The 224,509-nt window shown below is 71.3% G+C and carries 225 protein-coding genes, 1 tRNA gene, 1 pseudogene and 1 riboswitch (1 of these 228 cut by a window edge); of the genes and pseudogenes, 135 read left to right on the top strand and 92 right to left on the bottom strand.

What is annotated here, in order from left to right; genetic code table 11:
• The 6 genes from AB0M83_RS01640 to AB0M83_RS01665 all read right to left on the bottom strand — a co-directional run.
• The coding region (locus AB0M83_RS01640; RefSeq protein ID WP_364510847.1) for a type I polyketide synthase at positions 1–8,585 on the bottom strand (8,585 nt) is incomplete at its 3' end.
• A 120-nt stretch (positions 8,586–8,705) separates the two neighbouring features.
• Complete coding sequence (locus AB0M83_RS01645) at positions 8,706–9,905, bottom strand: cytochrome P450 (protein WP_364510849.1); 1,200 nt, start codon at positions 9,903–9,905, stop codon at positions 8,706–8,708.
• Positions 9,902–11,122, bottom strand: a complete 1,221-nt coding sequence (locus AB0M83_RS01650; RefSeq protein ID WP_364510852.1) for a macrolide family glycosyltransferase — start codon at positions 11,120–11,122, stop codon at positions 9,902–9,904. Before AB0M83_RS01650 ends, AB0M83_RS01645 begins: the two co-directional genes overlap by 4 nt.
• Before the next feature lie 9 nt (positions 11,123–11,131).
• Positions 11,132–12,556 carry a cation:proton antiporter gene (locus AB0M83_RS01655; protein ID WP_364510855.1) on the bottom strand — a complete coding sequence of 475 codons (1,425 nt, stop codon included), beginning with the start codon at positions 12,554–12,556 and terminating at the stop codon, positions 11,132–11,134.
• A 122-nt stretch (positions 12,557–12,678) separates the two neighbouring features.
• The gene (locus AB0M83_RS01660) at positions 12,679–13,113 is read right to left on the bottom strand and encodes an OsmC family peroxiredoxin (protein ID WP_364510858.1); all 435 of its coding nucleotides are present in this window, start codon (positions 13,111–13,113) and stop codon (positions 12,679–12,681) included.
• A complete protein-coding gene (locus tag AB0M83_RS01665; protein ID WP_364510861.1) occupies positions 13,100–13,558 on the bottom strand; it encodes a MarR family transcriptional regulator in 459 nt (152 codons plus the stop codon). Before AB0M83_RS01665 ends, AB0M83_RS01660 begins: the two co-directional genes overlap by 14 nt.
• 73 nt (positions 13,559–13,631) lie before the next feature.
• Here AB0M83_RS01665 and AB0M83_RS01670 point away from each other — a divergent pair, with 73 nt between their 5' ends.
• The gene (locus AB0M83_RS01670; protein WP_364510864.1) at positions 13,632–14,138 is read left to right on the top strand and encodes a DinB family protein; all 507 of its coding nucleotides are present in this window, start codon (positions 13,632–13,634) and stop codon (positions 14,136–14,138) included.
• Here the strand turns inward: AB0M83_RS01670 and AB0M83_RS01675 are convergent.
• On the bottom strand, positions 14,125–14,895 hold the full coding sequence (locus tag AB0M83_RS01675) for a DUF1295 domain-containing protein (protein WP_364510866.1): 771 nt from the start codon (positions 14,893–14,895) through the stop codon (positions 14,125–14,127). The two genes, AB0M83_RS01670 and AB0M83_RS01675, sit on opposite strands and share 14 nt — an antisense overlap.
• Positions 14,892–16,166: a cyclopropane-fatty-acyl-phospholipid synthase family protein gene (locus AB0M83_RS01680; RefSeq protein WP_364510869.1), complete on the bottom strand. Its 1,275-nt coding sequence runs from the start codon at positions 16,164–16,166 to the stop codon at positions 14,892–14,894. Before AB0M83_RS01680 ends, AB0M83_RS01675 begins: the two co-directional genes overlap by 4 nt.
• An 82-nt stretch (positions 16,167–16,248) precedes the next feature.
• Between AB0M83_RS01680 and AB0M83_RS01685 the strand changes: the two genes are divergently transcribed.
• The 11 genes from AB0M83_RS01685 to AB0M83_RS01735 all read left to right on the top strand — a co-directional run bounded on the left by AB0M83_RS01685 (position 16,249) and on the right by AB0M83_RS01735 (position 25,429).
• The gene (locus AB0M83_RS01685; RefSeq protein ID WP_364510872.1) at positions 16,249–17,526 is read left to right on the top strand and encodes an FAD-dependent oxidoreductase; all 1,278 of its coding nucleotides are present in this window, start codon (positions 16,249–16,251) and stop codon (positions 17,524–17,526) included.
• Positions 17,520–18,254 (top strand): DUF1365 domain-containing protein, encoded by a 735-nt coding sequence (locus AB0M83_RS01690; protein WP_364510875.1) that lies wholly within the window; start codon positions 17,520–17,522, stop codon positions 18,252–18,254. The genes AB0M83_RS01685 and AB0M83_RS01690 overlap by 7 nt, the downstream gene beginning before the upstream one ends.
• Positions 18,247–18,852 carry an ECF RNA polymerase sigma factor SigK gene (sigK, locus tag AB0M83_RS01695; RefSeq protein WP_364510877.1) on the top strand — a complete coding sequence of 202 codons (606 nt, stop codon included), beginning with the start codon at positions 18,247–18,249 and terminating at the stop codon, positions 18,850–18,852. Before AB0M83_RS01690 ends, sigK begins: the two co-directional genes overlap by 8 nt.
• Positions 18,853–18,863: 11 nt before the next feature.
• Complete coding sequence (locus AB0M83_RS01700) at positions 18,864–19,616, top strand: anti-sigma factor (RefSeq protein ID WP_364511689.1); 753 nt, start codon at positions 18,864–18,866, stop codon at positions 19,614–19,616.
• 242 nt (positions 19,617–19,858) lie between these two features.
• Positions 19,859–21,163 carry a cell division protein FtsZ gene (ftsZ, locus tag AB0M83_RS01705; protein ID WP_364510880.1) on the top strand — a complete coding sequence of 435 codons (1,305 nt, stop codon included), beginning with the start codon at positions 19,859–19,861 and terminating at the stop codon, positions 21,161–21,163.
• Between the two features lie 97 nt (positions 21,164–21,260).
• On the top strand, positions 21,261–21,965 hold the full coding sequence (gene pgeF, locus AB0M83_RS01710) for a peptidoglycan editing factor PgeF (RefSeq protein ID WP_364510883.1): 705 nt from the start codon (positions 21,261–21,263) through the stop codon (positions 21,963–21,965).
• Positions 21,962–22,690 (top strand): YggS family pyridoxal phosphate-dependent enzyme, encoded by a 729-nt coding sequence (locus AB0M83_RS01715; protein WP_364510886.1) that lies wholly within the window; start codon positions 21,962–21,964, stop codon positions 22,688–22,690. The genes pgeF and AB0M83_RS01715 overlap by 4 nt, the downstream gene beginning before the upstream one ends.
• A gap of 97 nt (positions 22,691–22,787) precedes the next feature.
• Complete coding sequence (sepF, locus tag AB0M83_RS01720) at positions 22,788–23,387, top strand: cell division protein SepF (RefSeq protein WP_364510889.1); 600 nt, start codon at positions 22,788–22,790, stop codon at positions 23,385–23,387.
• Positions 23,388–23,502: 115 nt separating this feature from the next.
• A complete protein-coding gene (locus AB0M83_RS01725) occupies positions 23,503–23,778 on the top strand; it encodes a YggT family protein (RefSeq protein ID WP_072477845.1) in 276 nt (91 codons plus the stop codon).
• Between the two features lie 54 nt (positions 23,779–23,832).
• Complete coding sequence (locus tag AB0M83_RS01730; protein WP_364510892.1) at positions 23,833–24,681, top strand: DivIVA domain-containing protein; 849 nt, start codon at positions 23,833–23,835, stop codon at positions 24,679–24,681.
• Between the two features lie 124 nt (positions 24,682–24,805).
• Complete coding sequence (locus tag AB0M83_RS01735) at positions 24,806–25,429, top strand: hypothetical protein (RefSeq protein ID WP_364510895.1); 624 nt, start codon at positions 24,806–24,808, stop codon at positions 25,427–25,429.
• A 35-nt stretch (positions 25,430–25,464) separates the two neighbouring features.
• Here the strand turns inward: AB0M83_RS01735 and AB0M83_RS01740 are convergent, their stop codons facing one another.
• Positions 25,465–26,211, bottom strand: coding sequence for a metalloregulator ArsR/SmtB family transcription factor (locus AB0M83_RS01740; protein ID WP_364510898.1), 747 nt, complete (start codon positions 26,209–26,211; stop codon positions 25,465–25,467).
• 65 nt (positions 26,212–26,276) lie between these two features.
• Here AB0M83_RS01740 and AB0M83_RS01745 point away from each other — a divergent pair, with 65 nt between their 5' ends.
• The 11 genes from AB0M83_RS01745 (at position 26,277) to AB0M83_RS01795 (ending at position 40,060) form a co-directional block, all read left to right on the top strand.
• Positions 26,277–27,608, top strand: coding sequence for an MFS transporter (locus AB0M83_RS01745; RefSeq protein ID WP_364510901.1), 1,332 nt, complete (start codon positions 26,277–26,279; stop codon positions 27,606–27,608).
• A gap of 239 nt (positions 27,609–27,847) precedes the next feature.
• Complete coding sequence (gene ileS / locus AB0M83_RS01750; protein WP_364510904.1) at positions 27,848–31,015, top strand: isoleucine--tRNA ligase; 3,168 nt, start codon at positions 27,848–27,850, stop codon at positions 31,013–31,015.
• Positions 31,016–31,091: 76 nt separating this feature from the next.
• Positions 31,092–32,714 carry a penicillin-binding transpeptidase domain-containing protein gene (locus tag AB0M83_RS01755; protein WP_364510907.1) on the top strand — a complete coding sequence of 541 codons (1,623 nt, stop codon included), beginning with the start codon at positions 31,092–31,094 and terminating at the stop codon, positions 32,712–32,714.
• Between the two features lie 166 nt (positions 32,715–32,880).
• Positions 32,881–33,564: a metalloregulator ArsR/SmtB family transcription factor gene (locus tag AB0M83_RS01760; protein WP_364510910.1), complete on the top strand. Its 684-nt coding sequence runs from the start codon at positions 32,881–32,883 to the stop codon at positions 33,562–33,564.
• A gap of 95 nt (positions 33,565–33,659) precedes the next feature.
• Positions 33,660–35,138, top strand: coding sequence for a potassium/proton antiporter (locus AB0M83_RS01765; protein WP_364510913.1), 1,479 nt, complete (start codon positions 33,660–33,662; stop codon positions 35,136–35,138).
• Between the two features lie 99 nt (positions 35,139–35,237).
• A complete protein-coding gene (locus tag AB0M83_RS01770; protein WP_364510916.1) occupies positions 35,238–35,654 on the top strand; it encodes a M23 family metallopeptidase in 417 nt (138 codons plus the stop codon).
• A gap of 46 nt (positions 35,655–35,700) precedes the next feature.
• Positions 35,701–35,815: riboswitch (SAM riboswitch) on the top strand.
• Between the two features lie 37 nt (positions 35,816–35,852).
• A complete protein-coding gene (locus AB0M83_RS01775) occupies positions 35,853–37,220 on the top strand; it encodes an aminotransferase class V-fold PLP-dependent enzyme (protein WP_364510919.1) in 1,368 nt (455 codons plus the stop codon).
• A 16-nt stretch (positions 37,221–37,236) separates the two neighbouring features.
• Entirely contained in the window at positions 37,237–37,833 is a 597-nt protein-coding gene (locus tag AB0M83_RS01780) for a hypothetical protein (RefSeq protein ID WP_364510922.1), read from the top strand.
• A complete protein-coding gene (locus tag AB0M83_RS01785; protein ID WP_364510924.1) occupies positions 37,833–38,474 on the top strand; it encodes a hypothetical protein in 642 nt (213 codons plus the stop codon). The genes AB0M83_RS01780 and AB0M83_RS01785 overlap by 1 nt, the downstream gene beginning before the upstream one ends.
• Positions 38,475–38,546: 72 nt before the next feature.
• Positions 38,547–39,134 carry a signal peptidase II gene (gene lspA / locus AB0M83_RS01790; RefSeq protein ID WP_364511692.1) on the top strand — a complete coding sequence of 196 codons (588 nt, stop codon included), beginning with the start codon at positions 38,547–38,549 and terminating at the stop codon, positions 39,132–39,134.
• A complete protein-coding gene (locus AB0M83_RS01795; protein ID WP_364510927.1) occupies positions 39,131–40,060 on the top strand; it encodes an RluA family pseudouridine synthase in 930 nt (309 codons plus the stop codon). Before lspA ends, AB0M83_RS01795 begins: the two co-directional genes overlap by 4 nt.
• A gap of 198 nt (positions 40,061–40,258) precedes the next feature.
• Here the strand turns inward: AB0M83_RS01795 and AB0M83_RS01800 are convergent, their stop codons facing one another.
• Positions 40,259–41,284 carry an AsnC family protein gene (locus AB0M83_RS01800; RefSeq protein WP_364510930.1) on the bottom strand — a complete coding sequence of 342 codons (1,026 nt, stop codon included), beginning with the start codon at positions 41,282–41,284 and terminating at the stop codon, positions 40,259–40,261.
• 132 nt (positions 41,285–41,416) lie between these two features.
• On the opposite strand from AB0M83_RS01800, the gene AB0M83_RS01805 reads away from it, so the two are divergent.
• The 3 genes from AB0M83_RS01805 (at position 41,417) to AB0M83_RS01815 (ending at position 49,062) form a co-directional block, all read left to right on the top strand.
• Entirely contained in the window at positions 41,417–46,390 is a 4,974-nt protein-coding gene (locus AB0M83_RS01805; protein WP_364510933.1) for a DUF885 domain-containing protein, read from the top strand.
• Positions 46,391–46,490: 100 nt separating this feature from the next.
• Positions 46,491–47,696, top strand: coding sequence for a fumarylacetoacetase (fahA, locus tag AB0M83_RS01810; protein ID WP_364510936.1), 1,206 nt, complete (start codon positions 46,491–46,493; stop codon positions 47,694–47,696).
• Between the two features lie 325 nt (positions 47,697–48,021).
• The gene (locus AB0M83_RS01815; RefSeq protein WP_364510939.1) at positions 48,022–49,062 is read left to right on the top strand and encodes an LLM class F420-dependent oxidoreductase; all 1,041 of its coding nucleotides are present in this window, start codon (positions 48,022–48,024) and stop codon (positions 49,060–49,062) included.
• Positions 49,063–49,073: 11 nt separating this feature from the next.
• Here the strand turns inward: AB0M83_RS01815 and AB0M83_RS01820 are convergent, their stop codons facing one another.
• Positions 49,074–49,661 carry a class F sortase gene (locus AB0M83_RS01820; RefSeq protein ID WP_364510942.1) on the bottom strand — a complete coding sequence of 196 codons (588 nt, stop codon included), beginning with the start codon at positions 49,659–49,661 and terminating at the stop codon, positions 49,074–49,076.
• Between the two features lie 240 nt (positions 49,662–49,901).
• Here AB0M83_RS01820 and AB0M83_RS01825 point away from each other — a divergent pair, with 240 nt between their 5' ends.
• Together AB0M83_RS01825 and AB0M83_RS01830 are read left to right on the top strand one after the other, a co-directional pair.
• On the top strand, positions 49,902–50,849 hold the full coding sequence (locus AB0M83_RS01825) for an exopolyphosphatase (protein ID WP_364510945.1): 948 nt from the start codon (positions 49,902–49,904) through the stop codon (positions 50,847–50,849).
• 40 nt (positions 50,850–50,889) lie between these two features.
• Positions 50,890–51,072 carry a hypothetical protein gene (locus tag AB0M83_RS01830; RefSeq protein ID WP_364510947.1) on the top strand — a complete coding sequence of 61 codons (183 nt, stop codon included), beginning with the start codon at positions 50,890–50,892 and terminating at the stop codon, positions 51,070–51,072.
• Here AB0M83_RS01830 and AB0M83_RS01835 read toward each other — a convergent pair.
• The 3 genes from AB0M83_RS01835 to AB0M83_RS01845 are packed head-to-tail and all read right to left on the bottom strand — an operon-like array spanning position 51,053 to position 54,564.
• Positions 51,053–53,458, bottom strand: coding sequence for a glycosyl hydrolase family 65 protein (locus AB0M83_RS01835; RefSeq protein WP_364510950.1), 2,406 nt, complete (start codon positions 53,456–53,458; stop codon positions 51,053–51,055). The two genes, AB0M83_RS01830 and AB0M83_RS01835, sit on opposite strands and share 20 nt — an antisense overlap.
• 2 nt (positions 53,459–53,460) lie before the next feature.
• Complete coding sequence (locus AB0M83_RS01840) at positions 53,461–54,189, bottom strand: beta-phosphoglucomutase family hydrolase (protein ID WP_364510953.1); 729 nt, start codon at positions 54,187–54,189, stop codon at positions 53,461–53,463.
• Between the two features lie 9 nt (positions 54,190–54,198).
• Positions 54,199–54,564 (bottom strand): metalloregulator ArsR/SmtB family transcription factor, encoded by a 366-nt coding sequence (locus AB0M83_RS01845; protein ID WP_364511695.1) that lies wholly within the window; start codon positions 54,562–54,564, stop codon positions 54,199–54,201.
• 129 nt (positions 54,565–54,693) lie between these two features.
• On the opposite strand from AB0M83_RS01845, the gene AB0M83_RS01850 reads away from it, so the two are divergent.
• Positions 54,694–55,206 (top strand): PaaI family thioesterase, encoded by a 513-nt coding sequence (locus AB0M83_RS01850; RefSeq protein ID WP_364510956.1) that lies wholly within the window; start codon positions 54,694–54,696, stop codon positions 55,204–55,206.
• Here the strand turns inward: AB0M83_RS01850 and AB0M83_RS01855 are convergent.
• Complete coding sequence (locus AB0M83_RS01855) at positions 55,190–55,507, bottom strand: nuclear transport factor 2 family protein (protein WP_364510957.1); 318 nt, start codon at positions 55,505–55,507, stop codon at positions 55,190–55,192. The two genes, AB0M83_RS01850 and AB0M83_RS01855, sit on opposite strands and share 17 nt — an antisense overlap.
• Positions 55,508–55,557: 50 nt before the next feature.
• Complete coding sequence (locus AB0M83_RS01860; protein ID WP_364510959.1) at positions 55,558–56,040, bottom strand: MarR family transcriptional regulator; 483 nt, start codon at positions 56,038–56,040, stop codon at positions 55,558–55,560.
• Between AB0M83_RS01860 and AB0M83_RS01865 the strand changes: the two genes are divergently transcribed.
• Positions 56,039–56,500 (top strand): pyridoxamine 5'-phosphate oxidase family protein, encoded by a 462-nt coding sequence (locus tag AB0M83_RS01865; protein ID WP_364510962.1) that lies wholly within the window; start codon positions 56,039–56,041, stop codon positions 56,498–56,500. The genes AB0M83_RS01860 and AB0M83_RS01865 overlap by 2 nt on opposite strands.
• Before the next feature lie 87 nt (positions 56,501–56,587).
• Here the strand turns inward: AB0M83_RS01865 and AB0M83_RS01870 are convergent, their stop codons facing one another.
• Complete coding sequence (locus AB0M83_RS01870) at positions 56,588–57,787, bottom strand: ROK family protein (RefSeq protein ID WP_364510965.1); 1,200 nt, start codon at positions 57,785–57,787, stop codon at positions 56,588–56,590.
• 100 nt (positions 57,788–57,887) lie between these two features.
• On the opposite strand from AB0M83_RS01870, the gene AB0M83_RS01875 reads away from it, so the two are divergent.
• Positions 57,888–58,628 (top strand): DUF427 domain-containing protein, encoded by a 741-nt coding sequence (locus AB0M83_RS01875; RefSeq protein ID WP_364510968.1) that lies wholly within the window; start codon positions 57,888–57,890, stop codon positions 58,626–58,628.
• A 3-nt stretch (positions 58,629–58,631) separates the two neighbouring features.
• Here AB0M83_RS01875 and AB0M83_RS01880 read toward each other — a convergent pair whose 3' ends face one another.
• Positions 58,632–59,195, bottom strand: a complete 564-nt coding sequence (locus AB0M83_RS01880) for a hypothetical protein (RefSeq protein ID WP_364510971.1) — start codon at positions 59,193–59,195, stop codon at positions 58,632–58,634.
• A 90-nt stretch (positions 59,196–59,285) separates the two neighbouring features.
• Here AB0M83_RS01880 and AB0M83_RS01885 point away from each other — a divergent pair, with 90 nt between their 5' ends.
• The gene (locus AB0M83_RS01885; RefSeq protein WP_364510974.1) at positions 59,286–59,798 is read left to right on the top strand and encodes a PadR family transcriptional regulator; all 513 of its coding nucleotides are present in this window, start codon (positions 59,286–59,288) and stop codon (positions 59,796–59,798) included.
• 108 nt (positions 59,799–59,906) lie between these two features.
• Here AB0M83_RS01885 and mgrA read toward each other — a convergent pair whose 3' ends face one another.
• Positions 59,907–60,935: an L-glyceraldehyde 3-phosphate reductase gene (gene mgrA / locus AB0M83_RS01890; protein ID WP_364510977.1), complete on the bottom strand. Its 1,029-nt coding sequence runs from the start codon at positions 60,933–60,935 to the stop codon at positions 59,907–59,909.
• 63 nt (positions 60,936–60,998) lie between these two features.
• Between mgrA and AB0M83_RS01895 the strand changes: the two genes are divergently transcribed.
• Complete coding sequence (locus AB0M83_RS01895) at positions 60,999–61,880, top strand: MoxR family ATPase (protein WP_364510980.1); 882 nt, start codon at positions 60,999–61,001, stop codon at positions 61,878–61,880.
• Positions 61,877–63,244, top strand: a complete 1,368-nt coding sequence (locus AB0M83_RS01900) for a VWA domain-containing protein (RefSeq protein WP_364510983.1) — start codon at positions 61,877–61,879, stop codon at positions 63,242–63,244. Before AB0M83_RS01895 ends, AB0M83_RS01900 begins: the two co-directional genes overlap by 4 nt.
• On the opposite strand, the gene add is transcribed toward AB0M83_RS01900, so the two are convergent.
• Positions 63,222–64,199 (bottom strand): adenosine deaminase, encoded by a 978-nt coding sequence (gene add, locus AB0M83_RS01905; protein WP_364510986.1) that lies wholly within the window; start codon positions 64,197–64,199, stop codon positions 63,222–63,224. The two genes, AB0M83_RS01900 and add, sit on opposite strands and share 23 nt — an antisense overlap.
• Before the next feature lie 164 nt (positions 64,200–64,363).
• Between add and AB0M83_RS01910 the strand changes: the two genes are divergently transcribed.
• Positions 64,364–64,591, top strand: a complete 228-nt coding sequence (locus AB0M83_RS01910) for an antitoxin (protein WP_285998111.1) — start codon at positions 64,364–64,366, stop codon at positions 64,589–64,591.
• 1 nt (position 64,592) lies between these two features.
• Here the strand turns inward: AB0M83_RS01910 and recQ are convergent, their stop codons facing one another.
• Positions 64,593–66,428 (bottom strand): DNA helicase RecQ, encoded by a 1,836-nt coding sequence (gene recQ, locus AB0M83_RS01915; RefSeq protein ID WP_364510989.1) that lies wholly within the window; start codon positions 66,426–66,428, stop codon positions 64,593–64,595.
• Between the two features lie 87 nt (positions 66,429–66,515).
• Between recQ and AB0M83_RS01920 the strand changes: the two genes are divergently transcribed.
• Positions 66,516–66,956 carry a DUF6314 family protein gene (locus AB0M83_RS01920; protein WP_364510992.1) on the top strand — a complete coding sequence of 147 codons (441 nt, stop codon included), beginning with the start codon at positions 66,516–66,518 and terminating at the stop codon, positions 66,954–66,956.
• On the opposite strand, the gene AB0M83_RS01925 is transcribed toward AB0M83_RS01920, so the two are convergent.
• Entirely contained in the window at positions 66,937–67,824 is an 888-nt protein-coding gene (locus tag AB0M83_RS01925; protein ID WP_364510995.1) for an SDR family oxidoreductase, read from the bottom strand. The genes AB0M83_RS01920 and AB0M83_RS01925 overlap by 20 nt on opposite strands.
• A gap of 29 nt (positions 67,825–67,853) precedes the next feature.
• Positions 67,854–68,594, bottom strand: a complete 741-nt coding sequence (locus AB0M83_RS01930; RefSeq protein ID WP_364510998.1) for an SDR family oxidoreductase — start codon at positions 68,592–68,594, stop codon at positions 67,854–67,856.
• A 248-nt stretch (positions 68,595–68,842) separates the two neighbouring features.
• On the opposite strand from AB0M83_RS01930, the gene AB0M83_RS01935 reads away from it, so the two are divergent.
• The 3 genes from AB0M83_RS01935 to AB0M83_RS01945 all read left to right on the top strand — a co-directional run bounded on the left by AB0M83_RS01935 (position 68,843) and on the right by AB0M83_RS01945 (position 70,721).
• Positions 68,843–69,556 carry a hypothetical protein gene (locus tag AB0M83_RS01935; protein ID WP_364511000.1) on the top strand — a complete coding sequence of 238 codons (714 nt, stop codon included), beginning with the start codon at positions 68,843–68,845 and terminating at the stop codon, positions 69,554–69,556.
• Between the two features lie 2 nt (positions 69,557–69,558).
• Complete coding sequence (locus tag AB0M83_RS01940) at positions 69,559–70,140, top strand: hypothetical protein (RefSeq protein WP_364511003.1); 582 nt, start codon at positions 69,559–69,561, stop codon at positions 70,138–70,140.
• Positions 70,141–70,211: 71 nt separating this feature from the next.
• A complete protein-coding gene (locus tag AB0M83_RS01945; RefSeq protein ID WP_364511006.1) occupies positions 70,212–70,721 on the top strand; it encodes a DUF664 domain-containing protein in 510 nt (169 codons plus the stop codon).
• Here the strand turns inward: AB0M83_RS01945 and soxR are convergent.
• Complete coding sequence (gene soxR, locus AB0M83_RS01950; protein ID WP_364511009.1) at positions 70,718–71,197, bottom strand: redox-sensitive transcriptional activator SoxR; 480 nt, start codon at positions 71,195–71,197, stop codon at positions 70,718–70,720. The genes AB0M83_RS01945 and soxR overlap by 4 nt on opposite strands.
• 98 nt (positions 71,198–71,295) lie before the next feature.
• Between soxR and AB0M83_RS01955 the strand changes: the two genes are divergently transcribed.
• On the top strand, positions 71,296–71,889 hold the full coding sequence (locus AB0M83_RS01955; protein ID WP_364511012.1) for an NAD(P)H-dependent oxidoreductase: 594 nt from the start codon (positions 71,296–71,298) through the stop codon (positions 71,887–71,889).
• A gap of 70 nt (positions 71,890–71,959) precedes the next feature.
• On the opposite strand, the gene AB0M83_RS01960 is transcribed toward AB0M83_RS01955, so the two are convergent.
• Genes AB0M83_RS01960 through AB0M83_RS01970 form a run of 3 tightly spaced genes read right to left on the bottom strand, consistent with a single transcriptional unit; the run spans position 71,960 to position 74,558 of the window.
• Positions 71,960–72,445 carry a hypothetical protein gene (locus tag AB0M83_RS01960; protein ID WP_364511014.1) on the bottom strand — a complete coding sequence of 162 codons (486 nt, stop codon included), beginning with the start codon at positions 72,443–72,445 and terminating at the stop codon, positions 71,960–71,962.
• On the bottom strand, positions 72,442–73,872 hold the full coding sequence (locus AB0M83_RS01965; protein WP_364511017.1) for a HAMP domain-containing sensor histidine kinase: 1,431 nt from the start codon (positions 73,870–73,872) through the stop codon (positions 72,442–72,444). The genes AB0M83_RS01960 and AB0M83_RS01965 overlap by 4 nt, the downstream gene beginning before the upstream one ends.
• Positions 73,869–74,558, bottom strand: coding sequence for a response regulator transcription factor (locus tag AB0M83_RS01970; protein ID WP_364511019.1), 690 nt, complete (start codon positions 74,556–74,558; stop codon positions 73,869–73,871). Before AB0M83_RS01970 ends, AB0M83_RS01965 begins: the two co-directional genes overlap by 4 nt.
• Positions 74,559–74,674: 116 nt before the next feature.
• Between AB0M83_RS01970 and AB0M83_RS01975 the strand changes: the two genes are divergently transcribed.
• Positions 74,675–75,574, top strand: coding sequence for a phosphatase PAP2 family protein (locus AB0M83_RS01975; protein ID WP_364511698.1), 900 nt, complete (start codon positions 74,675–74,677; stop codon positions 75,572–75,574).
• 686 nt (positions 75,575–76,260) lie between these two features.
• The gene (locus AB0M83_RS01980; RefSeq protein ID WP_364511705.1) at positions 76,261–77,370 is read left to right on the top strand and encodes a pyridoxal-dependent decarboxylase; all 1,110 of its coding nucleotides are present in this window, start codon (positions 76,261–76,263) and stop codon (positions 77,368–77,370) included.
• Here AB0M83_RS01980 and AB0M83_RS01985 read toward each other — a convergent pair.
• A complete protein-coding gene (locus tag AB0M83_RS01985) occupies positions 77,367–79,037 on the bottom strand; it encodes a thiamine pyrophosphate-dependent enzyme (protein WP_364511022.1) in 1,671 nt (556 codons plus the stop codon). The genes AB0M83_RS01980 and AB0M83_RS01985 overlap by 4 nt on opposite strands.
• 2 nt (positions 79,038–79,039) lie before the next feature.
• Between AB0M83_RS01985 and AB0M83_RS01990 the strand changes: the two genes are divergently transcribed.
• Positions 79,040–79,714, top strand: coding sequence for a GntR family transcriptional regulator (locus AB0M83_RS01990; protein ID WP_364511024.1), 675 nt, complete (start codon positions 79,040–79,042; stop codon positions 79,712–79,714).
• Positions 79,715–80,008: 294 nt separating this feature from the next.
• Complete coding sequence (locus AB0M83_RS01995; protein WP_364511027.1) at positions 80,009–80,851, top strand: alpha/beta hydrolase; 843 nt, start codon at positions 80,009–80,011, stop codon at positions 80,849–80,851.
• On the opposite strand, the gene AB0M83_RS02000 is transcribed toward AB0M83_RS01995, so the two are convergent.
• From AB0M83_RS02000 to AB0M83_RS02010, 3 genes are all read right to left on the bottom strand, one after another.
• Complete coding sequence (locus AB0M83_RS02000) at positions 80,825–81,829, bottom strand: pirin family protein (protein ID WP_364511029.1); 1,005 nt, start codon at positions 81,827–81,829, stop codon at positions 80,825–80,827. The genes AB0M83_RS01995 and AB0M83_RS02000 overlap by 27 nt on opposite strands.
• A gap of 142 nt (positions 81,830–81,971) precedes the next feature.
• Positions 81,972–82,265 (bottom strand): hypothetical protein, encoded by a 294-nt coding sequence (locus AB0M83_RS02005; protein WP_364511032.1) that lies wholly within the window; start codon positions 82,263–82,265, stop codon positions 81,972–81,974.
• 184 nt (positions 82,266–82,449) lie between these two features.
• Positions 82,450–82,884 carry a single-stranded DNA-binding protein gene (locus AB0M83_RS02010; protein ID WP_364511035.1) on the bottom strand — a complete coding sequence of 145 codons (435 nt, stop codon included), beginning with the start codon at positions 82,882–82,884 and terminating at the stop codon, positions 82,450–82,452.
• A gap of 126 nt (positions 82,885–83,010) precedes the next feature.
• On the opposite strand from AB0M83_RS02010, the gene AB0M83_RS02015 reads away from it, so the two are divergent.
• The gene (locus tag AB0M83_RS02015; RefSeq protein ID WP_364511038.1) at positions 83,011–83,460 is read left to right on the top strand and encodes a phosphate uptake regulator PhoU; all 450 of its coding nucleotides are present in this window, start codon (positions 83,011–83,013) and stop codon (positions 83,458–83,460) included.
• A 110-nt stretch (positions 83,461–83,570) separates the two neighbouring features.
• Here AB0M83_RS02015 and AB0M83_RS02020 read toward each other — a convergent pair whose 3' ends face one another.
• Positions 83,571–83,993 (bottom strand): zinc-ribbon domain-containing protein, encoded by a 423-nt coding sequence (locus AB0M83_RS02020; RefSeq protein WP_364511041.1) that lies wholly within the window; start codon positions 83,991–83,993, stop codon positions 83,571–83,573.
• Positions 83,994–84,103: 110 nt separating this feature from the next.
• On the opposite strand from AB0M83_RS02020, the gene AB0M83_RS02025 reads away from it, so the two are divergent.
• On the top strand, positions 84,104–84,529 hold the full coding sequence (locus AB0M83_RS02025) for a nitroreductase/quinone reductase family protein (protein ID WP_364511044.1): 426 nt from the start codon (positions 84,104–84,106) through the stop codon (positions 84,527–84,529).
• Here the strand turns inward: AB0M83_RS02025 and AB0M83_RS02030 are convergent, their stop codons facing one another.
• From AB0M83_RS02030 to AB0M83_RS02050, 5 genes are all read right to left on the bottom strand, one after another.
• Entirely contained in the window at positions 84,530–86,572 is a 2,043-nt protein-coding gene (locus AB0M83_RS02030) for a transglycosylase domain-containing protein (RefSeq protein ID WP_364511047.1), read from the bottom strand.
• Positions 86,573–86,686: 114 nt separating this feature from the next.
• The gene (locus AB0M83_RS02035; protein ID WP_364511049.1) at positions 86,687–87,508 is read right to left on the bottom strand and encodes an ABC transporter permease; all 822 of its coding nucleotides are present in this window, start codon (positions 87,506–87,508) and stop codon (positions 86,687–86,689) included.
• Positions 87,468–88,271 carry an ATP-binding cassette domain-containing protein gene (locus AB0M83_RS02040; RefSeq protein WP_364511052.1) on the bottom strand — a complete coding sequence of 268 codons (804 nt, stop codon included), beginning with the start codon at positions 88,269–88,271 and terminating at the stop codon, positions 87,468–87,470. Before AB0M83_RS02040 ends, AB0M83_RS02035 begins: the two co-directional genes overlap by 41 nt.
• Positions 88,268–88,708, bottom strand: coding sequence for a MarR family transcriptional regulator (locus AB0M83_RS02045; protein WP_364511055.1), 441 nt, complete (start codon positions 88,706–88,708; stop codon positions 88,268–88,270). The genes AB0M83_RS02040 and AB0M83_RS02045 overlap by 4 nt, the downstream gene beginning before the upstream one ends.
• A 71-nt stretch (positions 88,709–88,779) precedes the next feature.
• Positions 88,780–89,109, bottom strand: coding sequence for a helix-turn-helix domain-containing protein (locus AB0M83_RS02050; RefSeq protein WP_285480296.1), 330 nt, complete (start codon positions 89,107–89,109; stop codon positions 88,780–88,782).
• An 83-nt stretch (positions 89,110–89,192) separates the two neighbouring features.
• Between AB0M83_RS02050 and AB0M83_RS02055 the strand changes: the two genes are divergently transcribed.
• The 6 genes from AB0M83_RS02055 (at position 89,193) to AB0M83_RS02080 (ending at position 93,371) form a co-directional block, all read left to right on the top strand.
• Positions 89,193–90,179, top strand: coding sequence for an NAD(P)-dependent alcohol dehydrogenase (locus AB0M83_RS02055; protein WP_364511059.1), 987 nt, complete (start codon positions 89,193–89,195; stop codon positions 90,177–90,179).
• A 223-nt stretch (positions 90,180–90,402) separates the two neighbouring features.
• Positions 90,403–90,960 carry a hypothetical protein gene (locus tag AB0M83_RS02060; RefSeq protein WP_364511062.1) on the top strand — a complete coding sequence of 186 codons (558 nt, stop codon included), beginning with the start codon at positions 90,403–90,405 and terminating at the stop codon, positions 90,958–90,960.
• A gap of 71 nt (positions 90,961–91,031) precedes the next feature.
• A complete protein-coding gene (locus AB0M83_RS02065; protein WP_364511065.1) occupies positions 91,032–91,442 on the top strand; it encodes a VOC family protein in 411 nt (136 codons plus the stop codon).
• A 77-nt stretch (positions 91,443–91,519) separates the two neighbouring features.
• Positions 91,520–92,152, top strand: coding sequence for a hypothetical protein (locus AB0M83_RS02070; RefSeq protein ID WP_364511068.1), 633 nt, complete (start codon positions 91,520–91,522; stop codon positions 92,150–92,152).
• Between the two features lie 61 nt (positions 92,153–92,213).
• Positions 92,214–92,891 (top strand): GNAT family N-acetyltransferase, encoded by a 678-nt coding sequence (locus AB0M83_RS02075; RefSeq protein WP_364511071.1) that lies wholly within the window; start codon positions 92,214–92,216, stop codon positions 92,889–92,891.
• A 117-nt stretch (positions 92,892–93,008) separates the two neighbouring features.
• Positions 93,009–93,371: a hypothetical protein gene (locus tag AB0M83_RS02080; RefSeq protein WP_364511073.1), complete on the top strand. Its 363-nt coding sequence runs from the start codon at positions 93,009–93,011 to the stop codon at positions 93,369–93,371.
• A 208-nt stretch (positions 93,372–93,579) separates the two neighbouring features.
• Here the strand turns inward: AB0M83_RS02080 and AB0M83_RS02085 are convergent, their stop codons facing one another.
• The 5 genes from AB0M83_RS02085 to AB0M83_RS02105 all read right to left on the bottom strand — a co-directional run bounded on the left by AB0M83_RS02085 (position 93,580) and on the right by AB0M83_RS02105 (position 100,126).
• Positions 93,580–94,857 carry an ATP-binding protein gene (locus AB0M83_RS02085; protein WP_364511075.1) on the bottom strand — a complete coding sequence of 426 codons (1,278 nt, stop codon included), beginning with the start codon at positions 94,855–94,857 and terminating at the stop codon, positions 93,580–93,582.
• Between the two features lie 87 nt (positions 94,858–94,944).
• On the bottom strand, positions 94,945–96,375 hold the full coding sequence (locus AB0M83_RS02090; protein ID WP_364511077.1) for a carboxylesterase family protein: 1,431 nt from the start codon (positions 96,373–96,375) through the stop codon (positions 94,945–94,947).
• 178 nt (positions 96,376–96,553) lie between these two features.
• Complete coding sequence (locus AB0M83_RS02095) at positions 96,554–98,728, bottom strand: xanthine dehydrogenase family protein molybdopterin-binding subunit (protein WP_364511080.1); 2,175 nt, start codon at positions 98,726–98,728, stop codon at positions 96,554–96,556.
• Positions 98,725–99,687, bottom strand: coding sequence for a xanthine dehydrogenase family protein subunit M (locus tag AB0M83_RS02100; protein WP_364511083.1), 963 nt, complete (start codon positions 99,685–99,687; stop codon positions 98,725–98,727). The genes AB0M83_RS02095 and AB0M83_RS02100 overlap by 4 nt, the downstream gene beginning before the upstream one ends.
• Entirely contained in the window at positions 99,674–100,126 is a 453-nt protein-coding gene (locus tag AB0M83_RS02105) for a (2Fe-2S)-binding protein (RefSeq protein WP_364511086.1), read from the bottom strand. Before AB0M83_RS02105 ends, AB0M83_RS02100 begins: the two co-directional genes overlap by 14 nt.
• A gap of 193 nt (positions 100,127–100,319) precedes the next feature.
• Between AB0M83_RS02105 and AB0M83_RS02110 the strand changes: the two genes are divergently transcribed.
• A complete protein-coding gene (locus AB0M83_RS02110; protein WP_364511089.1) occupies positions 100,320–100,886 on the top strand; it encodes a TetR/AcrR family transcriptional regulator in 567 nt (188 codons plus the stop codon).
• Here AB0M83_RS02110 and AB0M83_RS02115 read toward each other — a convergent pair.
• From AB0M83_RS02115 to AB0M83_RS02125, 3 genes are all read right to left on the bottom strand, one after another.
• Positions 100,883–101,254: a hypothetical protein gene (locus AB0M83_RS02115; protein ID WP_364511092.1), complete on the bottom strand. Its 372-nt coding sequence runs from the start codon at positions 101,252–101,254 to the stop codon at positions 100,883–100,885. The two genes, AB0M83_RS02110 and AB0M83_RS02115, sit on opposite strands and share 4 nt — an antisense overlap.
• Positions 101,255–101,333: 79 nt before the next feature.
• Positions 101,334–102,818 (bottom strand): CoA-acylating methylmalonate-semialdehyde dehydrogenase, encoded by a 1,485-nt coding sequence (locus AB0M83_RS02120; RefSeq protein WP_364511708.1) that lies wholly within the window; start codon positions 102,816–102,818, stop codon positions 101,334–101,336.
• Positions 102,819–102,853: 35 nt separating this feature from the next.
• On the bottom strand, positions 102,854–103,723 hold the full coding sequence (locus AB0M83_RS02125) for an aldolase (protein ID WP_364511095.1): 870 nt from the start codon (positions 103,721–103,723) through the stop codon (positions 102,854–102,856).
• 86 nt (positions 103,724–103,809) lie between these two features.
• Here AB0M83_RS02125 and AB0M83_RS02130 point away from each other — a divergent pair, with 86 nt between their 5' ends.
• Genes AB0M83_RS02130 through AB0M83_RS02155 form a run of 6 tightly spaced genes read left to right on the top strand, consistent with a single transcriptional unit; the run spans position 103,810 to position 111,350 of the window.
• Positions 103,810–104,604: a GntR family transcriptional regulator gene (locus AB0M83_RS02130; RefSeq protein ID WP_364511097.1), complete on the top strand. Its 795-nt coding sequence runs from the start codon at positions 103,810–103,812 to the stop codon at positions 104,602–104,604.
• 43 nt (positions 104,605–104,647) lie between these two features.
• Positions 104,648–105,958: a hypothetical protein gene (locus tag AB0M83_RS02135; protein WP_364511100.1), complete on the top strand. Its 1,311-nt coding sequence runs from the start codon at positions 104,648–104,650 to the stop codon at positions 105,956–105,958.
• Entirely contained in the window at positions 105,955–106,965 is a 1,011-nt protein-coding gene (locus AB0M83_RS02140; protein ID WP_364511103.1) for a hypothetical protein, read from the top strand. Before AB0M83_RS02135 ends, AB0M83_RS02140 begins: the two co-directional genes overlap by 4 nt.
• A 1-nt stretch (position 106,966) precedes the next feature.
• On the top strand, positions 106,967–109,951 hold the full coding sequence (locus AB0M83_RS02145; RefSeq protein WP_364511106.1) for a hypothetical protein: 2,985 nt from the start codon (positions 106,967–106,969) through the stop codon (positions 109,949–109,951).
• A gap of 52 nt (positions 109,952–110,003) precedes the next feature.
• Positions 110,004–110,531: a hypothetical protein gene (locus AB0M83_RS02150; RefSeq protein WP_364511109.1), complete on the top strand. Its 528-nt coding sequence runs from the start codon at positions 110,004–110,006 to the stop codon at positions 110,529–110,531.
• A 9-nt stretch (positions 110,532–110,540) separates the two neighbouring features.
• Positions 110,541–111,350 carry a DUF3592 domain-containing protein gene (locus AB0M83_RS02155; RefSeq protein ID WP_364511111.1) on the top strand — a complete coding sequence of 270 codons (810 nt, stop codon included), beginning with the start codon at positions 110,541–110,543 and terminating at the stop codon, positions 111,348–111,350.
• A 32-nt stretch (positions 111,351–111,382) separates the two neighbouring features.
• On the opposite strand, the gene AB0M83_RS02160 is transcribed toward AB0M83_RS02155, so the two are convergent.
• Positions 111,383–111,688 (bottom strand): hypothetical protein, encoded by a 306-nt coding sequence (locus AB0M83_RS02160; RefSeq protein ID WP_364511114.1) that lies wholly within the window; start codon positions 111,686–111,688, stop codon positions 111,383–111,385.
• 268 nt (positions 111,689–111,956) lie between these two features.
• Between AB0M83_RS02160 and AB0M83_RS02165 the strand changes: the two genes are divergently transcribed.
• Positions 111,957–114,329 (top strand): penicillin acylase family protein, encoded by a 2,373-nt coding sequence (locus AB0M83_RS02165; RefSeq protein WP_364511116.1) that lies wholly within the window; start codon positions 111,957–111,959, stop codon positions 114,327–114,329.
• Between the two features lie 75 nt (positions 114,330–114,404).
• Here AB0M83_RS02165 and AB0M83_RS02170 read toward each other — a convergent pair whose 3' ends face one another.
• Positions 114,405–114,938, bottom strand: a complete 534-nt coding sequence (locus AB0M83_RS02170) for an ATP-binding protein (RefSeq protein ID WP_364511118.1) — start codon at positions 114,936–114,938, stop codon at positions 114,405–114,407.
• Between the two features lie 95 nt (positions 114,939–115,033).
• On the bottom strand, positions 115,034–115,402 hold the full coding sequence (locus tag AB0M83_RS02175) for an STAS domain-containing protein (protein ID WP_364511120.1): 369 nt from the start codon (positions 115,400–115,402) through the stop codon (positions 115,034–115,036).
• 460 nt (positions 115,403–115,862) lie between these two features.
• Between AB0M83_RS02175 and AB0M83_RS02180 the strand changes: the two genes are divergently transcribed.
• Complete coding sequence (locus AB0M83_RS02180; protein ID WP_364511123.1) at positions 115,863–116,684, top strand: GAF and ANTAR domain-containing protein; 822 nt, start codon at positions 115,863–115,865, stop codon at positions 116,682–116,684.
• A 49-nt stretch (positions 116,685–116,733) separates the two neighbouring features.
• Here AB0M83_RS02180 and AB0M83_RS02185 read toward each other — a convergent pair whose 3' ends face one another.
• Complete coding sequence (locus AB0M83_RS02185) at positions 116,734–117,177, bottom strand: MarR family transcriptional regulator (protein WP_364511126.1); 444 nt, start codon at positions 117,175–117,177, stop codon at positions 116,734–116,736.
• A gap of 56 nt (positions 117,178–117,233) precedes the next feature.
• On the opposite strand from AB0M83_RS02185, the gene AB0M83_RS02190 reads away from it, so the two are divergent.
• The 3 genes from AB0M83_RS02190 to AB0M83_RS02200 all read left to right on the top strand — a co-directional run bounded on the left by AB0M83_RS02190 (position 117,234) and on the right by AB0M83_RS02200 (position 119,679).
• On the top strand, positions 117,234–118,256 hold the full coding sequence (locus tag AB0M83_RS02190) for an NAD-dependent epimerase/dehydratase family protein (RefSeq protein WP_364511129.1): 1,023 nt from the start codon (positions 117,234–117,236) through the stop codon (positions 118,254–118,256).
• A 27-nt stretch (positions 118,257–118,283) separates the two neighbouring features.
• Positions 118,284–118,658 (top strand): MerR family transcriptional regulator, encoded by a 375-nt coding sequence (locus tag AB0M83_RS02195; protein WP_364511132.1) that lies wholly within the window; start codon positions 118,284–118,286, stop codon positions 118,656–118,658.
• 97 nt (positions 118,659–118,755) lie between these two features.
• Positions 118,756–119,679: an NADP-dependent oxidoreductase gene (locus AB0M83_RS02200; protein ID WP_364511135.1), complete on the top strand. Its 924-nt coding sequence runs from the start codon at positions 118,756–118,758 to the stop codon at positions 119,677–119,679.
• A 38-nt stretch (positions 119,680–119,717) separates the two neighbouring features.
• On the opposite strand, the gene AB0M83_RS02205 is transcribed toward AB0M83_RS02200, so the two are convergent.
• Complete coding sequence (locus AB0M83_RS02205; protein WP_364511138.1) at positions 119,718–120,272, bottom strand: TetR/AcrR family transcriptional regulator C-terminal domain-containing protein; 555 nt, start codon at positions 120,270–120,272, stop codon at positions 119,718–119,720.
• Positions 120,273–120,354: 82 nt separating this feature from the next.
• On the opposite strand from AB0M83_RS02205, the gene bioB reads away from it, so the two are divergent.
• Entirely contained in the window at positions 120,355–121,386 is a 1,032-nt protein-coding gene (gene bioB / locus AB0M83_RS02210; protein WP_364511711.1) for a biotin synthase BioB, read from the top strand.
• Positions 121,387–121,404: 18 nt separating this feature from the next.
• On the opposite strand, the gene AB0M83_RS02215 is transcribed toward bioB, so the two are convergent.
• Positions 121,405–121,842, bottom strand: a complete 438-nt coding sequence (locus AB0M83_RS02215; RefSeq protein ID WP_364511141.1) for a hypothetical protein — start codon at positions 121,840–121,842, stop codon at positions 121,405–121,407.
• A 149-nt stretch (positions 121,843–121,991) separates the two neighbouring features.
• Between AB0M83_RS02215 and AB0M83_RS02220 the strand changes: the two genes are divergently transcribed.
• From AB0M83_RS02220 to AB0M83_RS02230, 3 genes are all read left to right on the top strand, one after another.
• Positions 121,992–124,790, top strand: coding sequence for a BTAD domain-containing putative transcriptional regulator (locus AB0M83_RS02220; RefSeq protein ID WP_364511144.1), 2,799 nt, complete (start codon positions 121,992–121,994; stop codon positions 124,788–124,790).
• Between the two features lie 300 nt (positions 124,791–125,090).
• The gene (locus tag AB0M83_RS02225) at positions 125,091–125,972 is read left to right on the top strand and encodes a hypothetical protein (protein WP_364511147.1); all 882 of its coding nucleotides are present in this window, start codon (positions 125,091–125,093) and stop codon (positions 125,970–125,972) included.
• Position 125,973: 1 nt separating this feature from the next.
• Positions 125,974–126,345: a hypothetical protein gene (locus tag AB0M83_RS02230; protein ID WP_364511150.1), complete on the top strand. Its 372-nt coding sequence runs from the start codon at positions 125,974–125,976 to the stop codon at positions 126,343–126,345.
• 21 nt (positions 126,346–126,366) lie between these two features.
• Here the strand turns inward: AB0M83_RS02230 and AB0M83_RS02235 are convergent, their stop codons facing one another.
• The 3 genes from AB0M83_RS02235 to AB0M83_RS02245 are packed head-to-tail and all read right to left on the bottom strand — an operon-like array spanning position 126,367 to position 128,776.
• Positions 126,367–127,260 carry an alpha/beta hydrolase gene (locus AB0M83_RS02235; protein WP_364511153.1) on the bottom strand — a complete coding sequence of 298 codons (894 nt, stop codon included), beginning with the start codon at positions 127,258–127,260 and terminating at the stop codon, positions 126,367–126,369.
• A 38-nt stretch (positions 127,261–127,298) separates the two neighbouring features.
• Positions 127,299–128,546 (bottom strand): beta-ketoacyl-[acyl-carrier-protein] synthase family protein, encoded by a 1,248-nt coding sequence (locus tag AB0M83_RS02240; protein ID WP_364511156.1) that lies wholly within the window; start codon positions 128,544–128,546, stop codon positions 127,299–127,301.
• Entirely contained in the window at positions 128,543–128,776 is a 234-nt protein-coding gene (locus AB0M83_RS02245; protein ID WP_364511159.1) for a phosphopantetheine-binding protein, read from the bottom strand. The genes AB0M83_RS02240 and AB0M83_RS02245 overlap by 4 nt, the downstream gene beginning before the upstream one ends.
• Positions 128,777–129,295: 519 nt before the next feature.
• On the opposite strand from AB0M83_RS02245, the gene AB0M83_RS02250 reads away from it, so the two are divergent.
• Entirely contained in the window at positions 129,296–129,646 is a 351-nt protein-coding gene (locus AB0M83_RS02250; RefSeq protein WP_364511162.1) for a hypothetical protein, read from the top strand.
• Positions 129,647–129,706: 60 nt separating this feature from the next.
• Here the strand turns inward: AB0M83_RS02250 and AB0M83_RS02255 are convergent, their stop codons facing one another.
• Positions 129,707–130,477: a lysyl oxidase family protein gene (locus AB0M83_RS02255; protein ID WP_364511165.1), complete on the bottom strand. Its 771-nt coding sequence runs from the start codon at positions 130,475–130,477 to the stop codon at positions 129,707–129,709.
• A gap of 430 nt (positions 130,478–130,907) precedes the next feature.
• Between AB0M83_RS02255 and wecB the strand changes: the two genes are divergently transcribed.
• Positions 130,908–131,981, top strand: a complete 1,074-nt coding sequence (gene wecB, locus AB0M83_RS02260; RefSeq protein ID WP_364511168.1) for a UDP-N-acetylglucosamine 2-epimerase (non-hydrolyzing) — start codon at positions 130,908–130,910, stop codon at positions 131,979–131,981.
• 10 nt (positions 131,982–131,991) lie between these two features.
• On the opposite strand, the gene AB0M83_RS02265 is transcribed toward wecB, so the two are convergent.
• Positions 131,992–133,320: an NAD(P)/FAD-dependent oxidoreductase gene (locus tag AB0M83_RS02265; protein WP_364511171.1), complete on the bottom strand. Its 1,329-nt coding sequence runs from the start codon at positions 133,318–133,320 to the stop codon at positions 131,992–131,994.
• 7 nt (positions 133,321–133,327) lie between these two features.
• A complete protein-coding gene (locus AB0M83_RS02270) occupies positions 133,328–134,143 on the bottom strand; it encodes a glycosyltransferase (protein ID WP_364511173.1) in 816 nt (271 codons plus the stop codon).
• A 322-nt stretch (positions 134,144–134,465) separates the two neighbouring features.
• On the opposite strand from AB0M83_RS02270, the gene AB0M83_RS02275 reads away from it, so the two are divergent.
• Positions 134,466–135,893, top strand: coding sequence for an exopolysaccharide biosynthesis polyprenyl glycosylphosphotransferase (locus tag AB0M83_RS02275; protein ID WP_364511176.1), 1,428 nt, complete (start codon positions 134,466–134,468; stop codon positions 135,891–135,893).
• Positions 135,875–137,176 carry a putative glycoside hydrolase family 15 protein gene (locus AB0M83_RS02280; RefSeq protein WP_364511179.1) on the top strand — a complete coding sequence of 434 codons (1,302 nt, stop codon included), beginning with the start codon at positions 135,875–135,877 and terminating at the stop codon, positions 137,174–137,176. The genes AB0M83_RS02275 and AB0M83_RS02280 overlap by 19 nt, the downstream gene beginning before the upstream one ends.
• On the opposite strand, the gene AB0M83_RS02285 is transcribed toward AB0M83_RS02280, so the two are convergent.
• From AB0M83_RS02285 to AB0M83_RS02325, 9 genes are read right to left on the bottom strand one after another with little or no spacing between them, the layout of a single operon-like run.
• The gene (locus AB0M83_RS02285) at positions 137,163–138,284 is read right to left on the bottom strand and encodes a glycosyltransferase family 4 protein (RefSeq protein WP_364511181.1); all 1,122 of its coding nucleotides are present in this window, start codon (positions 138,282–138,284) and stop codon (positions 137,163–137,165) included. The two genes, AB0M83_RS02280 and AB0M83_RS02285, sit on opposite strands and share 14 nt — an antisense overlap.
• Positions 138,281–139,390: a glycosyltransferase gene (locus tag AB0M83_RS02290; protein ID WP_364511184.1), complete on the bottom strand. Its 1,110-nt coding sequence runs from the start codon at positions 139,388–139,390 to the stop codon at positions 138,281–138,283. Before AB0M83_RS02290 ends, AB0M83_RS02285 begins: the two co-directional genes overlap by 4 nt.
• Positions 139,387–140,823 carry an oligosaccharide flippase family protein gene (locus AB0M83_RS02295; protein WP_364511187.1) on the bottom strand — a complete coding sequence of 479 codons (1,437 nt, stop codon included), beginning with the start codon at positions 140,821–140,823 and terminating at the stop codon, positions 139,387–139,389. Before AB0M83_RS02295 ends, AB0M83_RS02290 begins: the two co-directional genes overlap by 4 nt.
• A complete protein-coding gene (locus AB0M83_RS02300) occupies positions 140,820–142,112 on the bottom strand; it encodes a glycosyltransferase 87 family protein (protein WP_364511190.1) in 1,293 nt (430 codons plus the stop codon). The genes AB0M83_RS02295 and AB0M83_RS02300 overlap by 4 nt, the downstream gene beginning before the upstream one ends.
• A complete protein-coding gene (locus AB0M83_RS02305) occupies positions 142,109–142,996 on the bottom strand; it encodes a hypothetical protein (RefSeq protein ID WP_364511193.1) in 888 nt (295 codons plus the stop codon). The genes AB0M83_RS02300 and AB0M83_RS02305 overlap by 4 nt, the downstream gene beginning before the upstream one ends.
• The gene (locus tag AB0M83_RS02310; RefSeq protein ID WP_364511714.1) at positions 142,993–144,063 is read right to left on the bottom strand and encodes a glycosyltransferase; all 1,071 of its coding nucleotides are present in this window, start codon (positions 144,061–144,063) and stop codon (positions 142,993–142,995) included. The genes AB0M83_RS02305 and AB0M83_RS02310 overlap by 4 nt, the downstream gene beginning before the upstream one ends.
• Entirely contained in the window at positions 144,038–145,270 is a 1,233-nt protein-coding gene (locus AB0M83_RS02315; RefSeq protein WP_364511195.1) for an O-antigen ligase family protein, read from the bottom strand. The genes AB0M83_RS02310 and AB0M83_RS02315 overlap by 26 nt, the downstream gene beginning before the upstream one ends.
• Positions 145,267–146,238, bottom strand: a complete 972-nt coding sequence (locus AB0M83_RS02320; protein WP_364511198.1) for a polysaccharide deacetylase family protein — start codon at positions 146,236–146,238, stop codon at positions 145,267–145,269. The genes AB0M83_RS02315 and AB0M83_RS02320 overlap by 4 nt, the downstream gene beginning before the upstream one ends.
• Entirely contained in the window at positions 146,235–147,065 is an 831-nt protein-coding gene (locus tag AB0M83_RS02325) for a hypothetical protein (RefSeq protein WP_364511201.1), read from the bottom strand. The genes AB0M83_RS02320 and AB0M83_RS02325 overlap by 4 nt, the downstream gene beginning before the upstream one ends.
• A gap of 429 nt (positions 147,066–147,494) precedes the next feature.
• On the opposite strand from AB0M83_RS02325, the gene AB0M83_RS02330 reads away from it, so the two are divergent.
• The gene (locus AB0M83_RS02330; protein WP_364511204.1) at positions 147,495–147,863 is read left to right on the top strand and encodes a hypothetical protein; all 369 of its coding nucleotides are present in this window, start codon (positions 147,495–147,497) and stop codon (positions 147,861–147,863) included.
• 695 nt (positions 147,864–148,558) lie between these two features.
• Here AB0M83_RS02330 and AB0M83_RS02335 read toward each other — a convergent pair.
• On the bottom strand, positions 148,559–149,734 hold the full coding sequence (locus AB0M83_RS02335; RefSeq protein WP_364511207.1) for an ROK family protein: 1,176 nt from the start codon (positions 149,732–149,734) through the stop codon (positions 148,559–148,561).
• Positions 149,735–149,899: 165 nt separating this feature from the next.
• Between AB0M83_RS02335 and AB0M83_RS02340 the strand changes: the two genes are divergently transcribed.
• The 21 genes and pseudogenes from AB0M83_RS02340 (at position 149,900) to AB0M83_RS02440 (ending at position 168,328) form a co-directional block, all read left to right on the top strand.
• The gene (locus tag AB0M83_RS02340) at positions 149,900–151,210 is read left to right on the top strand and encodes a sugar ABC transporter substrate-binding protein (RefSeq protein ID WP_364511210.1); all 1,311 of its coding nucleotides are present in this window, start codon (positions 149,900–149,902) and stop codon (positions 151,208–151,210) included.
• 115 nt (positions 151,211–151,325) lie between these two features.
• Positions 151,326–152,177: a sugar ABC transporter permease gene (locus AB0M83_RS02345; protein ID WP_364511213.1), complete on the top strand. Its 852-nt coding sequence runs from the start codon at positions 151,326–151,328 to the stop codon at positions 152,175–152,177.
• Positions 152,170–153,009: a carbohydrate ABC transporter permease gene (locus AB0M83_RS02350; protein WP_364511216.1), complete on the top strand. Its 840-nt coding sequence runs from the start codon at positions 152,170–152,172 to the stop codon at positions 153,007–153,009. The genes AB0M83_RS02345 and AB0M83_RS02350 overlap by 8 nt, the downstream gene beginning before the upstream one ends.
• 38 nt (positions 153,010–153,047) lie before the next feature.
• Positions 153,048–154,388 carry a GH1 family beta-glucosidase gene (locus AB0M83_RS02355; protein WP_364511219.1) on the top strand — a complete coding sequence of 447 codons (1,341 nt, stop codon included), beginning with the start codon at positions 153,048–153,050 and terminating at the stop codon, positions 154,386–154,388.
• Between the two features lie 152 nt (positions 154,389–154,540).
• Positions 154,541–154,987 (top strand): annotated as a pseudogene (locus tag AB0M83_RS02360) (DJ-1/PfpI family protein); the annotation flags it as partial.
• Between the two features lie 257 nt (positions 154,988–155,244).
• Positions 155,245–155,487, top strand: coding sequence for a helix-turn-helix domain-containing protein (locus AB0M83_RS02365; RefSeq protein WP_364511716.1), 243 nt, complete (start codon positions 155,245–155,247; stop codon positions 155,485–155,487).
• A 107-nt stretch (positions 155,488–155,594) separates the two neighbouring features.
• Positions 155,595–156,290 carry an alpha/beta hydrolase gene (locus AB0M83_RS02370; RefSeq protein ID WP_364511222.1) on the top strand — a complete coding sequence of 232 codons (696 nt, stop codon included), beginning with the start codon at positions 155,595–155,597 and terminating at the stop codon, positions 156,288–156,290.
• A gap of 407 nt (positions 156,291–156,697) precedes the next feature.
• Complete coding sequence (locus AB0M83_RS02375) at positions 156,698–157,165, top strand: Asp23/Gls24 family envelope stress response protein (RefSeq protein WP_364511225.1); 468 nt, start codon at positions 156,698–156,700, stop codon at positions 157,163–157,165.
• Positions 157,162–157,470, top strand: a complete 309-nt coding sequence (locus AB0M83_RS02380) for a hypothetical protein (protein ID WP_364511228.1) — start codon at positions 157,162–157,164, stop codon at positions 157,468–157,470. The genes AB0M83_RS02375 and AB0M83_RS02380 overlap by 4 nt, the downstream gene beginning before the upstream one ends.
• Complete coding sequence (locus AB0M83_RS02385; RefSeq protein ID WP_364511231.1) at positions 157,467–157,643, top strand: hypothetical protein; 177 nt, start codon at positions 157,467–157,469, stop codon at positions 157,641–157,643. Before AB0M83_RS02380 ends, AB0M83_RS02385 begins: the two co-directional genes overlap by 4 nt.
• Entirely contained in the window at positions 157,640–158,014 is a 375-nt protein-coding gene (locus AB0M83_RS02390; protein ID WP_364511719.1) for an Asp23/Gls24 family envelope stress response protein, read from the top strand. The genes AB0M83_RS02385 and AB0M83_RS02390 overlap by 4 nt, the downstream gene beginning before the upstream one ends.
• Positions 158,011–158,538 (top strand): DUF6286 domain-containing protein, encoded by a 528-nt coding sequence (locus tag AB0M83_RS02395; protein WP_364511234.1) that lies wholly within the window; start codon positions 158,011–158,013, stop codon positions 158,536–158,538. Before AB0M83_RS02390 ends, AB0M83_RS02395 begins: the two co-directional genes overlap by 4 nt.
• Positions 158,535–159,107 (top strand): alkaline shock response membrane anchor protein AmaP, encoded by a 573-nt coding sequence (gene amaP, locus AB0M83_RS02400; RefSeq protein ID WP_364511237.1) that lies wholly within the window; start codon positions 158,535–158,537, stop codon positions 159,105–159,107. The genes AB0M83_RS02395 and amaP overlap by 4 nt, the downstream gene beginning before the upstream one ends.
• 1,050 nt (positions 159,108–160,157) lie before the next feature.
• Positions 160,158–160,412, top strand: a complete 255-nt coding sequence (locus AB0M83_RS02405) for a helix-turn-helix domain-containing protein (RefSeq protein WP_364511240.1) — start codon at positions 160,158–160,160, stop codon at positions 160,410–160,412.
• A 31-nt stretch (positions 160,413–160,443) separates the two neighbouring features.
• Positions 160,444–161,535 carry a hypothetical protein gene (locus AB0M83_RS02410; RefSeq protein WP_364511242.1) on the top strand — a complete coding sequence of 364 codons (1,092 nt, stop codon included), beginning with the start codon at positions 160,444–160,446 and terminating at the stop codon, positions 161,533–161,535.
• 561 nt (positions 161,536–162,096) lie between these two features.
• Positions 162,097–162,312 (top strand): hypothetical protein, encoded by a 216-nt coding sequence (locus AB0M83_RS02415; protein WP_364511245.1) that lies wholly within the window; start codon positions 162,097–162,099, stop codon positions 162,310–162,312.
• The gene (locus AB0M83_RS02420) at positions 162,309–164,405 is read left to right on the top strand and encodes a bifunctional DNA primase/polymerase (protein ID WP_364511247.1); all 2,097 of its coding nucleotides are present in this window, start codon (positions 162,309–162,311) and stop codon (positions 164,403–164,405) included. Before AB0M83_RS02415 ends, AB0M83_RS02420 begins: the two co-directional genes overlap by 4 nt.
• 165 nt (positions 164,406–164,570) lie before the next feature.
• Positions 164,571–165,278: an HGGxSTG domain-containing protein gene (locus AB0M83_RS02425; protein ID WP_364511250.1), complete on the top strand. Its 708-nt coding sequence runs from the start codon at positions 164,571–164,573 to the stop codon at positions 165,276–165,278.
• Between the two features lie 181 nt (positions 165,279–165,459).
• A complete protein-coding gene (locus AB0M83_RS02430) occupies positions 165,460–166,164 on the top strand; it encodes a recombinase family protein (RefSeq protein WP_364511253.1) in 705 nt (234 codons plus the stop codon).
• 5 nt (positions 166,165–166,169) lie between these two features.
• A complete protein-coding gene (locus tag AB0M83_RS02435; protein ID WP_364511256.1) occupies positions 166,170–167,576 on the top strand; it encodes a site-specific integrase in 1,407 nt (468 codons plus the stop codon).
• Positions 167,577–167,677: 101 nt separating this feature from the next.
• On the top strand, positions 167,678–168,328 hold the full coding sequence (locus AB0M83_RS02440) for a hypothetical protein (protein WP_364511259.1): 651 nt from the start codon (positions 167,678–167,680) through the stop codon (positions 168,326–168,328).
• A gap of 89 nt (positions 168,329–168,417) precedes the next feature.
• Here AB0M83_RS02440 and AB0M83_RS02445 read toward each other — a convergent pair whose 3' ends face one another.
• The 4 genes from AB0M83_RS02445 to AB0M83_RS02460 form a co-directional block, all read right to left on the bottom strand.
• A complete protein-coding gene (locus AB0M83_RS02445) occupies positions 168,418–168,807 on the bottom strand; it encodes a hypothetical protein (protein WP_364511262.1) in 390 nt (129 codons plus the stop codon).
• Positions 168,808–168,893: 86 nt separating this feature from the next.
• Complete coding sequence (locus AB0M83_RS02450) at positions 168,894–170,138, bottom strand: helix-turn-helix transcriptional regulator (RefSeq protein WP_364511265.1); 1,245 nt, start codon at positions 170,136–170,138, stop codon at positions 168,894–168,896.
• 436 nt (positions 170,139–170,574) lie between these two features.
• Complete coding sequence (locus tag AB0M83_RS02455) at positions 170,575–171,480, bottom strand: hypothetical protein (protein ID WP_364511267.1); 906 nt, start codon at positions 171,478–171,480, stop codon at positions 170,575–170,577.
• Positions 171,481–171,545: 65 nt separating this feature from the next.
• Positions 171,546–172,472 carry a hypothetical protein gene (locus AB0M83_RS02460; protein WP_364511270.1) on the bottom strand — a complete coding sequence of 309 codons (927 nt, stop codon included), beginning with the start codon at positions 172,470–172,472 and terminating at the stop codon, positions 171,546–171,548.
• Between the two features lie 50 nt (positions 172,473–172,522).
• Here AB0M83_RS02460 and AB0M83_RS02465 point away from each other — a divergent pair, with 50 nt between their 5' ends.
• Together AB0M83_RS02465 and AB0M83_RS02470 are read left to right on the top strand one after the other, a co-directional pair.
• Positions 172,523–173,155, top strand: a complete 633-nt coding sequence (locus tag AB0M83_RS02465; RefSeq protein ID WP_364511272.1) for a GNAT family N-acetyltransferase — start codon at positions 172,523–172,525, stop codon at positions 173,153–173,155.
• Positions 173,156–173,245: 90 nt separating this feature from the next.
• On the top strand, positions 173,246–174,136 hold the full coding sequence (locus AB0M83_RS02470; RefSeq protein ID WP_364511275.1) for an aminoglycoside phosphotransferase family protein: 891 nt from the start codon (positions 173,246–173,248) through the stop codon (positions 174,134–174,136).
• On the opposite strand, the gene AB0M83_RS02475 is transcribed toward AB0M83_RS02470, so the two are convergent.
• Positions 174,096–175,511 carry an XRE family transcriptional regulator gene (locus AB0M83_RS02475; protein ID WP_364511278.1) on the bottom strand — a complete coding sequence of 472 codons (1,416 nt, stop codon included), beginning with the start codon at positions 175,509–175,511 and terminating at the stop codon, positions 174,096–174,098. The genes AB0M83_RS02470 and AB0M83_RS02475 overlap by 41 nt on opposite strands.
• A gap of 137 nt (positions 175,512–175,648) precedes the next feature.
• On the opposite strand from AB0M83_RS02475, the gene AB0M83_RS02480 reads away from it, so the two are divergent.
• Positions 175,649–175,849, top strand: a complete 201-nt coding sequence (locus AB0M83_RS02480) for a hypothetical protein (RefSeq protein ID WP_364511281.1) — start codon at positions 175,649–175,651, stop codon at positions 175,847–175,849.
• On the opposite strand, the gene AB0M83_RS02485 is transcribed toward AB0M83_RS02480, so the two are convergent.
• Entirely contained in the window at positions 175,846–176,193 is a 348-nt protein-coding gene (locus tag AB0M83_RS02485) for a winged helix-turn-helix domain-containing protein (RefSeq protein WP_364511284.1), read from the bottom strand. The two genes, AB0M83_RS02480 and AB0M83_RS02485, sit on opposite strands and share 4 nt — an antisense overlap.
• A 116-nt stretch (positions 176,194–176,309) precedes the next feature.
• Here AB0M83_RS02485 and AB0M83_RS02490 point away from each other — a divergent pair, with 116 nt between their 5' ends.
• The 25 genes from AB0M83_RS02490 (at position 176,310) to AB0M83_RS02610 (ending at position 192,119) form a co-directional block, all read left to right on the top strand.
• On the top strand, positions 176,310–176,564 hold the full coding sequence (locus AB0M83_RS02490) for a hypothetical protein (protein WP_364511286.1): 255 nt from the start codon (positions 176,310–176,312) through the stop codon (positions 176,562–176,564).
• Between the two features lies 1 nt (position 176,565).
• Positions 176,566–176,802 carry a hypothetical protein gene (locus AB0M83_RS02495; protein WP_364511288.1) on the top strand — a complete coding sequence of 79 codons (237 nt, stop codon included), beginning with the start codon at positions 176,566–176,568 and terminating at the stop codon, positions 176,800–176,802.
• A 107-nt stretch (positions 176,803–176,909) separates the two neighbouring features.
• A complete protein-coding gene (locus tag AB0M83_RS02500) occupies positions 176,910–177,608 on the top strand; it encodes a hypothetical protein (protein WP_364511291.1) in 699 nt (232 codons plus the stop codon).
• A 206-nt stretch (positions 177,609–177,814) separates the two neighbouring features.
• Positions 177,815–178,351: an NUDIX hydrolase gene (locus AB0M83_RS02505; protein ID WP_364511293.1), complete on the top strand. Its 537-nt coding sequence runs from the start codon at positions 177,815–177,817 to the stop codon at positions 178,349–178,351.
• Complete coding sequence (locus AB0M83_RS02510) at positions 178,348–178,743, top strand: SsgA family sporulation/cell division regulator (protein WP_364511296.1); 396 nt, start codon at positions 178,348–178,350, stop codon at positions 178,741–178,743. Before AB0M83_RS02505 ends, AB0M83_RS02510 begins: the two co-directional genes overlap by 4 nt.
• Before the next feature lie 58 nt (positions 178,744–178,801).
• Entirely contained in the window at positions 178,802–179,419 is a 618-nt protein-coding gene (locus tag AB0M83_RS02515; RefSeq protein WP_364511299.1) for a hypothetical protein, read from the top strand.
• 4 nt (positions 179,420–179,423) lie between these two features.
• Positions 179,424–180,386 (top strand): hypothetical protein, encoded by a 963-nt coding sequence (locus AB0M83_RS02520; protein WP_364511302.1) that lies wholly within the window; start codon positions 179,424–179,426, stop codon positions 180,384–180,386.
• Positions 180,383–180,616: a hypothetical protein gene (locus tag AB0M83_RS02525; protein WP_364511304.1), complete on the top strand. Its 234-nt coding sequence runs from the start codon at positions 180,383–180,385 to the stop codon at positions 180,614–180,616. The genes AB0M83_RS02520 and AB0M83_RS02525 overlap by 4 nt, the downstream gene beginning before the upstream one ends.
• Positions 180,617–180,618: 2 nt before the next feature.
• Entirely contained in the window at positions 180,619–180,903 is a 285-nt protein-coding gene (locus tag AB0M83_RS02530) for a hypothetical protein (RefSeq protein WP_364511307.1), read from the top strand.
• A complete protein-coding gene (locus AB0M83_RS02535) occupies positions 180,900–181,253 on the top strand; it encodes a hypothetical protein (protein ID WP_364511310.1) in 354 nt (117 codons plus the stop codon). Before AB0M83_RS02530 ends, AB0M83_RS02535 begins: the two co-directional genes overlap by 4 nt.
• Entirely contained in the window at positions 181,246–181,605 is a 360-nt protein-coding gene (locus AB0M83_RS02540) for a hypothetical protein (RefSeq protein WP_364511313.1), read from the top strand. The genes AB0M83_RS02535 and AB0M83_RS02540 overlap by 8 nt, the downstream gene beginning before the upstream one ends.
• 2 nt (positions 181,606–181,607) lie before the next feature.
• Entirely contained in the window at positions 181,608–181,934 is a 327-nt protein-coding gene (locus AB0M83_RS02545; RefSeq protein ID WP_364511316.1) for a conjugal transfer protein TraH, read from the top strand.
• The gene (locus AB0M83_RS02550; protein WP_364511318.1) at positions 181,931–183,106 is read left to right on the top strand and encodes a conjugal transfer protein TraI; all 1,176 of its coding nucleotides are present in this window, start codon (positions 181,931–181,933) and stop codon (positions 183,104–183,106) included. Before AB0M83_RS02545 ends, AB0M83_RS02550 begins: the two co-directional genes overlap by 4 nt.
• Before the next feature lie 107 nt (positions 183,107–183,213).
• On the top strand, positions 183,214–185,529 hold the full coding sequence (locus AB0M83_RS02555; RefSeq protein WP_364511321.1) for an FtsK/SpoIIIE domain-containing protein: 2,316 nt from the start codon (positions 183,214–183,216) through the stop codon (positions 185,527–185,529).
• A 258-nt stretch (positions 185,530–185,787) separates the two neighbouring features.
• On the top strand, positions 185,788–186,279 hold the full coding sequence (locus AB0M83_RS02560; RefSeq protein ID WP_364511324.1) for a hypothetical protein: 492 nt from the start codon (positions 185,788–185,790) through the stop codon (positions 186,277–186,279).
• Positions 186,280–186,381: 102 nt separating this feature from the next.
• Positions 186,382–186,735: a hypothetical protein gene (locus AB0M83_RS02565; protein ID WP_364511327.1), complete on the top strand. Its 354-nt coding sequence runs from the start codon at positions 186,382–186,384 to the stop codon at positions 186,733–186,735.
• Positions 186,732–187,388: an HNH endonuclease family protein gene (locus AB0M83_RS02570; RefSeq protein ID WP_364511330.1), complete on the top strand. Its 657-nt coding sequence runs from the start codon at positions 186,732–186,734 to the stop codon at positions 187,386–187,388. Before AB0M83_RS02565 ends, AB0M83_RS02570 begins: the two co-directional genes overlap by 4 nt.
• Before the next feature lie 29 nt (positions 187,389–187,417).
• Positions 187,418–187,819, top strand: coding sequence for a hypothetical protein (locus tag AB0M83_RS02575; RefSeq protein ID WP_364511333.1), 402 nt, complete (start codon positions 187,418–187,420; stop codon positions 187,817–187,819).
• Between the two features lie 17 nt (positions 187,820–187,836).
• Positions 187,837–188,136 carry a hypothetical protein gene (locus AB0M83_RS02580; protein WP_364511336.1) on the top strand — a complete coding sequence of 100 codons (300 nt, stop codon included), beginning with the start codon at positions 187,837–187,839 and terminating at the stop codon, positions 188,134–188,136.
• The gene (locus AB0M83_RS02585) at positions 188,133–189,068 is read left to right on the top strand and encodes a bifunctional DNA primase/polymerase (RefSeq protein ID WP_364511338.1); all 936 of its coding nucleotides are present in this window, start codon (positions 188,133–188,135) and stop codon (positions 189,066–189,068) included. Before AB0M83_RS02580 ends, AB0M83_RS02585 begins: the two co-directional genes overlap by 4 nt.
• Before the next feature lie 25 nt (positions 189,069–189,093).
• Positions 189,094–189,855, top strand: coding sequence for a hypothetical protein (locus AB0M83_RS02590; protein ID WP_364511341.1), 762 nt, complete (start codon positions 189,094–189,096; stop codon positions 189,853–189,855).
• A gap of 122 nt (positions 189,856–189,977) precedes the next feature.
• Entirely contained in the window at positions 189,978–190,271 is a 294-nt protein-coding gene (locus AB0M83_RS02595; RefSeq protein ID WP_364511344.1) for a hypothetical protein, read from the top strand.
• Between the two features lie 87 nt (positions 190,272–190,358).
• Complete coding sequence (locus tag AB0M83_RS02600; RefSeq protein ID WP_364511347.1) at positions 190,359–190,640, top strand: hypothetical protein; 282 nt, start codon at positions 190,359–190,361, stop codon at positions 190,638–190,640.
• Positions 190,641–190,873: 233 nt separating this feature from the next.
• On the top strand, positions 190,874–191,242 hold the full coding sequence (locus tag AB0M83_RS02605) for a hypothetical protein (protein ID WP_364511350.1): 369 nt from the start codon (positions 190,874–190,876) through the stop codon (positions 191,240–191,242).
• Between the two features lie 4 nt (positions 191,243–191,246).
• On the top strand, positions 191,247–192,119 hold the full coding sequence (locus AB0M83_RS02610; RefSeq protein WP_364511353.1) for a hypothetical protein: 873 nt from the start codon (positions 191,247–191,249) through the stop codon (positions 192,117–192,119).
• 37 nt (positions 192,120–192,156) lie between these two features.
• On the opposite strand, the gene AB0M83_RS02615 is transcribed toward AB0M83_RS02610, so the two are convergent.
• Entirely contained in the window at positions 192,157–193,131 is a 975-nt protein-coding gene (locus AB0M83_RS02615; protein ID WP_364511355.1) for a hypothetical protein, read from the bottom strand.
• A gap of 117 nt (positions 193,132–193,248) precedes the next feature.
• Between AB0M83_RS02615 and AB0M83_RS02620 the strand changes: the two genes are divergently transcribed.
• From AB0M83_RS02620 to AB0M83_RS02630, 3 genes are all read left to right on the top strand, one after another.
• Positions 193,249–194,838: a hypothetical protein gene (locus tag AB0M83_RS02620; RefSeq protein ID WP_364511358.1), complete on the top strand. Its 1,590-nt coding sequence runs from the start codon at positions 193,249–193,251 to the stop codon at positions 194,836–194,838.
• Between the two features lie 393 nt (positions 194,839–195,231).
• Positions 195,232–195,417 (top strand): helix-turn-helix domain-containing protein, encoded by a 186-nt coding sequence (locus AB0M83_RS02625; RefSeq protein ID WP_364511361.1) that lies wholly within the window; start codon positions 195,232–195,234, stop codon positions 195,415–195,417.
• Positions 195,414–196,814, top strand: coding sequence for an integrase (locus AB0M83_RS02630; RefSeq protein ID WP_364511364.1), 1,401 nt, complete (start codon positions 195,414–195,416; stop codon positions 196,812–196,814). The genes AB0M83_RS02625 and AB0M83_RS02630 overlap by 4 nt, the downstream gene beginning before the upstream one ends.
• Before the next feature lie 63 nt (positions 196,815–196,877).
• On the opposite strand, the gene AB0M83_RS02635 is transcribed toward AB0M83_RS02630, so the two are convergent.
• Together AB0M83_RS02635 and AB0M83_RS02640 are read right to left on the bottom strand one after the other, a co-directional pair.
• The gene (locus AB0M83_RS02635; RefSeq protein ID WP_364511367.1) at positions 196,878–197,945 is read right to left on the bottom strand and encodes a hypothetical protein; all 1,068 of its coding nucleotides are present in this window, start codon (positions 197,943–197,945) and stop codon (positions 196,878–196,880) included.
• A gap of 281 nt (positions 197,946–198,226) precedes the next feature.
• Positions 198,227–198,303: transfer RNA gene (locus AB0M83_RS02640), tRNA-Leu, on the bottom strand.
• A 174-nt stretch (positions 198,304–198,477) separates the two neighbouring features.
• Between AB0M83_RS02640 and AB0M83_RS02645 the strand changes: the two genes are divergently transcribed.
• Together AB0M83_RS02645 and AB0M83_RS02650 are read left to right on the top strand one after the other, a co-directional pair.
• The gene (locus tag AB0M83_RS02645) at positions 198,478–199,092 is read left to right on the top strand and encodes a response regulator (RefSeq protein WP_155546120.1); all 615 of its coding nucleotides are present in this window, start codon (positions 198,478–198,480) and stop codon (positions 199,090–199,092) included.
• A gap of 33 nt (positions 199,093–199,125) precedes the next feature.
• Positions 199,126–199,647, top strand: a complete 522-nt coding sequence (locus AB0M83_RS02650; protein WP_364511369.1) for a DUF4352 domain-containing protein — start codon at positions 199,126–199,128, stop codon at positions 199,645–199,647.
• A 44-nt stretch (positions 199,648–199,691) separates the two neighbouring features.
• Here AB0M83_RS02650 and AB0M83_RS02655 read toward each other — a convergent pair whose 3' ends face one another.
• From AB0M83_RS02655 to AB0M83_RS02675, 5 genes are all read right to left on the bottom strand, one after another.
• Positions 199,692–200,405, bottom strand: a complete 714-nt coding sequence (locus AB0M83_RS02655; protein ID WP_364511372.1) for an ABC transporter ATP-binding protein — start codon at positions 200,403–200,405, stop codon at positions 199,692–199,694.
• Complete coding sequence (locus tag AB0M83_RS02660) at positions 200,395–201,168, bottom strand: ABC transporter ATP-binding protein (protein WP_364511375.1); 774 nt, start codon at positions 201,166–201,168, stop codon at positions 200,395–200,397. Before AB0M83_RS02660 ends, AB0M83_RS02655 begins: the two co-directional genes overlap by 11 nt.
• Positions 201,165–202,292, bottom strand: a complete 1,128-nt coding sequence (locus AB0M83_RS02665) for a branched-chain amino acid ABC transporter permease (protein WP_364511378.1) — start codon at positions 202,290–202,292, stop codon at positions 201,165–201,167. The genes AB0M83_RS02660 and AB0M83_RS02665 overlap by 4 nt, the downstream gene beginning before the upstream one ends.
• Positions 202,289–203,260, bottom strand: a complete 972-nt coding sequence (locus AB0M83_RS02670) for a branched-chain amino acid ABC transporter permease (RefSeq protein WP_364511380.1) — start codon at positions 203,258–203,260, stop codon at positions 202,289–202,291. Before AB0M83_RS02670 ends, AB0M83_RS02665 begins: the two co-directional genes overlap by 4 nt.
• Before the next feature lie 110 nt (positions 203,261–203,370).
• Complete coding sequence (locus AB0M83_RS02675; protein ID WP_364511383.1) at positions 203,371–204,525, bottom strand: branched-chain amino acid ABC transporter substrate-binding protein; 1,155 nt, start codon at positions 204,523–204,525, stop codon at positions 203,371–203,373.
• Positions 204,526–205,085: 560 nt separating this feature from the next.
• On the opposite strand from AB0M83_RS02675, the gene AB0M83_RS02680 reads away from it, so the two are divergent.
• Entirely contained in the window at positions 205,086–205,856 is a 771-nt protein-coding gene (locus tag AB0M83_RS02680; protein ID WP_364511386.1) for a prolyl oligopeptidase family serine peptidase, read from the top strand.
• Here AB0M83_RS02680 and AB0M83_RS02685 read toward each other — a convergent pair.
• On the bottom strand, positions 205,822–206,793 hold the full coding sequence (locus AB0M83_RS02685) for a LysR family transcriptional regulator (protein WP_364511389.1): 972 nt from the start codon (positions 206,791–206,793) through the stop codon (positions 205,822–205,824). The genes AB0M83_RS02680 and AB0M83_RS02685 overlap by 35 nt on opposite strands.
• A 3-nt stretch (positions 206,794–206,796) precedes the next feature.
• Entirely contained in the window at positions 206,797–207,237 is a 441-nt protein-coding gene (locus AB0M83_RS02690) for a hotdog fold thioesterase (protein WP_364511392.1), read from the bottom strand.
• 62 nt (positions 207,238–207,299) lie between these two features.
• Here AB0M83_RS02690 and polA point away from each other — a divergent pair, with 62 nt between their 5' ends.
• The 3 genes from polA (at position 207,300) to AB0M83_RS02705 (ending at position 212,582) form a co-directional block, all read left to right on the top strand.
• The gene (gene polA, locus AB0M83_RS02695; protein ID WP_364511394.1) at positions 207,300–210,041 is read left to right on the top strand and encodes a DNA polymerase I; all 2,742 of its coding nucleotides are present in this window, start codon (positions 207,300–207,302) and stop codon (positions 210,039–210,041) included.
• A 181-nt stretch (positions 210,042–210,222) separates the two neighbouring features.
• A complete protein-coding gene (locus AB0M83_RS02700; protein ID WP_364511397.1) occupies positions 210,223–210,756 on the top strand; it encodes an EF-hand domain-containing protein in 534 nt (177 codons plus the stop codon).
• A 215-nt stretch (positions 210,757–210,971) separates the two neighbouring features.
• A complete protein-coding gene (locus AB0M83_RS02705; protein WP_364511400.1) occupies positions 210,972–212,582 on the top strand; it encodes a trypsin-like peptidase domain-containing protein in 1,611 nt (536 codons plus the stop codon).
• Positions 212,583–212,995: 413 nt separating this feature from the next.
• Here AB0M83_RS02705 and AB0M83_RS02710 read toward each other — a convergent pair whose 3' ends face one another.
• The 6 genes from AB0M83_RS02710 to AB0M83_RS02735 form a co-directional block, all read right to left on the bottom strand.
• On the bottom strand, positions 212,996–213,568 hold the full coding sequence (locus tag AB0M83_RS02710) for a TetR/AcrR family transcriptional regulator (RefSeq protein ID WP_364511403.1): 573 nt from the start codon (positions 213,566–213,568) through the stop codon (positions 212,996–212,998).
• Positions 213,565–215,460, bottom strand: coding sequence for a YhgE/Pip domain-containing protein (locus AB0M83_RS02715; protein ID WP_364511405.1), 1,896 nt, complete (start codon positions 215,458–215,460; stop codon positions 213,565–213,567). The genes AB0M83_RS02710 and AB0M83_RS02715 overlap by 4 nt, the downstream gene beginning before the upstream one ends.
• Positions 215,457–216,146, bottom strand: coding sequence for an ABC transporter ATP-binding protein (locus tag AB0M83_RS02720; protein ID WP_364511408.1), 690 nt, complete (start codon positions 216,144–216,146; stop codon positions 215,457–215,459). Before AB0M83_RS02720 ends, AB0M83_RS02715 begins: the two co-directional genes overlap by 4 nt.
• A 198-nt stretch (positions 216,147–216,344) precedes the next feature.
• A complete protein-coding gene (locus tag AB0M83_RS02725) occupies positions 216,345–217,265 on the bottom strand; it encodes a GNAT family N-acetyltransferase (protein WP_364511411.1) in 921 nt (306 codons plus the stop codon).
• 23 nt (positions 217,266–217,288) lie between these two features.
• On the bottom strand, positions 217,289–218,200 hold the full coding sequence (locus AB0M83_RS02730; protein WP_364511414.1) for a GNAT family N-acetyltransferase: 912 nt from the start codon (positions 218,198–218,200) through the stop codon (positions 217,289–217,291).
• Positions 218,197–219,048: a class I SAM-dependent methyltransferase gene (locus tag AB0M83_RS02735; RefSeq protein ID WP_364511417.1), complete on the bottom strand. Its 852-nt coding sequence runs from the start codon at positions 219,046–219,048 to the stop codon at positions 218,197–218,199. Before AB0M83_RS02735 ends, AB0M83_RS02730 begins: the two co-directional genes overlap by 4 nt.
• Positions 219,049–219,348: 300 nt before the next feature.
• Here AB0M83_RS02735 and rpsA point away from each other — a divergent pair, with 300 nt between their 5' ends.
• Entirely contained in the window at positions 219,349–220,848 is a 1,500-nt protein-coding gene (rpsA, locus tag AB0M83_RS02740; protein ID WP_364511420.1) for a 30S ribosomal protein S1, read from the top strand.
• A gap of 246 nt (positions 220,849–221,094) precedes the next feature.
• Here the strand turns inward: rpsA and AB0M83_RS02745 are convergent, their stop codons facing one another.
• Positions 221,095–221,709 (bottom strand): TetR/AcrR family transcriptional regulator, encoded by a 615-nt coding sequence (locus AB0M83_RS02745; protein WP_364511721.1) that lies wholly within the window; start codon positions 221,707–221,709, stop codon positions 221,095–221,097.
• Positions 221,710–221,884: 175 nt separating this feature from the next.
• On the opposite strand from AB0M83_RS02745, the gene AB0M83_RS02750 reads away from it, so the two are divergent.
• Both AB0M83_RS02750 and AB0M83_RS02755 read left to right on the top strand, forming a co-directional pair.
• Positions 221,885–222,505, top strand: coding sequence for an HD domain-containing protein (locus AB0M83_RS02750; protein WP_364511423.1), 621 nt, complete (start codon positions 221,885–221,887; stop codon positions 222,503–222,505).
• Positions 222,506–222,510: 5 nt separating this feature from the next.
• Positions 222,511–222,957 (top strand): OsmC family protein, encoded by a 447-nt coding sequence (locus AB0M83_RS02755; RefSeq protein WP_364511426.1) that lies wholly within the window; start codon positions 222,511–222,513, stop codon positions 222,955–222,957.
• Positions 222,958–222,980: 23 nt separating this feature from the next.
• Here the strand turns inward: AB0M83_RS02755 and AB0M83_RS02760 are convergent, their stop codons facing one another.
• Both AB0M83_RS02760 and AB0M83_RS02765 read right to left on the bottom strand, forming a co-directional pair.
• Positions 222,981–223,235 carry a hypothetical protein gene (locus AB0M83_RS02760; protein WP_364511429.1) on the bottom strand — a complete coding sequence of 85 codons (255 nt, stop codon included), beginning with the start codon at positions 223,233–223,235 and terminating at the stop codon, positions 222,981–222,983.
• 149 nt (positions 223,236–223,384) lie between these two features.
• Positions 223,385–223,615: a hypothetical protein gene (locus AB0M83_RS02765; protein WP_364511433.1), complete on the bottom strand. Its 231-nt coding sequence runs from the start codon at positions 223,613–223,615 to the stop codon at positions 223,385–223,387.
• A 143-nt stretch (positions 223,616–223,758) separates the two neighbouring features.
• Here AB0M83_RS02765 and coaE point away from each other — a divergent pair, with 143 nt between their 5' ends.
• Positions 223,759–224,509, top strand: the 5' portion of a protein-coding gene (coaE, locus tag AB0M83_RS02770; RefSeq protein WP_364511436.1) for a dephospho-CoA kinase. It continues 434 nt past the right edge of the window; only the first 751 of its 1,185 coding nucleotides appear in the window; the start codon lies at positions 223,759–223,761; its stop codon lies beyond the right edge, outside the window.

Raw genomic sequence — 224,509 nt, forward strand, 5'->3', positions numbered from 1 at the left:
GCCCCGGACGACCAGTCGACCTCCGCGGTCGGCTCGTCGAGGTGCAGGGTCTTGGGCAGCTGCCCGTGCCGCATCGCCTCGACCATCTTGATCACGCCGGCGACGCCGGACGCGGTCTGCGTGTGCCCGAGGTTCGACTTCAGCGAACCGACCAGCAGCGGCCGTTCGCGCTCCGGCCCGTACGCGGCGATCAGCGCCTGCGCTTCGATCGGGTCGCCCAGCGGGGTCCCGGTCCCGTGCGCCTCGACGACGTCCACTTCGGACGGACGCAGGCCCGCACCCGCCAGCGCGGCGCGGATGACCCGCTGCTGCGAACCGCCGTTCGGGGCGGTCAGGCCGTTGGACGCGCCGTCGGAGTTGATCGCCGACCCGCGCAGCACCGCGAGCACCGGGTGCCCGAGGCGGCGCGCGTCGGACAGCCGCTCGACCAGCAGGACGCCGACGCCCTCGGCGAGGGCGAACCCGTCGGCACCGGCCGCGAACGGCTTGCAGCGGCCGTCGGGCGCGAGCCCGCGCTGGCGGCTGAAGCCGAGGAACTGGCTCGGCGTCGACATGACCATCGACGCGCCGGCGAGCGCCATCGAGCACTCGCCCGAGCGCAGCGACTGCGCCGCGAGGTGCAGCGCCACCAGCGACGACGAGCACGCCGTGTCGACCGTGACGGCCGGGCCCTCCAAGCCGAGGACGTAGGCGATCCGGCCGGAGGCGACGCTGGAGACCGCGCCGGTGACCAGGTAGTCCTCGCCCTCGGAACCGCCGCCCGAGCCGTAGGCCTGGTCGGTCATGCCGACGAACACGCCGGCCGGCGTGCCGTGCAGCGCGGCGGGGTCGATCCCGGCGCGCTCGAACACCTCCCAGCAGACCTCCAGGAGCAGCCGCTGCTGCGGGTCCATCGCGACGGCTTCGCGCGGGGAGATCCCGAAGAACGCCGCGTCGAACCGGGTGGCGTCGGCGAGGAACCCGCCGTGGCGGGCGTAGGTGGTGCCGGGCCGGCTCGCGTCGGCGTCGTAAAGCGAGCCGAGGTCCCAGCCGCGGTCGGCGGGCAGGCCGGAGATCGCGTCGACGCCGTCGGTCAGCAGCGTCCAGAGCTGTTCGGGCGTCGTGACGCCGCCGGGGAAGCGGCAGCCCATCGCGACGATGGCGATCGGGTCGTCGTCGGCCGCCGCGACCGGGGCCGTGGGTACGTCCATTGTGGACTCCGGCGCCACCTCGGCCAGCAGGTGCTCGGTCAGCAGCGCGGCCGTCGGGTGGTCGAACACGAGTGTGCTGGGCAGCTTCAGCCCGGTCGCCGTGCTCAGCCGGTTGCGCAGCTCGACGGCGGTGAGCGAGTCGAAGCCGAGGTCCTTGAACGCGCGCCGGACGTCGACGGTGTCCGGGCTCGCGTGCCCGAGCGCCGCGGCGACCTGCTGCCGGACCAAAGCGGACACCCGCTTTTCGCGCTCGGGTCCGGCGAGGGCGGCGAGCTCCTCGGCCCAGCCGGACGCGTCCGGGGTCTCTTCCCGGAGCTGCTTCACCTCGGGCCGCTCGGCGAGCAGCGGGCTCGGCCGGACGGCGGAGAAGACGTCGGCGAACACCGGCCAGTCGATCTCGGCCAGCGCGACGAACGTCTCGTCGTGGTCCAGTGCCTGTCCCAGGCCGGCCAGGGCGGCTTCCGGCTCGATGACCGGGACGCCGCGGCGGGCGAGGACGTCGTGCAGGGTCTCGGCGATCATGCCGCCGCCGGCCCAGGGGCCCCAGGCCACCGACAGCGCGGTCCGGCCGAGCGCCCGGCGGCGCAGCGCGAGGGCGTCGAGGTAGGCGTTCGACGCGGCGTAGGCGGCGTGGTCGGCGACACCCCACACGCCGGAGATCGAGGAGAAGAGCACGAAGGCGTCCAGCTCACGGTCGCCGAGCAGGTCGTCGAGGTGCCGTGCGCCGAGCACCTTGCCGCGCAGGACCTCGGCCATCGCCTCGGGGCCGGTGTCGTCGAGCGCGGCGAGCGTGCCGACGCCCGCCGCGTGGACGACGGTCCGGAGGTCGTCGATGCCCTCGATGACGCCGCGGAGGGCGTCGGCGTCGGTGACGTCGCAGATCACGGCGCTCACCCGGGGGCCCAGCTCGACCACGTCGGCGTCGCGGCGGCCGGTCAGGACGACGTGCTCGGCCCCGCGCGCGATGAGCCACCGGGCGAGGTGCCTGCCCAGCGCACCCGTGCCGCCGGTGACCAGGGCCGTGCCACCGGTCTCCCAGGTGCGGACCGGTGCCTTTCCGCGCAGGGACGCGGGGACCAGCCGACGGGCGAAGACTCCGGACGGCCGGATGGCCACTTGGTCTTCGTCACCGGACAGCACCGCGGCGAGCTTCGCGGCGACGCTTGCGTCCCAGGTCTCGGGCAGGTCGATCAATCCGCCCCAACGGCCGGGGTGTTCCAGCGCGGCGACGCGGCCGAGGCCCCAGACCGCGGCCTGCTCGGGCTTCGGCGCCGGGTCGGTGTCGAGCGGCGCGACCGCGCCGCGGGTCAGGTACCGCAGCGGTGCGTCGATTCCGGCGTCACCGAGAGCTTGGACGAGCACGGCCGCGCTGGTGACCGCGCGGATCGGGTCGTCGGAGGTCGTCAGCGCGAGGACGCCGTCCGGCGTCAGCCCGGCCAGCCGCTCGGCAAGGGAGGCGCGGTCGTCGTCGGCAGTGACGAGCACCTCGACGACGCCGAGCCCGCTGAGCGCGCCCGCGGTGGGCGTGAGCACGAGCCAGGTGCCGGTGAGCGGTGTGGCGGGCGGCTCGGGCAGCGGGCGCCAGGCGATGCGGTGGCGCCAGCTGTCCAGGTCCGCCTGGCGTCGCCAGCGGGCCAGCGCGAGCCGCGCGTCGCGCCACGGCAGGTCGTCGGCGAGGCCGAGCGTGTCGTCGTCGAGCGCGGTCCAGAACCCGCTGTCGTCGGCGGGCTTGGCCGCCGGTTCGATCCAGAAACGCTGCCGCTGGAACGGATAGGTCGGCAGGCTGACCGTGCGCGGGTTCGGGTACCGGGCCGACCAGTCGACGTCGTGGCCGTGCGCCCAGAGCTGGGCCGCGGACAGCAGGAACCGGCGGAGGCCGCCTTCACCGCGGCGCAGCGTTCCCACCACGGCCGCGTCTTCGAGGGTCTCTTGCAACCCGCCGCCGAGCACGGGGTGCGGGCTGACCTCGACGAAGAACCGGTGCCCGCGGTCGGCGAGGACGTCGGCGGTGTCGCGGAACCGCACCGCCTGCCGCAGGTTGCGGTACCAGTAGCCGGCGTCGAGGGTCGCGGTGTCGATCGGTTCGGCGGTCACGGTCGAGTAGAAGGGGAGGTCGCCGGTGCGCGGCCGGATCGGGGCCAGGACCTCGCGCAGCTCGGCTTCGATCGCCTCGACGTGCGCCGAGTGCGACGCGTAGTCCACCGGGATCACCCGGGCCCGGACGCCGTCGCGTTCGCAGCGCGCGACCAGTTCCCGCAAGGCCGCGGGGTCACCGGCCACGACGGTCGACGACGGGCTGTTGTACGCCGCGATCGAGATCCGGTCGTCGAGCAGGGCTGCCACTCGCCCGGCGTCCAGCGCGACCGACGCCATCCCGCCCTGGCCGGCGAGTCCCGCGGCGATGGCCTTGCTGCGCAACGCGACCACGCGAGCGCCGTCCTCAAGGGACAGTGCACCCGCGACGACGGCCGCGGCGATCTCGCCCTGGGAGTGTCCCACCACGGCGTCCGGCGTGACCCCGTACGACTGCCACAGTGCCGCCAGCGACACCATGACCGCCCACGACAGGGGCTGCACCACGTCGACCCGGTCCAGCTCGCCGTCGCGGAGGACGGCGGAAGGCGACCAGTCGACAAAGGACTCGAGAGCCGCCGAGCATTCGGCGAATCGCTCGGCGAAAACCGGTGACTCGTCGAGCAACCCGGCCGCCATGCCCATCCACTGCGCACCCTGGCCGGGGAACACGAACACCGTGCGCCCCACCGGCCCGGTGACGCCGGTGACCACGGACGCGCCCGGGGTCCGCGTGGCGATCTCCGCCAGGCCGGCCAGGAGTTCGGCGCGTTCGCCGACCACGGCGGCCCGGTGCTCGAAAGCGGTGCGCGTCGCCGCCAGGGACCAGCCGACTTCGGCGACGCCGTGCGGCGTGTCCGCCAGCGCCGTCGCGCGGTCGGCCACCGCGTCTTCGGTGCGGCCGGACAGCACCCACACGCCCAAACTGTCCTCTTCGGACACCACGGGAGCCGGCTCCGGGGCCTGCTCGACGATGACGTGCGCGTTGGTCCCGCTGATGCCGAACGAGGACACGCCGGCCCGGCGGGGTGCGCCGGTCTCCGGCCACGGCTGCTCAGCCGAAGCGAGGGTGACCGCGCCGGCGGACCAGTCGACCCGCGGGCTGGGTTCGCCGGCGTGCAAGGTCCGCGGTACGACGCCGTGGCGCAGGGCCTGGACCATCTTGATCACGCCGCCGATGCCCGCCGCGGCCTGGGTGTGCCCGAGGTTCGACTTCAGCGAGCCGAGCAGCAGCGGCCGTTCGCGGTCCTGGCCGTAGGTGGCGATGAGCGCCTGGGCCTCGATCGGATCTCCGAGCGGGGTCCCCGTGCCGTGCGCCTCGACGACGTCCACTTCGGACGGTGCGAGCCCGGCGTCGGCCAGCGCGGAGCGGATCACGCGTTGCTGCGATGGGCCGTTGGGCGCGGTCAGGCCGTTGGACGCGCCGTCGGAGTTGACCGCCGTGCCGCGTACGACGGCGAGCACGGGGTGGCCCAGCCGCTGAGCGTCGGACAGGCGCTCGACCAGCACGACGCCGGCGCCCTCGGCCCAGCCTGTGCCGTCGGCGTCCGCCGAGAAGGCCCGGCAGCGGCCGTCGCGGGAGAGGCCGCGTTGCCGGCTGAACTCGACGAGCATGCCGGGGCTCGCCAGGACAGCCGCGCCGCCGGCCACCGCGAGGGTGCACTCGCCCGCGAGCAGCGCGCGCACGGCGAGGTGCAGCGCGACCAGCGAGGACGAGCACGCGGTGTCGACCGTCAGGGCCGGCCCCTCCAGGCCGAGCACGTAGGCCAGCCGGCCCGACGCGACGCTGCCGGTGGTGCCGGTGAGCAGGTGCCCGTCGAAGCCTTCGCCGCCTTCGTACAGGCGCGGGCCGTACTCGGACGAGGTGGCCCCGATGTAGACGCCGGTGCGGCTGCCCGTCAGCGACGCCGGGTCGATGCCGGCGTTTTCGAAGGCCTCCCACGTGGTCTCCAGCAGCAGCCGCTGCTGCGGGTCCATCGCCAGTGCTTCGCGCGGTGAGATGCCGAAGAAGTCCGCGTCGAACTCGGCGACGTCGGTGAGGAAGCCGCCGTGGCGCGCGTAGGACTTCCCGGCCTGGCCCGGGTTGGCGTCGTACAGGTCGTCGAGGTCCCAGCCGCGGTCGGTGGGCAGGCCGCCGATGACGTCGCGGCCGTCGGCGACGAGCTGCCACAGCTCGTCCGCCGAGCGCACGCCGCCGGGGTACCGGCAGCTCATCGCGACGATCGCGATGGGCTCGTCGGCGCGGGTCGCGACGGCCGGAGAGGTCTTGGCCGGCTCGTCACGCAGCATCGCGGCGAGGCGGGCCGGGGTCGGGTGGTCGAAGACCGAGGTCGCGGGCACCTTCCGGCCGGTCGCGGCGGACAGCCGCTCGCACAGCTCGACGCCGATGATCGAGTCGAAGCCGAGGTCCTTGAACGAGGCCGCAGGGTCAATGGCGTCCGGGCCGGGGTGGCCGAGCACCAGCGCGGTGTGCGCGCGGACGGTTTCGAGGAGGTCGTGGGCCGGTTGCGGGCGCGCCTCCGGCCCCCGGTTTCCAGCGTATCGGTGCCCACCGACAGTTTCAGCGCCCGTCCAGGCCTCGGCGGTGTTCCCGTCGAGCCAGAAGTGCTCGCGCTGGAACGCGTACGTCGGCAGGTCGACCGGGCGCGCGCCGGGGAACGCGGCCGTCCAGTCGACGCGACCGCCGCGGGTCCACAGCTCGGCCACCGAGGTGGCGAAGCGGGTGGGGCCGCCGTCGCCTCGGCGGAGGGTGCCGACCGCGGCCGCCGGCCGGTCGGCGTCGGCCGCGGTCTCCAGCAGGCCACCGACGAGCACCGGGTGCGGGCTGACCTCGACGAACACGCCGATGCCCGCGTCGAGCGCGGCCCGGATGGCGGGGTCGAACAGCACCGGCTGCCGCAGGTTGGCGAACCAGTGGTCCGCGTCGAGCCGCTCGGTGTCGAGCAGGCCGCCCGCGGTCGAGGAGTAGAACGGGACTTCCGACGGCCGAGGCCGGATCCCGGCGATCTGCCGCAGCAGCTCGTCCTTGAGGGGCTCGGCCTGTGCGGAGTGCGACGCGTACGCGATGGCGATCCGGCGTGCGCGCACCTCGCGCGCGGTCAGCTCGGCCTGCAGCTCGTCGAGGGCGTCGAGGTCACCGGAGACCGCGGTGGTCGCCGGGCCGTTGACCGCGCCGACCGACAGGCGGCCGGGGTAGGCGTCCAGGAGCTCCGTCACGGCCGCGACGGGCAGGTCGACCGAGAGCATGCCGCCGTGGCCCGCCATCCGATCGGCCAGGAGCTGGGCCCGGAGTGCGACGATCCGCGCCGCGTCCTCCAGCGACAGCGCGCCCGCGACGACGGCGGCCGCGAGTTCGCCCTGGCTGTGCCCGAGCACGGCGGCGGGTTCGACCCCGCGCGCCTGCCACTCGGCGGCCAGCGAGACCGCGACGGACCAGAACACGGGCTGCAGCACGTCGGTGCGGTCGAGCGAGGGCGCGCCGGGGGTCTCCCGCAGGACGTCGACGACGTCCCAGTCGAGGTGCGGCGCGAGCGCGGCGGCGCATTCGGCCAGCCGCGCGGCGAACACCGGCGAAGCGTTCAGGAGCTCGGCGGCCATGCCGGCCCATTGGCCGCCCTGGCCGGGGAAGACGAAGACGACGCGGTCGTCGTTCGTGGCGGTGACGCCCTGGGTGCGGCCCATGCCGTCCGCGACCGCGCGCAGTGCGTCCCGGCTGTCGGCGACCGCGCGGTGCGCGAACGCGGTCCGGCGGGTCGCCAGCGACCACCCGATGTCCACAGCGGACAGGTCGGAGTGTTCGTCCACATGCGACAGCAGCCGGGCCGCTTGTGCCCGCAGCGCCTCGGCGGTGCGGGCCGAGAGCAGCCAGGGCACGGCCGCGCCGGTGGCCTCGCGAGGGGCGACGGGCTCGGCCGGCACCGGCCCGTTCACCGCATTCGACCCGCCCGGCACGACTTCCGGCCGCACCGATGCAGTGAATGACCCCTTCGCTGCATCCGACGCCAGGAATGACTCATTCCTGTCATCACGACCCACCGCCCGGAACCCGGGTGCGGCGGGCTCGGCCGCTTCGAGCACGACGTGGGCGTTGGTCCCGCCCATGCCGAACGAGCTGACCCCGGCGATCCGGCGTCCGGCGTTCCAACCGGCGTTCTCCGCGACCACGCGGAGCTTCAGCTCGGCCAAGGGGATCGCCGGGTTCGGCGTCGTGAAGTTGAGGCTCGCGGGCAGCGTGGCGTGACGCACGGACAGGACGGCCTTGAGCAGCCCGGCGATGCCCGCGGCGCCTTCCAGGTGCCCAATGTTGGTCTTGACCGAACCGACCGGCAGCGGCTCCTCGCGCCCGGCGGCGAAGACCTCGCCCAGCGCGGCCGCCTCGATCGGGTCGCCGACCTTGGTCCCGGTCCCGTGCAGCTCGACGTAACCCACGGCGGACGGCTCGATCCCGGCGTCGGCGTGGGCGCCCCGCACCACCGCGGCCTGGGCCCGGGCGTCCGGGACGGTCAGGCCGTCGCCGGCGCCGTCGTTGGTGACCGCGGTGCCGCGGATTACGCAGAGGATCTCGTCGCCGTCGGCCCGGGCTCGCGAGAGCGTCTTGAGGACGACGAGCCCGCCGCCCTCGCCGCGCACGAAACCGTTGGCACGGGCGTCGAAGGTGAAGCACTGCCCGTCCGGGGACAGCCCGCCGAACTTCGCCGTGGTGACGGCGTTGCCCGGCGAGAAGATCAGGTTGACCCCGCCCGCCAGCGCGACCGGGCACTCGCCGCGGCGCAGGCTCTGCACCGCCAGGTGCACGGCGACGAGCGAGGACGACTGGCCGGAGTCGACGGTGAAGCTCGGGCCGTGCGCGCCGAGCAGGTGAGAGACGCGGTTGCCCAGCAGGCTGCGGTGGACGCCGGTGATGGTGTGGTGGGTGATCGCTTCGGGGTCGCTCGCGTGCACGAGCGCGGCGTAGTCGTCCCACATGGCACCGACGAACACGCCCGCGGCGCTCCCGCCGAGGCTCGCGGGCACGATCCCGGCGTGCTCCAAGGCTTCCCATGCGAGTTCGAGCACCAGCCGCTGCTGCGGGTCCATCGCGGTGGCCTCGCGCGGCGAGATGCCGAAGAACGCGGCGTCGAAGCGGTCGACGTCGTCGAGGAACCCGCCTCGGCGGACGCCGGTGGCCGCGGGGTCCCACCGCCCGGCGGGGACGTCGGTGATCGCGCTGCGGCCCTCGGTCAGCAGCCGCCAGAAGGCGGCGGGCCCGTCCGCGCCCGGGAGGCGGCAGGAAAGCCCGACCACGGCGACCGGTTCGCCCGGAGTACTCGCAAAACCCGTCATCTCACGCTCCATCGGCGGGCGGATTCCTTCCTGTGGCGACTGCTCGACTTTCACGGCAACACAGGCGCGGCGAGGCTGTCCACGGCGGACAGGTCAGGTCTAGTGCGGTGCCTAGAGGACTCAGGAGGTCCAGGTGACAGGCAGCGCGTGGACCCCGTAGTGCAACATGTCGTCGCGCAACGGGACCTGCTCCTGCGGGACCGCGAGCCGAAGCGCCGGGAAGCGCGTGAAGAGCGCCTCGAACCCCACCTGCATCGTGAAGCGGGCCAGGTGCTGGCCGATGCACTGGTGCACGCCGTGGCCGAATGCGACGTGGCCCTGGGTCACCCGGCCGATGTCGAGCCGGTCGGGGTCCGGGAAGCGCCCGGGGTCGCGGTTCGCCGCCGGCAGCGCGACGACCACCGTCTCGCCCGCGCGGATCACCTGCTCCCCCAGCTCGACGTCTTCCAGCGCCGCCCGGCTCGCCCCGAGGTGCGAGACCGTCAGGTACCGCAGCAGCTCTTCCACGGCGTTGGGCCACAACGCCGGGCCGGCTTGCAGCCGCTCGAGCTGGTCACGGTGTTCGAGCAGCGCGAAAGTGCCCAGCGCCAGCATGTTCGTCGTCGTGTCGAACCCGCCGCCGACGAGGGCCCAGGCCAGGTTCACCAGCTCCGGCCGGTCCAGTTCGCCGGTGCGGGCCAGCTCGCCGAGCATGTCGTCACCGGGGTCGTCGAACGCCGCGTCGACGAGCCGTTCGAGCGTGCCGCCGACGACGGTGATCGCGGCGATCAGCTCCTCCAGGGAGTACCGCATCCGGGCCACGACGTTCAGGTGGTGCAGCAGTTCTTCGCGGTCGGCCTCGGGCACGCCGACCAGTTCGCACATCAGCCGGGTGGCCAGCGGCTCGGCGTACGCGGTGACCAGCTCGGCTTCCGTACCGCGAGCGGCCATCGCGTCCAGCAGCTCGCCGGCGATCCGCTCCGCGGCGGGGACGAGCTCCCGGGTGCGCCGCACGGTGAAGTACTTCGCGATCAGCTTCCGGTACCGCGCGTGGTCCGCGCCGTCCATCTTCGGGAACGCGCCGGGCGCGGCCGGTTCGGGCGCGTAGGTGTCCATCGGGAACGGCGGCGGCACGGCGAGCGCGACGAGGTCGTTGCGGTGGCTGAAGCGGGCGTCGGCCAGCACCGCGCGGACGTCGGACAGCTTGGTCACCAGCCAGCCGGTGGCCGGGCCGGGGCTGACGTCGAACGCGAGCGGGCTGATCCCCCGCCGGGCCCGGTACTCGTCGGGCGGGTCGAACGGGCAGCTCCGCTTGACGGGCAACGGCGACGGCTCGGTCACTTCCGGCTCCCTCCGGCCGGGTGCACGGCGGCGACCCTGGCCTCGATCTCGTCGGCGGCGCGGGCCGCCCCGCCGGCGGCGTGCACCTCGCGCCGCATGAGCTGGACGCGCCGGCGCACGGCGTCGTCCCGGTCGACGGCGAGCACGGCGTCGCGGATCCGCTCGGCCGTCACGGTCTCCTTGTCCAGCGAGGCACCCAGGCCGAGGCGCCGGATCTGGCGGGCGTTGATGTGCTGTTCCGGGTGGTGCGGCACGGCGATCACCGGGACGCCGAAGGACAGCGCTTCCATCAGGCTGCCCATCCCGCCCTGGCACAGGAACACCGAGCAGTGCGGCAGGACGTCGCCGTGCGCGACCCAGCGGTGGGCCTCCACATGGGACGGTAGCGGCCCGAGCGTCGCCGGGTCGCCGCGCTTGCCGAGGGTGAGCACCACCTGCCACGGCACGTCCGCGAACGCTTCGGCGCAGGTGCGGAAGAACTCCGGCCGGTCGTTGACCGTCGTGCCCAGGGTGATCAGCACGACCGGGCGCCCGTCGGAGGGCGGCTGCCACGACGACGCGGCCGGGCCGGCCGACGGGCCCACGAAGGCGAACCGGTCGTCGAAGGTCTCCCCGGCCGGCTGGAACGCCCGCGGCAGGAACACCAGCGTGAACTCGTCGCCGCCGGTGAAGAACTCCTCCAGCGTCAACGCGCCGAGGCCGTGCGCGGCCAGGTGCTCGCCCAGCCGCGTGACGAACCGGGCGATCGCCGGGTGCGCCGGGTCGACCGCCTCGCCGAAGGCCTGGTTCTCCTGGGTGAGCGAGAAGTGCTCGTTGGACGCCACCGTGGCCGAGAGCTGCACCGCCGGCAGCCCGTGCTTGCGAGCCAGCAGCCGCCCCGGCGCCCACAGCGTCGTGTCGTAGACGAGGAGGTCCGGCGAGCACCGGTCGAAGACGCGTTCCACGGCGGGCAGCACGGCCATGCTCTGCTCGAGCAGGTGCAGTGGTGCTTTGGCGGCCTCGTCGGCGTCGGTGATGTCGGGCTGCGCGGTGGACAGGTCGCAGGCGTAGGCCGCGGCCCGGGCACCGAGCGCGACGACCCGGTCCGCGAACTCGTCGGAGGTGAAGCAGGTGACCCGGTGGCCGCGGCGGACGAGCTCGGCGACCACCGGCAGCGCCGGGGTCATGTGCCCGTAGGCCGGGTACGGCAGGAAAGCGATGTCCCGTGCTTCGGTCATGACCGGCTCCTACGCGACGGGAAGGGGTTCCGCGCCCCGGCGCTTGTAGCGCTCGATCAGCGAGAGCGCGGGCGAGGTGGCGACGGTGGTCACCAGCGTCATGACGACCAGCATCGCGAACAGAGTCGGGCTGATGACCTTGAGGTCGAGGCCGATGTTCAGCACGGCCAGCTCGGTGAGCCCCCGGCAGTTCATCAACGCGCCCAGCGACCACGAGTCGCGCCGGCCGATCCCGGACAACCGCGCGGCGACCAGGCTCCCGCCCCACTTGCCGAGCATCGCGACGACGACGATCAACGCCGTCCAGAGCCACAGCGACGAGTCGGAGCCGATCAGGTCGAACTTCGTGCGGAGTCCGGTGTAGACGAAGAACAGCGGCAGCAGCAGCGTGACCGTCAGCGCGTGCATCTGTTCGGTGGCCTGGCGGATCGGCAGCGAACCGCGCGGCGTCACGGCGCCGAAGAGGAAGGCGCCGAAGATCGGGTGGATGCCGATGGCGTTGGTGGCCAGCGCGGACAGCAGCAGCCCGGCCAGCAGCACGGACACCACCGCCGTGGTCGGCAGCGCCTTCTGCCCCTGCTCCGTCGGCGCGAACAGCCGGCGCAGCAGCGGACGCACCACGAACAGCATGAACGCGAAGAACGCGATCGTGAGCCCCACCGTCACCAGCGTGGTGGCCATGGAGGTCGCGCTCGCGATGGCGACCACGAGCGCCAGCAGGCACCACGCCGTGATGTCGTCGACGGCGGCGCAGCTGAGTGCGAGCGCGGCGATCGGCAGTTTCGTCATCTTGCGGTCGGTGATGATTCTCGCCAGCACAGGGAAGGCGGTGATGCTCATCGAAATCGCGAGGAACAACGCGAACGGCAGCCGGGCGACCCCATCGCCGAGCGTCGGGTGCAGCACGAACGCCAGCAGCACGCCGGAGAGGAACGGGATCGCGACGCTGACGTGGCTCACCAGCACCGCGGCCTTGCTGCGGCGGCGGACCAGCTCGACGTCGAGCTCGTAGCCCACCAGGAACATGAAGATCACGAGCCCGATCTGGGCGAGCGTGTTGATCGTCGAGGCCAGGAAGTCGGGGAAGATCCAGTGGTAGGCCGCCGGCCACACCCAGCCGAGGAACGACGGCCCGAGCAGGATGCCGGCGAAGATCTCCCCGATCACCGCGGGCTGCGCCAGCCGCCGCGCGCCCGCCGAAAGCAGCCGGCAGGCCAGGAAGATCACCGGCAGGGCGAACAGCAGCTTGGCCACCGGGTCGGCCGCGCCGCCGGTGTGGCCGGCCGGCGCGTGGCCGTCCCCGCCGCCGGTGCGCAGCAGGAAGAAGGCGGCCACGACCGGGAGGACCACCATGGCGAGGTAGGAGATCCACGCGCGGCCTCGCCGCGTGGCGGGCGCCGCGGACTCGGTGGTGCGCTCGTCGAGCGATGACATGACTGGTCTCTCCGATCAACCGGGCCGGGAGCGCCCCAATGTGGCGTTCGGTGCGTCTGACGCACCCAATGTGGCGTTCGGTGCGTCAGACGCACCGAACGCCACATTGGGGCGCTGGGGACTCAGGCGAGCGCCGCGTCCATCGTGATCGTCGTGCCGGCCAAAGCCTTCGACACCGGGCACGTCTTCTCGGCCGTCTCCGCGTACTCCGCGAACTGCTCCGCCGTGACGCCCTCGATCGACGCGCGCAGCGTGATCGCGATGCCGCTGATCTCGAAGCCGCCGCCCGCGGCCGGGCCGAGGGTGACCTCCGCGCTCACGTCGATCGAGTCCGCCGTCAGCTTCTGGGCCTCCAGCACGCCCGACAGGTTCATCGCCAGGCACGACGAGTGGGCCGCCGCGATGAGCTCCTCCGGGCTCGTCTGGCCGTCCGGGTTGCCCGCCCGGGTCGGGAACGAGACGGAGAACGTGCCGGCGTTGGACGAGTCCAGGCTGACCTCGCCCTTCCCGTTCTGCAGTCCGCCGACCCAGTGGGTGGTCGCGTCACGGCTGGGCATCAGGGCCTCCAAGTGAGTACGCGGTGGCCGACGCTGTCAGCCGCCGCAGGGTTGTGATGAGCTCCCGCCGCGAAGCGTCGTCGAGGCCCAGTGCGCAGCCGATGGCCGACGGGACGCCCGCCGCGCGGGTGCGCAGGAAACGTCCTTCCTCGGTCAGGCTGATCACCACGGTGCGTTCGTCCTCGGGCAGGCGCGCCCGCGTGAGGAGCCCGTTGGCTTCGAGTCGTTTGAGCAGCGGGGAAAGCGTGCCGTAGTCCAGGTGCAGCGCCTCGCCGATCTCCTTGACCGGCCGGGCGTCGGACTCCCACAGCACCAGCAGCACGAGGTACTGCGGGTAGGTGAGCCCCAGTTCGCCGAGCAGGGGACGGTACGCGTCCGTCACCGCGCGCGACGCCGCGTAGAGCGCGAAGCAGGCTTGCTCGTCCAACTGGAACTCATCAGGCACGTCCGTAAACCTAGCCCACGATTACATCGTGTGCAAGGTATTTCTGTCGGACCCCTCTGGCACAGTGCCGGTCATGACCGAACGACCGCGGCGCCCGAAGGTCCCGCTCACCGGCGGCGAGCGTGAGATCTTGACGAACCTCCTCGACTACCACCGCGCCACCGTCGCCTGGAAGAGCGGAGGGCTCACCGAAGCGCAAGCCCGCCAGGTCCACCTGCCCAGCGAGCTGACCACCGTCGCCGGCCTGCTCGCCCACCTCACGCTGAACGAGTGGTTCTGGTTCGCCGTGGTCGTCGACGGCGAGGAGGACACCTGGGAGCAGAAGCTCGAACAGGACCCGGACGCGGAGTTCCGGATCCCGCCCGAGACGACACTGGCGCAGCTGCTCGCCGACTACGAGAAACAATCCGCCCGCAGCCGCGAAATCACTGCCGCTCACGGCCTGGACGACGAGGTGACGCACAAGGACGAGACCTTCAACGTCCGCTGGGTCCTCACGCACATGATCGAGGAGACCGCCCGGCACGTCGGCCACCTCGACGTCCTGCGCGAGCTGACCGACGGGCTCACCGGGGAATGACCTTCTTGGGCGGCCACGGGAAGAAGCCGCTGGTCCGCTCGACGTAGCGCGCGTACGCCGGGCGGGTCTTCGCCATTCCCTTCTCCAGCATGGGTTTCCCCGTGCCGCGGGCCAGGGTGAACGTCATCGCGACGGGGGAGAGGATCGTCAGCGCGCCCGGCCACGTCGAGCAGGCCAGCAGGTAGAGGCCCCACCACACGCACGCGTCGCCGAAGTAGTTCGGGTGCCGTGTGTAGCGCCACAACCCCGTGTCGAGCACCTTCCCCTTCGAAGCCGGATCCGCCTTGAAGCGGCGCAGCTGCTCGTCGCCGATCGTCTCGAACCCGAACCCGATCAGCCACACCGCGACCCCGAGCCAGCCGAGCACCCCGAACCCGGTGCCGTACATCGCGAACTGCACCGGCAGCGAGACGAAGTACAGCACCACGCCCTGGAACAGGTACACGCGCACGAACATGCGCAACGGCCCCGCGGCCATCCGCGCGTATCGCGGGTCCTCCGGCAGCTTGTGGTTGCGCAGGTGCAGGTGCAGCGAAAGGCGCCCGCCCCAGACGACCGTCAGGACCAGGACCACCAGCCGCAGCGGCAGGGGACCGTCGCCGAAGGGGAACGCGGCGGCCGCGACGACCGCGAAACCGAGCCCCCAGAACGTGTCGACCGTGTCGTACCGCTTGCGCGCCCGCGCGATCCCGAAGGTCGCCACCACCGCCACGAGCGTGACGCCGGCGGTGACCAGCAGCGTGCTCCCGAGCGTCATCGGAGCCACTCCCGCGTCGCCGGCATGCCGCTGTCGCCGTGCTCGTCCGGCCGCACGCTCAGGATCTGGTCCACGCCCATCCGGTTCTCCTCGAACGCCAGCGCCCCACCCACGAGGTAGAGCCGCCAGACCCGCGCGCCGGTCTCGCCGATCAGCGCGACGACGTCGGCCCAGTTCTCCTCCAGGGTGTCGGCCCAGGCGCGGACCGTCCAGACGTAGTGCTCGCGCATCGCGTGGACGTCCCGGACCTCGAGGCCGGCGTTTTCGAGGTGCTCGACGGTCCGGCCCACCGGGCGCATCGTCATGTCGGGGGCGATGTAGCGCTCGATGAACGCGCCGCCGCCGGGGGCGACGTTCCCGCGTGACATCTGCTGGATCAGCACGCGCCCGCCGGGCCTGACCATCCTGTGCAGCGTCGCGGCGTACGCCGGGTAGTTCACCTCCCCGACGTGCTCGCCCATCTCGATCGACGCCACCGCGTCGAACGGCGCGTCCGGCAGCTCGCGGTAGTCCTGCCGGCGCACCTCGACGCGGTCTTCGAGGTCGTGCTGGGCGAGCCGGCCGCGGATGTGCTGCAGCTGCTCGGCCGAGAGCGTGATGCCGACGGCGTGCACGCCGTGGTGCTTGGCCGCGTGGACCAGCAGCGAGCCCCAGCCGCAGCCGATGTCGAGCAGCCGCATGCCCGGCCGCAGCCCGAGCTTCCGGCAGATCATCTCCAGCTTGTCGGATTGCGCCTCCGCCAGGCCGTACCCCGGTTCGTCGGAGGTGAAGTACGCGCTGGAGTAGGCCATCGACTCGTCCAGCAGCAGCTGGTAGAAGGCGTTGCCGAGGTCGTAGTGGTGGGCGATGGCGGACTTGTCGCGCAGCAGGCTGTGCAGCTTGCCCGTGAGCCGAGCCTCTTCGGCGGGCGGCTTCGGCGGCGGCCCGGCGACGCCGAGACGAGCGGCGAGCTTGGCGGCTTCGGCCCAGTCGCGCGGCCCGAGCTTCACTCGGTTGAGCTCACCCGAGCGGGTGAGGGCCCAGATCCGGCGGAAGCCGTCCGCCAGATCTCCTTCGACGTCGAGGTCACCGGTGACGTAGGCGCGGGCGAGCCCCAGCTCACCCGGCGAGTAGAGCAGACGGCGGAGGGCACGGCGGTTGCGGAGCACGACGGTGGGCGCGTCCACTGGGCCGGCGCGGGTTCCGTCCCAGGTCCGCAAGCCGACGGGGAGCTGCCCGCCGAGGAGGTTTTCGGCGAACGAGGCGAGGCGGTGCGCGGTGCTGTTCGGCATGTCCGGGATTCGCTCTCCCCGGCGCGGTGGATTGGTGCCGCGTCCCGCCAATCCACGCCCGGCGCGGCGGCGAAGTACCGGTGTGGAGATCACGGGAGAACGCATCGCCGTCATCGGCAGCGGGGTGGCCGGGCTGACGGCGGCATACCTGCTGCGACGCAAGCACGAGGTCCTGCTCTTCGAATCCGACGACCGGCTCGGCGGGCACGCGCACACCCACGACGTGCCCAGCGCCCACGGCGGCACGATCGGCGTGGACTCGGGCTTCATCGTCCACAACGAGCGCACCTACCCGACGCTGCTGAAGCTGTTCGGGGAGCTCGGCGTGCGCACCCGGGACACCGAGATGTCGATGAGCATCCGCTGCGACGGCTGCGGCCTGCAGTACGCCGGCGCCAAGGGGCTGCCGGGGCTGTTCGCCCAGCGCGGCAACCTCGCGCGGCCCCGCTACCTGCGGATGCTCGGCGAGGTGAAGCGGTTCCACCGGCACGCGAAGCGGCTGCTGGACACGGGTGACGCTGATGCCGCGGGTGAAGTCACGCTCGGCGCGTTCCTCGCCATCGGCGGCTACACCCGCTACTTCGTCGACCACTTCATGCTGCCGCTGGTGTCGACGGTCTGGTCCGCCGACCGCAGCGACACCCTGCGCTACCCGGCCCGCTACCTGTTCGAGTTCCTCCGCAACCACGGGATGCTGAGTGTCAAGGACTCGCCGTCCTGGCGGACCGTCGTCGGCGGGTCCCGTGAATACGTCGAACGCGCGGCCAAGCAGCTCACCGCGGTCCACCTGTCCACGCCGGTGCGGTCGGTGCTGCGGACCGCCCGCGGCGTGGAGGTCCGGGACGACGCCGACACCCGGCACCGCGTCGACCGGGTCGTCATCGCCACCCACGCCGACCAGGCGCTGTCCCTGCTGGCCAACCCGACCGGCGCCGAGCGGGAGGTGCTCGGGGCCTTCCGCTACTCGGCCAACGAAGCCTGGCTGCACACCGACACGAGCGTGCTGCCGTCGCTGCCCGACGCCCGCGCCGGCTGGAACTTCCGGGCCCCCGTGTGCGGCGCCCCGACCGGCGCGGTCCAGGTCAGCTACGACATGAACCGCCTGATGCGGCTGGACGAGCCGACCGGGTACGTCGTCACGCTCAACCCCGGGGACGGCCCCGGCAAGCAGGCCCTGGTCGCGAAGATGCGCTACGAGCACCCGGTCTACACCCCGGAAGCCGTTGCGGCGCAACGACGGTTGCCCGAGCTCAACGACGGCGTCCTCGCCTACGCCGGCGCCTACCACGGCTGGGGTTTCCACGAGGACGGCTGTTCTTCGGGCGCCCGCGCCGCCGAGAGCCTCGGAGTCGATTGGTGACGAACGCGCTCTACGACGCCACGGTCGCGCACGTGCGGCGGATCGATCCGCCGCACTCCTTCGCGCACCGCGTGTACCTGTGGCTGGTCGACCTCGACGCGCCGCCGGTGCTGCCGTGGTGGCTGCGGCCGTTCGCCCGGTTCGACCGCCGCGACCACTTCGTCGCCGGCGACCCGCGCGGGATCCGGGAGAAGCTCGACTCGTGGCTCGCCGACCGCGACGTCGACCTGCGCGGCGGCCAGGTCGTCATGCTGGCCGCCGCGCGCGTGCTCGGGTACGCGTTCAACCCGATCAGCGTCTACTGGTGCCACGACCCGGACGGGCGGCTCGAGTGCGTCGTCGCCGAGGTGCACAACACCTACGGCGGCCGCCACGCCTACCTGCTGCGCCCCGACGAGGCCGGCCTCGCCCGGGCGGCCAAGGAGTTCTACGTCTCGCCGTTCCAGGAGATGGACGGCGAATACCGGATGCGCCTGCCGCACCCGGAAGCGCTGCTCGACCTCACGGTCGCGTTGCGCCGCGGGAGTTCCACGCCGCTGGTCGCTACGCTGCGGGGAGTTCGCCGCCCGGTGAACCCGCGGTGGCTGGCCCGGCTCGTGCTGGCCCGGCCGCTGCTCCCGCAGCGGGTGTCCGCGCTGATCCGCCGCCACGGCGTCGCGTTGTGGCTGCGGAAGGCCGCGGTCGTGCCGCGCACGCCGCAGAACGCCGGAGGACAGCTGCATGGATGAGTCGGCCCGCCGGCGCCCGGTGGCACCGGTACCTTCGGACGCCCCGCCCGCGCCCACCGCCGAAGAGCTCATGGTGCGCGTCGCGAAGGGCGACGAGCGGGCGTTCGAGCTGCTCTACGACCAGTTCGCCGGGCCGATCTTCGGGCTGGTGCGGCGGATCGTGCGCGACTCGGCCCAGTCCGAAGAGGTCGCCCAGGAGGTGCTCGTCGAGCTCTGGCGCACCGCGACGCGGTACGTGCCGGACAAGGGCTCGGCGCTCAACTGGGCGATGACCCTGGCGCACCGCCGCGCGGTCGACCGCGTCCGTTCGGCGCGGGCCAGCACCGAACGGGAGCAGAAGGCGACCTTCGAAGCCGCCCGCGGCCGGCCGTTCGACGAGGTCGCCGAGTCCGTCACCGCGCGGCTCGAACGCTCCCAGGTGCGCAAGTGCCTGTCCTTCCTGACCGATCTGCAGCGCGAGTCCGTGCTGCTCGCCTACTACCAGGGCTATACGTATCGCGAGGTGGCCGAAGTGCTGTCGACGCCGCAAGGAACCATCAAGACGCGGCTGCGGGACGGCTTGATCCGCCTGCGGGACTGCCTGGGGGTGACCGCGTGAGCACTCCCGAGATGCACACCCTGGCGGGCGCGTACGCGCTCGACGCGGTGTCCGACCTCGAGCGGGCGGAGTTCAGCCGTCACCTCGAGCAGTGCGACTCCTGCGCGCAGGAGGTCGCCGAGCTGCGCGCGACCGCGGCCCAGCTCGGCGTGGCGATGGCCGAGGACCCGCCGCCGGAGTTCAAGGAGCGCGTCCTGGCCGCCATGCACGCCACCCGCCAGCTGCCGCCGCGCACCAAGCCCGTCGCCGAACGGCACCGGCGCTCGGTGCGGGCCCCGCGCTGGGCGGTCGTCGTGGCGGCCGCGGCCGCCGTCATCGGGCTCGCCGCGGGCGGCGTCTTCGGCGGCATCGCCCTGACCCAGCAGCAGGAGCTGCAGTCCGCGCAGACCCGGCTCGACCAGGCGCGGCAGCGCTACGAGCCGGTGGCGGCGCTGCTGTCTGCCCCCGACGCGAAGACCGTGCACGGCGAGGCGCCCATCGGCGGCGGCGTCACGGTCATCGTCTCGAAGTCGCTGAACCGCGTCATGGTGATGGACACCGGGCTGCCGTCCCAGCCGGGCGGCAAGGTCTACGAGGCCTGGCTGATCACGGGCGGGAACGCGCCGCGCTCGGCCGGGGTGATCGCCGCGTCCGACGACGGCGGCCTGGTCGTGGCCGACGGCGTCGGGCCGGTGGACCAGCTCGCGGTGAGCCTCGAGCAGGCGGGCGGTTCGCCCACCGGCGCACCCACGGACGTGCTGATGAGCATGCCCGCGCCCGCCTGATCCCGCGCCATAGCAGACCGGGCCGGAGCGGTGTTCGCGGCTCCCAGCTCTTGCGCGCTCGAACGTGTTGTGGCAAAACACCTTTGCGACACACGGCGTGCCTACTGGATTAGAGCCTGCCTGGTGCCTACCGTCCTGCCTAACGCCGGTAGTTGACATAACTCTCAATCTGCGGTTGAGGTTGAGAGCTGATCACCCGCCGGCGGGCTGTACGGGCACAACGATCAGGAAGGCGGACTTCGATGACGCCCCCGCACAACTACCTTGCGGTGATCAAGGTGGTCGGCATCGGCGGTGGCGGCGTGAACGCCGTGAACCGCATGATCGAGGTCGGCCTCAAGGGTGTCGAGTTCATCGCGGTGAACACCGACGCCCAAGCACTGCTCATGTCCGACGCCGACGTCAAGCTGGACATCGGCCGCGAGCTGACCCGTGGCCTCGGCGCGGGCGCCGCCCCCGAGGTCGGCCAGCGGGCCGCCGAAGACCACCGCGAAGAGATCGAAGAGGTCATCAAGGGCGCCGACATGGTGTTCGTGACGGCCGGTGAAGGCGGCGGCACGGGTACCGGCGGCGCGCCGGTCGTGGCGCAGATCGCCCGCAAGCTGGGCGCGCTGACCATCGGCGTCGTGACCCGCCCGTTCACCTTCGAGGGCAAGCGCCGCGGCAAGCAGGCCGAGGACGGCATCCAGTCGCTGCGCAACGAGTGCGACACGCTCATCGTCATCCCGAACGACCGGCTGCTGCAGCTCGGCGACATCGGCGTGTCCCTGATGGACGCGTTCCGCTCCGCGGACGAGGTGCTGCTGTCCGGTGTCCAGGGCATCACCGACCTGATCACCACGCCGGGTCTGATCAACCTGGACTTCGCCGACGTCAAGAGCGTCATGTCCGGCGCGGGCTCCGCCCTGATGGGTATAGGGAGCGCACGCGGTGAAGGCAGAGCCATCCAGGCCGCCGAGAAGGCGATCAACTCGCCGCTTCTCGAAGCCTCCATGGATGGTGCGCACGGCGCGCTGCTTTCGATCGCGGGTGGTTCGGATCTGGGCCTGTTCGAAATCAACGAAGCCGCGTCGCTGGTGCAGGAGTCCGCGCACCCGGACGCCAACATCATCTTCGGCACGATCATCGACGACTCGCTCGGCGACGAGGTCCGCGTCACGGTGATCGCGGCCGGGTTCGACGCCGGCGCGCCGACGCACAAGAAGCTCGACCCGTCGACGTTCGGCTCCGGCTCGCGCTCGGGCACCACGGCCTCGGCCTCGGCCGGGCAGGTCTCGAACCCGCCGACGCCGCCGTCGGGCGCGACCCCGGTGCCGTCGGCCGGCAGCTCCGGCTACCCGGTCGCGCCGCCGCGGTCGCACTCGCCGTTGCCTTCGGCGACGGGCAACCAGTCGTCGGGCGGCCTCCCGCAGCCGGGCGGCGGCTCGCGCGGCTACTCGCCGATCGGCTCCAACGCGACCCAGGGCAGCCTGCCCGGCCGCGCGATGCCGGTGCACGACGACCCGTCGGACGACGAGGTCGACGTCCCGCCGTTCATGCGGCGCTGAAGACGCGGCGGTAAAGACACAGCAGGTCCGTGAAGGCCTCCTTACCGGTTCTCAAGGCCGGTAAGGAGGCCTTCACGGCTTTTGGGAGGATGGCAGCATGCGGGTTCGGCGAGTGGTCACGACCAGGGCGGGCGGCGCGTCACGGCCGCCGTACGACACGTTCAACCTGGGTGACCACGTCGGAGACGACGAGGGGAACGTCTACGCGAACCGCAAGCGCCTCGCCGCCGAACTGGGCCTGGCCGAGGACAAACTGGCCTGGATGGAGCAGGTCCACGGCCGCACCGCGACCATTGTGGACGGCTCCGAAACCCGGGCCGCCGAGGCGACCGACGCCCTGGTGACCGCCACCCCGGGCGTCGCGCTGGTGGTGCTGGTCGCCGACTGCGTCCCCGTCCTGCTGGCCGACGCCGAGGCCGGCGTGGTCTCGGCGGTGCACGCCGGGCGCGTCGGGACGCGGGTCGGCGTCGTCCCGGCGGCGGTCGAGGCCATGCGGGAAGCCGGTGCCGAGGTGGGCCGCATCGAGGCGCTGCTCGGCCCCGCCATCTGCGGCGACTGCTACGAGGTCCCGGCCGCGATGGCCGCCGACGTCGAGAAACACGTTCCGGGCAGCGCGTGCAAGACCCGGCAGGGCACGCCCGGCCTCGACCTGCGCGCCGGGCTCTGGCGGCAGCTCGCCGACCTCGGCGTCGGCAAGATCGGCGTCGACCCGCGGTGCACGAACGAGGACAAGACACTCTTCAGCTACCGCCGCGACGGCACCACCGGGCGGATCGCCGGCATCACCTGGGTCGAGGCATGACCGATCGCCGGGCCGAGCTGGCCGAGAACCTGGCCGAGGTCGAGGCGCGGATCGCCGCCGCGTGCCGCGCCGCCGGGCGGGCGCGCGACGAGGTCAAGCTGATCGCGATCACCAAGACGTTCCCGGCCGCGGACGCCGCGCTGCTGGCCGACCTCGGGGTGACCGACGTCGGCGAGAACCGCGACCAGGAGGCCGGGCCGAAGGCCGCCGAGGTGGCCGGGCTCCGGCCGGACGCGGCGCTGCGCTGGCACATGGTCGGCCGGCTGCAGCGGAACAAGGCACGGTCCGTGGTCGAGTGGGCACACGAGGTGCAGTCCGTGGACTCGGCCCGGCTCGCCGACGCGCTCGCGAAGGCCGTGCACACTGCGCGTGACGGCGGTAAACGTGAGGAACCCCTCGACGTGCTGATCCAGGCGAGCCTCGACGACGACCCGGAGCGCGGCGGCTGCCCGCTCGACGAGCTCGGCGCGCTCGCCGAGCGCGTCACTCACACGGGTGAACTGCGGCTTCGCGGCCTGATGGCTGTCGCGCCGCTCGGCGCCGACCCCGCGGCCGCCTTCGAACGCCTCGCCCGGGCGGGTGAACGGCTCCGTGAAGATCACCCGAATGCCGCAGAAGTCTCCGCCGGGATGAGCCATGATCTCGAGCAGGCGATCACGCACGGCTCGACGTGTGTGCGTGTCGGAACCGCGCTGCTCGGCGGACGCGGTTTAGCCTCGCCCTAGGGAGCTCGTCCGGTCGTCACGTTTAGTGGTCGCCCGGACGGGGCACTGACGGCGTGGAGCAACGTTGGTGCGGGAGCGGCTAGGGCTAGGGAGAGGCATGAGCGCGCTGCAGAAGCTGAAGGCCTACTTCGGGATGGTGCCCGCTGACGACGACGGTTACGAAGTCGAAGACGAATACAGGCGTGGCTATGACGACGACTACGACTCCTACGAGGAGCCGGCACCGCGGTCGTCTCGCTCACGGTACCGCGACGTCGACGACACTTACGACGAGCCCGTCAGCCGCAGCCGGTCACGCTCCGTCGCAGGCTCGGAGCCTGCCGTCCACGGCGCGCTCGCGATGGACCGCCAGCCGGAGCCCGTGGCGCGCCTGCGACCGGTCACCGAGCCGGTCGTGCGCCAGCCGGTGCGTGATCCGTTGAGCCGGATCACCACGCTGCACCCGACCAGTTACGCGGAGGCGCGCGCCATCGGCGAGCACTACCGCGAGGGCATCCCGGTGATCATGAACCTCACCGAGATGGAGAACGCGGACGCCAAGCGGCTGGTCGACTTCGCCGCCGGGCTCGCGTTCGCGCTGCGCGGGTCGATGGACAAGGTCACCAACAAGGTGTTCCTTCTCTCACCGCCCGATGTGGACGTCACCGCGGAAGACCGCCGGCGGATTGCCGAAGGCGGATTATTCTTGCGGGGCTGAAGTCGCGCGGACCGCTGAGCGCAAGCAGACGTGATTTTGTCGACCCGATGCCGCGTCGACCCCCTTAACTGCGTCTTCTCCGAGGACGCCCGGTTAGAGTAGGTACGTGGAAGCTGTGTGGCTGGTCGTCTGGTACGTGCTGTTCGCCTTCTGGCTGCTGCTGACGGCACGGATCGTGATCGAACTCGTCCGGACGTTCGCCCGTGAGTGGCATCCGGCCGGGGGGGTTGCGGTGACGCTCGAGACCATCTACACAGTGACGGACCCGCCGGTTCGTCTGTTCAGACGAATCATTCCGATGGTTCGAATCGGCGGCGTCGGACTGGACTTGTCGATTATGGTGCTGCTGCTGGTTGTGTTCTTCGCGATGCAACTGGCGACTCCAAGTTGATCGGGGAAGAACTTGGATGGACCCTGCAGGCCATGGAGTGCGTGAGGTGATCTGATGTCGTTGACCCCCGCTGACGTGCATAACGTTGCGTTCAGCAAGCCGCCCATCGGCAAGAGGGGCTACAACGAGGACGAGGTGGACGCGTTCCTCGACCTGGTGGAGACCGAGCTGGCCCGCTTGATCGAAGACAACAACGAGCTGCGCCAGCAGATGGAGCAGCTCGACGCCGAGCTCGAGTCGACTCGCAGCGAGCTCGACAGTGCCAAATCTGCGCAGCCCCCGATGCGGGAAGAGCCGTCTCGGCGCCTCGCGCCGGTGCCGCCGCCGCAGTCCGCCATGGAGCAGACCCAGGCGCACTCGATGGTCGGCGACAGCGCCGAGCCGAACGTGCAGGCCGCCAAGGTCCTGGGCCTGGCCCAGGAGATGGCCGACCGGCTGACCGCCGAGGCGAAGACCGAGTCCGACGGGATGCTGGCCGAGGCCCGCACCAAGTCCGAGCAGCTGCTCTCGGACGCCCGGGCGAAGTCCGACTCGATGGTCAACGAGGCGCGTACCCGCGTCGACACGATGCTGAACGACGCGCGGACCCGGGCCGAGACGCTGGAGCGCCAGGCGCGCGACAAGGCGACGACGCTGGAGCGCGAGTCGCAGCGCAAGTACACCGAGACGATGAACAGCCTCAACGCCGAGAAGGGCGGGCTGGGCAAGAAGATCGAAGAGCTGCGCACGATCGAGCGGGAGTACCGCACGCGGTTGCGCGGGTTCCTCGAGTCCCAGCTGCGTGAGCTCGACGACCGCGGCTCCGCGGCCCCGGCGTCGGCCTCGTCGAACTCCGGGCAGTCGTCCGGTTCGTCGAGCGGCGGCCAGGGCTACTCGTTCGGCCCGCGCGCCGAAGCGGGCTGAGTCTTCTCCGGAGCTCACCCCGCCGGCAGTGAGCCGGTGGGGTGGGCCACGGTTCGGAGTCGATCCGGTACCGCACGTGGGCGGGTCATCGGACGATCTTGCCTGGTTCGTGCTGTAATTCAGCGTGCTTTACATCGTGCTGGTCCTGGTACTGGCGGCTCTGGGGTTGCTCGTCTCCGCGCTCATCACCGCTTCTTCACTGTGGGCGTGGGTGTCCATCGGCCTTTCGGTACTGGCCGGGCTGATCCTGGTCGCCGACTGGCTGCGCCGCCGGCGTCGCGCCTCGGCACCTGCTGAGCCCGAGAAGCCGGCCTCCGAGAAACCTGCCTCCGAAGAGCCGGTTCCGTCGGCGGAGGTGCCTCCCGCGGAGGAAAAGCCGGCCGAGGAGGAGCAGACCGTCCTCATCCCGGCCGCCGGTGACCTGGGGGACCCGGCCGACACGCCGGAACCCGAACCGGAACCCGAACCTGAGAAGACCGTGGTGGCGGAAGCTCCGGCCGAAACCGCGAACGACACCGAGTCCGATCCGGGTGAGGAAGAGACGTCGGACGCCGACATCGCCGTCCTGGCCGACCTCGAGGACGAGGTCGTGGTCGTCGACGAGCACCCGCGCTACCACCTGACGACCTGCGTCTGGCTCGGCACCCGCGACACGATCCCCATCGGCGTCGGCGAGGCCCGTCAACTCGGCTTCACCCCCTGTGACCGCTGCCGCCCCGACGCGAACCTGGTCGCCGTCCACCGCTGATCGACGACACGCGAGCGCGGCGCGACGACACGCCGTCAGGCGGCGAGGTCCGCGAGGCCCAGATGGGTGCCGAGCGCCCGCGCGCCCTCCGGCGTCAGCTTCACCGCGCGGTGCGCCCGCCCGCGCCGCCGCACCCAGCCCGCCTCGATGAACCGCGTCGCCACGGCCGCGCCCAGCGCGCCCGCCAGGTGGTGGCGCTGCTCGCTCCAGTCCAGGCAGAACTTCAGCAGGGGACGGCGGCCGGCCGCGGCCGCGTCGAGGTCCACGCCCAGCGAGCCGAACACGGCGGTCGCGTGCGGACCCAGCGTGTACGGGTGTTCGCGCACCGGAGCCGAAATCCGGTCACCCGGCCGCCGTCGCGTGTCGGAGGCTCCGGACAGCGCACCCCGTTCGAGCAACGCCGACGTGACCGCCACCCCGAGCCGGCCGGCCAGGTGGTCGTAACACGTCCGCGCTGTGCGCAGCGCCTCCGCGCGCGTCCCCTCGCGCAGCGACGTCACCGGTTGTGCCGGCGAGAACCGCGCCAGGGTCTCCATCAGTTCGGCCGGGTCCGGGCCGGCCAGCCGGTAGAACCGGTGCCGCCCCGACTTCTCGGCGACCACCACCCCGGCGTCCCGCAGCCTCGCCAGGTGCGCGCTGACCCCCTGCGCGGACAGCCGGGCTTCGGCCGCCAGCACGGACGCCGCCAGCGCCCGGCCGTCGGCGAGCGCGAGCAGCACCCGGACCCGCGCCGGGTCCGCGAACAGCGCCGCGGTGCGGGCGATGTCGGCGTCGCCTTCCATGCCTCCAGGATGCCCCCGGCACACTTCCACCGCGACGGAAGCGTCCCCGCGGTCCACTGGGGACCATGCGTTCCGCCCTCCTCGTCACCATGTGCGCCGGCATGTTCCTCGTGCAGCTGGACGTCACGGTCGTCAACGTCGCCCTGCCCGCCCTCGGCGCGGACCTGGGCGGCGGCCTTGCGGCACAGCAGTGGGTGGTGGACGGCTACGCGGTCGTCCTGGCCGCGGCGCTGCTCACCGGCGGCGCGCTCGGCGACGTCTTCGGCCACCGCCGGGTCGTCCTCGCGGGCTTCGCGATCTTCGGCGCGGCGTCGGCGGCGTGCGGGTTCGCCGGGTCGGCGCCGTGGCTCGTCGCCGCGCGCGCCGGGCAGGGTCTCGGTGCGGCACTGCTGCTGCCCGGCACGCTCGCCGTGATCACGAACGCCTACCCGGGCCACGCCGAGCGCGCGCGAGCCCTCGGCGTCTGGGCCGGGGTGTCGGCGCTGGCGCTCGCGGCGGGCCCGGTGCTCGGCGGGGCGGTCGTCTCCGCGGCGGGCTGGCGGCCGGTGTTCTGGCTCAACGTCCCGATCGTGCTCGCGGCCGCGCTCGCGACCCGGCGGCTCGTGCCCCGCGGCGACCGCGCGCCTGGCCGGCGGGTCGACGTCGCCGGTGTCGCCACCGCCGCGCCCGCCCTCGGCGCCGGCGTCTACGCGGTCATCGGCGGCAGCGTGCCCGCCGCGGTGGTGGCGCTCGTCGCGCTGACCGCGTTCGTGGCCGTGGAGCGGCGTTGCCCGGACCCGATGCTGCCTCTCGACATCGCACGGCGGACGGCGGGCGCGAACTTCGTCGCGGCGGCGATGAACTTCGTCGGCATCGGCGCGATCCTCGTGCTGACGCTGTACCTGCAGGGGGTGCGCCACGCCTCGCCGTTGACCGCGGGGCTCGAGGTGCTGCCGCTGTTCGGGCCGCTTTCGGTGCTGGCGCCGGTGGCGGGCCGGCTGACCGGCCGCTTCGGGCCACGCCCGCTGATGGTCACCGGACTCGCCCTGGGCGCCCTCGGCATGCTGAACCTGGTGCTGCTCAACGGGAACAGCGGCTACGCGGCCCTCCTGCCGACGCTGCTCGGGCTCGGCGCCGGGATGGGCCTGCTGACGACGGCGGTGGTGACGGCCGCGGTCGGCGGCATCCCGCCGGAACGCGCGGGCGTCGCGAGCGGCATCAACAACACGGCCCGCCAGGCCGGGGGTGCGCTCGGTGTGGCGGTGCTCGGCGCGGTCGCCGGCGAGCCGGGCAGCCGGTTCCTCGACGGGCTGCACCGGGCCGGCCTGATCGCGGGGGCGTTGTGGCTGCTGGCGATCGGCGTGACCCTCGCCGGCGTACGTGCCCCTCGTGACAACCGGGTTGCGCGGGCCGGTTAACCTGGTAACCAGCAAGGCGTCGATCCGGCCATCACCGGGGAGCCTCCGGAAGAACCGAGCTTCACGGCTCTCAGTAGAACCGGACGGGTGCGGCCCGTGACAGCCGCCGAACGAGCGGCCCGGGAGCACGTGCCGGGCAAGCGGGGTGGTACCGCGGTGCGCCGCCAGGCGTTTCGTCCCCGTGTGGACGACCGGGAGCCGGTCGTCCGTACGAGAGCGACGAACCGAGGAGCACCGGGATGTACCCCCAGGCCCAACTCGACGACGGCGCGGGAGTTCCGTCGCAGCCGTCCTTCCCCGAGCTGGAGAAGCAGGTCCTCGCCTACTGGGAGACGGACCGGACGTTCCAGGCGACCATCGACGCGCGCCCGGCCGGCGAGCACGGCGACAACGAGTACGTCTTCTACGACGGTCCGCCGTTCGCCAACGGCCTCCCGCACTACGGCCACCTCCTCACCGGGTACGTCAAGGACCTGGTGCCGCGCTACCAGACGATGAAGGGCCGCAAGGTCGAGCGCCGCTTCGGCTGGGACACCCACGGCCTGCCGGCCGAGCTCGAGGCGATGCGCCAGCTCGGGATCACCGAGACGTCCGAGATCGAAGAGATGGGCATCGCGAAGTTCAACGAGGCTTCGCGCGAGTCCGTCCTGCGCTACACCGACGAGTGGCGCGACTACGTCACCCGCCAGGCCCGCTGGGTCGACTTCGACAACGACTACAAGACGCTCGACGTCACCTACATGGAGTCGGTGCTCTGGGCGTTCAAGCGGTTGTGGGACAAGGGACTCGTCTACGAGGGCTACCGCGTCCTGCCCTACTGCTGGCGCGACGCGACGCCGCTGTCCAACCACGAGCTGGGCATGGACGCCGACGTCTACCGCAACCGGCAGGACCCGGCCGTCACGGTCGGCTTCCGGTTGCAGGGCAACGGGAACGAGCTCGACGGCACCTACCTGCTGATCTGGACGACGACGCCGTGGACGCTGCCGTCGAACCTCGCCACCGCCGTGCACCCCGACGTGCGGTACGTCGTCGTGGAGAGCGAGAACCTGCCCGGCAAGCGGTTCCTGCTCGCCGAAGCGCGCGTCGCCGCGTACGCGCGTGAGCTCGGCGAGGAGCCGACGGTCGTCGCGCACTACACGGGTGCGCAGCTGCTCGGAACCCGTTACGCACCCCCGTTCCCGTACTTCACCGGCACCGAGAACGCGCACCGCGTGCTCTCGGCCGACTACGTCACCACCGACGACGGCACCGGCGTCGTGCACATCGCGCCCGCCTACGGTGAAGAGGACAAGGCCGTCACCGACGCCGCCGGCATCCCGCCGGTCACGCCGGTCGACGCGCACGGCAAGTTCGACGCGACCGTGCCGGACTACGAGGGCCAGCAGGTCTTCGACGCCAACCCGAACATCGTCCGCGACCTCAAGAACGGCACGGGTTCGGCCGGGCAGCAGGGTGCCGTGCTGCTGCGGCACGAAACCTACGACCACTCCTACCCGCACTGCTGGCGCTGCCGGAACCCGCTGATCTACCGCGCGGTGTCGTCGTGGTTCGTCGCGGTGACGCAGTTCAAGGACCGGATGGTCGAGCTGAACCAGCAGATCACCTGGTACCCGGAGAACGTCAAGGACGGCCAGTTCGGCAAGTGGCTGGAGAACGCGCGCGACTGGTCGGTCTCGCGCAACCGCTACTGGGGCACGCCGATCCCGGTGTGGCAGTCCGACGACCCGGCGTACCCGCGCACCGACGTCTACGGCTCGCTCGACGAGCTGGAGGCCGACTTCGGCGTCCGGCTGGACAACCTGCACCGGCCCTACATCGACGAGCTGACCCGGCCGAACCCGGACGACCCGACCGGGAACTCGACCATGCGCCGCGTCCCGGACGTCCTCGACGTCTGGTTCGACTCGGGCTCGATGCCGTATGCCCAGGTGCACTACCCGTTCGAGAACGCCGACTGGTTCGAGCACCACTACCCGAGCGACTTCATCGTCGAGTACATCGGGCAGACCCGCGGCTGGTTCTACCTGCTGCACGTGCTCGCGACGGCGCTGTTCGACCGGCCGGCGTTCCGCACCTGCGTCTCGCACGGCATCGTGCTGGGCTCCGACGGCGCGAAGATGTCGAAGTCGCTGCGCAACTACCCGGACGTCAACGAGGTCTTCGAGCGCGACGGCTCCGACGCCATGCGCTGGTACCTGATGGCGAGCCCGATCCTGCGCGGCGGCAACCTCGTCGTCACCGACAAGGGCATCCGAGACGCCGTCCGCCAGGCCGTGCTGCCGCTGTGGAACTCGTACTACTTCCTCGCGCTCTACGCGAACGCGGAAGGTGTGGAAGGCAAGTGGCGCACGGATTCGGCGAACGTGCTCGACCGGTACGTCCTGGCGAAGACGCACGAGCTCGTCACCGACGTCGAGTCCGCGATGGACCACTACGACGTCGCGGGCGCGTGCCAGACCGTGCGGGACTTCCTCGAGGTCCTCACGAACTGGTACGTGCGGCGCTCCCGGGATCGCTTCTGGGCCGGCGACCAGGACGCGATCGACACGCTGCACACCGTCCTGGAGGTGACTTCGCGGGTCGCGGCGCCGCTGCTGCCGCTGACCACCGAGGTCGTCTGGCGCGGCCTCACCGGCGGCCGCTCGGTGCACCTGACCGACTGGCCGAACGCGCTCGACCTGCCCGCGGACGCGGCGCTGGTCACCGCGATGGACCGGGTGCGGCAGGTCGCGTCGTCGGCGCTGTCGCTGCGCAAGAGCAACAAGCTGCGCGTGCGGCTGCCGCTGTCGTCGCTGGTCGTGGCGGCCGGCGACGCCGAGTCGATGGCGCCGTTCGCCGACATCCTGCGCGACGAGGTGAACGTCAAGGCGGTCGAGCTGACCACCGACGTCGCCGCGCACGGCGGGTTCGAGGTCGCGGTCAACGCGCGGGCGGCCGGCCCGCGCCTGGGCAAGGACGTCCAGACCGTGATCAAGGCCGTCAAGGCGGGCGACTGGTCGCTGCAGGGTGACACGGTCGTCGCGGCCGGGATCGCCCTGCAGGAGGGCGAGTTCGAGCGGCGGCTGGTCGCCAAGGGCGGCGGCGCGGCGGCGGAGCTGCCCGGTGGGTCCGGGCTGGTCCTGATCGACACCGAGGTGACGCCGGAGCTGGCGGCCGAGGGCCTGGTCCGCGACCTGGTCCGGGTCGTGCAGCAGGCGCGCCGCGACGCCGGGCTGGACGTCGCCGACCGGATCGCGCTGACCGCCGACGCCCCGTCCGAGGTCGTCGAGGCGGCCCGGACGCACGAGGAGTTCCTGGCCTCGGAGACGCTGGCGACGTCGGTGACCCACGGTCCGGTGGCCGAGGGCTTCGCCGGCACGGTCGGCGACGGCACCAAGGTGACCGTTTCGGTAGCAAAAGCCTGACCGGCTGTCGTAGGTGGCCGGTAAGATCGGCCGGCCACCTACGGCGGTGGCGTTCCTTGGGGGAGGGGTACGCGAAATGAGTCCGGCCAAGAGACGGGGCATCCTGATCGGCGGCGCGCTGCTGGTCGTCGTGGTCGTGGTGGCGGCGTTCTTCGTGCTGAGCGGCGGGGATGCGGCACCGACGGCGGAAGCCGGGGCCACGAGCGTCGAGAAGCCGGGTGCCATCGACCCGCACACGGCGATCACCGAGTACCTGCAGGACCTGGCCGAGAACAACACCGACGCGGCGAGCCGGCTGACCGACGCCGCCCCGGCGGCCGCGGTGGCCCTGCGCGACGCCCGCAACACGCTGAACCCGTCGTCGCTGGCGGCCAAGCTGACCGTCCTGCAGCCGACCCCGGCCGGGGGGACGCAGACCGGCGGCACGTTCAGCCTCGCGTGGACGCTGAAGCCGGGCCAGGTCTGGACCTACGACGTCCCGTTCCAGCTGGCCCAGGCCGGCGGGAAGTGGCTCGTGCACTGGGCGCCGTCGCTGCTGCACCCGAAGCTGGAGGCGGGCCAGCGGCTGGTGGTCAGCACGGCCGTGCAGGACACGACGGCCGTCGCCGACCGCGACGGCAAGCCGCTGCTGATCAGCGGGGCCGGCGGCCTGCGCGCGGTCGAAGGCGACCCGGCGCCGCTGCTGCGCTCGGCGCTCGGCGGGCAGGTCACGGCGGCGGCCGGGGGCGGCTTCGCCGTCGAGCGGGTCGACACCGGCGGCAAGAACGTGGAGACGCTGTTCGGGAAGGCGGACGGCGAGGCGAAGACGCTGACGTCGAGCCTGAGCCTGACCGCGCAGAAGTCCGCGCAGGCCGCGGTGGACGGCTTCAAGGGCTCGGCCATGATGGTCGCGCTCGACACCGGTTCGGGCGACATCCTGGCCGTCGCGCAGAACGCGGCCGCCGGGAACGCACCGAAGGCGCTCCACGGCCTGTACGAGCCGGGCTCGTCGTTCAAGATCGCGACGTCGGTCGCGGCGATCCAGCAGAGCGGCTTGAACGCGGGGTCGCCGGTCGACTGCCCCGGCGTCGCGACCGTCGGGACGCGGACGGTCAAGAACGAGGGCTTCGAACTGGGCGCGACGAACCTGCAGACGGCGTTCGCGCGCTCCTGCAACACGACGTTCGGGCAGCTGGCGCTGGACCTGCCGGCCGACGGGCTGAAGAAGGCGGCCGACGAGCTGGGCCTCAACGCCGACTACGAGATCCCCGGGATCGACACCGAGCTGGGCAAGGTCGAGCCCGCGGCGAGCAAGGACGAGCAGGTCGAGGACGGGTTCGGCCAGGGCCGGATCCAGGCCAGCTGCCTCGGCGGCGCGCTGATGGCCGCCACGGTCGCGTCCGGCAAGGCGATCACGCCGCGGCTGTGGCACGACCTCGAGACCACGGTCGTCAAGGGCTACTCGCCGCCGCCGGCGTCGGCGCTCGGCCAGGTGCGCAAGATGATGCGCGCCGTGGTCACCAGCGGCACGGGCCGCGGTGCGGCGGGCGCGGGCGAGGTGTTCGGCAAGACGGGCACGGCCCAGTTCGGCGACGGCTCGGACGCCACCGGCTGGTTCGTCGGGTACCGCGGGAACGTGGCGTTCGCGGTGCTCCTGGAGGACTCGAACGACTCGGGCCCGGCGGTCGCCGTGGCCGCGAAGTTCCTCAAAGCCCTCTGACCCGGAGGGTCGGCTCGCGTACCCAGGGAGTCGGTTCGCGTACCCAGAGGGTCGGCTCGTTGGCCGACTGTCCAGGTACGCGAGCCGACTGTCCAGGTACGTGAGCCGACCCTCCGGGTACGTCGCTTCGGCCGCGGGCGAAGGGTGGCCGCCGTACCGTGGTCGCATGGAGACGATCGCTCTCGCCGAGGTCGCCGCGGTGCTCGCCGATCCGAGCCGCGCCACCATGTGCCTCGTCCTGCTGGACGGGCGGGCGTGGACCGTCGGCGAGCTGGCCAAGGCGGCCGGGATCGCGCTCTCCACGGCCAGCGAGCACGTCACCCGGCTGGTCGACGCCGGGTTCGTCGCCCGGGTCAAGCAGGGCCGGGCCAGCTACGTCCGGATCGCCGACCCGCGCGTCGCCGAACTGATCGAGCACCTCGCCCAGCACGCCGAGCACCGGCTGGTGACCGGGCTGAAGTCGTCGCTCCGGGTGAAGCGGCTCGGGTTCGCCCGGACCTGCTACGACCACCTCGCCGGCGTGCTCGGCGTCGCCCTCCGCGACGGCATGCTCGCCACCGGCCTGATCGACGCCGACGGCGGGCTGGCGCTGACCGGCCGCGGCCGCGAGGTGCTGGCCGGGCTCGGCGTGCCGATCGGGACCGGGCGGCGGTCGCCGCTGCGCGACTGTCTGGATTGGACGGAGCGGCGCGACCACCTCGCGGGATCCGTGCCCGCGGCGCTGCTCGAACGAGCGGTGAGCGCCGGCTGGGTCGGCCGTGACGGGCATCGCGCGGTGAAGGTGTTTCCGGCGGCGGAGAAGCCGTTCGCCGCGCTCGGTGTCGACCTCGCCGCGCTCGGTGGGCCTTAACACACCACGCCTTCGCCGCGCGGCGGCGGTACACGAACGAGTTAACCCGGTCGCTTCACTATTCTGAGGGCCCACGGCACTCGGAGGGAGGCGGCATGGACCAGCTTCCCGTGCTGCTCGGCGTCGGCGGTGCCGTGCTGCTCGCCTCCGTGCTCGCCGTGCGCGTGTCGATCCGGCTGGGCCTGCCTTCGCTGCTGCTCTACCTGGCGATCGGCGTGCTGCTGGGCGAAGCCGGCTTCGGCATCCGGTTCGACAACCCCGAGCTGACCCAGTCACTCGGCCTCGCCGCGCTCGTCATGATCCTCGCCGAAGGCGGCCTGACGACCCGCTGGTCGGCCGTGAAACCCGCGCTGGGCATCGGAATCGCACTGTCCACTGTGTCCGTCGTGGTGAGCGTCGCGGTGACCGGCGCCGCCCTGCACTGGCTGCTGGGCCTCGACTGGCGGTTCGCGCTGCTGTGGGGCGCGGTGCTCGCGTCGACTGACGCGGCCGCGGTGTTCTCGGTGCTGCGCTCGGCCGGGATCGGCAAACGGCTCACCGGAGCGCTGGAGCTCGAGTCGGGCATCAACGACGCGCCGGCGTACATCGCCGTCGTCGTGCTGGCCGAAGGCGCCACTGTGGACTGGACGCTGCCGCTGCTGGTCGTCTACGAACTCGGGGCGGGCCTGGCGATCGGGCTCGGGTTCGGCTGGCTCGGCGGGATCGCGCTGCGCCGGGCCGCGCTGCCGGCGACCGGGCTCTATCCGCTCGCCACGGTCGCGGTGTGCGTCGTGGCGTACTCGTCCGGGCAGCTGCTGCACGCGTCCGGGCTGCTCGCCACCTACGTCGCCGCGCTGGTGCTCGGCAATTCGCGGCTGCCGCACCGCTCGGACACGCTGTCGTTCGCCGAAGGGCTCGGCTGGCTGGCGCAGATCGGGCTGTTCGTGCTGCTCGGCCTGTTCGCCTCGCCGAGCCGGGTGCTCGAGGCGGTGGTGCCGGGCCTGGTGGCGGGGGGTGTCGTGCTGCTGCTGGCCCGGCCGATCTCGGTCGTGCTGGCGATGCTGCCGTTCCGGCTGCCGTGGCGGGAACAGGCGTTCCTGTCGTGGGCGGGGCTGCGCGGCGCGGTGCCGATCGTGCTCGCGATGATCCCGCTGTCCCAGGGGCTGCCGGGCGCGCAACGGCTGGTCGACGCGGTGTTCGTGCTGGTCATCGTGCTGACGCTGCTCCAGGGCGCGACGCTGGGGCCGCTCGGGCGGTGGCTGGGGCTCGCGAAGAAGTCCGAGGCGCACGAGATCGATGTCGACTCCGCGCCGCTGGACGAGCTGGGCGCCGAACTGCTGCAGGTCCGCATCCAGCCCGGGTCGAAGCTGCACGGCGTGTACCTGTCCGAGCTGCGGTTGCCGGTCGGCGCGACGGTCAGCCTGGTCGTGCGCGAAGGCGCCGGCTTCACACCGCAGAAGACCAGTCGGCTCCAGGAGCACGACCAGCTGCTGGTGGTCACGACGAGCGGGGTCCGCGACACCGTCGAGCGCCGGCTCCGCGCGGTGGACCGGGCCGGCCGCCTGGCCCGCTGGAAGGGCGAGTCGGGCCGTTAGCGAGTGCCGTTGTCCGGTACTTGTCCGCAAGAATCTCACACGATCTTCCCTTTGTTCCCTCTTTTGGCTTACTGTCCGCACTGCGCGGGCGGGGACTGGGTGACCATCGACCACGACGGTGGCCGGCGCACCGGGTACTACCACATGGAGGCCATCAAGGTCACCGACGGTGAGCACGTCGACGCCGGGGCCGAACTCGGCTCGACCGGCAACGCGCTGCCGTGCGGCGGCAGCAGCACCGGCGCCCACGTGCACTTCACCCTCTGGACCCTGCCGGACGCCCCGGCGGCGAACTGGGACGGCAAGTCGTTCGCCGAAGTCTCGACGACGGTCGCGGCGGCCAGCGGCGAGCCGGTCGACGGGAAGACCATCGGCGGCTGGCGCTTCACCGCCGGAGCCGAGCAGTACACCGGCACGGCGACCCACGTGGCCGACCACGCCGTGACGCGGCTGCCGGGCCGCTTCCGCGCGAAGCTCCAGTCCCTCACGGTGTGTGAGCGGCGTCTCAGAATGTGAGGCGGGGGTTGGCCGCCGGCGCCGTTCTCGGTTACCTTCGAGCTCAGGTCATGAGTGCCAGCGCGAAGCCCCGGCTTGCTGGCCGGCAACCCTCCTACCGCGGTGGGGTGCCCCGGGTGAAGACCGGGCCGGTCGCGCCGTGCGACGGGCAAGCGCGGGCCCCTCGCCGGGGTCCCCCGGACCGCCGAGGAGGCACCGATGACTCTCGCCATCGACCGCACCAGCACGACCACCACCCCGGTCGACTTCGCCGCCACTCTCGAAACCCTTGCCCCGCAGAGCATTCCGACGGTCGCCGGTGCCGCACTGCGGGTCCCGCTCGTGACCGGCGAAACCATCGGGTACGCCAACCTCGACCACGCCGCGAGCGCCCCTTGTCTCGACGCCGTCCGCACGAAGGTCGACGAGTTCCTGCCTTGGTACGCCAGCGTCCACCGCGGCGCGGGCTTCGCGTCGCAGGTCTCGACCCGCCTTTACGAGCGCACTCGCGACGTCCTGCGCCGCTTCGTCGGCGCCCGCCGCACCGACACCGTCGTCTTCACCCGCAACACCACCGACTCCTTCACCCTGCTCGCCCGCAGCTTGCCCCGGCACACGACGGTGGTCGTCTTCGACACCGAGCACCACGCCGCGCTGCTGCCGTGGCAGGGCCCGAACGTCCGGCGGATCCCGACCCCGCGCACCCGCCTCGCGGCAGTGTCCGCTGTGGACGAAGCACTCGCGGATTCCCCGCAGGGGCCGCGTCTGGTGGTCGTCACCGGAGCGTCCAATGTGACCGGTGAGCTCCTGCCGGTGGCGGAGATCGCCGCTGTGGCGCGCAAACACGGCGCCCGCATCGCGCTCGACGCCGCCCAGCTCGCCCCGCACCGCCGGATCTCGATCAAGGAGCTGGACGTCGACTACGTCGCGTTGTCCGGCCACAAGCTGTACGCGCCCTTCGGCGCGGGTGCGCTGATCGGCCGCGCCGACTGGCTGCGCGCCGCCAAGCCGTACCTCGCCGGTGGTGGCGCGACCAAGCTCGTCACCGAGGACGCGGTCGTCTGGAACACGGGCCCCGAGCGCCACGAAGCCGGCTCGCCCAACACCGTCGGCGTGTACGCGCTCGGCGTCGCGTGCGAGACGCTCAGCGAGAACTGGGACGCCGTCGTGGCGCACGAGCAGGCCCTGCTCACCCGGCTGCGCAAGGGACTCGAGGGCATCCCGGGCTGCGCCGAGCTGCGGCTGTTCGACGCACCGGTCGACCGCGTCGGCACGCTCAGCTTCATCCTCGACGGCTTCGACCCGGGCTGGGTGGCGGCGGTGCTGTCGGCCGAGTACGGCATCGGCGTCCGCGACGGCGCGTTCTGCGCGCACATCGCGGCCAAGCGCCTGATCGGCATCGCCGGCGGCGACGGACAGCAGGCGATCCGCGTCAGCCTCGGCCTGGGCAGCACCGAAGAGCACGTCGACCGCGTCGTACTGGCATTGCGCCAGATCGTCGCGCGCGGAGCCCGCTGGGGGTACACGAAGGTGGACGGCCGCTGGGCCCCGGTCGGCGACCCGCGGGAGCTGCCGCCGTTCTGCTGAGCGCTAGCCTGGGCCGATGGGGAGAGGGTCACGTTCCTGGTTTCCGTTGGCGCTGCTGGGGTCCGCGCAGATCGGCATGGTCGCGGTGCAGCTGGTTTCGCGCCGGAGCCCCGCCGAAGACGAGTCCGCGAACCTGCTCCTCGGGCCGGCGCCCTCGGCCGGCGCGGAGTACGGCCGCACGCAGTGGCTGACCCAGGACGCGTTCTTTTCGCTCGGGCGGGGCCTGCCCACCGGGCCGGTCTGGCTGGTCGCGCTCGGCGTGGTGCTGGCCGGCACGGCGGTCTGGTACGCGGCCGCCATGCGGCCCGTCCGCACCGGGTGGTTCGTCCTCGGGACGGTGGGCGCGCTGCTCGCCCTCCCGCTGCTCGACCTGGTCGGGTCGTGGCAGTTCCGCCTCGGCGACGGGCTGCGGGGTCCGCTGCTGGCCACGCTCGGTCTGCTGGTGCTCGCCGCGTACGAGCGCAGCAGGCTCGTGCTGCTCACCGCGCTCGTCTTCGCGGTGATCGCGGTGGTGCTCTCGGCGGACATCGTGGGGGTGCTGCTGTCGGCGATCGTCCTGCTCGCCGCGGCGTTCGCGGTACTGCTGCGCTGGGCACCCGATACCCTGCGGTGATGGGGAGTTCGCGGCGGTACTGGTTCCCGTTGGCGGCGCTGGGGTTCGCGCAGCTGATCATGGTGCTCGCCGAGCTGCTTCCGGGGGAGAGCCTCCCGGCCGGGTATTTCACGGACCTGCGCGCGCTGCCGATGAGCCGGGAGAACGAGCTCGCCACCAGCACTTTCGGCGGTACGGGTCTCCCGTCCGGCTACCGGGACCTCGCCGTCGCCGTCTCGGTCGACCGCGGGTCGTCGGCGACGCTCGGCTGGCTCGTCGCGCTCGCCTGCGTCGTGGCCGCCGTCGCCGGCTGGTACTGGCTGGACCTGCGCCGCGCGGGGACGCCGCCGCGCACCGGCCGGTTCGTCCTCGGAACCCTCGGTGCCCTGCTCGCCATCCCGGTGCTCGACCTGGTCGGGGCGCTGCAGTTCCGGCTGGGCGCGGACGTGCGCGGCGCGCTGGTGGCGACGCTCGGGCTGCTGCTGCTCGCGGGATACGAGCGCAGCCGGTTCGTCGTCGCCGTCGCGGGGGTGTTCGCGCTGGTCACCGTGGTCTTCCTGCCGCCGGTGGCCGGGGCGCTCGTGGCGGCGGGCGTCCTGTTCGGGGCCGCGTTCGCGGTCCTCCTGCGGGGCCCCGCCGACACTGCCGCCGACACCCCCTGACCAGCCGTGGACAATGGAGCCGTGAGCACCGAGCCCAGCCACTCCGAACCCGACACCGACGCTGCCGCCGAGGTGGCGCCCGAGACCGTGCAGGAGACGCCGGAAGAGCCCGCGAAGCCGCTGCTCCCGAAGCGCCGCGTGGGCTGGGTGTTCGCCGTCGCGGTCGTGTTCTGGGCGATCGACCTGGTGACGAAGAACCTGGTCGCCGCCAACCTCGAGGGCAAGGAGCCGCTCCGGATCCTCGGCGGGCTGATCTACCTGCAGGTGATCCGCAACCCGGGTGCCGCGTTCTCGATGGCCACCGGCATGACGTGGGTGCTCGCGCTGGTCGCGCTCGCCGTCGTCATCGCGATCATCTGGCTGTCCCGGCGGCTGCGCTCGATCGGCTGGGCCATCGGGCTCGGCCTCGTGCTCGCCGGCGCCACCGGCAACCTGACCGACCGCATCTTCCGCGCGCCCGGCGGGCTGCAGGGTCACGTCGTCGACTTCATCTCGGCGTTCGCCCCGAACGGCAAGGGCTTCGCGATCTTCAACATCGCCGACTCGGCGATCTGCGTCGGCGGCGCGCTGATCGTGCTGCTTTCGCTGCTGGGCAAGGACTACGACGGCACGTCGACCAAGGACAAGAAGAAGGCCGAAGTGCCGGAGGAGAAGGCGTGAGCGCGCGGATGCTCCCGGTGCCCGACGGGCTCGACGGCATGCGGGTCGACGCCGGCCTCGCCAAGCTGCTCGGGCTCTCCCGCACGGTCGTCGCGGAACTGGCCGAATCCGGTGACGTGCTGCTCGACGGCCGGCCCGCCGGCAAGTCCGACCGGCTGTCCGGGGGCGGTCTCCTGGAGATCACGCTCCCGGAGCCGGCGAACCCCGTCGAGGTCGTCGCCGAACCGGTGGACGGCATGAAGATCCTCCACGACGACGACGACATCGTCGTGATCTCGAAGCCGGTCGGCGTCGCGGTGCACCCGAGCCCGGGCTGGACCGGCCCGACGGTGGTCGGCGGCCTCGCCGCGGCCGGCCTGCGGATCGCGACGTCGGGCGCGGCCGAGCGCCAGGGCGTCGTGCACCGGCTCGACGCGGGCACGACCGGCGTGATGGTGGTGGCCAAGAGCGAGCACGCGTACACGGTGCTCAAGCGGGCGTTCAAGGAACGCACGGTCGACAAGGGCTACCACGCGATCGTCCAGGGCCACCCCGACCCGATGCGCGGCACGATCGACGCCCCGATCGACCGCCACCCCCGCCACGACTACAAGTTCGCGGTCGTCCAGGGCGGCCGCCCGAGCGTGACGCACTACGAGGTCGTCGAGGCGTTCCGGGCGGCGTCGCTGGCGCACATCAAGCTGGAAACCGGGCGGACGCACCAGATCCGCGTCCACTTCTCGGCGCTGCGGCACCCGTGCGTCGGCGACCTGACGTACGGCGCGGACCCGGTCCTGGCCCGCCACCTCGGCCTGAACCGCCAGTGGCTGCACGCGAAGACCCTGGCGTTCGCGCACCCGGCCGACGGCCGCTGGGTCGAGTTCGAGTCGGAGTACCCGGGCGACCTCGCGAACGCGCTGAAGATCCTGCAGGACGAGAGCTACTAGCGGCGCACTTCGACGTTGGAAGCGGCTCGCACCGGCCCGTTCACCGAAGCCAACCCCGCCCGGCAGGAATTTCGGCCGCGCCGATGCAGTGAATGACCCATTCACCTCGTCCGACGCAGTGAATGACTCATTCATGGCGTCGGGACCCGCCCGCCCAGACCCGCAACCGTCGACGAACCCAGGACGAGAGCTACTGACTCAGTCCTCGATCGACCACGTCAGCGTGCGCTCGTCCGGTTCCGGCCGCGGGCTCCAGCGGACCGACACCACCCGCGTCGTGTCCGGGAGGACGTACACCGTGTGCCCGCCCAGGGTTTCGCCGGGCGGGACGCCGATCTTGTGCGGGGGCCGCGACGTCAGCGACACCGGGGCCTTGCCGATCGCGGTGCCGTCGGCGGCGAGCAGCTCCAGGTAGTTGTCCGGCAGCGACGCGAACGGGATGGCCCCGCGGTTGGTGATCTCGGTGTGCACGACCACCGCGCGTTCGCCCTCTTCGAGGCGGTAGCCGGCCGCGCTGAACAGGTAGTCGGCCGGGTCCTGGACTTCCAGCAGCTGCACCGAGAGCTGCTCGCCCTCCAGGCCCTGCGTCTCCATGACCTCGCGGATCCGGCCCTGCTTGCCCCCGGCCGGTGCCGCGGGGCGGGCGGGCTCGTCGCCGCGGGCCCACGACGCCGTCTGCGGCAGGCCCCACGTGCTCACCACCGGGTCCAGCGGCACCGGCGGCGGGGCGAACTGCTGGGGCGGCCGCTGCTGAGGCGGCCGGGGCGGCGGGCCCGGGTACGGCCCGGACGGCGTCCCCTGGACGTGGTACGGCCCGGACGGCGCCCCTTGCACGTTGTACGGCCCCGAAGGCGCGCCCTGTACGTTGTACGGCCCCGACGGCGCGCCCTGCACGTTGTACGGACCGGAAGGCACCCCGTGCGGGCCCTGCGGCGGCATCGGCGCGGGCTGCTGCGGTACCGGCTGCGACGGCGGGGGCGGGAACTGCTGCGGCGGCCGGTTCGCCCACGACGGCGGCGAGCCCGCGATCGCCGCCCGGAGGCCCTGCGGGTCGCTCTCGACGCCGACGAGCAGCGGCAGCCCGCTGCCGGACAGCGCCACCAGCCGGTAGGCGACCTCGCGCGGATCCATGCCGACCTTCGCCGCCAGCTCGTGCACCGCGGCCTTGCCGAGGTCGGCGAGCGCGGCGAGCAGGCGGGTATCCACGGGATCGGTCACGGCCACCCGCTGAACGCTACCGCCTCGCCGGAGCGGCCGCGCCGAGGTGGTCCGCCCCCGGCGAACGGCTCACCGTTCTTGTCGGTGCTCTCCGTTAGGGTCGGCTTGGAGCACATCACCGAAGCTGGGGGTCCTGCCATGACCGCGGTCACCGAACTCGCCGACGAGTTCGTCGAAGCGCTGTTCGCCGCCGATCCGCTGACGCCCGCGCTGCTGGGCGTCCGCCCGGCCGAGCCCGGCCTGCCGGACCTGTCCGCCGAAGCGGAGCAGGCGCACCGCGCCCGGCTCGCGGAGTTCGCCGAGCGGGCCCGCGCGCTGCCCGTCGAAGGGCTCTCCGCCGAGGACCGGGTCACCCGCGAGGTCCTGATCGCCACGGCCGAAGACCGCGTCGCGTCGATCGACAGCCGGATGGCCGAGTTCACTGTCACCGACATCATGGTCGCGCCCGCGGCCTCGCTGCTCATGGTGCTGCCGATGACGACCGTGACGGCGGGCGAGACCGCGGAAGCCCAGCTCGGGCGCCTGGCCGCGATCCCGGAGTACCTGCGCCAGGCCGCGCGGCGGCACGCCGCGGGCATCGCCGACGGCCTGGTCCCGGTGGCGCACCTGGTCGAGGCCGCGATCGCGCACCTCGACCGCTACCTCGCCGACCCGGACGCCGACCCGCTGCGCCGCCAGCCGGCGCCGGACGAGGAGTTCGGCCGCCGGCGTGACGAGCTGCTGGCCGACGTCGTCCGCCCGGCTTTCGCCGAGTACCGCGAGTTCCTCGTCACCGAGGTCAAGCCGCACGGCCGGTCCGCCGAGCAGCCCGGCCTGAAATGGCTGCCCGGCGGCGAAGAGACGTACGCGCGGCTGGCGAAGGTGCACACGACCACCGACCGCACCCCGGAGGAGCTGCACCGGACGGGGCTCGACATCATCGACGCGCTGGCCGCCGAGTACCGCGAGCTGGGGCAGCGGGTGTTCGGCACCGACGACCTGGCGGAGATCTTCGAGCGCCTGCGCACCGACCCGGCGCTGCGGTGGACCAGCGCCGAAGAGCTGCTGGACACCGCCCGCGCCGCCGTCGCGCGGGCGACGGCCGAGGCCCCGAAGTGGTTCGGGACCGTGCCGTCGCAGCCGTGCCTGGTCGAAGCGGTGCCCGAGGAGGCCGCGCCCGGCGCGCCCCCGGCGTACTACCTGCGCCCGGCCGCCGACGGTTCCCGGCCCGGCATCTACTTCGCGAACACCCACGAGGCCACCGAGCGCTTCCGGCACTCGGCCGAGTCGGTCGCGTTCCACGAAGCGGTGCCGGGGCACCACTTCCAGCTGAGCGTCGCGACCGGCCTGACCGACCTGCCCCTGCTGCGCCGCATCGGCTCCTTCACCGCCTACACCGAGGGCTGGGGCCTCTACAGCGAGCGCCTCGCCGAGGAGATGGGGCTGTACTCCGACGACGTCGCCCGGTTCGGCATGCTGACCGCCGACTCGATGCGGGCGGGCCGCCTGGTCGTCGACACCGGTTTGCACGCGCTCGGCTGGAGCCGCCAGGAGGCCGTCGACTACCTGGCCGAGCACACGCCGATGGCCCGCGTCGAGATCGAGGCCGAGATCGACCGTTACATCGCGTGGCCGGGCCAGGCACTGGCGTACATGGTGGGGCGGCTGGAGATCCAGCGGATCCGCCGGGGCGCCGAGGAGCGGCTCGGGTCGCGGTTCGACATCCGCGCCTTCCACGACCTCGTGCTCGCCGGCGGCGCGCTGCCGCTCTCGGCGCTCGCCTCCGCCGTCGACGACTGGGTGGCCGGGCACGGCGACACGGCCAACGGCCTGGCCGCCGAGCTCGTCGAGCTGACCTTCGAGCACGAGCCGCTGTTCCCGTCGGTCTTCGGCCTGCCCGGCGACCACGACCGGCTCGCCGACCAGAGCCGGGCCGCCCAGGAGCGGTACCTCGCCGCCTACCGGAGCCTGGCCGCCCGTGCCCGGGCGCTGCCCGCCGACAGCCTGACCGCGGAAGAGGCCGTGACGCGCGAGGTCGTCGTCGCCACCGCCGAAGTCGAGGCGGACCGGCTCGCGGCCCGCAGCGCCGACATCGCGGTCAGCGACGGGCTGACCGCGCCGGCGCTGGGGCTGCTGCTGTACCTGCCGTACTACCGGCTCGACGACGAGAAGAAGGCCCGCGGCTACCTCGCGCGGCTCGCCGCGGCCGGCACGTTCCTCGAGCAGCTGACCGAGCGGCAGCGGGAGAGCCTCGCCGACGGGCTCGTGCCGGCGGCGTACCTCGCCCGCGTGGGTGTCGAGTACATCGACCGCTACCTCGCCGCGCCGGACAGCGACCCGCTGAAGGTGGGCACGACGGCGGCCGTCGAAGGCTTCGAGGCCGAACGCGACCGGCTGCTCGCCGAGGTCGTCCACCCGGCTTACGCCCGCTATCGCGACTTCCTGCGCACCGAGGTCGAACCGGTCGGGCGGCCCGACACCGCGCCGGGCATCGGCCACGTGCCGGGTGGCGCGGAGCGGTACGCCGCGCTGATCCGCGCGGAGACGACGACCGAGCGCACGGCCCAGGACCTGCACGACACCGGGCTGGCGCTGATCGAGCAGCTCGGGGCGGAGTACCGCGAGCTGGGGCAGAAGGTGTTCGGCACCACCGATCTCGCCGAGATCTTCGAGCGCCTGCGCACCGATCCGGCGTTGCGCTGGCGCGACGGCGAAGAGCTGCTGTCCGCGGCCCGGGACGCCATCGCCCGCGCGGAAGCCGTGGCGCCGCAGTGGTTCTCGCGAGTCCCGGCGGAGAAGTGCGAGGTCGCGCCGGTGCCCGAGGCCGACGCGGCGAGCGGCACGATCGCCTACTACCTGCAGCCGTCGCTCGACGGTTCGCGGCCGGGTACCTACTACGCCAACACGTACGAGGCCGCCAAGCGCCCGCGGTTCACCAGCGAGGCGATCGCGTTCCACGAAGCCGTGCCGGGCCACCACTTCCAGCTCAGCCTGGCCCAGGAGCTGCGGGACCTGCCGTTGCTGCGGCGGATCGGCATGTTCAACGCGTACGGGGAGGGCTGGGGTCTCTACGCCGAGCGCCTCGCCGACGAGATGGGGCTCTACTCCGACGACGTCGCGCGGCTGGGCATGCTGACGCAGGACTCGATGCGGGCAGGCCGGCTGGTCGTCGACACCGGGATGCACGCGCTGGGCTGGAGCCGGCAGCGGGCGATCGACTTCCTCGCCGAGAACACGCCGATGGCGCGGATGGAGATCGAGGCGGAGATCGACCGGTACGCCGGCTGGCCGGCCCAGGCCCTCGGGTACATGGTGGGGCGGCTGGAGATCCAGCGGCTGCGCGCCGAGGCCGAGGCGGCGCTCGGCGACCGCTTCGACATCCGCGACTTCCACGACGTCGTGCTGGGCCACGGCATGCTGCCGCTGCCGGCGCTGGCCAAGGTCGTCACCGACTGGATCGCGAGCCGGACCGACACCCCGGATTCGCTCGCGGACGAGTGCCTGGAACTGATGTTCGAGGCCCAGCCCCTGCTGCCGTCGCTCTACGGCCTCCCCGGCACGCACGACCGGCTCGCCGACCAGTCCGCCGAGGCGGGCGCCCGGCAGCGCGCCGCGTTCGCCGGCTTGATCGCGCGGGCCGAAGCGCTCGACACGGCGGCCTTGCCGCCGGACGAGCGCGTCACCCGTGACGTCGTGATCTGGCAGGCGCGCACGCTGATCGACGTGCTCGACTCGGGCCGCGCCGACATCGCGGTCAGCGACGGGCTCGCGGCGCCGGCGCTGGAACTGCTGATGGAGCTGCCGCAGACGGTGCTCGACGACGAGGCCAAGGCCCGCGGTTACCTGAGCCGGCTCGCGGCGGTCGGCACGTACCTGGACCAGTTGATCGAGCGGCAGCGGGCGGCGCTCGCCGCGGGCCTCACCCCGCCGGAGTTCCTGGCGCGCATCGGCGTCGGGTACGTCGAGCGCTACCTCGCGGCCCCGGACGCCGACCCGCTGAAGGTGCCGGTCCACGGGCTCGAGGCCGAGCGCGACCGGTTGCTGGACGAAGTCGTGCGGCCGGCGTACGCGCGCTACCGCGACTTTCTGGCCGACGAGGTCGTCCCCGTCGGGCGGCCGGAGACGTCGCCGGGCATCGGCGACCTGCCGGGCGGGCCGGAGCGCTACGCGGCGCTGATCCGCGCGGAGACGACGACCGAGCGCACGGCCCAGGACCTGCACGACACCGGGCTGGCGATCATCGAACGGCTGGCGGAGGAGTACCGCGAGCTGGGGCAGAAAGTCTTCGGCACGAAGGATCTCGCGGAGATCTTCGAGCGGATCCGCACGGACCCGGCGCTGCGCTGGCGCGACGGCGACGAGCTCCTGGACGCCGCCCGGCGGACGATCGCGCGGGCGGAAGCCGTGGCGCCGCAATGGTTCTCGCGCGTTCCGGAGCAGAAGTGCGAGGTCGCCCCGGTGCCCGCCGCCGAAGCCGAGAGCGGCTCGATCGCGTACTACATCGACCCGTCGCTCGACGGTTCGCGTCCGGGCACGTACTACGCCAACACGCACGAGGCGGACCAGCGGCAGCGGACGCTGGGCGAGTCGGTCGCGTTCCACGAAGCCGTGCCGGGGCACCACTTCCAGCTGACGCTCGCCCAGCAGCTCACCGGAGTCCCGCTGCTGCGGCGGATCGCGATGTTCAACGCCTACGCCGAAGGCTGGGGGTTGTACGCGGAACGGCTCGCCGACGAGATGGGGCTGTACTCCGACGACGTCTCGCGCCTCGGCTTGCTGACGCAGGACTCGATGCGGGCGGCGCGGCTGGTCGTCGACACGGGGCTGCACGCGCTGGGCTGGAGCCGGCAGCGGGCCGTGGACTTCCTGGTCGAGAACACGCCGATGGCGCGCATCGAGATCGAGGCGGAGATCGACCGCTACGCCGGCCACCCCGGCCAGGCGCTCGGCTACATGGTGGGCCGCCTGGAGATCGAGCGGCTGCGTGCCGAGGCCGAGGCTGCGCTGGGCGACCGGTTCGACATCCGCGAGTTCCACGACACGGTGCTGGGCAGCGGAACCCTGCCGCTCCCGGTGCTGGCGGACGTGGTGGCCACGTGGGTGGCGGCCCGCTCCGAGGGAGTCAAGGAGTGACGAACGGTGGGAGACGCCGTGTCGACCCGGCAAGCACGCGTGTCGGCTCGTCGAGCACGCGTGCGGTGACCCGGCCCCGCCCGGACCACGAGGAGCAGACTTGACCTGGCTCGACCTCGCCGACGACACGCCGTTCGGCCTGGACAACCTGCCCTACGGCGTGTTCTCCGTGGGCGGCGCGCCCGAGCGGCGGGCCGGGGTGCCTGTCGGCGAGCAGGTTCTCGACCTGACCGCCGCGGCCGCCGAGACCGCGGCGGCCTTCGCGCCGCTGCTCACGGCCGGGGTGCTCAACCCGCTGCTGGCCGCCGGGCCGGACACCTGGCGGGAGGTCCGCGAAAGCGTCCGGACCTGGCTGACCGAGCCCCGGTACGCCGACCTGCTGCGCCCGCACCTCGTGCCGCTGGCGGAAGTGACCACGCACCTGGCCTTCGACGTCGCCGACTACGTCGACTTCTACTCCAGCGAGCAGCACGCGCTCAACGCCGGCCGGATCTTCCGGCCCGACGCGGCCGAGCTGCCGCCGAACTGGAAGCACGTGCCGATCGGCTACCACGGCCGGGCGGGCACGGTCGTCACGTCGGGTACGCCGGTCGTCCGCCCGCACGGGCAGCGCAAGCCGCGCAACGCCGACGCTCCTTCGTTCGGCCCGTCGCGGCGGCTGGACATCGAGGCGGAGGTGGGGTTCGTCGTCGGCGTCCCGTCCGCGCCCGGCACCCGGGTGTCCACTGAGGACTTCGCGGACCACGTCTTCGGCGTCTGCCTGGTCAACGACTGGTCGGCCCGCGACATCCAGGCCTGGGAGTCGCAACCGCTGGGCCCGTTCCTCGGCAAGTCGTTCGCGACGTCGGTGTCGCCGTGGATCGTCCCCCTCACGGCGCTGGAGCACGCGCGGGTCGACGGCCCGCCGCAGCACCCGGAACCGTTCGAGTACCTGCGCACGAGCGAAAAGTGGGGGCTGGACCTCGCGATCGAGGTCCGGCTCAACGGCCACCTGGTGTCGAGCCCGCCGTTCGCGACGCAGTACTGGACGGCGCCGCAGCAGCTGGCCCACCTGACGGTCAACGGCGCGAGCCTGCGCACGGGCGACCTGTTCGCCTCGGGCACGGTGACGGGCCCGGACCGCGACCAGCGCGGCTCGTTGCTGGAGCTGTCCTGGGGCGGGCGCGAGCCACTGGATCTGCCCGGTGGGCAGCAGCGGACGTTCCTCGAGGACGGCGACGAGGTGGTGATCAGCGCGACGGCCCCCGGCCCGGCCGGCACGCGAATCGGCTTCGGCGACGTCCGGGGCACAGTCGTCCCCGGCTGACCCGCGGCGAGCCAGAATGCCGCGTAACCGAATCCCGTGACTGAACGCGGAACTCGCGTGACTGAAGGCGGAACTCGCGTGATCGAAGGCGGAACTCGCGAGTTCCGTCTTCGATCACGCGAATTGCGGCCCGAAGCACGCGAGATTCGCCCGTGATCACACCGGAGCACGCGAGATCCGGCAGTGACGTTTCCGGGCCCGGGGCCGGGCTCGCGATGCCGGCGCGCACCGGCCGGTGAGTGGCGGCGCGCACATCGCCGGCGCGCGGCCCAGCCGACCCCGTTAAGATCCGCGACTAAGCGCTTGCTCAGCAACGGAGGTGGCCATGCGGATCGGGACCGCGATCAACTACGCCGGGGGTTTCGCCGAAAGCGTCGCGGACATCGTCGAACTCGAGAAGGTGGGACTCGACGTAGCTTTCGTTCCCGAGGCCTACTCGTTCGACGCCGTCAGCCAGCTCGGCTACCTGGCGGCGAAGACCGAACGCGTCCAGCTCGCGTCGGGCATCTTCCAGATCTACACCCGCACCCCGACCCTCACCGCGATGACCGCGGCCGGGCTCGACTTCGTCTCCGACGGGCGGTTCATCCTCGGGCTCGGCGCCTCCGGGCCGCAGGTCATCGAGGGCTTCCACGGCGTGAAGTACGACGCGCCGCTGGCCCGCACGCGCGAGATCGTCGAGATCTGCCGTCAGGTGTGGCGCCGCGAGCGGGTCGTCCACGACGGCAAGCACTACACGATCCCGCTGCCGCCGGAGCAGGGCACCGGCCTGGGCAAGCCGCTCAAGCTGATCAACCACCCGGTGCGCGAGCGCATCCCGGTGCTGCTGGCCTCGCTCGGGCCGAAGAACGTCGCGCTCACCGCCGAGATCGCCGAGGGCTGGCAGCCGATCTTCTTCCACCCGGAGAAGGCCGCCGACGTCTGGGGTGAGTCCCTGGCCGCGGGCAAGGCCAAGCGCGACCCGGGGCTGGGCGAGCTGGACACGTTCGTCAGCGCCGCGCTGGCGATCGGCGACGACGTCGAGCCGCTGCTCGACCACCTGCGCCCGCTCGTCGCCCTCTACGTCGGCGGGATGGGCGCGCGCGGCAAGAACTTCTACAACGACCTCGCCTGCCGCTACGGCTACGAGGCCGAGGCGAAGCTGATCCAGGACCTCTACCTCGACGGCAAGAAGGAGGAGGCCGCCGCGGCCGTGCCGACCGAGCTGCTGCGCTCGATCTCGCTGGTCGGGCCGGCCGGGTACGTCAAGGAGCGGCTGGCGGCGTTCAAGGAGGCGGGGGCGACGACGCTGGTCGTCAACCCGATGCTGCCCGGGCGCGAGGCGCGGGTCGAGGCCGTGGCCCGGCTGCGGGAGCTGCTCGGCTGAGCTGCCGAGCGCTAGACCGGTGTCGCGTAGACGGCGATCCGCGGGGAGTCGATGCCGGCGAGGTCGTGGGTCCCGTCGCTGGTGATCAGGCGCAGCTCGGGTCCTGGTCCGTCCGGGGCCACGAGCGTGCTGTCCGGCTCGCCGGCGGGGAAAGTCGCGGTCCGGCGCACCGTGAAGCGGGCTTCGCGGCCCTCGTCGTCGCGCACGACGACCGCGGCGCCCGGGGTCAGCGTTCCGAGGCGGGCGAACGCGCCGCGGGAGTACCCGAAGCCGACGTGCCCGGACAGCACGGCGACCCCCGGGGCGCCGGGGGCGGGTCCGTCGGCGAACCAGCCGACGCCCATCGCCGTGCCGGGCTGCTCCCGGCGGCCGGCGACGTGGCCCAGCTCGACCAGGTGGTTCACCACGAGGCCCAGGTCGGGGATCGCCAGCGTTTCCGGCAGGACGCCGGCGCCGACGGTCACCGGCCGGTCCGCGGCCGCCTCGGGAGTGCCCGGGGCGAGCACCGTCGTGACGCCGAGCAGGACGCAACCCAGCCCGGCCACCACCGCGAGCACGGCGGCGGCCGGCCGGACGAGCGGCGAATGCCGCTCACTCACGTTCCGCTGCCGCATGCCGGTAAGTCGGGACGCGGGGAGCGAGCGTTACCGAATCGTGTCCAGGAGTGGTGCGATTCACTCCATCGGATCATCCCCTTGTGACCTTCGCGTCAACAAAGCACGTCCGGAGGAGGTAAAGCCGACAATTCCCGGCGAACCGCGGCGATTTCGGGCAGTATTGCGTGTTTCGACCTGGCGAACCGGGGAATCCGTTCGTCCGAAAGTGAGGTGCGCCGAGCCGTGCGAAGAATCGAAGAGCCCGCGGTGGGCGTACTGGACGTCGGCTCGTTCAGCGCGCGCCTGGTCGTGGTCCCGGTGGACGGCTCGCCGCGCGAGCCCGTGCTGAACCACCAGACGCGACTGCGTCTCGACCGCGAGCTCGACGGCCGCGGCCGGCTCTCCGACCGCGGCATCGCCGCCGTCACGGCCGCCGTCGCCGCGGGCATGACCACCGCGTACCGCCACGGCGTGAACAACGTCTACCCGCTCGCGACGTCTTCGATCCGCGACGCCGCCAACGCGGCGGACGTCGTCGCGCACGTCGCCGGGGAAACCGGCGTCGAGCTGCGGTTCCTCTCCGGTCGCCGGGAAGCCGAACTGACCTACCTGGCCACCCGCCGCTGGTTCGGCGCGGAGGCCGGGCCGCTGCTGGTCCTCGACATCGGCGGCGGCACGGTCGAGCTGGCCGCGGGCCGCGGCGACCAGGCCACGTTCGCGCGGTCGCTGCCGCTGGGCGCGCGGTCGATGACCCGTGACTGGCTGCCGGGCGAGCGCGTGTCGACCAAGCAGGTCAAGGCGCTGCGCGCGCACGCGCTCGACGTCGTGACCACGACCCTGGGGGCCGCGGACGTCGACGACCCGCACGTCGTCGGGTGTTCGAAGGTGCTGCAGCAGCTCGCGCGGCTGGCGGGTGCCCGCCCGAACAAGTGCAAGGAGCTGCGCCTCGACGACCTGCGGGCCTGGATCCCGCGGCTCGCCGCGCTGCCGCCGTCGAAGCGCGCGGAGCTGCCGGGGATCTCCCGCAGCCGTGCCCACCAGGCGCTGGCGGGCGCGATCGTGGCGGAAGCGCTGCTGACGGTCGCGGGCGGCAAGGTCGCGATCTGCCCCTGGTCGACCCGCGACGGCCTGCTGCTGACCCTGCAGGACCAAGCGCGGGAAAAGGCGCGGAACAAGGTCGCGGCGGCCTGACCCCTGGCCGCGGCCGGGAAAACCGGGTATTCCGGAAGGTATGAGCCAGCAGCAGCACAGCCACGCCCGCGACGACGAAGACGACGAGCTCCCCAAGCTGCCGAACGCCGGCAAGCTGACCCACGACGTGCCCACCGCGCCCGACCCGGACGTGAACCCGGGCGGGACCGAAGAGGTACCGGCCCCACCCGGGCGGACTGCTGTCAGCGACCTTCCAGAGTGACCGGGTTGGTCGGATCCGCGTACTGACGCACCTTCTCCGAGTCGCGCCGCATGGGAGCGCGGCCCGGCGGCTGGCGCGGCGGGTCACCCGCGTCGATCTTCGGGATCGCGAACCGCTGCGGCTCGGCGGTGACCGTGACGCGCTCGCCGTGGTGCAGCACTTCCAGCGGCTCGCCGTCCAGCACGTGGTACGTGGCCTGGTCCCGGTCGATCTCCACCTGGAACCGGGTGCCGCGGAACATCAGGCGGAAGGTGATCCGGTCCAGCTGCGGCGGCAGCCGCGGCGCGAACGCCAGCGTCGAACCGTGGTCGCGCAGGCCGCCGAAACCGGCCACGGCACCCTGCCACGCCCCGGCCAGCGACGCCATGTGCAGGCCGTTGCGCACGTTGTTGTGCACGTCGTGCAGATCGGTCAGCGCGGCTTCGGCGAGGTAGTCGTAGGCCAGTTCGAGCTGCCCGACCTCGGCCGCGACCACCGCCTGCGTGCCCGCCGACAGCGAGGAGTCGCGCACGGTCCTCGCTTCGTAGTAGGCGAAGTTGCGGGCCTTCTCCTCCAGGCTGAAGGAGTCGCCGCACAGGTAGAGCGCCAGCACCAGGTCCGCCTGCTTCACGACCTGCTTGCGGTACAGGTCGAAGTACGGGAAGTGCAGCAGCAGCGGGTAGTGCGCGATGTCCGTGTGCTCGTAGTCCCACTCGTCGTGGTCGAGGAAGCCCTCCGACTGCGGGTGCACGCCGAGCTCTTCGTCGTAGGGCAGGTACATCGCCGCGGCGGCCGCGCGCCACGAGTCGAGCTCCACCGTGTCGACGCCGAACTTCGCGGCCACGTCCGGCTGGCGTTGGCAAGACTCCGCCGCCGCCAGCAGGTTCCGCTTCGCCATCAGGTTCGTGTAGACGTTGTTGTCCGCCACCGCCGAGTACTCGTCCGGCCCGGTGACGCCGTCGATGCGGAACGCGCCGTGCCGGTCGTGGTGGCCCAGCGACGCCCACAGCCGCGCGGTCTCCAGCAGCAGTTCGGTGCCGTAGTCGCGCTCGAACTGGTCGTCACCGGTCGCGTTGAGGTAGCGCAGCACGGCGTCGGCGATGTCCGCGCTGACGTGGAACGCGGCCGTGCCCGCCGGCCAGTACGCCGAGCACTCGGCGCCGTTGATCGAGCGCCACGGGAACGCCGCGCCGCGCAACCCCAGCTGGTGCGCGCGTTCCCGTGCTTTGTCCATTGTGGAGTGCCGCCAGCGCAGGGCGTCGCGCGCCGCGTCCGGCATCGTGTAGGTGAGCACCGGCAGCACGAACGATTCGGTGTCCCAGAAGGCGTGCCCGTCGTAGCCCGGGCCGGTCAGCCCCTTGCCCGCGATCGCGCGGCTTTCGCCGCGGGCCCCGGCCTGCAGGAGGTGGAACAGCGCGAAGCGGACGGCTTGCTGCAGCTCGGGATCGCCGTCGATCTCGATGTCCGAGGTGGCCCAGAAGTCGTCGAGGAACTCGCGCTGCTCGGTGACCAGGCCCTTCCAGCCGGTCTGGCGCGCGCCCGCCAGCGCGGCCTCGACCTGCGACCGCAGCGCGGGTACCGAACGCTGCGCGGACCAGCCGTAGGCGAGGAACTTCGTGATGCGCAGCCGCCCGCCCTTCGGCACGTCGACCGCGACGGTGAGCCGCGCGAGGTCCTCCTCGGAGTGGATGCGGGCCCGGATCCCGTCGTCCACCTCGATCTTGTGGTCCATCGCCGCGGCCATCCGCAGCCCCGACCGGCGGGTCTGGTGCACCAGCACGGCGTTGTAGTCGGACGCGCGGTGGAACTCGCCGACCAGCGGCGAGTTCAGCGCGGCGGCCACCCGCGGGTCGCTCGTGTCGGACTCGATGGGCTCGTTGGCCAGCAGGTCGGACTGGACGACCAGCTGCAGGTCCTCGTCGAGCGGTTCGACCTCGTACCGGATCGCGGCGATCGCGCGCTGGGTGAACGACACCAGCCGCTCGGTGCGCACGCGGACCCGCCGCCCGGTCGGCGACGACCATTCGGTGCTGCGGCTGAGCGTGCCCCTGCGGAAGTCGAGCACCCGGTCGTGCTTGGTGGCGGCGCCGTAGCGCATGTCGAGCGGTTCGTCTTCGACGAGCAACCGGATGATCTTGCCGTCGGTCACGTTGACGACGGTCTGGCCCTCTTCGGGGTAGCCGTAGCCCGCTTCGGCGTAGGGGAGCTCGTGCTGCTCGTAGAAGCCGTTGAGATACGTGCCGGGCAGCCCGCGCGGCTCGGCCTCCTCGAGCGTGCCGCGCAGCCCGATGTGCCCGTTCGACACGGCGAACGCCGACTCGGTGCGCTGCAGGGCGTCGACGTCCATGCCGCGCCACCGCAGCTCCCACGGCGCGCACTCGTAGCCGCGGGGTTCTTCCTCGGTCATGCTCAGTCCTCCAGGAGGTCGGCGAGGTCGTCGACGACGATGTCGGCCCCGTGGGCCCGCAGCTGGTCGGCCTGGTTCGCGCGGTTCACGCCCACGACGTAGCCGAAGCCGCCGGCCTTGCCCGCCTGGACGCCGGACTGGGCGTCCTCGAACACGGCAGCGTGGGCGGGCTCGACGCCGAGCGCCGCGGCGCCGGCCAGGAACGAGTCCGGCGCGGGCTTGCCCTTCAGGTGCTGCTCGCGGATCGTGAGGCCGTCGACGCGGGCTTCGACGTACTTGCTCAAGTCGCCGGCGTCGAGCACCTTCGCGCCGTTCGCCGACGACGTCACGACGGCGATGCGCAGGCCGGCGGCCTTGACCGCTTCCAGGTACCGGATCGAGCCGGGGTAGGGGTTCACGCCCCGTTCCTCGATGATTTTCAGGACGAGCTCGTTCTTGCGGTTGCCGACACCGTTGACGGTGGGGGCGTCCGGAGCGTCGTCGGGAGTGCCTTCCGGCAGCTCGATCCCGCGCGAGCGCAGGAATTCGCGGACCCCGTCGGCGCGCGGGCGGCCGTCCACATAGGTCGCGTAGTCCAGATCGGTGAACTCTCGGAAGTCAGCACCGTCGCGGGCGCGCAGAAATTCGTCGAAAGTCCGTTTCCAGGCTTGGCTGTGGAGAACCGCGGTGCCGGTCAACACTCCGTCGAGGTCGAACAGGCAGGCGGTGATGGTCTCGGGCAGTCCCGTCATGCCCGCACGTTACCGTTCGTCGTCGTGCGCGGGCCGTTCCGGGTGCGGCCGCACCCGGTGGATGAGCTCGTGCACGGTGGCGTCGGCGAGCCGGTAGCGCACGACGCGCCCGGTCCGCTGGGTGGTGACGAGCCCGTGCGCGCGCAGCAGCCGCAGGGCCTGGGAAACCGCGGTGTCGGTCATGCCCGTGACGGCGGCGAGGTCGGTGACGCTGATCTCGCGGGCGTAGTGGATCGAGACCAGCAACGCGAGCCGCGACGGGTCGGCGACCACGGAAAACCGCTGCGCCCACTCGTCGATGACGGCGCGGTCGCCCAGCCCGTCGACCGCGGCGGCCACCCGTTCGGGGTCGATGAGCTTGCGGCCGGGGTCGATGTCCACCCCCGGATGATTCCACCCGGGCCGCGGGCGGACCACCGGTGGCCTGGGTCACGCCGCGCTTGACGTCGGCGGGTGCGCGGGCGAGGCTGCGATTAAGACAGTTGTCATAATCGAGGAGCCGAGATGACCGACGTGGCCGCCGGGGCGCAGACCCGCTCGAAGACCATCACCTGGCAGGACCCGCTGCCGACCGCCCGGCTCGGGAGCACGATGTCCGGGTTCGACTACCTGACGGCCATTGCCGACGGCACGCTGCCCGGTCCGCCGATCGCCGCGCACTTCGGGCTGCGCTGGGAGCACATCGGCCACGGCGAGGTGGTCGCCGTCGCCGAGCCGGACGAGTCGCTGTACAACCCGATCGGGATGGTCCACGGCGGGGTCGCGGCGACGATGCTGGATTCGGTGGTCGGCTGCGCGGTGCACACGACGCTGCCGGCCGGCGTCGGCTACTCGTCGGTCGAGCTGAAGGTGAGCTACCTGCGCGCCATCCACGCGGGCCGCGGTGAGATCCGCGCGACCGGGCGGGTGGTGAAGGAGGGCTCGCGGATCGCGTTCGCCGAAGGGGAGATCCGCGACGCCGAAGGCAAGCTCCTGGCGACGGCGTCGGGGACCTGCGTGCTCACCCGGGCTGCTTGACGTCCCAGTGCTCGACGAGCAGGCCGTCCTCGACGCGCAGGATGTCGACGACGGCCGTCCCGCCGACGTGCAGGTGCACCATGACGAGGTCGTGCTCGGCGGCGATGTGCTTGATCTCGGCGGTCGCCCCCGCCAGCGGCGAGTTCTTGACGGCGTCGGCGAACGCGTCGCGGCCGTTGGGCAGGCCGGGGCTGTGGGTGACGAAATCGGGGTGCAGCGCGGCCTTCGCGGCGTCGAAGTCCTTGTGCACGAACAGGTTTTCCAGGCATTCGACGACGATCATGCGGTTCGTTCCACTCATGGGAGCATCGTCGGCTTCGCGAGCTTCGCCGTCGATTACGTGGCAGGTAATCACCTGGGCGGCCGGACCCTTCTCGCGCGGATCGCGTCGCCGCCGCCGAAGCGGCCGATGACCGCCGCCAGCAGGGCGCGGGTGTCGTCGACGCGGCCGGCGCCGAACTCCGTCTCCAGCTCGTCCTGAAGGTCCTTCCTGAGGCGCCGGGTCGCTTCGACGGCCTGGTGCGCGTGTTCGGTGAGGTGCAGCAGCTTCGTGCGTGCGTCCTCGGGGTCGGGCTCGCGGCTCAGCAGTCCACGGCGTTCGAGATCGGCGACGGCCTTCGACGCGGCCTGCTGCGTCACGCCCATCCGCTCGGCCAGCGCGGTGATGGACAGCGGGGCGGCGAGGACGTGCTGGATCACGACGCCGTCGTTGAAGCGCAGGTCGCCCAGGCCCTGTGCGGTGAGCCGCCGCTGCACCTCGTCGGTCATCGCCCAGCCCGCGAAGAGGGCGGTGAGTGACAGGTCGAGGTCGCCCGGCGTAGGATGCACAACCATGGTTGTGGAGTCTAGCAGGGTGCCGGCCGGGCTGGCCGGAGCGTTCGTCCGCGTGGCGCACCGGATCGTGTGGTGCACGCTGGTGACCGTCGACCGGCGGGGCCGGCCGCGGTCGCGGGTGGTCCACCCGATCTGGGAAGCGGGCCCGGACGGGCTGACGGGATGGCTGTTCACCCGGCCGACGCCGCTGAAGCTGGCGCACCTGGCGGCGTCGCCGTACGTGTCGTGCTCGTACTGGGACCCGCGGCACGAGGTGGCGGTGGCGGAGTGCCGCGCGGAGTTCGCCGACGACGAGGAGACGCGCCGGTACCTGTGGGACCTGTTCGCCTCGACCCCGGAACCGCTGGGCTACGACCCGAAGATCCTGGGCGGCGAGGACCACCGCGACCCGAAGATCACGGTGCTGAAGCTGACCCCGTGGCGCCTTTCGACCGGCGGCGAAGCCTGGCGCGCGGCTTAGGCGGCGCCAGCGTGCCGTGAATGACTCATTCACTGCGTCCGACGCCAGGAATGAGTCATTCACTGCGTCCGGGTGAGCCGGCGCGGTCTAAGCGGCGCCGACGCGGCGGTCGAAGACCAGGCCCTGAGCCGCCCGGAGCCCGACGCTGATCGCCCCCGTCAGCACCGCGTCCTCGCCCAGTTCGCCCTGGACCACCTTCGGCACCAGCGGCGTGAACGCCCGCAGCGCGCGGTCCAGCGGCTCCAGCAGCAGATCCGCCGCGGCCCCCATCCCGCCGGCCAGGACGATCAGCTCCGGGTCGATCACCGCCGCCACCGAGGCCACCGTGTACGCCAGCCGGTCCGCTTCCGCCTCCAGGGCGCGCCGGGCCAGTTCGTCGCCTTCACGGGCCAAGCGGAACACCTCGCGGGCCGATTTCGCCGTGCCCAGGCCGAGTTCGCGGGCGCCGCGGACCACCGACTGGGCCGCCGTCGCCTCTTCGAGGTGCCCGCGTGCGGGCGGGGAGCCGGGGGAGTCGGCCGCGCGCGTGCGGCCGTACGGCAGGTAGCCGATCTCGCCCGCCGCGCCCGTCGCGCCGCGGAACACCCGGCCGTCGACCATCATGCCCATGCCGACGCCCGTGCCGATCGTGATGCAGCCGAACACCGACGCCCCGCGCGCGGCGCCGCTTTCGCCCTCGCCGACCGCCGTCAGGTTCGCGTCGTTCTCCACCATCAGGTCCGGGCCCAGCGCCGCTTCGAGGTCGTCGATCAACCCGGCCCGGCCCCAGCCCGGCAGGTTCGGCGCGTGCCGGAAGCAGCGCTTCTCCGGATCGGCGACGCCGGGGGAACCGACCACGCGGACAACGATGTCGGCCGGCGACAACCGCGCCTCCGCGACGGCCGAAGCCGCGATCTTCCCGACCGCCGTGACCAGCGCGGCGCCGGAACGCGCCGTGTTGCGCTCGTCGCGGCGCGCGACGATCGTGCGGCCGAGGTCCGACACCGCGACGCGCAGGTGCTCGCGTCCGATGTCGACGCCCAGCACGTACCCCGCGGTCGGGTCGGCCTCGTACAGCACGGCCGAGCGTCCGGTACCGGTGGACGTGTGCCCGGTCGGGCGCGCCAGCCCGGCGGCTTCCAGCGCGAGCAGCGCCTGGCTGACCGTCGGCTTCGACAGCCCGGTGTCCTTGGCCACCTGCGGCCGGGTCGCCGGTCCGCCGCGGCGGAGCAGGTCGAGCACCGCCCGCTGGTTGATCTTGCGCATCCCGGCGGGGGTCCCGACCGTTGGAGCATCTACGCCGGCCACCCGTGCCCGCCTCCTGTCGTCCGCTTGCTTGCTGCCACGCTAGCCGCCCGGGGCCCGGTTCCGCCGGAATACGCCCGCTTCCGGACCGGTTGACCGGGGCATGAGCACTCCGGTACGCGGCCGGGTCCGCGTGGCACAAGGCGCGAAGCGGGTACGCGTGTTCCTCGGCGGGCAGGTCGTCGCGGACACGGTGCACCCCCTTCTGGTGTGGGAAGTCCCGTACTACCCGACGTACTACTTCCCGCGCGCGGACGTCGTCGGCGGCGTTCTCGTCCCCTCCGGCCGGACCTCGCACTCGCCCAGCCGCGGAGAAGGCGTTCTGTCGACGATAAAGGGTGGCGGAGCCGAGGCGGTGGACGCCGCGCTGGAATACCCGGATTCGCCCATCGAGGAGCTCCGGGACCACGTCCGCTTCGAGTTCGGCGCGTTCGACTGGTTCGAAGAGGACGAACAGATCTTCACGCACCCGCGTGACCCCGGCGTCCGCGTCGACATCCTGCCGAGCTCGCGCCACGTCCGGATCGAGGTCGACGGTGTCACCGTCGCCGACACCGTGCGGCCGCACCTGCTCTTCGAGACCGGCCTGCCGACCCGCTACTACCTGCCCCGCGTCGACGTCCGGATGGACCTGCTCGAAAAGATCGACGCCGTGACGCACTGCCCGTACAAGGGCGCGGCCGACCACTTCGACGTGGCCGGGCACGAGGACCTCGCGTGGAGCTACCCGACACCGCTGCCGGAGAGTGAGCGCGTCGCCGGCCTGATCGCCTTCCTGGACGAGAAGGTCGACGTCTACGTCGACGGTGTCCGCCAGGAGCGGCCGAAGACCAAGTTCGCCTGAACCTCAGCGCGCGGCCTTTTCGGCCCGGGCGCGCACGATGCGCGGGTAGCGGATGGTGAAGGCGACGGGCACGGCGAAGCCGAGGACCTTGAGGGTGATCAACGCGGCCGTCGCGTGCGGGGCGTAGTTCAGCAGCGCGATGCCGGCGAGCCCGGTGACGGTGAAGCTCGCGGCCCACACCAGCGTGATGACCACGTTGACCCGCTTGAAGATCGGGTTGTCCCAGAGTTCCGGCGGCGTCATCGTCCGCGCGATGCCGAGCGTGAACGGCCGGCCCAGCGCGAGCGAGCCCCAGGCGGTGAGGGCCAGCCAGGCGTCGGTCAGCGCGCCGGTGTAGGTCTTCAGCGGCGACGCGGGGAAGACGAAGGCGACCGCCGTGAGCAGGGCGAAGAAGGCGAGTGCGCTCCACTCGATGATGAGGGCGTCCGCTTTGCGGCCTTCGCGGCGGGCGAGCACGAGGAGCGCGGCCGAGATGACGAGCCCGGTCAGGCCGGACCAGCGCCAGTCGAACTGCGTCGCGACCACGGCGAACGCGATCCACGGAAGGAAGCTCTTCAGGTAGTTCATGCCGGTCTCCCGCAGACGTTCCAATTGTGACAGGTCGAAACTAGAACCTCCTGGATAGACATGTCAATAGTGGAGTGTCATGATGGGCGCATGAGCCTTCGACACGCGGTCCTCGGCATGCTGGCCGACGAGCCCGGAAGCGGCTACGACCTGCTGAAGCGGTTCGAGCGGGCGATGGCCAGCGTCTGGCCCGCGACGCAGAGCCAGCTCTACGGCGAGCTCGGCAAGCTCGAGGCGGCGGGCATGATCCACGTCCTCGCCGAGGGCCCGCGCGGGCGCAAGGAGTACGAGATCACCGAGGCCGGGCTCGAGGAGCTGCGGCACTGGCTGGTCGACGTCGACCCGGGCGGGCCGCCGCGCAGCGCCGGTCTGCTGCGCGTGTACTTCCTCGGCTCGGTCTCGCCGGCGCAGGCACGCGGCTACGTCGCGTCGATGGGAGAGTCGGCACGGGCGCGCGAAGAGCGGCTGCACGAGCTGGAGGCCTCGATCGACTGGGGCGACGACAACCAGTCGGTCTACGGCCGCCTGGTGCTCGAGTGGGGAAAACGGTTTTCGGTGATGCAGCGCGAGTGGGCGGAATGGGCGGTCAAGCAGGTCGAGTGAGGGTCGTATAACGCCCTATACGGTGCGTCTTCTCCGGGTCGGACGGCGGAACCCGGTCCGAAACCGGAACGGCGGGACGCGCGGTGCGCGCCCCGCCGTCGTCGGCCGTCAGCCGTCCGAGGACCGCTTCCACAGGTTGATGTCCGCGTCGGTCGCGTGGCCGTCGATCTCGGTCAGCTCCTCGGAGCTGAACTCGAGATTGCCGAGCGCGCCGACGTTGTCCTCCAGCTGCTTGACGCTGCTCGCGCCGATCAGCACCGACGTCACGCGGTGGTCGCGCAACGCCCACGCGAGCGCCAGCTGGGCCAGCGACTGCCCGCGGCGCCCGGCGATCTCGTTGAGCGCGCGGACGCGGCCGAGGCGGTTCTCGTCCAGGGTGTCCGGGTCGAGGGACTTGCCCTGTGCCGCGCGCGAATCCGCGGGGACGCCCTGCAGGTACTTGTCCGTCAGCAGGCCCTGCGCCAGCGGCGAGAACGCGATGCAGCCCGCGCCCGCCTCTTCGAGGGTGTCCAGGAGGCCGTCCTCCTCGATCCAGCGGTTCAGCATCGAGTACGACGGCTGGTGGATCAGCAGCGGCGTGCCGAGCTCGCGCAGGAGGCGTGCCGCCTCGGCGGTCCGCTCGGAGTTGTACGACGAAATCCCGACGTAAAGCGCTTTCCCGGCGCGGACGGCGGAGTCGAGCGCCCCGACGGTCTCCTCCAGCGGGGTCTCGGGGTCGAAGCGGTGCGAGTAGAAGATGTCGACGTAGTCCAGGCCCAGCCGGCCCAGCGACTGGTCCAGCGAGGACAGCAGGTACTTGCGGGAGCCCCACTCGCCGTACGGGCCGGGCCACATGTCGTAGCCGGCCTTGGTGGAGATCACCAGCTCGTCGCGGTACGGCTTGAAGTCCGTGGCCAGCAGGCGCCCGAAGTTCTCCTCCGCCGAGCCGTACGGCGGGCCGTAGTTGTTGGCCAGGTCGAAGTGCGTGATGCCGAGGTCGAACGCGCGGCGGGTGATGGCGCGCTGGGTCTCCAGCGGGCGATCGTGGCCGAAGTTGTGCCACAGCCCGAGCGAGATCGCGGGCAGCTTGAGCCCGGACCGCCCGGTGCGCCGGTAAGGGATCGATTCGTATCGGCCGGAAGCCGCAACGTAGGTCACGCGCCCGATGCTAACCCGCTCGTCGGGTACGCTCCTGGTGAGCGACCGCTTAGGAGGCACGTGGTGGGCACGGGATTCTTCACCTCCGTCGACGACGTGTCGGCGAAGCTGGCCGAGGCCGGCTACCTGGCCTCGACGGCGGTGGCGACCACGGTGTTCCTCGCCGACCGGCTCGGCAAGCCCCTGCTGGTCGAGGGCCCCGCGGGTGTCGGCAAGACGGAGCTGGCCAAGGCCGTCGCCCAGGTCAGCGGCTCGCGCCTGGTGCGCCTGCAGTGCTACGAGGGCATCGACGAGGCCCGCGCGCTGTACGAGTGGAACCACGCGAAGCAGCTGCTGCGGATCACCGCCGGCCGCGACGAGACGTGGGAAGACGCCCGCACCGACATCTTCGGCGAGGAGTTCCTGCTGCGCCGCCCGCTGCTCACGGCCATCTCCTCGGACGAGCCGACCGTGCTGCTCATCGACGAGACCGACAAGGCCGACATGGAGGTCGAGGGCCTGCTGCTCGAGGTCCTCGGCGACTTCCAGGTGACCGTGCCGGAGCTGGGCACGATCACCGCGACGCGCGCGCCGTTCGCCGTCCTGACCTCCAACGCGACGCGTGAGCTGTCCGAGGCCCTGCGCCGCCGCTGCCTGTTCCTGCACATCGACTTCCCGGACGAGGACCTCGAGCGCGACATCGTCCGGCTCAAGGTCCCGGGCATCGACGCCGCCCTCGCGGATTCCGTCGTCCGGGTGATCGCCGCCCTGCGCGCGATGGACCTGCGCAAGCTGCCGTCGGTCGCCGAGACCATCGACTGGGCGCGCACGCTGCTCGCGCTCGGCGCGTCCACGCTGGACGAGCAGGTCGTGCGGGAAAGCCTCGGCGTCGTCCTCAAGCACCAGGACGACATCGCCAAGGCCGGCGCCGGCCTGAAGCTCGAACAGGTCCTGGACGCGTCGTGACCGGCGGCGTGCCGGAGCGGCTCGCCTCGTTCGTCAAGGCACTGCGGGCCCAGGGCATCCCGGCCGGTCCCGCCGAGACGGTCGACGCCGCGGCCGCGCTGGAAGTGCTCGGCATGGACGACCGCTCGCTGGTCCGCGAAGGCCTGGCCGCCGCACTGGTCCGGCGCGGTGGGCAGCGCGCGGTCTTCGACGCCGCGTTCGACCTGTACTTCCCGGCCGGGATCGGGGCGCCCGAACGCGCCCGCGAAGACCAGCCGTCGACGCTCGAAGAGCTGCGTGACGAGCTGGCCGCCGCGCTCGCGGACGGCGACCGGCAGGCGCTGGCCCAGCTCGCCGGGCTCGCGGTGGACATGCTCGGCCAGTACGGCTCGGCGTCCGGCCCGGGCGGCGGGTTTTCGGCCCACCAGACGCTGGAGCGGCTCCAGTCGCAGACGCTGATCGCGCGGGTGCTGGCCGCGGTGCGGGGTGGCGGCGCGCGCGGCGAGTTCACCGACCGGCTCGACCGCGACGAGATCCGCCGCCGCGTCGAAGGGTTCCGCGGGCAGGTCCGCACCGAGGCACGCCGGCGCGCGGCCGAGGTGCGGGGCCGCGAGCGGGTGGCCAAGCATGCCATCGCGCCCGCGGCCGACCGCGTCGACTTCCTCATCGCCAGCCGCACCCAGCTCGCCGAGCTCCGGCGGACGATTCAGCCGTTGTCCCGCAAGCTCGCGACGCGCCTCGCCGCCCGCCGCAAGCGCACCACACGCGGGCAGATCGACCTGCGCCGCACCCTGCGGCGGTCGCTGTCCACGGGTGGCGTGCCGTTGCGCCCGGCCTACCGCCACCGGCGGCCCGGCCGGCCCGAGATCGTGCTGCTGTGCGACCTCTCCGGCTCGGTGGCGGGCTTCGCGAACTTCACCATGCTGCTGGTGCAGGCCCTGCGCGACCAGTTCAGCAAGATCCGCGTGTTCGCGTTCGTCGACAGCGCGGACGAGGTCACCCACCTGGTCACCGGCGGCGGCGCCGACCCCGAGCACCTCGGCGCGCGCATGCTGTCGGAAGCGGCGCTGGTGCGCTGGGACGGCCACAGCGACTACGGCGGCTCGCTGCGCCAGTTCACGGCGAACTGGCTCGACGCGGTCGGCCCGCGGACGTCGGTGCTGATCCTCGGCGACGCCCGCACCAACGGCGGCGACCCGAACCTCGACGCCGTCCGCGAGATCAAGGCCCGCGCCCGGCACGTCTACTGGCTGAACCCGGAGCGGCGCTCGCTGTGGTCGACCGGCGACTCGGCGGCGCTGGAGTACGCCGAGGTCGTCGAGATGCACGAGTGCCGCACGGTGCACCAGCTCGGCACGCTGGTCACCCGCCTGCTGCCGGTGTGAGCCACGTGTCGATGCCGCGCAGCATCGATTCCTTCGTCGCTTCGGGCGCGAAGGACGCGATGACGCTTGCCCGCGCGAAGTCCGCCATCACCGCGTCGTCGTAGCCGAAGGCATCCCGGACGCGGGCGTACTCCGCCGCCAGGTTCGCGCCGGTGACCGACGGGACGTCGGTGTTGAGCGTGACCGTCAGCCCCGCGTCGAGGAGCCGGGGGAGCGGGTGCCCGGGGAGCGACGGCACCAGCCCGAGCGTCACGTTCGACGACGGGCAGACCTCCAGCGCGAGCCCCCGGTCGCGGACCTCGGCGACCAGCTCGGGGTCGTCGAGGACGCGGATGCCGTGGCCCAGCCGTTCGGTGCGCCCGATGTCCAGGGCCTCGCGGATGCTGTCCGGGCCGGCGTCCTCGCCGGTGTGGTGCAGCAGGTGGATGCCGGCCGCACGGGCCTTCTCGAAGATCGCCGCGAAGGGACGCAGGGAGTGGTTTTCCTCGCCGGCCATGCCGATCGCGAAGACTTCGCCGTACCGCACCGCGAGGTCGAGGGTGCGCTCGGCCCGGTCGACCGACCGGCGTCGCGAATGGTCCAGCAGCAGGCGCCATTCGAGCCCGGACGTGCTCGCGCGTAGTCCTCTGAGGACGGATTCGAGCGGCATTTCCAGGTCGCCCAGGCGTTCCCCGTGGGACGCCGCGGTGAACGTGACTTCGGCGTAGCGCGTGCCCTGGGCGGCCTCGTCTTCGCAGTACTCGCGGGCGACGCGCTCGAAGTCCTCGGGTCGCCGGAGGCAGGCCCGGACGAGCGCGTTGTAGTCGGCGAAGGCGCGGAAGCCGTCGAACACCGGGGGCTCGGCCGGGACGTCGACACCGTTGGCCTCGCCCAGTTCGCGCAGCGTGCCCGGCCGGATGGTGCTCTCCAGGTGGACGTGCAGATGGGCCTTCGGCAGGGTGGCGAGGTCGCGCATGATCGCGACCCTAGGGGTGACCGGTGCGGGTCCGCTTCGCATTTTTGAGCCCGGTGACGGTCCGTCACGCCGTGCTCGGAGGTTTGGCCGTCGTCACACGGGGAACCTTCGGGTGGTTCGTCCGCGTTGTCAGGATGACCGAAACCCGATGAGGGAGGACCACCGTGCCGTTGATGCGCAGACTGACCATGTTGGCCGGGGCCGCGGGCGCGGCTCGCGCCTACGCCAAGAAGAACCCCGAAAAGGTGAACCAGTACGTCGGCAAGGCCGCGAAGTTCGTCGACGACCGGACCAAGGGCAAGTACCACGACCGGATCGCCGGGGCGGTCCGCAAGGTCAACTCCGTGACCGGGCCGGACGGACGGCCGGGACCCGGGCCGGCCGCCCGCTAGGTCACTCGGCGGTCAGCACCTCGAGGACACCTTCGCCGTACTTGGCGAGCTTGTTCTCGCCGACGCCGCTGACCGTGCCCAGGTCGGCCAGTGAAGCCGGCCGTTGCGTGGCGATCTGGCGCAGTGTCGCGTCGTGGAAGATGACGTACGCGGGCACGCCCTGCTCCTTCGCGACGCCGGCCCGCCAGGCACGCAGGCGCTCGAACAGCGGGGCCGCCTCCGCGGGCATGTCCGCCGCGGGGGCGGCCTTCCGCGTGCCGCGGACCTTCGCGGCCGCCGTGCGCTCGGGTTCGCGGCGCAGCATCACCTGGCGGTCACCGCCCAGCACTTCGGCGCTGGCCTCGGTGAGCACCAGGGAGCCGTAGTCGCCTTCGACCGCGAGCAGGCCCTGGGCCAGCAGCTGCCGCACCACCGCGCGCCACTCCGGCTCGCGCAGCTCGGTGCCGATGCCGAACGTCTTGAGCGTGTCGTGCTGGAACTGCGTGACCTTCGGCGTGGACTTGCCGAGCAGGATGTCGATCACCTGGCCGGCGCCGAACTTCTGGCGCCGTTCGTTGCGCAGCCGCACGATCGTCGACAGCAGCTTCTGCGCCGGGATGGTGCCGTCGAACTTCTCCGGCGGGCTCAGGCACGTGTCGCAGTTGCCGCAGGGCTCGCCCTTCTGCCCGAAGTAGTTGAGGATCTGCACGCGGCGGCATTCCACCGTCTCGCACAGCGCGAGCATCGCGTTCAGGTGCGCGCCCAGCCGGCGCCGGTGCGCGTCGTCGCCCTCGGACGTGTCGATCATCTTGCGCTGCTGCACGACGTCCTGCAGCCCGTACGCGAGCCAGGCGGTGGACGGCAGGCCGTCACGCCCCGCGCGGCCGGTCTCCTGGTAGTAGCCCTCGACGGACTTCGGCAGGTCGAGGTGCGCGACGAACCGGACGTCCGGTTTGTCGATGCCCATGCCGAACGCGATGGTCGCGACCACGATCAGCCCGTCCTCGCGCAGGAACCGCGACTGGTGCTTCGCGCGGGTGCGCGCGTCGAGACCCGCGTGGTACGGCACCGCCGGAATTCCGTTCTGCACCAGGAATTCCGCGGTCTTTTCGACCGAGTTCCGGGACAGGCAGTAGACGATCCCCGCGTCGCCCGGGTGCTCGGTGCGCAGCAGCTCCAGCAGCTGCCGCTGCGGCGAGTTCTTGCCGACGATCCGGTACTGGATGTTCGGCCGGTCGAAGCTTGCGACGAAGTGGCGGGCCTCGTCGAGGTTCAGCCGGGCCGCGATCTCCTTGTGCGTGGCCTCGGTCGCGGTGGCGGTGAGCGCGATCCGCGGCACGTCCGGCCAGCGCTCGTGCAGCGCGGAGAGCTGGAGGTAGTCGGGCCGGAAGTCGTGGCCCCACTGGGCGACGCAGTGCGCCTCGTCGATCGCGAACAGCGAGATCTTGCCGCGGTCGAGCAGCCGCACGGTGGATTCCACCGAAAGCCGTTCCGGCGCCAGGTAGAGCAGGTCGAGCTCGCCGGACAGGAACGCCGACTCGACCTCCTGGCGGGCCGCGTAGTCCTGGGTGGAGTTGAGGAAACCGGCGCGGACCCCGGCGTCGCGCAGCGCGTCGACCTGGTCCTGCATCAGCGCGATGAGCGGCGAGACGACCACGCCGACGCCGGGCCGCACCAGCGCGGGGATCTGGTAGCACAACGACTTCCCGCCACCGGTGGGCATCAGCACGAGCGCGTCGCCACCGGCGATCACGTGCTCGACGATCGCCGCCTGGTCGCCGCGGAAGCTGTCGTAGCCGAACACGCGCTGAAGGGTCTCCAGCGCTTCGGACACCGTTGCCGTCTCGGGGGCTGCCACGCGGCCGAGTCTAGAGCCGGGGTCCGACAACTTCCGGCCGCCCTCTCCGGCGCGGCGCCCCGGCGGCCGGATGACACACTGATCGCGATGGACGAGTACTTCCCGGTTCCCGACCTGGCCGCGCATTTCGCCGGCGAGTGGCGGCTCGACCGCGAAATCCTCACCGCCGGCGGCGAGCCTGCGGGCGAGGTGACCGGTACGGCCACCTTCACCGAGGAGGACGGCGTCCTCGTCTACCGCGAAGCCGGCGAGATGCGGCTCGGCGCGTACACCGGCCCGGTGACCCGCACGCTGCACTACCGGCCCACCGCGCCCGGCCGCGCCGACGTGCACTTCGACCACGGCGGGTTCTTCCACGCGCTCGACCTGCGCGCCGGGCACTGGGAAACGGACCACCCCTGCCGCGCCGACCTCTACCGCGGGAGCTACCGCGTGCTCGACGCGAGACGCTGGCGGCAGGAATGGGCGGTCCGCGGCCCGGCGAAGGACCACCTGATCGTCACGCGGTTCAGCCGGCCGACGGGCTGAGCAGGTCGCCCAGGTCGATCCGGCGCAGGAACTCGCTCCGGATCCGGTCGCCGACCTCCGCGACCAGCCACCCACCGTCGTCGGCGGGATCGATGTGGACGCGGAACGGCCGCTCGCCCTTGGGCAGGCCGACCACGCGCGCCAGCTCTCCGGCGACCTTCGCGACGTCCGCGCCGGACGGGGTGATCTCGGCCAGCTTCCGCCCGACGTGCTCGCTCAGGCCGGCGTAACGCTCTTCGTAGGCGGCTTCGACGGCCTGGTCGGCCGGGTGCCCGGCGTGCGGGAAGTGGTTGGTGCCGGAGGTGAACGCGCCGGGCACCACGATCGTGGTGTCGATGCCGAACCGAGCCACTTCGGCGGCGTAGGAGACGGCGAGGCTGTCCATCGCCGCCTTCGCCGCGAAGTACGGCGCGAGATACGGCGGCGTGCCGCCGCGGACGCTGCTGCTCGACACCCACACCAGCAGCCCGTCGCGTTGCGCGCGCAGGTGGGGCAGGGCGGCGCGGTTGACGCGCTGGGTGCCGATCGCGTTCGTGTCGTACAGCTCGGCGAGCTGCCCGGGCGTGAACGCCTCGGCCGGGCCCAGCGCCATGTGCCCGGCGTTGTGCACGACGACGTCCAGCCGGCCCTGGTCGGCGACGATCCGCTCGATGGCGGCGTCCGCCGACTCCTGGCTGGAGACGTCGAGCTCGACGGTGCGCAGGTCCGCGCCGTGCTCACGGGCGAACGCGGCGGCCGCGTCGACCTGGGGCGCGTTGCGGCCGCCGGTGTCGCGCATGCCCGCGTAGACGGTGTGCCCGGCCCGGGCCAAGGCCCGGGCGGAGAGGGCGCCGATCCCGCTGGAGGCGCCGGTGACGACGATGATCATGGTTCGCTCCTTGGTGGTCGGCGGGGTGCTCAGACGATGCCGCCGTTGGCGCGCAGCACCTGGCCGTTGACCCAGCGGGCCGGTCCGGCGAGGAACGCGACGACCTCGGCGATGTCCTCGGGCTTGCCGAGCCGCTCGAGCGGCGGCTGCTGGGCCATCCGCTCGATGGTCGCCTCGTCCTTGCCGTCGAGGAACAGCGCGGTCGCGGTCGGCCCGGGGGCGACGGTGTTGACAGTGATGTCACGGCCGCGCAGCTCGCGCGCCAGGATCATGGTGATCGCCTCGACCGCGCCCTTGGTCGCGTTGTAGATGCCGTAGCCGGGCAGGTTCAGCCCGAGCACCGACGTCGAGGTGGTGATCACCGCGCCGCCGTCGCGCACCCGCTTCGCGGCCTGCTGGGCCACCGCGAACGTGCCGCGGATGTTGGTGCGGTGCACGCGGTCGAGGACCTCGAAGTCGGTGTCGGCGATCGGCGCCGGCGCGTTCATGACGCCGGCGAGGTGGGCGACGACGTCGACGCCGCCGAACGTGGTCTCCGCGGTGTCGAACAGCTCCGCGACCGCGGCCGGGTCGCCCACGTCGGCGCGGACGGCGATCGCCCGGCCGCCCCGCTCGGTGATGGCGTCGACGACCGCCTGGGCCTCCTGCTCGTTGCCGGCGTAGTTGACGACGACCGCCATGCCGTCGGCGGCCAAGCGCTCGGCGACCTGGCGGCCGATGCCGCGGGAGCCGCCGGTGACGATCGCGACGCGGGGTTCGGTGGTGTTCATGGTTCCTTCTTCCGGTCAGGGCGGTGGTGGTATCACCGCTTCCGTCGTTCTGTTACCGATGATAGCACGACGATGGTAACGGCGCTAGTCGCACGGTGTTATCGTCGTTACATCCGCCGCGGTGGTCGGCATCCGGCCGTATCCGCGCCGCCGGTCGGCCGAATCGCGGGCGAACGCAGTTTTCGGGCACCGGTGCGCGGGAACTCCGGACGCGTCGGGGGCGACATCCGTGAAGGAGTGTTTTGGCAATGCCCACATGGCTGATCGTCGTGATCGTCGTCGTGGCCGTCGCGGTGCTCGGCGCCGTGATTTGGCTTGTGACGCAAGAGATGCAGCGAAAGCGTCTGCAGCAACGGTTCGGCCCGGAGTACGACCGGACGGTCGAGGAGAGCGACAACCCGCGTGCCGCGCAACGAGAACTCGCCGAGCGCGAGCGCCGGCACAAGGAACTCGACATCCGCCCGCTGTCGGCGTCGGCACGTGAACGCTACGCCCGCGAATGGGCGCAGGTGCAGGAAAAGTTCGTCGACGAGCCGATCACCGCGGTCGCCGACGCGGACCGGCTCCTCGTGGCGCTGATGGGCGAACGCGGCTACCCCACCGAGGGGTACGAGCAGCAGCTGTCCGATCTTTCCGTGCGGCACGCCAAGACGCTCGAGCACTACCGCGCCGCGCACACCACGCAGCAGAAGAGCGACGGAGCGTCCACTGAGGACCTTCGCGACGCGATGGTTCGCTACCGCACCGTCTTCGAGGACCTGCTGACCGACGGCGCGGACGACGACCACCACGACCGTCGCAACGGGCACGACCGCAACGGGCACGACCGTGACCGCGCCGACCGCGGCGAGGCCGAAGCCCGCGACGGCGAAGGGGGCGAGGTCCACGAAACCCACGAGACCGGACAGCACGAACGCCAGGCGTCCGCACAGCCGCGGACCGAGTGGAACGGAGGACGCTGACCATGACCGAGCACCTGACCCGGCACAGCGCCGAACACGACGACGACTTCACGGGGCGTGAGGACGTCCGCCAGCCGGACGGCACCGGAGTCCCCGGCGCGGAGAGCGCCGACTTCCGGGAACCCGCCGCCGGGGAGAGCTACGACGACGAGAGCCGCGCCGACGAGGGCGACCACAGCCTGAGCACCGCCGACCTGGCTTCGGCGTCCGCCCAGCCCGCCGGCTCCCGTACGGACACGGACACCGACACGGACGCCGACACCGACACCGAGGCGGACCGGGACACCAGGCCCGCGGAGTCGGGCGGTGACATCGAGGCCCCGCCGCTGATCGACGAGGAGAAGATCACCGGCTTCCGGGACCGCTGGCAGAACGTGCAGACCGGCTTCGTCGACGACCCGAAGCAGGCGGTGCACCAGGCCGACGAGCTGGTCGCGGCCGTGATCAGCGCCCTCGCCACCACGTTCGCCGAGCACAAGAGCGAGCTCGAAGGCCAGTGGCGGCAGGGTGAGCCGGCCACCGAGGAACTGCGGATCGCGCTGCGCCGCTACCGCTCGTTCTTCGACCAGCTGCTGCCGCGCTAGCCGGATCCGTTTGCCGGCGGGCATGATCGGGTAGCACGCCGGTGAACGGGTTCAGCAACGGGAGGCAGCCGATGAACGTGGCCGATCTGCTGGTCGACGGGTTCGGCCGGGTCCGGGAGAACGTGCACGCGGCGGTGGAAGGGCTCACCGCCGAGCAGCTCCGGACCCGGCTGGACGACGGGGGCAACTCGATCGCCTGGCTGGTGTGGCACCTGACCCGGGTCCAGGACGACCACGTCGCCGACGTGGCCGGGACCGAGCAGGTGTGGACCGGCCAGGACTGGCTTTCGCGGTTCGGTCTCCCGTTCCCGGCGGGTGACACCGGCTACGGGCACCGCCCGGCCGACGTCGAAGCGGTCCGGGTCGACGAGCCGGACCTGCTCACCGGGTACTACGACGCCGTTCACGAGCAGACGGTCCGGTTCGTCGAGGGACTCGACGGACAGGCGCTCGACCGGATCGTCGACGAGGCCTGGGACCCGCCGGTGACCCTGGGCGTGCGGCTCGTCAGCGTCCTCGACGACGACATCCAGCACGCCGGGCAGGCGATGTTCGTCCGCGGTGTGCTGGAGCGCCGCTAGTCTTCGTAGCCCTCGCCGCGGTGGTCGGCCAGCCGCCGCGGCCCGGGTCCGTCGACGCCGAGCCGATCGCCCGGGTTGGCGAGCCGGCACTTGGCCAGGGACATGCAGCCGCAGCCGATGCAGTCGGTGAGCTGGTCGCGCAGCTGTTCCATCTGCCGGATCCGCGCGTTCAGGTCTTCCTGCCAGCACTGCGAGATCCTCGCCCAGTCGGCCCGCGTCGGCGTGCGGTCGTCGGGCAGCAGGGCGAGCACCTCCCGGATCGTCGACAAGGGCATCCCGACCCGCTGGGACATCCGGATGAAGGTCACCCGCCGCAGCGCGTCCCGGCAGTAGCGGCGCTGGTTGCCCGCGGTGCGGCGGCTGCGGATGAGGCCTTCGTCTTCGTAGAACCGCAGGGCCGACGCGGGAACCCCGCTGCGCCGGGAGAGTTCGCCGACGGTGAGGTCGGGCAGCGTCCGGGCCGGGGCGTTCACCATGCTTCCCAGCCAACCACAGCCGCGCACTTGACTTCAAGCGAGCTTGAGGTTCGATCCTGGGCCGGACGGCAACAACGCCGCTGTGCCAAGGAGGATCTGTGTCCGAAGCTCCCGTGCGGGTCGCGGTGATCGTGGGAAGTGTCCGCGAAGGACGGTTCGGGCCGGTGGTGGCGGACTGGCTGGCCGGCGTCGCGGGCGACCACGGCGGGTTCGAGGCCGACGTCGTCGACCTCGCCGAGACCGGCCTCCCGATGGTGCTGCCGGCGTTCGGCGCGGTGCCGGCCGCGTCGGTCGTGGCCGAGGTCGCGAAGGTGACGCCGCGGCTCGAAGCGGCCGACGCGTTCGTCGTGGTCACCCCGGAGTACAACCACAGTTATCCGGCGTCGCTGAAGAACGCGATCGACTGGCACCGCACGGAGTGGACGGCCAAGCCCGTCGCCTTCGTCTCCTACGGCGGGATGTCGGGCGGCCTGCGCGCGGTCGAGCACCTGAGGGCGGTCTTCGCCGAGCTCCACGCCGTGACGATCCGCGAGACGGTCAGCTTCCACGGAGCCCACGCCCGCTTCGGCGCGGACGGGCAGCCGACGGACGAGGCCGCGGCGGTCGCGGCGAAGGCGATGCTCGACCAGCTGAGCTGGTGGGCCCGGTCGCTGGCGGAGGCCCGGACGGCCCGGCCGTATCCCGGGGCTTGACCGGGCCGACGCCCGGTCCGAGGTGGCTGATCTCTCCGGGGTAGCGCGCAGTCCACAGTAGACAGGCCGGTCAGAACGCCTGGCACGCCTGGTACGGCAGCCGGACGTCGGTCCCGGAGAGCGAAATGACCCCGTCGGTCGAGTAGCCGCCCTGGGCCGCCAGCGCCGCGAACGCGGTGCAGACGAGCTGGTTGATCCCGGCGCCGCTGATCGGCTTCAGCGGGAACGGGACGGTGATCGCCGGCGGTGAACCGGGGGACAGGACGATCGGCCCGGACCGGCGCGGGAGGTCCGTCCCGTAGCCGTCGTCCGCCTCGTCGGGGGTCGGTCCGGCCAGCAGCAGCGAAAGGGCGTTCTCGACGCCCACGGTGCCGGTCGACCGCGACACCGGGGCCACCCGCCCGCCGATGACGAAGTAGAGGATCACGTCGGCGCCGCGCCCGCTGACGCCCGGGTTCCGCAGCGTCGGCGCCGGCCCGGCCGGGACGACGCCCGTCGGTTTGATGCCGCACGCGCTCACCACCAGCAGCACGACCAGGATCAGGAGCTTCTTCACCGCGCCTCCCCGATGCCGGCCGCCCGGGGCAGGCGCAGCTCGAAGCGAGCGCCCGTGCCGGTGTTGGCCGCGACGATGTCGCCGCCGTGCAACCGCGCGTTCTCGCGTGCGATGGACAGGCCGAGCCCGCTGCCCTCCGAGCGCGCCCGGGCCGTGTCCGCCTTGGCGAAGCGGTCGAAGACCCGGGGGAGCACCTCGTCGGCGATGCCCGGCCCGTGGTCGGTGACGGTCAGCACGACGTCGCCGCCCTCCGCCCGCAGCACCACCTCGACCGGGGGCGCGCCGTGCCGCAGCGCGTTGCCGACGAGGTTCGCCACGACGATGTCCAGCCGCCGCCTGTCGAGCGCGGCCGTGATCCCGGCCGGCAGGTCGGCGACCACGGCGGCGTTTTCGGAACCGATCTCCCAGCCGCGCGCGGCGAGGCTGTCGGTGACGGCGGCGGCGACGTCCAGCGCCTCCCGGCGCAGCTCGGCCCGGCCGGCGTCGAACCGCGAGATCTCGATCAGGTCCTGCACCAGCCGGGTCAGCCGCTTCGTCTCCGCCGACACCAGCCGCGCGGCGACCGCGGTGTCCGCCGGCAGCTGGCCGGCGTCCTCGTCGAGGACGTCGGTGACGGCGTTCATCGCCGCCAGCGGCGTCCGCAGCTCGTGGGAGACGTCGGCGACGAACCGCCGCGCGTCGGCCTCCATCGCGCGCAGCGTGCCGACCGTGCGCTCCAGCTCCGCCGCGGTGTGGTTGAACGTCGTGACCAGCTGCGCGAGCTCGTCGGCGCCCTTGACGCGCAGCCGCACGTCGAGCCGGCCCCGGCCGAGCTGGTCGGCCGCGGTGTTGAGCGCGCGGACCGGCCGCAGCACCTGCCGCGCGGCCAGCAGGGCCACCCCCACCGCGAACGGCAGCGCGAGCGCGGAGACCAGCCAGGCCTGGCGGGCCAGTTCGTCGATCGCGGCCTGCTGCTGGTCCAGCGACGCGCCCGCATAGACCTCGAGGCCAGTCGTCGTGCCCGAGCTGGTCTGCACCGGGATCCCCACGTAAAACTGCGGGAACCCGTGGGCGTCGACCCGCTGGAACTGCGTGTACGTGCTGGTCGCCACGGCCTGGCGCAGGTCGGCGGGCACCTGGTCCGGGGGCATGCCCGAAGACGAGTACATGTCGTGGTAGACGACGAGGGCGCCGCTGGGCTTGAGCGCGGAGGCGAACGCGTCGAGCGTGGCCTGGGACGGCGGCAGCGACACGGTCGGCAGGTAAGCGACGATCTGGTCGCGCAGCTTGAGCATCGTCTGGTCCTGGATGCCCTTGAGGATGGCGTTGCGCGCGGAGACGTAGCTCGCGCCGGCCGCGGCGGTGGCGCCGAGGATCATGATGACCGCGAAGGCGGCGACCAGCCGGGGCCTCAGCCCGGCCAGCCACGAGCGGACCTGCCGGATCACGACCGGCCGAACCGGTAGCCGAACCCCCGGACCGTCTGCACGTGCTCGGGCTTCGCCGGCACGTCTTCGATCTTCGCGCGCAGCCGCTGCACGCACGCGTCGACGAGGCGCGAGTCGCCGAGGTAGTCGTGGTCCCAGACGGCGGACAGGATCTGCTGGCGGCTGAAGACCTGGCCGGGCGTGCGCGAGAGCTCCAGCAGCAGCTTCAGCTCGCTCGGGGTCAGCGAAACCGGGACGCCGCGCTTGGTCACCTCGAGCGCGGCGCGGTCGATGACCAGGTCGCCGTGGCGTTCCTCGGGCTGCGGCGGTTCGTCCGGCCGCTCCGCGACGGCGCGGCGCAGCACGGCCCGGATCCGCGCGTCCAGCACCCGGGGTTCGACCGGTTTGGCGACGTAGTCGTCCGCGCCCGCTTCGAGCCCGGCCACGACGTCGAAGTCGTCGCTGCGCGCGGTGAGCATGATGATCGGGATCGGTCCCGACGCGCGCATCCGGCGGCACGTCTCGAAGCCGTCCATGCCGGGCAGCATGAGGTCGAGCACCACGATGTCGGGGTGCTGGTGCACGAGCACCTCGATGCCGAGCTCACCCGACTCCGCGGTGTGCACCACGTGTCCCTGCCGGCGCAGGGCCAGTTGCAGTCCTTCCCGTACCGCCGCGTCGTCCTCTACCACCAGTACCTCGGCCACGGCGCCATTATTCGGAAAAGCGCACGTCGTGGCGACCCGGGCGGATCTTGTAGCAAAACCATGACATCGCCCTGACGGGATCTCGAAATGCCGCAGCCAGACTCGGGGACATGGCAGTGATCATCTCCGAGGTACGCCCCGCCACCCCGCCGGCCGGCCGCCACGCGCTCGTGACCCGGGCCGTGTCCCGCACCGCCGTGCTCGCGGCGAGCGCGGCCGGGTTCGCCCTCGCGTTCGTCGCGGCCTACCTGCTCTTCGTCCGCACCGAAGCCGGGCGCGGCGTCGAGAACGGCGTCGTCCGCAGCGCCCAGTCCGCGGGGACGACGGTCGAGTGGGCCAATCCGCTGCGCGACACCGACCTGGTGGTCGTGCTCGGCGGCGTCGCGGTGCTGCTGGTGGTGATCGCCCTGGCGCGGCGCCGATTCGCGCTCGGCGTGACGGCCCTGCTGATGCTCGCCGCGCCGCTGATGGTGGCGCAGCTGCTCAAGCTGTACGTCCTGGACCGCCCGAGCACGGGCGACCGGTTCGGCGTCGCGAGCCACAACAGCTTCCCCAGCGGGCACGTCAGCGCGGCGATGGCCGTGCTGGTGGCGCTCGCGATCGTCCTGCCGCGCCGCTTCCGCCCGCAGGCCCTGGTGGCCGGCGGGATCGGCGTCGCCTGGGTCTCGGCCGCGGCCGTGGCGCTGGGCTGGCACCGGTTGAGCGACACCGTCGGCGGCTGTCTCCTGGTCGCCGCGGTCACCTGCGCCGGGGCGGCGGTGGTGTCCGCCCGCCGCCCCGACGGTGACCGGGTGCCACCGGTACCGGTGCTCTGCGGCCTGCTGGCGCCGGTCGCGCTGGTACTGGCGGGATACCTGGTCCTCGGGACGGCGACGTCGGGTGCGGCCCAGTTCGTCGCCGCGATGGTGCTCGCGGCGTTGTCGGCGATGGCGGTGGTGCTGCTGTTGCTGGCACCGTTGCGGCGGGTGGCGTTCGATCCGGCGGAGGCCCGGGTCCGGCGGCTCCGCCGCCGCTGACCGGCCCCGGTTCGGGGTCATCCGGGCGGTCGGCCGGGGGCTTGGGTGGGCGGCTGGTGCACCCGGACAGTCGGCCGGTGTGCCTGGAGGGTCGGCTGGCGTGCCTGGACGGTCGGTCGGCGTGCCTGGACAGTCGGTTCGCGTGCCTGGAGGGTCGGCTGGCGTACCTGGACGGTCGGTTCGTGTGCCGGGAGGGTCGGCTGGCGTGCCTGGAGGGTCGGTTCGCGTATCTGGAGGGTCGGTTGGCGTGCTTGGGACGGCATCTTGCGTGTCTGGGCGGGCATCACGTGTGATTGGAGGGGCATCACCCGTGATTGGAGGGTCGACTCGCGTGATTGTGGGGGCGACACGGTGGCCGGCGGGCCAGTTTCGGGGGATTGGACCGCGACAGCGCCGGTCGTGGGGCCTAGCGTCGGTGGGGTGCATCCGAGGCTTGCCGAAGACCTGAAGTCCCTGCCCGAACTGCTCGACGCCGCGCGGAAGTCGCCGGTGAAGCCCTGGCCGGGCTGGCCGAACGGCCCGCCGCCGTTCCGCCCGGCGAGCCGGTCCGGGCGCCGCTGCCGCTCGGAGGTATCGGGGGCCGGGGCGCGCTGGAGGAGTTCTCGCAGCGCTGGGAAGCCGGCTTCGCGGGCAGCGCCGGGCCCCGGTACCTCGGGTTCGTCACCGGGGGCGCCACCCCGGCTTCGCTGGCCGGGGACTGGCTCACCGCCACCTACGACCAGAATCCCGCGAGCGGCATGGACTCCTCGGCCCAGGACCTGGAGCGCGAGACCGTCGGCTGGCTGGCCGAGTTGTTCGGGCTCGGCGCGGAGTTCTCCGGCGCGTTCGTCACCGGCGCCACGATGTCCACGGTCACCGGCCTCGCCATCGCCCGCGAATGGCTCGGCGAGCGCGCCGGGGTGACGGTGTCCGACGACGGCGCCGCCGCGCTCGGCCCGCTCACCGTGCTGTCCGGCTCGCCGCACTCGAGCATCCTGAAGGCGTTGTCGTTCCTCGGGATGGGCCGGTCGGCGCTGCGGAAGGTGCCGGTGCTGCCGGGACGCGAAGCCGTCGATGTCGCCAAGCTGGCCGAGGCGCTCGAAGCGCTCGACGGGCCGGCCGTCGTCGTCGCGAACGCGGGCACCGTGAACACCGTCGACTTCGACGACCTGCGCGCGATCGCCGCGCTCAAGCAGCGGTACGACTTCTGGCTGCACGTCGACGCCGCGTTCGGCGGGTTCGCCGCCCTCTCGCCGGAGCACGCGGCGCTGACCGCGGGCCTCGACCAGGCCGACTCGGTGGTGATCGACCTGCACAAGTGGCTCAACGTGCCCTACGACTCCGCCGTCCAGTTCACCCGCCGCCGCGACCTGCAGCTGCGCGTCTTCAGCAACAACGCGGCCTACCTGGGCGAGATCGGCGAAACCCCGGACTTCCTGCACCTCACGCCGGAGAACTCCCGGCGGCTGCGCGCGCTCCCGGCCTGGTTCTCGCTCGTGGCCTACGGCCGGGACGGGCACCGCGAGATCGTCGAGCGTTGCGTGTCGCTCGCCCGCGACCTCGGCGCACGGCTCGACGGCTCGCCCCGCTGGCGGCTGCTCGCGCCGGTGCGGCTCAACGTCGTGTGCTTCGCCCCGGCCGCCGAGCGTGACATCGATGCTCTCGTGCGTGCGATCGCCGAAGACGGGACCACCTTTCTCACCCCGACGGTGTACGAAGGCCGCCCGGCGCTGCGCGCGGCCTTCAGCAACTGGCAGACGACCGCGGCCGACGTCGAGCGCGTGTTCGCCGCGCTCGAGCGCGTGGCCGCCGGCTAGCTGCGGTCCGACTTCGGCATCAGGTACTTCCACGGCGAGGCGCCGGCACCCAGCTCGCACGGCACGTGCACGAGCGCCGGCCGCCCCGCGGCGAACGCCTTGTCCAGCGCGCCGCGCAGGTCGTCCGGGGTGCGCGCGGTCAGGCCGAGCGCGCCGAACGTCTCGGCGAGCCGGGCGAAGTCCGGGTTCCGCAGCCGCCCGCCCAGCGCCCGGCCCTCGAACAGCCGCTCCTGGTCGAGGTGGACGTTGCCGTAGTAGCCGTTGTCGAACACGACCGCCACCACGTTGAGCCCGTATTGGACGGCCGTGGCCAGTTCCTGCGCGGCGAACATGAACCCACCGTCCCCGGCCACCGAAACCACCGGGCGGCCGGGGAAGGCCGCCTGCACGCCGAGCGCCGTCGGGTAGCCGAACCCGAGCGTGCCCTGGTGGCCGCACGTGACGAAGGTGCGGGGCGAGTAGACCTCGAACCCGAAGTAGGACGCGAAGCCCACCTGGCAGATCTCTTCGACGAAGAAGCCGTCGCGGGGCAGCACGTCCCGGATCGCCCGCAGGTACTCGAGCTCGGGGCCGACGTCGGTGAACCGCTCGGCCACGGCCGCCTTCAGGGCCAGGAACTCCGTCGTCCGGTCCGTCCTCTGTGGACCGACCGCTTCGGTGAGGGCCGCGGTGGAGTCGGCCGCGTCGGCGACGATCGCGACGTCCGCTTCGAGCCGGGTCGCCTGCCTGGGGTCGATGTCGAGCAGGATCGTCTTCAGGCCCGCGGGCTTGTCCGGCCAGCGGAACCACGACAGCTCCATCCGCGACCCGATGCCGACCACCACGTCGGTCTCCGCCCACCGCTCGAAACCGGAGACGCAGGTGAAGCCGAGCGGGTGGTCGTCGCCCACGATGCCGCGTCCGCCGCGGAACGGCACCACCGGCGCCTGCAGCCGCTCGGCCAGCGCCCGGACCTCGGCGGCCGCGTGCCGGGCGCCGCCGCCCACCATGATCATCGGGTGCTTCGCGCCCGCGAGGAGGTCCGCGGCTCGCTCAACCGCGACCGGGTCGACGGCCGGGCGGGGCAGCGGCAGCGGGCCGGCCACCTCGGCGGGCGCGCGCAGGCCCAGCACGTCCCAGGGCACCGCCAGCGAAACCGGCCTCGGCCGCCCGCCCGCGGCTTCGCGGAAGGCGGTCGCCAGCGCGTCCGGGACGTCGACCGGGTGCTCGACCAGCGCCGACCACTTGGTGAGGGTGCGCAGGGTGGCGAGCTGGTCGGGCATCTCGTGCAGGTGCCCGAGCCCGCGGCCGAGGTACGCGCGCGGGATCTCGCTGGTCAGGCAGAGCACCGGCGCACTGGCCCCGTGGGCCGAGAGCATCGCGGCCGAGGCGTTGAGGACCCCGGGGCCGGGCACCACGGTGTAGACGCCGGTGCGGCCGGTCGCCTGGGCGTACCCGAACGCCATGTAGGCCGCGGTCTGCTCGTGCCGGGCGCCGATCACCCGGATGTGGTCGCCCGCGCGGGCCAGGCTGTCGAACAGGTCGTAGGTCTGCACGCCGGGCAGCCCGAAGACGGTGTCGACACCGTGGGCCCGCAGCCCGTCGACGATCAGGTCGGCCGCGGTGGGGGCGGGCGGGGGAATCGGCATCGGCACGGCCTCCTGGGCGTCGTCCGTCGGCAGGACCATATATGGTTTCCTACATGATCAGCGCGTCCTCGGGAAGACCGGTCACGAAGTCCCAGCTGGCCTACGAGACGATCAAAGCGCGGATCATCGACGGCCGCTACGGGCCCGGGTACCGGCTCGTGCTCGACCAGATCGGCCGCGAACTCGACGTCAGCGCGGTGCCGGTCCGCGAGGCCCTGCGCCGGCTCGAGGCCGAGGAGCTGATCCAGTTCGAGCGGAACGTCGGGGCCCGGGTGGTGGCCATCGACCCCACGGAGTACCGGCACGCGATGGAGACGGTGGCGATCGTCGAAGGCGCGGCCACCGGGCTCGCCGCGCCGCTGCTCACGCCGGAGACGCTGGCGCACGCCCGCTCGCTGAACGAGCGGATGCGCCGGAGCCTCGCCGAGTTCGACCCGCTCGCGTTCACGGCGCTGAACGCGGAGTTCCACGAGGTGCTGTTCAGCGCCTGCCCGAACCCGAACCTGGTCGACCTGGTGCAGCGCTGCTGGACCCGGCTGGCGGCGGTCCGCGACAGCACGTTCGCGTCCGTGCCGGGGCGGGCACCGGCGTCGGTCGAGGAGCACGAGGGGTTGCTGGCGCTGATCGAGGGCGGGGGCGATCCGGCGGAGGTCGAGCAGTTCGCGCGGGGGCATCGGCTGGCGACGCTGGAGGCTTATCTCGCGCGGCAGCGGTGAGGACGGGCGGCTCGGGCTCGGGGCTTCGCGTGGTGGGGCTCCGCCGCGCGGGGGTCTGGTGGGATGCGGGTCGCGTGGCCTGGTGCTGTGGGCGAGGTGCTGGCGAGGGTTCGCTGTGTCGGCGCGGATTGGTTCGGGCGACGGTTGCTCGGCAGGTGCGGCGTCGGTGTGGGTGGGCTGTTCGTGAGGTGCGCTGGGCAGGTTCGGGCAAGGGTTGCTCGCGCGGCGCGCGGGGAAAGCGCGGACTTTGTCCGGAGGGTTGCCCGGGCCGCGTCGGAGGTGTCAGGGTCGGGGATGCCGATCTTCTCCGCGCCGGACGGGACCGCGCTGGCCTTTCGCCTCCGCGGCTCCCGCGGTGAGCCTGTCGTCTGCCTGCCCGGCGGGCCGATGCGGGCCGGGGCCTATCTGGGGGACCTCGGAGGCCTCGGCGGCCGGCGGCAGCTCGCCGTGCTGGACTGCCGGGGGACCGGGGACTCCGAGACACCCGGTGATCCCGCGACCTACCGGTGCGATCGGCAGGTCGAGGACGTCGAAGCGCTGCGCAAGCACCTCGGCCTCGAACGGTTCGACCTGCTCGGGCACTCGGCGGGGGCGAGCCTCGCCACCCTCTACGCCGCTCGGTATCCCGGGCGGCTGCGCCGGCTCGCGCTCGTCGCGCCGAGTCCGCGGGCCGTCGGCTTGCAGCTGCCCGTCGCCGAACGGCGGCGGATCATGGCCCGGCGGTCCGGTGCGCCCTGGTTCGATGCCGCCGCCGCGGCTTATGAGGCCATCGCCACCCGGACCGCGACCAGCGCGGACTGGGCCGCCGTGGCTCCGATGTACTACGGCCGCTGGGACGACGCCGCCCGGCGGCACCAGGCCGCCGAACCCGGGCAGCGCAACGGTGCCGCCGCGCGCGTCTACAACGCCGAGGGTGCCTTCGAACCCGAGCGCACCCGGGCCGCGCTCGGTGCCGTCGACGCTCCTGTGCTGGTGCTGGCCGGTGAGCTGGACTGGATCGCCAGCCCGGGCGTCGCCGCCGGGTTCGCCGCGCTCTTCCCGGACGCGCGGGTCACCGTTCTGCCCGGTGCCGCGCACTACCCCTGGCTGGACGACGCGCCCGCGTTCGTCTCAGCCGTGGCCGGCTTCCTGGCCTGACGCCGGGTTCCGGCGCGGTTTGATGCGGACCGCCGGCAGCTCGGGCGCCGGCAGCCGCCGCGGGGTGCCCGAGTAGCCCGTGACGGCGCCGAACTGGTCGGACTCCGCCTGCCACGCTTCGCGGAACGCCGCGATCTCCTCGTGGGTCCGGCCGACGAAGTTCCACCACATCAGGATCTCCTCGTCGAACGGGGTCCCGCCCAGCAGGAGGAACCGGGCCGGCGCCGAGCCCCGGTTGCTCAGCGTCAGGGAGCGCACGCCGGTGCCGACGTAACCCAGCTCGGCCGCGCGGACGCGGGTGCCCGCGACGACGACGTCGCCCGTGTCCGCCAGGACGCCGTGCTCGAAGCGGGGGTCGACACCGAGCGACATGTGGGCGTCCGGGCCCAGCACGATCTCCGCGCCCAGGAGCGGGGTGAACGTCGGGATCGGGGACGTGCGCCCGGCCAGCGACCCGAGGAACACCCGGATCTCGGCGCCCTCGATCCGGTTCACCGACGGCACGTAGTGGTCGAAAGCGCGTGCCGTGTGCCGGTGCCGCTCGGGCAGTGCCACCCAGAGCTGGACGCCGTGCAGCGTCTTCGCGGTTTCGGTCGAGACTTCCGAATGACAGATGCCGTGCCCGCCGGTCATCAGGTTCAGCTCGCCGGGGCGGACCATCGCGTGCGTGCCCAGGCTGTCGCGGTGCTCGATCTCGCCCGCGAACAGCCAGCTCACCGTCTGCAGGCCGGTGTGCGGGTGCGGGGCGACGTCCATCGCGCCGGTGATCTCGGTCGGGCCGTAGTGGTCGGCGAAGCACCAGGCGCCGATCAGCGACCGGGACCGCTGGGGGAGCGTCCGCCGGACCCGCATCGCCCGCGGGCCGCCCAGGGGAACCTCACGCGGGGTGAGGATCTCGACGGCCGGGTGCTCGGGGTCGGCGGTCGCGGGCCGGTCGCCGCAGGCGAGCTCGGTGGGGGCGGCCTCGGTGTTGCTCATGCCCGCCACGGTAGTCGCGTTCCCCGCCCGGACCGGCGTGCCCGAGGCGGCCCCGGCGGGGCGGGATGACGGAGGCGGCCCCGGCTGATGGGGCCGCGTGCCCCGCGTTCGTTGTGGAGTTGTCAAGCTTCGCGCCGCCGGGTCAGGCGGCGTGGTGCTGCTGCCGCGCCGCGACGATCGCCCGGCCCTCGGCCGTCAGGATCGCCGGGACCAGCTCGCCCGGCAGGCCGGGGCGGGCCGCGCGGACCAGGCCCTGGTGGGCCAGCGCGTGGGCAGCGAACTGGTCGCCGCACGACACACCGTCGATGAACAGGTCGGGCTCGCTGCTGCAGGACACCCGGCCGCGGCCCGCGCCGACCGCTCGCAGCATCGCCAGCATCCGGTGGTTCACCAGGGGGCGGACGACCGGTGTGCCGGTCTCTTCGGTCCTGTTCATCGCGGTCCCTCCCGCTCGTGGTCCGACCTCGTCCTATCCGTGCGTCGAACCGGCTGACGGGATTTCGACAGCACATCCGGAACCGGTCGGACCGGCAGCGTCCGTCCATCGTCACCGCTGCCGGTCGAGCCCGGGTCGACTCCCCGTCAACGGGTGTCCGGACGCCGGCCGCGACCGGACGGGCTCAGAACGGAGGCGCCGCGGCGACCGCCGGCTCCGGCGTCCAGGAACTGCTCGCCTCGCCGCCCGCGGCCCGGCTGAGCCTGGTCACCTTGGCCGTGGCGTACCGCAGGGCGGGGCCGATCTCCTCGACGTCCAGCTCCGTCACGGTCCGCTTCTCGCCCTCCTTCGTGTCGTACGACCGCTGTCTCAGCCGGCCTTGGACGACCACGCGGGCGCCGCGCCCGAGCGACTCCGCGACGTTCTCCGCGTACTGCCGCCACAGGCTGCAGCGCAGGAACATCGCCTCGCCGTCGCGCCAGGCGCCGGACTCGCGGTCGAACGTGCGCGGCGTGGACGCGACCGTGAAGTTCGCGACCGCGGCGCCGGACGGGGTGAACCGCAGCTCGGGGTCGGTCGTCAGGTTGCCGACCACGGTGACCAGCGTTTCGCCTGCCATCGGGCTCCTCCTTCTGCTCCGGGTGCGGGGTGCACCGCTCTCGCCGACGAGGAGAGCACGGGGGTCCGACAGTTCCGGGCCGGGCGACGAGCTGCCGGCACCCGGCCGGGCTGGTTTCCCGCCGCCGTGCCGACGGCGTTCCAGCAGGAGCCGGCCACGCTCTCCCACCGGCCGGCGGACCTGTGCGCGCTGGCCGCGATCGCGCTCGAAGAGGCCACGCGTTCCGTGCTCGAAATGGACCCCACGCTGGGCGGACGGGTGCGAGAAGACGCCGCCGCGGGCGAGGACCAGGCGGGGGCATCGCCGGCCCTGCACGCGCCGCCGGAGGAGGACGTGAAGGCGGTCGCCGCCGCCGTCTGCACCGCCGTGGATCTCACTCGGATGGGTGGTCTTGCGCGGGAGGTCGCGGAGCCGCGGCGGGCGCCGGTGGAGGTGCGGCCGGCGCTCGGGCGGCTGGGCGGGCACGCGGTGGCCACCGTCGACGTGGTGCTGCTCGCGACGGTCTACGGCCGGTTCGCCGGGACGGCGGCCCTGATCGCACGCCGGGCCGTGGCGTTCGCGGCGGTCGGCGCCTGACGCGACGGCCCGGACGATGTCCGGAAAGCCGAACTAGATCCTGATTGTCCGAAATGGACGAAGCAGCGTCGGACGCCGAAACCGGTCAGCGCGCTCGAACCGCCGCGGACTCAGCTGCCCTGCTGCGGGAACTGGCCCTGCTGCGGGTACTGCTGCTGCGAAGGGTGCTGCGGCTGCGGGAAACCCTGCGGCTGCGACGGGTGCGGCGGCTGGAAGCCCTGCGGCGCCCCCTGCTGCGGGAACCCCTGGGACGGCGGCTGCTGCGGGTAGCCCGGCTGGGCACCCTGCTGCTGCCCCTGCTCCTCCTGCGCCTGCAGGCGGACGGCGTCCTCCTTCGGGATCCGGTTCTCGATCCCGCAGAACGTGCACTGCGCGGAGTACTTCACGCTGATCGGGAAGAGCGGGATGAAGAAGAGGGTGAACTTCGTGACCGCCTTGCGCACCGCGTGCGAGGCGGGGTTGCCGCACCGGCCGCACAGGAAGGTCGTCATCGCCAGCACGTAGATCCGCGTCCGCCAGCCCCAGATCAGCATCGGTACTTCTTTCTCCCAGGTCTTCTGTTCGCCGCGCAGCCTCGCACACCGGCCCGCCGCCGCGTGGCGGTTTCGCCGAACTCGGGGACCAGGGGGACTAGATTGTGATCATGCCGAGCGATTTCGTCCTCAAGACCATGAACGCCGTGCACCGCGGCCTGATCAAGCTCAGCGGCGGGAAGGTGGGCTGGCAAGCCGCCATGCCCGTCCTCGAGCTCACCACGACCGGCCGCAAGAGCGGGCAGCCGCGGTCGGTGCTGCTGACCTCGCCGCACCAGGACGGCGACACGCTGGTCGTCGTCGCTTCGCGCGGCGGGGACGACACGCACCCCGCGTGGTTCCTCAACCTGCGCGACAACCCGGACGTCGAGGTCTCGCTCAAGGGCGCCCCGAAGCGGCCGATGAAGGCTCGGGTCGCCGACGCCGGCGAGCGCGCGAAGCTCTGGCCGAAGATCACCGGCGACTTCAAGAACTACGCGCAGTACCAGACGAAGACCGAGCGCGAGATCCCGCTCGTCTTCCTCGAGCCGCGCTAGCTAGCTCCGCGCGGTCAGGTAGCCCGGGTCCGGGCCGGGGATCTGCTGGTCCGGCACCCCCGCGAGCAGCCGGCTCATCGCGTGGAAGTACGGCGGCGCGGCGACCGTGCCGCCGAACGCGCCGTGGCCGCAGTCGCCGAGGTGCACCGGCGTGCCCGGGCAGATTTCGCGCGGGTGCGGGCCGTCGGCGAAGACCATGGACGAGACCGCGTAACCGTCGACGCCGCCGACGAACGCCACGGACTCGCTCTGCTGCGTCGTGCCCGTCTTGCCGATGTCGGGGCGCGTCCAGCCGGCCGCGTGCGCGGCCTGGGCCGACGTGCCGTTCGTCGTGTCCTTGCTCAGGCCCGCTTCGAGGGTGTTCGCCACCCCGGTCGGGATGACCTGCTCGCACGCCTGCTGCTGGACCGGCACCGCGTTCCCGTTCCGGTCGGTCACCGAGAGGATCGGGTTCGGCGGGCACCAGACGCCGCCGCTCATCAGCGTCGCCGAGACGTTGGCCATCTCGAGGGGGCTGACCGGGCTGTTGCCGAGGGTGAACGACAGCAGGTTCCGGAAGTACTTCGACTGCGGCTCGTTGTACTGCGGATTGCTCGAAGCGGGGTCCGGCACGGCTCCGGCGTCGTTGGTCGCCAGGGTGTTCCGCAGCCCCAGCTTGTACGCCATGTCGAGCACGGCGGGCATCCCGACCTGGTTCTCCAGCCCCACGAAGGCGACGTTCGGCGACGTCGCGAGGCCGTCGGCGAGGCTGATCGGGTCGGCGTAGTGGCCGTCGTTGTGGACGGTGTAGCAGGCTGTGTGCGCGTTGGCGTCCGGCGGCGTGAAGCACTGGCTGTCCGGGTTGGGCAGCGGCGTCTCCAGGCCCGCCTTGCCGGTGACGAGCGCCGCCGCCGAGGTGAAGATCTTGAACGACGAGCCCGCGCCGAACTCGTTGCTCGCGTCGGCGACGATGTCCGTGGACGTCTCGCCCCGCGCCGGATCCGTGCCGTAGTTCCGGTTGGCGACCATGGCGAGCACCTGGTGGCCGTTCGAGCCCGGCTGGACGACGGCGAAGGTGTTGGCCACGCCGTCCTGGGTGGTCGGCACGTTCGCGTCGACGGCGTCCTTCGTCACCTGCGAGACGCGCGGGTCGAGGGTGGTCTTGATCGTGTAGCCGCCGGTGGCGAGCTGGTCCGCGGTGAACCCGGCGCGCTCGAGGTAGTTCTCCGCGTAGGCGCAGAAGAACCCGGCGTCCGGCGCCGCGCCCAGGCACGTCCCGGACGGCGTCACCGGCCCGTCCGGCAGCAGCCCGAGCGGCGCCGCCTTGGCCGTCGGCGCGTAGGACGCCGGCAGGGAGCCGTTGGACACCATCGCGTCGATGACGAGGTTGCGGCGCTGCAGGGCCTTGTCCGGGTGCGTGTACGGGTTGTAGATGCTGGGGTTGTTCACCATTCCGGCGAGCAACGCCGCCTGCGGCACGGTCAGTTTGTCCGCCGTCGTCCCGAAATAGGCTTTCGCCGCGGCGCCGACCCCGTACACGGTTCCGCTGAATTCGACCACGTTGAGGTAATTCGCCAGAATGTCGTCCTTGCTCGTGGTGGCGTTGAGCTGGACGGCCATTTTCGCCTCGCGCAGCTTGCGCGCGAGCGAGTCCTCGCGATCCTCCTGCTGCGCGATCGGGTCGGTCCGGTCGACGACGTTCACGAGGTAGTTCTTGACGTACTGCTGGGTGATCGTCGATGCGCCCTGCAGCGAACCGCCGGCGCTGTCGTTGACCGCCGCGCGGAGCATGCCCTGCACGTCGACGCCGCCTTCGGTGTAGAACCGGCGGTCCTCGATGCCGATGATGGCGGCCTTCATCGTCGTCGCGATCCCCGCCGGGGTCACCGGGAGGCGGTACTGCGCGTAGAGCGTCGCGATCGGGGTGCCGTCGCGGTCGGTCACCGTCGTCGTCAGCGGCGGATCGGCCGCGGCGAGCTGGGCGGAAATGGCGTCCACCGAATCGCTGACCTGATTCGACAGCAGGCCGGCACCGATGGCGGCGGGCGCCACCGTGCCCGCCACCAGAATTCCGGCGAGAACGCACAAACCGGCAAAAGAGACCACGCCAGGGCGACCATTCACGAAACCGAGATTAGCCACCGGGGAATGAAGCCGCCGTTCGGTGAGATATGTGCCTCAACGGGCCAACCTGCCGAGCAGGGCCGAGGCGACCGCGATCGCGACGGCGGTCGCCGCGGCCAGCACGCCGAAGTCGAGCCCGAGGTGCGACGGGGTGCCGATCAGCAGCCCGCGCAGGGCGTCGACCTGGTAGCTCAGCGGGTTGACGTGGCTGAGCACCTTCAGCCACGACGGCATCAGGTCGACCGGGTACAGCGCGTTCGAGCCGAAGAACAGCGGCATCGTGATCGCCTGGCCGATGCCCATCAGCCGTTCCCGCGACAGCACGATCCCGGCGATCACGATGGACAGGCAGCAGAAGAACGCCGACCCGAGCACGAGGATCACGGCCATGGCGAGGAGCTTCAGCGGGTTCACGGTCAGCCCGACGCCGAGGATTGCGGCCAAGACCAGCACCATCAGCGCCTGCACGAGCGCGCGGACACCGGCGGCGAACGCCTTTCCCGCGACGAGCGCGGCGCGCGGGGTCGGGGTCACCAGGAGCTTGGCGAGCACGCCCGCGTCGCGTTCCCAGATGATCTGGATGCCGTAGAAGATCGAGATGAACAACGCCGACTGCGCGAGGATGCCGGGCGCGAGGTAGTCGAGGTACGGCGTCGAGCCGGTCGGGATCGCGCGCAGCCGGGTGAAGGTCTCCCCGAAGATCAGCAGCCACAGCGCGGGCTGGATCGCCCGGGTGAGCAGCTCGGTCTGGTCGCGGCGCAGCTTCTGCAGCTCCACCAGGCACATCGCGCCGACGCGCGCGGCGAGGATGCGCGCCTGGCGCAGCAGACCGGGGTCAGCCGAGACGGCGGGCGGTGCGGCGAGCGGCACGGACACTGCGGATCCCTCCTTCGTCGGTTTCGAGGCGGTCGCCGGTGACCGCGCGGAACACGTCGTCCAATGTGGACCCCGGCCCGAGGTCGGTCTCGAGGTCGGCGGGGGTGCCCAGCGCCCGGATCCGGCCGGTGTGCATGAGCGCGACGCGGTCGCAGTACTGCTCGGCCTCGTCCATGTAGTGCGTGGTGACGAGCACGGTCATGCCGGTCTCGGCGCGGATCTGCGTGATGCGCTCCCACACGGCCGAGCGGGCGACCGGGTCCAGCCCGATCGTCGGCTCGTCGAGGATCAGCAGCCGCGGCGAGCTGACCAGGGCCTGGGCGAGCTCGAGCCGGCGGATCATGCCGCCGGAGTAGCCCTTCGCGACGCGGCCGGCTTCGTCGGCCAGCCCGACGAGGTCCAAGGCGCGCCGCACCTCGGCGTCCCGCCGCGCGCGCGGCACGTCGAAGAGCCGCGCGAACAACGCGACGTTCTCGCGCCCGGTCAGCGCGCCGTCGGCCGAGAGCTGCTGCGGGACGTAGCCGATGAGCCGCCGCACGGCCATCCGGCGGCGCGCGACGTCGACGCCGAAGACCGTGATGTGGCCCGCCGTGGTCGGCAGCAGCGTCGTGATCATCCGGAGCGTCGTCGTCTTGCCGGCGCCGTTCGGGCCGAGCAGGCCGAACACCTCGCCGGGCGAGATCTCGAGGTCGACGCCGTCCACCGCGCGGGTCGTCCCGAACGAGTGGCTCAGCTCGGTGCACCGCACCGCGGGTTCGGTCATGGCTGCTCCTTCAGGATGCCCATGAGCTTTTCGAGCGCCGGCAACGCCTGCTCGATCGCCGCTGTGTCCTCTTCGGACAGTCCGGTGAGCGCTTCGGCGACGAGCCCGGTGCGGGCGCGCCGCAACGACGCGATCCGCTCGTGCGCGGCGCCGGTGATCTCCAGCCGCGCCGCGCGCCGGTCCGCCGGATCGGCTTCCCGGTGCAGCAGGCCGGCGTCGACGAGCTGGTTAACCAGCGTGCTGACCGAGTTGGCGGCCAGGTGCAGCTCGCGCGCGGCCGCGGCGACGCCGATGCCGGGGTGGTCGGCGACCACGCGCAGCACCTCGACCTGCGCGCCGGGCAGCGGGAAGCCGGGAACGTCGGCGCGCACGCGGCGGCGCACCACCCGGCGGATTCCCTGGACGGCGCCGAGCAGCCGTTCGGCGAGTTCGGTCATGCCGTCAAGGTAGCTCTGACTCAGATCTATTAGCAATGCTAAATGTCTGTTGGGGGAGAAATGCGGGGAAATCAGCCCGGCAGGCGGGCCGCTTCCGCGAGGGCCAGGTCGAGCAGGCCGGGGAAGCGGGCGTCGAACTCCTCGCGGCGCAACGCGTTGAGCCGCTGCGTGCCGCTGTCCCACTGCTTCAGCAGGCCGGCCGCGCGGAGGATCTTGAAGTGCCGGGACGCCGCGGGCTTGCTGACCGGCGGCATGATCGCGCCGCACGACTGGCCGGGTTCGCGGGCGAGCGCGGCGACCATGGCCAGCCGGTGCGGGTCGCGCAGCGCTTCCAGGGCCTCGGGGAACGAGACGTCCGCGAGGGCCGGGTGCTCCAGAGGGGTCGCGGTGCGGCTGGCCATGCTCCGAGTATCCCCGGTTGCCGCGACGCGGCCCGCTGTGCCATGGTCGATGTTAGCCGATCGATTAACATGGGGAGCTCAAGGTGCGCGTCTACCGTCCCGAGTCCGGTCGTCTGGTCCGGCGCGAAGAGCGCACGCCCGAGCCGCGACGGGGTGAGGTGCTCGTCCGGGTCCGGGCGACGTCGCTGAACTACCGGGACCTGCTCATCCTCGACGGCGGCCTCGGCGCCGGCTCCGGCAGCCTGATCCCGGTGTCCGACGCCGCGGGCGAGGTCGCCGCGGTCGGCGAGGGCGTCACGCGGTTCGAGCCCGGCGACCGGGTGATCAACGCCTTCCACTCGGACTGGATCGCCGGCCGGCTGCCCGACGGGCTGGCCGGCTACGGGAACGCCCAGGACGGCTGGCTCGCGGAGTACCGGGCCGTCGGGGAGCACGCGCTCGTCGCCCTGCCGGATTCCCTGACCTACGAACAAGGCGCGACGCTGCCGTGCGCCGCCGTCACCGCGTGGACATCGCTCAGCGGGGTGAGGCCGGGCGACGTCGTGCTCACCCTCGGCACCGGGGGCGTGTCGCTGTTCGCCCTGCAGCTCGCCAAGCAGCACGGCGCGCGCGTCGTCGCGACGACCTCGAGCGCGGCGAAGGCGGCCAAGCTGACCGGACTCGGCGCGGACGCCGTCATCGACTACACCGCGACGCCCGAGTGGGGCAAGGCCGTCCTCGACGCCACCGGCGGCCGCGGTGCCGACCGGATCGTCGAGGTCGGCGGGCCCGGCACGTTCGCGCAGTCGCTCGTCGCGGCGGGGACGCACCACGCCGACATCGCGCTCGTCGGGTTCGTCGGCCGCAGCGGACCGCCCGTCGAGTTCATGGACCTTTTCCGCAGTGGCGCGACCATCCGCAAGATCTGGGTCGGCAGCCGCGAGGACACCGAGGATCTCCTCCGCCACCTCGCCGTGCGCCCGATCGCTCCGGTCATCGACGGCGTCTTCCCGTTCGACCACGCCGGTGCGGCGTTCGAGCGGTTCCGGAGCCGGCACAACCTCGGCAAGGTGGTCATCGCGGTGCCGTGAGGCGAAAGGGGTACCGCTGATCGGCTGAACCTGACACGGAGTGACCGTTCGGCGGCGAAGTGCTGCCGTTCGCCGCGTGATCGCCGCGTTCCGATCCGGAACCGGCGGCCGCGGGCGCATGCTGTCCTTTCCGACCCCGCGTCCCCGCGCCTGACGTCCACTGTGGACATTGCCAGTGCGCCCGGCCCGGCGGTCTTTTCGACCGGAGATAGGACACATAGTCGTGACCCTGCTGGACAGCAAGCTCGTCCGCTGCTGGACGTCCCGTCCGGACCTGCAGTCCCTCTACAGCCTCGCCGCGGCCGCCCCGCGGATGCGTGCCGCGCTCGGCCTCACGCCCACCGGCGGCGGCACGGTCGGTTTCAAGGTCGACGGCGACGCGCTGGCCCGCACCGAGGCGGAGCTGATCGCCGCGACGTCGCCGCGGCTGCCGGTGCACCCGCTGGTGACCCTGGACCTCGACGGCCGCTCGACGGTCCGGTGCTGGCGCCGCAACCACGACCTGCGCGTGCTGACCGGGGACCTCGTGGACGTCGCGAACCGGCTGGCCCGGGCGGGCTACGGCGGCTGCCTGCGGTCGGCGACCGTCGAGTTCGCCGAGCCGGGCGGGCGCCGCGACCGCAAGCTCGCGCTGGTCTACCTGTTCGGCCGCGGCACGTTCCACCTGGCGCCGGCCGCCGGGACCCCGCCCCTCGACCGCGCGCTGGAACTGCGCGCCCGCGCCGCGCTGCACGGCGCGCTGCCGTTGGAACCGCACGCGCACCGCCGGTTCGTCGTCTGAAATTCCCGCGTTTGTCCAGGTCACGGGCTTCTGCGAGGATGCTGCTCTCGTCCGGACCGAAGGAGATCGCCGTGGCTTCCGTTCTCAACCCGTACCTGAGCTTCCGCGCCGAGGCCCGTCAGGCCATGGAGTTCTACAAAAGCGTCTTCGGCGGCACGCTGACCGTCAACACGTTCGGCGAATTCGGGGCACCCGAAGGAGCGGACGCGGAGAAGATCATGCACGCCCAGCTGGAGACCGACAACGGCTACACGCTGATGGCGTCCGACACCCCGACCGGGATGGACCACAACCCGGGCACGAACATCACAGTCAGCCTCAGCGGCGACGACGCGGCCGATCTGCGCGCCTACTGGGAAAAGCTGAGCGAGGGCGGCACCGTGACGGTTCCGTTCGAAAAGCAGATGTGGGGCGACGAATTCGGTTCCTGCATCGACAAGTTCGGCATCCCGTGGATGGTCAACGTCGTCCAGAAGGCGTAACGGGGCGTTGCAGCCCGGGCCCGCGTCGGTGACGATGAGGGGCCGGCGTGCTCCCGCGCCGGGGCGAAGGAGGCCCGATGGCGGGTTTTCCCTGGACGTGCGCGCAGTGCGGCGCGGTCAACGACCCCGCGGCCGGGCGGTGCGGGACCTGCTCGAGCCTGGCCCCGGGCCGGGCTCGAGCGCGGGCCCTGTGGGTGCTGCTGGCCCTGATGCTGGTCGCCGCGGCCGCGATCGGCGGGGTCCTGCTGTTCACCTCGCGCTCGAAGCCCGCGCCCGCCGCGTCCGGGCCGTTCCCGTCGTACACGACGCCGGCCCTGCCGACGACCAAGACGGTGGTCACCACGGCGAACGGCGTCACCCCGCCGGTGACGCCGCCGACGTCGACCTCCGCGACGCCGGCGGGGAAGCCGTGCCCGGGTGACGCGGCGCGGTACCTGCCGGGCGGCCAGGGGACGGCGCTGCTCGTGGCGCAGACGGTGAAGTCGCTGATCACGATCTGCCGGGTGCCCGACGGGCGGATCTTCTACGACGGCCAGGCCCGCGGGCAGGCGGCGTCCGACGACACCCACATCATGCTGCCCGCCGAGCCCTCGGGCGACGGTTTCGTCGCGAAGAACGGCGACTACACCTACCAGGTCGGCGGCGGCAGGCTGGTCGTGTCGGCCGGGTCCGGCGTGCTCTCGGACGACGAGCTGACCACGGTCGGCTGAGCGCCCGCTCAGGATGTGGGAGCGCCGCCACGGGACCGGCGGTTCCGAGCATCCTGGCGGTATGGCTTCTCCGCTCGACAACCCGGTTTGGGCGTCCCTGACCGGCCCGCACGCCCGCTTCGCCGAACGACGCGGACGCGTGGTGCGCTACGCCGAGGACGTCGCTCCGTTCCTCGGCCTTCCCGACGATCCCCGCGAGCAGGACTGGCTCGACGTCGCCGAGCTCGGCGGGCCGGGAGCCGTCGTCGTGCTCGCCTCCACCACCGCCCGGCCGCCGGCCGGCTGGGAGGTGCTCGACGAGCTTCCCGGGGTCCAGCTCGTCGACGAGAGCGTCGCGGCCGCGCCGGACCCCGAAGCCGTGCGGCTCGGGCTCGCGGACGTGCCGGAGATGCTGGACCTCGTCGAGCGGACGAAGCCCGGGCCGTTCCGGAAGCGGACCGTCGAGCTCGGCACGTACCTGGGCATCCGGCGCGATGGCGCGCTGGTCGCGATGGCCGGCGAGCGTATGCACCCGCCGGGCCACACCGAGATCAGCGCGGTGTGCACCGACCCGGCGTACCGCGGGCAGGGCCTCGCGACGCGGCTCGTGCTCGCCGTGGCGGCGGGCATCCGCGAGCGTGGCGAGACGCCGATGATGCACGCGGCCGCGAGCAACACTTCCGCGATCCGCCTGTACCTTTCGCTCGGCTTCGTGCTGCGGCAGCGGCCGGACTTCGTCGCGGTCCGCGTGCCGGGCTAGGCGCCGCCGGGCCCGCAGTGGCCAGAAGGCCGGGAACCACCGAGATCCGGCCAATGGCGGCGGGATGTCGATTCCGGCGTCCGCGATTCGACGTCCCAGTAGAGAAAGGGGACCGAGATGACCGCCACGACTTGCACCGCCACGCCGGCCCGGATCCGCAGCCTGCCGGTCCTGCTCGCCACCGAAGACGACGCCGAGGATGTCGGCCTGCTGGCGCCCGACGACCGCCTGACCTGCCACGTGCACGGCCGGTGGATCCACCAGTGCGTGGCCTCGCCGACCCACGTCAGCCCGGTCACCCGGCACCGCTGGTGCCGCGGCTGCCGGACCGCGCTGTGCGTCGCCGTCGACGAGCTGTCGCAGGCCGTCTCGATGACCTGCCCGCGCTGTGGTCACGGCGGCAGTGCCGCCACCACCCGGCTGACCGCGGCCTGCCGCGCGAGCCTGGCCGCCGAGCGCGACGCCCGGCGCGCGGCCTGACCGCCGACCGGCAGCGCCTGGTGTCGCGGGTCGCAAGTTGGTCGACATCGGAAGCGGCCGATGCCGACCCGCCCGCCTGGACTCCCGGCCGCGCCGATGCAGTGAATGACCCGTTCACCTCGCTCGACGCAGTGAATGACTCATTCCTGTCATCACGCGACCCACCGCTCAGCACCCGCAGCCGTCAACGAACCTCGGACGCGCGACCCTAGCTCGGCACCCACATCGTCACGCGGGTGCCGCGGCCCGGCTGGGAGTCCACCGTGCCGTGGCCGCCCACCTCGGCCAGGCGGGCGATGATCGACTGGGTGATGCCGAAGCCCGGGGGCCGGTCGTGGACGTCGAAGCCCTGGCCCTGGTCGCGCGCCACCACCGCGATCCCGCCGTCGCGCTCCTCCACGCGCAGCACGACCTGCTTCGTCCCGGAGTGCTTCACCGTGTTGCGCAACGCTTCCCGCACCGCTTCGCACATCGCCGTGCGGCGGTCCTGGGACAGCTTGTCGTCGTCGGCGAAGTCCGCGGCGACGAGCTGGGTGCGCAGGCCGTCGCGGGCCATCTCGGTCGCGACGTCGGCCAGCTCGACCGCGAACCCGCGCGCCGTCCCGTTCGGGATCGGCTCGGTGATCCGGCGGCGGATTTCGGCCGCCTCCGCCTTCGCGACCGAGCGCACTTCGGACAGCCGGCTCACGGCGTGCGCGTCGTCGCCCGGTGCCGAGATGGCGAGCGCTTCCAGCGTCTGCAGGACGCTGTCGTGCATGATGCGCCGCGTCCGGCGGCGCTCGGCCTCGCGCCCGCGGCGGATCCCGATGTCGACCGCGAACCGGGTGCCGGCGCCGAGCAGGATGAGGATGCCCGCGGCGAGCACGATCGCCACCGCCAGCGCGACCATGCAGCCGATCGACCGCGTCAGGGAGAGCGGGTCGGTCAGGGGCAGGCCGCCGGCCAGGGTGAGCGCCGCCCGGAGCGGGGCGGCCGCCACCACCAGCCACAGCGCCGAGGGCAGTCCGGACGTGCCCGCCCACATGGCCACCGCGCCGACCAGCCAGGTCCAGGCCACGTCGACCGCGAACGGCTGCACCGCCGCCGGGGCCGTCGCGGCGACGGCGAAGTTGAGCGCCACCCCGACGGCCAGGTCCAGCGCGAGGGCGCGGCCGGTGCTGCGGGCCCGCAGCCCGCCGGTGCGCAGCACCCAGGCCACCGCGCCGGTGTTGGCCGCGACGGCGAACACCGTGGCGGCCAGCACCGGCCCGAGCCCGACCCGGCCGTTGGCCGCGGCGAACCCGATGAACACCTTGACGAACGCCGCGATCCGGTAAGCGAGCGGCACGACGACCCAGTAGCGCGCGGCGCGGGCGAGCGTCGCGTCCCCGACGGCGGCGAGATCACTGTGCTCGTCGGGAGGCTCGGCCGGCTCCGCGGGTGTGCCGCTGCGCAACAGCGTGCGAACGAGCGCGCGCGGCGGTGCGGCAGAGCCCGCCTCGGGCATCGGTGGTCCCCATTTCATCCGGCCGTCCGGGCGGTCTGAGCCTGGCAGCGCGGCGGGGGCGTCGTCAACCGCTCCCCGGGGTAGGGGTCAGTAGGTGTGGAACACCGTGTCCTCGCCCGCGTACTCGGCCCAGCCGGGTTCGCCGGTGGCGGCGAAGCGGTACCAGGCGCTGTTCAGGTCGCGGGCGAGCTCCCGCGGCGGGTGCTCGCCGAGCAGGCCCCGCGGCCCGGACAGCGGTCCCAGCGCGTCGAACACGAACGGCAGCTCGAGCCCGTGACACGCGCCCAGGCTGCCCTCGAGCAACGGGGAACCCCACTCGAACTCGTACCGGAAGGTCCGGCCGCCGTGGTGCTCGGCCAGGTCGCGCACGCCGTCGCGGAACACCAGGTCGGTCAGGGCCGCCACGAGGACCTCGCCCGCCGAGCGGTCCGAGCCGAGGCCGTACCGGTGGAGCACGCCGGCCGGATCGGGGTGCGAGACCGCCAGCGACGCCACGGCCTGGTCGTCGGTGACCGCCTCGAGCGCGCCGGTGGGCACCAGGTAGAGCCGCATCTCCTCGCTGCAGCTGCCGACGACCAGGTCGACGTCGCGGCCCGCGCCCGCGCGGATGGCCTTGGCCGGGTGCTGCGGCAGGACGTCGTCGCCGACCATCGGGAGGAACGGGCTGAGCCCGTACCCGCGGTCGTAGCCGAGCGCGTCGCGCAGGTCGGGGGCGCCACCGGGCCGCAGGACGGCCTCCTGCGCGTCGAGCAGCTGCTCGGTCGAGACCTTCCGGAACGCCTCGGCGGTCGGTTCGGCCTTCAGCTCGTCGGCGATCACCCGGGCGAGGCGGCGGGACTGGACGCCGTCGCGCACCATGTCCGGGTGTCCACTCTGGACGATGGCCCGGTGGAAGAGCCCCTGCGAAAGCGGGGAACCGAGGAGGCAGGCGACGCTGACCGCGCCGGAGGCGGCGCCGAAGAACGTGACGTTGCCGGGGTCGCCGCCGAAGCCGGTGATGTTCTCCTGGACCCACCGCAGGGCCGCGAGCTGGTCGCGCAGGCCCAGGTTCGTCGTGCCGCCCTCCAGCGGCAGGAAACCGTCGGCGCCGAGGCGGTATTGGACGGTCACGAGCACCGCGCCGGCGTGCGAGAACGAGGTGCCGTCGTAGCCCGGTGCCGACCCGGTGCCGCCGAGGAACGCGCCGCCGTGCACGAACACGAGCACGGGCAGGCCGGCCGCGCCGAGCTGCGGGGTCCAGACGTCGACCGTCAGGTACTCCGGGCCCGGCCGCCAGCCGGTGCCGGTCAGGGGAGAGAGGTCGAGGCCGGGCACGTCGTGCCGGCGTTGCGGTGCGGTCGGCCCGGGTCTGCTCGCGTCGCGGACGTCCTCCCACGGCGGGGCGGGGACGGGTTCGGCGAAGCGCAGGTCGCCCTCGGGCGCGGCGGCGTACGGGATGCCGCGGAACAGCGCGAAGCCGGCGGCGGTGACGTGACCGCGGACCGCGCCGGACGTGGTGGGGACGACGGGGTCGGTCATGCCGGGGGGTCCCTTCGAGGAAGATCGGGCGAGCGCCCGTCAGCCTAGGACCGTGGACGGGCCGCCGTCATGGGCGATCCGCCGAGAGTTGTCGCGGATGGATAACGGCGCCGGGCCCGTTGCGCCAGGTGGCCGAACGCTCGGGGGCGGACACGCGCGCGTGTCCGCCCCCGAGCGATCAGTCCTCGAGCAGATCTTCGATGGTGATCGGGATGTGCCGGACCCGGATGCCAGTGGCGTTGTGCACCGCGTTGGCGACCGCCGCGGCCATGCCGACCGTGCCGATCTCGCCGAGCCCGCGCGCGCCGACCGCGTTGTGCAGGGTGTCCGGGTACTCGACGAAGTGGACGTCGACCTCCGGGATGTCGGCGTTGACCGGGAGCAGGTAGCTCGCGAAGTCGCCGTTCGCGAACCGGCCGTTCGCCTCGACCTCCAAGCCCTCGTGCAGCGCCGCCGAGATGCCCCAGATCATGCCGCCCATCAGCTGGCTGCGGGCCGCTTTGTCGTTGATGATCCGGCCCGCGTCGAAGACGCCGAGCATCCGCGACACGCGGGCCTCGCGCGTCCACTTGTGCACGCGGACTTCGACGAACTGGGCGCCCCACGAGGCGAACGAGTGCTTGGTCATCTCCTCGCCGGGCGCCGACGTGCCGGTCACCTCGAGCGATTCGCGTCCCACGGCTCGCAGCAGCTCACCGAACGTCATGGACCGCCCGTCGGCGAAGACCCGGCCGTCGGCGTAGGTGACTTCGGCGCCTTCGAACGGCGCGCCCGGGTCGGCCGCCAGGGCGACCAGTTCGTCGATCGCCTTGGTGGCGGCCAGCATGATCGCCGTGCCCGCGCTCGCCGTCGCCGTCGAGCCGCCGGACATGCCGCCGGGCGGCAGGGTCGAGTCGCCGAGCCGCGGCACGATCCGGTCGGCGGGGATGTCCAGCGACTCGGCGCCCACCAGGGAAAGCACGGTGAGCAGGCCGGTGCCGGGGTCCGCGCCGCTCGTCGCGACGACGGCGGTTTCGTCCGCCCGCAGGGTGATGCCGACCGTGGCCGGGAACCGCAGGGCGGGGAACACCGCGGTGGCCACGCCCATGCCGACGAGCCAGTCGCCGTCGGTGCGCGTGCCCGGCGGGCGGTGCGCCCAGCCGAACCGGTCCGCGCCGATGCGGAAGCACTCGTCGAGGTGCTTGCTCGACCACTGCAGGTCGTGCCCGGGCGGGGCGGTCGAGTTGTTGCGGACGCGCAGCTCGATCGGGTCCATGCCCAGCTTCACGGCGAGCTCGTCGATCGCGCTCTCCAGCGCGAACGAGCCCGGCGCCTCGCCGGGGGCCCGCATGAACGTCGTCGGCGGGAGGTTCAGCGGCACGACCTTCTGCGTGATCGACAGGTTCTTCGTGGCGTACCACTCGCGCGAGGTGCCGTGCGACGTCGGTTCGACGAACGACCGGGCGACGTCCGTGTGGCACCACGAGTCGTGGCGCAGGGCGATCAGGGTGCCGTCCGGCTCGGCGCCGAGCGCGAGCTTCTGGACCGTCGCGGCCCGGCCGGCCGTGGCGGTGAAGACCTGCTCGCGGGTGAGCGCGGCCTTCACCGGCCGGCCGAGGGCCCGGGCCGCCGCCGCGGCCAGGAACGCCGGCGTGGAGGTCCGCCCCTTGCCGCCGAACGCGCCGCCGACGAACGGGTTGATCGCGTGGACGGCGTCCGGCGCCAGGTCGAGCGCGATGGCCAGCTCCGCCGCCTGCATGTTGGACGCCTGGTTCCCGCTGTAGACGGTCAGCTTGCCGTCGTCCCACACCGCGACCGCGGAGTGCGGCTCCATCGCGGCGTGGTTCTGCGTCGCGGTCGAGTAGGTCGCCTCGACGACGACCGGGCTCGCGGCCAGGGCGGCTTCGATGGATTCGACGCCGTCTTCGAGCACCTCGATTTCCGGGGGAGAGCCGTCGAAGCCCGGCGGCGCGACTTCGGCCGTGTCGAGCCCCTCGGCGAGCGAGGTCAGGGCGGGCCGCTCGCGGTAGGCGACCGCGACGAGGGCCGCCGCGTCCCGGGCCTGCTCGAACGTCTCCGCGACCACGAAGGCGACCGGCTGGCCGTAGTAGGTGACTTCCTTGTCCTGCAACGGAACCCACGTCTCGCCGAACACCGGCAGGCTCGGCGGGCGCAACGCCAGCGAGTCGAACGGCGTGTACACCTCGAGCACGCCGGGCGCGCTCTTGGCCGCGGTGGCGTCCATGGCTTCGATCTCGCCGTGGGCGATCGTGCTGAGGACGAGGTAGCCGTAGACCATGCCGGTGAAGGAGTGGTCGGCGCCGTACTTGGCCTCGCCGGTGACCTTCAGCGGCGCGTCGAGCCGGGTGATCATCGGGAGCTCCCCTCGGTCAGTTCGAGCAGGGCGCGGACGATCGTCCGCTTGAGCAGCGACACCTTGAAGGCGTTGTCCCGCAACGGGCGCGCGCCGTCGGCGGCCACGGCCGCGGCGGCTTCGAAGGAAGCCTGGGTCGCCGGGGCGCCCCGCAGGGCGTCTTCGACGGCGGGCAGGTGCCACGGCACCGTCCCGACGCCACCGGCCGCGACCCGCGCGTCGGCGATGACGCCGTCGCGGACGTCCAGCGCGACGGCGGCCGAGCACAGCGCGAACTCGTAGGACTGGCGGTCGCGCACCTTGACGTAGGTCGAGTTCGCGGCCCAGTCGCGACGCGGGACGACCACGTCGGTGATCAGCTCGCCGGGGCGCAGGTCGTTCTCCAGCGCCGGGGTGTCGCCGGGCAGCTGGTAGAAGTCGCGCAGGGCGACTTCGCGGGTGCCTTCGGCGTTCGCCAGCAGCAGGCGCGCGTCGAGCGCCACCAGGGCGACGGCGACGTCACTGGCGTGCGTGGCGACGCACGAGTCGCTGGTGCCGAGGATCGCGTGCATCCGGTTGGCGCCGTCGAGGGCCGAGCAGCCGCTGCCGGGCTCGCGCTTGTTGCACGGCGTGGCGACGTCGCGGAAGTACGAGCAGCGCGTGCGCTGCAGCAGGTTCCCGCCGATGCTGGCCATGTTCCGGATCTGCTGGGACGCGCTCAGCAGCAGCGCGCGCGAGATCGCCGGGTACACCTGCGGGTGCGCCGCGATGGCGCTCATCCGCTCCAGCGCGCCGAAGCGCAGGCCGTCGCTCGTGTCGATGCCCTGCAGCGGGACCTGGTTGATGTCCAGGACGTGCTCGGGGGTGAGGACGTTCAGCTTCATGAGGTCGACCAGCGTCGTCCCGCCGGCCAGGAACGTGCCGGGCGTCGCGAGCGCGTCGTCGACGGTGGTGGGGGCGGTCAGCTCAAAGGGACGCATCGGCCCGCCTCGCCTGGTCGACGGCCTTGACGATGTTCGGGTAGGCCGCGCACCGGCAGAGGTTGCCGGACATGAACTCCCGCACGTCCTCGACGTCCTGCTCGACGGCGGCGACCGCCGACATGATCTGCCCGGCGGTGCAGAACCCGCACTGCAGGGCGTCCTGGTCGACGAAGGCCTGCTGCACCGGGTGCAGCTTGTCCTCTGTGGACAGTCCTTCGACGGTGGTGACCGGCTGCTTGACGGTGGCGGCCAGCGTGAGGCACGACAACACGGGCCGGCCGCCGACGTGCACGGTGCAGGCGCCGCACTGCCCGCGGTCGCAGCCCTTCTTCGGGCCGGTGACGTCGAGGCGCTCGCGCAGCGCGTCGAGGAGGGTCACACCGGGATCGACGTCCAGGTGTTCGGTACTGCCGTTGACTTCGAGTGAGATGTCCACTGGTCTCTTTCCGCAGCTCGTCCGGGTGGGTACCTGACGGTGGTGGTGGCGGCGAACGGGGAGCGGATACTCATCCGCTTCACCCGATCGTGAGGCTAGCGGATTACAATCCGGTTCGCAACGAACCGGACATGCTGGAGCGGCTCCAGGTCTGGGTTAGATTCGGCGGGACGGCACGGAGAGCGGGAGGACGATGACGACGGGATCGGTCAGCCCCCGGCGCGCGGACACCCGGCGCAACCACGAGCGCATCCTCGTCGTGGCCGCGGAGTCGCTGGCCCGCACGGGCGAGGTCTCGTTCAACGCGATCGCGAAGCAGGCCGAGGTCGGCGTCGGCACGGTGTACCGGCACTTCCCGACGCCGGAGGCGCTGATCCTGGCGGTGTACCAGCGCGAGGTGCGGCAGATCGTCGACATCGTGCCGGTGCTGCTGGAGAAGCACGCCGCGGACGAGGCGTTCCGGGTGTGGGTGACCGACCACCTGGCGCACTACATGATGACCAAGAAGGGCCTGGCCGACGCCCTGCGCCGCGCGACGGCCTCCCGTGGCGAGCTGCCGGCGAACGCGTACGAGGCGATGGTCGGCGCGGTCTCGACGTTGCTGAAGGCCAACGAGGCGGCCGGGACCGTGCGGCCGGACCTCGACCCGCTGGTCGTGCTGCGCGGCCTGGCCGGGCTGCTGCTGCTCGACCCGAACGGCGACTGGCGCGGCGACGCGGCGGCCCTCGCCGAGCTGCTCTGGCACGGGATGGCTCGCTAGGCGGTTTCGGTTTCGGGTTCGTCGAGCCGGACGGTCACGGTGACGCGGCCCTTCTCGTCGCGCCGGGCGACGGCGTGGCCGGTGCGCTCGGTGTCGTCGAGTTCGAGGGACAGCGGGCCGCCGTCGCCGGTGAAGTTGCGCCACCACTTCTTGGCGTCGGGCAGCCGGACGCCGATGGTGACGACGTCGCCCGCCCGCCGGTAGCCGACCGGCGTGCTGAACGTGCGGCCCGACCGCCGTCCGGTGTAGGTGACCTGCGTGAGGTGGCGGCGGACCAGCCGTCCCCAGCGCGGAGACCTCCGGAGCGAGCCGACGCACGTGTTGACGCGGTCGACGGTGTTCTTCGGGAGCGGGCCTCGGTACCCCACGGTGGCCTCCTTCGTCGGTGCCGCCACCCACCGTACCGGAAACCGGAGATGGGTGTTCCGGTTACCGCGGCGGGTCCGTTCAGCTGGAGGTGGGGAAGGTGAACGCCGCTGCGGAGTGGGGCCAGCGGGTGGTGACGACCTTCGCTCGGGTGTAGAAGCGGACGCCCGCCGGACCGTGGATGGGGCTGTCGCCGATGAGGGAGTCCTTCCAGCCGCCGAAGGAGTAGTACGACATCGGGACCGGGATCGGCACGTTGACGCCGATCATGCCGACCTTGACCTCGCGCTGGAACCTGCGCGCCGCCTCGCCGCTGCCGGTGAAGATCGCGGTGCCGTTGCCGTAGGGGTTGGCGTTGATGATCGCGATCGCCTCGGCCACGGTCTCCGCGCGCACGACCGCCAGCACCGGCCCGAAGATCTCCTCCTGGTAGGCCTGCATGTCCGTGGTGACGTTGTCCAAAAGGGACGGTCCGACGAAGAAACCTTCCTCGTGCCCCTCGACCGTCAGCCCGCGGCCGTCGACCACCACCGACGCGCCCTGCTCCGCGCCCCGCGCGACGGCGTTCACCACGCGCTCGCGGGCGGCCTCGGTGACCACCGGGCCCATGTCGCTGGCCGGGTCGGTGCCGGGACCGACCTTGACCTCGCGAGCCTTGCGCTCGAGGATCCCGACCAGCTCGTCGCCGGCCGCCCCGACGGCCACGCCGACCGAGATCGCCATGCACCGCTGCCCGGCCGAGCCGAAGGCCGCCGCGGTCAGGTGGTTCGCGGCGTACTCCAGGTCGGCGTCGGGCAGCACGACGGCGTGGTTCTTCGCCCCGCCGAGAGCCTGGACGCGCTTGCCGGCCGCGGTCCCGCGCTCGTGCACGTACTTGGCGATCGGGGTCGAGCCGACGAACGAGACCGCGGCGACGTCCGGGTGGTCCAGGATCGCGTCGACCGCCACCTTGTCGCCGTGGACGACGGTGAACACGCCTTCGGGCAGCCCCGCCTCGGCGTAGAGCCGGGCGACGAAGTTCGATACCGACGGGTCGCGCTCGCTCGGCTTGAGGACGAACGTGTTGCCGGTGGCGATCGCGACCGGGTGCATCCACAGCGGGACCATGATCGGGAAGTTGAACGGCGTGATCCCGGCGACGACCCCGAGCGGCTGCCGGAAGTCGTGCACGTCGACGTCGCGGGAGACCTGGTCGGAGAAGCTGCCCTTGAGCGCGTCGGCGATGCCGCACGCGTACTCGACCACCTCGCGGCCGCGCACGATCTCGCCGCGGGCGTCGTCGACGACCTTGCCGTGTTCGCTCGAGATGATGCGGGCGAGCTCGTCCTCGTGCTTCACCAGCAGCTCGCGGAAGGCGAACATCACCTTGGTCCGCTGGGACAGCGAGGAGTCGCCCCAGGTCTCGAAGGCCTTGCTCGCCGACGCGACCGCGGTGTCCACATCGGACGCTTCGGCGAGCAGCACCTCCGCCTGCCGCTTCCCGGTGGCCGGGTCGTAGACCGGCGCGGTGCGGGTCGAGCCCGCGGACGTGGTGGTGCCGTTGATCCAGTGCTCGATGGTGTGCACGGTGCTCCCGAGGTCGGTGCGCTGATTCCGGTTGTTCACAACAGCCCCACCGCGGTGTCGACTGCCTTGGCGACGTCGCCGTCGTGCGGGTAGAGCAGCGAGCGTCCGACGACCAGGCCTTGCACGGTCGGCTGGGTGAGCGCGCGTTGCCACGCCGCGAAGGCCGCGTCCGGGTCGGTGACTTCGCCGCCGAGCAGGACGGCCGGCAGGGTCGACGACGCGAGCACGCGCTCCATGTCGTCCACCACGGGGAGCTTGAGCCACGTGTAGGCCGACGAGCGGCCGAGCCCGGCGGCGACGGTGATCGACTTGATGACGGCGTCGGGCGAGAGGTCGTTCTTGAGCCGCCCGTCGGCCCGGACCGACAGGAACGGCTCGACCATCGCGATCAGCTTGCGGCCGGCCAGTTCGGTGATCGCGTTCGCGGTGTTTTCCAGGACGCTCGGCGTGGCCGGGTCGTCGAGGCAGATCCGGGTGAGGGTCTTGCCGCCGTCGAACCGCATCCGCTCGATCGCTTCGGCGTCGTAGCAGGCGAAGCGATCGTCGATCTCGAAGCTCGACCCGGCCAGCCCGGTGCGGTTCATCGACCCGAGCACGGTCTTGCCGTCCAGCACGCCGAGAAGCAGCAGGTCGTCGAGGACGTCCGCGGTCCCCAGCACGCCGGTGACGCCCGGCCGTTCGAGCGCGAGACACAGCCGTTCGAGTAGCTCGCCGCGGTTCGCCATCGCGGTGGGGTCGCCGCCGACGCCGAGGGCGCCGCGAGCCGGGTGGTCCGCGGCGATGATCATCGCGCGGCCCTTGTCGTTGAAGGGCGACTTGGCCCGCACGCGGCTCGCGGCCGCCTCGGCGACCGCGCCCGGGTCGTGCACCCGCTTGGCGACGATGCGCCGCACCATTTCCGTCACCCGGCCGACGATGCCAGCGCCCCGGAGACTTTGTCAAGACATATGGACATGCGGTCAACCGGCCGGGTGACGGTAGGCTTCCGGCGATGAGCACCCCGCCGCCGTCGTCCCGCGTGGACGTCACGCACCCGGCCTGGGATCCCGGCCGGGAGATCGTGCTGGACCCCGGTAGTCCCGAGCCGCTGTACTTCCAGGTCTCCCGCCAGCTGCACGCCGCGATCGAGGACGGCCGCCTGCCCGCGGGCGCGCGGCTGGGCAACGAGGTGGACCTGGCCGCGAGCTTGCGGCTGTCGCGCCCGACCCTCCGCCAGGCGATCCAGACGCTGGTCAACCAGGGGCTGCTGGTGCGGCGGCGCGGCGTCGGCACCCAGGTCGTCCGGACCAAGGTGGCGCGGCCGCTGCGCCTGAGCAGCCTCTTCGACGACCTCGCCGGGCTCGGCGGCAAGCCGGAGTCGGTGGTGCTGGCCAACAGCGTGGAGGACGCCGGCGCCGAGGTGGCCGAGCTGCTGGAGGCGCCGGGCCTGACGCGGGTGCGGCGGCTGACCCGCATCCGGTCGACCGACGGCGAGCCGCTCGCGCTGATGAACAACTACCTGCCCGACGGAATCATCGACCCGACGGACGAGGAACTGCGCGACAAGGGCCTCTACCAGCTCCTGCGTTCGGCGGGGATCCGCCTGCACGCGGCGGAGCAGCACATCGGCGCCCGGCTGGCGACCGAAGAGGACGCGGAGCCGCTGGACGAGCAGCCGGGTGCGGCCCTGCTGACCATGCAGCGCACGACGTACGACGACTCCGGCCGCGTGGTCGAGTACGGCTGGCACGTCTACCGCGCGTCCCGCTACGCGTTCAACCTCTCGCTCACCAACGGCCCCCAGTAGGCGCGGACCGGTCACGTAAGGTGCGTTCGAGGAGGGGGTGGCGGTGACGGGATCGGGCAAGCTCCGGCTGCGCTCGGCCGTGCTCGAGGCAGCGTGGCACCGGATCCCCGGCGTCGAGGTCCTGTCGGCCGGCGACGGCGGCCCGCTGACCCGCACCGTCAAGAAGATCATCGACCCGCTCGTCGTCCGCACCGCGGCCCGGCCGAAGCTGGGCCGGCCGCTGCTGGAACCCGCCGCGGCGAACGAGCTCACCGAGCTGCTGCTCGCCGACGCGCCGCGGCTGCGGGCGACCGCCGCGTGGTTCGGGCACCTCAAGCGGCAGCGCCGGGCCCTGCGCATCACCGCGGGCAACGTCCAGGACGTCTGCTTCCCCTTGGCGTACGAGCTGGCGACCGGGTGCGGCATGCCGGGCCCGGACGCGCCGGAGACCGCCGCGTCCGCGTTGCGCGAGCTGCACGGCGAAGGCGGCGAAGCCGGCGTCGCGCAGCTGACCGCGTACCTCGCCGATCCCCGGGCGGCCGCGGACCTGACCGCCGGGCTGCACCGCCGCTGGCACACCGACGCCGGCCTCGAGCCGGATGACGCCGTGGCGCTGCTCGGCGCATTCGCCGAAACCCTCACCGATACCGCGTGGCTGGCCGGATCCGCCGCGGGGCACGCCCTCGGCCTGGCGCTGCGCCGGCCCGGGGGAGCCGGCGCGCTCGCCCGCGCCGCCGAAGCCGTTTCCGGTGCACCGGCCCCGGATCTCGGTCTGCAGCGCGGGGACCGCACCGCCGTCCCGCCGCTGCGCCGGCAGGACGAAGCCGGTCCTGAGCTCCTCGAACGCAGCGTGGAACGGCGAGTGCGCGCCACCCTGCGGCGGCTCCCCGCCGGCGAACGGGGTCCCGTCGCCGACCTCGTCGACGACGAAGTCCGCCGGGTCGCGGCCGGATTCGGGCTCGGGTTGCCCGCCCTGGCCACGTGTTTCGCGCTCGGCGTCGTCCTCGCTCCCGCCCTCCGGCCGCTCGACGGCGTCGCGCCCGGGTCCGCTCCCGGATTCGCGCGGCAGCTCAACGCCCAGGTCGCGCGCGAGGGGTACGTGCTCCACGCCCGCCGGGCGCTGGCCGGCACCACACCGCTCACCCCGCGTCCCGACGCCGAGCTGGTGCGCGAATTGCGGGAGTTCGGCAAGCAGTTCCTCGGCCGGCTGTGGATCCGCCTGCACGGCTTCGACGTGCGCGGCGACCTCCCGGCCGACGCCGCGGACGTGCGTGCTCTCGTCACCGGCGTCGTGCGATCGACCTCGCTGGACCTGCGGACGAAGGTGCGCCGTGCGCTCGTGGCCCGCCTGCCGGAGCTGGAGGCCGTCTCGTGACGCACCCGGTGCACACCCCCGTCGTCGCGGCGGACGGCGGCCTCGTCCGCTTCGCCCTCGCCGGCCTGCTCGCCGGCGCGCCCGGCTCGATGCGCGTCGAACTCACCGACGCCGGGGCCGCGGAACCGTGGCTGACCCGGCTCGTCGGCGCGGAGCACGCCCTCGAGGCCCTCGCGTCCGGCCACGTCGACGTCCCCGCCCGGCCCGAACTGGCCACCCTCGCGCTGCTGCTGTGGGCCCGCCGGTGGTGGCCCGCGAGCACGGCGCTCGGGATTCCGTCCTTGGACCCGGCGCTGCTCGACCTGGAAGCCGCCGTCGCCACCGCGGCGGTCGAGGACCTCGCCGAAGGGATGCTCGACGGCTTCGAAGCCACGCCCGGGGAACTGTTCGACGCCGCCGTCGACGGGCTCGCGACGACGTCCGTCGCCGACGAAGTCCGCAGTTTGAGCCGGCGGCTGTCGTCCTGGTTCGACGACCAGGACGACGTCGTGCGCGCCGAAGCCGCGGACCGGCTGGCGGTCGCCGTGCTGCCGGGGCAGCGCGAGTACGCCCTGGCGGCGGGAACCGGATCCGGCGGGTCCGAAGGAGGCGTCCTGACGGAGGGCCGGGCCAGTGTCGACTGGGCGCGGGTGCCACCGGGCGTCCTCGACGCCGCGGAGGACACCGTGACCTGGCGGGTCGTCGCGGCGCCCACAGCCACCCGCCTCGAGGTCGAGGTCGCCGGGGCGTTCGCCGACGCGGCGCTGTCCGCGTTCGCGACCCGCGACGGCGAGGTGGTCGCGGAAGTCCCGCTGCACCTGGGTGTCGGACGGTTCGCCGGTGCCGTCGACCTGGACCGCGTACCGTCTGTCCACTTCGGACTGGTCGTCGGCGTGACGGCCGAGGACATCGACGGGACGACGGAGGCCGACCGGGCTGAAGTGGTGTCGCTCGTGCGGACGCGCGAGGCACTGCCACCGGAGGCCCGGACGCTGGCCGAGCGCGCGGCCACCGAGGGGGAGTTCTGACATGGTCGTGGGTCTGCCGCCGCCGCTCACCCCGCCGGACCGGCCGGTGCCGGCCGAGCTGGCCGGGGCGAGTTCGCACGGCTACAACTGCCGGTGCGTCGCCACGCACTTCGGCTTGGACCCGGCTCCTTACGGCGCACTGCCCGCTTGTTCCCTGACCGAGGCCGAGTACCAGCGGCTGCTCGGCGAAGCCGTCGAAGTCCAGCAGGAGGCCAAGCGGCTCGCCGCGGCCCGGGACATCGCCGGCGCGCAGCGTAAGTACGGCCGGATGCGGCAGATCGCGCGGCAGCTGGACCGGAGCGACCTCGAACTCGCCGCCGTCAGCGACCTGGCCACCGTCTGCTACTCCGCGGGCGACCTGCGCAATGCCCGGCAGTGCGCCGAAGCCGTCCTCGATGCCTTCCGGCTGAGTGCGGCCTCTGCCGTCCACTTCGGACAGTACGCCGAGGTGCGGATGATCGAAGGCTCCTGTGAGGTGGCGGATCGCGTGCGCATCTCCCTGTCCACTGAGGAGGGTGACGTCGCGCGGGCCCGGGAGCTGATCGCGGGACAGCGGCACCGGGCGGCCCTGCGGAAGGCGGCCGGACCCGACCAGTACCCGCCCGAGCTGCTCGACCTGCACGGCACCGACGAGCTGGAGCTGCGGATCCTCGAGGCACGCGTCCAAGTCGCCGCCGGCGATCCCGCCGGGGCGCTGACCGCACTCGAGGACATCCTGGCGGCGCTCGACACCGGGACCGGCGACCAGGTGGTGTCCCTGCGCGCGATGGCCCAGGCCGAACGCGCCCGCCTTCGCCGGGCCGGCGGGCAAGACGCCGACGCGCGCGCCGATCTGGTCCGGCTCACCGCGGACCACGCCGCGAAGTTCGCCGTCGACCTGGCCGCGGACCGTGCCTCGGGCGGGGACTTCCCGGGTGCGGTCGAGGCGATCGTCGCCGCGCGTGACGAGCTCGCGGCGGCGGGCGCGACCGGCGACGTGGCGGAAGCGAGCCACGCGCTGGGAACGCTGCTGCTGCTCGCCGGCGACGTCCGGCAGGCGCGGGACCAGTTCGAGCACGCGGGCAAGCTCTGGGCGGCCCACGAAGACCTGCCCGGCCTGCGCCGGCTCGACGTGGCGCTGGCCCGGTGCGCGGCGGCGGAAGGCGACTGGGAGACGGCCGGGGAGCACGCGACGCGCGCGCGGGGTTCGGCGCGCGCGTCCGGCGAGTGGCTGGAGTGCCTGCACACGGACTTCGTCGCGGCCACGATCGGCTACGCGCGCGGCGACGACCTGCGCGCGGTGCTCGACCTGCTGCTCCCGCTGGCGTTGGCGGCGGCGGACTACCGGTACGAGTTCGCGTCGCCGCGGGCCCGCACGGCGTGGGCACGTGACGTCGCGGGGCCGGCGACCGAACTGCTGATGGTGCTGCTGACCCGGCTGCGGGAGCCGAGGCTGGCGGCGGAGCTGGTCGAACGCACCTGTGCCGTCGGCGCCTACACGGAGGCCGGTGCGGCGCCCGTCGAGCTGACCGGGACGGTTCCCCCGCTCGAGGCGGCGCCCGGCGGCGACCGGCTTCCGCTCGCCGCGCTGGGCAGCGTCACGTCGTCGCTGCCGCTGCGCCTGGCCCCGCCGCCCGCCCTGCGGTGGTCCCCGGACTCGCCGATGGAGCTCGACCGCTGGCTCGACGTCGCCGCCGAGCGGTATTCCTCGCCCCGGTCCGGAACGCCGGCGGTGTGCACGTGGCCGGCCGCCGGGCGCGAGACGTTCCTCCTGCGCTACGCCGACGCCGGGCACACCTACCTCACCTGGCGGACCACCGGCGACCTCGACGACGTCCACACCCACCCGGTCGACGCCGCGCTCGTCGCGACGGCGCGTGAGTACCTGGACGCCGCGTCGCCGACCCCGCACGACGGCGAAAGCGTCTCCGACGCCGTCGGGCGGGCCATGGCCGCTTTCGGCAGCTTCGCCGGTGAACAACGGCTGGCCCGGGTTCTCGGCCTGAACCTGCTGCCGGCGGATCTCGTCGCACGCCTGCGGGAGGCGGCCGCCGGAGGACGGCGTCCGCTGCTGCGCGTCCAGCCGTCGCCGAGCCTCGCCGCGGTGCCGTGGGGCCTGCTCGCGCTGCCCGACCGGCGGCCGGACCGCGTGCTCGAACCCGGCGAGGAAGGCCGGTGCTTCGACGGCGACGAGCGCGTCCTCGACGTCGCCGACGTCTCGCTGCTGGCTCCCGCCGGGATCCCGCGCCGGCCCCCGGCGCCGCCCGGGCCGCCCGTGTACCTGCTCGACCCGCGGATCCCCGGCCAGAGCGCGTTCGGCGAGCTGGGCTCGGTGCTCGGCAAGCAGGATCCCGCGTCGCCGCTGATCCGCCACCTGGACGCGCGGCTCGCCGACGGCCCGGTCCGGCCCGCCGCCGCGCGGGGTCTCGACCTGGTCCGCCGGACCGACACCGACCGGCGGCTGCTCGCGCGGCTGCTGGCCGAGCCGTGTTCACGGCTGGTGTTCGTCGGGCACGTCAGCCGGGTCCGCGACGACCACGGCGCGCAGACGGCGCTGCACCTGTCCTGCGCGGCCGGACTGCCCGGTACGGCCGCACCGATCGGCGCGCACCGGCCCTTCACCGCCGCGGATCTCGCACTGTCCGAAGTGGACGCGATGCCGGCGCGGGTGGCGCTGATCGGCTGCGCCAGCGCGAGCGACTTCGGCCTGGCCGAGCCGTTCGGCGTGCTGCTGGCGGCCGTCGCGGCCGGGGCCCGGCTGGTGGCCGCGACGGTGTGGGCGCTGCCGACGTCGGCGGCGGTGCCCGGCGCGGACCCGATGGCCGAGCTGGTGATCGCCGCCGACACGGCGCTGGCCGGTGACGACCCGGTCGCCGAGCTGTGCGCGTGGCAGCGAAGCCGGCTCGCGGACTGGCGCGAACGGGCCGAGCCCGCGCGCTCACCGGTCTTCTGGGCGGCGCTGACCTGCCTCGATGCCTCCGACGACGGGCAAACCTGGGTTCGGTAGCGGCCGGCCCGCCCGAAGCTGTGTGCACACCACACAGCGAAAGGCGGGACCGATGTTCAAGAAGATCCGCGACAAGATCGACGAAGCCACCCAGCAGGGCATGGCCCGCGGCGCACAGGACTTCCGGCAGCACGCCGAGCAGTTCCGGCAGGCCGCGGCGGCGCAGGGGCACGACATCACCCCGCAGCTGCCGACGCCGCAGCTGGCCGCGCAAGCGTTGCGGGGCCTGACCGCCGACCCGGACATGGCGGCGTTCATGGCGCTCCCGCCGGAGGAGCAGCTGCGCCAGCAGCAGGAGCTGCAGGCCTACGGCACCGAACTGCGGCGGCTGTACGACACGTGCGAGCCGGCCACGCTGGTGATCCGCGCCCTGGAGCCGACCGGCCGGACGGTCGCGGGGCAGGCGCAGTACACCGCGACGCTCGAGGTCACCCGCGCCGGCGGCACCCCCTACCGGACGGTGACCCGGCTGATCGCGCCGCAGGCGACGATCCAGCAGTACGCGCCCGGTACCCGGCACGAGGCCCGCGTCGACCCGGCCGACCCGGCGAAGGTCGCCGTGTTCGGCCCGATCGACTAGGCGGCCGCGGTGTTCGCGTTCGCGGATTCCCCCCGGCCGAACCGCCGGTTGTGGCTGCTCGGGATCCCGACGACGCTCGCCTGGGCGGCGGCGGGCTGGTCGGGGACGCTCGGGCTGCTGGACGGCTTCCGGCTGATGTCGCTGAACCGCGTCGACGCGTGGGGGGCCGACGCGGGCCCGACGGTATCGCTGGTGCTGTTCTTCAGCGTGGCGATCACGGTGGCGTCGTCCCTGGGGTTCGCCATGCTGTGGGGCGCGGGGATGTCGCTGAGCCGGCTCGGCCTCGGCTTCCGGGCGAGCTCGCTGACGGCGTCACTGGGCGTGGCGCTGGGCAGCGGCGTCGCGATCCCGTCGTGGACCCCGCCGGAGTCGGTGGGGCAGCGGCTGCCGTTCCTCGACGGCCGCGCGGAGCCCTGGTCCGAGGTGGACTGGGTCGTGTACTACGAGCCGTACCTGGTGCCGGCGGTGTCGGCACTGGTGGCGCTGGTGACGATCGTGGTGCTGCTGCGGACGTTCCTGCGCGAGGCGGAGGCGGAGGACCGGGTGGAAGGGCTGCGCCACAGCGGCCGGCGGGTGACCGGCCGGGTGGTGCAGGTCGAGTTCACGAACGTCTGGGTGATGGGCAACCCGCGGTTCGTCGTCCACGTCCGGTACCCGACGGAGACGGGGGAGCGCACGGTGGTGGCGACGATGGTGACCCCGCTGTTCCAAGCGCCGTCGAGCGGCTCGGCGGTGAGCGTGCGGTACGACCCGCAAGACCCGGAGAACGTGCTGGTGGAACCGGAGGGGTCGGCGTTCCCGGGATCGTTCTTCGGCTAGCCGCCGAGCCCTGTCGTTGCGAGGCCGACGAGCTATGGCGAGCGTTGCAGCGCTCGCGGAGCGACGGCGCTGATGATCAGGACCACCAAGGAGAAGATACCGAAGAGCGATAGTCCGATCGACCAGAGCCTGAAGCTGCCGAATCTCGTCCACGATGTCAGCCAACCCGCGTCGGCGTTGGTCGCGTTTCGGTGTGACTGCCAGGTGCGGCCATGGGCGAGACCGCGGCCATACCGCTCGATTTCGTACTTTTCCAGCCAGTGCGCGTCGGTGATCTCTCCTTGCCGATGCCGGGCGAAGAGATGCAGGGTCAGGCCGGTGATCGTAAGCGACAGCACACACGCGACGGTCCGTGCGAGGACGTGGGTATCCGGAGCCAGCGCGACGGCGAATTGATTGTGGCGTCAGGCGCTACCAAGAGGGGTGGTGTTACGGGCGTGCGCGCGGCGACGAATCGGAGCGGACGCCGCATGGGGAGGGGACTGTGTGCACGGGCCGGTGGCTTACGACGGGCGCCGCCGACCCCTAAGGGGCTCGTCGGACCGCGTCGGACGCCGGTAGACATATCGGACAACCCGGTCCCGAGTCCCGAACGAGGAGATCACGATGGTTACACGCCGGCCGGTCGTCCGCGGCCTGCTCCTGGCCCTGGTCGTGCTTCTCCTCGCGCCGGTCCCCGGTGTCCGGGCGGCGACCGGCCCGACCTATGCGGCCGCCGGCCTGCACCGGCCGGTCGAACTGCTCGTCGACAAGTGGGGCGTGCCGCACATCTACGCGGCCGACACCAGCGACCTCTTCTTCGCGCAGGGCTTCAACATCGCCCGCGACCGGCTGTTCCAGGTCGACACCTGGCGCCGCCGCGGGCTCGGCACGCTCAGCGACGTGCTCGGTCCGTCCTATGTGGAGCAAGACCGGGCCGCCCGGCTCTTCCTCTACCGCGGCGACATGGACGCGGAGTGGGCGTCCTACGGACCGGAGGGCAGGCTCGCCGCCACCCGGTTCGCCGAGGGCATCAACTCCTACGTCGACTGGCTGGGCCGCAACCCCGCCGCGCTCCCGCCGGAGTTCGCCAAGCTCGGCTACCAGCCCGCCCGCTGGCGCCCGCAGGACGTGGTGCGGATCCGCACGCACGCCATCGGCGAGAACCTGATGTGGGAGGCCGCCCGCGCGAAACTCGTCTGCCTGGCCGGCCCCGGCGCGAGCCGCTACCTGCGCTCCCTGCACCCGGACCACGAGGCGGCGGTGCCCGCGGGGCTCGACCCGTGCTCGGTGCCGGACGACGTGCTCAAGGTGTACGACCTCGCGACCGCCGCGGTGAACTTCACCGGCAGCGGTTTCCGGACCGAGACCAAGGACATCGCCGACGCGACCGCCGGCAGCAACGCCTGGGCGATCGGGCCGGGCCGGGCCGCGTCGGGCCGCCCGATCCTGGCCAACGACCCGCACCGCGGCGCGGACGCCCTGCCCTCGGGCCGGTACGTCGCGCAGCTGTCGGCTCCCGGGCTGAACCTCGCCGGCGCGGGTGAGCCGTGGAACCCGGGGATCGCCATCGGGCACAACGAGAACATCGCGTTCGGCCTGACCAACCTGCCCATCGACCAGACCGACCTCTACGTCTACGAGCTCGACCCGAACGACCACACCCGCTACCGCTACGGCGCCGGCTGGGAGCGGATGACCACGGTCACCGAGTCCATCCCGGTGCGCGGCGGCACGCCCGTCACGAGGGAGCTGTCCTTCACCCGGCACGGCCCGGTCGTCAAGGTCGACGAGGCGGCGCACCGCGCGTTCGCGGTCCGCACGGCGTGGACGCAACCGGGCGCTTCGGCGTACCTGGGCAGCCTGAACTACCAGCGGGCCACGAACTTCGGCGAGTTCACCGCGGGCATGCGAAAGTGGGGCACACCGGGCTCGAACCTGGCCTACGCCGACGTGCGCGGCAACATCGGTTACGTCCCGGCGGGGCTGACGCCGCGGCGCACGGGCGCCGGTTACGACGGCCTGCTGCCCGTCCCCGGTGACGGGCGCTACGACTGGAACGGCTTCCACGCGAACAGCGAACTGCCGGGCCAGTACAACCCGGCGTCGGGGTACTTCGCCTCCGCCAACGACTTCAACATCCCGCCGGGGCACCCGGTGGTGTCCAACTACGAATGGCAGCTGCCCTACCGCAAGCAGCGCATCGACGAGCTGATCGAGTCCCGGCCGAACGCGACCGTCGCCGACTCCCTGGCGTTGCAGAAGGACGAGAAGTCGCTGGTGGCCACCCAGCTCCTCGAGTTCGTGCGAGGACTGTCCTCATCGGACCCGGACACCGCGAAGGCGCTGGAATTGCTTCGCGGCTACGACGGCGTCGCGTCGGTGGAGTCGCCGGGAGCCGCGCTCTTCGAGACGTGGATCATGAAGTACCTGCACTACGTGTGGGCGCACGCGGTACTGCCGCAGGCGGCCGCGGACGCGCTGGTGCGCACGATCAACCCCGACTTCAGCCTGATCATCGCCTCCTTCACGGACCCGTCGGGCTGGCTCGGCCCGGACGGCGCGGCGGTGCGCGACAAGCTGATCCTGGACTCGCTCCCGGTGGCGTTCCGCGACGTCGCGAGCCAGCTCGGCAGCGACACGTCGACGTGGCACTGGGGATCGCTGCACCACCAGGAGTTCAAGCACCCCCTGGGCGGCCCGAACGTGGGCCCGACCCCGGTCGGCGGCTCCTACCACACGATCCACCCGTCGTTCTTCCACCCGCTGACGTACGCCCAGATCATCGGGGCGACGTTCAAGATGGCGCTGGACGTGGGCAACTGGAACGGCTCGGCGGCGATCAACGCGCCCGGGCAGTCCGGGGATCCGCGCAGCCCGCACTACAGCGATCTGAACGGGCTCTGGGCTTCGGGCGGGTCGTTCCCGCTGCTCTACAGCCGGAGTGAGGTGGAGCGGAATCTCGACGTGCGGATCCGGCTGGAGCCGGCCGGGCGTTGAGATCCGGCAGCGCCGGTCACCCGCCGAGGCTCGCGGCGCACGGTACGGCGTCGACTTCACCCGGCGCCGGCGCGGTCACCCTTCGCGGGGGGCCGGTGCGTGCCGCAGCGCGGCCGGGCGCCAGATCATCGTCACGCGGGTTCCGTGTTTCCCGGTTTCGACGTGCAGCTGATCGGTGACCTTGTCGATCAAGAGGAGCCCGCGGCCTCCGGACGTGGAGGCGCCCGACGCACGCCGCGGTTCTTCGGGGACACCGCACCCGGTATCGGAGACGACGACGGTGAGGACGTCCCCGGACCATTCGGCGTAGAGCCGGATCCAGCCCCGTTCGCCGGGGTAGGCGTGGGCGACGACGTTGGCCAGTGCTTCGTAGGCGGCCAAGATGATGTCGTGGCCGCTGTCGGCATCCAGGGGCAGTTCTTCCAGCCAGAGCGCCAGTTGCCGGCGCAAGGCGGCGGCTTCGTCGTCCAGAGCCGGTACGAGTTCTTCGAAACTGGCCCGGCCCGGGCGGTCGACCGGACCGCCGGACCTGGCCGGGACGGCGGCCTCGACGGGCTCCGCGTCGACGTCGTCACGGTGGAAATGCGGCTCGGAAGTGTGTCTGTACACGATCTTCCCTTCTTGCCTGCGCTCGCGCCCTCAGTCGCGAACTCGTAGCAGGGAACTGCCCATGAAGTCCGTTTCTTATTCGTGACCTTCCTCGGTCAGGCCAGCCGAGCGGGGTCATGACCGCGCAGCGCCGTGTCGAGATCCGGCACGATCGTCAGGTGCTGCTCCAGTCCCAGCAGCTCCAGCGGCCGGCGGACCGCGCGATGCCGGGCGACAACGGTCAGCCGGCCGTCGCGCAGGCTCGCCGCGACCAGGACGCCCAAGATGGTGGACGAGCAGAAGGTGACCGCGGCGAAATCCACGACGACGCGGGTGCCGCCCGCATCGATGTGGGCCAGCGCGGCGTCGAGCACGGGGCGGGCGACGAGGTCGAGTTCTCCCGCGGCGCGGACGACGACGAGGTCGTCGCGCGTCTCGGTGACGATGCTGAAGTACTGGTCCGGCGGCGCGGCGGGCAGGGTCATGGGTGACCGCTCTCTGGCTTCTCTCGACGGATCCGCGCTCGGGCGCGACCGATCGCCACCGGAGAGGTGGGGATGCGGCAGCCGAGAACGGATGCTGAAGCGAGAGGCTGTGATGTCAACCCTTCGTCGATCACTTTACGCACCCACAGCCCGCCACCGCCACGAGTGGCCCCTTCCCGCTACGGGACGATCCGCTGATCGGCCCAACACCGCACTGCGATCAGACGTGTAGTTCGTTGCGCCATGGGGTAGACCCGGTTCGAGTCTGGTTCTCTGCGCGCAGAACACCAGTACTTAGGCCCCACCGGTCGAAACCTGCGGCCGGTGGGGCCGCCTCGCCTCACTCGCCGGCGCACCCGCACTTTGCAGAATGCACACCGCTGCGGCGGGAACGCCGAACCACGGGTCGGTACGGTGTCGGAGTCAGTGCCCGGCGACCGGGCGACGGAGGAGGACCACGGTGAGCGACGTCGACGCGCAGACCGACGACCACTGGGAAGCCGATCGAGCCGCGTTCCGCGCCGACCTGGGCAGTGCGGACTGGAACCGGTGCACCGTGGCCGCCGACGGACCGCTGGCCCGGCAGTTCGGTGCTCTCGCCGCCGTTCTGCTCGATGCGGAGTCGCTGCACGACGCGATGGAACTCGTCGTTTCCGCGGCACTGAGGATCGTGCCGGAAGCGGATCTGGTCAGCATCACGCTCCGCTCCGCCGAGGGCACCTTCCACACCCCGGTCGCCACCGGCGAGGCGGCCGAGGAGCTGGACCGCATCCAGTACCGGACCGGGCAGGGCCCGTGTCTCGAGGCGGCCCGCCACGAAGGCCCGGGTCATGCCCTGACCAACGACCTCGCGACCTCCGACGCGTTTCCCGAGTTCGGCTCTCAGGCCGCGCGGCTGGGCTTCGGTTCCTTGCTGGCCACGACGTTGCTGCCCGACCGCAAGTCCGACCTGCCGCCGGGCGCGATCAACCTCTACAGCCGCCGGACCGGCGCCTTCGGCGACGCCGCCGTCGACCACGCGCTCATCCTGTCTTCCCACGCTTCCCTCGCGTTGGCCGGTTCGGCCGCGCACACCGCCTCCGCGCTCCGGCAGCAGCAGCTCGAGCAGGCCGTCGACAGCCGCGACGTGATCGGTCAGGCGAAGGGAATCTTGATGAACCGCCGCGGAATCTCGGCCGACGACGCCTTCGACATCCTGCGGCGCACGTCCCAGGAGCTCAACGTCAAGCTCGTCCAGCTCGCTCACACGCTCACCGAACGGCACCGGGAACTCGACGGCTGAACCCCGGTCGGCGAACCCTCAGGGGTTCGCGGGGTCAATGTGGTGTGGATCAGCCGAGGTGACGCAGCAGCTCGAGCAGCGCGCGCTGCTGGTCTGCACTCAGCTCCGTCAACAGGTCCGAAGCGTGGAGACGGTCGCGGAGGGTGCTCCACAGGCCGAGGCCGCGATCGGTGAGCACGAGCGTGCGCTTCCGGCCGTCCGTGGGGTGGGGGCGGCGGGTGACGAGATCCGCGGTTTCGAGCTTGTCCGCCGTGAGGGTCACGGTGGACGGGTCGCGTCCCAGCCTCGCCGCGATCTCGCGAAGCGTCATCGGTGTCTCACTGGTCGCCAAGGCCCACAGCAGGTCCGAGGCCGAGCTCGGGGCGCCGCTTTCGCGAAGCGTGGTCGCGACGATCGCCCGCGCGGTGTCCCCGACCTCGATCAACCGCCGGATGATCTCGGCTTTCCGCAGGGCGTCGGCGGACCCGGCGCCGGATTTCGTCTCGCTCGGCATGCGGTCCATGGTAGCTTGGAAACTCGTTGAGATATTCAATGAGTTAGGTGGAGTAAATGGCGAACGAGCACGAGCGGAGCACCGTCGTCGTCACCGGCGGAACGGGGTACCTGGCGGGCTGGGTCATCAGCGGGCTGCTCGAACGTGGCCACCACGTCCGGACGACGGTCCGGGACCCGTCGAAGACCGGGCGTTTTCGTGCCGCGATCGGCGCGCGGACGAGTGCGGAGGCCGCTGCTTCCGTCGAACTCCTCCGCGCGGATCTCCTCGACGACGAGGGCTGGGACGCGGCGCTCGCCGGCGCCGACCACGTGCTGCACACCGCCTCGCCGACACCGTTCGACACCGGTGCCGACCTGATCAAGACCGCCCGCGAGGGCACTCGTCGCGTGCTCGAGGCGGCGCGGGCCGCCGTCCGGCGGGTCGTCCTGACCTCCTCGGGGGTGACGGCCGTCCCCGATGATCCCGAGACACCCGCGACCGAGACGATGCGGTCGTCGCCGGCCCAGGACGCGGCGCACGTGTACCCCGACTCGAAGATCCTCGCCGAGCGGGACGCCTGGGAGATCGCGTCCGCCACCGGACTCGAGCTGACCGCGGTGCTCCCGACCTTCATGCAAGGTCCGCCGGTGGGTGCCGCGGACCGGCCGGGAACGATCGACGTCGTCCGCCGCCTCGTCCACGGGAAGCTGCCGGCCCTGCCGAGGATCGGGTGGAACGTCGTCGACGTGCGTGACGTCGCCGAGCTGCACATCCTCGCCATGACGAACGCCTCCGCCGCCGGGGAGCGCTTCCTCGGGTCCGGCACCTTCCTGTGGTACGCGGACCTGGCGCGGATCATCCGCGAAGCGTTGCCTGCCGGAGCCGGGAAGGTGCCTACCCGGCGGATGCCGGACTTCGCCGTGAAGGTCCTCGGCCACTTCAACCCGCAGCTGGCGATGGTGCGCCACGAACTGGGCCGCAAACGGCTCGTCGACAGCTCGAAGGCGCACCACGTCCTCGGGTGGAAGAGCCGTGAGGTGGAGGAGACGATCCTCGACACCGCCCGCTCGATCCTCGCCGCCGGTGCCGGGAAGTAACGCGACCGCGTCGGCGTACTTAAAAGCATGAGGATCGGCGAGTTGTCCCGGCGCACCGGCGTGAGTCCGCGCTCCCTGCGGTACTACGAAGCGCAGGGCCTGTTGACCAGCACCCGCTCCACCGCCGGGCAGCGGCACTACTCCGACGCCGAGGTCCAGCGCGTGTCGCTCATCCGGCAGCTGTTCGAGGCGGGCCTGTCCAGTCGGGTGATCGCGACGGTGCTGCCGTGCGTGGACGTCCCCGGTGACCTGACCGTCGCCGAGGAGACGTTCGCGACGATGAAGCGCGAGCGCGACCGGATCGACGCGGAGATCGCGCACCTGGCCGAGACCCGGGACGCGCTCGACCTGCTGCTCAGCGCCAACAGCCGGCACCGGGCGAAGCTGGGCCTGACGGTGTGACCCGCGCCTCAGCCGGTTGCCCCTGACACCGGTGTCAGCGGTCAGGATGGCCGCAGAGCCCGGATCGACCGGGCCGTCACCCGGAAAGGCGCGGAAAATGGGACAGGCATGGGGTTTCGGCAGGCACGGCGGGCCCGAAGTGCAGGAGTTCTTCGATCGTCCCGATCCCGTTCCCGGGCGCGGTGAGGTGCTGATCCGGGTCGACGTCGCCGGGGTGAACCCCCTCGACCACCTCCTGCGCGCGGGTCTGGTCCCCGGGCTCGACGGCGGGCGGCCGTTCCCGCTCGTGCTGGGCATGGAAGCGGCGGGAACCGTGCTCGCCCTCGGCGAAGACGTCGACGGGCTCGAGGTCGGGGACGCGGTCTTCGGCTTCGCGCTCACCGGTGGCGGCACCTACGCCGAGACGACGGTGCTGTCCGCGGCGAACACCGCGCGCATCCCGGCGGGTCTGTCCGCGACCGTGGCGGCGACGCTGCCGGTGGCCGGGACGACCGCGGTCGACGCGCTCGACCAGCTCGGCCTGCCGGCCGGCGCCACGATCCTGGTCAACGGGGTCGGGGGCGGGGTCGGCCTCGCGGTCGCCCGGCTGGCCGCGGCGCGCGAGCTGCACGTGGTCGGCACCGGCAGCGCCGCCAAGCGCGAGCCGGCCGAGGCCGTCGGGGTGCGCTTCGTCGACTACACCACGCAGGACGTCGCCGCCGCGGCCCGCGAGCTGGTTCCCGGCGGCTTCGACGGGATCGTCGACCTCGTCGGCGGCCCTTCGCTGCGGACGGTCGCCCCGCTGGCCCGTGACCCCCGCAATGTCATCGCCGTGGGTGATCAGTCCGTGGCCGGCATCGGCGGCCGTTTCGTCGAGCGCCGCCTCGATCGCGAAAACCTGGAGCGCGCCGCCCGGCTGGCGCTCGACGGGGTCCTCGCGCCCCCGATCACGGCGGTCCACCCGTTGTCCGACGCCCCGGCCGCCCTCGCGACCGTCGAGAACGGTCACACCTCGGGCAAGGTCGTCATCAAGGTGACCTGAGACGACTTCCGGTTTCGCGGTTCCACCCGCCGGCCGGTTCAGGTCCCGGCGGGCCGCGGAAGTCCGTTGAGGATGGCATCCACGCCGAACATGAAGGCCTCAGCCGGTTTTCCGGCGTCGGCCGGCGGCTCCTCGATGAGGCCGGCGTGCAGCAGTTCGGCCCGGTTCTGCTCTTCCGCGACGAAACCCAGTACATAGTGGACGACGGTCCGTGCCGCCCAGTCGGCGTGGCGCGGGCCGAGCCGCGCCGAGAACAGCCGGTTCAACGTCCGCGTCGGGGTCACGATCTCCGGCCGGTACGCCTGCACGAACGACACGACTTCGGCGCCGTCACGGACGCTCAGCAGTGCTGTCCGGAAGGCCTCGGCGGCACTGCGGACATCAGCCGCCGCAGCCGGGAAGTCCTCGAGGACGCGCGTCGCCACCACGGCGAGCAGCTCCTGCTTGCTGGCGACGTGGTAGTACAGCGCGCCGGGCCGAACGCCGAGGTCTGACGCCACCCGCCGCATGGACAGGGTGCTCAGCCCCTGCTCGCGGAGGAGGTCGTACGCCCGGTCGACGATCTGGGCTCGCGTCACCTTCACCCACGTCATTGTGCCCGCCGCCGAACCGGGGCCCTTGCCTGCCCCGCTCCGCCCACCTAGGATTTGATAGGTGTTCAAAACCTACGATGACCTGGCCTCTCGCCAGCTGGCCGGCGGTGTCCTCGACCGAGCCGAGGCGCGTGCGGTGCTGGCGACGCCCGACAGTGAGGTGCTCGGCCTGGTCGCCGCGGCCGGACGACTCCGGCGTGCGTACTTCGGCAACCAGGTCAAGGTCAACTACCTGGTCAACCTCAAGTCGGGGCTGTGCCCGGAAGACTGTGGTTACTGCTCGCAGCGACTGGGGTCGTCCGCGCAGATCCTGAAGTACTCCTGGCTGTCGGCCGAGGAAACGGTCCGCCAGGCCGCGGCCGGCATCGAAGGCGGTGCGTCCCGGGTCTGCCTGGTCGCGAGCGGACGCGGCCCGAGCGACCGCGACGTGGACCGCGTCGCCGGCGTCGTCGAGGCGGTCAAAACCGCCCACGCGGACGTGGAAGTCTGCGCGTGCCTCGGCATCTTGAAGGAAGGCCAGGCCGAGCGCCTCCGCGACGCCGGCGTCGACGCCTACAACCACAACCTCAACACGAGCGAATCGCGCTACGCCGAAATCTGCTCGACCCACGGCTACGACGACCGCGTGGCGACCGTCGAAAAGGCCAAGGCGGCCGGTCTTTCCCCGTGTTCCGGCGTGATCGTCGGCATGGGGGAGACCGACGACGAGCTGATCGATGCGATCTTCGCCCTGCGTGAGCTGAACAGCGACTCGATCCCCGTCAACTTCCTGATGCCGTTCGACGGCACGCCCCTTGCCGACACGTGGGAACTCTCCCCGCTGCGGGCGCTCCGGATCCTCGCCCTGGTGCGGCTGGCCTGCCCGGCGACCGAGGTCCGGATGGCGGGCGGACGGGAGATGCACCTGCGCTCCCTGCAGCCGCTGGCGCTGCACGTGGCGAATTCCCTGTTCCTCGGGGATTACCTCACCAGCGAAGGGCAGGCGGCCCGGGCCGACCTGGACATGATCGCCGACGCCGGCTTCGAGGTCCTCGGCACCGCGCGAGCCGAAGCCCGGACATCCGTGCCGATCCGCGCGCGCGGAGCCGGGACCGCGGTCTCGCCGAACGCTTGAGCGGCGCTACCGCGCCGGTCAGTCGATGATCTGGCAGATGGCGACCGGCAGCCTGGGCGACCACGTGCCGGTGGCGTAGTCGTAGGCCCGGGCGTACCCGTTGTCGCCCGGCGCGCACGGGGCCGCGATCGTCGTTTCCACGTAGAAGGTGCCGCCGGGGGTGATCGAGTGCGGCTGCGCGATCACGTGCGTGCTGAACCACACGGTCCCGTTGTTCAGCTTCACGGCCAGGTACACCTCGCCGCCGAGGGTGAAATCGCCGCCGGCGACCTTCAAGTGGCCGTTGAAGGTGTAACTGAAGAGGAAGGGCGAATCCTCCGCCTGGCGGACCGTGCTCCGCGCGGTGGGTTCGGCCGGTGCGGACGCGGCCGAGGCCGGGACGGCCGTCAAGCCGGCGGCCACCAGCGCGACGGCGGGCAGGAAGGTGAGTTTCGCGAGCAGAGACGTCCGGGTCATCCGGTCCTCCTGAGGCAGGGCGGCGGCGAGTCCCGCCGTTCCCCGATGGTCCGGCGCGAGCCTGCTCGCCGACCTTGCGCCGTCCTTGAGGACGGGCGAGCATTGAGCGAGGGAACGGCAGCGCATCGCACAGCCGGGAGCGTGGGCCCATGGAGCTCCGTCTGCTGGGTGAGGTGGAGCTGCGGGCGGACGGCCGGCGCGTGGACGTCGGAGCACCACGGTTGCAGGTGGTGCTCGCCGCGCTCGCCGTGGACGCGGGCCGACCCGTCACCATCGAGACGCTGATCGACCGGGTCTGGGACGACTCGCCACCCGCCGAAGCGCGCAACGTCCTGTACTCGTACCTGAGCCGGATCCGCCGGCTTCTGCGGCAGGCCGGTCCGGAGGCGCGCGTGGAACGCCGCCACGCCGGTTACGTGCTGGACATCGACGCGGAACTGGTGGACCTGCACCGGTTTCGCCGGCTGGCCGGCGAGGGCCGCGACTCCCGGCGCGACGACGACGGCCGGGCCGCCGCGCTCGGTGAGGCACTGGGGCTGTGGCGCGGGCCTCCGCTGGCCGGTCTTCCGGGGGAGTGGGTCGCCCGGGTACGGGACAGCTGGTACCGGCAACGGCTGGACGCGGTCGTCTCGTGGGCCCGGATCACGCTCCGCCTCGGCCGGCCCGCGGCGGTGCTCGCCGCCTTGCCCGAGCTGGTCGCGGAGTACCCGCTGGCGGAACCCCTCGAGGCCCTCCTGATGCGCTCCCTGTGCGCGGTGGGGCGAAGTGCGGAGGCCCTCGACCGGTACACCGCCATCCGGCAACGGCTGGCCGACGAGCTGGGCGCCGACCCCGGCCCCGAACTCCGTTCGCTGCACCGGGCGATCCTGGCCGGCGGCCTGCCACCGGCCGGACCGGAACCCGCGCTCCCGACCGCGAAAGTGGTGGCCGGCCCCGCGCAGCTCCCGCCGGACACGTTCGGGTTCGCCGGCCGCGGCGATCACCTGCGGCAGCTGGACGGCCTGCTCGAGGTGACCGGCGACCGGCCGGCCACGGCGGTCATCTCCGCGGTGTCCGGAACGGCCGGCGTCGGCAAGACGGCGCTGGCGGTGCGCTGGGCCCACCGCGTCCGTGCCGAGTTCCCCGACGGCCAGCTGTACGTGAACCTGCGGGGCTTCGACCCGAGCGGAGCGCCCGTGGCGCCCGCCGACGCCGTTCGCGGGTTCCTCGATGCGTTCGAGGTACCGGCGGAGCGGATCCCGACCGGTTTCGACGCCCAGGTCGGCCTGTACCGGAGCTTGCTCACCGGGCGGCGGGTGCTGGTGGTGCTGGACAACGCGCGCGACGCGGAGCAGGTCCGGCCGCTCCTGCCGGGGGGGTCCGGCTGCGTCGTGGTGGTGACCAGCCGCAGCCAGCTCATCGGCTTGGTCGCCGAGGGCGCCCACCCGCTGCCGCTGGACCTGCTGCCGGTCGCCGAAGCGCGTCAGCTGCTGGCCGGGCGCCTCGGTGCCGGCCGGGTCGCGGCCGAGCCCCGGGCGGTGGACGAGATCATCGCCGCCTGCGCGCGGCTGCCGCTCGCCTTGGCGATCGTGGCCGCCCGCGCCGCGACCCACGCCGGATTCGAGCTGGCCGCGCTCGCCGGCGAGCTGCGCGGGACCCGAGGTGGCCTGAACGAGTTCGCCGGCGTGGACCCGGCGACCGACGCGCGAGCGGTGTTCTCGTGGTCCTACCGGCAGCTGGGCCCCGCGGCGGCCCGCTTGTTCCGGCTGCTCGGCCTGCACCCCGGCCCCGATCTCGGCGAGCCGGCGGCGGCCAGTCTCGCGGGCCTTCCCCGGGCGCGGGCGCGGACGTTGCTGGCCGAGCTGGCCCAGGCCCACCTGATCGTCGAGCACGCCCCCGGGCGGTACACCTTCCACGACCTGCTGCGGGCCTACGCGACCGAACAGGCCCAGCTCGTCGACGCCGGCGAGCAGCGCCGCACCGCGCTCCACCGGACTCTGGACCACTACGTGCACACCGCCCACGCGGCCGCCCGGTTGCTGCGCCCGGAACGGGATCCGCTCCCGGCCGCCCTGCTTCCTCCGCAGCCGGGCGTGCTGCCCGAAGACCTCGCCGGCCACGTGCGGGCGCTGGACTGGTTCACCACCGAGCACGCCGTGCTGCTCGCCGCTCTCGACCACGCCGCCGCGACCGGCTGGGACACCCACGCCTGGCAACTCGCCTGGACCATGGCCGACTTCCTCGACCGGCAGGGCCATTGGCACGACTACGCCGCGACCCAGCACGTCGCGCTGGCCGCGGCCGCGAGGCTGGGTGATCCCTCCTTGGCCGCCTGCGCCCACCGCATCCTCGGCCGCGCCTGCACGCAGCTGGGCCGGCTCGACGACGCCCACACCCACCTGCGGCATGCCCTCGACATGTACGGGCGGTCCGGCGACCGGTCGGCGCAGGCCCAGACCCACCACAACGTCACCCTGGTGTTCGAGCGCCAAGGCCGCCACGACGAGGCCCTCGACCACGCCCGGCGGGCGCTGGCGCTGTTCCGGTCGGCCGGGAACCGGCGCGGTGAAGCCGAAACCCTCGCCACGGTCGGCTGGTGCCATGCCCTGCTGGGGGACCACGAACAGGCTCTCGTCGCTTGCGGGCAGGCCCTCACACTGCTCCGGGAGCTCGGCAACCGCCGCGGGCAGGCGTTGACGTGGGACAGCCTGGGCTACGCCCACCACCACCTCGGCGACCACGTCGAAGCCGTCGCCTGCTACCGGCACGCCATCGACCTGTACCGGGACCTCAGCGAATATCGCGAAGAGGCGATCACCCTGTCCCACCTGGGCGACACCCATGAGGCCGCCGGGCAGGCGGACCTCGCCCGCGAGGCCCGGGAGCACGCTTTGGTGATCCTCGACCGGCTCGAGCACCCCGATGCCGAGCGGGTCCGGGCCAAGCTCGAAGGTCACACGGGGCACTAAACCGGTCCGGCCGGTCGGGCGTGGACACTTCACCCGACCACGGAACCCGGAGGAACGACCATCAGCACCGATTTCAGGGCCGACCCGGACGCGATCCAGAAGCTCGGCGCGCTCGCCGGGCGGGCGGGCTCCGCGGCCGGCCTCTACGCGGCGGCGGCCACCGACGGCCCGAACGAGCTGGGCGAAGGGCTGCTGGTCAACCTGCTCGCCCAGCCGCTCGACCAGTGGCAGGCGCTGTGCCTCGCCAACGACCGCAAGGCCGCATCGCTGGCCGACGCCTTCGACACCGCGCTCGTCGCCGTGGCCAAGCTGTACCGCGAGACCGACCACGAGGCCGCGGCGAAGGCCGACCGGTCCTATCCGGACACGCACTCCGAGCGGGTCGTCGCCGACGACGTCGTCTCCCCGGAAACCGCCGCGGCCTTCACCGACTTCGACAACGCGTCACTCAACCCCCGGACCGGCGAGCCGTATCCGTGGTCGTTCACCCCGGCGGAGGACGCGTTCGGCGGCTGGAACATCGAGCTCCAGCGCATCGCGGACAAGATCGCGGGCGGGGCCGCCATCTCCGGGCCGGTGCGCGGCCTGCTGACGAAGATCATCGGGACCGACCTGCTGACCTTCGTCGAGAAGCTGGTGACCGGCGACTGGGACCTGCTGCTGCGCCAGGGCATGGTGTTCGAGGACACCGGGCTCGCCTTCGGCAAGATCAAGCAGAACATCGACCGGGGCCGCCTCGGGATCCAGGAACGCTGGACCGGGCACGCCGGGGAAGCCGCGCGCGCCTGGCTCACCGACTACTCCCACGCCTGCGCCGCGCACGCCAAGTTCTGCACGGACGCCGGCTGGAAGATCAAGAACTTCGCCCGCGCGGCCTACAACGCCATGCAGGCCCTCGACATGGCCCTCGAGTCCCTGCTGGACGCGGTGCTCAGCAAGGTGCTGAAGCTCGGGAAGGCCCTGGAGCTGGCGCTGCTCGGCATCGTCGGGCTCGGTGACGGCGAGTCCGTGCGCCAGGCGATCGCCGGCGTCCTGGCCGAGGCCAGCCCGTTGCGCGCCGCCATCGACACGCTCACCGCGCTGGCGCACTCGGTCGCGTCGGTGTCCGAGCTGGTGGCGGGCAACGGCGAAATAGCCGCCCAGGCCTGGCCGGGCGAGCCCTACAAGCACCCGGGGACGTGACGTGGAAATCTCACCTTGGCGCACCGCGCAGGGCCGGCTCGCGCGGCACAACCAGCTGGTCCTGCTGGCCCGCGGCGACGGCGACCTGGCGGACTTCGCCCGCGACGTCCTGGCCGGCCGGGCGAAGCCGGAGGACCTGCTCCACCGGTCGTACCTGAGCGAAAAGACCCTCGGAACGGCACACGCGGAGATCGACGCGTGGAACGCCCTCCCCGAAGACGAACGACAGGCGGCCGTCGACGGGGCCGAAGCCCGGACGAGGGCGGAGATCGCCGCCCTCGCGGTGCTCGACCTGTCGCAGCCGGCTCCGGACGACGACGATGATGACGACGACCACGACTTCGGCGCGGAGTTCCTGAACTCGCTGCGGTGACCGGGGTTCACCGGCACGCCTTCAGCCGGGACTGCTCACTCGGTCCTCGGCCGAGGTCAGGGTGGCGACGTAACGAGCGGAGTCGAAGGGTTGGCCGGTGAAGAAGCGGGTGGCCAGGTCGGCGACGTCGGCCGCCCGCTCGAGGACGACCCAATGGTCGGAATCCTTGAGCGTGAGGAACCGGCTGCCCGGTAGCGTGGCCGCGAACTCGCGCTGCAGTTCGGGGCTGGTGATCGAGTCGTGTTCCCCGGTGAACACCAGCGCCGGCACCCCGGACAGGCCGCCCTCGAAGGACGGGCCGCCGATCAGCGATCGGCGCAGGGAGTCCATCGCGTGGGGTACGTGGACGGCGACGTGGAGCATCGACCGCCTGACGTACCGGTAAACCAGGGCACGTCGCGGGATGTGGCGGTCCTCGTCCAGGCAGAGCTGCATCTGCGCGGCAAGGGTCGCGAAGCTTTCCGTGTCACCGTTTTCGAGGTACTCGGCGGCCCGGCGCACCGATGCGCGCTGGGCATCGCTGGTGTGGGAAACCACTCCGCCGAGGATCAGCCGCGCGATGCGGCCCGGGTTGCGCCGGGCGCAGCCGAAGGCGAGTTCCGCGCCGTAGGAATAGCCGAACAGGTTGACCCGCGGGACTTGGAGGTCGTCGATGATCCGGTCGACCGCGGCGGACATGAACTCGGTATCGGCTCCGGGCGGCGGTGGGTCCGACGCTCCTACGCCGGGGAGGTCCGCGGTCACCAGGCTCGCCACCGGGGTGATCCGGTCTTCCATGTGGGGCCAGCCGTGGCTGCCCTGGAACCCGCCGCCGAGCACGATCACCGGCTCGGTCCGCGGGGCGTGCTGCCGGAGGAGCCGGTAACTGAACCGCGTCCGGCCGACGACCAGCGAACGGACAACTTCCTCGTGCATGCTCCGCTTCCTGCTCCGGGACGGCGTCGAGCTCGTGCTCAGCAGCTCTTCGTGAGGACGAGGGCGGCGTTGTGGCCGCCGAACCCCATCGACGTCTTGACCGCGCACTCGAACACCGCGGGCCGCGCTTCCTTGGCGACGACGTCGATCGGGATCCGGAGGTCTCGGGTCCGGAGGTTGGCCGTCGGCGGCACCGACTGCCGCTCCAGCGCCAAGACGGTCAACGCCGTTTCGATGCCGCCCGCCGCGCCGAGCGCGTGCCCGGTCATCGCCTTGGTGGAGGTGACGAGCGGCTGGTCGCCGAGGACCCGGTGCAGCACGGTCGCTTCGATGAGGTCGTTCATCACGGTGGACGTGCCGTGGGCGTTGACGTGGCCGACGTCGGCCGGGGCGACGTCCGCGTCTTCCAGGGCGGTCCGCAGCGCGCGTTCGATCCCGTTGCCCTCAGGATCCGGTGCCACCGCCGCGTAGGCGTCGCTGGAAGCGCCGTAGCCCGCGATCGCGGCCCGGACCCGGGCACCTCGCGCGGCGGCGTGCCCGGGTCGCTCCAGGACGACCAGGCCGGCTCCTTCGCCGACGACGAAACCGTCGCGGTCGGCGTCGAACGGGCGGCACGCCGTCGACGGGTCGTCCGTGCGCGTGGAGACGGCCCGCATCTGGCAGGCGCTGGCGATCAGCAGGCGCGAGCGCACGGATTCGGCGCCACCGGCGATGACGACGTCGCACGCGCCGGAGCGCAGCATCTGCAGGGCGGTGCCGATCGCGACCGTGCCGGAGGAGCACGCGGTGGAGACGCTCAAACTCGGACCTCGTGCCCCGAGGTCCATGCAGACGCTGCTGGCGGCGCTGTTCACCGTGGTCATCGGCGCGAGTTTGGGCGACACCCGGCGCGCGCCCTTTTCCGCGAGGACCGTGCTCTGCTGGTCGTAGAAGGGAAGGCCGCCGTGCGCCGACCCGATGACCACCGCGATCCGGCCGGAGTCCCACACCGAGGTGTCGAGCCCCGCGTCCGCGACCGCTTCCCGGGCCGCGATCACCGCGAGCTGGGAAAACCGGTCCATCATCCGCACGGCCGGGATGCCCAGGACACTTCCGGGGTCGAGGTCGTCGACGGTGTACATGAAATCGCACGGCAGGCCGGAAAGCTCTTCCTGGTGGCGGACGCCGGTGGCGCCGCCGGGCCCGGTCACGCCGCGCCAGGTGGCTTCGGCCCCGACCCCGGCCGCGGTGACGAGACCGATGCCGGTCACCGCCGCGGTGAGCCGGTCCCGGGAGCGCGCGGTCACGCCGCGAGCTTCTCGTCGACGGCCGTCGCGAGCTGTCCCACGGTCTCCCGGGACGTCAGCTGGACGTCCTCGAGATCGATGCCCAGGTGTTCCTCGAGGAGCACGCGCAGTTCTTCCAGGGCGAGGGAATCCATCCCCAGCTCACGCAGCGCGGCATCGGGGCGCACGTCGACCGGCTGCACGCCGAAATCCCTGGTGAGGAAAGTCGTGATCTCTTCGGTGGCGGACACTCTGTTCTCGGCTTCCATTCCGGCTGTGGGGCGGACGCACCTGCTTGCGGTGACGAAGAGGCGCATCAGCAGATGCCCGCGGAACGTCTTTTATACGCGTTCCCGGGAAAAGTCCCGCTTTGTTGACTCGATCGGGTGAGGCGCCGAATGGGCGGATCTTCGGTTCGCCCACGTCACCGGCCTGCCACGAGTGCGGAGGTGTCCCGACCGGGTGGCCGCGGGTGGTTCGTCGGCCGCACAGGTCCCAGTCGGAGCCGGTCATGCGCGCGAAAACCCTTTCGGGGGTAGCAATCCCCGGTCAGGGACTCGGGCCGGTTACACGATCGGTGGCACCGGCTGGATCGACCCGCACCGCCTCAGTAAGTTCCGCTCCGGCGCGGATCCCGCGGCGGCATCGGTGTCCCGGTGCTGTCGCCGGACCGGCGCGAAAAGACGTCCGTGGCGGACCGAACCGCCACGGCGATTTCCGGACCGTTCATTTCCCGCTGTACCCGGCGGGTCTCTCTAGGAGTTCTTCTCTTGATCAAACAGCTCGGATTCGTCGCGACCACCCTCGCCGCCGGCATGGCGATCCTCGGCGGATCCGCCTCCGCGGCCGGCGTGACCGTCGCCGGTCACCCGATCGACCACAACGATCAGATCGGCCTGGCCAACGTGCAGAACCTCGACGCCCTGCACAGCGTCAACGGCACCGTCGGGTTGTGCGACAACAACGTGAACGTGCTCGGCGTCCAGGTCCCGGTGCGCGACGTGGCCGAAGGCGTCAACGTGCCGGTGCTGTCGCCGGGTGAGAGCGAGGCCGAGGGCGAGACCCCGGACAACTGCGCGGGCAGCGGCGCCGCGGACGGCGGAACCGCCCAGGGCAACTGATCGCCCATCGCCGGCCGCCGTGCTGACCCCAGCGCGGCGGCCGGCCCCGTCGGCCGAGGGTCAGGGGCAGTGTGCTTGCCCGGGGCAGCTGCGAAGGAACCGGACCACCGGCGCCTTCCCGACGGCTTGGTTCGGCCCCGGGACGCCTTGCGGCCACTCGATGGACAGGGTGACGGCGGAGGAGTTGTTCCCGTAGTTCTTCTCCGCCAGGGTCCGATCGGCGTTGACGGTGTTCACCAGCTCGTACGTCCCGGACGGCACGTGGGTGATGTCCAGCCACTGGAAGTCGACCCCGTACTTGTAGTCGTCCCCGGAGCCGACCGAAATACCCTCGACCACATCGAGGGCGTTCGGTTCGTGGTGGCGGCAGTTGTTCGCCCGCAGGCGCTCGGCGAGCTCCGCGTCGGCGCCGGTGCCGCCGGGAACGTGACCGAGGCGGCCGACGTCGGCGACCGGGAACCGGTCGCCGAGGCAGAAGCCGTTCTTGCGGTCGGTGACGACGGTCTTGCCCTGCTTCGAGATCAGTGCGAAGTGCTCGAAGTTCATGAGGTGCCAGTGCTGGTGGGCCATGGCCGGTTCGTAGTAGGTGTAGGCCCGGGTGGGGCGTTGCGCCGAGGCGTAGTCGGGCGGTATCGAGCCGTCCGCCTTGTTCCGCAGCGCTTGGCGGACAGTCATCGTGCTTTCGTTCGTGCCGGCCCGGTGGCCGTACAGCAACAGCGGTCCATCGCCGATGTTCTCTTCCGAGCTGGTGAACCGCAGTCGCACGGCCTTCGCCGCGGCCTCGCCGGCGCACCGTCCGTTGGGCGCGCCGGGATCGACGACCGGGCACACGTCCCAGTCCCGGCACTGGCCGGGATCACCGGCGTATCCACCCGGACATCCCGGTGGCGCCTGGCGGAGATCGGGCAAGAGCGGACTGGGTGCCGCGGCGGCCTGGGGGACCGATCCGGTGACGGCGGTCAGCAGTGCCGCTGCCGCCAGAGTCGTGTACTTGATGAACAAGAGTTGTGCCCGTCCTGTCGGTATTTTCCCGATCAATCCTAAGTGGACACGTGGTGGGGCAAGGAGAGCCACGCGGGAAGGTGTACCCGATGGGCTGAGGTGCTGCCGGTATCGGGTGTTTCGTCGGTAGCGTGCGGGCGAACTCACGCCGAAGGGGCCTTCGAAGATGTCGACCACCGCAGGATTCCACACCGTTTCGGACGATTTCCGGGAGGCGGTGCCGGCTTTGTCGCGACCGGCCTCGGGTGAGGGGATCACGATGGTGTGCGGAACCCGGCCGGAACTGATCAAGCTGGCTCCGCTGCTGCGCTTCTTCGGTGATGCCTGCGACGTCGTCTACACGGGACAGCACCACGACCGTTCGCTGTATTCGCTCATCCGCGCGGATTTGCCGTCGCCGAAGCGGTTTCACGAACTGGCGGTCGGCAGCGCCCGGCGTGGAGTCCAGCTCGGGCGGGCGGTCAGCGCGGTCGACGAAGTGCTGCTGACCCACCCCGGCCGCGTGGTGCTCGTGCAGGGGGACACCACGTCCGCTCTCGCCGGTGCTCTGGCGGCGAACGCCCATGGGCTGCCCCTGGTGCACGTCGAGGCCGGGCTGCGCAGCCGTGACCGGTCGATGCCGGAGGAGCACAACCGGGTCCTGATCGACCACCTCGCCGACCTGTGCTGCGCGCCGACCGACCTCAACCGCCGGAACCTGCTGGCCGAGAACATCCCGTCCGAGCGGGTCGCCGTTACCGGCAACACCGTCGTGGAGGCGCTGCGGACCGCCCTTCCCGCCGCGGAAGAACGGGCTTCCGTCCTCGCCGCCCGAGGTCTCGTCCGGGACGAGTACATCCTCGCGACCATTCACCGCCCGGAGAACGTCGACGATCCCCGCCGGCTCGCCGCGGTCCTGCAGGAGCTCGGCGAGCTGCCCCTCCCCGTCGTCTTCCCGCTGCACCCCCGCACGGCCAAGAGTGTCGAGCGGTTCGGCTTGACCCGGCTCCTGCAGCCGTTGCGGGTCCTGGATCCCCAGGCCTATCCGGCGTTCCTCGCGCTGGCCGCCGAGGCCGCGGTGATCGTCTCGGACTCCGGGGGCATCCAGGAGGAGGTGAGCGTGCTCAAACGACCCGTGGTGGTGGTGCGCCGCAGCACCGAGCGGCCCGAGATCACCGGTACGTTCGGAGTCCTCGTTCCGGCGGGGCCCCGGATCGGTGCCGAAGTGGCGCTGTGGCTGGACGACGTCGCCGGCCATCGCGAGCGCCTCCGCCGCATCCCTTCGCCGTACGGGGACGGGTCGGCGTGCCGGCGGATCGCCGAGGCGATCGAGCGGGTGCTCCAGCCGGCGTGACCGGGTGCCGTCACCGGACCGGTTCGCCGGCCTCCGGTCGTTCCCGGACGGCCAGGATCCGGTTCGTCACGGCGTTGGCCAGTGCCACGCTCGAGTTCCAGCTCGTCACGTCCGGGTAGACGTGCGCCGTGGTCGCCAGCAGGACGTTCGTGTCTTCGACGACGACCGGGGGCCGCAAGGCGAGATAGTTCAACGGGTAGACGGGTTCGACGAAGGGCGCTTTGAACACCCGCACGTCCGCGATGTCGTCGGCGTGCAGGCCCGGGTGGAGGCTCATGAGCTGCGCCGACCACCGCGCGGCGATGCCGTCGGCGGGCTCGTCGTACAGCCGCGACCCGCGGTCGGTGTAGCGCATGACGTACGCGAGGTGCAAGCCGCCGTAGGCTTCGGTGCCGGCGAGCGCGGACATCTCGACCACGCCGTCGAAGCCGGTGGCCGAGCGCAGCACCGGCGTCCAGTAGTGGCCCGTGAGCGGCCGGCGGAGGAAGAACGCGGCGGTGACCACGCCCTGGTAGCGCAGGTCGGACCGCGGCAGCCGGGCGGCGAGCTCGTCGTCGGCGAGCCGTCGCAGCAGTGGCAAGGGAACGGTCGACAAGACCTGGTCCACGTCGAGCACTTCGCCATCGGCCCAAGTGAGGGCACACCCCGCGGCCGTGCTGCTGAGCCGGTGGACCGGAGCGGCTGTGCGGACCGTCCCGCCGGCGCTCTCGATGGACGAGCGCAGCGCGTCGATGATCGCCTTGTACCCACCGGCCGGGTATCCCCGGGTGGCGACGTTGCGTTCCCGGCCGAGCCGCTGCCACAGGTACAGCGCGGGCACGTCACCGAAGGAGGCGCCGAACTTCGACCCGAACATCGGCGCGAAGAGGTTCTCCCACACCCGGCGGCCGTAGAGACCGCGCAACCAGTCTTCGGTGCGGAGCGAGTCGAGATCCCGCCCTTGGCCGAGTCGGCGCAGCAGCAGCGAGACCGCGCCGAAGCGCACCCGGTCGTCGAACCGCAGCGGGGTGAACCGCAGCAGGTCGAGCGCGGAGTTGAACCGGTGGTGGCGGCCGTCGACGATCATGCCCATCGTCGTCTTCCGCCATCGGACCGCGCTTTCCAGCCCCAGCTCGCCGAGCAACCGCAGAAGCTCGTCGTCGGTGGGCATGATGCAGTGGTAGAAGCGCTCCACCCACTGGTCCCCGCGGGCGAAGAAGGTGCCGAGCCCGCCGAGCTGGTCACTGGCCTCGAGGAGGGTGACGCGGACTCCCCGGCGGGCGAGGCGGTGGGCGGCCGCGAGTCCGCAGATGCCGCCGCCGATCACGGCGACGTGCGGCGCGTTCGTGGAGGTTTTCACCGGTGTGTCAGAGCTTTCGGTAGGGCGCCGGGCTGAGCCGGTCGCGGGCGAGCAGCTTCACGTACTGCAGGATCGTCCGCCGCAGCTTCAGCTTGCTCGGCCCCTGCTTCCGGTCGTAGCGGAGGGCGAGCGGGATCTCCGTGATCACCGGCCGGCAGTGGCGCAGCTTGAGCAGGAGCTCCACCATGCACGCGAAGCCCTGCTCTTCGATGAGCCGCTCGCCCCAGTGCGCGGAAGCCCTGCTCAGCAAGCTGGCGCGGTAGGCGCGGTAGCCGCTGGTGAAGTCGCGGACCCCGTCGACGGCGAGGACGCGGTGGAAGAGCTGTGCCGCACCGCGGGAGAGCAGCCGCCGCCCGAGCGGCGCGGTCTGGTCGTCCCCGCCGGGGACGAAGCGCGAGCAGATGGCGACGTCCGCGCCGGCCGCGATTTCCGCCTGCAGCCGGCCAATCAGGCCGGGATCGTGGGTGTCGTCCGCGTCCATGACGACGACGATGTCGTCCGGATCGGACGCCTCCACGGCCGCCCGGAGCCCGGACAGCACGGCGCGGCCCAGCCCGAGGTTGACCGCGTGGCGGACCACTCGTACGTCGAGGTCGCTGTGACCGGCTTCGGCCACGGCGGCGGTCCGGTCGGCCGACCCGTCGTCGACGACCCACACCGTCAGCCGCTCGGTGAGCGCGACGTCGGCGAGGCGGCGCAGCAGGGCGGGTAAGGACGCTTCTTCGTTGAACGCGGGGAGGACGACGTGCGCCCGTCCACCCGTCCGGCCGGTGTCCCGGTCTTGGCCCGTCTTCGTGGCCAAACCGGTTTCTTCGAACGCCACGGATCCCCTTCGGATTCTCGATGCGGTGGCCGGCCGCAAACCTTCGTTCGGCCGTCAGCTCATATTCGGCTATGTTGGGCCCTTTCTTTAGGGCCGCCTGATGTCCCCCAGAAGGAGTTGACCCCGTGGAACCACCCGGCGTTCCGTTGTTTCGCTGGAATGGGACCACTGCGTTCCTCGAACGGGTGGTTTCGCGGCCGGGCAACGCGAACCGCGCTCGACGGAGCCGAACGTCCCCTGAACGGATGATTTTTGGCAGAGACAGAAGGACAATCGTGATGAGACAATCCGGTGACGGCTCTCCCCGAAAAGGGCAACTCCAGTGACCGAACTGAGAACCCCGGTCTTCGCCGGGACGATGCCGCTCCAGCGCCGGCGCGGACCGGCGCACCGGGTGCCCGCGGCGCGGAGCCGGCCGCCGCTGTCCCGGGTCAACGCCGTCGTGGTGCTGCTGGTGGCTGCCGATCTCGGCGCTTGGCTCGCCGCGATCCCGCTCACCGCCTCGGACGTGCTGGACGCGGTGGTGGCCGGCGCGGCGCTGTGGGGCACGCGGGCCGCCGGGCGGGTGCACCGGCGCCGCCTGTGGCTTTCCTGGTTCCAGGACCTCCCGCGATCGCTTGCCACGTCCGGGATCGCGTTCGCGCTCGTCACCTGCGTCGCTCTGGCCACGAGCCCGGCGGGTCCGGGAATGGCGGCGGTGCAGGCGCTGGTCCTCGTGTTCGCCGTGCTCAGCGAGTGCGCGAGGCCGTGGATCTTCGCGTTCGGCCGCTGGGGCCGACGGCGGCTCCGCCGCTGCGACCGGGCCATCGTGGTGGGCTCGGCGGACTGCGGGGGCGACCTGATCCGCACCATGGTGCGGCACCCCGAGTTCGGGCTCCTGCCCGTCGGTTTCCTCCCCTCCGGCAGGGATGCGGAGGCCGTCGACCTCCCGGTCGAACTCGTCGAAGACGGCCTCGCCGAGGCCATCACCCGGCTCGGGGCGGGAACCGTCGTGCTGGCGCACGCGCCCGAGAGCGACAGTGCGGTCGTCGACGCGGCGGTCACGGCGCACCGCCTCGGCTGCGTCACCCTGGTCCTGCCCCGCCTTTTCGCGCTCTGCCCGGACGGACCGGGGATCGACCGGCTCCGCAGCTATCCGCTGATGTGGCTGGCCGGCGCGCCGACCCGCAGGCCGAGCTGGTGGGTCAAGCGGGCGATCGAGACCGTGCTGGCCGCCGCGGCGCTCGCCGTCGTGGCACCGGTCATCGCGTTGTGCGCGCTGGCGGTGCTGGTGGAAAGCGGGCGCCCCGTGATCTTCCGCCAGGTCCGGGTCGGGGTGAACGGCCGGACCTTCGTGCTCTACAAGATCCGCAGCGTCCGGCCCGACGCCGTGGACGACTCCGAGACGCGGTGGTCGGTGGCCGGCGACCGCCGCGTCGGTCCCGTCGGCCGGTTCCTGCGACGATCCTCTTTGGACGAGCTGCCCCAGCTGTGGAACGTCGTGCGCGGCGACATGGCGCTGGTCGGGCCGCGCCCGGAACGGCCGGTCTTCGTGGCCGAGTTCTCCGCCCTCCACGACCTCTACTGGGCCCGGCACCGGGTCCCCACCGGGCTGACCGGCCTCGCGCAGGTGCACGGCCTGCGCGGGGACACCTCGATCGCGGACCGCGCCCGCTACGACAACTACTACATCGCCAACTGGTCGCTCTGGCTCGACCTCAAGATCATCATCCTTACGGTGGGAGAACTGTTGTGCCGAAGGCAACGCTGACGCGCGCGCACCCGGCGGTCACCCGGCTCGTCGCCCGGTGTGCCGCGCTCGTCCTGGTCGCCGGGTGCGTGACCGCGTGCAGCACGAGCTCGGCACACGAGGCGGCGGCGCCGCCGCCGAAACCCCTGGCACCGTGTGCGTGGTGGTACGGGATCGGACAACCGCCGACGGCCACCGAGCTGAAGCTGGCGGCCCAGCGGTACGACGTGGTGGTGCTCAACGCCGACCAGGCTCCGGCGATGCGGAAGCTGCACGAGCTCAACCCCCGCGTCAAAGTGCTCGTGTACAAGGACTTGTCCAGCACCCGCAACTACTCGGGTGCCGTCGACGGCGGTGAAGACGCCCAGTTCCTGCCCAGCGGGATCGGGTACGTCGCGGCGCAGCGGACGCACCCCGAGTGGTTCGCGACCGACACCCGCGGCGGCCGCATCGAGTGGCAGGGCTACCCGAAGCACTGGCAGATGACGGTGTGGGACCCGGCCTACCAGCAGGCCTGGAGTTCCGCCGTGGTGGCCGAGGCCGGCCGCGAAGGCTGGGACGGCGTGCTGGCCGACAACGACTTCAACTCCTTGAGCCACTACTCGCCCGCGGTCCTCGCCGGGACCGCGTCGACGGCCGAGACCGACCGGAAGCTGCGCGACGGGCTCGACGCTTTCCTGTCGCTGGTCGGCGACGCGATGCAGAAGGCGGGCAAGCTGTTCGTGCCGAACGTCTCGGAGACCCACCTGTTGCCGGGGAGGTGGACGGCGCATTCCCGCTTCGGCGGGGCCATGGAGGAGAACTTCGGGTTCCGCGAGAACGGCGGAACCGGCGGCCTGCTCACCTTCCGCGGCAACGAGTTCCAGGAGCTGCGGGCGCAGGCCGCGCTGGGCGAGTCGCTCCTGCTGCTGGTCACCCGCACGAGGTCCGAAAAGCAGGACCGGGCGGGCTACGCCAGTGCGGCCCTGCTGGCCGGACCCCGGACGTGCTGGACCCCGGCCACCACGGACGACTACCGCGATCCCGAGTGGTCCGACCTGCAGAGCAGCGGCCTCGGCGAAGCGGTGGACGCCGCCGGCCGGCTGCCCAACGGCGTCTGGACCCGGACGTTCACCCACGGCTGGGTCGCGGTGAACCCGACGTCGGCCACCCAGACCGTGACGCCCCCCGAGGGACTCGTCGCCGCGAACGGTGCCCGCGCCGCGACCACCTCCCCGGCGTCGACGACGGCACCGACGACGGCGCCGCCCGCGGCCGTCGAGCTCGAGGCCGCCGACGGGCTGGTGATGGTCAAACCGAAGTAGCGGTCTCCGCGCCGGACAGCGACTCGTACAGGTCCAGGTGACGCCGCGCGCACTCCGCCGGTGCGAACCGGTGCCGGGCCCGGCCGGCGAGCAGGGCGCCGATCCGGGCCGGATCCGGTTCGGCGAACAACGCGCGCAGGCGTTCGGCGAGGGCGGCGGTGTCCCCGGGCGGCACCAGGTAGTCCGTCCCGGCGCCGGGGCCCAGCATGTCGGCCACGCCCCCGGTTTCGGTGGCCACGACGGGTTTCCCGGCCGCCATCGCCTCCGCCACGACCAGGGGCTGTTGCTCCATCGCCGACGGCAGCACCAGCGCGTCCGCGCCCGCGAGCAGAGCGGGGACGTCCGGCCGGAAGCCGAGGAACGTGACGCGCCCGGGGAGCGCTTGGGCGGCCCGTTCCGCCTCGGCTCGTTGCGGGCCGTCGCCCACTACGGTCAGCCGGCCGTCCGGCGGCAGGACACCCGGTACGGCCAGCGCCGCAAGCAGGTCGAGGATTCCCTTGCGCTCCACCAGCAGTCCGACGAAGACCAGGTGGCGCACCGGTCCCTCCGGCGGACTCGGCTCGGCGAGTTCGACGCAGTTGTCGAGGCGGGTCAACCGTTTCGCGGGCACTCGCAGCCGCCGGCGCAGGAACCGGCCCATCGCTTCGGCGGGCACGACCGTCCGGTCCAGGATCCGCGCGACCGCGGCGTCGCCCGCCAGGATCGCCCGTGTGTAGGCGGAAGGACCGCCGGCTCCGCGATCGCCGCGAAACCACGGCTCGGTCACGTCGTCGGGGACCCCGTGGTAAGTCTGGACGAGCGCCGGCCGCGCACCGCGGGTGAACCGCAGCCCCGCGATCACGAGCCCGGCGCGCCGGTCTTGGGCGTGCACGACGTCGGGACGCCAGGCCCGGATCGCCGCTCTCGCCCGGCCTGCGGCCGCGAGATCTCCTTTCCCGGCCACCAGCAAGGGCTCGTGATGGCCGTCGAGCAGTTCGGCTCCGCGCGCCGGCACCGGGCCGAAGACGCGCACGTCGGCACCCTGGCCGAGCAGCGTCGCGGCGAGCCGGACCGTGACGTCCACCGGGCCGCCCCGGTCCTGGGTCAGCAGGTAGGCGATGCGTTTCACGGGGTTCGCTCCGAGGGGGTGAGTTTGTCGACGAGCGTGGCGATCTGGTCGGCCATCCGGTTGCTGTCGAAGGAAAGTTCGGCGCGGTGCCGCCCGCGCCGGCCTTCGGCCCGGGCCAGGACCGGGTCGGCGAGCCGGGCGGCGACGGCGCCGGCGAGCCGGCCGAGGTCGCCGGGCGGCACCACGGCACCGGCGTCGGCGATGCTCTGGCGCATTCCGCCGACGTCGAACGCGACCACCGGCCGGGCACACGCCATGGCCTCGAGGGGAACCAGCGCCATGCCCTCGGCTCGGGAGGGGAGCACCACGACGTCCGCGGCGGTGTAGAACGCCGCGGGGTCGTCGGTGTGTCCCGTCCACCGCACCGATGCGTGCGGCGCGACCGGGTGCCGGTCCCGCCAGACCGGGCGCATCGGCCCGTCGCCGGCCAGGACCAGCTGCGCGTCCGGCAACCGCCGCAGGACGTCCGGCCAGGCCGACAACAACTGGTCCTGCCCCTTCAGCTCCGCGAACCGGCCGAGGCAGACGGCGATCGGCGCCCGTTCGGGCAGGCCGAGCCGCCGCCGCGCCGCGGCCCGGTCGCCGGGGGTGAACTTCGCCGTGTCGACCCCGTTGCAGACCACTTCCGCGTCGGCCGTGATGCCCGCGCCCTGGCCGGCCGCGAGCTCGTCGTCGCTCACGCAGACGACGAGGTCGGTCCACCGGGACGCGAACCGTTCCCACGCGGCGGCCGCCCGCCGCACCGGACCGCGCGCGGTCTCGAAGGACCACAGGTGCGGCTGGAACACCGTCGGCCGGCGGCCACGCAGGGCCAGCCGTCCGGCGAGCCCGGCTTTCGAGCTGTGCAGGTGGACGACGTCCGGGGCCAGCTCCGTCAGGATCCGCCCGAGCCGGGCCGTTTCCGCGAGCACTCGCGGGCCGGGGGAGCGGGTCGCCGGCCAGCCGCGCACGTCGACGCCGAGCTCTCGCGCGCGTTCGGCGAGCCGGCCCGACGGCGGGCACACCACGGTCACCGACCAGCCGCGGTTCCGCTGGGCCACGGCCAGTTCCAGCGCGACGACGGCCACGCCCGCCGTCGAGGGCTGGGAGACGTGCACGACCTTCACCGCAGCCCGCCTCGCCGCAGTGCGGACAGCTCGCCGCGCTGGAACACCAGTGTGGCGCCGGTGTACCCGGCGATCAGCACGGCGCCTTCGGCGAGGGCTCCCGGCAGTGACTCCGGGGGGCCGAAGAACCCGGTGTGGGCGAGCAGGAGGGCGGGAAGCGCGCCGGCGGCACCGGCGCCCAGCACGCGCGCGACGATTCCCCGCAGCCGCGCCACCGGGGGCGCGACGCCGAGCCCGGCCAGCACGCGCCAGGCGATGGGCACCACCAGCCAGGCTGCCCCGAGCTGGACGGCGGCGACGGCCCCGATCCCGGCGTGGGTCAGCAGTCCCAGCCCGGTCGCGAGCAGGACCAGGTGGGTGCCTTCGAGCGCCAGGTAGCGCCGCGCGTGCCCGGTCGCCTTCACGGCCTGGTACCAGATCTGCAGGAGGGAGATCGCGCAGCCGTAGCCGGCCAGCAGCACCAGCGGGCCGGCCGCGTCCGCCCAGCGCGCACCCAGCAGCACGACGTGGTCGGCGAGGACGGCCAGCGCGAGGTAGAGACCGCCGGTGACCACGAGGACCGCGCGGCTGAACCGCGTGACCGCCTCCGTCAGCGAATCACCTTCGCGCCGCAAGCGCGTGAAGACGGGGAAGGCCACCGCGCCGAGGACGACCGCGACCATGATGTAGGGCACCCACGCGAGCCGGTAGGCCAGCGAGTAGACACCGACCGCGGCCGGTCCGATGACGTGCCCGACCGCGAGGTAGTCGAGGTTCACCAGCAGCGCACCGACGACGGCCGCCGGCCCCACGACGGCGACCCAGCGCACGGCTTCCCTTGCCGCCTCGGTGTCCCAGTGCGGCCGGACGCCGCCGCCGGCCAGCGCACCGAGCAGCGGCTGAGCCATCGCTGTGCAGAGCAGGCCGAGCACGAGCGAGGCGGGGCCGACGCCGGCGAGGGCGAGCAGGACCGTCACGCCGGCGCCCAGGACCGCGCCACCGCCGTCGGGCAGCAGGCGGCGGCGGAAGTCCAGTTCGCGGTGCATCAGTCCCATCTGGACCCCGCCGGCGGCCGAGAACGGCAGGCCGAACGCGGCCAGGCGGACCAGGCCGGCGGCTTCGGGGGTGCCGAGCAGCGCGGTGATCGGGCCGGCGGCGGCGGCGAGGGCGATGGCCAGGACCAGGCCGGCGCCCACGCTCAGCACCAGCAGGGTCCCCGCCATCCGGCGCGGGTCCCGCGTGGTGCGGCCGAGCACGTCGTAGACGCCGATCGACTGCACCACCTGACCGAGGTTGACCAGCGCCACGGCCAGCGCCACGGCACCGAGCTGGCCTTCGGTGAGCAGCGCCGCCAGCACCAGGGTGACGAGCATCTGGCTGCTCTTGCTGACCAGGTTCACCACGCCGAGCCACAGCGAACCCCGGACCGCCCGCGTCCCGAGCCCGCCGGTCATCGGCCGGCCCCGGCTTCGGCGCGCATCCCCGACAACCGGATGGCGGCGGACACCACCAGGCCCCACGCGACGACCACCGCGACCCCGTCGACCGTGACGGCCGCTCGCGCACCGAGCGTCGCGACCACCAGTGAGTCCACTGTGTACAGATGCGCGAAGGGCACCGCCAGCGCGAGCACCGCGAGGCCGCCGGGGCCCCGGTCCCGCCACCACAGCGCGGCCACGGCGGCCATCGCGGGCACGGCCATCAGGACGTCGCCGGGCTGGTGCACCACGCAGACCGCCACGGCCAGGCAGGTGAGCAGGTCGGCGAGCGGGTTCGCGGCCGGCCGGTCGAGCCGCCGGACGAGCAGCACGCTCGCGGCGAGCACACCGGCCAGTACCACCAGCTCGATCCCCGTGGGGGCCCAGCCGGTGACGCGGAACAGCACGGCGGCGACGTCGACGCGTTGCGCCGTAAGGGAGTCCACAGCGCCGTAGTCCGTGCCCCGGGCGTGGGTGAGGTTCGCGACGACGACGTCGGCGAACGCGCCGATCCCCCCGCCCCGGAGCACGAGCAGCAGCACGACCGGCAGGCTCGCGGCCGCCGCCAAGGCGGTCCCGGTCAGCGCCACCCGCCGCGAGCCCCGGGCGAAGAGCAGGACGGCCAGGGGAAAGCCGTACTGCGGCTTCAGCCACGCGAGCGCGAGTGCCACCGCCGCCCACCCGGGCCGGTCCTTGCGGGCGAGCAGCGCGCCTGCCGCGCCGAGCGCGATCAACGGGTTGACCTGGCCGACGTAGAGCTGGGCCTTCCCGACCTGGCTGGTCACCAGCAGCGCGGCGACGACGACGGTCGTGACGGCGACCGGCACGGCCACGAACCGCCGGACCGCGTGCCCGGCCAGCGCGGCGAGCGCGACCAGCAGCAGCAAGTTGACCGCCGTGAACGCCACCGCCCCGGCCCGGTAGCCGGGCAGGGCGAACGGCAGGTGCAGCAGCAGGTGGTAGGGCTGGTAGAGGTTGAAGTCCTGGCGCACCGGCCAGTGCGCGAACATCGCGGCGGGGTCGTAGGGGTTGCCGCCGGCGAGGAATTCCCGGATCGGGAAGTACAGGGCGTCGCGGAAGTCCTGCAGCCGTTCTTCGGCCGCGTTGGCGGCGGTCGGCAGGGGAACTTGCCACGACGGCGCGAGTGCGTGCCAGGCACCGATCGCACCGGCGACGGCCGCGACGACCAGGATCCCGCGGTGGAGGGGGCTCAGGCCGGACAGGCGGAGCCGCACGGCGAGGGGGGTCGCCGGCGTCCCGCTCACGCCAGCACCACCGCCACCAGCACCGCGTCCGCCGGCAACACCCCGGCCGTGGCGGTCAGTTCGTCGTGGTGTCGCTTTCCCGTCACCGCCACCACCGACGTGCCGGTTCCGTCGTGCTCGTCCGGGAGCGCGGCCGCCAGCTTGGCTGCGGTCTCCGCGAGTTCCGGCGCCACCGGCACCACGCGCACCGGCCGCCCGGCCGCGCGGCCCAGCACCGCGAGCCGGTCCGCGGCCGCCGGGTCGTCGGCGCGCAGGACCGCCACCGGACGGTGGATGCCCGCCGCGGCCAGGGAACGGCGCACCGGGCCCGATCCGCCGCGCGGCCGCGACGCCGTAGTCCGGCGGATCGCGGCCGTCGCGAGACCCGCGGCGATCGCCGCCACCAGGGCCAGTCCGGTCACCAGCGGTGCGTCCGGCGCCACCGGGACGACGTCGGGGCGGGGGTCCAGCGCCCGTAGCCGGCCGGCCGGGGCCAGCAGGTTCGCGTCGATCATCGCCTTTCCCAGCGCCGACGCCGTCGCGCCCGCCTGCTCCGCCGTTGCCGCCCGCACCGACAGGCGCGCCAGCCCGGAAGCCGGCACGAGCTCCACCGAGACGTGCGTGCCGAGCTCTTCGGGCGCGTAGCCGGAAACCGGGGCCGCCGCCTGCAACACGGACGGACTGCGGGCGAGCTCGACCAGCGCGGGCAACGCCAGGGACACGACTTCGCCGTACTGCGCGGCCGAGCTGTCCGCCTGTGCGGCCGGCTCGGCCAGCAGGCTCACCCGCCCCTGGTACGCCTCGCCACGCAGCAGGCCGGCGGTCAGCACGAGCAGGCCCACCACGAGCCCGGCCGCGATGCTCACCGCCGCGGTGCGGGGAATCCTGGACAGAAGGTCGTTCACCGGCCACCTCCGAGCGCGGTCCGCAGCAGTTCGTCGTAGGCCTTCATCACCGTGTGCGGGTCGTACTCCCGCTCGATGGTGCGCAGCCCCTCGGCCGCCGCGGACTGCCGGGCGGCCGGGTCGGACAGCAGTGCGGCGAGCGCCTCCGCGATGGCCGCGGGATCACCGGGCGGCACCACGAGCCCGCCGCCGCCGGACAGCACGGCACGGACTCCGCCGACGTCGGTCGCGACGACCGGCCGCCCGGCCGCCATCGACTCGAGCACGGCCAGGGGCAGGCCTTCCCAGTCACTGGTCAGCACCGTCACGTCGGCCGCGGCGAGCAGGTCCGGCACGTCCTTGCGGGTACCGAGGAACCGCACTCGCCCGTTCAGGTGCTCGGCGCGACGCTCGAGCCCGGCACGGAGGCTCCCGTCGCCCGCCAGCCACAGCACCGCGTCGCCGTCGAGGCGGGACCAGGCGTCGAGGAGCACGTCATGGCGCTTCTGCGGCTCCAGCCGGGCGAGGCAGAGCGCGACCGGCGTGCCGTCGGCGAGACCGAGCGATGCCCGCACCTCGGCCCGGCCGAACAGCGGGCGCTGCGCGAAGACGGCGTTGCGGATCACGTCGGGCCGGTCCAGGCCCGCTTCGGCCAGCCGGTCCGCCGCCGCCGCGGAGACGGCGACGACGCGGTCGGACGTGCGGCGCAGGATGCGCGCGGCGGTCGGGAACTCGTGGTCGGCGACGCCGTGGAAGACCGTCACCACCGGTCGCCGGCGACCGGCGACGAGGGCCAGCCGGGCCACCAGGCTCGCGCCGACGTTGTGCGCCACCACGACGTCCGGAGCGAACCGCGACACCGACCGGCGCACGCCCCGCGCCGCCCGCAGCACCCCGGCCTTGCTGCGGCGGGCGAGCGGAACGGGATACGTCGTCACGCCGTCGGCGGCGAGCGCGTCGGCCCGGAAGCCGCCGCCGCTCGCGACGGCGGACACCCAGCCGTACTCCTCGCCGCGGGTGGCCATGCCGGCGACGAGCGTCTCGGCCCCACCGGCTCCCATCTCACTGATCACGTGCAGGACACGCATCGGCACCAGCCCTTCCCACTCGGCTCCCGGCCGCGACGGCGAGCGCGGACAGCGACCACAACGGCAGGTAGTACTGCTCGGACAGGAACGTCGAAGTCACCAGGACGGCCAGCAGCGACGCCTGGATCGCGACGGCCTCGGCGCGGACCGGCCCGGTGGGCGCGTGCCGCACCGCCCGTTCGCTCGCCACCGCGGCCACGGCGATCACGCCGGTGAACAGCGCGAACCCCGGCAGGCCCAGTTCCGCGGCCACTTCGAGGTACATGTTGTGCGCCACCGGCGTCTGCTCGTCGACCTCGGCGTCGTGCGACTCGGCGGCGTACTCCTCGCGGAACCCGCCGGGACCGACCCCGAGCACCGGGTGGGCGGTCACCATCCGGGCCGCGGCCTGCCACCGCAGCTCGCGTGTGTCTACATTGGACGTGGCGATGAAGCTCTTCTCCCGCACGGCCCGGTCGAGTTCCGGCCCGGCGAACAGCAGCGCCCCCAGGCCCAGCGCGGCGACCGCCGCGGCCGCGGCGCCGAGCACCCGCCACGGCAGCACGCCGCGCAGCAGCAGCCAGCCGACGGCGGCCGCGAGCCCCAGCGCCCCGCCGCGGGAGAACGTCGCCAGCGAGCCCGCCACCAGCACGGCACCGGCGACGGTGCCGACGAGGTTCCGGCGTCGCAAGCCCTGGCAGGCCACGGAAAGCACGGGCACGGCGGCCACGAGGAAGTACGCCAGGTCGTTCGGATCCGGCTGGGGGCCGCTGGCCCGCGCCTCGCCGTCGACGACCAGGCTGTACAGCGCGCCGGCGCCGGCCACGGTGGCGCCGGCGGCCATGGCCAGCAGCAGCCCGCGGATCGGGACCTCGCGGCCGGCGACGTCGGCGAGCACCGCGGTGACCACCAGGAACGGGAGCCACCGGAGGGTGTACCCGGTGGTGAAGACACCGGACGAATGGGCGGCCGCGGTCGTCGCGACGACCACCGCGAGCAGCGCGAGCACCGCGTGCAGCGGCGTCGGCCGGGGGAGCCGCCGCTGCCGGATCCGGACCACGAGCCACGCGGCGATCAGCAGCGCGGGAGCGACCTTGCCGAGCTGCGCGTCGACGGCCGTGAGGTAGCCCTCGACCGGTGCCAGCGCCACGGTGGCGTACGCGAGAACCCGCAGCGTCGCCGCGTGCGTCCGGGGCTCGGCCGGCAGCACGACCGTGAACGTGGTCATCTCCGGCCGTCCAGGCGGGTCACCGGGCGTTCGCGCCGCACGTCGGCCCGGCGGACGTACTCGCCGGTGCCGACGACGTCGAAGTGCGCGCGCAGGGCGTCGAGGACCCACCCCAGCCAGGCCACCTTCCGCCCGCCCGGCGTGGCCATGCCGGGGAAGAACTCCATCCCGGGCGCCTCGGCGCTCCCGAGGACATCGGTGGGGTGCAGCAGCAGCGACGGAGCGACGCCGCGGGCGAGGCAAAGGCGCAGGGCCGTCCGGAAGTACGTGCGGGCCAGCCGCGGGGAAACTTCGTGGAGCCGCAGGAGGTAGGAGCCGTGGATCGGGGTGCGCAGCAGCGGCATGGTCGTCACCGGGAGCTCCACGAGCTCAGTGCCGTCGGTCGTCCGCCAGCGGTGGGCGTGCACCGGTGCCAGCACCCGGGAGAAGCCGCCGAACAGTTCGCCGCGTCCGTCGTCGCCGGTGACCGGTGGTGCGGTGTGGTTGTGGTACGCGCGGGCCAGCGGGCCGATCCAGGTCGGCAGCGTGCTCGCGTCGTAGGCGTAACCCCGTTCGGCCAGCAGCTCGACGAGGTCGCGCGTGACGCTGTAGCCAGGACCGCGGAAGCCGGTGGGCCGCGGAGCGCCGGCCGAGACGATCGCGTCCTCCGTCCGGCTCAGCTCTTCTTCGAGCCGGTCGCGGGAATAGCGGTGGAGCCAGGGTTCGTGACCGAAGGAGTGGTTGGCCACCTCGTGCCCGGCCGCGGCGATGTCGTTGACCGCCTTCGCCCCGTCTTCGCGGACGACGTCGGCGCCGACCGCGAACACCGTCGTCGTCAGCCGCTGTTCGCCGAGGATCTCGAGCAGCCGGGGGACGGCGGAGGGCAGGAAACTGGGGTACCGGCGCCAGCCGGAGTCACCGTGGGTCTTGAGGTACGCCCACAGGTTGTCGAGGTCCACCGACACGCTCGCCAGGGGCCGCCCGCTCATGCGGCTTCCCCCGCGCGTGTTCCGGCTCGGCTCTGGGAGCCGAGGAGCAGGACGCCGGCGACGACGACGGTGAGACCGAGGGCGACCCAGGGCCGGCTCCCGTCGACGACTTCGTCGCCCAGCACGGTGATGCCGGTGACGGAGGACAGCACGATCGTCGTCGCGTCCGCCGTGGCCACGACCGCCGCGGCCGGGCCGCGTTGCAGCGCGACCGCCATCGAAGCCTGGCCGAGCACGGCGGCGGCCAGCATCAACCAGGTCAGCGGGTTCGCCGGCAGGGCAACGAGATCGAGGTGGGCGAGACTGCGGCTCGCCACCGCCACGACGGCGAACGCCACCCCGGACAGCGCCGCGGGCGCCAGGAACGTGCCGGCGCGGCCCGCCGGGATCATGGCCAGTCCCGTCGCGGCCAGCACCGCGGTCAGGACCACGAGCCCGCCCGGTCCGAGGTCGTCGGCGACCGACGGCGCCGCCGACGCGGCCAGCACGATCAGCCCGCTCGCCAGCAGCACCAGCGTCAGGGCTTCCGCGGTCCGGATCCGCCACCCGAGGACCAGCACGCCGAACGCGGTGGCGAGGCCGATCGCCGCCGCCGACGCGGCTTGGACCAGGTACAGCGGCAGCGAGGAGCGCGCGAAGAAGGCGAACGCGAACCCGCCTGCCTGGCCGGCGAAACCCACCAGGTAGAGCGGGTCCGTGGCCAGCCGGACGAGCAGGGTGACGCCTGCGCCGGGCCTGCTCTCGGCCCGGCGAGCCGCCACGCTCTGCGCGACGATCCCCACCGCGTAAAGCACAGCCGATGCCACGAGCATTCCGTAACCCACCACGCACGACTCCTTCGCGTCACGTCGGGTGCTGGGCGTCGAGCGTAGGAGTACGAAACCGCAGCCACTTTCGAAGGATCAGGTCCGCGCTTTTGTGACGCAGCGGAGTGGTGGTGATGCTGAAGCGGCTATTCTAAAGCGTGAAGCATCGGGCTTCGGCACTCGCTGGGCACTGTGCGTAATTGTGTCCGCGTGTTTCCCGCATCAAGCGTTCGAAGATTCTTGCCCGAACCCGGAAAAGCTCCGGTTCCGGCGGTGGCCTGTCTCCGCGTCGCTACCCCGTTCGTGGCACAAAAGCCCGGTCAGGGAGTCGGGCTGGTTACACGATGGTGGTCACGAAGTGGAATGGGGTAGGGGGTGTCAGTAGGTTTCGCTTCTGGGCGGAACACACCTCAATTGCCGCCACAGCAATCGTCGATCCGAGGAGAATTCATGCTGAAGAAGATCGGTTTCGTCGCGGCCACCATGGCTGCCGGCGCGTTCCTGACCGGCGGTATCGCGGCTGCGGGCACGCCCGACGAGGAGCACGGGCACCACCACGGTCACCACGGCTACGACTACAGCGGCCAGGTCGGCCTGGTCAACCTGAACAACACCGACGTCCTGCACAACGTCAACGTGACGCCGGGCATCTGCGGCAACGACGTCAACGTCCTCGGCGTCCAGGTCCCGATCCGCGACTCGCTCAACGGCATCGGCGTCCCGATCCTGTCGCCGGGCGAGCACGAGGCCAGCGGCGAGTCCCCGTACAACTGCGCGGCGGGCGCGGTGACCGACGGCGGCACCAGCCAGGACAACTGAGGCTCCGTGCCCCGGCCGCCCGTTGTGTGTGCGGAAGCCGGCCGCGGGCGCGGAATCCGGCGGTGCGTGTCAGTGTGAAGTGACACCCGGGCTCGAAGCGAGTGGCACACTCCTGTTGCGCGTCAGGGTGCCCACCGCACTGTCCCGCCAGGCCGGCGCGGGTGGGGCCGGCCACCGAACCCCCTGTGTGGGCTGGCCCCACCCGGCGGCAAACCGGGCGCTGCGCGCAAAGCGCACGCTGCGACCGTCACGAGTACCAGGTCGCCGCGCTGCTACCTGTCCGCTTGGCCCGGACAGGTGCGCAGCCGCGGCGACCTTTGCCTGTCTCACCATTCGCACAAGCGTTCACGCCGAAAGCACTCGGATTCGCGTGAAGCAGAGACAGCGGGGTCGATAAACTGATGTGGCGTGATGCTCCGCCCTCGACGAACCCCCGAGGGAAGCGTCCGTCAGGTGAACCGGCGGGGTCTTCTCACCTCGACCCTCAGCCGGGTGGTGCCCCGACCCCGCCGGATCCCTGATCTCTGCCAGGAGTCATGGGCATTGCTATCCGCCCCATTTTTTGGCGGAATAGAAATGGGGGACAGTGGAGCTGTGTCCGGCCGTGTTCCGCTGAGTGCACTCCACGCCTCGTCTGATCCGGACGGCCACCTGATCAACCTCTACACGCCCGCGACTGGCTATCCCGGACTGCTTCAGTCGTTCAGGAAGTGCTCGAGGGGGAGGGTCGCGGCACCGCGTACCGCGGCCTCGGGGCCGAAGCTGCACAGGTCGATCGATGTGGTGGCGAACGAGTACTTCAGCGAGTGGCGGCGGGCCGCGTCGCGGATGGCGTCGAGATCGCGTGCGCCGAGGAGCGAGCCGGCCCAGCCGCCGAGGATGACGCGGGTGGGGTTGAGCAGGTTGATCAGCCCTCCGATGCTCGCGCCGAGGTAGCCTAGAGTCTCCGCCAGGACGCCGGTTCCCTGATCGTCATCGACGATGGCGGCGAGGGCAGTTTCCTGGTCAGTGTCTCCTGCGATGACGCCGCCCGCTTCGCGGAAACGGTCGAGGATCCCCTCTGCGCCGACGTAGGCGTCAAGACAGCCTTTGCTGCCACACCGGCAGGAGCGCCCGCCGGCGACGAGGACGGTGTGCCCGGACTCTCCCGCGCCCGCCGGGCCGCTGTGGACAGTGGAGCCTCCGGAGATGATGGTGACTTCCACGTCCGTGCCGAGCAGCACCACCACCGCGCTGGGCGTCTCCCGGCCGCTGTCGAACCACAGCTCGGCCCGTCCCACGGTGTTGGCCTGGCTGTCGAAATGCAATGGCAGGTCGGTGCCCGCACGCAGCAGCTCGGTAAGGGAGATCGGGTCCCAGCAGAATCTCTGCGAGCCGACTGTCTTCCCCGGCGTCTGCCGGACAGCGCCGGGCACGCTGATGCCGATTCCGAGGACGGCGTCGGTGGGAACGGCGGTCTTCGTCAGCACGGCGCTCAAGCCGGACAAAATTCGGGAGGCGACCGCTTCCGGATCGTGCCGGCGGGGATCGAGGGGGCGGTCGGCATCGGCGAGCTCGGTCATGGACAGGTCGAAGAGTCCGATCCGGATCCTCGTTTCGCCGACGTCCACACCGACCACGTGACCGCAACCGGGAGCGATGCGCAGCAGTTTCCGCGGTCGGCCGCCGTCGGAACCCAGCGAGCCGGCTTCGATCACGACGCCTTCGCCGACCAGCTCGCGCACCACTTTGCCGACCGAGGCCGCGCTCAGTCCGGTAGCCGCTTCCAGAGCGTGCCGACTGGCCGGGGCGCTGAAGTACAGCGAGCGCAGCAGCAGGGAGCGGTTGTCTCGGCCCAGGGAGCCCGCGGTGCCCGGTCGGCGCTGCGTCATGGTTCGTGTTCTCCCGGTGCCCTTCTTTCACGGCGTGAACAAACGGGGTTCACGGCCTTGACTCTTCTTGGTCACACGAGTTAAATCAAGGCGCGAATTAAGCTGTGTCCTGAGTCACAGAGACCTTCGTGGCTCGTCCGCACACCCCGAGGACTTCAGATGCGAATGAGAACCACTGCGTCAGCGCTCGTCCTGGCGCTGGCCGCCGCTACCACCGCCGCCTGTGGCGGCGGCGACTCCACGTCGGCCGACGGCCCCAAGGAACTCACCTACTGGGCCTCCAACCAGGGCACGAGTCTCGACAACGACAAAGCGGTCCTGCAGCCCGAGCTCGACAAGTTCGAGAAGGCCACCGGCGTCAAGGTGAAGCTCGAGGTCGTTCCGTGGTCGGATCTGCTCAACCGGATCCTGGCCGCGACGACTTCCGGTCAGGGGCCCGACGTCCTCAACATCGGCAACACGTGGTCGGCGTCGCTCCAGGCCACCGGTGCGTTCCTGCCGTTCGACGACGCCGCCCTCGACAAGGTGGGGGGCAAGGCCCGGTTCCTCGGACCGTCGCTGGCCGCGACCGGCGCGAACGGCCAGCCTCCGGTGGGTGTGCCGCTCTACGGCCAGGCCTACGGTCTCTACTACAACAAGAAGCTGTTCAAGGATGCCGGTATCACCGCGCCGCCGGCGACGTGGGAAGAGCTCGTCGCGGACGGCAAGAAGCTGACCGACCCGCAGAAGGGGCAGTGGGGCTTGTCGCTGCAGGCGGGCCAGGTGACCGAGAACAGCCACCACGCCGCCATCCTCGGCGCCCAGCACGGGGCGAACTTCTTCTCCCAGGACGGCAAGCCGCAGCTGGCGTCGGACCCGGCGGTCGCGGCCGTCCAGCAGTACGTCGACCTCATGCAGAAGGACAAGATCGTCAACCCGTCGAACGCGGAGTACGCCGACACCGCGAAGTCCCTCAAGGACCTGGTGGACGGCAAAGCCGCGATGTTCATGAACCAGGCGTCGACCGGTTCGTTCAAGAACATCGGGGCGGACATGGCCAACATCGGAGTCGCGCCGATCCCGCTGCCGGCCAACCCGCCCGCGAACGGCCGGAAGGTCACCAGCTTCGTCGCGGGCATCAACTTGGCGGTGTTCAAGAGCGCCAAGAACCCCGACGCCGCACTGGACTTCGTGAAGTTCATGGTCTCCGCGCCCGAGCAGGCACTGCTGAACAAGACTTACGGCTCGCTGCCCACGGTGCAGGACGCCTACGGTGACCCGGCGTTCCAGACCGAGGACGTCAAGGTGTTCCAGAGCGTCCTGAGCACCACCGCCGAACCGATGCCGCAGGTCACGCAGGAATCGCAGTTCGAGACGCTGATCGGCACGGCCATGAAGACGATGTTCGCCGACGTCGCGGCGGGCCGCACGGTCGAGGCCGGCAAGATCAAGGATCAGCTGGCCCAAGCCGACCAGCAGATCGCGGCCGGGAGCTGACCCGGACATGACGACCGCTGTGCGGGGGGCTCCGGCTGCGAAGGCGGCTGGAGCCCCCCGGCCCGGAAGCCCGCGGCGCAAACGCCGCCGGCCGGCCCTCCCGTACCTCCTGCTGTTGCCCGCGCTGTTGCTGGAACTGCTCATCCACGTCGTCCCGATGCTCGTCGGCGTTGTGATGAGCTTCGTCAAGCTGACCCAGTACTACATCCGCAACTGGTCGGCGGCCCCGGGCGCCGGGCTCGACAACTACAAGTTCGTCCTCGACTTCGACACCGCCACGGGCAAGGCGCTGGCGCACTCGTTCGGGATCACCGTCGAGTACACCGTCCTGTCGGTGGGGCTCTGCTGGCTCTTCGGCACGTCCGCCGCGGTCCTGATGCAGCGCAGCTTTCGCGGGCGGGGCCTGCTGCGGACGTTGTTCCTCGTTCCGTACGCGCTGCCGATGTACGCCGCCGTCATCACCTGGTCGTTCATGTTCCAACGCGACACCGGCCTGGTGAACAGCCTGCTCGGCACCCACTCCTTCTGGCTGATCGGGGACAACAGCTTCTGGTCGCTGCTGATCGTTTCGGTGTGGCGGAACTGGCCGTTCGCGTTCCTCATCGTCATGGCCGGGTTGCAGAACATCCCGGGCGAGCTCTACGAAGCAGCGTCGATCGACGGCGCCGGCTGGTGGACCCAGTTCCGGGCGATCACCCAGCCCATGCTGCGGCCGGTCAACCAGGTGCTGTTGCTCGTGCTGTTCCTGTGGACGTTCAACGACTTCAACACCCCGTACGTCCTGTTCGGGAAGTCCGCCCCACGCGAGGCGTCGCTGATCTCCATCCACATCTACCAGAGTTCGTTCGTCACCTGGAACTTCGGCCTCGGTTCCGCCATGTCGGTGCTGTTGCTGCTGTTCCTGATGGTGGTCAGCGCCGCGTACCTCGCGGTGGCTTCCCGCCGGAGGAGGAGGGCCAGTGTCTGAGCCTCGTTGGGTCCCTTGGGCCCGCCGCTTCGTCCTCGGTTTCCTCGCGCTGTTCACGTTGCTGCCGCTGTACGTGATGCTATCCACGTCGCTCAAGCCCCTCGGCGACGTCCAGGGCGCGTGGCAGTGGATTCCGACGACGTTGACGATCCAGCCGTTCCTCGACATCTGGAAGACCATCCCGCTGGCCAAGTACTTCTTGAACAGCTTGGTCATCTCCGGCGCCGCCACCGTCTGTTCGGTGCTGATCGCGATCTTCGCGGCCTACGCCCTCAACCGGTACAAGTTCCGCGGGCGCAACTTCTTCGCCATGACCGTCCTGTCGACCCAGATGTTCCCCGGCATCCTGTTCCTGCTGCCGCTGTTCCTCATCTTCGTCAGCATCGGCAACACCACCGGCATCGTCCTGTACGGTTCCCGCCTCGGCCTGACCTTGACGTACCTGACCTTCTCGCTGCCGTTCGCGATCTGGATGCTCGCCGGCTACTTCGACTCCATTCCGAAGGAGCTCGACGAAGCCGCGATGGTCGACGGCAACGGGCCGGTGGGCGCGCTCATCCGCGTCGTCATCCCCGCCGCGGTCCCCGGCATCGTCGCGGTGTCGATCTACTCCTTCATGACGGCTTGGGGCGAGGTGCTGTTCGCCTCCGTCATGACCGACTCGGACACCAGGACACTCGCCGTCGGCCTGCAGGAGTACTCCACGCAGGTGCAGGTGTACTGGAACCAGGTCATGGCCGCGAGCCTGATCGTCTCGGTACCGATCGTCGTCGGATTCCTCCTCTTCCAGCGCTACCTGGTTTCCGGGCTCACCGCCGGCGCCGTCAAGTAACCCCCCCGCCCCCGTACTTCCCTAGGTGAGGTCCTGCCTTGAAGCTTTCTCTGCCCGCGGATTTCCTGTGGGGCGCGGCCACGGCCGCGTACCAGGTCGAGGGCGCCGTCGACGTCGACGGCCGCCTGCCGTCCATCTGGGACGACTTCTGCCGGGTGCCCGGCGCCATCGACAACGGCGACACCGGCGACGTCGTGTGCGACCACTACCGGCGCTGGCCCGAAGACCTGGCGATCATGAAGCAACTGGGTCTCGACGCCTACCGCTTCTCCATCGCCTGGCCACGGGTGATCCCCACCGGCCGCGGCGAGGTGAACCCCCGGGGTCTCGACCACTACGACCGCTTCGTCGACGCCCTGTGCGAAGCCGGGATCCGCCCGTTCGTCACCCTGTACCACTGGGACCTGCCTTCGGCGCTGCAGGCCGCGGGCGGCTGGCCCGAGCGGGACACCGCCTACGCCTACGCGGAGTACGCCGCGGTCGTCGCCGCCCGGCTCGGCGACCGGGTGCGGGACTGGAGCACCGTCAACGAACCGCTGTGTGCCGCCTGGCTCGGCTACCTCGAGGGCCGGTTCGCCCCCGGCGTCAAGGACCTGACGCAGGCTGTGCATGCTTCGCACCACCTGCTGCTCGCCCACGGGCTCGGGGTGCAAGCCATCCGCGCGCACGCCGCCCGCCCGGCGAGCATCGGTCTGGTGTGCAACCTGTCGGGCATCGAAGCCGCCTCGGATCGCGACGAGGACGTCGCCGCGGCGAAGCGGATGGACGGGCACGTCAACCGGTGGTGGCTCGACCCGGCCAACGGGCGCGGCTACCCGGCCGACATGCTCGAGGTCTACGGCGTCGAGCCACCGGTGCTCGGCGACGACCTCGACGTGATCGCGGCGCCCACGGACTACCACGGCCTCAACTACTACTTCCGCCAGATCGTCGAGGACGATCCCACCGGCCCCGCGCCTTTCGCCAGGCAGCTGCCGGCGGAGGGCGCGGGTACCACCGCCATGGGCTGGGAAATCCACGGTCATGGACTGGCCGACCTGATCCACCGGCTGCACGACGACTACGGCGCGCAGGCCATTTACATCACCGAGAACGGTGCCGCGTTCGACGACAAGATCGCCGAAGACGGCTCCGTCCAGGACGAGGACCGGATCGCCTACTTCGAGGAGCACCTCACGGCGGTCGCGTCGGCCGCCGAGGCGGGCGCGCCGGTCAAGGGGTACTTCGCCTGGTCCCTGCTCGACAACTTCGAGTGGGACAACGGCCTCGACAAGCGGTTCGGCCTCGTCCGAGTCGACTTCGAGACCCAGCTCCGCACCGTCAAGGCGAGCGGTCACTTCTACGCCGACCTGATCGCCGAGCACCGGAGCCGCCGTTGATGCCCACGGCCAACCCTTCCCGCTGTTGTCGGCCGGCGCCGGTTTCGTCGCCTGGTTGCAGCTCGTCGCCGCTCCGCATCCACCCGGCTTCAACTGGCGCAGCGCGTGCTCTCGGCTCTGGCAGTGAGACGGTGCACCGATAGAGTCCTGCCATGACTCGGCACCGGATCGTGGTCGTCCTGCCCGATGACGTGCTGCCGCTCGACTACGCGATCCCGGTCCACGTCTTCGGCCGGGAGGCCTCCGAGGCCTACGACCTCGTGACGGTGTCCGTCGGTGGCGGTGCGGTGCCCGTGGCCGGGGGGACCACGGTCGTTCCGGACGGCGGGCTGGAGCTGCTGCGCGGGGCGGACACGATCGTCGTGCCGGGCTATGCCGACGCGGTGGATCGCGAGCTGCCGGGCTCGCTGGTACGGGCGCTCGCCGGCGCGCACCGCCGGGGCGTCCGGATGGTCTCCATCTGCTCCGGGGCGTTCGCCTTGGCGCGGGCCGGGGTGCTGGACGGGCTGACCGTGACCACGCACTGGTCGTTGTGCGCGGAGCTGGCTCAGCGGTTCCCCGCGGTCACGGTCGACCAGTCGGTGCTCGTGGCCGGCACCGCGTCGGTCCTCACTTCCGGGGGTGTCACCGCCGGGGTGGATCTGTGCCTGCACCTGCTGAACGTCGACCTGGGGCCGGCTGCCGCGCGGCACGTCTCGCGGCGCATCGTCATGGCGCCCCGGCCGGCCGGCAGCCAGCAGCAATTCGTCGAGAAGGCGGTCGTCCCGCCGGGTGACGACGTCATCGCCCGGGCCCAGCAGTGGATGCTCGTGTCGCTGGACAACACCTTGTCGGTGACGTGGCCACTCGGTTCGCCATGTCGGAGCGGACCTTCCACCGGCGCTTCCGCGAGAAGGTCGGCCTTTCGCCGTTGGCCTGGCTGCGTGTCCAGCGCATCGCCCGAGCCAAAGAACTCCTGGAGACTTCGGAACTCTCCGTGGAGGACATCGCGCGCGGGGCCGGTTTCGGCACGGCGACGAACCTGCGGGTGCAGTTCCGGCGCGCGACGAACGTTTCGCCGCGCGAACACCGGAAAGCGTTCAGGTTCGATCTCGCCTGACCGAGTGGCGGAAAACGTTCGGTAGTCGGCAGTACTGCCACTGTCCGCTCGGTGTCCCTGGGGCAAGACTCGGTGTCTCGCCGACTCAACCTCAGGAGATCGAATCCATGAACCAGCCGACCTTCGTTCTCGTCCACGGCGCTCTGACCGATGCCTCGGTGTGGCGCCGGGTCTCCGTGCGCCTGCAGGACGCGGGTTACCCCGTCATCGCGCCGTCCCTGCCCATGCGTGACTTCGACGGCGACGTCGCCTACGTCAAGCACTTCCTGAGCACCCTCGACGGCCCGCTCGTGGTCGTTGCGCACTCTTACGCCGGGTCGGTGATCTCGGCTCCGGACGCGTTGACCCCGCAAGTCCGGTCACTGGTGTTCGTCACTGCTTTCCAGCCGGACGCGGGGGAAACCGCGGGCGCGTTGAACGAGAAGTTCCCGGGCAGTCTGCTCACCCCGGACAACCTGGTTGTGCGGGCGTACCCCGGAGGTGCGGAGATCTACCTCCGGCCGGACAAGTTCAGCGAGGTCTACGCCGGCGACGCCGGCGTGCGTGACCAGAAGATCCTTGCCGCCGCCCAGAAGCCGTTCAACCCGGTCACCCTGGAAGGCAGCTTCGCGAAGCCCGCCAGCTGGCACACCTTGCCGTCCTGGGCCGTGGTGTCCACTCGGGACAGCTCGATTCCCACCGAGGCCCAACGGTGGATGGCCGAGCGGGCGGGCTCCACGGTCGTGGAGGTCGACTCCTCCCACGCCGTCCCGTTGGTGCACCCGGATGTGGTGGCCGAGGCAATCCTCAGCGCGGCGAACTGAGCACCATGACCGCGATCAGCTCTTGGTTCTCTGAGGGAAGCACATGTGCCAGACGGCGACCTGCGGTCTCGATCGGAACGGAGAGGGAGAACGTGGTGTTCCCCTCTGCGGGCCTCGCCGTGCTGGTCGACGCCCATTCCGCGCCGAACCGGAGGTGTACGACGAAGGTGGTCGACGACGACGGGAGCCGGTTGAACCGGTTTGCCGATCGACCTGCCGGCCGGCTGACTCCGCTGCGGTTCAGCCGTGGTGCGTCCCGGCACGGCGCACCTCCCGGATGAGTGGCGTGCTTCACACGATCGGGTCGTGACGAACTTCCCGCTCGGGTGTCTGTCCGGTGTGGAGGAAATCGAAGTCGGTTCCTCTACTGATCCAAGACATCCGTCCCGTGCGAAGGAGAGACCACGATGACCACTGCTGCCACCAAGGTTCCCGCGCAGACCAGCTCGTCCCAGCCCGCCGCGAAGACCGAGGGCGCCCTGGCGAGCGCCCAGGGCTCGACGTCGATCTCCGACGTCGTGGTGCAGAAGATCACCGGCCTGGCCACCCGCGAAATGCCCGGCGTGCACGCCCTCGGCGGTGGCGCCGCGCGGGCGTTCTCGGCGATCCGGGAGCGGATCCCGGGCGCGACCGCCTCGGCCGGCCAAGGCGTGTCGGTCGAGGTCGGGGAGAAGCAGGCCGCCGTCGACCTGCAGCTCGTCGTCGAGTACGGCGTCTCCATCGCCGACCTCTCACGTTCGGTGCGCCGCAACGTGATCACCGCGGTCGAGCAGATGACCGGCCTCGAGGTCGTCGAGGTGAACATCCACGTCGGCGACCTGCACCTGCCCTCCGACGACGAGGGCGAGACCACCGACACCGGCCGGGTGCAGTGACACCCGAGCCCGACGCCGCCCGGATCGCCGCCGCCGTGCTGGCCGTGCCCGGCGTGGCCGGCCTGCACGGCGGCCGGTTCGGGGAGATCGCCACCCTCGACCCGCCACGGCGGGTCGAAGGAGTCCGGGTCCGCGAGGAGGACGTCACCATCGCGGTCACCGCGCACTTTCCGGTGGTGGCCGCCGAGCTCGCCGCGGCCGTGCGGGCCGCGGCGAGCGTCACCGGGCGGGCCGTCCATGTCATTTTGGCGGACCTCGTCGAACAGTCCACTGTGGAGCAGCAAGCGAAGGAGAAGGTCTCGTGAATTCCACCCAGCTCGGCCTGCTGACCGGCCTCGTGCTCGGCCTGGCCGTCGCCTTCGGCGGGTTCGGGGCGTTCGCCGCCGTCGCCGTCCTCGGCGCGATCGGCTTCCTCGCAGGCCGCGTCCTCGACGGCAAGCTCGACCTGTCCCAGCTGTCCGGGCGCGACCGGGGCTGAGCACCGTGACCGCCACCCTCGAACGCGGCACACTCACCATCGCCGAACAGGCCGTGCAACGCCTGGCCGCCCACGCGGTGCTGGAAATCGACGATGTCGGCGGCGCCGCGGGCCGGGTCCTCGGCGTCAGCCTCGGCGCCGAAGCCCCGGACCGGTCCGCCAAGGTCACCGCCCACGTCACCGGCGGCGAGGTGGCACTGGACGTGCGCCTCTCGATCACCTACCCGGCCTCGGTCACCCGGACGACCGAGCGGGCCCGCGAGCACCTCGAGCGCCGCGTCGAGGAGCTGACCGGGCTCACCGTCACCCGCGTCGACATCACCGTCACCGCCCTGCACAGCACCGTCGCCGGCTCTCGGAGGGTCGAATGAAACGCCGTCCCCGCCGCAGCGTCCCAGCCCTGCTGAGCGCGCTCGTGCTGCTGGCCGCGTGTGTGCTCATCGCCGTGAGCGCCATCCAGCTGATCCTCGGCGAACGTCCCTGGATCAGCTACGACACCGTCGCCGCCACCCTGCACGACCTGCGCTGGAACGACCTCGCGACCGCTTTCGCCGGAAGCGTTCTCGCGCTGGCCGGCTTGGTGCTGGTGCTCGCCGCGATCCTGCCCGGGACGGCCACCGTGCTGCCCCTGGCCGGGCAGTTCGACTCCGGCGTCGCCCGCGGCGGCTACCGCACGACGCTGCAAGCCGCCGCCGCAGGTGTCGACGGCGTCTCCGCGGCCCGGGTGAAGCTCGGCCGACGGCGGATCAAGGTCCGCGTCGACACCGCCCGCACCCGTCCCGACGGCCTGGCCGAGGCCGTCCGCACGGCGGTCGCCGGCCGGCTGGACCGGATCGGCCCGGCCACCCGGCCCGCGGTCACGGTGCGGGTCCGCGCCCCGAGGAGGACGACATGACCGGCCTCAACCGACCGGCGCGGCTCAACCGCACGGTCTTGGCCCTGCTCGGACTGCTCCTGCTGGCCGCCGGCGGGTTCGCGGTGGCGACGCACTTCGGGCGCCTGGACGTCCTCGACCCGGCGACCACGCTGGTGCCCGGCACCGCGGTGCCGCCGGCGTGGGCCTGGTACGTCACCGCCGCGGTCGCGGTGCTGCTCGGGTTGCTGGCGCTGCGCTGGATCCTCGCCCAGTTGACCCGCCGGCCACCCACCCGGACCTGGCGCTTCGACACCGACCCGGACCGTGGCCGCACCGAACTGGCCGCCGACACCGCCGTCGTCCCGTTCACCGAAGAACTGCGTGCTCACCCCGGTGTGCACCAGGCGCGCGCGACGCTGGCGGGAACCCGCGAGGCCCCGACGCTGGCCTTGGTCGTCACCCTGGCCCACGACGCTGACCCGCAGGAGCTCCGGGAACACCTGGCGGCGGAGACGCTTCCCCGGCTGCACCAGGCGCTTGACCTGGAAGCTCTCCCGGTGAGCGTGGAGTTCCGCTTCACCTCAACCACCGGGCGCAGCCTCGGCTGACCTGCGCGTGCAATCCCGAAAACGATGCGAGATCGCCCGGCCATCCGTGAAGTCCGACTGCGGCCGCTGCCACGAGGCGGCCTGCGTAGGGGAGGAATTCCGCCTTGTGCGTAGCCCTGTCCACATCGGCCGTCCAGTCGGTCTTGCCCCCGTTGCACACCAGGCGAAGGTCGAGCGCCTTTCGCCCGTTGCCGCCTCTCAGCTCGGGCGGCGGGTCCGTTCGCCATGTCCTGCATGAAGCGGCGAAGGTATCGCTTCAGGAACCAGCGCATGCCGAATCGCGCCGAGTACGTGCCATGCCAATGGATCCGGGTTCCTCCGCCAGACAGTTTCCGGCTCGAGCGCGGTGATCCGTTCCCTCGTGACGAGTTTCCCGGTCCGGAACGCCCGCACCGCGCCGACGGCGTCCCGGCCGTCGGAGAAAAGGCCCGTCGACTGCGTCGCCTCCAAGGCGTCGATAGGACTGCTGGCTCATGCAGGATTGGCGACCAGGTGAACCCGCAAGGGACGCCCGAGGGGCGCGCTCGTGAGGTTGCTGTCTGTGCCCCCGGTGAGATTCGAACTCACACTGGACGGGTTTTGAACCTTAGCGGGGTGGGTTGTCCAGGGGTCCGTAAGAGGCTCCTACGGCTAGTTCGATCTTGGAGAAAGCTGACCTGACCAGGGTAAACGCGGAAGCGGCACCTAGCGGCGGTGCCCGTCGCTCTCACTCGCTGACCGCCGCGCCGTTCGGGGACGGTTCGGGGACGACCGTCCCTTGGGGACAGTTGGTGTGATGCAGCTCACAAATAGCCGTAAAGCTCTAGAAAACGGTGTTTTTGTTCGTTCACGGCCTTTGGGCATGAAGCGACGTGTAGCGAGCATTAGTCGCAGGTTGCCGGACTAGCCGCCGGTCGAGTATTCTCGATCGAACAACCGAATAGTGAACGGTATAACCGGCGCATTAGAGTGCTGGTAGACCGTTCAAAACATGAAGGCTACAAGCCAAGCAATGCGGGCTTGTAGCTTTTCTTTTGGCCCGCTCTCGCTTGGCGCTACAGGGAGAGAAGGATGGCCACTAATCGACGTGAGCGCAAGCTCAGTACGGAAGAAGCCGCGCGGTACACGGGCTTCACAACCGCACAGGTCCACCGCGCCGCCAAAAGTGCGAAGCTGACCTACTACGCGGCGGGTCCATTCGGACCGAACTACTTCACGAAGTCCGATCTCGACGAATGGCTGGACGGAATGTGCGTGCCCGCCGTCGACCCGGACGGTGAGTACGACGACGAGACCGCCGACGTGCGCGAAGCCGCGCGAGCCTGACCCGCCACAACATACCCCAAGGAGAAAACAAATGCCTCGTGGCTATTCCACTCGCGGTGACATCGTCGAGCAGACGATCGATGGTCGACCGTTGGACGAAGTCTGGAATGAATTTTCCCAGACGCTCGACCTTCTGAACCAGAGTCGGAGCGCGTTCACCGCGCTGCTCTGCTACCCCACCACTGCCAGCGCCGAAGCGATTCCGCAGACCACCAGCCGCGACGACTTCGAAGAGGCGTCGGAGTTCGGTATTCCGAAGTCGCTGCGCACCAATCCCGACGTCCTGATCATGGGCTTCGACTTCCGGGACTACGACTCGCGTTCCGCCTACACGTGGAAATTCCTTCGTGATGCGCCCGCCAGCCAGGTGCAGGCGACGCACAATCTTCAGCTGGAGGCGGACAACCGTCTCACGACTGGCATGGTTCTCCGTCGCCTCCTGGACAACACGCACTGGGAGAACGAAGAGAACAACACGGTGTACGGCCTGTACTCGGGCGACGGCATCGTGCCGCCGGAGTTCGGCGGGCGCACCTTCGACGGCAACCACACGCACTACCTGACGACCCAGGGTGCGCTGGAGGCTGTCGACCTCGAAGACACCATCGCGAAGGTCACGGAGCACGGCTACGGGACCGCGCAGGGCACGCGAATCCTCGTCTTCGCACACCCGGACCAGATGCGCGCCATCCGCCGGTTCCGCGCGAACCAGACGGCCGCCGATGGCGGCGTGAGCTCGTTCGACTTCATCCCGTCTTCCAATGCGCCCGCGTACCTCACCAACGAACAGATCGTGGGCGAGCGCGCCCCGGGCGAGTACCTGAACCTGCCCATCGCGGGCAGCTACGGCCCGGCATGGGTCATCGAGATGCCTTCTCTGCCAACGGGCTACGTGCCGGTGGTGGCGACCGGCGGTGTCAACTCCCAGTTCAACGCGGTCGGCTTCCGCGAACACAAGACGCCCACGTACCGGGGACTTCGCCTGATTCCGGGGCCGCGTGAGGGTTACCCGCTCGTGGACTCGTTCTACTCGCGGTCGTTCGGTGTCGGCATCGCGCATCGCGGTGCGGCGGCTGTGATTCAGGTGACCAACTCCGCCAACTACACCCGGCCTGCGCTCTGACACAAGAAAGGGGCCGCCCCGCGCGTCCGGCTGTTTACGCGCAGTGGGGCGGCCCCTTCTCGGAGGTGCCGAGACCGAACCAGGTACGACACGAAAGATTCTACGCCATGCAAAATGATAGTGCTGATCCGCGAGTCGACCAATACGAAGCGGCAGAGAATGAAGCCAAGAGGTTAGCCCGACTGATCGCGAGCAAGACGCCGGCCACGGTCTTGATCGACCCAAAGACCGCTACCACGGAAACCATTGCCCACTTCGCGTACACACTCGCGGAAGACCTTCGAGTTGGACGGTTGCGGGCGTGTCGCCATGTACGTCAAGGGTTTCAACCCACTTGGGTGTTCGCGGCGGAGCCGCGTTACGGCATGTGCCCGTCCTGTTCGGACACGAGAGGCGTGCGACTGGCCGAGCGAGCGCACCGGCAAATGCGTTACGACTGCGACTTTTGTGGCGTGCACAGCAATGTCTATCAGTTGCGTCCCGTCGTCATGCCCATCAGCAAGTTCATAGTGCGCGGCTTCGCCTGCACGCGCTGCCTGGAGCTTTGAGGGAGGTGAACTCATGGATACCATCCAGTACCGACGCATAATTTTTCGTCTACACCAGGACTGCTCGAACTCTTCCTATCTCTCCAGAAAAGATGTGCCGCCAGGGTGGCGCATCATCGCCGCCGAAGGCATGGACTGCCCTTACTGCTACCCGTTGGCACTGCTCGTGATCTATGAAAACGACCTCAATCCGTTGCTGGGGCGGACGCAAAGGGCGGTGGCCGCGTGACGTATCGAGAGCACGCACCCGCCTATCTCGCGGCGGGCTGGGAGCCGATCCCGCTCCCTGCCAAGAAGAAAGACCCGCCTCCGCCGGGCTTCGGAGGAGAGAAAGCCAAGCGTGTCACCGAAAAGCATGTCAGCGCCTGGTGTTCGTCGAAGGGCTCCGGCAACATCGCGCTTGCGTTGCGTTCTGGTGTGATCGGAGTTGACGTCGACTGCTATGACGGCAAGCCGGGTGCGGAAACCCTCGCTGCGCATGAAGAGCGCTGGGGCAAGCTGCCGCCGACGTGGACAGCGACGTCCCGAAAGGATGGCTCCGGTATCCGGCTGTTCCGCTGCCCGCCTGACTTGCGCGGTCCGGGCGTGCTGCCCGGCGGGGGCGTCGAGCTGATCCAGCGGCACCACCGCTACGTCGTCGTCTCGCCGTCCGTGCACCCCGAGGGCAGGCAGTACCGGTGGATCTCGCCGGACGGCCGCCGGACCGACGACATGCCCACGCCTGCGGAGCTGCCGAAGCTGCCGCGCCGATGGGTCCGGGGGTTGCGGGTTCTGGGCGTCCCGGCCGCCGACAAGGCCGACCCCTCGAAGGGGCACAGGCTGCTGGAGGAGCTGCCAGGCGGGACCCCGGATGCCGCCGTGTCGGCACGGCTGGCACGCGCGGTGTCGGAGCTGGGCGACGGCTCGCGCCACGACACCACCCGTGACCACGTCGGCGTGCTCGTGCGCCTGGGCGCTGGTGGAGCTGCTGGAGTTCCGGCGGCCGTGGCTGCGCTCCGTGACGTCTTCGTCGCGCGAGTCCAGCGCCCCCGGGCAGGCGCGGAGTTCGATCGAATGGTCAAGGGTGCCGCGCGTATCGCGGCGGCCGACGCGTGGCCGCTTGCGGACGGGCAGCAGTGGGGCAAAACGCTGGCTGGATGGGCCGTAGGCGAGATGGGGGACGAGGAGAGAGGCGACGACCGAGCCGACGTGCTCCAGCGCCGCACAGACCACTACAAGCTGAACCTCCAGGCCCACCAGCGAGCCCGTGCGGAGCTGGCAGCGGCGGAGTGGAGCCCGCCGGTCTCTCTCGGGTCGCTCGCCGACCAATTCGCCGTCGAAGACGAGCCCGTCGCGCACTTCGTCGAAGACCTGGCGCACGTGGACTCGAACGTGCTGCTGATCGCGCAGTGGAAGGCGGGCAAGACCACCCTCGGCTTCAACCTAGCCAAGGCATCCGTGGACGGCGTGAAGTTCCTCGACCGGTACGCGGTGCACCTTCCGGACGGACCGGATGCCCTGAGGCCGGCCACGGTCGCCTACTTCAATTTCGAGGTAAGCCAACGCATGGCCAAGAAATGGTTGAGGGACATGGAGATTGAGCACCCGGAGCACATCCACGTCGAACACCTCCAGGGCGTGCCCTTGCCGCTGACGAGCCGGACGGTGGAGGAGTGGACGGTGGAGTATCTGCGCTCCCGCAACGTGTCCGTGTGGATGCTGGACCCGCTCGGCGCGGCCTACGAAGGCGAGGAGAACTCCAACACGGAGATGCGTGAGTGGCTGAAAACCGTTGACCGCATCAAGAAGCGCGCCGGGGTGTCGGTGGCTGTGGTGATGGTGCACACGGGTGCGACACATGAGGAGGGGTTCCGCGCACGCGGCGCAACGCGACAGATGGACTGGCTGGATGTGCAGTGGGCATACCGGCACGGGGGCGATGGTGTCGAGATTCCCCCGGACAGCAAGAGGTATCTCCGCGCGTTCGGCCGCGAGATCGACACGCATGGCGAGATCAGCCTGGACTTCGACCCGTTGCGCCGATGGATGCACGTGGACCACGAAGGCTTGACACGCCACGAAAGCAAGACCGCTGGAGTGGCCCGCAAGGCATGGCACGTGATGTTCGAGCACGACCGCAAGGAGCCGGGTGGCTACCTCAATGCGGGCGACTTGAAGGCGCGGATGGGCATGGAGACGAAGGGCCGCGCCGGGCAGAGCGTCGCGGCAGGCATTGAGCACGCGGTGCGGGAGGGATGGATTCGGCGGGACATGGAGGGACGCACGAAGCGGCACTACTTGGGCGAGGAGAACCCGGACACGAGACGGCTCTCGCTCGAATAAGTTCCGTTAGGTTCCGCATGGTTCCGCGATATTCGGAACCTATCCCGAAAATAGGTTCCCTACCCGAAGGGGAGGAACCTTTTCGGAAGGTTCGCCGGACATGGGTCGGGTTCCGGGGGAACCGGAACCTATTGCAGACATTCGACGACACCAAGGAGTTGTGACATGAGTGAGAGTGAGTTTGTCGACCCGAGGTTTGGTCGGCGGGGTGATGGCCGGCATCAGGATGCTGACGACGGAGTTGGCGACGATGTGTTGGCCCTGCTCGGAAAGCCTGCCAAGCGGACATGTAGTGCCAGGCGCACCAACGGTAACCCTTGCAAGAACGCACCGATCAACGGGGCCAACGTCTGCCGGATGCATGGCGGTAGTGCACCGCAGGTCAAGGCGAAGGCGAAAGCACGGCTGGAGATGGCGGCTGACCGGATGGCGAAGGAGCTGCTGAGGATGGCGGGGGCGGACGACATGCCTCCGGCTACGAAGCTGGCAGCGATCCGGGACGCGCTCGACCGGGCAGGGCTGAATGCTGGCGTGTCGGTCGAAGTCGAGTTGAAGCCGTTCGAGAGCATCCTTCAGAAGATCGCGGCTGGACCGCGTCCAGGCTCAGTGTCCGAAGAGGACGTCATTGACGCGGAGATCGTCGAAGACGACGGCCGCCACTACTGCCGGGGGTGCGCCCGACCGTTCCCGGACGAGCTGCCGCCGGGGCTGGACGCGTACCCGGACTTCTGCCGGGACTGCCGCGAGTCTGGCGTGACGACGTCGGCACCCCGGGCGCTGGCACCCGGCGCGCTCAAGGTCGGGCGCATGGAGGACCACCGCGCCCGGTACGGCACGGGACGTGAGTGGACGACCCACCGTAAGGGTGGCTAGCTGGCCAGCTCCCAGGCGAACGGGGCGGGTCCGGTCTCCTCGGGTGGATCGGCCCGTCCCCATCGGCTACGGCCGAAACAGTGGGTGACTGTCCACAGTGGACGCTCTGGCGTACGGTCGCGGGTCGCGGCAGATATCTCAATAGCTGCCGCACCCCTGGTCGAGGCTTGAAGGAGCAAACATGAAGCGCACGCGGCTACGGCTCGTGGCGTACATCCGGGTGTCCACTGCCCGGCAGGCGGAGCGGTACGGCCCGGCGACCCAGCGCGCCGACATTCGGGCGTGGGCGACGAAGCACGGGCACACGATCACGAAGTGGGTCACGGAATCCAGTACCGGCACAGTTTTTGAGCGTGATGGCTTGGGAGAAGTGTTGGCACTGCTGAAGAACGGCAAGGCGCATGGCATGGTGGTCGGCCGGTTGGACCGGCTGGCGCGTGATCTGATCGTGCAAGAGACCATCGCTGCGAAGGTCTGGCTACTGGGCGGCGAGCTCATGTCAGCGGCCGAAGGCGAGGCCAACCTACGCGACGACCCCAACGACCCGTCCCGCAAGCTCATCCGGCAGGTGCTGGGCGCGGTGTCCGAGTACAACGCGGCGATGGTGCGGCTGATGCTGCGCAACGGGCGCAAGGCGAAGGCACGCGCTGGCGGGTACTCCTACGGCGCTCCGCCGTACGGCTGGCGAGCGGTGAACAAGACACTTCTTAAGCACCCCAAGGAACAGGCGACGCTACGGCGAGCGGCCGAACTCCGCGCTGGTGGGTCGTCGCTTCGCGCTATCGCGGACATGCTCGCGGCCGAAGGCATGAAGCCCCGACGCGGGAACCGTTGGGACAGCTCAACTCTCAACCGGGCGCTGACCCGGTTCCTCGCGGAGGCATGACAGGCATGGCAACGATTCGCAACGTAGAGACCAAGCAACGCAAGAACGGCAAGCCGGTCGTTCACTACGAGGTGTGCTGGACCGAACCGGCAGTAGACGACCAGGGCCGCCCGATCCCTGCCAACCCCGAGAAGCCCAACGGGCGCAAGAAGGTGCGGCACCGCTCCGAGACCTACCACACCTTCGACGCGGCCAAGGATCGCAAGGCGGAGATTGAGGGACTGCGCAACCGGGACCACGAAGTCGTGGCGCGGTCGGCGGGAGATCGGCTGTTCGGCGAGTTCGCTGCTGCCTGGGTGGCGGAGCTACGGGAGGCACAGCAGGCGGGCAGCTTGAAGCGGCGGACGGTTGACGAGTATGAGAAGTTGTTGAACCGCTACGCACTGCCGGAGTTCGGTACCCGGGCCGTCGGCTCCATCTCCCGCACGCAGGCCAAGGAGTTCCGCTCAGGCCTAGTCAACCGAGGGCTGTCCCGAAGCTCAGTCAACAACGCCTTCGACCCGTTCCGGTGGGTGTTGGACATGGCGGTAGACGAGAAGGCCATCGGAGAGAACCCGGCCATCAGATCTCAGCGTACGAAGCGCAAGGAGCGCATTCGGAAGCCGCTGCCGCGCGGGCAGGTCCTCGCCCCGGAGCAGGTGTTCGCCGTCTCCGCCACGATCTCCGAGACCTACCCGGTGTATGGCTTGATGGTGGAGTTCGTGGCCTACACGGGGCCGCGCGCTGGCGAGCTTGCGGGGCTGGATGTCGGGGACGTCGCGATCACCGCACACCCGGACGGCACGTACTCCGGCAACGTCGACATTCATGAGCAACGCCACAAGGTCAACGGGGAGTGGGAAAGCGACGACCCGAAGTCGGACAACTCGACGCGCATCGTCCCGATGCCGGACTGGTTGGCGGAGAAGATGTTCTTCTACCTCAACAACACCCATCCACACGGCGACGACCCAGCCGCCCCGCTGTTCCCCAACCGCAAGGTCGGCGGCGCACGCCTACGAGGACGCGGCGGCAAGACGAAGGTTGTTGACCTGTCGGTGAATCTCGACTGGTCCCAGCCGATCAACCCTGGCACCTTCTACGAGACCATCCTCAAGAAAGCGTTCCGTGCCAACGGAATCGCGGTCACTGACACGAAGGCCAGCCCGCCGATCAAGGGCGTCCGGTTCCACGACCTTCGCCACACGTTCGCGACCACGGCGCTGATGGCCGGCGTGGGGTACCAGCGCGTGAGCGAATGGTTGGGGCACAGCACATACGTGGTCACGCTCACGATCTACGCGCACTGGATCCCGAAGGATGAGCGGAGCGAGATCAACAAGCTGGCGGCCCCGGCTCCGGCCGCTCCGGCACCCGCACCGGAGGCGGCAAGCAACGTCGTCGCGTTCCGGCCGCGCCGGAAGCTCGCCTAGTTGCCGCTCTCCCACGACGAAGCGCCCGACCCCACCGAGTTTAGATCGGGGTCGGGCGTTCTCGCGTCTACGGCCCATCTAGCTACCTCTATCATGGCGTTATGGATCCTGCCACGATCAACCAGCTCATCTCTGCGGGCGCTGGCGTAACTGGTGCCGTTATCGGTGCGTCGGCCACGCTGTTGGTCGGACGTGGACAGAGGAAGCACCAGGAGCGGACGGAGCGCGAACGTCTGATCCGCGTTCGGCAAGAGGAAGCCGCTCAGCGCGTAGGCGAGGCGTTTGCACTTCTGACGAAGGACGAGACTCGTGCGATCCAGAACAGATTCCAGACAGGCGTCTCCGATGAGGAGCAAGCAGAGCGCGCAGTCGTGCAAGACCGCGTGGATGCGGCCAGCGCGGAGATCAAGGCGCTAGCGCTCTTCTTGCCGGACGAGATTCAGGACCGCATCGCGGACGACTTGGAGCTGGTCGAGATGGCTGACGAGTTCGGAGTCAATCGATGGGGGACAGACTATCACTACCACTCGTTCCGTACCATCCTGCCGAATGTGCGCCGCGACGTCCAGAAGGTGCTGGCGGCTTTCCTTCGCCGGGAAGCGATTCCTGAGCGGAGTCGCTTGATTCGCGAGTATGAGCACGCGCTTGCGAAACGAAACAAGGATCGTGACGAGGAGTTCGCGGAGGAGATCCACGAAGTCGACCAAGATCGAGTGAAGTGGTTGGAGCAGAACCCGGACTTCAAGCCCTGACATGGAACCGGCCCGGAAACTTCAACCGATCGGGGGTCGGCGGAAGGTTCCGGGCCGGACGGCACAGCGCCAGGAAGCGTTGTACCGGGCTAGTTTGGCCGAAGCGGCCGGATACTGACTGGGGTGCGGCCGTCGAGCGGGATGCGGCAAGCCGGAGGTGCTGGGATGAGGTTTCGGGGCTCCGCAGGCGATCCGGGGCGCGGCAGGGACAGCACGGCCCGCAGGACCCACACGGCCGACTTGTCGTCGCCGTACACCCACGTCACGTGCTCCGGCGCGAGCACGTCCGTCCGGTAGTCCGCCGGGGTGCGGTAGGCGACGGCGGACTGTTCGCCTCGGATGATCACGACGTCAGCGCAGTCCTGCCACGCGAAGTGCGCCGCCATCCACTCCGGCCGCCGACTGTCCCAACCGCCAAGGTGCAAGATCCAGCGCTCGTGCCGGAGCTTTTCCAGCCAGTAGTCGACTTCGCCCTTCATCGCTCTGCGCTCGCAAGTTCGATCACGCAGAGCAGTCAATCGTCAACCCGCTGTGGCAGCGTTAGCAGAGTGCTAACCCTCTGGCCCTAGTTGCTGGGCGCCATCCCGAACCGGTGCCGCAGGCTCCCCAGCTCCCATGCCTTGCGCCGTGCCCTGCCCTCCAGCGTCTCCAGCAAGGCGCGCGCTACGGGGTCGTGGCGGATGCGTTGCGGCGCGATCCGGTCCGCTGTGTCGAGATGCCGGAGGGCAGCGTTGTCCCGGTCGCCTTCGGCCTGCGCGTAGGCCCGGGCGAAGTCGAAGTGGAGAGCGGCCCGGCGGTCGGCGGTGTCCAATCCTTCGAGGTGGCCGGGAACCTGTTCGAGGTCTTCGGCTGCCTGCGGTCCACGCTCCAATTCGACGGCAACCGAGAGGGACCAGGCTCGCACATTGGCGGGACCAAAGCTGAACCAAAGCTCGTTCTGTTCGCCGGTTCGGTCGGCCAATTCGCTAGCCATTTCGAGGTGGCTTTCGGCTTCGTCGGGCCGTTGATCCTTCGCAGCCATCTGGGCGGAGGAGAGGTGCAGCATTCCAGCCGCCTGGGCGCTGGCTGTGTCCGGGGCGGATGGGTCGGCGTGCGCTTCGATCCCATCGAGCCCGTCCGCTGCTACCTGCTGGGCACGGCGGCGTGCGCCGAGTCGGCTTAGGGCGCTGGTGCTCGTCATAGCCGCAAACGCGCGGAGAGCTGGATCTTCGGTCCGGCTGGCCGCATCTTCCGCGCGGCGAGCCGCGAGCACGGCCAAGTCAAGGTTCCCCAGATTCCGGGCGACGCCCGACGCGACGAAACACGCTTCCACGAGAGCGGCCAGCGCCTTCCGGCGCGTATCAGCGTCGCCCGTTGCGGACGATATATGTAGCTCAATAAGGAGTTCGCCTAGGTCATGGCCGGCCATGGAATAGAGGTTATTGGCCGTGAATTCGTTTGCCTTGGCGGCCAGTGCGGCCAGCTCGCGAACCGGGCGAGCGGGCAAGTCGGGAACGTCGTCAAGCGTCGCGTCATAGAGCGCTACAGAGATAGCGGGCAGCGTGGCCAGCGCGTCGGCACTGTCCCGGTCCGCCGGTAGATAAGGCTGGCCAGTGAGATCCGATACCGAGCAACCGAGAGCGTCGGCAAGGTTCTCCAGCAAGCCCCGACGCTCGAAATGCCGCTTGCCGGTTTCGAGCTGGGAGAGGTACGGCTTGCTGATCCCGGCGAACCCCGCCGCTACGTCCAGCGACAGGCCGCGCCTGCGCCGGATCATCCGAACCCGCTGGCCGATCTCTGACGGCAGCGGAGCGGGCTTCTTCGGTGCCATGTCGGCCGCCTTTCCGCGTGTGGGCGTCGCCACTAACGGTACCTATGCGGCTGGGCACGTGCGGAATGCGGAGGCACTGGCCTGACGGCTGCCGCACCCCCGAATCCACCCGGTTCGGGGGCGGTTCGGGGATTCGATCTTCAAAGGGTCCGACTTGGACCAGCTGGACCGGCTCTGACCAGGCGTTTTGCGAGTGCCCCCGGTGAGATTCGAACTCACACTGGACGGGTTTTGAACGGATCTTGAAACTGCCCTTTGACCTGCGTGAGAGACCTGCGAGGCCCCTACTTGGGGGTGTATTGGGGGCTGGCGGCTTGGAGCAGGACGCGCTCGACCCCGACCTTGCGACACGCCACAGCACTCCGGCTGTGGCCCTCCCGCCTACGTGGATGCCGGTTCCGCAACCGACTGTCAGAGGCGCTTAGCGTTCTGACAGTCACTCCATAGATCGGCAGAACGCCTCCAGTTGTCGAACTGACCGGATCATCGTGACCGCGGCCGGAAGTTCGCTGTCCAGAAGCTCCATAAAGGAGACGTGGCCCGTGTCCATCCGTAATTGGTGAATTCCGTACGACGGGTGACCAAGTTGGGTCTTTGCATCGCTGATCAATTTGTCGATTCTTTGGACAATGCCCTCGCGGTCGAAATGCATGGACCTTGTGCTCGCAATCTGGTGCCTCAATGCATCGCTTATCCATCTCCGTCCAGCCTCCAGTACTCGTGGTCTGATCCTGGTTTCTAGATCTTCCCAGCGTGAGTAAATAACATCCTGGTACTGCCGTGACTGCTCGGCGGGTGCAAACATTCTGACGGCGACTTGACGACACGCAAGCAAGTCGTTAACTAATAGATCCACCTCGTCGCTGATGTATGAGCGGTACTTTTCATGCGTAATATCGGGACGCGTGCCGTCGTAGTCAAACAGTTCCTGCAGTTTTGGATTCATGGGTAGTTCGGTAAGAGTCTCGAAGCGCTTCATTGAGTATGCGAGCTTACCTCTGAATTCTAGAATGTCGTGCTCGCTGGAATAGGTTAGCAACGACTTGAAACTCTCGGTCAACTCGGACACGGATACTTGTAGGGTTCGTCTCGTGATGCGCCATTGAGCTTTATCGGCCTGTGCGGCAGCTACCTTTTGCAGTAAGCCGACGGCGACCGGTATGCCAACGCAAGCGCCAGTTGCGGTTGTCCAAATGTTGGTAAGGAACGGTCGACTGGACCAGAATCCTTTACTGTCGCCATATAGTCCAGTAATGAGCAGAATCAAGAATGTAACCGGGAGTAGGCCGTATATCGCGACGTACACCCAGATGCCAAATGTTCTTTTATCTTTCGGAGCCATGGGATGCGTCGGTCCTTACCGTTAGTCCTTAGTGAAGTCTAGATGGTCGGCGGCTGACCACTCGGCTAACAGGCTGAGTAAGTGGTGGCGAGGAGGCCTTCGCCGTGCTGCTGGGTGAGCGTCAGGTGGCCGAGCTGAGGGCCGGGATCGGGGCCGGGCGTGCTGGTGAGGCCGCCGAAGTCGAGCGTGCAGGCGTCCACGGTCAGCGTCCCGGCTGGACCGGGTTGGGTGGCCTGGCCGGGCAGCCACAGGCGGTTGACGTAGCCGTTGGGGTCGGTGACCCGGACGGCGAGTGCCCGGATCGCTCCGGGGCAGTCTCCGCCGCCGTGCGCGGCCACCAGCTGCCGTTGCGCGGCCGAGCTGAACACGAAGCACGCGTCGGCCACCGCGTCCGGAGTCGGGCGGGCGATGCGTTCGGCGAGGAAGTTCACCATGCTGGCTGGTGTACGCGGCAGGATGCGCGCCACGGCCTGTTCGTGTGCCTGCGCCTGCTGCTGACGCTCGACCTGGGCCGCCTGGGCCGCGTGCACGGCGAGCACCACCGTGGACGTCACCAGCAGCACCAGGCCGATCGCAGCGGCGGCGAGCACGTGCAACCGGCGACGCTGCCACCAGCCCAACCGCACCCCGGCGACCGCGGCGAACCCGAGTGCGCCGATCCCGGCGAGTAGCCCCCACCACCAGGGGTCGATGTAGCTGAGCAAGCCAGCGTCGACCACCAGTAGAGCCGCGGCGGCCGTGTAGGCCACCCCCAGTCGCCGACGGACCCCCACCAGCGCGAGCAGCACCAGAACGCCCACGCCGATCGCCCACGGCCACCAGGGCCAGCCGGCCAGCCACCCCAGCACCAGCCCGACCACCGCGGTACCGGCCAGCAGTGGCCCCCGGGCCGCCCGCTCGATCGCCGCCCTCCGGGCCCGCCGTGCCTCGTCTCGCTGCATCGCCCGGTGGCCGGCCGCTTCCCACCTGTCGAAGATCGTTCCCTCTCCCATGAGGCCAGGATGCCTCGTGAGCTGCGATGATGCGAGTTACGATCGAACGTATGAGCGAGAGCCCTAGCTGGCTGAGCAAGGCACCGGATATGAGCGAGCCTGACGACCTGCCGGTCCGGTCGCGGCGCGAGCACGTCTGGTGCCTCAATCGCAAGCACCGGCTGGACCTCGCTGGCAGCAACGGCGGCTACCACCACGCGATGCATCTCTCCACGAGGTCGTGCACCCGGTGCTGGTCGCGGCGGCAGCCGCGGTGCACCTGGCTGGTGGTCGACCACCGCTCGCCGATGCCGGCGGAGCTGGCCGACCAGCCGGACGACCGCCGCTCGGAGATCCTGGTGGCCGCCCGCCGGCCAGCTGTGCGGGCCGGGGTCGGCCAGCTGGAGATCCGTCTCCGGGACGCGGTCATCGCCGTCGCCGACGTGCAGCTGTGCGGGGTCGACCGCCGCGGAATCGTCCGTCATGTCCAGGTGGACCCCGCGCACCGCCAGCGCGGGTTCGGCACGCTGCTGCTCGACGCCGCGCTCGCCCGCGGTCCCGGCTACCACTGGTCGACGACAACGTTCGACCAGTCCGAAGACGCGCAGGACTTCTGGGCCTATCAGGACCCTGCCGAAGCCCTGCACCTCGGACAACCGCACTACTGCACCCACATGCGAGAAGCCAACGGCGAAATGGGGTGACCCTCCACAGGCTGGCGGCTCGCTTGAACAGCCCCCGCAACCCCATCGCTAGGGTGGGGTTGAGTCGAACTGCAAAAGGGAGGCGACAACGTGAGTCAAGCGGAGAGTTTGACCGAGACGTCAGCGCGCGAGCTGGCTGACGCTGCCTGCAAGAAGGCGGGTGTCGACGGCTCAAATGCCGAACTCGTCAGGATTGGATCGAACGCCGTATTTCGACTCCCAGGCCATGTCATCCTCCGCATTGGCAGAAGGCGGGATGAATTCGACGAAGCTCGACGACAGGTCGACGTGGCGCATTGGCTTGCGTCTGAAGACTTCCCTGCCAATCGCGCCTTGCGCATTCCGCAGCCGATCGACGCGTCAGGTCACCCCGCGACGTTCTGGGAGTCTGTTTCAGAAGAAGAGAAGTACGCGCCCATTGTGGATGTGGCTAAGATTATTCGTGGTCTACATAAGCTGCGTGCACCCATTGGCCTTGGTCTGCCGACGAAGGAACCCTTTGCGGAGATCGAAAGTCGCCTCGGTGAGTCGCGGAGTCTTACTCAAGATGATGAGGAATACCTGCGTCGGCGTATTAGCGATTTGAAGGCCGACTATGAACGCCTTGAATTTGCGCTGCCGCGAGGGGTGATCCATGGTGATGCGAACGTCGGAAATGTCATTCTCTCCCGAGAGAATACCCCCTGTCTCATTGACTTGGACAGCTTCTGTATTGGCCCACGGGAGTGGGACCTAGTTCAGACTGCGTTGTTCTACGAACGATTCGGATGGCATTCTGTCGACGAATATCGAACTTTTGTCGATGTGTACGGATTCGACATCATGAAGTGGTCCGGCTATGAGACGTTGGCTGGCTACCGTGAGATCGCTATGACTCTCTGGCTTGCGGGAAAGGAGTCCGAAGACGCAGCTCGGGAGGTGCGTAAGCGCGTCTCTGCGATCAAGACAGGTGGAGACCGGCGCGACTGGGCACCTTTTTAGCATCTTGCGGTGCCCACAGTCGCGCCGTGGATACTCTTTCAAAGAAGTCCTCGGATTCTGCGGTCTGGCCGATCCTGGTGAGGCGCGTGCGAAATTCATCTACGTACGCGCCGCATCGGGCGGATTTTAGTGACTCGCCAATGTCGATTGCTTTGAGGGCAACTTCGCAGGCTTGGCCCACGTCTCCATTGTCAAGATGGGAGTCGGCAAGAACCATGGTTGCGAAGAAGTCGCTCCGCACGTAGCCGCTAGCTGTCGGGCCAAGTGACTGCGTCGCATACGTAACTCCATCATTAGGGCGACCGAGATCTCGGTTGCAATGGCCAAGTTCGGCAGCCAATTCCGCCTCATTGAAATACGAGAACCAGTCTGCCGGATCGTTCTCGGGATCGCGCCTCTCGAACTCTTTGACCGCTGCCGCCATTGCCTTATCGCATCCGGCGGAGTCGCCCAATCTGGCGAGGGCTCGGGCTTCCATTGCGTGAAAATGCGCCGCGGCGCTCGCTGATCCCGAAAGCGTCGTCCCCATTAGTGCAGTCCTTGCAAGGTTGGCCGCCTCTTTGTAGCGGCCTAAAAAGGTTGCCTGGTGACTCATTGCGTCCAGGATGCTTGCGCCCAGTAGGCGGTCGTTAGCAGTTTCCGAGATCCTCAGCGCTTGAATGAAATATCGCTGCGCCAGTCCGTGTAGCCCGGCGTCGTATGACATCCAGGCTCCCAATAGAGTCGCTTGCGTTGCCGACTTGAAGAGTTCTGTCCTGATAGCGTTGTTAGCTACGTTTCCTGCTAGTAGCCCCACCAGGTCTGTCCGGAGGAATTCGATCAGGGCGCGCCGCGCGTGACCGCCCCCGTGCTCGCCGTCGAGTGCATCGAACATTTCGGTTGTCTTTTGGATCCCCCGAATATCTGCTTCGCCGACTTTGCGCTTACCTGTGTCGCTTAGTACGTCGTCTCGTGTCGTCACAAGCCACGACAAAGCCGCTTCATTCCATGCGGCGGAATTCGCGGGAGCGTCAAGCAGTGTCGACATGCCGTCGATATCTGCCTGCCATAGTCGCGCGACAGAGTTGACGCTGTCCGAGACTTGGTCTGGATACTCAAGTCCGAGGTCGGCGCGGACTTTCTGCGCCTTGCCGAAGCCAAGTTCTGCAAGGCTGATCCGCCGGCCAAGACGGTGCCCGAGGGCGCTCGCTATCGCCGTCCGGGTTTTGGCGTCACGCGGCACCATTCCGTCGAGCCATCGACGCACGTAAGTGTGGCTGTACGCCCTGCCAGCCTGTCCTCCGACGGCTCGCGCGAAGACCTTGAGGCCCACGGACCCGTCTTCACGGAGGTACCCCGCTTCGAGCATCAAGGCTTCGAGTTGATCGTTGCCCACTAGCTCACCTCCCCCTCCGACTGTGTCCCCACTGTACGAGTGTGCCCCCTAGTGTGCCCTGTTCGCGCAGCTCAGGGGCCTGTTTCATGGAGTCATCAACATCAACCAGTCGAGCCGACCCGACGCTAGGAGAAGAGATGTCCAAGAACCCCTTCAACATCAAGACCGGCGGCGGAGCCGTCAAGAAGCTGATCATGCTGGTCGCGGCTGTCGCCCTGCTCGCCCTGGTGATCAAGCATCCGAACGATGCCGCTGGCATGGTCAACACAGCCGCAGACCATGGCGGCGGGATCGTCGACAGTGTCGCGCAGTTCTTTCGCGGTCTGGGCAATGGCTAGGCCCGATCGCCGCGGAGTTGCTCCACGGATTCCCGTAGCGACTTCACCTCGGCTTGCAGATCGCTGAGCTGCGACGACAGCTGCGCCAGGGTCGCCGGCTCACGGCCGGGGGTGGCGGCGACAACTCGCCCAACGCCAGGCCGGGACACTATCCAGCCCCCTTCTTGCAGGGAAACCAACGCACGTTGGGCGGTCGCTACTGCAACCCCGAACCGGGCCGCCACGTCACGCTGATTCGGCAGCTGCACCCCGGGTGCCAGTTCTCCTGACTTGATCTCCTCTCGATACTGCTGCGCGATCCACTCGAATGTGGCCTGACCTGCGCGTTCCGCGTGGCTGTCCATGCCTCAAACCCTACCGAATGACAACACTCCGAACTAGTTCACCCGATTGGCCGATTCCTACTGCGAACTAATCCAGACTAGTTTGGAGACACCACCGAAACGAAAGGATCTACACGATGAGCACCACCCGCCCCAGCCGCCGCCAGATCGAGATGGACGCGGTCGGCCTGGACTTCGACTACTTCGCCGACACCACCGGCCTGGCCGGTGACAGCGTCCTGACCGGGGACTTCGACGGCTTCGCCGACCTGGTCGACCTGTACGCGGAGATGGCGGAGATCGACGAGGCGCTGGCCGAGCTGGACGCCCCGATCGCCCCGGTGATCTCCCTCCCGGCCGCGGCCCCGCGCCAGCTGGGGGAGGTGGCCTGACATGACCGATCGCCTGTTCGTCCCGGCCGCGTTCGCTGGGCTGCTGGGCACGATGCCGCCCGCCACCGCGACGCCGTGGGACCGGGAGCACTGGCTGGACATCGCCTACAACGACCTGCGCGCGGAGTTCTCCGGCCCGCACGGCATGGAGGCGATGCGCCTGGCCCGGGTGTTCCTGGCCGAGCTGGCCGCCACCCGCGTCGAGATCGAGAACCTGCACCTGGCCCTCGCGGCCTGACCCCGCACCACCCCCTCTTCCGGCGCAATTCCGCGCCCCACCTCGCAATTCCGCATTCGCCTCGGGGCACCGCCATGCCTGCTCCGGCCCGCACGAAAGGACCGCTCATGACCGCCACGCTGACCACCCCGGTCGCGGCCCGGTTCGCCGACCTGGCCGACACCCTGACCCGCAACGCCCGCGTCCTGGCCACCGCCGGGCTGCCGGAGGTCGTGACCGAGGTCCGGGTGGCCGTGTACGGCGACGTCGCGGCGCAGCTGCGGTTGCTGGCCGAGGCAGAGCCGAGCTACACCGCGGGCAACCCGCTGGTGCTGGTTCCGGCGGCCGAGGACACCGCGGTGAGCGTGGCGCGCCGGTTCGAGGCGCTGGCCGGGCTGCTGGCCGCCAACGCCCGGGTCCTGACCCGCCGCACGGCGGATGCGGTGATGCACCGTCGGGCAGGGGTGTACCGCGACGTCGCGGCGCAGCTGCGGCTGCTGGCCGCCGATGAACGCGAGGCCGCCGTGGCGGCGGCGCCGCGGAGCAGCCGGCCGCCGCTGTCCAACACCGCCCCGCTGTCCCCGGTCGTGGCGCGGGCCGCGGTGCGGGTGCCGCAGGTGCGACCGGAGTTCCTGGAGGCGCTGGTGTCCGCGGTCGCGAAGCGGCGCGGGCAGGGCTGGTCGGTGGCGCGGCTGACCCTGTGGCTGCGCACCACGCTGCGGGACCCGCAGACCGACGCGATCCACCCGTGCGCCGAGCGCTCGTTCGTCGCCTACGTCACCGCTCTTCTGGCCGCCCGCCCGGCCCGCCAGTCGCACGCCGCCTGACCAACCCGGACACGCATCGCCTGCCAGCACATTTCCCTTGTCGAGAAAGGAATCCCGTCATGGCTTCGAACGACTCCGGCGCCTGGCACCGCGAACTCCAGCGCCAGCAAGACGAAATCCAGCGCAAGCAGCGGGAAGCCGCGCAGAAGAGCTGATCGCCCGCCCGCTCACTTTCCCACATCGACCGTCCGGAAAGGACGTCTGTCATGTCGCTGATCGGCTCACTCGCGGCCAGGATCGCCGCTCGCTTCGACGACCGCACCCCGGTGTTCTACGCCGCGGACATGGTCGCCTTCGCCCTGCGGGGCGGGAAGTGGCACGTGCTGGTGATCCAGCGCGGCTGGGACCCGCACAAGGGCAAACTCGCCCTGCCCGGCGGGCACGTCGACCCGCACGAGACCGCCCGCGAGGCGGCGGTGCGGGAGCTGGCCGAGGAAACCGGCGTCACCGTCCCGGCATCGGCGATCGTGCACCAGGTCGGGGTATTCGACGCTCCCGGCCGCGACGCCCGGGGCCGGTACGTTTCGATCGCCCACGCCGTGGTGTTCGCGGGTGAGGTACCGGACCCGGTGGCCGCCGACGACGCGGCGGAGGCCGAGTGGATGCCGGTGCGGGTGGCGGTGAAGGTGGCCGCCGCGGGCGGGTTCGCCTTCGACCACGGCCAGATGCTCGCCATCGCGATCACGGCGATGAACCTGCCCCGGACGCTGCGCACACAGCTGGGCCTCGGGGAGCAGCCGTGACGCAGATCCGGTTTCCCTGCTCCGCGTGGTTGCTCGGCCGGGGCCTGGTCGAGGGGTTCTGGGAGTACAACGTCGCCGACCCGTGGGCGGTCACGCTGCACCTGGACGGACAGCGATGGATCTTTGCCCGTGACCTGCTCCACGCGGGGCTCACCGAGCCGGCCGGGGACGGTGACGTGCAGATCACGCCCGACACCGGCGGCCACTCCGGCCTGCTGAACGTGCTGCTGTCCTCGCCCTCGGGCGCGGCGCGGCTGCCGATGGCCCGCGACACCGTCACCAGCCTGCTGGAGGCCGCATACGCCCTGGTCCCGGCGGGGCGCGAGGCCGCCGCGGTCGACTGGCCGGCCGAGTGGGCATGCCTGGCCGACACCGGCCCCGCCGCCGCCTGAATCCTCCCGGCCCCTGCCTGTCTTCCGCACCTTTCGTGTCCTGTTTGGAGGCTTCGCCATGTCCCTTGCCACCATCCCCACGACGGCCCCGGCTACCTCGCCGGAGGCCGCCGACGACGATGAGCCGTTCTACCCGCCGTCCGCGGCCACCATGACGGTGCAGCTGGCCAAGCAGATGGCCGGCACCGCCTACCAGCAGGCCGAGCAGCGGGTGGCGCGGCTGGCGCGGCAGCTGCTGCCCCAGGCCGCCTGCCCGGATGACCGGATGCGGCTGCTGTTCCTCTACGCGGCCGAGGAAACCTACCTGGCCAGCGTGTTCCCCGTGGTCCACCCCGAGTATCCCGAGCGGTGGCAGACCGGCGTCACCGGCCACCAGATGGCCGGGGAGCTGGCCGGGATGATCGCCCACGCCGAAGAGGCCATCGCCACCGGCCAGCCCTACCGGCCCGGCGGGTTCGAAACCGACACCGGCCGCTACGCCGCGCAGGCGATGGCCTACTACGTCACCGACCCGACCCCGGTCGGCCGGGCCGGGGTCCTCGACACCCTGGCGCAGCACCTGCGCACCCGGGGTTTCCCGCCGCGGGCGGTCGAGCTGGTGACCGACGTCGCGGCGGCCTTGCGGGTGACCGCGATCAGCGGTGACCGCCCGCCGGTCATGCCCACCGCCGCCTGAGCCGATGGACGCCACGACGTCGGTGGATTTGCGCGGTGACTTCGACGGGTTCTGCGACCTGAACCTGCCCGAGCCGACCCCGGAAGGGCGCCGCTTCTTCACCCTGATCTCCGACCTGATCGACACCGATACGGAGTCGTTCTTCGGCCGGGGATTCTGTCACTGGCTGGCCGGTGCGGTTCACTCGATCACCGGCTGGGACCTGCTGACGGTCGATGTTCGCCAGACCGGTGAGGACACCTGGCACCCCGCGCACAGCGGGGCGCTGACTCCCGCCGGGACGGTCCTGGACATCTTCGGCGACCACGACCGCGAGGACGTGCGCCGCCGCTACCTGACCGGCGACGTCGCCGAAACCCGCGCCCGCATCGTGCGCAGCACGAACATGCCCGGCGACGTGATCACCGACGTTGACCACTTGCGCGGGAATCCTTTGTGGTGGGCGGACAGGTTTGACACTCCCGAGCTGCAAGGCATGGTGCTGCACTTCGCCCGCCTCATCCTCACCCGCCACTGCTACGGCGAGCACATCGATCCCGCCGCGCGGCCGGGCTCCGCGCGCGTGCCTGCACCGCGACCGAAACCCGACACGCCCACGTCTGCACCCGACCTGAAGGGGACCGTCATGTCGTCCATTCCCGAAGAAGTCGCCCGCCTCAACGCGGTCATGCAAGCGATCCCCGCGGCCACGTTGCAGGCGCTGAGCGAAGCCGAGCTGCCCGCCGAAGTCGCCGCCGCCCGCGACGTGATGAGCGGCCTGGGCAACGAGGTCCTGTCGATCCTGGGCAACACCTCCGCCGCCTCGCAGGCCGCGCAGTCGCTCAGCCACGCCATCGCGATGCTGGAGCGCGCCAGCGAGACCCAGCAGATCCTCAAGACGCACTACGGCAAAGCGCTCCAATCCGCCGTGCAGGCCCAGGACCTCATCCAGGGCGCCGTCATCCACCACGGGCAGGGCGCCCCGTGACCGACACCGACCGCCGCTACCCGCTTCCCGCCCGCGATGAGGACGACCGGTTCACCTTCGGCCTGATCCTCGACGTCGCCGACGTCCTGGCCGCCCACGGCTACCCGAAGCTGACCTCCGGCGACGACTACGTGGCGCTGCACGGCGCCGTCTTCCGCTTCCTCTACGACACCACGACCATCCCGGCCGCACCGGCGCCGGGGCTCGACCTGACCACCGAGGAGTGCTGACCATGACCGACTTCTCCAAGCTGTTCGCCCGTCTGCAGCGCGCCGAGATCACCACCCGCGCCAACGTCATCGACGAGCTGGAACGCCGCCTGAACCAGATCAAGCGCGGCACCGCCCGCGCCGGGCAGCTCACCGCCGCCCGGGAGCTGGCCCGTGCCGCCCGCGCCGAACTCGCCGCGGTCATCAGGGCGCGCGGCAAGGACGGGTTCTACGACCTGGACCAGGCCATCACCGACCTGACCATCGCGGTCACCGGCGCGGAAAACGGTCGGCGGGGCACACGATGAGCCGCGCCGACGACCCCGGCGACGCGGCGGCCACGGTGCTGCTGCTGCGCCGCCTGGTCGAGCGCAACGGAACCTGGGTGCTGGTCAAGGTCTTCACCGCGATGGCGGTGTGGCTGGGGCTGCACCTGACCCGCGCGGTGCTGGTCCTGGTCGTGCGGCTGCTGACCGCGGCGATGGCGCGGGCGGACCGCTACGCCACCACCGCGGTGCTGACCCCGCCCACGCGGCGGGTGAACCACTACTTCGACGCCCACAACGGCACCGACTACGACCCGCACCACTTCGAGCACGTCCCGGCCGGGCACGGCCCGCCGGGACCGCGGATGCATTGGGAGGCAGCACATGCGTGAACTCAACGACGACACCACCGGGGGCACCGACGCGTCGGCCGGCGAGCTGAACCCGATCGAGATGGCCGAGCTGATCGAGGAAAGCGCCACCCTGCTCCCGGGCAGCCTGCTGGGCACCGCCGTGTTCGCGGCGCTGGCCTGGTTCATCGACGGAATCGCGTGGCTGCATGCCATCGCCGTGGTGGTGGCGATCGTGCTGGGCCTGCGCACGGTGTGGCACGCCGGGTTCCTCATCCGGGCGGCACTGCGGTTCCGCGACGAGCTGCACATCGCGGTCGAGCAGGCCGAGAAGACCGCGGCGCTGGACCGGTTCCTGCGTGGCCTGACCGACGATCACGACGGGGGGCGGTGAGCATGACCCGAACCACCCCTGAGCGTGACCGGCGCTGCCGCACGCGGCAGGAGGCGGCGGTGGCCTGGTGCGGGACGCACGTGATCGAGCTGGCCGGCGTGGGGGTGCCGCTGGTGGCCGGACTGGTCTGGACACCGTGGCTGGACCTGATCGCCGGGGTCCTGGCGGGAGTGTGGGCGGCGAACGAGATCCGGCTGCACCGCACCACCCGCGAGGCCCGCCAGGCCGCCGTCACCACCAGCCCCGCCCCGCGCCAACTGGCGCCCGCCAACGACTCGACTACCCCGGCCCCGGCCGAGGGCACCGACCGGAAGGAGGCCAAGGCATGAGCACCACAACCACGGCCGAGGGCCACGCCGACCTCGACCGGACCCTGACCGAGATCGAGCGCCAGCTGGCCGCCAACGACCTGCCCGCACCGCAGGAACCGCAACCGGCCGAGCCGGAGCCGGACCCGGCGACGTCCACCGAGGACGAGCCCGCACCGGACCCGGTCGGCGGGCGCCGGGGCGGGATCACCCGCCGGGTGCGGCGGCGAGCGGCCGAGCACGCCGAAGCGCACCGGCTGCTGGCGCTGGAGTCCGACCCGGCCCCGTTCCAGGTGACCACGGACAAGGTCCGCACCCGCCGCAAGGCCGTCGAACAGGCCGCCGCGCTGTGGCGGCTGGACCGCGACCCGCGCGTGCTGGCCTACCGCGACTCCCGGATGCGGCGGCTGGTGCTGGCGGTGGCGCTGACCTCGCTCATCCTCGCCCTGGCGTGGTCGACGGCCGGAGTGCAGGCGTTCGCCGCCGAAGGCGCCCTGAGCGGGAGCCCGCGGTGGTGGTTCGCGTGGCTGGCCGAGCCGTTCTGCTCGCTGGCGCTGCTGATGGTGGTGGCCGGCCGCGCCTACCTCACCACCCGCGGCCACCCGCTCAACGACCGCGCGGTCGACCGCACCGAGTGGGTGTTCCTCGGCCTGACCCTCGGGATGAACGCCTGGCCGCACCTGCCCGGCGTCGCGGCCGACTTCACCGTGTCCGGGTTGGTGCTGCACCTGCTCGGCCCGGTCGTCGCGGTCGCGGTCGTGCGGTGCCTGCCGCGGCTGCTGGCCGCCTTCGCCGGGCTCACCCTGCCCGGCCCGGACGCAGGAGCGGCCCCGGTCACCGCGAGGGGGGAGGGCAGGACCGAGGCCGCTTCCGGCGAGCCTAACCAGGCGGCGGCCACCCCGCTGCCCAGCGCACCCACCCCCGTCACCGCCACGACTACCGCACCGGTCGTCCGGCCTGCGGCGGCCCGGCGGACCACGATGGCGCGGCGCACCGCGCGGGCGACGGTCCCGGAGCCGAAGCGGCGCAGTCCCGAGCAGCTGGCCGCGGAGTTCGACGCGGCGGTGGCCAACCCGCCGGCCGGGTTCGACCCGACCAACGGTGAGGCGATCCGCCGGACCCTCAAGTGCGGCAAGAAGGCCGCGACCGAGCTGCGCAACCGCTACCTGTCCGAGTCCGGCGGTAGCGACTGACCCACCCCGCACCGCGCGGGCAGGGTCGAACCTTCCCGTGCCTGCGCTGAGGGTTCGGTCCTGCCCGCGTGTGCGACCCCAGTCCACGCACGAAAGGGCACCACGCGATGACCCCCACCGACCACCACGACGACGAGAACACCGCCCGCGAGTCCCGCCCCGAGTCCACCGCCGGGACCGCACCGCAGTCCGCCGGGTCGGCGCGGGAACTGGCCACCGTCCACCCCCTGCGCTCCCGCCCCGACCAGCACCAGTCCACCCCGCCCGGTTCGGTCGAGTCCACCTCTCCGGCGATCGAGGGGGAGATCGTCACCGACGAACAGTGGCGGCTCTACACCTCCCAGAAAGCGCAGATGGAATGGCGCCTGGCCGAGTACAAGCGCCAGGCCCTGTGGCTCTCCACCACCGCCCGGACCGCGGTCACCCACGAGCGGACCGTGTCCACGCTCAAGTTCGTCGGCCGCAACGTGCTGGTGTACCCGACGCTCGGGGCGGTCGTGGCGTGCAAGCGGTGGCGCGACACCCACGGGTCCAGCCGGTACGAGCGGATGATGCGGGCGGCGGAGCTGGCCGGGGACCACGAGAAGCTGGCCGAGTGGGAGGCCCGCGACGTCACCGAAAAGCAGCGCCGCCACGACCGGGCGATGGACTGGGTGCAGTCCCCGATCCAGCTGGCCAAAGCCGTCGCGCTGTCCACGGTGTCGGCGGCTGTACTGCTGCTGGTCCTCGGGGTGATCCTGGCCATCGCCGGGAAGGGCGACGTGCTGGACCCGATCACGGGAGTGATCGGCGCGATCGCGTTCTGCGTGTGGTTCGTCATCACCTACGGCGCGTTCCTCGCGATCGCCGGGACCGCCGGGGTGGCCACCTACCTGTGGAACCTCGGCCGCACCTCCCAGTCGGTACCGCAGCTGTTCCGCCCGGCCTCGCAGCGGCTGGTCGACGACGTGATCATCACCCCGTCGATCGTCGTCACCGCCCTGCGTGACCTGCGAATTTCCGAGCTGCGCCGCAAGATCGAGCAGATGGAGGACGGCGGCGCCGCGATGCTGTCCCCGATCCGGCTGGCCGGCTGCGGCGTCGAGTTCGACGTCCACCTCCCCTCGGGGGTGGACACCGAGGAGGTCAAGCGCAAGCGCCGCAAGCTGGCGGAGAACATGGGCCGCCACGAGCACGAGGTGTTCATCTCCACCCCGCCGTCCCCGCGCACGATCCGGGTGTGGGCGGCGGACTCCGGCGCGCTGGACCAGCCGATCGGGCCGTCTCCGCTGGTCACGGACCCGACCATCACCGCAGACCTCTACACCGGCCGCGCCCCGTGGGGCGTGGACCTGCGCGGGGACGCGGTGATGATGGCGCTGCTGCAGTGCCACCTGCTGATGACCGGCCTGTCCAAGCAGGGCAAGACCGCATCGCTGCGCGCGCTGGCGTTGTGGCTGGTCCTGGACCCGTCGGTGCAGCTGCACATCGCCGACCTCAAGGGCATCGGCGACTGGCGGATGTTCAAGCCAGTGGCCGAAACCCTCATCGAAGGCCCGTCGGACTCCCACTGCATTCAGGCCACTGAGCTGCTCGAGTGGGGCGTTGAGGAGATGGAACGGCGCCTGCTGGCCTTCGACGGCGACAAGTACCGCAACGGGGTCCCGCGCGAGCTGACCAAGCCCGGCGGGCCGTTCGCGCCGATCGTGATCCTGGTCGACGAAGCCCAGAACGCGTTCATGAACCCCGCCAAGGACGACCAGAACAACCCCTACGGCGGGCAGACGAACAAGTCCCGGTACTTCATGGCCGCCCGCAAGATCCAGAACCAGGGCCGCGCGGTGAATGTGGTGCTGTGGCAGGGAACCCAGGACCCGACGGACCAGAACCTGCCCAAGTTGGTCCGCGAGGGTGCGCACATCCGGGCCGCGCTGGCGCTGGGTACCGAGTCGCAGTCCCGGATGGCCGTCGGCGACAAGGCGGTCGACGGCGGTGCGGCGCCGCACGAACTGCGCTCTGGCCTGGACAAAGGCACGTTGGTGGTGGCCGGGGAAGGGGTTCCGCTCCCGGCCGGACAGCCGTCGATGACCGTGCGGACGCACTTCATCGACGGCGACGACGCCGCCACCGTGATCGAGCGGGCCGTGGCCATCCGCGGCGGCGCGAAAGCCGAGCCGGCGCAGGTCGAGGCCGCCCCCGAGGTGCGCGACCTGCTCGACGATGTCGCCGAGGTTCTCGCTGGTGAGGACGTCAAGGCCACCGACGTCGGGGCGCGGCTGCGCAAGCTGGCACCGGGCTACGAGCCCTACGCGAACCTCAGCGCTGAACGCCTGAAGGAGGCCCTCGCAGCGGTCGGCGTGGCGGTCCGTTCAAAGGACGGCTATCTCACTGTTCGTGATCGTCAGGTGCGAGAGGCGCTGGCGCTTCGCGCGGCCGAGAAGTGAGCCGGACCCACACACGGGGGTAGACGCGAAACGCGGTGATCCGGCCCTGCGGCGGGGCCGGATCACTTCGTCACTTCTCTCACTTCCCGCCATATCGTCGCAGCTCACAGGCAGTGAAGCCGGGAAGTGAATGCCGAAGTGGATTTCCACTTCAGTGAGCGCCCTTCACTTGCCGTCTCACTCGCCGATTCACTTCGCCGCGGGTGCCCGCCGCACCCGCCGAATGTCACGCACAGTCACTGATTCTGGGAGGTTGTCATGGGTTTGTTCAGCAGCGGCACCGCCACCCGCGACCGCAAGGCCGAGCGCCAGCAGGCCGAGGCCGAGGCCACCGCGGCGATCGCCGCGCACGAGATCGGGCACGCGATCGGCTGCGCCGCCGCCGGGATCGAGGTCCGCTACGTCCGGCTGACCGCCCGGGGTGGGCAGGTCTCTCACGCCGAACCCGACATGGACGACCAGGCCCAAGTCGACGGTGCGCTGGTGATGACGCTGGCCGGGTGGGCGGCAGCCGCGGAGTGGGTGCACCGCCAGCACCGCTACTCCCGCTCGGCCGCGTTGTCCTGGGCGCGCAACGGGTCGCGGTCGGACTGGGCCGAGTTCCGCCGCATGAAGCGTCACGGCTCCCGCGGGTCCGGCTGGTACGAGCGGGAAGCTCAGAAACTCATCCGCGCCAACTGGTCCCGGATCGAGCGCTACGTCGCGACGCTGCTGCGCACCGGCCAGCTTCCGGGCAGCCACTTCAACTGACCCATCCACCCCGCACACGGCCGCCGGACCGGTGGCTGGCCTTGTCATGCCCTGCCGGTCCGGCGCCACCCACCGCAGCACCGACCACAAAGGAGCTTCGCCATGTTCCTGCCCCCGCCCGACCTGTCGAGCACAGACGCCTACGCCTGCTTCGGGCTGCACGCCCCGGCGGTGCTCACCGCCGCCGACGGCGCGGTGCTCGCCGTCGGGGCCACCCGCCCGGCTGCCGCGCTCGACCTGATCCGCGCTGCCGCGCCCGGCGGCCTGGTCCCCGACCGCGCCGACGCGGCGATGTTCCGGCTGCGCTGGTTCGCCTACACCCACCCCGCCGCACCCGGCGACCCGGTGACCCGCCCGGCCTGCCCGACCGAGGACGGCGCGTTCCCGGTCCTCATCTGGCGGGCGGTCGACCAGCCGGCCGCCCGCCCGCACCCGCCGTTGGCGGTGGCGGCATGAGGCGGGGGCACGTGGCGATCACCCGCGGCCTGACCGTGCTGACGGTCGCTGCCGCGTTGGCCGGATGCCGGGTCTCGAGTACGGGTCCGCCGCCGGTAGCCGCCAGCGTCAGCGCCGCCCCGGCGGCGCGGCCCGACGTCGCCGCGGTGCGGCAGCAGCTGGCCGAGCTGACGGTGTCGGCCGAGGACACCGGCAACCACTACCGCCGCGCCGACTGGCCGCACTGGGACCAGACCGGCGGCGGCTGCGACGCCCGGGAGAACGCGCTGCGCACCCAAGGCCAGGCCGTCACCACCGGGCCGGGCTGCCGGATCACCGGCGGCACCTGGGTGTCCCCGTACGACGGAGTCACCGTCACCACACCCGGCGCGCTGGACGTCGACCACATGGTGCCGCTGGCCGAAGCCGCGCGCTCCGGCACCCGCGGCTGGTCCCGAGCGGACCGGGAGCGCTACGCCAACGACCCGTCCGTGCTGGTCGCGGTGACCACGAAAGCCAACCGCAACAAGGGAGACCAGGACCCCGCGCGCTGGCTGCCCGCCGTCGACCAGTGCGGCTACGTCGCCCGCTGGACCGCGGTCAAGCACGCCTACCGAATGACCGTCGACCGGGCCGAGCGCGCCGCCATCACCGCCGTGCTCAACCACTGCTGACCCCCACCCCAACCAGGAGGCGCCCCATCATGGCCACTGCGCACGAGAACCTGACCGCCATCACCGACATGCTGAACGCCGCCGGGCTCGGCCCGGTCGAGGTGTCCGCCACCCCGGCCACCGGGTTTCCCGACGGCGTGGTGACCGCGGAGATGCCGCCCGGCCCCGACGTCGCCCGCCGGTTGCTTCGCTGGCTGGACTTCCTCGACGTCATCGACGCGATCGCCGGGAAGTACCACGACCACGACACCGTCCTGCGGCTCACCGTCCGCGGCCTGACCCCGTCGGGTGCGCCGCTGCTGGTCGTCGGCGGCTTCGATGCCACCACCGACCCCGGCGCCGTCGCGCTGATCCTCGACAAGATCGAACGCCAGGACATCCCGCAGCTGCTGACCACGCTGGCCGGCCGCGAGACCACCGCCACCACTTGAGGCCGAGGTGATCGGCCGTGGCGGAGAAGGAGAAGTACCGCGCGGCCGAGGTCACCGCGTGGCTGGACGAACACACCGGCGCCGACACCGCCTCGGCCCGCCGCACCGGGCGGGCGGTGGCCGGGGCGTGGAACCGCCACGAGTTCTACGCCTCGGCCACCTGCCCCGCGCTGGTGCGGCTGCTGCGCTCCGCCGGGGAGCCGCCGTCCGATGTGGACCGGCTGGCGGATCGGCTGGCGCGGGCGTTCGGGGTGCACCTGCACGACGTCGCGGCCTGGGATCCCCGGCCCGACTGGCGAAAGGAGATCGGCGCATGACCAGTGATGCCCGCCGCGCGGCTCTGGAACGGGTCGCGCTGGAGATGGCTGGCAGAGGGTGGGCGGTGTTTCCGATCCAGCCCGGGCGCAAGTTCCCGCCCGCCTGGCACCGCGAGGAGAACTGCCCGGGCCGCGGGCCGTGCACCGCGGGGCACGTGACGCCGGAGTCGCTGGCCACCACCGACCCGGAGACGATCGCCCGGGTGTGGGCGACGGTCCCGTACAACGTCGCGGTGTTCCCCGGGAAATCCGGCTGGCACGTCATCGACTGCGACGTCCGCAAGCCCGATGAAGCGCCCGGCCCCGACGGCTGGGAAGAGCTGCAAGCCCTCGCCGAGGAGCGGGGTGGGCCGCTGCCGGACACCTGGACCACCTCAACGCCCAGCGGCGGGCGCCAGCTGTGGTACCCGGTGCCTCCTGGGGTGCGGCTGGGCTCGACGGTCAAGTGGATCGCGCCGCATGTGGACACCCGCGGCTGGGGCGGCTACGCCCTCGCACCCGGCAGCGTCCGCGACGACGGGGCGTATGAGCTGCTCGACGACACCGAAGGCCCGCAGCTGCCGGGGTGGTTGGTCCAGGCCAGCGTCAAACTCCCGCCAGCGGCCAACTCAGGGCGCACTCAGATGCCCGTAGCCGCCCCGAGCGCGTACGCGGCGAAGGCGGTGCAGGCCGAGTGCGCGCGCGTCGCTGCGGCGCCCCCGGGCCAGCGGAACAAGACCCTCTCGACCGCCGCCTACGCCCTCGGCCAGCTGGCCGGGGCGCGGCTGCTGGATGAGCACTACGCGCGGGCCGAGCTGCGGGCCGCGGTCGAGGCCTGGAACACCCCCGACTCCGCCGTCAAGGACGACGGCGTCATCGACACCGCCCTACGCGCCGGGGCAGCCAACAAGCGCCGGATCACCCCGCGACGCGGCACCGGCCGCGCCGCCTGACCACCGACCGAAAGCGAGCGATTCCATGACCATGCTCACCGTCGCCACCGCGACCAGCATCGGTGGCCGTGTCGCCAACGCCGACGCCGCGGCTGTCGTCACGACACCGCTCGGCACCGCCGCCTCGGTTGTCGACGGCATCGGGTCCGAACTGCGGACGTGCGCCGCGGCGAAGCTGGCCGCCGGGACAGCAGCGGCCGTGGCCGCCCACCGCGGCGCGCAAGCCGGGCTGATGGCCGCCGCGGACACGATGCCCGACTACCCCGACGGCCCCAACGCGGTCGCAGCCGTCGCCTCGGTTGTCGACGGGCGGATCGAGGTCGCCCACGTCGGCGACGCCGCGGTGTGGACCTACTCGGCCACGGCTGGGCTGCGCCGGTGGACGGTCGACCAGACCGCCGGGGAACACATCCGGCACATGCTCGACAACCCCGGCCTCACCGACGCCGGCCGCGAGACGCTGGAACGGGTCGGGGCCGCGGCCGAGGTCTTGTCCGACTACGTGCTCAACGGCCTGAAGTTCGCGACCGTGTCGACGATGTCGTGGACCCCGCTACGCGGCCAGGACGCCAGCGTCGAACGGATCATCCTGACCAGCGATGGCGTCCACAAGGAACTCACGGTCACCCAGATCGAAGACCTCGCCCGCGTGTTCTACGACAACCCGCAGGCTCTCGCCGAAATCCTGGTGGACCTCGCCGTCCGGGACGAGCACGGCAAGCACAACCCGGGCTCTGACAACGCCACCGCGGCCGTGATCGCCGTGACCGGTACCGAGGCCGGGTGAGGCCCAACCTGTACGCCACCATCGGCCCCGCCGCCGGGCCTGCACCGCGAGGGCTGGCACGCCCCACACTTCCTGTCCCCGTCGCCGTACCTGCTGAACCGACACCACGGGAGAAACCTCTGATGGCCGCCATCATGCACCGCTGTGCCTGCGGGCACCTGGACAGCTTCCACAGCCCGACATCCAACGGCGACACCGAGCCCTGCCGCATGGCCCGCTGCACCTGCGCCGACGTCCACCCCGGCACGCCGGAGGTCATCCCGACCTGGCGCTCGGCCACCCCGTTCGCGCAGGCCGAGCCCGACCCGGTCGTGATCGAGCCCGGCACGCTCGACGCCACCGGGCTGGGGCGGCTGTGCGACTGCGAGGACTGCTGGTCGCTCTACCGCAGCGAAACGACGACGCGAGCCGCGTAGACGGCCGTCGCCGTCGGCGGGAATCTCACGGCGAGAACCCCAAGGTGGTATTGGTGTCAATTCGATGGGACACCCATCCTGGCCCCGGTGGACAACACCAAGCCCGCCGCCACCCCGCCCGAACCTGAGTCACACCAATGCACGACCGCCGGCACGTCCGTCGCGGCGCGTCTGCTCGCGTTGCTGCCGCACCCCATCCCTCCGTGGCCGTTGCTGCTGGCCCTGGTCGCCGCGCTGGTCACCCTGGCCGTGATCGTGCTGGCCGTCGTCCGCGCCACCGGGCCGGCTCTCGCCACGTGCGGGGTGATCTCCAGCGTCGTCGGCACCTGGGTCCACCGGGGCAAGCGGCAAACCCACAGCAAGCACTGAAGTCCGCACCGCCGACGCACTCATCCGGCCCACCAGCCACGAGAGGAGGTGACCACCGTGAACTGCATCATCTGCGACGACGGCGACCCCGAAGATCAGGACTACTGCCCGCTGAACCGGAAGAAGAAGTGAGCACCGCGACGACCGCACCGACCACATAGGACACGCAGAGGGCCGGGCACCACGCGTGCCCGGCCCTTCTCGTGCCCGCCGGACGAAAGCGAGCCTGCGCCATGACCACCACCCGGCCGATCGTCTCGGCCCACACCGCCGCCATCCTGACCAGGATCGCCGCCGAACGCGCCCGCCAGGACGCGCTGTGGGGCGAGCAGAACCACCCCGACGGCACCGGCCCCAACGTCGAGGTCGCCGGGCTGAGCAGACGCGCCGCCGACGCCGCCCACACCGCCCGGTTCATCACCGAGATGGCCCGCGCCGAAGGCCGCCTCACCTGGCTGCACATCCTGCGCGAAGAGGTCTACGAAGGCTTCGCCGAAGCCGCCGCCGACGACCTGTTCGACGAACTGATCCAGGTCGCCGCTACCGCGGCGTGCTGGGCCGAGGCCATCGAACGCCGCACCGCCACGGCCGAAGTGGGGTGAACCGGTGGACGTCCGGCCTGGCGATGAGTTCGGCGGGCTGGACTTCCTCACCGGCACGCACGAGGTCATCCATCTGGAGCAGGCCGGGGTCCCGCTGTTCGTCTCCGACACCCGGCTACGCCACCGTAAGACCCTGCCGCGCGCGATCGCGCCGGTCGCCTTCGACTCCGGCGGCTTCACCCAGCTGCAAAAGTACGGCGACTGGGACAGCGTCCCGCCGCGGGAGTACGTCGCGCGGGTGCGGCGCTACCGCGACGAGATCGGGCACATGCTGTGGGTGTCCCCGCAGGACTGGATGTGCGAGGACGCGATCATCCGGGGCGGCTGGCACGGCGGGAAGTGGTTCCACGGCACCAAGCTCTCCGTGTCGCGCCACCAGTTCCTCACCGTCGTCAACGCGATCGAGCTACGCAGCCTCGCGCCGGAGCTGCCGTGGCGGCTGGTGTTGCAGGGCCGCACCCCGGATGACTACTGCCGTCACGCCGACCTCTACGCCCGGTTCGGCATCGACGTCACCGCGGAGCCGCTGGTGTGCGTCGGCAGTGTCTGCCGCCTGCAAAGCACCACCCTGGCCGGCCAGATCCTGCGTGCGGTCCGCCGCTACGGCGTGTCACGCATTCACGGGTTTGGGTTCAAGACCCTCGGCCTGATCAAGCACCATGCCTACATCGACTCCGCCGACTCCCTGGCCTGGTCCGACGACGCCCGCCGGCTCGGCCACCCCACCACGGACTGTCCACGCCCGCACGTGAAGTCGTGCGCCAACCACCTGCACTACCTGCTCTCCTGGCGGGCCGCGCTCGCGGAGAAGCTGCGCCATCGTCCGCCGGAGCAGACCGCGCTGTGGGACGAGGACGTCAATCCAATCGCGGCCTAGCCGCTATATCTCAAAATAGATCAAGAAGATTTCCGAATTATCCCATACTGTCGAAATCTTTCTCGAATCCTTGAATTCCAAAAGAGTTGCGACGCCTTAAGCGATAGAAATCGTTCATCTCTATGGCTGATCCTCTGCGTTGCGGCCAGGTGTGCGCCATCGAATTAGCGGTCTTCACCTTCCTAGAAATGCCGGCTGCGGATAACTCTTCGCCTTCGAGAATTAGGCCACACAGTGAGCAGTCGTAGGAGTCGCAATAAACAGTCACTTGAGAAGAAGGGAAATCATCTATCTCATGCGCGACGGTGGTTCCGTGAAGCCAACCTTGCCCTTCGCATGCCGGGCAGTCTATCTGCACGTCGATATTGCTAGGGAACATGCTGACATTGGACAATTTAGCAACAACTTCAATGCGCTGTTGATTGACTAGGTCCTTGACTCGTCGTTGGTATATAGCCTTCGCTCGCGCTAGCTTGACATGAACGGCGACCTTGAGTTCGTTGACGTGTTTGTCTATGAGTTGGCGATGAAGATTTCCGTAATCGCCCCAATATTCGTCTAATGGCGCGCCCAGTTCACCAAGAATAGAATCGGCGATTCGCATACAGGTGGTCAATACCTGTCGACTCTCGGAGGGGTCATGGTGGCCCGCGTGTGCCACACCGTTTCGGGCGGCCAGAACAGGTTCAAACTCTTGTTCCGTCACGGTGATCTGATCTGGAAGAAGCTTTTTCACTCTAACGAACGCTTCGAAGAGGCCGATGGTCTTCGAGCGCGTGCTAGGACGCTTGGCGCGATCGCTATGCCCAGTTGCGTGCAGCATCGAGTCAAAGTCTTTGGGCTCCACGATCAGAGCAGGATGCAGAGACGCCAGGTATGCCTTCAGCAGGTGCTCCAGTGCTACTCCGTGATGGTGCACGGCGAAGTCAAATGATTCTTCTCCTGAGGAGAAGGCCTCAAGTCCTGTGGCCATCCAGCGTCGGGACGACTCCTGCAGCCGAATGGCATCCATGACCAGCCACTCTACCCCTGACTGACGGAGGCCGGACCACCTTCGACAACGAGACGACTCGTCGGCTCTTCGGCTTGAGTCACGAATACACGATCCCCGCACGACGGAGGGAACGCCATGGCCAGTACGAATTCGCAACGCCTGTGGTCGGTCGGCCCCGGTGGCCGGCCACGGCTGCGGACCGGGGCCGCGCCGGAAACCATCCGGGTACTGACCGCCGCGGTGGACGGCCGCATCATCCCCGACACCTACGTCTCCGAAGGCGCGCCCGTGGTCGTCGAACAGGTTTCCGGCGCGGCCGACCCCACCGCCGGAGACGACGACGTCGCGCTCCCGGTGGCTGCGTCGGTGCTGAAACCCGCACTGCTGGCGAATCTGCTGGCCACCCACACCGACGTGATCCAGAGCAAGGTCAACGAGAAAGGAGACACCTACGACGTGGAAATCTCCCCGCCCACCAACGTCCTGAACGCGGTACTGGCCGGGAGGTCCTGGCCTGGGCTGCCGGTGCTGCGCCGGATCATCTCCACCCCGGTGCTGCGCCCGGACGGGACGCTGCTGCAAAAGCCCGGCTACGACCCGGCGACCGGTTTCTACCTGACCGCCAACGGCCACCTCGACCCGATCCCGGACCGGCCGAGCGCGGACCAGGTCGACGCGGCGCGGGAATTCCTGCTGGAACGGTTCCTGCGGGACTTCCCGTGGCGGTCGGCGGCAGACCGGGCGAACTACCTGGCGTTGCTGGTGACGCCGCTGATCCGGCCGTTCACCAACGCGCTGTCCCCGTTCGGGATGATCGAGGCGTCCATGCCGGGCTCCGGCAAGACGATTCTCGCCGGGTGTGTCGGGTTGCTGGTCGGGCAGCGGGTTCTCACCTGGACCGACTCGGATGAGGAGCTGCGCAAGTCGATCACCACGGTGCTGTCGGATTCGGTGGGGGTGGTGGTGTTCGACAACCTCACCGAGGGCGAGATGGTCAATTCCGCGGTCCTGGCGCGGCTGGTCACCGAACGGACGTGGTCGGATCGGCGGCTGGGCACGAACGTGTCGAGCAACTTCGCCAACGACCGGTTGTGGCTGGCCACCGGCAACAATCTGCGCACGGGCGGGGATATGGCTTCGCGGACGGTGTGGGTGCGGCTGGATCCGAACTGCCCGCGCCCGGAGGCCCGCACCGGGTTCACGATCCCGAATCTCGATTCCTGGATTCTCGACCCGGTCAACCGGGCGACCGTGCTGCGCCACGTGCTGACGCTGGTGCTGGACTGGACCGCCAACGGTGCGCCGATCGCCAGCAATGTCCCGCAGATGCGGCAGTTCACCCGCTGGGCGCAGTACCTCGGTGGGTTCCTGGCACACCACGGCGTCGGTGATTTCCTCGGCAACGCCGATGCCGGCCGTGGGCTGGATGAGGACCATGCGGAGTGGTACGCGTTCCTGGCGACCTGGCGGGACCTTTATGGCGGTGAGCCGGTGACTGCGCAGCAGTTGCGGTCGGATGCCGAGCCTGAGTACGGCGCACCGGATCGGTGGAAGGGGACGTTCCCGACCACTGCCGCGGGTAAGCCCCTGACCCCGAAGTCGCTGGGAAAGAGGCTGGCAGGGCAGAAGGACCGGTGGCGTGGCGATCTGGTGTTACGCAGCGAAGTCGATCCGCACACCAAGATGAAGCTCTACACGGTCGAGCGCGGCACCGATTCGAGCTGACCCCCGAATCAAACACCGCAAACACCGCAAACACCGCAACCGGCCCAGAAAGTAACTCTGATCAGGGAAAACGACACTGCGGTGTCTGCGGTGTTTGACCTCGGATCGGGAGACTTCAAATACCGCAAACACCGCAACTTGCGGTGTTTGCGGTATTTGGCCCTCCGGTCCTCAACCTCAAACACCGCAGGAAGATCCGCAGGTCAGAGGCCACTTTGCGGTGTTTGCGGTGTTGCGGTGTTTGGTTCCGGCCTCCCACGCCTGAGCCGTTTACCTCCCTGCCAGCCTGCCCAACTCGGTAACTACCCAACGTAACCGCTCTGCGCTTGCTCGCACCGTGCCTCGCAGCCGGCCACCGACTGTGGGGCACGCCTCTACCCGGAGGTTCACAACATGTCCACGGCAGACGAAAAGCTCACCATTCCGCAGGTCTGCGACGAACTCCAAATCGCACGCTCCACCTTCTACGACTGGCGCGCAAAGAACCTCGGCCCGAAGTGCATTCGCCTCCCGAACCGGAAAGTGCGCGTTCGGCGGTCCGAACTCAACCGCTGGCTCGAATCCCAGGAGGCCGCATGAGTGACATCACCTACGACGTCAAGATCTGGAACATCGAAACGCGACGAGGCAGGAGGAAGACGTCGTATCGCGTGACATGGTTCGTAGCAGGGGAGCGCTTCGATGAGAAGGCCGACACCTACGCACTGGCCGAGAGTCTCCGCTCGAACCTGGTCGCGGCAGCTCGACGAGGTGAAGCCTTCGATCGCGTCCGCGGGCTGCCGGTATCCAATCTGCGTAGCGAGGCGGACATGCCGTTCTTTGCCTTCGCCTGCAAGTACGTCGACATGAAATGGCCGCGGGCCGCCGGGAAGTCGCGTGCTGGCAACGCTGACGCGCTGGCGTCAGCGTTGCCAGCGATGTTGGCGACCACCCGCGGCAAGCCCGAAGACAGGATTATCCGCCGCGCGCTGACCGGGTGGGCCTTCAACACGAAGAGGCGAGGCAATGCCAAGCCGGTCGAGATTGAGCGGGCGTTGAAGTGGCTGCACGCGAACACGCTTCCCGTGTCGCGGATGGACGACACAGCCAAGCTTCGGGAGGTTCTGGACCAGATCTCTCTCAAGCTCGATGGGAAGCAAGCCGCCGCGAAAACCGTCAACCGCAAGCGTGCGGTGATCTACAACGCGCTGGAGTACGCCGTGGAGTTGAAACTGATCAGGGCCAATCGTCTGCCCGAAGTGAAGTGGACGGCGCCGAAGTCCGTGCGGGCGATCGACAAGCGCGTGGTCATCAACCCTGCGCAGGGCAGGAAGTTGCTGACGGCTGTCGCGGCGCAGAAGGTGGACACGGCACCGCGGCGGTCGTCCGGGCCGATGCTCAAGGCGTTCTTCGCGGTGATGTACTACGCGGCGCTGCGGCCCGAAGAGGCCGCCATGTTGTGCAAGCGCGACTTGCAGTTGCCGGAGAGCGGATGGGGTGAGCTGCTGCTCTCGGAGACGGCGCCGGTCACGGGAGCGGCGTGGACGGACTCGGGGGAGCGGCGCGACCGTCGCCAGCTGAAGCAGCGCGGCAAGGGGGAGGTGCGGCCGGTGCCGTCCCCGCCGCCGCTGACGGCGATCCTGCACGAGCACCTGAACAACATCGGGACGGCTGCGGACGGCCGGCTGTTCCGGAACCTCACCGGCGGGGATCTCGCGGAGTCGACCATTGCGCGGGTGTGGGACAACGCGCGCCGGGCCGCGCTCACTGAGGAGGAGTACACCTCCCCGCTCGCAAAGCGTCCCTACGACCTTCGACATGCGTGCGTGTCGACCTGGCTGGCGGCCGGCGTGCCGTCCACGCAGTGCGCGGAGTGGGCGGGGCACTCCGTGGCGGTGCTCCACCAGATCTACGCCAAGGTCATCGCCGGGGTGGAGTCCGCGGCACACCAGCGGATCGAGCGGGCGCTCGGCTGGCACGACGAGTCCGACGAGTAGGCCGTTGGAGGATAAGACCATGCCTCGGAATTCCAGCAATGGGACCTTGCGCTGTTGGCTGGCTTAGGTGGTCGGTGGGTGGTCGCGGTCCATGACTTTCGCGGCTTGGAGTCGGCGCGCAGTCCTGGGGCTGACCAAGGCAGCCAGGTTGGTTTGGGGGACAATCGTGCCCGGAGCGTAGCCGTTGAAAGTGGCAACGCGAGGCGGCCTCGCCGATGACCATTGGCCACTCGGCTGCGTGATCAGGTCTGGTTGGTCACGACGTTGGTGCCAGAGAGTGGAGCAGGCAAGGAAGATTCCGACCACCGCCACGTTCGTCGATTCGAGGACGCCAGCGAGCGTCACCTGGGAATCCTCGGTGAGAAGCATCTTGTTTACGTCGTTCGCGAGACGGAAACCGAGCGTTTCGGCATGGTCGGGCTGCCGCGGCAGCGGTCGGCCAACCTTGTCATCGCGGCCGAAGACGCTCGTCTTGATGCGTGAAGCTCGATGGACGCGATCGTTGCGGCTGTACCGCGTCCAATCCAACCAGCCGTCGGGCCCTGCATGCAGAAGGGAGGATCTCGTAGCGCGAAGGAGGACTCCTTGCGGGTCGTCAGGATCGAGCGCCATTTCCGTCAAGTTCAGCCGCCGGCGGACCTTTGGGCCGGGGTACTCGGGACCTTCGGTCATCGGCTGGAGACAGCCTAGATCTGCCATCAGGATGCTCGTATCGAGGCCGCCGAATCCAACGACAACCCCAGCCAAGGTGTCGAGGATCGACCCAGTGGCGCGGAGGACGCCTGCCTCGTGCGCGTGAATCCGCGCATCGCGCCTCGCTTCGAAGTCGGTGCGCTGCAGGTGGTTAGGAAGGCGCCCTGTCTCCTTCAAGGACATGATCAACGCGCGATCATCCCCGTAGCGGTTCTCTTGAAGATCGGCCAAGTGGGCCGCTGCGGAACGCAGATTCTCCTGTACCGCAGCGACTAGGCCGTACAGGTAGTCCATGATCCCCGTGGCCTCGACGCCGTCCAAGCCGTAATCGTGCCACCAGGTGAACCCGCCGCGGTGGATATCGAAGTCGGCTTCGAGCACGCTAGCCAGCTCATCGGCGGCCTTGAGGGCCTTCAACACGGGACGGTCGTAGCCCATGGCGCAGCCCTCTCATCGCCTGTAGATCTGTCGTCAGCACTCTAGGCCTCGAGGAACCACGCACAGTAGCGATTTTCGAAGGACGTCGATCGGGTGCTCGATCAGCTGGGGGACGTCGACCGGTAGCGCCGGACGCGGCCCCGGAGCGGCGCAAAACTCGGGGGCGTATTGGGGGTGAACGCCCGTTCATAACCGGATCTGGCCGGACACAGCCGGACAACGTAGAACCGGCCCCGCACCTGTTTTGCCTGGTCGCAGGGCTGGTTTCGGCAGGTCAGAGGTGGTGCCCCCGGTGAGATTCGAACTCACACTGGACGGGTTTTGAATCCGTTGCCTCTGCCAGTTGGGCTACGGGGGCGTGACGCAGTGACTCTACGGGATCACCGCACCCGGCGAGTGACCGGGGCGGCGAGTGTCGCGCCCGCCACTTCGTGGTGAACGCCATCTCTTCTTCTGGATCGTTCCCGGTAGGCTTCAGGTTCGCGGGAAGCCGCGAAGACCCACGTCCCGCCGAGTCTTCAGGAGGACCCCGGTGACCGATCAGGCTACCGAGGCCAACGGTGCCGCCACCGTGCCGCAGCGTCGGGTGCTCGTCGCGGAAGACGAGGCGCTCATCCGGCTGGACCTCGTCGAAATGCTGCGCGAAGAGGGCTATGAGGTCGTCGGGGAGGCCGGGGATGGCGAGCAGGCCATCTCCCTCGCCACCGACCTCAAGCCGGACCTCGTGATCCTCGACGTCAAGATGCCCAAGCTGGACGGGATCGAAGCCGCGGCCAAGATCACCGGTGACCGGATCGCGCCCGTCGTCATCCTCACCGCCTTCAGCCAGCGTGACCTCGTCGAACGCGCTCGTGACGCCGGCACCATGGCCTACCTCGTCAAACCCTTCGCCAAGCGGGACCTCGTGCCCGCCATCGAGCTCGCCGTCAGCCGGTTCTCCGAGCTGCAGGCCCTCGAGGCCGAGGTCGCCGGGCTCACCGACCGGCTCGAGACGCGGAAGGTCATCGACCGCGCCAAGGGCCTGCTCATGAGCCGTCAGGGCCTCACCGAGCCGGATGCCTTCCGCTGGATCCAGCGCACCGCCATGGACCGTCGGACGACCATGAAGGCTGTCGCCGAGGCCGTCGTCGAAAGCATCGGCACCTAGCCGGGAACGGCGGCCGGCGGCAGAATCACCCAGGTGAAACTGCTGCCGGCCGTCGTCGCCCTCATGCTGCTGACGGGGTGCGAAGCAGCCCCGAGCACACCCGCGCCGACCACCTACGAACTGCCGCCGCGTCCGGTCCGCCCCGACGAGACCGCCCTCAAGGTGCCGCCCGCGAAGAACGGCGACACCGAGTTCACCCTGCTCGGCCTCGCCGCGGGCCTGCCCAGCATCACCGGCAGCCACACCGAAATGCCCGCCAAGGGCCAGTTCGTGCGCCTGCGGCTCGTGATCACCAACACCGGCACCTCGAGCGTCCTGTTCGACCCGAAGCGCCAGCTGCTCGTCGACGACCAGGGCGCCACCCACCCGCCGGACGAGCAGGCCATGCTGATCAAGCGCCAGCCCGCGCAGTTCGACCTCGGGCACAGCGTGCGCGTCGAGTTCGACCTCTACTGGGACATCCCCAAGGACCGGAAGCCGGTCGCGGTCAGGGCCTTCGGCGGGCCCACCATCAGCGACATGAAGAACGTCGAAGGCACCGACATCAAGCTATGAGAAAGGGGGCCCGGCGCGAAGCCGGACCCCCTTGGAGAACGATCTCAGACGCCGAGGTCGCCACCGAGGTAGGCGGCCCGGACCTTGGGGTCGTTCAGCAGCTCGGCCCCGGGCGCGCTCTTGACCACGCGGCCCGTTTCGAGCACGTACGCCCGGTCCGACAGCTTCAGCGCCTGCTGGGCGTTCTGCTCCACCAGCAGCACCGTCGTCCCGCGCTTGTTGATCTCGCGGATGATGTCGAAGATCTGCGCGATCAGCATCGGCGCCAGGCCCATCGACGGCTCGTCGAGCAGCAGCACCTTCGGCTTCGTCATCAGCGCGCGGCCGATGGCGATCATCTGCTGCTCGCCGCCCGACATCGTGCCGCCGAACTGCGTCTTCCGCTCGTTGAGCCGCGGGAACAGCTCGTAGACCTCTTCGAGGTCGGCTTGGAGGTCGTCCTTGCGGGTGTAGGCACCCATCAGGAGGTTCTCCTGCACCGTCATGCCGGGGAACACGCCCCGGCCTTCCGGCGACTGGCCGATCCCGAGCAGCACGCGCTTGTGCCCCGGGGTCTTCGAGATGTCCTGGCCGTTGAACAGGATCCGGCCGCTGGTGAGCGGCCGCAGCCCCGAGATCGTCTTGAGCGTCGTGGTCTTGCCGGCGCCGTTGGCCCCGATGAGGGAGACGATCTCGCCCTCGTCGACCTGGATGCTCATGCCCTTGAGGGCCGCGATCTTGCCGTAGTGGACGTTGATGTCCTCGACCTCAAGAAGCATCTTCGGACACCCCCAAGTACGCCTCGATCACCTTCTGGTTGTTCTGCACCTCGTGCGGCAGCCCTTCTGCGATCTTCTGCCCGAAGTCGAGCACCGCGAGCCGGTCGCTGATGTGCATGACCAGGCCCATGTCGTGCTCGATGAGCAGCACCGTGCGGCCGTCGTCCCGGATCTTGCGGATCAGTGCCTGCAGGCCGTTCTTCTCCGCCGGGTTCATGCCCGCGGCCGGTTCGTCGAGCAGCAGCAGCTTCGGGTCCGTGGCCAGGGCCCGCGCGATCTCCAGCCGGCGCTGGTCGCCGTAGGAGAGGTTCTTCGCCACGTTGTCCTCGACCCGGCCGATGCCGACGAAGTCGAGCAGCTCGCGGGCTCGCTCGCGACCGTGCTTCTCTTCCTTGCGGTGCCACGGCAGGCCGAGCGTCGCGCCGATCGCGCCCGTCTTGTGGTGCGCGTCGACCCCCACCATGACGTTCTCCAGCGCCGTCATGTTGTGGAACAGCCGGATGTTCTGGAACGTCCGGGCGATGCCGCGCTTGGTGACCTTGAACCGCTTCATGCCGTCGATGCGGTCGCCGTCGAAACGGACTTCGCCTTCGGTCGGCTGGTAGACGCCGGTGACCACGTTGAACACCGTGGTCTTGCCCGCGCCGTTCGGGCCGATCAGGGCGAAGATCTCGCCTTCGTTGATGCTGAGGTTGACCTCGCGCAACGCCGTGACGCCGCCGAAGCGCATGGTCACGTTGTCGAATTCGAGCAGCGCGCTCACTTCGTCACCTCCGCCGAAGCCTCGGAGTCGGGACCGGACACTTCCGCGCCCATGGCGCCCATGCCACCGGTTCCTTCCCGTAGTTCGGCCTTGCGCTGCCGCGACGGCAGCAGGCCTTCCGGCCGCAGCGCCATCATGAGCACCAGCACGGCGCCGAAGATGAGGACGCGGTAGTCGTTGAACTGGCGGAACCGCTCCGGCAGCCAGGCGATCACGAACGCGCCGAGGATGACGCCGGGGAGGTTGCCCGAGCCGCCCAGCACGACCGCGGCCAGGATGGTCGCGGACAGGATGAACGGGAAGTTGTTCGGCTCGATGAACACGGCCTTGCTCGCGTAGATCGTGCCGGCGAACCCGCCGATCATGGCGCCGATGGCGAAGGCGAGCAGCTTGAACTTGAACGTCGGCACGCCCATCAGCTCGGCCGCGTCCTCGTCCTCGCGGATCGCCGCCCACGCGCGCCCGACCCGGCTCTTGGTGAGCCGCACCGAGAAGACGATGACGAGCACGATCGCGACGACCATCATGTAGTAGTACGGCGCCGGGTCGAGGAAGAACTCCATGCCGAAGATCGGCTCCGGGTGCGGGACGTTCGTGATGCCGCGGGCACCACCGATGGCGTCGGTGTTGTTCGCGGTGATCCGGACGATCTCGCCGAAGCCCAGCGTCACGATCGCGAGGTAGTCACCCCGTAGCCGCAGCGTCGGCGCGCCGAGGATGACCCCGGAGACCGACGCCAGGAAGATGCCGAGCACCACCGTCGGCCAGTACGACCAGCCGTACGAAGTGCCGATCGACGCCCAGGTGTAGGCGCCGATCGCGAAGAACGCGACGAAGCCGAGGTCCAGCAGGCCGGCGTGGCCGACCACGATGTTGAGGCCCACGGCCAGCAGGATGTACGTGCCGACCGGGAAGATCAGCACCGTCGTCCAGTCCGAATACGGGGACATGAACGAGCCGATCCAGGGTGCGGGCAGGATCAGGACCAGGACGATGAGGGCGAGGTAGACGCCGTAGCGCTGCCAGTGCGGCGCGTCGGCCCACCAGTCGCGCATCCCGTCGATGGGATGAAAACCCTTGCGCGCCGGGGTTTCGTTGTTGTCAGACACTCCGTCGCCTTTCATGCGCGTGCCCGCTGCAGGGATTCACCGAGGATGCCGGTGGGCCGGAGCATGAGCACGAGGACGAGGACCACGAACGCGGTGACGTCCTTCCACTCGGAGCCGAGGAAGATCGAGCTCCAGTTCTCGACCAGGCCCAGGACGATGCCGCCGAGGAGGGCGCCGCGCAGGTTGCCGATGCCGCCGAGCACGGCCGCGGTGAACGCCTTGATGCCGAGCAGGAAGCCGACCCGGTAGTCGGTGTTTTCGTATTCCATGACGTAGAGCGCCGCGGCGACGCCGGCCATCGCCCCGCCGAGCAGGAACGTGATCCGGACGATGCGGTCGATGCTGACGCCCATGAGCACGGCGGCTTCGGGGTCCTGGGCGGTCGCCCGGATACCGCGGCCGATGCGCGTGCGGCTGACCAGCTGGTCGAGCACGACCATCACGATCACCGCGGCCGCGATGACGAAGACGTGGTCGGTGCGCACGACGCCGTTGCCGATCCGGAACAGCTCCTCGTGCGGCACGAACCGGGGGGCGTTCTGCTGGACCTTGCCCGCCTTGTCCGACAGGGCGGGGATGATCGCGAGGCCGAACAGCTCCTGCAGGAACAGCGAGGCGCCGATCGCCGAGATCAGGGCGGCGAGCCGGGTCGCGCCCTTCTTGCGCAGCGGCCGGTAGGCCAGCTGCTCCAGCACGATGGCCGAGCCGCCCGACGTGATCGCGGAGGCCACCGCGATGAGCAGCAGGATGCCGATCATCCCGAGCACGCCGACGGTGATCGGGGCGGTGCCACCGGCGATGCCGATGAGGATGAACAGGGACGTCATCGTCCCGATCATGAAGATTTCGGAGTGCGCGAAGTTGATGAGCCTCAGCACGCCGTAGACCATCGTGTAGCCGAGGGCGATGAGGGCGTAGATGGAGCCGGCTACCAGGCCGCCGATGGTGCTGCCCAGAAACTGGCTCTGCAGATCTTGGAACATGACGTAGTTGCCTTACCTGACGGGGCGAGGATGGTCGCCACATTGGCGGGGAGCGGGGGTGCTGTGTCCGAGCACAGCGCCCCCGCTCCCGTTAGGTGTTTCTAGCTCCGTCAGCCGGCGATCTTGGCTTCGGTCGAGGCGCCGAGGTTCTTGATGACCCCGCCGACGACCTGGTAGACGTAGATCGCGTTCGTCTGCGGCTCGCCGTTGTCCTTGAACTTGATCTGCTTCGACGCGCCCTTGAAGTCCTCGGTCTTGAGGAACTCGTTGATCTTCTCGCCGGTGGTGTTGCCCGCCTTGACCGCGTTGATGATGGCGGTCGCGGCGTCGTAGCCCTCGGTCGCGTAGATCGCCGGGGCGACGTTGAACTTGGCCTTGTACTTGGTGGCGAAGTCGTTGGTCGCGCCCGCGTCCGGGATGTTGCACGGGCAGCCGACGACGGCACCTTCGGCGGCCGCGGCACCCGCACCGGAGACCAGCTGCGGGTCGAGCGAACCGTCACCGGTGGCGAAGGTGGCCTTCACGCCACCGTCGCGGAGCTGCTTGAGCAGCCGGCCGGCCTGGGCGTAGTAACCGCCGTAGGCGATGACGTCCGGGTTGGCGGCCTTGACCTTCTGGACGGTCGAGGAGTAGTCCGACGCGTCCTTGGCGAACTTGTCGCGCTCGGTCGTGATGCCCTTGTCCTTGAAGGTCTTCTCGAACGCGTCGGCCAGGCCGACGCTGTACTCCTGGTCGTCCGAGATGACGTAGGCGTTCTTCGGCGACTTCGCCGTGATGAGGAAGTTCGCGATGCCGGGGCCCTGGTCGTTGTCGTTCGCGACGACGCGGTGCCAGTACTTCCAGCCGTTCGCGGCCAGGCCCGGGTTGGTCGCCGACGGCGACACGCTCGGGATCTTGCCCTGCTCGAGGACACCGCCGACGGCCTTCGACTCACCCGAGAAGGCCGGGCCGATCAGGGCGGTGATCTTGTCCGTCCCGATCGCGGTCTGCACCAGCGAGGTGGCCTGCTCCGGCTTGCCCTGGCTGTCGTAGTTCTTCAGCTCGAGCTTCACCGAAGGATTCGTGGCGTTGTACTCGTCGATCGCGAGCTTGGCGCCGTTGTTGGGCGGAATCACGATCCCGGAGTTCTCCCCGGTCAGGTCGCCCATGAACCCGATCTTCAGCGTGCTGCCGTCACCGCTGCCCGACGAGCTGCTGCCGCCGGCGCAGCCCGCCAGCGCAAGCGACGTCGCCGCCGCGAGGGCGAGAACCCGTCCAAAACGCACTCCTGACACCGACTACCTCCCATGACCAACCAGCCGCCGGTAGGCGTTGCCCCCGACACAGGGGCTAGGTTAGGGCAGGAAGATATCCCTCTCGCCCGTCGTGTGCACAGGCGGCCTCACTACTCTGTGTCCACATCGTGACGATCGCAACCGACACGAATTGCACGAAAAGGCGAATGGCGTGGCGTTACAGCCCGCCGCTGGTCACACAGCGCTGCTAAGTATCGGCGCCTGATGTGCGAATGGATGACAGGCGTGTTTCCGCGGTATGTCATCGCCCATTTCGGCGGGTGGTGCGTGGCCGCTTTCCCGGCGATCCGCTGTTCACCCTCGCGGGGGCTCCGCCGGCCGGGCACCGCCGTAGGGATGCACCTTACGTCCGGTTCGGGCGGCCGAACGGACCACCCCCGCTCACCGGGACCGCCCGCCTCTGCCCGAACGGCCGCCCCCGCGGGCACCGCGGCCACAACCATCGGTTGTCGTGGGTGCCGGAACGGCTGTTGGACCAGCCCCGCCCGCCGGCGGTTGGCTGGAGGCAGCCGAGAGACAGGGAGACGGAAATGGGCGAGATGATCGAGGGTGCCGCGGCGGGCGTGCCGTTCGTGGCGGTGCCGCCGGTCGACCCCGGCGCGCCGGCGGCGCTGGTGGCGGGCTGGCACCTGATGGACGCACCGGCCGGTGAGCGGGCGATGGCGGAGGCCGTCCCGATGGCGGGCCTCCAGGCGTGGCGGGTCTACTTCGGGCTCCCGCTCTCCGGGGCGCGGCTGCCCGAAGGCGGTTACGACGAGGTGTTCCGGCGGGCGAGCGAGGACGCCGTGCTCAACGTGTTCCAGCCGGTGACCGAGCAGGCGGCGGGCGAGTTCCCGGCGGCGCTGGCCGAACTGCGCGACCGGCTGCCGGGCGCGACGGGGCCGCTCGGGGTGTTCGGCGGTTCGGCCGGGGCCCTCGTGGCGCTGGAGGTCTTGGCGCGCGGGGACGCCGAGATCACCGCCGCCGCGGTCGCCAGCCCGGTCGTCCAGCTCGCGCCGGTGATCGCCGCCAACGAGCGGCGGTTCGGCGTGACCTACTCCTGGACCGAGCGGTCCCGCGCGGTCGCGGCGCGCTACGACTACGTGGACCGGGCCGCCGAGCTGACCGCGCCGCTGCTGCTGGTCGCCGGGGCGGACGACGACATCGCCGTGCGCGAGCCCGCCGAGGCCCTGCGCGCGAAGCTGGGGACCGAGCTGGTGACGGTGGACGGCATGGCGCACGAGTTCCCGCCGGGCACTCCGGGAGCGGCCGGGGTCGACACGGCGTTCAGCGAGTGGTTCGCGCGGCGGTTGCGAGCTTGAGGTCGTCCGCCGGCAGCCAGGCGTGCTCCGGGTCGTAGGCGCACCAGTCCTCTTCGCGGCTGGTGCGCCCGGCCAGGGCCAGGAGCCGCCGCAGCGCCGGGTGCGCCTTCCCGCGCCGCCAGACCAGCGACCACGGGAACAGCGGCGACGGCTCGAACGGCAGCACCTTCAGGGCGAGGTCGGGCGCGAGCTCCATGTCGGCCCCGGCGAGGGTGACGCGCCGCTTGCCGTAGCGAGTCTGCTCGAGCGTGTGCCGCAGGTCGTAGCTGACGCCGGAGTCGTCGATCGGCACGTCGAACCGGTCGCACATCGCCCGCAGGTAGGACAGCCATTCGGCGGCCCCGCCGGACCCGGGCAGCCAGATCCCCTCGGCGCGCAGCTCGTCGAACCGGAGCACGTCCTGCTGGGCCAGGGGGTGTTCCGGGGCGAGCAGCGCGACCAGGGGTTCGAGCCGGAGCGGGCGGTGCTCCAGCTCGTCGGGCAGTGGCGCGCCGAAGCCGGTGACGCGGCCGATGGCGGCGTCGAGCCGGCCGGCCAGCAGCGGTTCGACGGCGTTCGCGAACCCGGCGCCGGCGACCCGGTCGATCCGCAGTGCCGGCTCCCGCTCGGCGAGCCGGCGCAGCAGGAACATCGGCGAGAGCCGGAAGTCGACGACGTCGAGGCGCAGCGGCCGGTCCTCGGCGCCCATGGCGGCGACCGCCGCGTCGGCCACCCGCACCAGCTCGCGCGCGTGCGGGAGGAAGCGTTCGCCGTCGGGGGTGAGCTCGACCGAACGGTTGGTGCGCAGGAACAACGGCGTGGCGAGGGTGTCCTCGAGCTTCCGGATCCGCTTCGACAACGCCTGCTGGGTGAGGAACAGCGCCTGGGCCGCGCGCCCGAAGTGACGCTGCTCCGCGGTGACGACGAACGCCCGCACCTGGGCGAGGTCGAGGTCCACGGCTCAGGCGCCCGGCGGGCGGTCCCGGACGACGCAGGTGAGCCGGGCGGTGCAGGTGCGCCGGCCTTCGTCGTCGGTCAGCACGATCTCCGCGGTGATGGTGCCGCGGCCGACGTGCAGCGGCGTCGCGACGCCGGTGACGGTGCCCGAGCGGACGGCCCGGTGGTGCGTGCAGGACAGCTCCAGCCCCATCGCCGCGCGGTCCGGGCCCGCGTTCAGCGCGGCGACCGTCGAGCCCAGCGCTTCGGCGAGCACCGCGTTGGCGCCGCCGTGCAGCAGGCCGTACGGCTGGAGGTTGCCCTCGACCGGGATCGTGCCGACCACGCGTTCGGCGGTCGCTTCCAGGAGCTTCATGCCGACCTTGTCGTTCAGCTGCTGGTCCGCGGCGGCCGGGTCGATGCCCGACAGCCGGTCCACGTCGAGGGGGGCGGCACGTTCGGTCACGCAAAGCTCCTGTTCCTATGCGACACGTAAGAGTGTCGGACCCTCAGCCTAGACTCGGCTCCGTGAGCCCGAGTGAGAAGACGACCGTTGCCAACGCCACAGGAACGACCGGTGTCGCCGAGCGGCCGAAGCTGCTGCTGATCGACGGCCATTCGATGGCCTACCGCGCCTTTTTCGCGCTGCCCGCGGAGAACTTCAAGACCAAGACCGGGCAGGTCACGAACGCGGTCTTCGGGTTCACCTCGATGCTCATCAACCTCCTGCGCGACGAAGCGCCGACCCACCTCGCGGTGGCGTTCGACCTCTCGCGCAAGACCTTCCGGTCGGAGACCTTCGCCGACTACAAGGCGAACCGCAGCACGACCCCGGACGAGTTCCGCGGCCAGGTCGACCTGGTGCGGGAGGTGCTCGACGTGCTCGGCATCCCGTCGCTGACGAAGGAGAACTTCGAAGCCGACGACATCATCGCCACGCTCACCACGCAGGCCACGGCCCTGGACTTCGACGTCCTCATCTGCACCGGCGACCGCGACGCGCTGCAGCTGGTCACCGACCACGTCACCGTGCTGTACCCGAAGCGCGGCGTCTCGGAGATGACCCGGTTCACGCCGGAGGCCGTCGAGGAGAAGTACGGGCTCACCCCGCGGCAGTACCCGGACTTCGCGGCGCTGCGCGGCGACCCCTCGGACAACCTGCCGAACATCCCCGGTGTCGGCGAGAAGACCGCGGCCAAGTGGATCAAGCAGTTCGGCTCGCTCGACGACCTGATCGACCGGGTGGACGAAGTAAAAGGCAAAGCCGGGGAGGCCCTCCGGGCGCACCTCAGCTCGGTCCAGCTGAACCGGCAGCTCACCGAGCTGATCCGCGACGTCGAGCTGGAGATCGGCCCGGCCGCGCTGGAGCTGCGCCCGTGGGACCGCGAGGCGGTCCACGCGCTGTTCGACGAGCTGGAGTTCCGCGTCCTGCGCGACAGGCTGTTCGCGACGCTGCAGAGCGCCGAGCCGGAGGCCGACGAAGGCTTCGAGGTCTCGGGTGGCGCGCTGGCCCCCGGCGAGCTTCCGGCGTGGCTCGCGGCGCACGCGGGCGAGGGCGAGCCGGTGGCGCTGGCCTTCCGCGCCGTCGGCACGTCGGTCCGCTCCGACCTGCGCGCGGTCGCCTTCGCCTCGGCCGACGGCGAAGGCGCGTACGTCGACGTGACGGCGATGGACCAGGCCGACGACGCGGCGCTCGCCGCGTGGTTCGCCGACCCGAAGATCCGCAAGACCGGCCACGACCTCAAGGTCCCGCTGCACGCGATCCGCTCGCGCGGCTGGGTGCTGAACGGCCTGGCCATGGACACCGCGCTGGCCGCGTACCTGGTGCGGCCCGGGCAGCGCACGTTCGAGCTCGACGACCTCGCGCTGCGCTACCTGCACCGCGAGCTGCGCTCGGAGACCGACGGCGGCGACGGCCAGCTGTCCCTGCTCGACGGCGGCGCGGAAGGCTTGGAGCAGAAGGAGATCCAAGAGGAGCTGGTCAAGGCCCGCGCGATCTTCGAGCTGGCCGGCGCGCTCGACAAGGAGCTCGAGCAGATCGGCGGCGCGCGGCTGCTCGCCGAGCTGGAGCTGCCGCTGCTCGAGGTCATCACCGAGCTGGAGATCGCCGGTGTCGCCGTCGACCTGGAGCAGCTGACCACGCTCGAGGCGCACTACCTCTCCCGCGTCACGCAGGCGGCGGAGGAGGCGTACGCGGTCATCGGCAAGCAGATCAACCTCGGCTCGCCGAAGCAGCTGCAGGTCGTGCTGTTCGACGAGCTCGGCATGCCGAAGACCAAGCGCACCAAGACCGGCTACACGACCGACGCCGAGGCGCTGCAGGGCCTGTTCGAGAAGACCGAGCACCCGTTCCTGCAGCACATGCTGGAGCACCGGGACGCGACGAAGCTGCGCACGACCGTCGAGGGCCTGATCAAGTCCGTCGCCGACGACGGGCGCATCCACACGACGCTGCTGCAGACCATCGCGGCCACCGGCCGGCTGTCCTCGACCGAGCCGAACCTGCAGAACATCCCGGTCCGCACCGAAGAAGGCCGCCGCATCCGCGACGCGTTCGTGGTCGGCGAGGGCTTCACCGAGCTGATGACCGCGGACTACAGCCAGATCGAAATGCGGATCATGGCGCACCTCTCCCAGGACGAGGGCCTCATCGAGGCGTTCAACTCCGGCGAGGACCTGCACACGTTCGTCGCGTCGCGAGCGTTCTCGATGCCGCCGGAGGAGATCACGCCGGAGCTGCGCTACCGCGTCAAGGCGATGTCGTACGGCCTCGCGTACGGGCTCTCGGCGTACGGGCTCTCGCAGCAGCTGCGGATCTCGACCGAGGACGCCAAGTCCCAGATGGAGGCGTACTTCGACCGCTTCGGCGGGGTGCGCGACTACCTCCACTCGGTCGTCGGCGTCGCGGCGAAGAACGGGTACACCGAGACGGTCTTCGGCCGCCGCCGCTACCTGCCGGACCTCAACAGCGACAACCGCCAGCGCCGCGAGATGGCCGAGCGGATGGCGCTGAACGCCCCGATCCAGGGCAGCGCGGCCGACATCATCAAGGTCGCGATGCTCAACGTCCACCGCGCGCTGGTCGAGGCGAAGCTGAAGAGCCGGATCCTGCTGCAGGTGCACGACGAACTGGTGCTCGAGGTCGCCGAAGGCGAGCGCGAGGAGCTGGAGAAGCTCGTGCGCCACGGCATGGGGTCGGCCTACGAGCTGGCCGTGCCCCTGGAGGTCTCGGTCGGCTACGGCCGGTCCTGGAACGAAGCCGCGCACTGACTTCTGGGACATGAGGGGCTCGGCCGCCCGGACCCCTCGAGCGGGTGTCACTCTGCGCCACGGCCCGGATCACCGGGTCGTGGCGCGGGAGTACCTGGGCGGACGTCGTCGGGTGCCGGTCATCCGGACCAAGCTGGGTGGCCCGAACAGCCCAGCCGGGCCCGGCCGGAAGGATCAGCACATGGCCAGCGAATTCCAGCGGCGCAAGATCTCCGGCATCTTCGGCGCCATGGACGCCGACGACGACGGCTACCTCACCGAGTCCGACTTCCAGGCCCTGACAGCGAGATGGCTCGACCTCCGCGGCACGGACGGCAGCACCCCCGAGGGGCAGAAGCTCACCATGATCATGATGGGCTGGTGGGCGACGCTGCGCGACGCGTCCGACCGCGACCGTGACGGCAAGGTCACCCTCGACGAGGTCCTCGGCGTCGTCGACGAGCTCCCGAAGACGCCGGGCGCCGTCACCGGCACCGCGGCGGCGATGTTCGAAGCGGTGGACGAAAACGGCGACGGCACGATCTCGGCGGCGGAGTACCGCCGGATGATCGAAGCCTGGAGCGGCGCCGGCACCCCGACGGCCGAGGTGTTCGCCCTCCTGGACACCGACGGCGACGGCCGCCTGTCCCACGACGAGTTCGCGGGCCACTGGTACGAGTTCTGGGCGGGCGACGACCCCGCGGCCCCGGGAAGCGCGGTCTTCGGCCGGGTCTGACGGGTGAGGCGGTGCAGTGTCGGGTGCGCTTTCGGGCAGACCGCCGGACGGCGCCACGGTCCCGCCGAGCGGTCTCCCCGGAAGCCCGTTCGGTCATCCGCGCGCGGAAACCGTTGGCATTGCGACGAACGACGGACTCCGTTCGGCCGAGCCATTACCGCTGGGTAGGGAGGTCGGCGCCCGCGGCGCGATGATCACGGCGTAGGGTCCGCCGAATGGGGTTCGAGCGTGAGCGACGACGCTGGCGGGTCCGGCTGCACGACGAACTCGGCCGGGTGTGCGGTGCGGGCACGGTGCTGGACGAATACCACGTCCTCACGAGCGCGCACGTCGTCGAAACCGCCGGGGGACCACGCTCCGCGCTGAGCGTCGACTTCGTCGGCTTGGCCGAGGCGATGCCCGGCACGGCCACCGTCGTCGAAGGCTGCTGGGTGCCCTCCGACGGAGGCGGCCGCGGCGACCTCGCCGTGCTGCGGCTCGACCGCCCCGAATCCCGCGTCTTCCGCGCGCCGCTGCACCGCATGCCGCTCGGCGAGCACCAGCTCGTGCGCGCCTTCGGCTTCCCGCCGGGGTCGGTCGGCCGCTGGACCCACGCCCGGCTCGGCGGCCCCGAGCACCCCGGCAGCGCCGGCGGCGAGTGGGTCCGCCTCTTCCGCACCGCCGAAGCCGAGCCGCTCGGCCCCGGCTTCGGGGGCACGGCGGTGCTCGACGAAGCGACCGGCCACGTCGTCGGCGTGGTCGTCGGCAAGGACACCGGCACCTGGATGATCCCGGTCGAGACCATGCTCGGGCACCTGCCGCAGCTGAGCATCTGGACCTCGGGCAGCCCGGCCGTCGACGCGAGCTTCTCGCGGCCCGTCGGCGAGGCCGTTGACGTCTCCTTCGTGCAGCGCGTCGCCGACTGGTTCGCCAAGGCCGAGCCCGGCACCGTCTGGGTCGTCGACACCGGCGAGGCCGGCTCGCCGGTGGCCGCGGCGTTGCGGTTCGGGATCGTCCTCGCCGACCGCGAACGCTCGCTCGGCGTGCCCGGCCTGCCGCCCGCGCTCGGCGAGATGCCGCCGGCGGGCAGCGTCGACCTCGCCGTCGACGCCACCGGCCGCACCGCCGACGCCATCCGCCACCGCATCGAAGACCGGCTCACCACCGGGGTCGCGGGGCGCACGCTCGTCATCGACGCGATCGACGACTCCGCGGAACCCGACCGGCTCGTCGGCGAGGTGCTGGCACCGCTCGCCGGCCGCGCGGCCGAGCTCGGCATCCGCCTGCTGCTGGGGTTCCGGGAGGAGTCCTCGCCCGGCGTCGCGGCGGTGCAGGCGAGCACCCTCGGGGCCCGCCCGGCGCCCGAGGACCTCGCGGGCCGGCTCGACGTGCTGACCCAGTCCGTCGAGGAGCTCGCCGAGATCGAGGCGTACCAGCTGCGCGTGGCGACCCGGTTCACCGGCGTCGCGATGCTGCCGGCCCGGGCCCAGCGACTGCGCGGCGCGCTGAAGCAGCTGCGTTCGGCCGAGGTCGACGGCGACGCGGAGTGGGTCGAGAAGCACATCGGCGGACACGAGCACGCGGTAGCCCCGGCGGTCGAGGACGGCCGCCGCCAGCGCGCGGTGCTCGACGGTCTGGTCGCCCGCCGCGAGGAACTGCGAGCCCGCTTGACTGCGGACAACGAGCTCGCGCGCGAGCACGGCTTGGCGGGCGATCCGGAGCTGGAGCAGGCGTACACCCCGGCGAAGAGGCTGCTGATCGACGGCCCCTGCGAGCTGACAGCGGCGGCCACGGCGGTCGACACGTACGCGGCGGCGGTCCGGGCCCGCATTGAAGACCGCGGCTGAGGGCTGCGCCCTTAGCTCGCATCGAAGACTGCGGCTGACGGCTTCACCCGCTGCCCGCTCAGCCGCCCGCCCGAACGCCCGAACGCAGTGAATGACTCATTCCTTGCGTCGGACGCCAGGAATGAGTCATTCACTGCATCGGAGACCGGGAACTGTCGGTGCCAGGCGGTAGCGTGGAAAACGGGGGCGCCCCCGCGGGCCCCGGAGCGGCGGCCGGCCTCAAACCCGGCGCTCCGCAACGGTCGCGGTGCGCGCCGGAGGTCTTGAATGAGTCATACAGGACCTCCGAAGACCTGAATGTCCCATTCAAGACACCAGAGACTTGGCTCCGCGGCGGCCAAGCCCGCGAAGCCGGCGCCCGGCCTCGAATCCGGCGCCCCGCAGGAATCGCGGCGCGCGCCGCGAGATCGGCGTCAGCGGCGGCCGAGGCCGCGGATCAGCACCATCACCGCTTCCCGCACCTCGGCCCGCGTCCGCTGTGGCCCGAACACCTGCCAGTCCAGCGCCACCACCAGCATCGTGCCGAACAGCCCGGCCGCCGCCGTCGGGATCTGTACCCCTTCCGGCAGCCGGCCGGCCTCTTCCAGGCGCGACAACTGCGTCTTCACGATCGAGATGATCTCCTCGCGCAGCAGGGAAAGCGTGCCGTGCCACTGGCCCGGTGTCCGCCACAGCTCGCTCACCAGGATCTGCGAAAACCCCGGATAGCTCGCGATGAACTCCAGCGTCGTGTCGACCTGCGCCTCGATCACGTCGAGCGGATCCGCATCCGAAACCGCGGCGCGCAGCCGAAGAGCGAGCATGTCCACCCCGTACCGCAGGAGCCCGTCGACCAGGCCGTCCTTCGAGCCGAAGTTGTAGTAGACCGTGCCCTTCGCGACGCCGGCTTCGGCGGCGATGTCGTCGACCGTCAGCCCGACCAGGCCCCGGCTCTTCGAGAGCCGCAAGGTGGCCTCGAAGAGCTTCTGCTTCGTCCCGCCGCTCACAGGCTCAGCTCGGGCTTGAGCGCCGACACCGTCCACACGCGACGCTTGCGCGCGGCCAGCGTGGACACCAGGATCCCGCCGGCGAGGTACGCCAGCAGCACGCCGATGTCACCCAGGATCTGCACGGTGGCGCCACTGTAGAAGAGGTGCCGGAAGCCGTCGATCGCGTAGCCCATCGGCAGCACCACGTGCAGCGGGTACAGGGCGTCCGGGATGGTCTGCCACGGGAACGTCCCGCCCGCGCTGACCAGCTGCAGCACCAGCAGCACCAGGCCGAGGAACTTGCCGACGGCGCCGAAGAACGCGTTGAGCGCGTGCACCACCGACGTGAACGTCAGCGACACCAGTACGGCGAACCCGATCGCCGCCAGGGGATGCGCGATGTGGATGCCGACCAGCCACGTCACCGCGCCGAACAACACGATCACCTGGGCGATGCCGAGCAGCGCCGACGACAGCCAGCCGCCGACGGCGACGCGGAACGGCGCCGCGCCCGCGGTCAGCGCCCGCGTCGAAAGCGGCCGCAGGATCAGGAAGAGCACGAACGCGCCGATCCAGGTGGCCAGCGAGATGAAGAACGGCGCGAGACCGGCGCCGTACGTCCCCGCCGACGCCTCGCCGTTGGCGTTCACCGCCACCGGGTCCGCGATCGTGGTGGCCGTCGCGTTGCGGGTCGGGTCGTCCGGGTTCGGGATCTGCTGGAGGCCGGCCGCGAGCCCGTCGCGCAGCTTCACCGCGCCGTCCGCGAGCTGGTTCGTCCCGTTCACCGCCGTCTTCTCGCCGTCGTTGAGCTGCGAAGCGCCGTCCTTCAGCTGGTTCGCGCCGTCCGACGCCTGCGCGATGCCGCTGGTCAGCTGCGGTGACGCGGCGGCGAGCTTGGCCGCGCCGTCGGAGACCTGCCGGGCGCCGTCGGCCAGCTTCGCGAGGTCGCCGTTGGCCTGCTGGATCTTGCTGTTCGCCTGGTCGACGGGGGAGCGCAGCTGGTCGGCCTTGGCGACGATCGCCTGGATCTGGGCCTCCGGCACGCCGGCGTCGCGCAGGTCCGTCACGAGCTGGGTGCGGTAGGAGTCGAGCTTGCCCTGGATGCCGGACGACGCCGTGGCCGCGAGGGACGCCGCGTCGGCGACCTTCTGGTCCCCGGCCGCCACCTGCGAAGCGCCGTCGGCCAGCTTCTGCGTCTGCGACGGCAGTTCCGCGGTGCTGCTCTTGAGCGTGCCCAGGCCGGTCGCCAGCGTTGACGAGCCGTCCGCGAGCTTGGCGGCGCCGTCGGCCAGCTTCTGCTGGCCGGTCTTGAGCTGGTTCGCGCCGTCGGCGAGCTGGTTCGCGCCGGTCGAGGCCTCCTGGATCTTGGCGTAGATCGTCGAGAAGCCGACCAGGAACCGGTCCGCGGCTTCACTGCCGACCTTCTCCGCGATCGTCTTGCGCACCTGCTCGGCCACCTGTTTCGCGATGGTGCCGGAGAGGTAGTTGTTGGCGTCGTTGGTGGTCAGCGTGATCGTCGCCTGCTGCGGCTGGAAGGTGCCGACGCCCAGCAGGGCGGCGGAGAAGCCGCTGGGGATGCCGATGGCGAAGGAGTACCTGTCGTCGCGGACGCCGTCGCGGGCCTCCTGCTCGGACACCTCGTGCCACTGGAAGGTGCCGGACCTGACCAGCTCGTCGGTCACCTCGCGCCCGACGTTGCGCTGCTGGCCGCCGGCGTCCTTCGCGCCGGCGTCGCTGGTGAAGACGGCGGCGGGCAGCTTGTCGAGCCGGCCGTACGGGTCGTAGTTCGCGTAGAGGTAGAAGGACGCGTAGAGCAGCGGCACCAGCACGAGCGCGACCAGCGCGAGCTTCGGCATCGTGCCGGTCGACAGGCGGCGCAGCTCGTTGCGGGCGATGCGGAAGGCGTTCATTCGGGGACTCCGTCAGTGCTCTCGGGGAGCTCTTCGGTGGGGGCGGGTTCGGGGGAGTGGTGCTGCGGCTCGGGCTGCTCGGCCGAGCCGAGGCGCGCGGGCGGGAAGGGGAGCGCCGACAACGGCGTCGTCGCGGCCAGCACCACGACGGCCAGGCCGCGCTCGGCCTGCTCGCGCGCCAGGCCCGCCCAGCTTTCGACGTCGCTGGTGTGCCGGTCGGGGGTGTCGAGGACGAGCAGCCGCACGCCCTTGCGCTCGGCGGCCAGCTCGGTGAGCAGCCGGGTGCGCAGGGCCGGGGCGAGGTTCTCGAACCGCGTGCCCGCGAACGGCGCGGCGTCGTGCGCGGCGAGCCAGCGGGCGACGTCCTCCTTGCCCGCCGGGCGGTGGGCGAGCGCCAGCTCCTCGCCGACGACCACGCGCAGGGCCAGCGCGTCGTCGGGCTCGCTGACGCCGGGGGCGTCGACGACCGCGACGAGCTCGGGCAGCCCGGCGTCGGTTCCTTCGGCGTGCACCGTGCCCGTGGTCGGCTTCAGCCGCCCGGCGAGCGCGAGGCCGAACGCGGTGACACCGATGCCGGGTTCGCCGTGCACGATCGCCAGGTCGCCCTCGCCGACGGTCAGCGAGGTGGGCGGTAATAAGGGGCCGTGGTGTCCTTCGAGGGACACCCGATCGGCTCGGACCTGCACGGTTACTCCAGCGTCGGGAACTTTTTGAACTGACCGGTCAGTGCAAAAGCTAGTCCTGACGGAGGAGCGCGGCAAGATCACCGGACGCACGTCACACCCGTGGGTGATGCACCGGTCCGCGGCCGACTGTCGCATCCCGGGAGCCGCGACGCTGCCTGGTGACCCCGAACGGGGGAGAACGCGGGACCCGGCGTTCGCTCAGCGGAGCGCCGACGCCGGGCGCACTTCCCAGCTGGTCCACAGTGGACGGTAACCCTGCCGGTGCCAGAACACCGAGGCCAGCGGGTTGGTCGGGTTGTAGTAGAGGTACGTGCGGGTGGCGCCGCCCCGGTGCAGCTCCCGGTGCACGTGCGCCATCAGCGCCCGGCCGAAGCCGCCGCCGCGCTCGCCGGGTGCTGTCACCACGTTGTTCACGTAGCCCCAGCGTCCCGGCGGCAGCAGCTCGGCCGCCGCGCTCCCCGGCGTCGCGTCGAGCCACGCGCAGTGCGCGAGGGCGCGCGCCTCGCCGTCTTCCTCGGCCAGCCACACCGCCGGCTCGTCCTCGGCCAGCGCCTCTCGCAGCGAGGGGGCGAGCAGCTCGGCCGTGTTCGCCCGGCGGGTCGCGGCCACCAGCCCGGTGTAGTCGAACGTCGCGGTGGCCAGCTCGAGCGCCGCGGCGAAGTCGCCGGGCCCGGCGCGGCGCACGGCGACCGCCGGGTCCGGCTCGGCCGGGGGAGCCGTGCGCACGCCGACGGCGGAAAGCGGGACGAGGCCGTGGTCGAGGAAGGCGCGGATCGCCTCGGCGTCCCGGCTGGGCCAGAGGACGACGCACGACGAGTCGTCGCCGATCTCCTCCGCCTCCAGCACGCCCTTCAGCGCGCGAAGCAGCAGGTCCACGCCTTCGGTGCCGGTGGCGCCGAAGTACGGGAAGAGCTGCCAGACGTCGGCGGCCGCCCACAGCCTCGTGACGTCGCCGGGCGCCGCGCGGTGCCGCTGCAGCACGCCGGCGACCCGGGTGCCGTCCGCGGTCGCGGCGTCCAGCCGGCGCCCCTCGGCCGGGGGCGCTGCGGGCGGCAGCAGGGCGTCCACCGCGGCGAAGCGCGCGCGGTGGGCAGCGAGCAGCGGTTCGGCGATGTCCATGGATCCCCCTGGTGGTGCGTCGGTCAGGACCAGGCGGGGCGCCGGATCCACATCGTCCACAGTGGACGATAGCCCTGCCGGTGCCAGAACACCGGCGAGAGCGGGTTCGCCGGGTGGTAGAAGAGGAACGTACCGTTTCCCTCCGGCCGGAGCAGCTCGCGATGGGCCACCGCCATCAGCGCCCGGCCGACGCCGGCACCCCGCGCGCCGGGCGCGACCGACAGCGTGTCGACGTACCCCCAGCGGCCCGGGAGCAGCCGGCCGTGGATGCCGTCGCCCGGCGCGGGCGCGGTCAGCAAGCACGCGGCCAGGCCCACCGGGACGCCGTCGTCCTCCGCGAGCCAGACCAGGCCGCTGAAGCGCAGCGAGCGGACCACCTCCGCGCGCAGCAGCTCCCGCGCGCCGGGCCGCGGCACCGCGGTGCCGACCAGCGACGTGTACTGCCACTCCGCCACGCGCAGATCGGTGAGCGCCTCGACGTCGCCCTCGCCGGCGAGGCGGACGGTCACCCGCGACGGCCCTTCTGCCGCGGGGGGCGCGGGGGTCCGCACCGCCAGGCACGTCATCGGCGCGAAGCCGTGGGCCAGCAGGACCGCCGACGCCTCGGCGTCGCGGCTCGGCCAGGCCAGCGAGCAGCCCGAGTCCGGATCGGGCCGCGTCCCGCGCATCCGCTCGCGCCAGGCCCCCAGCAGCGCGGCCAGGCCCGCCGCGCCGCTGTCGCCCGGCACCGCCGTCAGGTCCCAGACCTCCAGCGGGCCCCACAGCGCGGGCCACGCTCCCGGGGCGTGCACGACGTGCGTCAGCAGCCCGCCCGCCCGGCGTCCGCCGACGGTCACCACCAGCGGCTCGCTCGCCGCCGGCGGGGCGGCGATCGGCGGCAGCAGCGGGTCGAGCGCGGCGAACCGGGCGTTCTGCTCCTTTTCGAGGGGGTTCACGAGCGGTGCGTGCGGAAGATCGCGGTGCCCGGGAAGAGCCGCCCCCGCAGCGGGCTCCACTGGCCCCAGACCCGGGTGTGCCCCGCCGGCCACTCGGGCTCGACCAGGTCGGTGAGGGTGAACCCGGCCGCGGCCAGCGCGCGCACGTAGTCGCCGAGGGTGTGGTGGTACTCGACGTAGGTCGCGGTGCCCTCGTCGTCGACCTCGACGTACGGCGTGCGGTCGAAGTACGGCTGGGTGACGGTGAGCCCCTGCGGGCCGGGGTCGTCCGGGAAGATCCACCGCATCGGGTGGGTCACCGAGAACACCCACGGCGCGCCCGGCCGCAGCACCCGGTGCACCTCGGCGAACACGGCGTCCACCGAGGCCACGAACGGGATCGCGCCGAAGGCCGAGCAGGCCGCATCGAAGCTGCCGGACGCCAGCGGCAGGTACTCGGCGTTCGCCTGGACGAGCGGGACGTCGGCGCCGGTGCGCTCGTTGCCTTCGCGGGCGTGGCGCAGCATGCCGGCGGACAGGTCGGTCGCCACGGCGCGGGCGCCGTGGGCCGCCAGCCAGCGCGAGCACGCGGCCTGCCCGCAGCCGACCTCCAGGACGCGCTTGCCGCGGACGTCGCCGAGCAGCCGCGCGTCTTCTTCGCGCACGCCCTCCGGGCACCAGACGAAGTCGGCGTCGCCGAGGAACCCGCCGTGTTCGGCCTGGTAGTCGTCGGCGTCGGCGTCCCACCAGGCGAGGTTGGCGGCGGCGGCTTCGGGGCCTTCGACGGCGCGGTAGGCGACGGCCGTGGTGCCCAGCCGGTGCTCGGCCGCGTCGTGGCGCCCCGGCGCGGGCGGCTCCTCCGGTGGCATGATGGTGGTCTCCGGTCCCTGCGTCCTGGTGCGTGCGGTTTGCTTCCGCGAGGACCTTAGCGACCGAGGGGGACCCTGATTGTGCCGCCTAGCGGCCGCCGCGTAGGATGAGTGTTAGCGCAGTGGGTTCGCGCTGCCTTCCGCTCAGCTTCTGGTCGGGCTCGGGTCGCGCACCGTTTGCGGGTCATGCCGCGGTCGTTCACTGGTGGACGTTTGCTCGCAGGGTCTTCGCATGCCGTAGTGCCCATCGCGCCGACAACTGCCAACCCTCGATTCCCATCCACCGGAGCAACCCGCCTAATGACCATCGACACCGCCACCGCCCCGACCGCCCCGAACGCGGCCCCGCAGGTCGCCATCAACGACATCGGGTCGGAGGAAGATTTCCTCGCGGCTATCGACAAGACGATCAAGTACTTCAACGATGGCGACATCGTCGAAGGCACCATCGTCAAGGTCGACCGCGACGAGGTCCTGCTCGACATCGGCTACAAGACCGAGGGCGTCATCCCCTCGCGTGAGCTCTCCATCAAGCACGATGTCGACCCGGCTGAGGTTGTCACCGTCGGCGATGAGGTCGAAGCCCTCGTTCTCCAGAAGGAGGACAAGGAAGGCCGTCTGATCCTGTCCAAGAAGCGCGCGCAGTACGAGCGCGCCTGGGGCACGATCGAGGAGCTCAAGGAGAAGGACGAGCCCGTCAAGGGCACCGTCATCGAGGTCGTCAAGGGCGGCCTCATCCTGGACATCGGCCTGCGCGGCTTCCTGCCCGCGTCCCTGGTCGAGATGCGCCGCGTCCGCGACCTGCAGCCGTACGTCGGCCGCGAGCTCGAGGCGAAGATCATCGAGCTGGACAAGAACCGCAACAACGTGGTCCTGTCCCGCCGCGCCTACCTCGAGCAGACCCAGTCCGAGGTGCGCAGCGAGTTCCTCAACGCGCTCGCCAAGGGCCAGGTCCGCAAGGGCGTCGTGTCGTCCATCGTCAACTTCGGTGCCTTCGTGGACCTGGGTGGCGTCGACGGCCTGGTGCACGTTTCCGAGCTGTCCTGGAAGCACATCGACCACCCGTCCGAGGTCGTCGAGGTCGGCCAGGAGGTCACGGTCGAGGTCCTGGACGTCGACATGGACCGCGAGCGCGTCTCGCTGTCGCTGAAGGCGACCCAGGAAGACCCGTGGCGCCAGTTCGCCCGCACCCACGCGATCGGCCAGATCGTGCCGGGCAAGGTCACCAAGCTGGTTCCGTTCGGTGCGTTCGTGCGCGTCGAAGAGGGCATCGAGGGCCTGGTCCACATCTCCGAGCTGGCCGAGCGCCACGTGGAGATCCCGGAGCAGGTCGTCCAGGTCAACGGCGACGTCATGGTCAAGGTCATCGACATCGACCTCGAGCGCCGTCGCATCTCGCTGTCGCTGAAGCAGGCGAACGAGGGTGTCACGCCGGACACCGAGTTCGACCCGGCCCAGTACGGCATGGCCGCCGAGTACGACACCGAGGGGAACTACATCTACCCCGAGGGCTTCGACCCGGACACCCAGGAGTGGCAGGAAGGCTTCGACAAGCAGCGTGAGGAGTGGGAGCGCCAGTACGCCGAGGCGCACACTCGTTACGAGGCCCACATGAAGCAGGTCCAGAAGGCCGTCGAGGCCGACGCGGAGGCCGCGGCCGACGCGGCGACCGGCATCGAGAGCGGCGCGGAAAGCTACACCTCGGGTTCGGCCCCGGCCGACACGAAGAGCAGCGGCGGCACCCTCGCCTCCGACGAGCAGCTCGCGGCGCTCCGCGAGAAGCTCTCCGGCGGTGCGTGAGCAGTAGCGCTCTGAGCTGACAGCGAACCCCCGGTCCCGAGTGGACCGGGGGTTCGCTGCTTTCCCGTCCCACCCCGGCGCAGGTACCGGCTCGAACGCCCCAATGTGGCCTTGGTTGCGTTCAACGCACCGAAGGCCGCCTTGGGTGCGTCTGACGCACCGAAGGCCACATTGGGGCGCTGGCAACGCACCGAACGCCACATTGGGTGCGTTGCGTCGCCAAGCCGGGCCGAAGGCCTAGCCGGCTCAGCGGTTGCGCAGGTCCAAGCCGGCCATCGTCGCGGTGATGCCGCGGCGGTACATCCGCTCGTTCGCCTCGTCGGTCGGCGGGATGAACCAGTCCGGCAGCGGTGTCCGCGAAGCCAGCATCAGCTCCGCCCCGACCAGGCCGTGCATCGCCGTCCACAGCTGGTACGCCGTCTCGCGGGCGTCCGCTCCCGGTGGGCACACCCGCTGGATCCGGGCGACGAACAGGGTGAACGTCGTCCGCAGGACCGCCGACCGCAGCGCCGGGTCCGGGTCGAACCCCGGCACCGGGCGCTCGAACATCAGCGCGTAGCGGGCCGGGCTCTCCCGGGCGAACAGCCGGTACTCGAGCGCGAGGTGCAGCAGGTCCGCGACCCCGTCCGGGCCCGCCGGCGGCAGACTCTCCAGCAGCTTCCGCAGCGAGTCGAACGTGCGCTCGTACAGCGCGTCGAGCAGGCCCGCGCGGCCGCCGAAGCGCGCGTACACCGAGATCGTCGACGCGCCGGCCGCCTCGGCCACGCCGCGCACCGTCAGCCCCGGGACGCCGCGGTCGAACAGCACCGCCAGCGCCGTGTCCAGGAAGCGCTCGCGGCTGCCCTGCTCGGCGGGGCGCATCGACAGGTGCCTGGTGGCCACGGCGCACCCCCTTCGCGCACATCCGGGTGATCGACCCGCAGCAAAAGATACGATATCCGGCGCCTCTTGGGAACGTGCCGGATGTCCGGATGTGCGGGGTTCCCGTCCGCCGGACGCATGTCCGAGCAGCGCGAGGGCGGGCATCGTCGGCGTCATGAACCTCGACATCCCCGACACCGCCCTCGCCCGCGAAGCCACCGAGTACGTTCGCGACACCGCGGGCCCGCTCCTCTACGACCATTCCGCGCGCGTCTACCTGTTCGGCGCGCTCCAAGGCCGGCGCCGCGGTCTCGACTTCGACGCCGAGCTGCTCTACGTCGCGGCGCTGTTCCACGACCTCGGGCTCGTCGCCGGCCACCGCACCGACCGGCGCTTCGAGCTCGACGGCGCCGACGAGGCCCGCCGCTTCCTGCTCGGCCACGGCGTCGACGCCGAACGCGCCCGCGTCGCCTGGACGGCCATCGCGCTGCACACGACCCCGGGCATCCCCGAGTACATGGAACCCGAGGTCGCGCTGGTGACGGCCGGCGTCGAGTACGACGTCCTGGGCATCGGCTACCACGACCTCCCCGCCGAGGCCCGGGCCGCGGTCGTGGCGGAGCACCCGCGGCCGGACTTCAAGCGGCGCATCCTCGAGGCCTTCACCGAGGGCATCCGTGACCGGCCCGACACGGCTTTCGGGAACGTCAAAGCCGATGTCCTGGCCCGGTTCGTGCCAGGCTTCGAGCGCACGGACTTCGTCACCACGATCCTGGCATCACCCTGGGAGGACTGACCCGGATGGAACACCCCGAGCCCGGCACGGTCGTCGTCACCGCGAGCGGCGACGGCACCTACACGCAGCAGGTCACGACGGCGACCCACGAGCTGCTCGTCGACGAACCGGTCGAGGCCGGGGGTGCCGACGCCGGCCCGAACCCGTACGAGCTGCTGCTCGCCTCGCTGGGTTCGTGCACGGCGATCACGCTGCGGATGTACGCGAACCGCAAGGGTTTCCCGCTGACCCGGGCGACGATCCGGCTCCGCCACGACCGCATCCACGCCGAGGACTGCGCCAAGTGCGAGACCGAGCGCGGGATGCTGAGCCGCATCACGCGCGAAATCGTGCTGGAGGGCGAACTGGACGACGACCAGCGCGCGAAGCTGATGCTGATCGCCGACAAGTGCCCGGTGCACCGGACGCTGTCCTCGGAGATCGCCATCGAGACGCACGAGGCCGGCCGCTGAGGCAAGCCCGCGAGCGGCCGCCGTCAGGCAGCGGCGGCCTGGGCGGTCACCGGCCGGATCGTCGCCGTGCCCACCGCGGGGACCCAGATGCGCTCGAGGGCTGCGGCGCGGGCCTTGCGGCGGAGGCCGGCGAAGCTGTGCCTGGCCGGCACGAGCAGGGTGCTGAGCCACGTCCGGCGGTAGTCCGCCAGCGCGTCGGCCACGGTGCGGTGGACGAGGCAGTGCACCAGCCCCGGCGTGCCGAGCCGGTGCCTCCCGGCGTGCTTGCTGTCCGCCATCGTTCCTCCGTGTGGGCGACCCTGTCGCGCGCACGGTACGCAGCCGGGCCGGTGAAGGTGAGTAAGCAACGCGGCGTGTCCGGATATCGGTTGAGTCACGCGTCACGATCACCTTGCGGTTCACCCGTTCGTATGCCTTCGCTACGCCGTCACGCGGGCGGTGTCGTGACCTGGCCCTTCGGGCACGTCACGACGAACGGGATCCACGTGCTCTTCACCGCGTACACCGTGCGAGACGGCTGAACCTGGATCCGGTAGACACCGGACAGGCAGTGCCCGGCCGGCTCGGCCCGTCCCGCCGGCACGTCGGGCGCCCCCATGGCGAGCCCGCCCGCCCCCAGTACCACGACCGCCGCCCTGCCGAGCTTCGCCATGTCCATGGTCCCTCCCTTGACCAGGCGGGCCGGTGACCCGCTGCCGGGCGTATCGGAAAACGTTTACCGGAGTTACAGGGTGGCTGCCTGTGTCACACGGATGGGCGCACCCCCTCGTCCGTCCGGCGAGCCTGACTAGGGTGATCGGCATGTTGCGCGTGGGGCTGACAGGTGGAATCGGGGCCGGCAAGTCGACCGTGGCGAACCGGCTCGCGGAGCACGGTGCCGTCCTGATCGACTCCGACCGGATCGCCCGCGAGGTGGTCGAGCCCGGCACCGAGGGACTCGCCCGGCTCGTCGAGGAGTTCGGCGAGGAGATCCTGGCCGCCGACGGTTCGCTCGACCGGCCCGCGCTCGCCGCCAAGGCGTTCGGCGACGACGAGTCGCGACGCCGGCTCAACGCGATCGTGCACCCGCTGGTCGGCGCCCGCACCGGTGAGCTGATGGCCGCCGCCGCGCCGGACGCCGTCATCGTCCACGACATCCCGCTGCTGGTCGAAAACGGCCTCGCGACCGCGTACCACCTGGTCGTGATCGTCGACGCGCCGGTCGAGGTGCGGGTCCGGCGGCTGGTGACGGCGCGGGGCATGGCCGAGGAGGACGCGCGGGCCCGGATCCGCGCGCAGGCGAGCGACGAGCAGCGCCGCGCCGTCGCGGACGTGCTCCTGGACAACGGCGGTGCCGAAGACGCCGTGCTCGCCGACGTCGACGCGCTGTGGGCCGACCGGCTCGTGCCGTTCGAGGCGAACGTCCGGCTGCGCCGGCCGCGGCCGCCGGTGTCCCCGAAGATCGCCGAGTACGACCTCACCTGGCCGGCGCAGGCCGAGCGGGTGCTCGCCCGGATCCGCGCCGTGGCCGGGGAGCTCGCCCGCCGCGCCGACCACATCGGGTCCACCGCCG

The sequence above is a fragment of the Amycolatopsis sp. NPDC051106 genome (assembly GCF_040682775.1).
GTDB lineage: Bacteria > Actinomycetota > Actinomycetes > Mycobacteriales > Pseudonocardiaceae > Amycolatopsis.

Bases quoted from the DNA above. Each gene is read 5' to 3' on its own strand.
- AB0M83_RS02095 (WP_364511080.1), bottom strand. From the start codon at position 98,728: ATGATCACCCGGCTCGACGCGCCGCTGAAGGTCACCGGCGAGGCCAAG.
- AB0M83_RS02635 (WP_364511367.1), bottom strand. From the start codon at position 197,945: ATGGGCTACGACCGTCCCGTGTTGAAGGCCCTCAAGGCCGCCGATGAG.
- AB0M83_RS02545 (WP_364511316.1), top strand. From the start codon at position 181,608: ATGACCCGAACCACCCCTGAGCGTGACCGGCGCTGCCGCACGCGGCAG.
- AB0M83_RS02515 (WP_364511299.1), top strand. From the start codon at position 178,802: ATGTCCCTTGCCACCATCCCCACGACGGCCCCGGCTACCTCGCCGGAG.
- AB0M83_RS02585 (WP_364511338.1), top strand. From the start codon at position 188,133: ATGACCAGTGATGCCCGCCGCGCGGCTCTGGAACGGGTCGCGCTGGAG.
- wecB (WP_364511168.1), top strand. From the start codon at position 130,908: ATGGTGTGCGGAACCCGGCCGGAACTGATCAAGCTGGCTCCGCTGCTG.
- AB0M83_RS02490 (WP_364511286.1), top strand. From the start codon at position 176,310: ATGAGCACCACCCGCCCCAGCCGCCGCCAGATCGAGATGGACGCGGTC.
- sigK (WP_364510877.1), top strand. From the start codon at position 18,247: ATGGATGAGTCGGCCCGCCGGCGCCCGGTGGCACCGGTACCTTCGGAC.
- AB0M83_RS01920 (WP_364510992.1), top strand. From the start codon at position 66,516: ATGGACGAGTACTTCCCGGTTCCCGACCTGGCCGCGCATTTCGCCGGC.
- AB0M83_RS02520 (WP_364511302.1), top strand. From the start codon at position 179,424: ATGGACGCCACGACGTCGGTGGATTTGCGCGGTGACTTCGACGGGTTC.
- AB0M83_RS02620 (WP_364511358.1), top strand. From the start codon at position 193,249: ATGGCCAGTACGAATTCGCAACGCCTGTGGTCGGTCGGCCCCGGTGGC.
- AB0M83_RS02615 (WP_364511355.1), bottom strand. From the start codon at position 193,131: ATGGATGCCATTCGGCTGCAGGAGTCGTCCCGACGCTGGATGGCCACA.
- AB0M83_RS02590 (WP_364511341.1), top strand. From the start codon at position 189,094: ATGACCATGCTCACCGTCGCCACCGCGACCAGCATCGGTGGCCGTGTC.
- AB0M83_RS02560 (WP_364511324.1), top strand. From the start codon at position 185,788: ATGGGTTTGTTCAGCAGCGGCACCGCCACCCGCGACCGCAAGGCCGAG.
- AB0M83_RS02745 (WP_364511721.1), bottom strand. From the start codon at position 221,709: ATGCGCCCCGCCGAGCAGGGCAGCCGCGAGCGCTTCCTGGACACGGCG.
- AB0M83_RS02375 (WP_364511225.1), top strand. From the start codon at position 156,698: ATGACCACTGCTGCCACCAAGGTTCCCGCGCAGACCAGCTCGTCCCAG.
- AB0M83_RS02080 (WP_364511073.1), top strand. From the start codon at position 93,009: ATGACCGCCACGACTTGCACCGCCACGCCGGCCCGGATCCGCAGCCTG.
- AB0M83_RS02205 (WP_364511138.1), bottom strand. From the start codon at position 120,272: ATGACGTGGGTGAAGGTGACGCGAGCCCAGATCGTCGACCGGGCGTAC.
- AB0M83_RS01930 (WP_364510998.1), bottom strand. From the start codon at position 68,594: ATGAACACCACCGAACCCCGCGTCGCGATCGTCACCGGCGGCTCCCGC.
- AB0M83_RS01860 (WP_364510959.1), bottom strand. From the start codon at position 56,040: ATGGTTGTGCATCCTACGCCGGGCGACCTCGACCTGTCACTCACCGCC.
- AB0M83_RS01760 (WP_364510910.1), top strand. From the start codon at position 32,881: ATGGAGACGATCGCTCTCGCCGAGGTCGCCGCGGTGCTCGCCGATCCG.
- AB0M83_RS02440 (WP_364511259.1), top strand. From the start codon at position 167,678: ATGGATCCTGCCACGATCAACCAGCTCATCTCTGCGGGCGCTGGCGTA.
- AB0M83_RS02630 (WP_364511364.1), top strand. From the start codon at position 195,414: ATGAGTGACATCACCTACGACGTCAAGATCTGGAACATCGAAACGCGA.
- AB0M83_RS01785 (WP_364510924.1), top strand. From the start codon at position 37,833: ATGGGGAGTTCGCGGCGGTACTGGTTCCCGTTGGCGGCGCTGGGGTTC.
- AB0M83_RS02495 (WP_364511288.1), top strand. From the start codon at position 176,566: ATGACCGATCGCCTGTTCGTCCCGGCCGCGTTCGCTGGGCTGCTGGGC.
- AB0M83_RS01670 (WP_364510864.1), top strand. From the start codon at position 13,632: ATGACCGAACGACCGCGGCGCCCGAAGGTCCCGCTCACCGGCGGCGAG.
- AB0M83_RS01765 (WP_364510913.1), top strand. From the start codon at position 33,660: ATGGACCAGCTTCCCGTGCTGCTCGGCGTCGGCGGTGCCGTGCTGCTC.
- AB0M83_RS02460 (WP_364511270.1), bottom strand. From the start codon at position 172,472: ATGGGAGAGGGAACGATCTTCGACAGGTGGGAAGCGGCCGGCCACCGG.
- AB0M83_RS01715 (WP_364510886.1), top strand. From the start codon at position 21,962: ATGACCGATCGCCGGGCCGAGCTGGCCGAGAACCTGGCCGAGGTCGAG.
- AB0M83_RS02005 (WP_364511032.1), bottom strand. From the start codon at position 82,265: ATGAACAGGACCGAAGAGACCGGCACACCGGTCGTCCGCCCCCTGGTG.
- AB0M83_RS02505 (WP_364511293.1), top strand. From the start codon at position 177,815: ATGTCGCTGATCGGCTCACTCGCGGCCAGGATCGCCGCTCGCTTCGAC.
- AB0M83_RS02145 (WP_364511106.1), top strand. From the start codon at position 106,967: ATGGTCGTGGGTCTGCCGCCGCCGCTCACCCCGCCGGACCGGCCGGTG.
- AB0M83_RS01650 (WP_364510852.1), bottom strand. From the start codon at position 11,122: ATGACCGAAGCACGGGACATCGCTTTCCTGCCGTACCCGGCCTACGGG.
- AB0M83_RS02050 (WP_285480296.1), bottom strand. From the start codon at position 89,109: ATGGCCAGCCGCACCGCGACCCCTCTGGAGCACCCGGCCCTCGCGGAC.
- AB0M83_RS02725 (WP_364511411.1), bottom strand. From the start codon at position 217,265: ATGGACATCGCCGAACCGCTGCTCGCTGCCCACCGCGCGCGCTTCGCC.
- AB0M83_RS02405 (WP_364511240.1), top strand. From the start codon at position 160,158: ATGGCCACTAATCGACGTGAGCGCAAGCTCAGTACGGAAGAAGCCGCG.
- AB0M83_RS02415 (WP_364511245.1), top strand. From the start codon at position 162,097: ATGGATACCATCCAGTACCGACGCATAATTTTTCGTCTACACCAGGAC.
- AB0M83_RS02680 (WP_364511386.1), top strand. From the start codon at position 205,086: ATGGGCGAGATGATCGAGGGTGCCGCGGCGGGCGTGCCGTTCGTGGCG.
- AB0M83_RS02130 (WP_364511097.1), top strand. From the start codon at position 103,810: ATGAGCACCCCGCCGCCGTCGTCCCGCGTGGACGTCACGCACCCGGCC.
- AB0M83_RS02480 (WP_364511281.1), top strand. From the start codon at position 175,649: ATGTCCAAGAACCCCTTCAACATCAAGACCGGCGGCGGAGCCGTCAAG.
- AB0M83_RS01660 (WP_364510858.1), bottom strand. From the start codon at position 13,113: ATGCCCAGCCGTGACGCGACCACCCACTGGGTCGGCGGACTGCAGAAC.
- AB0M83_RS02220 (WP_364511144.1), top strand. From the start codon at position 121,992: ATGGAGCTCCGTCTGCTGGGTGAGGTGGAGCTGCGGGCGGACGGCCGG.
- AB0M83_RS02765 (WP_364511433.1), bottom strand. From the start codon at position 223,615: ATGGACATGGCGAAGCTCGGCAGGGCGGCGGTCGTGGTACTGGGGGCG.
- AB0M83_RS02535 (WP_364511310.1), top strand. From the start codon at position 180,900: ATGAGCCGCGCCGACGACCCCGGCGACGCGGCGGCCACGGTGCTGCTG.
- AB0M83_RS02185 (WP_364511126.1), bottom strand. From the start codon at position 117,177: ATGCCGAGCGAGACGAAATCCGGCGCCGGGTCCGCCGACGCCCTGCGG.
- rpsA (WP_364511420.1), top strand. From the start codon at position 219,349: ATGACCATCGACACCGCCACCGCCCCGACCGCCCCGAACGCGGCCCCG.
- AB0M83_RS02575 (WP_364511333.1), top strand. From the start codon at position 187,418: ATGGCCACTGCGCACGAGAACCTGACCGCCATCACCGACATGCTGAAC.
- AB0M83_RS01830 (WP_364510947.1), top strand. From the start codon at position 50,890: ATGAGCCAGCAGCAGCACAGCCACGCCCGCGACGACGAAGACGACGAG.
- AB0M83_RS02110 (WP_364511089.1), top strand. From the start codon at position 100,320: ATGACGACGGGATCGGTCAGCCCCCGGCGCGCGGACACCCGGCGCAAC.
- AB0M83_RS02070 (WP_364511068.1), top strand. From the start codon at position 91,520: ATGGCGGGTTTTCCCTGGACGTGCGCGCAGTGCGGCGCGGTCAACGAC.
- AB0M83_RS02370 (WP_364511222.1), top strand. From the start codon at position 155,595: ATGAACCAGCCGACCTTCGTTCTCGTCCACGGCGCTCTGACCGATGCC.
- AB0M83_RS01755 (WP_364510907.1), top strand. From the start codon at position 31,092: ATGAGTCCGGCCAAGAGACGGGGCATCCTGATCGGCGGCGCGCTGCTG.
- AB0M83_RS01850 (WP_364510956.1), top strand. From the start codon at position 54,694: ATGACCGACGTGGCCGCCGGGGCGCAGACCCGCTCGAAGACCATCACC.
- AB0M83_RS02750 (WP_364511423.1), top strand. From the start codon at position 221,885: ATGAACCTCGACATCCCCGACACCGCCCTCGCCCGCGAAGCCACCGAG.
- AB0M83_RS02410 (WP_364511242.1), top strand. From the start codon at position 160,444: ATGCCTCGTGGCTATTCCACTCGCGGTGACATCGTCGAGCAGACGATC.
- AB0M83_RS02040 (WP_364511052.1), bottom strand. From the start codon at position 88,271: ATGACCGAACCCGCGGTGCGGTGCACCGAGCTGAGCCACTCGTTCGGG.
- AB0M83_RS02200 (WP_364511135.1), top strand. From the start codon at position 118,756: ATGGGACAGGCATGGGGTTTCGGCAGGCACGGCGGGCCCGAAGTGCAG.
- AB0M83_RS02715 (WP_364511405.1), bottom strand. From the start codon at position 215,460: ATGAACGCCTTCCGCATCGCCCGCAACGAGCTGCGCCGCCTGTCGACC.
- AB0M83_RS02335 (WP_364511207.1), bottom strand. From the start codon at position 149,734: ATGACGCAGCGCCGACCGGGCACCGCGGGCTCCCTGGGCCGAGACAAC.
- AB0M83_RS02195 (WP_364511132.1), top strand. From the start codon at position 118,284: ATGAGGATCGGCGAGTTGTCCCGGCGCACCGGCGTGAGTCCGCGCTCC.
- AB0M83_RS01885 (WP_364510974.1), top strand. From the start codon at position 59,286: ATGAGCCTTCGACACGCGGTCCTCGGCATGCTGGCCGACGAGCCCGGA.
- AB0M83_RS02025 (WP_364511044.1), top strand. From the start codon at position 84,104: ATGCCGAGCGATTTCGTCCTCAAGACCATGAACGCCGTGCACCGCGGC.
- AB0M83_RS02735 (WP_364511417.1), bottom strand. From the start codon at position 219,048: ATGCCACCGGAGGAGCCGCCCGCGCCGGGGCGCCACGACGCGGCCGAG.
- AB0M83_RS01990 (WP_364511024.1), top strand. From the start codon at position 79,040: ATGGTTTCCTACATGATCAGCGCGTCCTCGGGAAGACCGGTCACGAAG.
- AB0M83_RS02625 (WP_364511361.1), top strand. From the start codon at position 195,232: ATGTCCACGGCAGACGAAAAGCTCACCATTCCGCAGGTCTGCGACGAA.
- AB0M83_RS02175 (WP_364511120.1), bottom strand. From the start codon at position 115,402: ATGACCCTGCCCGCCGCGCCGCCGGACCAGTACTTCAGCATCGTCACC.
- AB0M83_RS01880 (WP_364510971.1), bottom strand. From the start codon at position 59,195: ATGAACTACCTGAAGAGCTTCCTTCCGTGGATCGCGTTCGCCGTGGTC.
- AB0M83_RS01925 (WP_364510995.1), bottom strand. From the start codon at position 67,824: ATGATCATCGTCGTCACCGGCGCCTCCAGCGGGATCGGCGCCCTCTCC.
- AB0M83_RS01730 (WP_364510892.1), top strand. From the start codon at position 23,833: ATGTCGTTGACCCCCGCTGACGTGCATAACGTTGCGTTCAGCAAGCCG.
- AB0M83_RS02425 (WP_364511250.1), top strand. From the start codon at position 164,571: ATGAGTGAGAGTGAGTTTGTCGACCCGAGGTTTGGTCGGCGGGGTGAT.
- ftsZ (WP_364510880.1), top strand. From the start codon at position 19,859: ATGACGCCCCCGCACAACTACCTTGCGGTGATCAAGGTGGTCGGCATC.
- AB0M83_RS01840 (WP_364510953.1), bottom strand. From the start codon at position 54,189: ATGACGGGACTGCCCGAGACCATCACCGCCTGCCTGTTCGACCTCGAC.
- AB0M83_RS01935 (WP_364511000.1), top strand. From the start codon at position 68,843: ATGCCCACATGGCTGATCGTCGTGATCGTCGTCGTGGCCGTCGCGGTG.
- AB0M83_RS02315 (WP_364511195.1), bottom strand. From the start codon at position 145,270: ATGACCACGTTCACGGTCGTGCTGCCGGCCGAGCCCCGGACGCACGCG.
- AB0M83_RS02670 (WP_364511380.1), bottom strand. From the start codon at position 203,260: ATGTTCCAAGATCTGCAGAGCCAGTTTCTGGGCAGCACCATCGGCGGC.
- AB0M83_RS02165 (WP_364511116.1), top strand. From the start codon at position 111,957: ATGGTTACACGCCGGCCGGTCGTCCGCGGCCTGCTCCTGGCCCTGGTC.
- AB0M83_RS02075 (WP_364511071.1), top strand. From the start codon at position 92,214: ATGGCTTCTCCGCTCGACAACCCGGTTTGGGCGTCCCTGACCGGCCCG.
- AB0M83_RS01940 (WP_364511003.1), top strand. From the start codon at position 69,559: ATGACCGAGCACCTGACCCGGCACAGCGCCGAACACGACGACGACTTC.
- AB0M83_RS02555 (WP_364511321.1), top strand. From the start codon at position 183,214: ATGACCCCCACCGACCACCACGACGACGAGAACACCGCCCGCGAGTCC.
- AB0M83_RS02190 (WP_364511129.1), top strand. From the start codon at position 117,234: ATGGCGAACGAGCACGAGCGGAGCACCGTCGTCGTCACCGGCGGAACG.
- AB0M83_RS02455 (WP_364511267.1), bottom strand. From the start codon at position 171,480: ATGGCTCCGAAAGATAAAAGAACATTTGGCATCTGGGTGTACGTCGCG.
- AB0M83_RS02700 (WP_364511397.1), top strand. From the start codon at position 210,223: ATGGCCAGCGAATTCCAGCGGCGCAAGATCTCCGGCATCTTCGGCGCC.
- ileS (WP_364510904.1), top strand. From the start codon at position 27,848: ATGTACCCCCAGGCCCAACTCGACGACGGCGCGGGAGTTCCGTCGCAG.
- AB0M83_RS01875 (WP_364510968.1), top strand. From the start codon at position 57,888: ATGAGCACTCCGGTACGCGGCCGGGTCCGCGTGGCACAAGGCGCGAAG.
- amaP (WP_364511237.1), top strand. From the start codon at position 158,535: ATGACCGGCCTCAACCGACCGGCGCGGCTCAACCGCACGGTCTTGGCC.
- AB0M83_RS01780 (WP_364510922.1), top strand. From the start codon at position 37,237: ATGGGGAGAGGGTCACGTTCCTGGTTTCCGTTGGCGCTGCTGGGGTCC.
- AB0M83_RS01740 (WP_364510898.1), bottom strand. From the start codon at position 26,211: ATGGAAGGCGACGCCGACATCGCCCGCACCGCGGCGCTGTTCGCGGAC.
- soxR (WP_364511009.1), bottom strand. From the start codon at position 71,197: ATGGTGAACGCCCCGGCCCGGACGCTGCCCGACCTCACCGTCGGCGAA.
- AB0M83_RS01835 (WP_364510950.1), bottom strand. From the start codon at position 53,458: ATGACCGAGGAAGAACCCCGCGGCTACGAGTGCGCGCCGTGGGAGCTG.
- AB0M83_RS02430 (WP_364511253.1), top strand. From the start codon at position 165,460: ATGAAGCGCACGCGGCTACGGCTCGTGGCGTACATCCGGGTGTCCACT.
- AB0M83_RS02340 (WP_364511210.1), top strand. From the start codon at position 149,900: ATGAGAACCACTGCGTCAGCGCTCGTCCTGGCGCTGGCCGCCGCTACC.
- AB0M83_RS01805 (WP_364510933.1), top strand. From the start codon at position 41,417: ATGACCGCGGTCACCGAACTCGCCGACGAGTTCGTCGAAGCGCTGTTC.
- AB0M83_RS02310 (WP_364511714.1), bottom strand. From the start codon at position 144,063: ATGCGTGTCCTGCACGTGATCAGTGAGATGGGAGCCGGTGGGGCCGAG.
- AB0M83_RS02500 (WP_364511291.1), top strand. From the start codon at position 176,910: ATGACCGCCACGCTGACCACCCCGGTCGCGGCCCGGTTCGCCGACCTG.
- AB0M83_RS02665 (WP_364511378.1), bottom strand. From the start codon at position 202,292: ATGAAAGGCGACGGAGTGTCTGACAACAACGAAACCCCGGCGCGCAAG.
- AB0M83_RS01855 (WP_364510957.1), bottom strand. From the start codon at position 55,507: ATGAGTGGAACGAACCGCATGATCGTCGTCGAATGCCTGGAAAACCTG.
- AB0M83_RS02435 (WP_364511256.1), top strand. From the start codon at position 166,170: ATGGCAACGATTCGCAACGTAGAGACCAAGCAACGCAAGAACGGCAAG.
- AB0M83_RS02445 (WP_364511262.1), bottom strand. From the start codon at position 168,807: ATGAAGGGCGAAGTCGACTACTGGCTGGAAAAGCTCCGGCACGAGCGC.
- AB0M83_RS02755 (WP_364511426.1), top strand. From the start codon at position 222,511: ATGGAACACCCCGAGCCCGGCACGGTCGTCGTCACCGCGAGCGGCGAC.
- AB0M83_RS02330 (WP_364511204.1), top strand. From the start codon at position 147,495: ATGCTGAAGAAGATCGGTTTCGTCGCGGCCACCATGGCTGCCGGCGCG.
- AB0M83_RS01675 (WP_364510866.1), bottom strand. From the start codon at position 14,895: ATGACGCTCGGGAGCACGCTGCTGGTCACCGCCGGCGTCACGCTCGTG.
- AB0M83_RS01945 (WP_364511006.1), top strand. From the start codon at position 70,212: ATGAACGTGGCCGATCTGCTGGTCGACGGGTTCGGCCGGGTCCGGGAG.
- sepF (WP_364510889.1), top strand. From the start codon at position 22,788: ATGAGCGCGCTGCAGAAGCTGAAGGCCTACTTCGGGATGGTGCCCGCT.
- AB0M83_RS02295 (WP_364511187.1), bottom strand. From the start codon at position 140,823: ATGACCGGCGGGCTCGGGACGCGGGCGGTCCGGGGTTCGCTGTGGCTC.
- AB0M83_RS02010 (WP_364511035.1), bottom strand. From the start codon at position 82,884: ATGGCAGGCGAAACGCTGGTCACCGTGGTCGGCAACCTGACGACCGAC.
- AB0M83_RS01815 (WP_364510939.1), top strand. From the start codon at position 48,022: ATGCGGATCGGGACCGCGATCAACTACGCCGGGGGTTTCGCCGAAAGC.
- AB0M83_RS02655 (WP_364511372.1), bottom strand. From the start codon at position 200,405: ATGCTTCTTGAGGTCGAGGACATCAACGTCCACTACGGCAAGATCGCG.
- AB0M83_RS02100 (WP_364511083.1), bottom strand. From the start codon at position 99,687: ATGCGTCCCTTTGAGCTGACCGCCCCCACCACCGTCGACGACGCGCTC.
- AB0M83_RS02565 (WP_364511327.1), top strand. From the start codon at position 186,382: ATGTTCCTGCCCCCGCCCGACCTGTCGAGCACAGACGCCTACGCCTGC.
- AB0M83_RS02485 (WP_364511284.1), bottom strand. From the start codon at position 176,193: ATGGACAGCCACGCGGAACGCGCAGGTCAGGCCACATTCGAGTGGATC.
- AB0M83_RS02540 (WP_364511313.1), top strand. From the start codon at position 181,246: ATGCGTGAACTCAACGACGACACCACCGGGGGCACCGACGCGTCGGCC.
- AB0M83_RS02595 (WP_364511344.1), top strand. From the start codon at position 189,978: ATGGCCGCCATCATGCACCGCTGTGCCTGCGGGCACCTGGACAGCTTC.
- AB0M83_RS02605 (WP_364511350.1), top strand. From the start codon at position 190,874: ATGACCACCACCCGGCCGATCGTCTCGGCCCACACCGCCGCCATCCTG.
- AB0M83_RS01745 (WP_364510901.1), top strand. From the start codon at position 26,277: ATGCGTTCCGCCCTCCTCGTCACCATGTGCGCCGGCATGTTCCTCGTG.
- AB0M83_RS01655 (WP_364510855.1), bottom strand. From the start codon at position 12,556: ATGTCATCGCTCGACGAGCGCACCACCGAGTCCGCGGCGCCCGCCACG.
- AB0M83_RS02530 (WP_364511307.1), top strand. From the start codon at position 180,619: ATGACCGACTTCTCCAAGCTGTTCGCCCGTCTGCAGCGCGCCGAGATC.
- AB0M83_RS02465 (WP_364511272.1), top strand. From the start codon at position 172,523: ATGAGCGAGAGCCCTAGCTGGCTGAGCAAGGCACCGGATATGAGCGAG.
- AB0M83_RS02365 (WP_364511716.1), top strand. From the start codon at position 155,245: ATGTCGGAGCGGACCTTCCACCGGCGCTTCCGCGAGAAGGTCGGCCTT.
- AB0M83_RS02000 (WP_364511029.1), bottom strand. From the start codon at position 81,829: ATGAGCAACACCGAGGCCGCCCCCACCGAGCTCGCCTGCGGCGACCGG.
- AB0M83_RS02450 (WP_364511265.1), bottom strand. From the start codon at position 170,138: ATGGCACCGAAGAAGCCCGCTCCGCTGCCGTCAGAGATCGGCCAGCGG.
- AB0M83_RS01985 (WP_364511022.1), bottom strand. From the start codon at position 79,037: ATGGTCCTGCCGACGGACGACGCCCAGGAGGCCGTGCCGATGCCGATT.
- AB0M83_RS02395 (WP_364511234.1), top strand. From the start codon at position 158,011: ATGAAACGCCGTCCCCGCCGCAGCGTCCCAGCCCTGCTGAGCGCGCTC.
- AB0M83_RS01995 (WP_364511027.1), top strand. From the start codon at position 80,009: ATGCCGATCTTCTCCGCGCCGGACGGGACCGCGCTGGCCTTTCGCCTC.
- AB0M83_RS01775 (WP_364510919.1), top strand. From the start codon at position 35,853: ATGACTCTCGCCATCGACCGCACCAGCACGACCACCACCCCGGTCGAC.
- pgeF (WP_364510883.1), top strand. From the start codon at position 21,261: ATGCGGGTTCGGCGAGTGGTCACGACCAGGGCGGGCGGCGCGTCACGG.
- AB0M83_RS02020 (WP_364511041.1), bottom strand. From the start codon at position 83,993: ATGCTGATCTGGGGCTGGCGGACGCGGATCTACGTGCTGGCGATGACG.
- AB0M83_RS02085 (WP_364511075.1), bottom strand. From the start codon at position 94,857: ATGCCCGAGGCGGGCTCTGCCGCACCGCCGCGCGCGCTCGTTCGCACG.
- AB0M83_RS02550 (WP_364511318.1), top strand. From the start codon at position 181,931: ATGAGCACCACAACCACGGCCGAGGGCCACGCCGACCTCGACCGGACC.
- AB0M83_RS02235 (WP_364511153.1), bottom strand. From the start codon at position 127,260: ATGCACGAGGAAGTTGTCCGTTCGCTGGTCGTCGGCCGGACGCGGTTC.
- AB0M83_RS02150 (WP_364511109.1), top strand. From the start codon at position 110,004: ATGTTCAAGAAGATCCGCGACAAGATCGACGAAGCCACCCAGCAGGGC.
- AB0M83_RS02760 (WP_364511429.1), bottom strand. From the start codon at position 223,235: ATGGCGGACAGCAAGCACGCCGGGAGGCACCGGCTCGGCACGCCGGGG.
- AB0M83_RS02045 (WP_364511055.1), bottom strand. From the start codon at position 88,708: ATGACCGAACTCGCCGAACGGCTGCTCGGCGCCGTCCAGGGAATCCGC.
- AB0M83_RS02090 (WP_364511077.1), bottom strand. From the start codon at position 96,375: ATGACCGACCCCGTCGTCCCCACCACGTCCGGCGCGGTCCGCGGTCAC.
- AB0M83_RS01680 (WP_364510869.1), bottom strand. From the start codon at position 16,166: ATGCCGAACAGCACCGCGCACCGCCTCGCCTCGTTCGCCGAAAACCTC.
- AB0M83_RS01700 (WP_364511689.1), top strand. From the start codon at position 18,864: ATGCACACCCTGGCGGGCGCGTACGCGCTCGACGCGGTGTCCGACCTC.
- AB0M83_RS02215 (WP_364511141.1), bottom strand. From the start codon at position 121,842: ATGACCCGGACGTCTCTGCTCGCGAAACTCACCTTCCTGCCCGCCGTC.
- AB0M83_RS02705 (WP_364511400.1), top strand. From the start codon at position 210,972: ATGGGGTTCGAGCGTGAGCGACGACGCTGGCGGGTCCGGCTGCACGAC.
- AB0M83_RS02570 (WP_364511330.1), top strand. From the start codon at position 186,732: ATGAGGCGGGGGCACGTGGCGATCACCCGCGGCCTGACCGTGCTGACG.
- AB0M83_RS02320 (WP_364511198.1), bottom strand. From the start codon at position 146,238: ATGAGCGGGCGGCCCCTGGCGAGCGTGTCGGTGGACCTCGACAACCTG.
- AB0M83_RS01865 (WP_364510962.1), top strand. From the start codon at position 56,039: ATGGTTGTGGAGTCTAGCAGGGTGCCGGCCGGGCTGGCCGGAGCGTTC.
- add (WP_364510986.1), bottom strand. From the start codon at position 64,199: ATGCGCGACCTCGCCACCCTGCCGAAGGCCCATCTGCACGTCCACCTG.